Source organism: Nocardia kruczakiae NBRC 101016 (assembly GCF_001612965.1).
In the GTDB taxonomy this organism is placed as follows: Bacteria; Actinomycetota; Actinomycetes; order Mycobacteriales; family Mycobacteriaceae; genus Nocardia; species Nocardia kruczakiae.
On record NZ_BDBL01000003.1, the window covers coordinates 1 to 230,686 of the forward strand.

At 66.8% G+C, this 230,686-nt stretch carries 191 protein-coding genes, 7 tRNA genes, 2 pseudogenes and 1 riboswitch (1 of these 201 cut by a window edge); of the genes and pseudogenes, 103 read left to right on the plus strand and 97 right to left on the minus strand.

Translation table 11 applies throughout. The annotated features are described in order from the left end of the window. Window positions 1-293: 293 nt before the first annotated feature. From NK1_RS03060 to NK1_RS03090, 7 genes are read right to left on the minus strand one after another with little or no spacing between them, the layout of a single operon-like run. Window positions 294-1,289 carry a UbiA prenyltransferase family protein gene (locus tag NK1_RS03060; protein ID WP_063007074.1) on the minus strand — a complete coding sequence of 332 codons (996 nt, stop codon included), beginning with the start codon at window positions 1,287-1,289 and terminating at the stop codon, window positions 294-296. Further along, window positions 1,283-2,242 carry a ScbA/BarX family gamma-butyrolactone biosynthesis protein gene (locus tag NK1_RS03065; RefSeq protein WP_063007075.1) on the minus strand — a complete coding sequence of 320 codons (960 nt, stop codon included), beginning with the start codon at window positions 2,240-2,242 and terminating at the stop codon, window positions 1,283-1,285. Before NK1_RS03065 ends, NK1_RS03060 begins: the two co-directional genes overlap by 7 nt. Next, window positions 2,239-3,141 carry a nucleoside-diphosphate kinase gene (locus NK1_RS03070; RefSeq protein ID WP_063007076.1) on the minus strand — a complete coding sequence of 301 codons (903 nt, stop codon included), beginning with the start codon at window positions 3,139-3,141 and terminating at the stop codon, window positions 2,239-2,241. Before NK1_RS03070 ends, NK1_RS03065 begins: the two co-directional genes overlap by 4 nt. After that, entirely contained in the window at window positions 3,138-4,232 is a 1,095-nt protein-coding gene (locus tag NK1_RS03075; RefSeq protein WP_063007077.1) for an SDR family oxidoreductase, read from the minus strand. Before NK1_RS03075 ends, NK1_RS03070 begins: the two co-directional genes overlap by 4 nt. Then, on the minus strand, window positions 4,229-4,480 hold the full coding sequence (locus NK1_RS03080; protein ID WP_039777059.1) for an acyl carrier protein: 252 nt from the start codon (window positions 4,478-4,480) through the stop codon (window positions 4,229-4,231). Before NK1_RS03080 ends, NK1_RS03075 begins: the two co-directional genes overlap by 4 nt. Continuing rightward, window positions 4,480-7,836, minus strand: coding sequence for an AMP-binding protein (locus NK1_RS03085; protein ID WP_063007078.1), 3,357 nt, complete (start codon window positions 7,834-7,836; stop codon window positions 4,480-4,482). Before NK1_RS03085 ends, NK1_RS03080 begins: the two co-directional genes overlap by 1 nt. Further along, window positions 7,826-10,507, minus strand: coding sequence for a phosphoenolpyruvate synthase (locus NK1_RS03090; RefSeq protein ID WP_245660329.1), 2,682 nt, complete (start codon window positions 10,505-10,507; stop codon window positions 7,826-7,828). Before NK1_RS03090 ends, NK1_RS03085 begins: the two co-directional genes overlap by 11 nt. Window positions 10,508-10,777: 270 nt before the next feature. Here NK1_RS03090 and NK1_RS03095 point away from each other — a divergent pair, with 270 nt between their 5' ends. The 3 genes from NK1_RS03095 to NK1_RS03105 all read left to right on the plus strand — a co-directional run bounded on the left by NK1_RS03095 (window position 10,778) and on the right by NK1_RS03105 (window position 13,368). Continuing rightward, entirely contained in the window at window positions 10,778-11,482 is a 705-nt protein-coding gene (locus NK1_RS03095; protein ID WP_063007079.1) for an ESX secretion-associated protein EspG, read from the plus strand. Window positions 11,483-11,701: 219 nt separating this feature from the next. After that, window positions 11,702-12,076 carry a soluble NSF attachment family protein gene (locus NK1_RS03100; protein ID WP_036508059.1) on the plus strand — a complete coding sequence of 125 codons (375 nt, stop codon included), beginning with the start codon at window positions 11,702-11,704 and terminating at the stop codon, window positions 12,074-12,076. Then, a complete protein-coding gene (locus NK1_RS03105; protein WP_063007080.1) occupies window positions 12,073-13,368 on the plus strand; it encodes a hypothetical protein in 1,296 nt (431 codons plus the stop codon). Before NK1_RS03100 ends, NK1_RS03105 begins: the two co-directional genes overlap by 4 nt. Window positions 13,369-13,616: 248 nt before the next feature. On the opposite strand, the gene proB is transcribed toward NK1_RS03105, so the two are convergent. The 12 genes from proB to NK1_RS03160 form a co-directional block, all read right to left on the minus strand. Then, window positions 13,617-14,735 (minus strand): glutamate 5-kinase, encoded by a 1,119-nt coding sequence (proB, locus tag NK1_RS03110; protein ID WP_062962953.1) that lies wholly within the window; start codon window positions 14,733-14,735, stop codon window positions 13,617-13,619. A gap of 106 nt (window positions 14,736-14,841) precedes the next feature. Further along, window positions 14,842-16,302 carry a GTPase ObgE gene (gene obgE / locus NK1_RS03115; protein ID WP_036499485.1) on the minus strand — a complete coding sequence of 487 codons (1,461 nt, stop codon included), beginning with the start codon at window positions 16,300-16,302 and terminating at the stop codon, window positions 14,842-14,844. Between the two features lie 126 nt (window positions 16,303-16,428). Beyond that, window positions 16,429-16,695, minus strand: coding sequence for a 50S ribosomal protein L27 (gene rpmA / locus NK1_RS03120; protein WP_025352062.1), 267 nt, complete (start codon window positions 16,693-16,695; stop codon window positions 16,429-16,431). Between the two features lie 48 nt (window positions 16,696-16,743). Then, the gene (rplU, locus tag NK1_RS03125; protein WP_030512746.1) at window positions 16,744-17,055 is read right to left on the minus strand and encodes a 50S ribosomal protein L21; all 312 of its coding nucleotides are present in this window, start codon (window positions 17,053-17,055) and stop codon (window positions 16,744-16,746) included. Window positions 17,056-17,394: 339 nt separating this feature from the next. Beyond that, window positions 17,395-20,814 (minus strand): translation initiation factor IF-2 N-terminal domain-containing protein, encoded by a 3,420-nt coding sequence (locus NK1_RS03130; RefSeq protein ID WP_063905886.1) that lies wholly within the window; start codon window positions 20,812-20,814, stop codon window positions 17,395-17,397. A gap of 127 nt (window positions 20,815-20,941) precedes the next feature. Beyond that, window positions 20,942-21,139 (minus strand): hypothetical protein, encoded by a 198-nt coding sequence (locus NK1_RS34180; RefSeq protein ID WP_143859875.1) that lies wholly within the window; start codon window positions 21,137-21,139, stop codon window positions 20,942-20,944. Window positions 21,140-21,367: 228 nt separating this feature from the next. Beyond that, window positions 21,368-21,769, minus strand: coding sequence for a nucleoside-diphosphate kinase (gene ndk / locus NK1_RS03135; protein ID WP_039777040.1), 402 nt, complete (start codon window positions 21,767-21,769; stop codon window positions 21,368-21,370). Window positions 21,770-21,814: 45 nt separating this feature from the next. Beyond that, window positions 21,815-22,156 carry a DUF4233 domain-containing protein gene (locus NK1_RS03140; RefSeq protein WP_082857361.1) on the minus strand — a complete coding sequence of 114 codons (342 nt, stop codon included), beginning with the start codon at window positions 22,154-22,156 and terminating at the stop codon, window positions 21,815-21,817. A gap of 165 nt (window positions 22,157-22,321) precedes the next feature. Next, window positions 22,322-23,746 (minus strand): bifunctional tetrahydrofolate synthase/dihydrofolate synthase, encoded by a 1,425-nt coding sequence (folC, locus tag NK1_RS03145; protein ID WP_439955925.1) that lies wholly within the window; start codon window positions 23,744-23,746, stop codon window positions 22,322-22,324. A gap of 50 nt (window positions 23,747-23,796) precedes the next feature. Continuing rightward, entirely contained in the window at window positions 23,797-26,499 is a 2,703-nt protein-coding gene (locus NK1_RS03150) for a valine--tRNA ligase (RefSeq protein ID WP_063007082.1), read from the minus strand. 341 nt (window positions 26,500-26,840) lie between these two features. Then, a complete protein-coding gene (locus tag NK1_RS03155; RefSeq protein ID WP_084460540.1) occupies window positions 26,841-27,776 on the minus strand; it encodes a diacylglycerol kinase family protein in 936 nt (311 codons plus the stop codon). After that, entirely contained in the window at window positions 27,773-29,350 is a 1,578-nt protein-coding gene (locus NK1_RS03160; RefSeq protein WP_063007264.1) for an FAD-binding oxidoreductase, read from the minus strand. Before NK1_RS03160 ends, NK1_RS03155 begins: the two co-directional genes overlap by 4 nt. A 155-nt stretch (window positions 29,351-29,505) precedes the next feature. On the opposite strand from NK1_RS03160, the gene NK1_RS03165 reads away from it, so the two are divergent. Together NK1_RS03165 and NK1_RS03170 are read left to right on the plus strand one after the other, a co-directional pair. Then, window positions 29,506-30,111, plus strand: coding sequence for a TetR/AcrR family transcriptional regulator (locus NK1_RS03165; RefSeq protein ID WP_063007083.1), 606 nt, complete (start codon window positions 29,506-29,508; stop codon window positions 30,109-30,111). 46 nt (window positions 30,112-30,157) lie between these two features. Beyond that, entirely contained in the window at window positions 30,158-31,738 is a 1,581-nt protein-coding gene (locus tag NK1_RS03170; RefSeq protein WP_063007084.1) for a glycerol-3-phosphate dehydrogenase/oxidase, read from the plus strand. Here NK1_RS03170 and NK1_RS03175 read toward each other — a convergent pair. Further along, entirely contained in the window at window positions 31,735-32,577 is an 843-nt protein-coding gene (locus tag NK1_RS03175; protein ID WP_174552687.1) for a patatin-like phospholipase family protein, read from the minus strand. The two genes, NK1_RS03170 and NK1_RS03175, sit on opposite strands and share 4 nt — an antisense overlap. 99 nt (window positions 32,578-32,676) lie before the next feature. After that, window positions 32,677-33,471: a VOC family protein gene (locus NK1_RS03180; protein ID WP_063007085.1), complete on the minus strand. Its 795-nt coding sequence runs from the start codon at window positions 33,469-33,471 to the stop codon at window positions 32,677-32,679. A gap of 153 nt (window positions 33,472-33,624) precedes the next feature. Between NK1_RS03180 and NK1_RS03185 the strand changes: the two genes are divergently transcribed. Beyond that, a complete protein-coding gene (locus tag NK1_RS03185; RefSeq protein WP_063007086.1) occupies window positions 33,625-35,868 on the plus strand; it encodes a molybdopterin-dependent oxidoreductase in 2,244 nt (747 codons plus the stop codon). Next, entirely contained in the window at window positions 35,865-36,362 is a 498-nt protein-coding gene (locus NK1_RS03190) for a winged helix-turn-helix transcriptional regulator (protein ID WP_063007087.1), read from the plus strand. Before NK1_RS03185 ends, NK1_RS03190 begins: the two co-directional genes overlap by 4 nt. Window positions 36,363-36,372: 10 nt before the next feature. On the opposite strand, the gene NK1_RS03195 is transcribed toward NK1_RS03190, so the two are convergent. Further along, on the minus strand, window positions 36,373-36,810 hold the full coding sequence (locus tag NK1_RS03195) for a MarR family winged helix-turn-helix transcriptional regulator (protein WP_036499443.1): 438 nt from the start codon (window positions 36,808-36,810) through the stop codon (window positions 36,373-36,375). Between the two features lie 98 nt (window positions 36,811-36,908). On the opposite strand from NK1_RS03195, the gene NK1_RS03200 reads away from it, so the two are divergent. Further along, on the plus strand, window positions 36,909-38,381 hold the full coding sequence (locus tag NK1_RS03200; RefSeq protein ID WP_084460572.1) for an MFS transporter: 1,473 nt from the start codon (window positions 36,909-36,911) through the stop codon (window positions 38,379-38,381). Window positions 38,382-38,402: 21 nt separating this feature from the next. Here the strand turns inward: NK1_RS03200 and NK1_RS03205 are convergent, their stop codons facing one another. Then, window positions 38,403-38,759: a hypothetical protein gene (locus NK1_RS03205; RefSeq protein WP_063007088.1), complete on the minus strand. Its 357-nt coding sequence runs from the start codon at window positions 38,757-38,759 to the stop codon at window positions 38,403-38,405. 62 nt (window positions 38,760-38,821) lie between these two features. On the opposite strand from NK1_RS03205, the gene NK1_RS03210 reads away from it, so the two are divergent. Next, a complete protein-coding gene (locus NK1_RS03210; protein ID WP_063007267.1) occupies window positions 38,822-39,289 on the plus strand; it encodes a MarR family winged helix-turn-helix transcriptional regulator in 468 nt (155 codons plus the stop codon). A gap of 3 nt (window positions 39,290-39,292) precedes the next feature. Here NK1_RS03210 and NK1_RS03215 read toward each other — a convergent pair whose 3' ends face one another. Further along, window positions 39,293-39,742 (minus strand): hypothetical protein, encoded by a 450-nt coding sequence (locus NK1_RS03215; protein WP_167354211.1) that lies wholly within the window; start codon window positions 39,740-39,742, stop codon window positions 39,293-39,295. A gap of 193 nt (window positions 39,743-39,935) precedes the next feature. On the opposite strand from NK1_RS03215, the gene NK1_RS03220 reads away from it, so the two are divergent. The 4 genes from NK1_RS03220 (at window position 39,936) to NK1_RS03235 (ending at window position 44,203) form a co-directional block, all read left to right on the plus strand. Then, window positions 39,936-42,239, plus strand: a complete 2,304-nt coding sequence (locus tag NK1_RS03220) for an FdhF/YdeP family oxidoreductase (protein ID WP_063007090.1) — start codon at window positions 39,936-39,938, stop codon at window positions 42,237-42,239. A 45-nt stretch (window positions 42,240-42,284) separates the two neighbouring features. Continuing rightward, window positions 42,285-43,121, plus strand: coding sequence for a formate dehydrogenase accessory sulfurtransferase FdhD (gene fdhD / locus NK1_RS03225; RefSeq protein WP_063007091.1), 837 nt, complete (start codon window positions 42,285-42,287; stop codon window positions 43,119-43,121). Window positions 43,122-43,197: 76 nt separating this feature from the next. Continuing rightward, entirely contained in the window at window positions 43,198-43,572 is a 375-nt protein-coding gene (locus tag NK1_RS03230) for a nuclear transport factor 2 family protein (protein ID WP_030512726.1), read from the plus strand. Window positions 43,573-43,669: 97 nt separating this feature from the next. Then, entirely contained in the window at window positions 43,670-44,203 is a 534-nt protein-coding gene (locus tag NK1_RS03235; protein ID WP_063007092.1) for a hypothetical protein, read from the plus strand. 206 nt (window positions 44,204-44,409) lie between these two features. Here NK1_RS03235 and NK1_RS03240 read toward each other — a convergent pair whose 3' ends face one another. After that, entirely contained in the window at window positions 44,410-44,868 is a 459-nt protein-coding gene (locus NK1_RS03240; protein WP_063007093.1) for a MarR family winged helix-turn-helix transcriptional regulator, read from the minus strand. Between the two features lie 109 nt (window positions 44,869-44,977). Next, on the minus strand, window positions 44,978-45,577 hold the full coding sequence (locus tag NK1_RS03245; protein ID WP_063007094.1) for a TIGR03086 family metal-binding protein: 600 nt from the start codon (window positions 45,575-45,577) through the stop codon (window positions 44,978-44,980). Between the two features lie 158 nt (window positions 45,578-45,735). Between NK1_RS03245 and NK1_RS03250 the strand changes: the two genes are divergently transcribed. Then, on the plus strand, window positions 45,736-46,311 hold the full coding sequence (locus NK1_RS03250; protein WP_063007095.1) for a carboxymuconolactone decarboxylase family protein: 576 nt from the start codon (window positions 45,736-45,738) through the stop codon (window positions 46,309-46,311). 76 nt (window positions 46,312-46,387) lie between these two features. Here the strand turns inward: NK1_RS03250 and clpX are convergent, their stop codons facing one another. The 5 genes from clpX to NK1_RS03275 form a co-directional block, all read right to left on the minus strand. Beyond that, window positions 46,388-47,668 carry an ATP-dependent Clp protease ATP-binding subunit ClpX gene (gene clpX, locus NK1_RS03255; protein WP_036499502.1) on the minus strand — a complete coding sequence of 427 codons (1,281 nt, stop codon included), beginning with the start codon at window positions 47,666-47,668 and terminating at the stop codon, window positions 46,388-46,390. A gap of 373 nt (window positions 47,669-48,041) precedes the next feature. Further along, complete coding sequence (locus NK1_RS03260; protein ID WP_039777019.1) at window positions 48,042-48,710, minus strand: ATP-dependent Clp protease proteolytic subunit; 669 nt, start codon at window positions 48,708-48,710, stop codon at window positions 48,042-48,044. A gap of 40 nt (window positions 48,711-48,750) precedes the next feature. Then, the gene (locus tag NK1_RS03265) at window positions 48,751-49,338 is read right to left on the minus strand and encodes an ATP-dependent Clp protease proteolytic subunit (RefSeq protein WP_063007096.1); all 588 of its coding nucleotides are present in this window, start codon (window positions 49,336-49,338) and stop codon (window positions 48,751-48,753) included. A 264-nt stretch (window positions 49,339-49,602) separates the two neighbouring features. Continuing rightward, window positions 49,603-50,982, minus strand: a complete 1,380-nt coding sequence (gene tig, locus NK1_RS03270) for a trigger factor (RefSeq protein ID WP_063007268.1) — start codon at window positions 50,980-50,982, stop codon at window positions 49,603-49,605. A 206-nt stretch (window positions 50,983-51,188) separates the two neighbouring features. After that, window positions 51,189-51,770, minus strand: coding sequence for an FKBP-type peptidyl-prolyl cis-trans isomerase (locus NK1_RS03275; protein WP_063007269.1), 582 nt, complete (start codon window positions 51,768-51,770; stop codon window positions 51,189-51,191). A gap of 209 nt (window positions 51,771-51,979) precedes the next feature. Here NK1_RS03275 and NK1_RS03285 point away from each other — a divergent pair, with 209 nt between their 5' ends. Continuing rightward, window positions 51,980-54,475 (plus strand): phosphoketolase family protein, encoded by a 2,496-nt coding sequence (locus NK1_RS03285; protein ID WP_439955923.1) that lies wholly within the window; start codon window positions 51,980-51,982, stop codon window positions 54,473-54,475. 100 nt (window positions 54,476-54,575) lie between these two features. After that, window positions 54,576-55,166, plus strand: coding sequence for a condensation domain-containing protein (locus tag NK1_RS03290; RefSeq protein ID WP_063007098.1), 591 nt, complete (start codon window positions 54,576-54,578; stop codon window positions 55,164-55,166). 3 nt (window positions 55,167-55,169) lie between these two features. Here NK1_RS03290 and NK1_RS03295 read toward each other — a convergent pair whose 3' ends face one another. After that, window positions 55,170-55,661 (minus strand): NUDIX hydrolase, encoded by a 492-nt coding sequence (locus tag NK1_RS03295; RefSeq protein WP_063007099.1) that lies wholly within the window; start codon window positions 55,659-55,661, stop codon window positions 55,170-55,172. Window positions 55,662-55,724: 63 nt separating this feature from the next. Next, window positions 55,725-57,779, minus strand: a complete 2,055-nt coding sequence (locus NK1_RS03300) for an ArnT family glycosyltransferase (RefSeq protein ID WP_063007100.1) — start codon at window positions 57,777-57,779, stop codon at window positions 55,725-55,727. Window positions 57,780-58,124: 345 nt separating this feature from the next. Here NK1_RS03300 and NK1_RS03305 point away from each other — a divergent pair, with 345 nt between their 5' ends. Then, window positions 58,125-59,795 carry a DEAD/DEAH box helicase gene (locus tag NK1_RS03305; protein WP_084460541.1) on the plus strand — a complete coding sequence of 557 codons (1,671 nt, stop codon included), beginning with the start codon at window positions 58,125-58,127 and terminating at the stop codon, window positions 59,793-59,795. Window positions 59,796-59,975: 180 nt separating this feature from the next. Here NK1_RS03305 and NK1_RS03310 read toward each other — a convergent pair whose 3' ends face one another. From NK1_RS03310 to NK1_RS03320, 3 genes are all read right to left on the minus strand, one after another. Beyond that, entirely contained in the window at window positions 59,976-60,290 is a 315-nt protein-coding gene (locus NK1_RS03310) for a DMT family transporter (RefSeq protein WP_063007101.1), read from the minus strand. Window positions 60,291-60,307: 17 nt separating this feature from the next. Further along, window positions 60,308-60,375, minus strand: a riboswitch (guanidine-III (ykkC-III) riboswitch). 43 nt (window positions 60,376-60,418) lie between these two features. After that, a tRNA-Pro gene (locus tag NK1_RS03315) sits at window positions 60,419-60,495 on the minus strand. Window positions 60,496-60,574: 79 nt separating this feature from the next. Beyond that, window positions 60,575-60,645, minus strand: a tRNA-Gly gene (locus NK1_RS03320). A gap of 601 nt (window positions 60,646-61,246) precedes the next feature. On the opposite strand from NK1_RS03320, the gene NK1_RS03325 reads away from it, so the two are divergent. The 4 genes from NK1_RS03325 to NK1_RS03340 all read left to right on the plus strand — a co-directional run bounded on the left by NK1_RS03325 (window position 61,247) and on the right by NK1_RS03340 (window position 65,858). Further along, on the plus strand, window positions 61,247-62,251 hold the full coding sequence (locus NK1_RS03325; RefSeq protein WP_063007102.1) for a GGDEF domain-containing protein: 1,005 nt from the start codon (window positions 61,247-61,249) through the stop codon (window positions 62,249-62,251). 93 nt (window positions 62,252-62,344) lie between these two features. Next, the gene (locus NK1_RS34880; RefSeq protein ID WP_084460574.1) at window positions 62,345-63,190 is read left to right on the plus strand and encodes a GA module-containing protein; all 846 of its coding nucleotides are present in this window, start codon (window positions 62,345-62,347) and stop codon (window positions 63,188-63,190) included. Window positions 63,191-63,243: 53 nt separating this feature from the next. Further along, window positions 63,244-64,572 (plus strand): phosphatase PAP2 family protein, encoded by a 1,329-nt coding sequence (locus tag NK1_RS03335; protein WP_063007103.1) that lies wholly within the window; start codon window positions 63,244-63,246, stop codon window positions 64,570-64,572. Further along, window positions 64,569-65,858, plus strand: a complete 1,290-nt coding sequence (locus NK1_RS03340) for a glycosyltransferase family 87 protein (RefSeq protein WP_084460543.1) — start codon at window positions 64,569-64,571, stop codon at window positions 65,856-65,858. Before NK1_RS03335 ends, NK1_RS03340 begins: the two co-directional genes overlap by 4 nt. Here the strand turns inward: NK1_RS03340 and NK1_RS03345 are convergent. After that, complete coding sequence (locus NK1_RS03345) at window positions 65,846-66,661, minus strand: Fpg/Nei family DNA glycosylase (RefSeq protein ID WP_063007104.1); 816 nt, start codon at window positions 66,659-66,661, stop codon at window positions 65,846-65,848. The two genes, NK1_RS03340 and NK1_RS03345, sit on opposite strands and share 13 nt — an antisense overlap. Window positions 66,662-66,741: 80 nt before the next feature. Continuing rightward, a complete protein-coding gene (locus NK1_RS03350; protein ID WP_036499357.1) occupies window positions 66,742-67,212 on the minus strand; it encodes a ribose-5-phosphate isomerase in 471 nt (156 codons plus the stop codon). Between the two features lie 73 nt (window positions 67,213-67,285). Between NK1_RS03350 and NK1_RS03355 the strand changes: the two genes are divergently transcribed. After that, window positions 67,286-68,392, plus strand: a complete 1,107-nt coding sequence (locus NK1_RS03355) for a M48 family metallopeptidase (protein ID WP_245660331.1) — start codon at window positions 67,286-67,288, stop codon at window positions 68,390-68,392. A 46-nt stretch (window positions 68,393-68,438) separates the two neighbouring features. Here NK1_RS03355 and NK1_RS03360 read toward each other — a convergent pair whose 3' ends face one another. After that, window positions 68,439-69,095, minus strand: coding sequence for a mycothiol-dependent nitroreductase Rv2466c family protein (locus NK1_RS03360; RefSeq protein WP_063007105.1), 657 nt, complete (start codon window positions 69,093-69,095; stop codon window positions 68,439-68,441). Between the two features lie 154 nt (window positions 69,096-69,249). Here NK1_RS03360 and NK1_RS03365 point away from each other — a divergent pair, with 154 nt between their 5' ends. From NK1_RS03365 to NK1_RS03375, 3 genes are all read left to right on the plus strand, one after another. After that, complete coding sequence (locus NK1_RS03365; protein WP_063007106.1) at window positions 69,250-70,470, plus strand: NAD(P)/FAD-dependent oxidoreductase; 1,221 nt, start codon at window positions 69,250-69,252, stop codon at window positions 70,468-70,470. Window positions 70,471-70,567: 97 nt separating this feature from the next. Further along, window positions 70,568-70,969, plus strand: coding sequence for a YciI family protein (locus NK1_RS03370; protein ID WP_174552688.1), 402 nt, complete (start codon window positions 70,568-70,570; stop codon window positions 70,967-70,969). Between the two features lie 11 nt (window positions 70,970-70,980). Continuing rightward, window positions 70,981-72,264, plus strand: coding sequence for an RNA polymerase sigma factor (locus NK1_RS03375; RefSeq protein ID WP_084460544.1), 1,284 nt, complete (start codon window positions 70,981-70,983; stop codon window positions 72,262-72,264). A gap of 6 nt (window positions 72,265-72,270) precedes the next feature. Here the strand turns inward: NK1_RS03375 and NK1_RS03380 are convergent, their stop codons facing one another. Further along, window positions 72,271-73,095 (minus strand): phosphoribosylaminoimidazolesuccinocarboxamide synthase, encoded by an 825-nt coding sequence (locus NK1_RS03380; RefSeq protein ID WP_063007107.1) that lies wholly within the window; start codon window positions 73,093-73,095, stop codon window positions 72,271-72,273. Between the two features lie 222 nt (window positions 73,096-73,317). On the opposite strand from NK1_RS03380, the gene pepN reads away from it, so the two are divergent. Next, complete coding sequence (gene pepN, locus NK1_RS03385) at window positions 73,318-75,912, plus strand: aminopeptidase N (RefSeq protein WP_063007275.1); 2,595 nt, start codon at window positions 73,318-73,320, stop codon at window positions 75,910-75,912. A gap of 62 nt (window positions 75,913-75,974) precedes the next feature. Here the strand turns inward: pepN and NK1_RS03390 are convergent, their stop codons facing one another. Beyond that, a complete protein-coding gene (locus NK1_RS03390) occupies window positions 75,975-76,418 on the minus strand; it encodes an SgcJ/EcaC family oxidoreductase (protein ID WP_063007276.1) in 444 nt (147 codons plus the stop codon). A 116-nt stretch (window positions 76,419-76,534) separates the two neighbouring features. On the opposite strand from NK1_RS03390, the gene NK1_RS03395 reads away from it, so the two are divergent. Together NK1_RS03395 and NK1_RS03400 are read left to right on the plus strand one after the other, a co-directional pair. Next, window positions 76,535-77,149, plus strand: coding sequence for a ClpP family protease (locus tag NK1_RS03395; protein ID WP_063007108.1), 615 nt, complete (start codon window positions 76,535-76,537; stop codon window positions 77,147-77,149). A gap of 9 nt (window positions 77,150-77,158) precedes the next feature. Further along, window positions 77,159-77,749, plus strand: coding sequence for a ClpP family protease (locus NK1_RS03400; RefSeq protein WP_063007109.1), 591 nt, complete (start codon window positions 77,159-77,161; stop codon window positions 77,747-77,749). Between the two features lie 158 nt (window positions 77,750-77,907). On the opposite strand, the gene NK1_RS03405 is transcribed toward NK1_RS03400, so the two are convergent. The 5 genes from NK1_RS03405 to NK1_RS03425 all read right to left on the minus strand — a co-directional run bounded on the left by NK1_RS03405 (window position 77,908) and on the right by NK1_RS03425 (window position 81,524). Continuing rightward, window positions 77,908-78,393, minus strand: coding sequence for a helix-turn-helix domain-containing protein (locus tag NK1_RS03405; RefSeq protein ID WP_084460545.1), 486 nt, complete (start codon window positions 78,391-78,393; stop codon window positions 77,908-77,910). Between the two features lie 159 nt (window positions 78,394-78,552). Continuing rightward, a complete protein-coding gene (locus NK1_RS03410; RefSeq protein WP_157104068.1) occupies window positions 78,553-78,999 on the minus strand; it encodes a DUF5130 family protein in 447 nt (148 codons plus the stop codon). Window positions 79,000-79,009: 10 nt separating this feature from the next. After that, window positions 79,010-79,288 carry an aa3-type cytochrome oxidase subunit CtaJ gene (gene ctaJ, locus NK1_RS03415; protein ID WP_030512693.1) on the minus strand — a complete coding sequence of 93 codons (279 nt, stop codon included), beginning with the start codon at window positions 79,286-79,288 and terminating at the stop codon, window positions 79,010-79,012. Between the two features lie 51 nt (window positions 79,289-79,339). After that, window positions 79,340-81,040 (minus strand): glycoside hydrolase family 13 protein, encoded by a 1,701-nt coding sequence (locus NK1_RS03420; protein ID WP_063007111.1) that lies wholly within the window; start codon window positions 81,038-81,040, stop codon window positions 79,340-79,342. 79 nt (window positions 81,041-81,119) lie between these two features. Beyond that, complete coding sequence (locus NK1_RS03425) at window positions 81,120-81,524, minus strand: globin (RefSeq protein WP_030512691.1); 405 nt, start codon at window positions 81,522-81,524, stop codon at window positions 81,120-81,122. A 344-nt stretch (window positions 81,525-81,868) separates the two neighbouring features. Between NK1_RS03425 and NK1_RS03430 the strand changes: the two genes are divergently transcribed. Next, complete coding sequence (locus NK1_RS03430; protein ID WP_174552689.1) at window positions 81,869-82,588, plus strand: HNH endonuclease; 720 nt, start codon at window positions 81,869-81,871, stop codon at window positions 82,586-82,588. Window positions 82,589-82,705: 117 nt separating this feature from the next. Then, window positions 82,706-83,647 (plus strand): NAD-dependent epimerase/dehydratase family protein, encoded by a 942-nt coding sequence (locus tag NK1_RS03435; RefSeq protein ID WP_063007112.1) that lies wholly within the window; start codon window positions 82,706-82,708, stop codon window positions 83,645-83,647. 15 nt (window positions 83,648-83,662) lie between these two features. On the opposite strand, the gene NK1_RS03440 is transcribed toward NK1_RS03435, so the two are convergent. From NK1_RS03440 to NK1_RS03470, 7 genes are all read right to left on the minus strand, one after another. Beyond that, window positions 83,663-84,316 (minus strand): DUF8185 domain-containing protein, encoded by a 654-nt coding sequence (locus NK1_RS03440; protein WP_063007113.1) that lies wholly within the window; start codon window positions 84,314-84,316, stop codon window positions 83,663-83,665. Between the two features lie 32 nt (window positions 84,317-84,348). Beyond that, window positions 84,349-84,792: an acyl-CoA thioesterase gene (locus NK1_RS03445; protein WP_439955926.1), complete on the minus strand. Its 444-nt coding sequence runs from the start codon at window positions 84,790-84,792 to the stop codon at window positions 84,349-84,351. A 173-nt stretch (window positions 84,793-84,965) separates the two neighbouring features. Next, on the minus strand, window positions 84,966-89,867 hold the full coding sequence (locus NK1_RS03450) for an NAD-glutamate dehydrogenase (RefSeq protein WP_063007114.1): 4,902 nt from the start codon (window positions 89,865-89,867) through the stop codon (window positions 84,966-84,968). Window positions 89,868-90,113: 246 nt separating this feature from the next. Next, window positions 90,114-91,790, minus strand: coding sequence for an energy-dependent translational throttle protein EttA (ettA, locus tag NK1_RS03455; protein ID WP_036499326.1), 1,677 nt, complete (start codon window positions 91,788-91,790; stop codon window positions 90,114-90,116). Between the two features lie 75 nt (window positions 91,791-91,865). Continuing rightward, window positions 91,866-92,375 (minus strand): single-stranded DNA-binding protein, encoded by a 510-nt coding sequence (locus NK1_RS03460; protein WP_084460547.1) that lies wholly within the window; start codon window positions 92,373-92,375, stop codon window positions 91,866-91,868. 160 nt (window positions 92,376-92,535) lie between these two features. Beyond that, window positions 92,536-93,486, minus strand: coding sequence for a threonine/serine dehydratase (locus NK1_RS03465; protein ID WP_063007115.1), 951 nt, complete (start codon window positions 93,484-93,486; stop codon window positions 92,536-92,538). Then, window positions 93,483-95,519, minus strand: a complete 2,037-nt coding sequence (locus NK1_RS03470) for a bifunctional copper resistance protein CopD/cytochrome c oxidase assembly protein (protein WP_063007116.1) — start codon at window positions 95,517-95,519, stop codon at window positions 93,483-93,485. The genes NK1_RS03465 and NK1_RS03470 overlap by 4 nt, the downstream gene beginning before the upstream one ends. Before the next feature lie 181 nt (window positions 95,520-95,700). On the opposite strand from NK1_RS03470, the gene NK1_RS03475 reads away from it, so the two are divergent. The 3 genes from NK1_RS03475 to NK1_RS03485 all read left to right on the plus strand — a co-directional run bounded on the left by NK1_RS03475 (window position 95,701) and on the right by NK1_RS03485 (window position 99,279). Further along, window positions 95,701-95,774: transfer RNA gene (locus NK1_RS03475), tRNA-Arg, on the plus strand. 308 nt (window positions 95,775-96,082) lie between these two features. Further along, complete coding sequence (locus NK1_RS03480; protein WP_063007117.1) at window positions 96,083-97,909, plus strand: glycoside hydrolase family 15 protein; 1,827 nt, start codon at window positions 96,083-96,085, stop codon at window positions 97,907-97,909. Next, window positions 97,906-99,279: a glucose-6-phosphate dehydrogenase gene (locus NK1_RS03485; RefSeq protein ID WP_063007118.1), complete on the plus strand. Its 1,374-nt coding sequence runs from the start codon at window positions 97,906-97,908 to the stop codon at window positions 99,277-99,279. The genes NK1_RS03480 and NK1_RS03485 overlap by 4 nt, the downstream gene beginning before the upstream one ends. Before the next feature lie 393 nt (window positions 99,280-99,672). On the opposite strand, the gene NK1_RS03490 is transcribed toward NK1_RS03485, so the two are convergent. Continuing rightward, window positions 99,673-100,092, minus strand: a complete 420-nt coding sequence (locus tag NK1_RS03490; protein ID WP_063007119.1) for a PPOX class F420-dependent oxidoreductase — start codon at window positions 100,090-100,092, stop codon at window positions 99,673-99,675. A 49-nt stretch (window positions 100,093-100,141) separates the two neighbouring features. Then, window positions 100,142-100,702 (minus strand): DUF2165 domain-containing protein, encoded by a 561-nt coding sequence (locus tag NK1_RS03495; RefSeq protein ID WP_063007120.1) that lies wholly within the window; start codon window positions 100,700-100,702, stop codon window positions 100,142-100,144. A 240-nt stretch (window positions 100,703-100,942) separates the two neighbouring features. Between NK1_RS03495 and NK1_RS03500 the strand changes: the two genes are divergently transcribed. From NK1_RS03500 to NK1_RS03525, 6 genes are all read left to right on the plus strand, one after another. Next, a complete protein-coding gene (locus NK1_RS03500) occupies window positions 100,943-102,328 on the plus strand; it encodes a dihydrolipoyl dehydrogenase family protein (RefSeq protein WP_063007121.1) in 1,386 nt (461 codons plus the stop codon). Between the two features lie 57 nt (window positions 102,329-102,385). Beyond that, window positions 102,386-102,727: an MmcQ/YjbR family DNA-binding protein gene (locus tag NK1_RS03505; RefSeq protein ID WP_063007122.1), complete on the plus strand. Its 342-nt coding sequence runs from the start codon at window positions 102,386-102,388 to the stop codon at window positions 102,725-102,727. 37 nt (window positions 102,728-102,764) lie between these two features. Beyond that, window positions 102,765-103,208 (plus strand): nuclear transport factor 2 family protein, encoded by a 444-nt coding sequence (locus NK1_RS03510; RefSeq protein ID WP_063007123.1) that lies wholly within the window; start codon window positions 102,765-102,767, stop codon window positions 103,206-103,208. 111 nt (window positions 103,209-103,319) lie between these two features. After that, a complete protein-coding gene (locus NK1_RS03515) occupies window positions 103,320-104,534 on the plus strand; it encodes a DUF445 domain-containing protein (RefSeq protein WP_063905887.1) in 1,215 nt (404 codons plus the stop codon). Window positions 104,535-104,622: 88 nt separating this feature from the next. After that, window positions 104,623-104,698 (plus strand) — tRNA-Gly (locus NK1_RS03520). A 277-nt stretch (window positions 104,699-104,975) separates the two neighbouring features. Beyond that, window positions 104,976-105,896 (plus strand): aromatic prenyltransferase, encoded by a 921-nt coding sequence (locus NK1_RS03525; RefSeq protein ID WP_063007124.1) that lies wholly within the window; start codon window positions 104,976-104,978, stop codon window positions 105,894-105,896. 103 nt (window positions 105,897-105,999) lie between these two features. On the opposite strand, the gene ectB is transcribed toward NK1_RS03525, so the two are convergent. Then, the gene (ectB, locus tag NK1_RS03530; protein WP_063007125.1) at window positions 106,000-107,253 is read right to left on the minus strand and encodes a diaminobutyrate--2-oxoglutarate transaminase; all 1,254 of its coding nucleotides are present in this window, start codon (window positions 107,251-107,253) and stop codon (window positions 106,000-106,002) included. A 208-nt stretch (window positions 107,254-107,461) separates the two neighbouring features. On the opposite strand from ectB, the gene NK1_RS03535 reads away from it, so the two are divergent. Genes NK1_RS03535 through NK1_RS03545 form a run of 3 tightly spaced genes read left to right on the plus strand, consistent with a single transcriptional unit; the run spans window position 107,462 to window position 110,248 of the window. Then, window positions 107,462-108,268 carry an ABC transporter permease gene (locus tag NK1_RS03535; protein WP_063007126.1) on the plus strand — a complete coding sequence of 269 codons (807 nt, stop codon included), beginning with the start codon at window positions 107,462-107,464 and terminating at the stop codon, window positions 108,266-108,268. After that, window positions 108,261-109,082: an ABC transporter permease gene (locus NK1_RS03540; protein ID WP_063007127.1), complete on the plus strand. Its 822-nt coding sequence runs from the start codon at window positions 108,261-108,263 to the stop codon at window positions 109,080-109,082. The genes NK1_RS03535 and NK1_RS03540 overlap by 8 nt, the downstream gene beginning before the upstream one ends. Continuing rightward, the gene (locus NK1_RS03545; RefSeq protein WP_084460548.1) at window positions 109,079-110,248 is read left to right on the plus strand and encodes an ABC transporter ATP-binding protein; all 1,170 of its coding nucleotides are present in this window, start codon (window positions 109,079-109,081) and stop codon (window positions 110,246-110,248) included. Before NK1_RS03540 ends, NK1_RS03545 begins: the two co-directional genes overlap by 4 nt. A gap of 160 nt (window positions 110,249-110,408) precedes the next feature. On the opposite strand, the gene NK1_RS03550 is transcribed toward NK1_RS03545, so the two are convergent. Further along, on the minus strand, window positions 110,409-110,738 hold the full coding sequence (locus NK1_RS03550; RefSeq protein WP_063007128.1) for a hypothetical protein: 330 nt from the start codon (window positions 110,736-110,738) through the stop codon (window positions 110,409-110,411). Window positions 110,739-111,095: 357 nt separating this feature from the next. Here NK1_RS03550 and NK1_RS03555 point away from each other — a divergent pair, with 357 nt between their 5' ends. After that, a complete protein-coding gene (locus NK1_RS03555) occupies window positions 111,096-111,638 on the plus strand; it encodes a DUF4254 domain-containing protein (protein ID WP_063007129.1) in 543 nt (180 codons plus the stop codon). Between the two features lie 144 nt (window positions 111,639-111,782). Here the strand turns inward: NK1_RS03555 and NK1_RS36300 are convergent. The 3 genes and pseudogenes from NK1_RS36300 to NK1_RS03570 form a co-directional block, all read right to left on the minus strand. Then, a pseudogene (locus tag NK1_RS36300) lies at window positions 111,783-111,965 on the minus strand (hypothetical protein); the annotation flags it as partial. Beyond that, window positions 111,966-113,120: a fatty acid desaturase family protein gene (locus NK1_RS03565; RefSeq protein ID WP_063007131.1), complete on the minus strand. Its 1,155-nt coding sequence runs from the start codon at window positions 113,118-113,120 to the stop codon at window positions 111,966-111,968. Between the two features lie 32 nt (window positions 113,121-113,152). Further along, the gene (locus NK1_RS03570) at window positions 113,153-114,262 is read right to left on the minus strand and encodes a ferredoxin reductase (RefSeq protein WP_063007132.1); all 1,110 of its coding nucleotides are present in this window, start codon (window positions 114,260-114,262) and stop codon (window positions 113,153-113,155) included. A gap of 170 nt (window positions 114,263-114,432) precedes the next feature. Here NK1_RS03570 and NK1_RS33425 point away from each other — a divergent pair, with 170 nt between their 5' ends. Beyond that, entirely contained in the window at window positions 114,433-115,050 is a 618-nt protein-coding gene (locus tag NK1_RS33425; RefSeq protein ID WP_084460578.1) for a TetR family transcriptional regulator, read from the plus strand. On the opposite strand, the gene NK1_RS03580 is transcribed toward NK1_RS33425, so the two are convergent. Beyond that, window positions 114,958-115,965: a helix-turn-helix transcriptional regulator gene (locus NK1_RS03580; protein WP_063905890.1), complete on the minus strand. Its 1,008-nt coding sequence runs from the start codon at window positions 115,963-115,965 to the stop codon at window positions 114,958-114,960. The two genes, NK1_RS33425 and NK1_RS03580, sit on opposite strands and share 93 nt — an antisense overlap. A 102-nt stretch (window positions 115,966-116,067) precedes the next feature. Between NK1_RS03580 and NK1_RS03585 the strand changes: the two genes are divergently transcribed. The 6 genes and pseudogenes from NK1_RS03585 to NK1_RS03615 form a co-directional block, all read left to right on the plus strand. After that, entirely contained in the window at window positions 116,068-117,570 is a 1,503-nt protein-coding gene (locus NK1_RS03585) for an MFS transporter (protein ID WP_218023042.1), read from the plus strand. Between the two features lie 108 nt (window positions 117,571-117,678). Beyond that, the gene (locus NK1_RS03590) at window positions 117,679-118,278 is read left to right on the plus strand and encodes a PadR family transcriptional regulator (RefSeq protein ID WP_084460549.1); all 600 of its coding nucleotides are present in this window, start codon (window positions 117,679-117,681) and stop codon (window positions 118,276-118,278) included. Between the two features lie 4 nt (window positions 118,279-118,282). Then, entirely contained in the window at window positions 118,283-120,334 is a 2,052-nt protein-coding gene (locus NK1_RS03595; protein ID WP_063007134.1) for an NADPH-dependent 2,4-dienoyl-CoA reductase, read from the plus strand. Beyond that, window positions 120,334-120,936, plus strand: coding sequence for a VOC family protein (locus NK1_RS03600; protein WP_063007135.1), 603 nt, complete (start codon window positions 120,334-120,336; stop codon window positions 120,934-120,936). Before NK1_RS03595 ends, NK1_RS03600 begins: the two co-directional genes overlap by 1 nt. An 11-nt stretch (window positions 120,937-120,947) precedes the next feature. Next, window positions 120,948-121,739 (plus strand): mycolate reductase, encoded by a 792-nt coding sequence (gene cmrA / locus NK1_RS03605; RefSeq protein ID WP_063007136.1) that lies wholly within the window; start codon window positions 120,948-120,950, stop codon window positions 121,737-121,739. Between the two features lie 224 nt (window positions 121,740-121,963). Beyond that, window positions 121,964-122,164, plus strand: a pseudogene (locus NK1_RS03615) (diaminopimelate decarboxylase); the annotation flags it as partial. A 51-nt stretch (window positions 122,165-122,215) separates the two neighbouring features. Here NK1_RS03615 and NK1_RS03620 read toward each other — a convergent pair. Then, complete coding sequence (locus NK1_RS03620) at window positions 122,216-123,937, minus strand: helicase HerA-like domain-containing protein (protein WP_084460551.1); 1,722 nt, start codon at window positions 123,935-123,937, stop codon at window positions 122,216-122,218. 158 nt (window positions 123,938-124,095) lie between these two features. Here NK1_RS03620 and orn point away from each other — a divergent pair, with 158 nt between their 5' ends. Together orn and NK1_RS03630 are read left to right on the plus strand one after the other, a co-directional pair. Then, the gene (orn, locus tag NK1_RS03625) at window positions 124,096-124,734 is read left to right on the plus strand and encodes an oligoribonuclease (protein ID WP_063007140.1); all 639 of its coding nucleotides are present in this window, start codon (window positions 124,096-124,098) and stop codon (window positions 124,732-124,734) included. A gap of 54 nt (window positions 124,735-124,788) precedes the next feature. Then, window positions 124,789-124,861: transfer RNA gene (locus NK1_RS03630), tRNA-His, on the plus strand. A 90-nt stretch (window positions 124,862-124,951) separates the two neighbouring features. On the opposite strand, the gene NK1_RS03635 is transcribed toward NK1_RS03630, so the two are convergent. After that, complete coding sequence (locus tag NK1_RS03635) at window positions 124,952-126,451, minus strand: alpha/beta fold hydrolase (protein WP_218023043.1); 1,500 nt, start codon at window positions 126,449-126,451, stop codon at window positions 124,952-124,954. 276 nt (window positions 126,452-126,727) lie between these two features. After that, on the minus strand, window positions 126,728-127,912 hold the full coding sequence (locus NK1_RS03640; protein WP_063007142.1) for a L,D-transpeptidase: 1,185 nt from the start codon (window positions 127,910-127,912) through the stop codon (window positions 126,728-126,730). A gap of 349 nt (window positions 127,913-128,261) precedes the next feature. On the opposite strand from NK1_RS03640, the gene NK1_RS03645 reads away from it, so the two are divergent. Continuing rightward, window positions 128,262-128,334: transfer RNA gene (locus tag NK1_RS03645), tRNA-Lys, on the plus strand. 105 nt (window positions 128,335-128,439) lie between these two features. Here NK1_RS03645 and NK1_RS03650 read toward each other — a convergent pair. Continuing rightward, window positions 128,440-128,808, minus strand: a complete 369-nt coding sequence (locus NK1_RS03650; RefSeq protein ID WP_063007143.1) for an ester cyclase — start codon at window positions 128,806-128,808, stop codon at window positions 128,440-128,442. 90 nt (window positions 128,809-128,898) lie between these two features. Here NK1_RS03650 and NK1_RS03655 point away from each other — a divergent pair, with 90 nt between their 5' ends. Further along, the gene (locus NK1_RS03655; RefSeq protein ID WP_218023044.1) at window positions 128,899-129,546 is read left to right on the plus strand and encodes a TetR/AcrR family transcriptional regulator; all 648 of its coding nucleotides are present in this window, start codon (window positions 128,899-128,901) and stop codon (window positions 129,544-129,546) included. A 460-nt stretch (window positions 129,547-130,006) separates the two neighbouring features. On the opposite strand, the gene NK1_RS03660 is transcribed toward NK1_RS03655, so the two are convergent. Continuing rightward, window positions 130,007-130,948, minus strand: a complete 942-nt coding sequence (locus tag NK1_RS03660; RefSeq protein WP_063007144.1) for a GlxA family transcriptional regulator — start codon at window positions 130,946-130,948, stop codon at window positions 130,007-130,009. A 70-nt stretch (window positions 130,949-131,018) separates the two neighbouring features. On the opposite strand from NK1_RS03660, the gene NK1_RS03665 reads away from it, so the two are divergent. Next, window positions 131,019-131,681, plus strand: a complete 663-nt coding sequence (locus NK1_RS03665) for an HD domain-containing protein (protein WP_063007145.1) — start codon at window positions 131,019-131,021, stop codon at window positions 131,679-131,681. Between the two features lie 142 nt (window positions 131,682-131,823). On the opposite strand, the gene NK1_RS03670 is transcribed toward NK1_RS03665, so the two are convergent. Together NK1_RS03670 and NK1_RS03675 are read right to left on the minus strand one after the other, a co-directional pair. After that, window positions 131,824-132,708 (minus strand): oxygenase MpaB family protein, encoded by an 885-nt coding sequence (locus tag NK1_RS03670; protein WP_063007146.1) that lies wholly within the window; start codon window positions 132,706-132,708, stop codon window positions 131,824-131,826. After that, complete coding sequence (locus tag NK1_RS03675; protein WP_063007147.1) at window positions 132,705-134,639, minus strand: linalool dehydratase/isomerase domain-containing protein; 1,935 nt, start codon at window positions 134,637-134,639, stop codon at window positions 132,705-132,707. Before NK1_RS03675 ends, NK1_RS03670 begins: the two co-directional genes overlap by 4 nt. Before the next feature lie 244 nt (window positions 134,640-134,883). Here NK1_RS03675 and NK1_RS03680 point away from each other — a divergent pair, with 244 nt between their 5' ends. After that, window positions 134,884-135,519, plus strand: coding sequence for a TetR family transcriptional regulator (locus tag NK1_RS03680; protein ID WP_063007148.1), 636 nt, complete (start codon window positions 134,884-134,886; stop codon window positions 135,517-135,519). Window positions 135,520-135,973: 454 nt separating this feature from the next. Here NK1_RS03680 and NK1_RS03685 read toward each other — a convergent pair whose 3' ends face one another. Next, window positions 135,974-136,375: a hypothetical protein gene (locus tag NK1_RS03685; RefSeq protein ID WP_063905898.1), complete on the minus strand. Its 402-nt coding sequence runs from the start codon at window positions 136,373-136,375 to the stop codon at window positions 135,974-135,976. Between the two features lie 9 nt (window positions 136,376-136,384). Here NK1_RS03685 and NK1_RS03690 point away from each other — a divergent pair, with 9 nt between their 5' ends. From NK1_RS03690 to NK1_RS03705, 4 genes are read left to right on the plus strand one after another with little or no spacing between them, the layout of a single operon-like run. Next, window positions 136,385-136,972 carry a helix-turn-helix domain-containing protein gene (locus tag NK1_RS03690; RefSeq protein WP_174552690.1) on the plus strand — a complete coding sequence of 196 codons (588 nt, stop codon included), beginning with the start codon at window positions 136,385-136,387 and terminating at the stop codon, window positions 136,970-136,972. Window positions 136,973-137,020: 48 nt separating this feature from the next. Then, complete coding sequence (locus NK1_RS03695) at window positions 137,021-137,356, plus strand: DUF6221 family protein (protein WP_063007151.1); 336 nt, start codon at window positions 137,021-137,023, stop codon at window positions 137,354-137,356. Window positions 137,357-137,415: 59 nt separating this feature from the next. Next, entirely contained in the window at window positions 137,416-137,754 is a 339-nt protein-coding gene (locus tag NK1_RS03700) for a hypothetical protein (protein ID WP_063007152.1), read from the plus strand. 60 nt (window positions 137,755-137,814) lie between these two features. Continuing rightward, window positions 137,815-138,855, plus strand: a complete 1,041-nt coding sequence (locus NK1_RS03705; RefSeq protein WP_063007153.1) for a crotonase/enoyl-CoA hydratase family protein — start codon at window positions 137,815-137,817, stop codon at window positions 138,853-138,855. Between the two features lie 21 nt (window positions 138,856-138,876). Here the strand turns inward: NK1_RS03705 and NK1_RS03710 are convergent, their stop codons facing one another. After that, on the minus strand, window positions 138,877-139,368 hold the full coding sequence (locus NK1_RS03710) for a MarR family winged helix-turn-helix transcriptional regulator (protein WP_063007154.1): 492 nt from the start codon (window positions 139,366-139,368) through the stop codon (window positions 138,877-138,879). A 59-nt stretch (window positions 139,369-139,427) separates the two neighbouring features. On the opposite strand from NK1_RS03710, the gene NK1_RS03715 reads away from it, so the two are divergent. Beyond that, the gene (locus NK1_RS03715) at window positions 139,428-140,405 is read left to right on the plus strand and encodes a pirin family protein (RefSeq protein WP_063007155.1); all 978 of its coding nucleotides are present in this window, start codon (window positions 139,428-139,430) and stop codon (window positions 140,403-140,405) included. Window positions 140,406-140,533: 128 nt separating this feature from the next. Continuing rightward, on the plus strand, window positions 140,534-140,848 hold the full coding sequence (locus NK1_RS03720) for an excalibur calcium-binding domain-containing protein (RefSeq protein WP_036498971.1): 315 nt from the start codon (window positions 140,534-140,536) through the stop codon (window positions 140,846-140,848). A gap of 76 nt (window positions 140,849-140,924) precedes the next feature. On the opposite strand, the gene NK1_RS03725 is transcribed toward NK1_RS03720, so the two are convergent. Beyond that, window positions 140,925-141,149 (minus strand): DUF3618 domain-containing protein, encoded by a 225-nt coding sequence (locus NK1_RS03725; RefSeq protein WP_036498967.1) that lies wholly within the window; start codon window positions 141,147-141,149, stop codon window positions 140,925-140,927. Between the two features lie 100 nt (window positions 141,150-141,249). On the opposite strand from NK1_RS03725, the gene bcp reads away from it, so the two are divergent. Next, entirely contained in the window at window positions 141,250-141,723 is a 474-nt protein-coding gene (gene bcp / locus NK1_RS03730; RefSeq protein WP_039782688.1) for a thioredoxin-dependent thiol peroxidase, read from the plus strand. Window positions 141,724-141,792: 69 nt separating this feature from the next. On the opposite strand, the gene NK1_RS03735 is transcribed toward bcp, so the two are convergent. Next, window positions 141,793-143,070, minus strand: coding sequence for a DUF7159 family protein (locus NK1_RS03735; protein ID WP_157104058.1), 1,278 nt, complete (start codon window positions 143,068-143,070; stop codon window positions 141,793-141,795). Between the two features lie 328 nt (window positions 143,071-143,398). Between NK1_RS03735 and NK1_RS03740 the strand changes: the two genes are divergently transcribed. After that, on the plus strand, window positions 143,399-144,028 hold the full coding sequence (locus NK1_RS03740; RefSeq protein ID WP_228533674.1) for a TetR/AcrR family transcriptional regulator: 630 nt from the start codon (window positions 143,399-143,401) through the stop codon (window positions 144,026-144,028). A gap of 144 nt (window positions 144,029-144,172) precedes the next feature. On the opposite strand, the gene acpS is transcribed toward NK1_RS03740, so the two are convergent. Further along, window positions 144,173-144,598, minus strand: coding sequence for a holo-ACP synthase AcpS (gene acpS, locus NK1_RS03745; protein ID WP_030517926.1), 426 nt, complete (start codon window positions 144,596-144,598; stop codon window positions 144,173-144,175). Window positions 144,599-144,684: 86 nt separating this feature from the next. Beyond that, entirely contained in the window at window positions 144,685-154,044 is a 9,360-nt protein-coding gene (locus NK1_RS03750) for a type I polyketide synthase (RefSeq protein ID WP_063007157.1), read from the minus strand. A gap of 387 nt (window positions 154,045-154,431) precedes the next feature. Between NK1_RS03750 and NK1_RS03755 the strand changes: the two genes are divergently transcribed. The 8 genes from NK1_RS03755 (at window position 154,432) to NK1_RS35530 (ending at window position 166,504) form a co-directional block, all read left to right on the plus strand. Then, window positions 154,432-154,513 (plus strand) — tRNA-Leu (locus tag NK1_RS03755). 164 nt (window positions 154,514-154,677) lie between these two features. Further along, a complete protein-coding gene (locus NK1_RS03760; RefSeq protein ID WP_063007158.1) occupies window positions 154,678-155,106 on the plus strand; it encodes a hypothetical protein in 429 nt (142 codons plus the stop codon). A gap of 5 nt (window positions 155,107-155,111) precedes the next feature. Beyond that, entirely contained in the window at window positions 155,112-156,149 is a 1,038-nt protein-coding gene (locus NK1_RS03765) for a tyrosine-type recombinase/integrase (RefSeq protein WP_063007159.1), read from the plus strand. A 50-nt stretch (window positions 156,150-156,199) separates the two neighbouring features. Then, a complete protein-coding gene (locus NK1_RS34885) occupies window positions 156,200-156,994 on the plus strand; it encodes a DUF2637 domain-containing protein (protein WP_063007160.1) in 795 nt (264 codons plus the stop codon). Window positions 156,995-157,461: 467 nt separating this feature from the next. Further along, window positions 157,462-161,568, plus strand: coding sequence for a MobF family relaxase (gene mobF, locus NK1_RS03775; RefSeq protein WP_063007161.1), 4,107 nt, complete (start codon window positions 157,462-157,464; stop codon window positions 161,566-161,568). A 526-nt stretch (window positions 161,569-162,094) separates the two neighbouring features. Further along, window positions 162,095-163,993 carry an ATP-dependent nuclease gene (locus NK1_RS33430; RefSeq protein ID WP_157104059.1) on the plus strand — a complete coding sequence of 633 codons (1,899 nt, stop codon included), beginning with the start codon at window positions 162,095-162,097 and terminating at the stop codon, window positions 163,991-163,993. Further along, entirely contained in the window at window positions 163,986-165,800 is a 1,815-nt protein-coding gene (locus NK1_RS33435) for a UvrD-helicase domain-containing protein (RefSeq protein ID WP_084460555.1), read from the plus strand. The genes NK1_RS33430 and NK1_RS33435 overlap by 8 nt, the downstream gene beginning before the upstream one ends. Before the next feature lie 365 nt (window positions 165,801-166,165). After that, window positions 166,166-166,504: a glycosyltransferase family protein gene (locus tag NK1_RS35530; protein WP_245660332.1), complete on the plus strand. Its 339-nt coding sequence runs from the start codon at window positions 166,166-166,168 to the stop codon at window positions 166,502-166,504. A gap of 214 nt (window positions 166,505-166,718) precedes the next feature. Here the strand turns inward: NK1_RS35530 and NK1_RS34195 are convergent, their stop codons facing one another. Both NK1_RS34195 and NK1_RS34890 read right to left on the minus strand, forming a co-directional pair. Continuing rightward, the gene (locus NK1_RS34195; protein ID WP_157104061.1) at window positions 166,719-166,880 is read right to left on the minus strand and encodes a hypothetical protein; all 162 of its coding nucleotides are present in this window, start codon (window positions 166,878-166,880) and stop codon (window positions 166,719-166,721) included. Next, entirely contained in the window at window positions 166,877-167,083 is a 207-nt protein-coding gene (locus NK1_RS34890) for a hypothetical protein (RefSeq protein WP_167354213.1), read from the minus strand. Before NK1_RS34890 ends, NK1_RS34195 begins: the two co-directional genes overlap by 4 nt. Before the next feature lie 190 nt (window positions 167,084-167,273). Here NK1_RS34890 and NK1_RS03795 point away from each other — a divergent pair, with 190 nt between their 5' ends. The 9 genes from NK1_RS03795 to hisS all read left to right on the plus strand — a co-directional run bounded on the left by NK1_RS03795 (window position 167,274) and on the right by hisS (window position 179,019). Further along, window positions 167,274-168,479: a helix-turn-helix domain-containing protein gene (locus NK1_RS03795; RefSeq protein ID WP_063007164.1), complete on the plus strand. Its 1,206-nt coding sequence runs from the start codon at window positions 167,274-167,276 to the stop codon at window positions 168,477-168,479. Window positions 168,480-170,669: 2,190 nt separating this feature from the next. Next, window positions 170,670-171,725: a tyrosine-type recombinase/integrase gene (locus tag NK1_RS03805; protein ID WP_063007166.1), complete on the plus strand. Its 1,056-nt coding sequence runs from the start codon at window positions 170,670-170,672 to the stop codon at window positions 171,723-171,725. Window positions 171,726-172,150: 425 nt separating this feature from the next. After that, entirely contained in the window at window positions 172,151-172,423 is a 273-nt protein-coding gene (locus tag NK1_RS03810) for a PqqD family protein (protein ID WP_167354214.1), read from the plus strand. Further along, window positions 172,423-173,589: a radical SAM/SPASM domain-containing protein gene (locus NK1_RS03815; protein ID WP_063007168.1), complete on the plus strand. Its 1,167-nt coding sequence runs from the start codon at window positions 172,423-172,425 to the stop codon at window positions 173,587-173,589. Before NK1_RS03810 ends, NK1_RS03815 begins: the two co-directional genes overlap by 1 nt. 11 nt (window positions 173,590-173,600) lie before the next feature. Continuing rightward, a complete protein-coding gene (locus NK1_RS03820) occupies window positions 173,601-174,980 on the plus strand; it encodes a B12-binding domain-containing radical SAM protein (RefSeq protein WP_167354215.1) in 1,380 nt (459 codons plus the stop codon). Beyond that, a complete protein-coding gene (locus NK1_RS03825) occupies window positions 174,977-175,993 on the plus strand; it encodes a Gfo/Idh/MocA family protein (RefSeq protein ID WP_063007170.1) in 1,017 nt (338 codons plus the stop codon). Before NK1_RS03820 ends, NK1_RS03825 begins: the two co-directional genes overlap by 4 nt. An 18-nt stretch (window positions 175,994-176,011) precedes the next feature. Beyond that, window positions 176,012-176,725 (plus strand): 2OG-Fe(II) oxygenase, encoded by a 714-nt coding sequence (locus NK1_RS03830; protein ID WP_084460558.1) that lies wholly within the window; start codon window positions 176,012-176,014, stop codon window positions 176,723-176,725. Beyond that, window positions 176,722-177,612: a phytanoyl-CoA dioxygenase family protein gene (locus tag NK1_RS03835; RefSeq protein ID WP_063007172.1), complete on the plus strand. Its 891-nt coding sequence runs from the start codon at window positions 176,722-176,724 to the stop codon at window positions 177,610-177,612. The genes NK1_RS03830 and NK1_RS03835 overlap by 4 nt, the downstream gene beginning before the upstream one ends. A 123-nt stretch (window positions 177,613-177,735) precedes the next feature. Then, a complete protein-coding gene (hisS, locus tag NK1_RS03840) occupies window positions 177,736-179,019 on the plus strand; it encodes a histidine--tRNA ligase (RefSeq protein WP_063007173.1) in 1,284 nt (427 codons plus the stop codon). Between the two features lie 13 nt (window positions 179,020-179,032). Here hisS and NK1_RS03845 read toward each other — a convergent pair whose 3' ends face one another. The 11 genes from NK1_RS03845 to NK1_RS03890 all read right to left on the minus strand — a co-directional run bounded on the left by NK1_RS03845 (window position 179,033) and on the right by NK1_RS03890 (window position 197,982). Beyond that, window positions 179,033-180,430: a helix-turn-helix domain-containing protein gene (locus NK1_RS03845; protein WP_218023045.1), complete on the minus strand. Its 1,398-nt coding sequence runs from the start codon at window positions 180,428-180,430 to the stop codon at window positions 179,033-179,035. 42 nt (window positions 180,431-180,472) lie between these two features. After that, complete coding sequence (locus tag NK1_RS03850; RefSeq protein WP_063007175.1) at window positions 180,473-180,931, minus strand: PPC domain-containing DNA-binding protein; 459 nt, start codon at window positions 180,929-180,931, stop codon at window positions 180,473-180,475. After that, window positions 180,931-181,977: an asparaginase gene (locus tag NK1_RS03855; protein WP_218023046.1), complete on the minus strand. Its 1,047-nt coding sequence runs from the start codon at window positions 181,975-181,977 to the stop codon at window positions 180,931-180,933. Before NK1_RS03855 ends, NK1_RS03850 begins: the two co-directional genes overlap by 1 nt. A 777-nt stretch (window positions 181,978-182,754) precedes the next feature. Beyond that, window positions 182,755-186,069, minus strand: coding sequence for a DEAD/DEAH box helicase (locus NK1_RS03860; RefSeq protein ID WP_157104062.1), 3,315 nt, complete (start codon window positions 186,067-186,069; stop codon window positions 182,755-182,757). A gap of 2 nt (window positions 186,070-186,071) precedes the next feature. Next, window positions 186,072-188,984, minus strand: a complete 2,913-nt coding sequence (locus tag NK1_RS03865) for a DUF1156 domain-containing protein (protein ID WP_084460559.1) — start codon at window positions 188,982-188,984, stop codon at window positions 186,072-186,074. Between the two features lie 12 nt (window positions 188,985-188,996). Next, on the minus strand, window positions 188,997-189,467 hold the full coding sequence (locus NK1_RS03870; protein ID WP_063007179.1) for a DUF7680 family protein: 471 nt from the start codon (window positions 189,465-189,467) through the stop codon (window positions 188,997-188,999). A gap of 2 nt (window positions 189,468-189,469) precedes the next feature. Next, window positions 189,470-192,751 (minus strand): ATP-binding protein, encoded by a 3,282-nt coding sequence (locus NK1_RS03875; protein ID WP_063007180.1) that lies wholly within the window; start codon window positions 192,749-192,751, stop codon window positions 189,470-189,472. A gap of 979 nt (window positions 192,752-193,730) precedes the next feature. After that, window positions 193,731-194,141, minus strand: a complete 411-nt coding sequence (locus tag NK1_RS03880; RefSeq protein WP_245660333.1) for an NUDIX hydrolase — start codon at window positions 194,139-194,141, stop codon at window positions 193,731-193,733. 154 nt (window positions 194,142-194,295) lie between these two features. After that, on the minus strand, window positions 194,296-195,963 hold the full coding sequence (locus NK1_RS33440) for an ADP-ribosylglycohydrolase family protein (RefSeq protein ID WP_084460560.1): 1,668 nt from the start codon (window positions 195,961-195,963) through the stop codon (window positions 194,296-194,298). Further along, the gene (locus tag NK1_RS33445) at window positions 195,956-196,600 is read right to left on the minus strand and encodes a DarT ssDNA thymidine ADP-ribosyltransferase family protein (protein WP_084460561.1); all 645 of its coding nucleotides are present in this window, start codon (window positions 196,598-196,600) and stop codon (window positions 195,956-195,958) included. The genes NK1_RS33440 and NK1_RS33445 overlap by 8 nt, the downstream gene beginning before the upstream one ends. Beyond that, window positions 196,597-197,982, minus strand: a complete 1,386-nt coding sequence (locus NK1_RS03890) for a 3'-5' exonuclease (protein WP_063007182.1) — start codon at window positions 197,980-197,982, stop codon at window positions 196,597-196,599. Before NK1_RS03890 ends, NK1_RS33445 begins: the two co-directional genes overlap by 4 nt. 1,126 nt (window positions 197,983-199,108) lie before the next feature. Between NK1_RS03890 and NK1_RS03895 the strand changes: the two genes are divergently transcribed. The 7 genes from NK1_RS03895 (at window position 199,109) to NK1_RS03925 (ending at window position 204,552) form a co-directional block, all read left to right on the plus strand. Next, entirely contained in the window at window positions 199,109-199,423 is a 315-nt protein-coding gene (locus NK1_RS03895; protein ID WP_063007183.1) for a WXG100 family type VII secretion target, read from the plus strand. A gap of 14 nt (window positions 199,424-199,437) precedes the next feature. Then, entirely contained in the window at window positions 199,438-199,737 is a 300-nt protein-coding gene (locus NK1_RS03900) for a WXG100 family type VII secretion target (RefSeq protein ID WP_063007184.1), read from the plus strand. Continuing rightward, on the plus strand, window positions 199,738-201,165 hold the full coding sequence (locus NK1_RS03905; RefSeq protein WP_063007185.1) for a WXG100-like domain-containing protein: 1,428 nt from the start codon (window positions 199,738-199,740) through the stop codon (window positions 201,163-201,165). Next, window positions 201,166-201,585: an ankyrin repeat domain-containing protein gene (locus NK1_RS03910; RefSeq protein ID WP_063007186.1), complete on the plus strand. Its 420-nt coding sequence runs from the start codon at window positions 201,166-201,168 to the stop codon at window positions 201,583-201,585. It begins immediately after the preceding gene. After that, window positions 201,578-202,012, plus strand: a complete 435-nt coding sequence (locus tag NK1_RS03915) for a YbaB/EbfC family nucleoid-associated protein (protein ID WP_063007187.1) — start codon at window positions 201,578-201,580, stop codon at window positions 202,010-202,012. The genes NK1_RS03910 and NK1_RS03915 overlap by 8 nt, the downstream gene beginning before the upstream one ends. A 140-nt stretch (window positions 202,013-202,152) precedes the next feature. Continuing rightward, a complete protein-coding gene (locus NK1_RS03920; protein WP_157104063.1) occupies window positions 202,153-202,692 on the plus strand; it encodes a hypothetical protein in 540 nt (179 codons plus the stop codon). 210 nt (window positions 202,693-202,902) lie between these two features. Further along, window positions 202,903-204,552: a pentapeptide repeat-containing protein gene (locus NK1_RS03925; protein ID WP_063007189.1), complete on the plus strand. Its 1,650-nt coding sequence runs from the start codon at window positions 202,903-202,905 to the stop codon at window positions 204,550-204,552. 114 nt (window positions 204,553-204,666) lie between these two features. On the opposite strand, the gene NK1_RS03930 is transcribed toward NK1_RS03925, so the two are convergent. The 3 genes from NK1_RS03930 to NK1_RS03940 form a co-directional block, all read right to left on the minus strand. Then, the gene (locus NK1_RS03930; protein ID WP_063007190.1) at window positions 204,667-205,023 is read right to left on the minus strand and encodes a hypothetical protein; all 357 of its coding nucleotides are present in this window, start codon (window positions 205,021-205,023) and stop codon (window positions 204,667-204,669) included. Between the two features lie 209 nt (window positions 205,024-205,232). Next, window positions 205,233-205,793: a hypothetical protein gene (locus tag NK1_RS03935; RefSeq protein ID WP_063007191.1), complete on the minus strand. Its 561-nt coding sequence runs from the start codon at window positions 205,791-205,793 to the stop codon at window positions 205,233-205,235. 430 nt (window positions 205,794-206,223) lie between these two features. Next, window positions 206,224-206,475, minus strand: a complete 252-nt coding sequence (locus NK1_RS03940; RefSeq protein ID WP_063007192.1) for a hypothetical protein — start codon at window positions 206,473-206,475, stop codon at window positions 206,224-206,226. A gap of 463 nt (window positions 206,476-206,938) precedes the next feature. On the opposite strand from NK1_RS03940, the gene NK1_RS03945 reads away from it, so the two are divergent. After that, a complete protein-coding gene (locus NK1_RS03945) occupies window positions 206,939-207,487 on the plus strand; it encodes a hypothetical protein (RefSeq protein ID WP_063007193.1) in 549 nt (182 codons plus the stop codon). Between the two features lie 552 nt (window positions 207,488-208,039). On the opposite strand, the gene NK1_RS03950 is transcribed toward NK1_RS03945, so the two are convergent. From NK1_RS03950 to NK1_RS03960, 3 genes are read right to left on the minus strand one after another with little or no spacing between them, the layout of a single operon-like run. Then, window positions 208,040-208,648 carry a TetR/AcrR family transcriptional regulator gene (locus NK1_RS03950; protein ID WP_063007194.1) on the minus strand — a complete coding sequence of 203 codons (609 nt, stop codon included), beginning with the start codon at window positions 208,646-208,648 and terminating at the stop codon, window positions 208,040-208,042. Window positions 208,649-208,670: 22 nt separating this feature from the next. Further along, a complete protein-coding gene (locus tag NK1_RS03955) occupies window positions 208,671-209,921 on the minus strand; it encodes a hypothetical protein (RefSeq protein WP_063007195.1) in 1,251 nt (416 codons plus the stop codon). Window positions 209,922-209,926: 5 nt separating this feature from the next. Next, window positions 209,927-211,432 carry an NAD(P)/FAD-dependent oxidoreductase gene (locus NK1_RS03960; protein WP_245660334.1) on the minus strand — a complete coding sequence of 502 codons (1,506 nt, stop codon included), beginning with the start codon at window positions 211,430-211,432 and terminating at the stop codon, window positions 209,927-209,929. 213 nt (window positions 211,433-211,645) lie between these two features. On the opposite strand from NK1_RS03960, the gene NK1_RS03965 reads away from it, so the two are divergent. Continuing rightward, window positions 211,646-211,933 (plus strand): hypothetical protein, encoded by a 288-nt coding sequence (locus tag NK1_RS03965; protein ID WP_063007196.1) that lies wholly within the window; start codon window positions 211,646-211,648, stop codon window positions 211,931-211,933. Between the two features lie 464 nt (window positions 211,934-212,397). Here NK1_RS03965 and NK1_RS03970 read toward each other — a convergent pair whose 3' ends face one another. Both NK1_RS03970 and NK1_RS03975 read right to left on the minus strand, forming a co-directional pair. After that, window positions 212,398-212,757 (minus strand): helix-turn-helix domain-containing protein, encoded by a 360-nt coding sequence (locus NK1_RS03970; RefSeq protein ID WP_063007197.1) that lies wholly within the window; start codon window positions 212,755-212,757, stop codon window positions 212,398-212,400. 793 nt (window positions 212,758-213,550) lie between these two features. Then, entirely contained in the window at window positions 213,551-214,663 is a 1,113-nt protein-coding gene (locus NK1_RS03975) for an NAD(P)H-dependent amine dehydrogenase family protein (RefSeq protein WP_084460562.1), read from the minus strand. A gap of 288 nt (window positions 214,664-214,951) precedes the next feature. On the opposite strand from NK1_RS03975, the gene NK1_RS03980 reads away from it, so the two are divergent. After that, entirely contained in the window at window positions 214,952-215,179 is a 228-nt protein-coding gene (locus NK1_RS03980; RefSeq protein ID WP_063007198.1) for a hypothetical protein, read from the plus strand. A gap of 352 nt (window positions 215,180-215,531) precedes the next feature. Here NK1_RS03980 and NK1_RS03985 read toward each other — a convergent pair whose 3' ends face one another. Continuing rightward, a complete protein-coding gene (locus NK1_RS03985) occupies window positions 215,532-216,494 on the minus strand; it encodes an alpha/beta hydrolase (protein WP_063905894.1) in 963 nt (320 codons plus the stop codon). 147 nt (window positions 216,495-216,641) lie between these two features. On the opposite strand from NK1_RS03985, the gene NK1_RS03990 reads away from it, so the two are divergent. The 7 genes from NK1_RS03990 to NK1_RS04020 all read left to right on the plus strand — a co-directional run bounded on the left by NK1_RS03990 (window position 216,642) and on the right by NK1_RS04020 (window position 225,129). Beyond that, window positions 216,642-217,253, plus strand: coding sequence for a hypothetical protein (locus tag NK1_RS03990; RefSeq protein WP_157104064.1), 612 nt, complete (start codon window positions 216,642-216,644; stop codon window positions 217,251-217,253). Beyond that, a complete protein-coding gene (locus NK1_RS03995; protein WP_063007201.1) occupies window positions 217,243-218,610 on the plus strand; it encodes a glutamine synthetase family protein in 1,368 nt (455 codons plus the stop codon). The genes NK1_RS03990 and NK1_RS03995 overlap by 11 nt, the downstream gene beginning before the upstream one ends. A 43-nt stretch (window positions 218,611-218,653) precedes the next feature. Further along, window positions 218,654-220,144 carry an aldehyde dehydrogenase family protein gene (locus NK1_RS04000; RefSeq protein ID WP_063007283.1) on the plus strand — a complete coding sequence of 497 codons (1,491 nt, stop codon included), beginning with the start codon at window positions 218,654-218,656 and terminating at the stop codon, window positions 220,142-220,144. A gap of 81 nt (window positions 220,145-220,225) precedes the next feature. Beyond that, window positions 220,226-221,332, plus strand: a complete 1,107-nt coding sequence (locus NK1_RS04005) for a Zn-dependent alcohol dehydrogenase (RefSeq protein ID WP_063007202.1) — start codon at window positions 220,226-220,228, stop codon at window positions 221,330-221,332. Then, window positions 221,329-222,084, plus strand: coding sequence for a gamma-glutamyl-gamma-aminobutyrate hydrolase family protein (locus NK1_RS04010; RefSeq protein WP_063007203.1), 756 nt, complete (start codon window positions 221,329-221,331; stop codon window positions 222,082-222,084). The genes NK1_RS04005 and NK1_RS04010 overlap by 4 nt, the downstream gene beginning before the upstream one ends. Then, window positions 222,081-223,529 (plus strand): flavin-containing monooxygenase, encoded by a 1,449-nt coding sequence (locus NK1_RS04015; protein WP_063007204.1) that lies wholly within the window; start codon window positions 222,081-222,083, stop codon window positions 223,527-223,529. Before NK1_RS04010 ends, NK1_RS04015 begins: the two co-directional genes overlap by 4 nt. Then, on the plus strand, window positions 223,522-225,129 hold the full coding sequence (locus NK1_RS04020) for an AMP-binding protein (RefSeq protein ID WP_063007205.1): 1,608 nt from the start codon (window positions 223,522-223,524) through the stop codon (window positions 225,127-225,129). The genes NK1_RS04015 and NK1_RS04020 overlap by 8 nt, the downstream gene beginning before the upstream one ends. A 46-nt stretch (window positions 225,130-225,175) precedes the next feature. On the opposite strand, the gene NK1_RS04025 is transcribed toward NK1_RS04020, so the two are convergent. Beyond that, window positions 225,176-225,730, minus strand: coding sequence for a TetR/AcrR family transcriptional regulator (locus NK1_RS04025; protein WP_063007206.1), 555 nt, complete (start codon window positions 225,728-225,730; stop codon window positions 225,176-225,178). Window positions 225,731-225,866: 136 nt separating this feature from the next. Here NK1_RS04025 and NK1_RS04030 point away from each other — a divergent pair, with 136 nt between their 5' ends. The 5 genes from NK1_RS04030 to NK1_RS04050 form a co-directional block, all read left to right on the plus strand. Next, window positions 225,867-226,862, plus strand: coding sequence for a phytanoyl-CoA dioxygenase family protein (locus tag NK1_RS04030; protein ID WP_369689798.1), 996 nt, complete (start codon window positions 225,867-225,869; stop codon window positions 226,860-226,862). A gap of 90 nt (window positions 226,863-226,952) precedes the next feature. After that, window positions 226,953-228,224: an aspartate aminotransferase family protein gene (locus NK1_RS04035; protein ID WP_063007208.1), complete on the plus strand. Its 1,272-nt coding sequence runs from the start codon at window positions 226,953-226,955 to the stop codon at window positions 228,222-228,224. A 182-nt stretch (window positions 228,225-228,406) separates the two neighbouring features. Continuing rightward, window positions 228,407-229,129, plus strand: a complete 723-nt coding sequence (locus tag NK1_RS04040) for a hypothetical protein (protein WP_063007209.1) — start codon at window positions 228,407-228,409, stop codon at window positions 229,127-229,129. 314 nt (window positions 229,130-229,443) lie between these two features. After that, on the plus strand, window positions 229,444-230,580 hold the full coding sequence (locus NK1_RS04045) for an MFS transporter (RefSeq protein WP_167354216.1): 1,137 nt from the start codon (window positions 229,444-229,446) through the stop codon (window positions 230,578-230,580). Window positions 230,581-230,628: 48 nt separating this feature from the next. Continuing rightward, a protein-coding gene (locus NK1_RS04050) for a DUF8020 domain-containing protein (RefSeq protein WP_063007211.1) crosses the window boundary here: on the plus strand, window positions 230,629-230,686 show its start. The gene runs 665 nt beyond the window's last position; 58 of the gene's 723 nt are visible here — the first part of the coding sequence; the start codon lies at window positions 230,629-230,631; the stop codon falls past the right edge of the window.

Consider the following 230,686-nt stretch of genomic DNA (forward strand, 5'->3'; position numbering starts at 1 on the left):
GCAGCCCGCCCGGGCCGGTCCGCGCTGCGCGGCCGTACGGCTGCGAGGCGGCGGACATCGGATACCTCCGGAAGGGTCGTGGTTGCACCCGACGCCACGAACGGGACACCGGACCGCGAGCCCGACGCGGCAAGGGCAAACCGCGCCGGATCCGGTGTGCCGCACGATGCGAAGGGGGCAATCCTGCGGCGCCGGGTGCTACTTCCAAGCGTGCGCGCTCGCGGCGGCCCGGTCACTGCCCTTTCAGTGGCCTTCCGATGCCCCTGAGCCTGAGCCCCTGCCCGCCGTGGGAACTATCGCCAGGTCACGGCCGTGGCGATGAGGATCAGATACAACACCAGTACGAATACCACAGCCGGGACAACGGGATACGCGCGGGTGGCCGAATCCGCCTCGCCCGCATCGAGCGACGCCGATCCGTATCCCGCGGGCCCGGACGACGGAACCGGTGGCCGCGTCGGTTCCGGGGCGCGGGGCAGGAACGATCCGGCCGCGAGGACCGGAAGTAGCAACAGCCCCACCGGTATCCATGCGAGCAACGCCCACGGCAGCGGATGGTCCCACGGCCGGCTCAGCGCCACGTCCGCACCGACCGCGAGGGCCGCGCAGCCCACAATCGCGACGACACTCCCCCGCGCCCCCAGGACATTCGAGTAGTACGACTGCCCGGGGCGGGCGTCCGCCGCGGTCTTGCGCGCGAATTCGAAATGCAGGAAGGCGCCCGCGAAGATCAGCGCGACCCAGGCTGTCCGCCACCCGGATTCGACCTGACCGGTGTCGATCGCCGAACACACGAGGTACGCGATGATCCACAACTGCACCGGGTAGGTCACGGCCAGATTCAGCAGCAGATCGCCGCGGATCCGCGCCGATACGCCCTCCAGCCCCCACAGCGCCAGGCCGTACCCCATCGCCGCGACGACGAGAACCGCCGACCACCACGACAGCAGCGACGACACCACGGTCAGCGTCACCGCGAGCGCCCCGATCGCACCCCACAGTTCGCCGACGCTCACCGCTCCGGTGACCAGCGGCCGGTCCGGGTTGTGTACCCGGTCGTAGTCGAGGTCCTTGATCTCGTCCACCATGCGCAGATACAGCAGCAGCATCGCGACGACGACGATCCGCACCGCCGTGGCCCACCCCGGACGCCATGCGGAGCCCGGATGCGACACCACCGCCGCGGTACCCTCCACCGCCGCGACGAACATGACCGCGTAGAGCAGATGATGTGTTTCGTACCGCGCGACGGTGAAGCGCGCGATCCGCGCGACGGAACCGCTCAGCATTCCGCCTCGTCGGTGTCGTAGCGCAGGCCGATGCGGGCGGCCACCGCACCGCACTGGTGGATTTCGCAATCGATCTGTCCCGGAACGGCATCCGAGGCACGGGCCACGCATTCGGCGCGGTGGTCCAGCTCCACGAACCGCTCGAAGGAACTGGAGACCCCGATCAGCCGGCTCGGCTCGGACACCGACATCGCGATGACCGTCTGCCGTGCCGCCTCGAGCAGCACACTGCCGGGCACATGATCCACGGCGTGGTCGAACAGGATCGGATGTCCGGTGTCGATCGCCAGCTCGGCGACCGCGGCCGCGCCGACCCGCCGCAACGGGCCGATCACCACATTGCGCCCGTTGGCCCGCCCCACCTCGACCGCCGCTGCCGACTGCCCGGGCGGCAGCGCCGCGCCGATGTCGCCGAGGCCCAGCCCGGTGCGCAACCCGCCGCGCAGCGCCTCCCACCGCGACGGCGACACCCAGGTGAAGGATCCGTCCACGATCATCAGCGGCTCACCACCGCATTCGATGTCGAGCACCATATCCACCCCCTGCAGCACCTCGCCGCGCCGATGCCGGCGCGAAATCTGTACCGACATCACCAGATCCGCGGGCGCGGGCCCGATCACCCAGCTGTCGCTCTCCGCGACCGCACCGTTGAAGGTGCGCACCACGAACCCGAAATCCTGTGGTACGCCGAAGTATTCGTGCGTGAGAGCGATCGCCGCCTGCCGGGCGGCCTCCATCACCAGCATCGGATCGTAGGCGTCGTCCCACGGAGCCAGGTGGTCGCCGTAGAAGGCGTGCATGCGGGGTAGCTGGGCGCCGACCACGAATTCGTCGGACCGCGCGGCGTGCAGCGAGGTGACGAAGACCTCCGACACCGCACAGCGATGGGCGAGATGGCGGGAGATGGTGTGCACATGGCTCGCGGTCGGGATGGTCGCGGTGTCGATCGTCATGGTCGTGCCTCCAACCAGTCGTGTGCGGATACCGGCGGCAGGGTCTGGCGCCGCCCGCCGTTGCGCATGGGCAGTACGTGGGAACCGAGGACGACGGCCGACCAGGCATCGATCGCGCGGCCGGTGGCCCAGGCGCGGCGCAGCAGCAGCGCACAGTCCTCGTCGCGATCCGGATCGAAGTCCGCCGGCACATCACCGACGTCGGCGACCAGCCGCGCGACGGCGGCCGAACGCCCGAAATCCCGTGCGGGAGTGCGGTAATACAGCTCCGCGGCGCAGGCGGCGGCTTCGACACCGCGGTCCCGCCCGGACTCGATCTCCCCCAGCACCCGCGCACGGGTGTCGGTGTCGAAGTAGATCGCGAACTCGCGCAGCACGTCGGCCGGATCGTCGGGTGAATGCACCAGATTCAACAGGTAGCTGTATCTGCCCAGCAGATAACGCAATTCACCGGGTTGCCGCTTACCCGGATCGGTCGGACCCTTGGCCGCCGTCAGCCGCACCGAGGTCGGCAGCGCGGTGGGTTCGCCGGAGACGACGAGGACCAGCGCATCGGAGATCTCGGTCAGCAGATCGGCGAGCCGCCGCCGCTCCGGCGAAGCGATATTCCACGCGAAGTACCACAGCGCGCGCACCAGATGCCGGTCCACCGCGCAGGTGCGCGCCGCGACAACACGGAAATCGTTGTCCCGCAACCACTGCAGTGTCGGTTCGACGGCCCGCGCGACAATCGCATCCGGTTTCAGCAGCAGCAGCGAGTATCGCCGAGAGAAGTCGGCCGCATCGAGTCCGGCCGCACCGAGCTCGTCGAACGTCTCCTGAACGTAGGTGTCCTCGGCATAGGCGGCCGCCTTGTCCGGCAGCGGGGTCGACGCCGCCAGCAGTCGGGCCAGATTCATCGGCTGCCTCCCACAGTCGCGTCGGGGCCGAAGCGCGCCAGTATCTCGGTCACCGACGGCAGCGGATCGCCGAGGTAACCGCTTTCCAGACAGTGGTCCAGGAGCAGTCGCAGATACGGCTTGCCGCTCGGCGGGCAATCCCGTCCGAGCAGGGCGTGGGTCGCGGTGGTGTCGAACAGCGGTCGGCGGGCGAAGTAACTCGTGTAGAGCGCGCCGATGCGCTGGAAGTATTCGCGCTCCAGCGGTTCCAGATCCTCCACCGCGAAGGATGCCTCGGGCACGAAGGTCGCGACCTGGAAGGACGGATATTCGGCGAGGACGTCCGAGATGTCGCGCAACGACAGCGCATCGGCGCCGACGGCGTGAAAGGTCTGTCCCGCAGCGGAATCGAAGTCGATCGCGGCCGCGGCGATCACGTCGGCGACGAAGTCGACCGGTGCGGGTGCGATCGTGGCGTCGTAACGGCCGGGCAGTGAGCGCAGCTTGCCCTCGACGATCAGCTTCACCACGGTGTAGAGGTTCTTGTAGTCGCGGATCACGCCGGTGCCGGTGACGCCGGTGACGACGCCGGGACGGACGACCGCCCAGCGCAGCCCCGGCGTGCAGCGCACCTGGCGTTCGGCCCGGAACTTACTGTCCTCGTAGCCGTTTCCGAAGGCCTGCCCGACATCGAGTTCCGCCTCGGTGACCACACCCGCCCGCATCCCGCACACATAGGCGGTACTCACGTACACCAGCGGCACGTCCCAGCGCAGCGCCAGTTCGATCGCGTGCGCGGTGCCGCGCACGTTCAGTTCCTCGTAGTCACCGGCGGTGGCGTCGAAGGCCGTGGTCGCGGCCGAGTGCACGATCATGCCGACGCGGGAACCCAGTTCGGCGGCGTCGTGCCGGGAGAGGCCGAAACCCAGCCGCCGGACGTCACCGCGCACCGTCTCGATGCCGTCCATCTCGGAACCGTCGTTGCGGATGATGCGCGCCGTGCTGTGCACCAACCCGACAACGGGCCGGCCCGCCGCGCCGAGGCGCGCCACCACCTCCGCGCCGACCAGGCCGCCCGCGCCGGTCACCAGGACGGCGTCATGTCCGGTCACAATCGCACCTCCTCGATCAGGGTCACCACATCCCCGATACGGCGCACGCCGGCCAGCTGTTCGGGCCGGTAGCGCGGTAGTCCGAAGGCCTGTTCGAGCACCAGGGTCAGCTCCATCAGACGAAGCGAGTCGAATCCGAGATCCTCGATCAGCCGCAACCGATCACCCGGTTCGGCGGGCGGAGCCGGCGCCATCGCGACGACGAGCCGGCGCACCCGTTCCGCCACTGGGCCGTCCACATTCGTCATCACTGTCCTCCGTCGCGCTGGTGGGGTTGCCGTCCGCCCGAGCCGAGCAGGTCGCGGGCCTCGTCGAGCGGCAGTTCGGTATCGAGATAGGCCGCCGGGCGCAGCCAGTCGTAGCTGATGTCGAGCGTGCGCCGCCATTGCTCCCGCGAATCGAACGACGCCGGAAACTGTGTGCCCCCGGCGATCTCACGCACGGCGGCCGCGAGTTCGTCCAGCACGGCCAGTTCGTCCAGGCCGCTCGCGCCCGATCCGAGGACCGCGGAGAAGCGCAGGGCCGACGCGCGGTCGACCAGTTCGCGTAGCGGTCCGGCATCCGGCACCATCGCCGCCAGCGTCCGGCCGGGCGCGACATCCGGGGGCAGCGGGTGAATACCGTAGGTGGACAGCGCCATTCGCACGCACATCGCGATCGCCCGATGCGCGGCGATATCGGCGACGGCACCCTGTCCCGCTTTCACCGCCCCCATCAGATCCTCGCGGGCGTTCTCGAGCACCACGTTCGACCACACCACCTCCATGGCGCAGGCGACGAATCGCTGGGCCGGCAGCGGTGACAGGGTCGCGATCTCGCGGTCCGCGCCGCCGCCGGCGAGCCCGAGCGCGGGCATCCGGGTGGACGGAATCGGCGTGACCGGGCGTACCGGCTTGCACATGGCGAGCGCGGGCCGCAGTGTCTCGCCGCCGCGCAGGGACAATCCGATGAAGCCCAAGCGCACGAATTCGGCGAGTTCGGTGCCGATCGGCGACCGGCGCAGTATGTCGGCGACCGATTTGCGCGCGACCACGCCGCGCCAGGCCGCGGCGCCGCGGTCGGAGAGTGCGAAGACGTCCCGATCGTCGCGGAGTACATGGATCCGGTCGCCGATGGGCCACGTGGTCACGCCGTCGACCCGGGCCAGCAGAATCCGATCGGGATCATCGGTGACGTCGTCGATGCCGAATCGCCGGGCCAGGGCGAGCGTCTCGTCGAGCGTCGCACCGGCCGGGAGCGCACGGTAGGCGTCGACCTGCTGCGCGATACCGGGATCGGCCGCGACGATCCGATCGAGTTGTCGCGGAACCCATTTCGTCTCGATATACGTCTCCCCGCGCATCGCGGCCCACGATTTGACCGCCTGGAGCAGGCCGTCGCGAGCCCACCCGCCGGCTTCCTCGTCGGCGCCCAGGGCGCGCAGGGCGACCGCGAACCACAGCGCGTGGCGGCTGCGCTGCGCCCACCAGCCGGACACGATTTCGGCGAAGCCCTCGGCGGGCAGCAGCGCCAGCAACCCGTCCAGATCCACGGCCGGGCTCGACCGCACCACCGTCGCATTCCGGAACCGCTGGCAGCGGTTCAGCACGTCCTCGTCGAGATCGCCGCCCGCACCGGTCACCCGCGCGAGTTGCGCGCGCAGTTGCGCCTCGGACCGGGTGCGGATCTCGATGCGGCGGCCGTCGGCGAACACCACGGTCGGCAGCGTCGGCATCTGTTCGTCACCGGGCGCCACGATCAGGAAGTCGATATCGGAACCCTCGTTGCCGAATCCCTCCGCCAGCGACCCCTCGAACAGGGCGGCGGAATTCGGCGGGATCGAGACCGTTTCGAGTGCCGCGGCCAGCAACCGCTCGGCACGATCGAGCGACAGCGCCGGCGCGGTGGAGACACTCGTCGCCGTGGTGTCGGCGCCGGGATGTTCGGTGGCCCCCGTCAATCGACCCTCGGTGTAGAGCTGCCACATGTGCCGGCGGCGCGGTTTGCCGCTCGAGGTGCGGCGGATGAAGCCGCGCGGTCCGGTGACGACGCCGACGGTGCCCGCGGGGCCCAGTTCGCCGCGCACCACGGTCCGGGCCCGGGTGATCCACTCCCCGGGAGCGGTCTCGGCGAAGAGCACGATGCCGGGTGCGGCGCCGCCGGTCAGCGAGACCGCCGCGAGCTTTCCCTTGGTGATCCCGGTTTCGCGCGCCACCCGGGATTCGATGTCCTCCATGAACACCGACCGTCCCCGTACCTTCAGGCTCGTGCCCATCCGGCCCAGCACGAAAACCTCGTCGTGGTAACGGAATCCGGCGTCGCCGGTGTAGAGCCGGCCGTCGGTGATGCGGGTCGCGCCGCCGGCGCCGTCGGTATACCCGAGGGCGACCGAATCGCCGATCACCACCATTTCGCCGAGCACCCCGTCGGGCAATTCGCGGCCGTCCTCGTCCACCACCACGACGGTGGATTCGGGAGTGGAGTAGCCGAGGCCGGTGATCCAGCCCGGGCCGCTCACCCACCGGTCGTCGTCGAGCGCGACCTCCGCGACGATCCGCACCGGCTCACCGGGGCGCAGGGTCGCGGTATCGATCCGCAGGGCCGTGAGCGGCCGGTCGCGCGCCGAGGAGGTAACCATCAGGGTGGCCTCGGCCAGACCGTAGGCGAGGGTGTAGGCCCGAGCGGAGAAGCCGCGCGCGCCGGTGAGTTCGGCGAACGACCGCAGATCCTCGACTTCGACCGGTTCGGAGCCGACCGCCAGGGTCCGCCAGCCCGACAGGTCCAGATCCGCGATGTCGTCCGGCGAAACACGGTGTGCGACATAGCCGAGCGCGAACGACGGCGACGGCGAGTGCTGGGCGTGCGCCATCGCCCGCAACCAGCGCGCGGGATCGCGCACGAACTGATCGGGCCGCATCAGATACAGGTCGCCCTGATTGGCGACGGTGGTGAGGAATGCGCCTACCAGGCCCATATCGTGGTAGAGCGGCAGCCACGAGACCATCGCCTCGCCGGGTCGCCAGTCGATCAGCCGGCTGATCATCCGGATGTTGTTGGCGAGGTTGTGCCACGACACCCGTACGCCGCGCGGGATTCCGGTGGACCCGGAGGTGAACTGCAGCAGTGCCGTCTCGGCCGCCGGTGCGAGCGTCCGGTCGGCGGGCGATCCGGTGTCACCGACGACGACCGGTTCGTCGGTACGTCCGGCCGCCGTCATCGCCTCACGGACCAGTGTTTCGAGCTCCACGGAGGTCACGACCACGCGGGGCGCGGCCTGGTCGAGGATCGCGGCGACATGGGCGATGTACTGGGCCATATCGGCGAACATGGGCGGCGCGATGGGCGTGAACACTCCGCCGCACGCCCACACCGCGTAAAAGGCGGCGACACAGGGGAATCCGGTCGGCATCACGACGCAGACCCCGGCCTCGTCACCGCCCCCGAGGCCCCGTTCGCGGAGCCGGCCCGCGACCGACCACGTCAGTTCGGCGAGTTCCGCGTAGCTGCGGAACTGCCAGCCGTCGGCTTCGTCGGCGAGATGGATGCCGGTGGCGGTGGCGGGATTCACCAGCCAGCCGCGCACCAAAGCCTGGTCGTCGTCGGTGTTCTGCAGTTCACTGGGCATCGGCTGCCTCCCCTTCGTCGAGCACGGTGACGGTTCCGCCGCTGCCGTCGACCCGCAACGGCATACCGGTCCGGACGGATCTGGTGACACCCGGAATCTGCACCACCGTCGGCACACCGAGTTCGCGCGCGACGATGGCGACATGGGTGAGCGGGCTGCCCCGCTCGACGACGAGAGCGGTCGCCGAGGGCAGCACCGCCACCCAGCCCGGATCGGTTCGATAGGTGACGAGCACACCGCCCGCCACGTCGCGCGGCTCGTCGACCACCACCGCCGGGCCCGTGCCGATCCCACCACCCGACGGTGTCCCGGTGAAGATCGAACCCGCTGTCGCGGCGGGGGTGTCGGTGATCGGCACCCACCCGGCGGCCGCCAGTTCGGCCGGGCCGAAACCGCCACCGTGGGTGACGAAGCGGGCCGGTGCGACCAGGCGCGCGTCGGCGGCGCGCTGCTGTTTGCGGGCGGCGACCACCGCCCGCAGACCGGCAGTCTCGCCGCCCTCGTAGCAGCTGCGCAATTGCGGCAGCGTCAGATAGAACACATCGGAGAATTCGTCGATGATATTGCGCCGCACCAGGTCTCGTCCCATGATTCGGATGGTTCGTTTGACCATGCCGAATGCGCGGGTACGGCAGAAGCGCAGACTTTCCCGATGCGCCGCACAACGAGACACCTTGCGCCGCAACCGTTCATAGACGGCCCGGCGCCAACCGCGCAGATGGGTATCCAGATACCGTTGCGCGTCGTCGGCGGCGCGGTCCTGTCGTTCCGGCAGCGCGGCCAGCACCATGACGAACAGGCCCGACGGGTCCTCCCGCAGATCCGGGGTCTCGAGCTTCAGTTCGTCGAGGCTGCGGTAGCCGTAGCGGTCGATGTACTCGTCGACGCCCGCCCGGAATTCGTCGTGACCCGCGCTGACCAGCGCGTCGTAAACGCCCTCCGGGGCAGTGCTTTCCAGCAGTTTACGCAGATCGTCGTTCTCCCGCACGATCGCGGCGAGCGCCGACATGGCGCGGGCCGGCTCGGCGGATTCGACGTCGGCCCCGGGCCCGGCGACGGCGTAGAGGAACCACTCCGGCGCCTTCGGCAGAAATATCCGGGTGAGGACGTACAGCAGGCCGGTGAGGGTCAGCAGCATCGCGTCCAGCACCATCATCGGACCCCAGCGGTGCACCAGTTCCCGGTCGAGTTCGCGATAGCGGGCGTAGGCCTGCGCCCCGGTGTCGGCGCTGTCGTCGTGGGATTCGAAATCGTCGTAGACGCGGTAGAACTCGTCGAGGAACCGCCGCATCATCGCGTCGATCCCGGCGATGCGGCGCAGATAGATCGCGGCGGTGCGGGTCCGGGACACCACGCGACGCAGCGGATTGCCGAAGGTGAACGGGCGCAAGGTCTTCGCGATATCGTCCGGCAATGGTTCGGCCACGCCGAGCGCGGCCTCGAGTACCCGGCGGTTGAGCGGATAGCCCGGCGCGATGCCGACCATCCGATACCAGTGCAGCAGGTTGTAGTAGACGCGGCCGTGAAAGTAACCGAGCAACACCGGAGTCCAGCTGTCGGTCTGCGCGACCTGCGGCTGTGGCACCCCCAGGGATTCGGCGTATCCGCGGTACACCCGGCCGTAGATATCGGCAGCGGTGGTGAAGGTGAGCGGTGAGGTGATGCCGCTGAAACTCTCGATGATGTTGGAGTTGTCCCAGATTCGCAGATCACCGTCGGGTACCGCTTCACCGGCGCCACGCAAGGGGTCCCCCACCGCCGTGGTCACCGGCCGCGCCTGCAGCACCCAGAGCCGGCCCTCCGCGTCGAAGGCCCACTCGACGTCCTGCGGGGCGTTCGTCCCGGTCTCGATCCGGCGGCCGAGCTCGATCAGCCGGGTCATCTGCTCCGGAGTGAGCGCCGGGCGGGCGCGCAGCGCGGGATCGACGTCCACCGCGATACAGCCCTGGTCGCCGTCGGGACGGTAGCGAGTCGCCTTCTCGCCCAGCACCGTATCGATCGCCGTGCCCGAAAACTTGTCCACGACATAGGTATCGGCGTCCACGGCTCCGGAGACCAGCCCTTCGCCGAGACCGTAGACCGCGCTGACCAGCATCCGGTCCGTGGCGCCGGTGCTCGGGTCGCAGGTGAACAGCACACCGCTGGTGTCCGCGGCGATCAGGCGTTGCACCACGACCGCCGGCATCTCCGGAAGCGCCAGTCCGTGCGCGAAACAGTAGTTGATCACCCGCGGCGACAACGCCGACGCCCAGCAGGCCGTCACCACCGACGCGATCGCCTCGGCCCCCGAGACGTTCAGGAACGAATCGAACTGCCCGGCAAACGAATACGCGGTGCCGTCCTCCACCGCCGCCGAGGAGCGGACCGCCACCGGCGCACGGCCCAGCCGCTGCCACACCTCGTCCATCGCCGCGACGAGGGCATCCGGGGGCGTGGCGGTCATGATGCTCGCCCGTAACCGCGCACCGCGGGCCAGCGCCTCGTCGAGGTCGGTCGTGCGAACGAATTCCGCTGCCGCCGCGACGATCTCGGCGGGCATGCGCTCGAACATCTCCGGCTCGACGACCAGCCAATCCGGCACCGGCAACGACGCATCGCGCAACCGACGCAGCCCGGCCGCTTTTCCGCCGGCATCCGCCGCTTCGGCCGGGCCCGCTTCGGATTCGTGCACCAGGTCTCCTGTCATCGCGGACCGTGCGCCTGCCCAGCGGTCGCTCGCAGAGTTCGTAACGGTATATATGAAATGTTTACGTTTCGGAATACCGGTGATCGGATATCCGAGCGGCCGCGGTGCGCAGGCGGTCACCGGGGCGTTGTCTCGATATACCGGCCGCACTCGCCCGTGTTAACCGAAATCCGAACAAGATCGGCTGGCCGCCCGCCGGGAGCGCGGCTACGCTACGTTGAGGCTCGTGACGATCGGTGAAGGGTGTAATTCGGCGTGAGTTGGTCATTCACACCGGACGAGTTCGCGCACATCTGGCGCGAAACCGACCTCGATCGCCATCCTTTCCCCCTGCGCATCCTCGAAACCCCGCGCACCGAGGACGAGGCGGCGACCCTGCGCACAACCCTCGAGGCACGGCTGCCGCTCGGCGCGGACCCGGACCTTTCCGCCTGTCTGCGCATCCTGGCCGCGCCGCACACCCGCGTGGTCGCGATCGGCGGCGCACACAGCCCCGGGACCGAGATCCGGGCGGTGGCCGCGGCGATCTACGACCATGCCGTGCTCGCGATCCAGGAACCGGGACGCACACCCGGATTCGGCGGATCCATCCGATTGTCGATCGGGCATACCGCCAAACTGGGCGCCCGCATCGCCGCGCTGCTGCCCGACTGCCCGGCCGGAGGGGAGCCCGCCCGCTCGGCACCGGCCGAGGCGGTAGGCGACGACGACTGCCCACGGCCGGCCTCACCGCCGGCGCCGCGCATCCGCCGCCTGCTGCTGAAACCGCATAGCGCCGAAGGGCATATCCGCATCGAGGCCGGCCTGGACCGGCCGACACCGCCCGCGCCGCTGTACTACACATGGATCGACGTCGCCGAGGACGGGCGCTATCTCATCAAGGCGGGCGACGAAGTCCATATCGTGCCCGCGAACCGGCAGCAGATCGGCACTCACCTGCAAAAACGCATTCCGCGATGACCGTGACGGGCGCGGATTCGGGCAACTCGGGCTGACCGGACATCGCCGGAACCAGTAAGCTGGGTCGACCTGCAGCCTCACCGGGAAGCCGCCTCCGGGCGTTCCCCGTCGGGCTGTGTGATTGCAGCCCGATGGGGAGCCCTTGCGTGGTGATGCTCCGCTGCCGCCTCCAGGCTTTCCCCATTAGGCTGGTCGGACCGACCGATCTCAGGGGTGCGCATGACGATCGAGACCAGCCAGGCAGATATCACCCGTTTCTTGCAGGCCGCGCGCGGGGGAACCGTCACCTTCGATCCGGCGGCCGCACGTGGGTGCGCGGAGATCTATCAGCAGCAGGCCGACCGGCTTCGGGAACTACAGCAGCGCCTCGATTCGGTGGCGCAGCTCAGCGGATTCGGGGGCTTCTTCTCCGCGCAGCAGTTGCAGGCCGGGTTCGGCCGCAAGGCGCGCGATGCGGCCGAACTGCTCGACCAGTACATCGCCGCCGCCTACCGCATGAAAGAGGCCTTTCTGACCAGCGCCGGGCTCTACGAGGAGGCCGATTCCGCACATGCGGCCGCGCTGCGGGCGATCTCGTCCGGACTGTCGCGATGAGCGCCGAATTTCGTTACGGGCCGGCGGCATCGCACACCGACCCCCAATACGTCAGCGCCATGGAACATTTCGAGTCCATGACGCACGAACAGATCCATACCGGAACCGAGAAGATCGAGGCCGGTGAGATTCTGCAGGCCTCGCTGATCTGGCTGGAGGCGGCCGCCACGCTGACCGGTTCCATGCCGGCCACCCGCTCACAGGTCGAACGAATCATGGATCACGCCGGCTGGCAGGGCCCGGCCGCCGATGCCGCCGCCGCGAGCGCGCACAGTTTCGCCGCCTCCGTCGACGAATTGGCCGCCGTCTTCGGTGAAGTCGGCGCGCGGCTCGGTGCGGTCGCCGGCGCCGCGGAAGCGGTCAAACTGGCTGTACCCCCGCCGGGCGATTCCGGCCCGGTGGGCGCCATCGCCCGAGTGTTGGAGGCCGCGCACGTGATCGATGCGCGCATCGCCCAGGAGGTCATGCGTCAGGAGGCGATTCTGGCGATGAACATGATCTACAAACCGGCCTACTCCGCGGCGGGCACCGCGGTCCCGGCGCTGCCCGAACCCCCGGCACAAGCCGACCCGGCCGGACCACGCCCCAGCGCTCCCGCGCGCCCGAACGGCGACCGTCCGCAGGCGCTCCAAAACCCCACGGCGCCACCGCCGTCCGAGCCGGAGCCCTCGACACCGGATCAAGCTCCGAACTCGCCCACTGTGCCCGGCACCCCCGCATCGCCGCAGCCCGCACCCGCACCCGCACCCGCACCCGCACCCGCACCCGCACCCGCACCCGCACCCGCACCCGCACCCGAGAGCACGGCACCGGCGCCTCCCCACACGCAACCCGCACCCACACCCGGCGAACCGGCACCGAGTTCGTCGGCCCCGGCACCCGCCCCACCGACGCACGATCCTGGCCCCGCGCCGACCCAGGCGCCGCCGACCTCTTCCGCCCCCACCTCCCCGGACCCGACGCAGCCACCCGCACCGTCCAGCCCGGGCAGTGCGGTGCCGCCACCGGGCGCCCCGACGACCGAACCGCATGCCGAGCCGCCCGTCACCCCCGCCCCCACCGCACCGGCCGCGCCCCCCTCCGACACCCCCACCCCGCACTCACCCGACCCGTCGGCATCCGCTCCACCGCCCCAATCCCCCACGCCCGCACCACCTCCCGCCCCGCTGCCACCCGATCCGTCGGCGCCTCCGCTCACCGACCAGGAAGGCCAGCCGGGTATCACCGGTCCCATCCCCAACACCGATACGCCGACGACTCCCGACCAGCCCGGGGTGTCCCCGCCGGGCTGAGCTGAGGTCGGAGCGCGAGAGATTTTCGCAGTCCGACCATGGCCACATCGAACGCACCGACGGCCCGGTCCGGGTAGGACTGCTATCACCGCGGCACAGCGGTGGCGGTCCCCGGAGAAAACCTTTCCGCGCACGACGGCCTCGACCACAACGACGGCGACGGCGAACCTCGTCGAAGCGGACCCCGCTGCTAGCCCGCCACGCCCGATGACCGCGTGGCATTCGCACTGTCGGCGGTGCCGAGATCCCTACACCTTCACCAGATCGTCGGCGTGAATGACGGGGCGCTGCATACCTTCCGGCAGTTCGGAGGTGGAATGGCCGGCCATGGCCTGCAGTTCGGTGCTGTCGTATTCCACGACGCCCCGAGCCACCGTGCGGCCGTCGGGGGCGAGCAGGTCGACCACATCGCCGCCGTAGAAGCGGCCCCTGACGCCGGTGATACCGGCGGCGAGGAGTGAGCGGCGCGAATGCGCGACGGCTCGGACGGCACCGGCGTCGAGGTGGATGGCGCCGCGGCTGTCGGCGGCGTGGCGGACCCAGAACTTGCGGGCCGACAACCGGACCGGACGCGCGGCGAAGGCCGTGCCGACGGAGGCGTCGCGCAGTGCCGGCGCCGCATCGGAGGCGGCGGCCAGCAGGACGGGCACGCCGGCGTCGGCGGCGAGGCGGGCGGCCGAGAGCTTCGACGCCATACCGCCGGTGCCGAGAGCGCCGCCGCTGCCGGCGATCACGCCGTCGAGGTCGGCACTGCTGCGCACCTCGGGAATGAATGTGGCGGCGCCCTTGCGGGGGTCGCCGTCGTAGAGACCGTCCACGTCCGACAGCAGGACCAGCGCGTCCGCACCGACCAAGTGCGCCACCAGCGCGGCCAGCCGGTCGTTGTCGCCGAAGCGAATCTCCTCGGTGGCGATGGTGTCGTTCTCGTTGACCACCGCGACCGCGTGCAGGGCGCGCAATCGGTCGAGGGTGCGCTGCGCGTTGCGGTGGTGTTCGCGCCGGGCGAAGTCACCCGCGGTCAGCAGCACCTGCCCCACGACTCGGTCGAATCGGGCGAACGAGGTTCCCCAGGCGTGGGCCAGAGCCAATTGGCCGACGCTCGCCGCCGCCTGTTTTGTCGCGAGATCCCTTGGGCGGGCGGCCAATCCGAGCGGGGCGATGCCGGCGCCGATCGCACCGGACGACACCACCACCACATCCGAGCCCGCGCGCATCCGCGCCTCGATCGCCTCGGCGAGCTTGTCCAGGCGCGCGGTGTCGAGTCCGCCCTCGAGGCTGGTCAGCGCCGACGAGCCGATCTTCACCACCACACTGCGCGCGGTCCGGATCGACTGCCGAGTAGTTACCGCTCCCTTGTCAGAATCCACATGTGTCACAACAACACTCACTCACTTGACACGCCACCACCGTGGCGCACGACGACAACCGGACCGATACGCCCGCGCACACCGGAGATACCGGCGTGGCGGGCGATCACGGTTGGTCCTCGTCCTCCGAGACCAGGCCGCGGCGTACCCGGGAGGCGTGTTTGCGCTCGGCGGCGGAGATGCGGTCGGTCTGGTCCAAGCGGGGGTCGGTCCCGCGCCCGGTCATCACCATATCGACACCGGCCGAAATCTGCGGCTCCCATTCGAAGCTCACATCGCCGATGGTGACCTCGGCGCCGGGCACCGCACCCTGGCGGACCAGTTCGTCCTCGACGCCGAGGCGCGCGAGCCGGTCGGCCAGGTAGCCGACGGCCTCGTCGTTGTCGAACTGCGTTTGGCGCACCCACCTTTCGGGGCGCTCGCCGCGGACGATGAATCCGCCCTCGACCTCCGGATCGGGTGCGACGGTGAAGCCGGTCTCCCCGGCCACGACGGGCCGGATCACCGGACGCTTCGGCGCCGCCTTCGGATGCGCCTCGCGATATTCGCGGACCATATCGGCCAGCGCGAAGGTCAACGGGCGCAGACCTTCCCGGCTCACCGCGGAAATCGTGAACACCGGCCAGCCGCGTTCGGTGAACTCGGGCGTCACCATCTCGGCCAATTCGGCGGCGTCGGGGATATCGGCCTTGTTGAGGATGACCACGCGGGGCCGGTCGGCCAGATCGCCCAATCCGGCGTCGGCCTGCAGGGCCGGGCGGTAGGCGGCCAGTTCGGCCTCGAGCGCGTCGACATCGGAGATCGGGTCGCGGCCGGGTTCCAGTGTCGCGCAATCGACTACGTGGGCCAGCACCGCGCACCGCTCGAGATGCCGCAGGAAGTCCAGGCCCAGGCCGCGTCCGTCGCTGGCCCCGGGGATCAGGCCCGGCACGTCGGCGACGGTGAAGGTGGTGTCACCGCTGGAGACCACGCCGAGATTCGGCACCAGCGTGGTGAACGGGTAGTCGGCGATCTTGGGCTTGGCCGCCGAGAGCACCGAGACGAGTGAGGACTTTCCGGCCGACGGGAAACCGACCAGGCCGACATCGGCCACGGATTTGAGTTCGAGAACGAGGTCGCGCTCCTCCCCCTCCTCGCCCAGCAGGGCGAAGCCGGGGGCCTTGCGGGCGCGCGACACCAGTGCCGCGTTGCCGAGGCCGCCGCGGCCACCGCGGGCCGCCACGAACCGGGTGCCCGCGCCGACCAGATCGGCGACGACCTCACCGTCGTCGTCGATGACGACCGTGCCGTCGGGCACCTTCAGCAGCAGTTCCCCGCCCTGTTTGCCGTCGCGGTTGCCGCCCTCGCCGGGTTTGCCGTTGCCGGCCTTGGCGTGCGGGTGGAAGTGGAAGTCCAGCAGTGTGTGCACATTCGGGTCGACTTCGAGGATCACATCCCCGCCGTTGCCACCGTTGCCACCGTCGGGTCCGCCGAGCGGCTTGTACTTCTCCCGATGCACCGAGGCACAGCCGTGACCGCCCTTACCGGCGCGGACGTGCAGTACCACACGATCGATGAATTTGGACATGCCAGCTGGACCTCTGTGTTTCGGTGGACGGTGGTGGTGAGCCTCCCGGAACGGCGAACGGGCCAGGGTTTATCTGCTAAACCCTGGCCCGCTTCGAAGAGTGTGTGGAGAAGGCTCCGGCGCGGCTCAGGCCTGCGCCGGCTCCGGTACCACGATGTTGACGGTCTTGCGGCCACGCTTGGTGCCGAACTGGACCGCGCCCGCCTCGAGGGCGAACAGTGTGTCGTCACCGCCACGACCGACGTTGACGCCGGGGTGGAAGTGGGTTCCGCGCTGGCGAACCAGGATCTCACCGGCCTTGACGGCCTGGCCGCCGAAGCGCTTCACGCCGAGCCGCTGAGCATTGGAATCGCGACCGTTGCGAGAGCTGGACGCACCCTTCTTATGTGCCATGGCTGAAAACTCCTCGATTCGAAACCGGGTGGTTTCGCTAGGTCGAAATTACTTGATGCCGGTGACCTTCAGGACCGTCAGCTTCTGACGGTGGCCCTGACGCTTGTGGTAGCCGGTCTTGTTCTTGAACTTGTGGATCCGGATCTTCGGGCCCTTGGTCTGCTCGACCACTTCGGCGGACACCGAAACCTTGGCCAGCTTGTCGGCATCGGTAGTCAGCTCGGCGCCGTCAACCACCAGCACCGGCGACAGCGATACGGCCGTGCCCGGTTCACCCTCGATCTTCTCGACCTTCACCAGGTCACCGACCGCGACCTTGTACTGCTTTCCGCCGGTCTTGACGATCGCGTACGTTGCCATCGGTCGGCTGCCCTCTTTCCTCAACTAGTGCTCGGCACTCTGCTCGCACGGCCGCCTGCCGGTGGACACCGGCAACCGCCGTACGACTGGTCTGATAGTCACCGCCGCCTCGGTACTTCTTCCGCACCGGAGGGCTCGTTTCGAGCCGGATCTCATGACAGCGCAGCGTTTTCTCAACACAACACGGTGCTGTCACCGGGCAGCGACTGTCCAAGATTACAGGACTGCCACCCCCCGCACCAAACCGGGCCGCCACCACTCCGAATGCGGTCCACCGCGGCGCCCCGCCCGCCGTGCGGGCGGGGCCTGTGCTGCGGGTTCCCCGGTCCGGCGACCGGATCAGTTCGGCGATTCCGGTGCGCCCGCGGCTCGTCCGGCGGCCCGGCGACGGGTCCGCTGCCGCGGGGTCACCTCGGCCGGGGCCAGCTCGTCGAGCGAGAACTTCGGCGCGCTGTCCTGATCGGCGTCGGTCAGCACGAAGACCGCACCCCGGCTGTCGGTCGACGGAGCCGACGCGGTGCGCGCCACCCGGCGACGGCCACGACGGGCACCCGTTTCCGGAGCCTGCTCGGCGGACTTCTCCTCGGCCGGTGCGGGAGCAACCGCGGGCTCGGCCGGCGCCGACTGTGCTCCGACCCGGCCCGACACCGCGGGCCGCTCGGGCTCCGCGACCGGCTCGGCAGCAGCTTCGGCCGCCACCGGCTCGGTGCCCTCACGTTCGGCGACCACCGGTTCGGCCGCTTCCGCTTCGCCGGACTCGGCTTCGGCGGATCCGGCGACCTCGGCCGCCGCGGCCCGTCCGCGTCGTCGGCGCGAATCCCGTGAATCCTTGGCCTGCGGCCGCGATTCGGTCTTCGCCTCGACCGGCGCACCGGCCTCGGCCACCTCGTCGTCGGCGTGATGCGCGGCCATCGCGAGCGCGACCGGATGAGCCCGCTTGGCGGCCGCATCCTCCTCGACATGCGCCTCCGCGGTGTCCGGCGCGGCGGTGCTCGCCTGCTTGACGTCCTTGTCGCGGTCCTTGTCCTTGCGGCGGCGACGGCCTTCGCGGCGGCTCGACCCCTCCTCGGCGGGTGCGGTCTCGACCGGATAGTCGTGCACGATGATGCCGCGGCCGTGGCAGTGCTCACAGGTGGTGGAGAATGCCTCGACCAGTCCGGTGCCCATCTTCTTGCGGGTCATCTGGACCAGGCCGAGCGAGGTGACCTCCGACACCTGATGGCGGGTGCGGTCGCGCCCGAGCGCCTCGGTCAGACGCCGCAGCACCAGATCCCGGTTGGATTCCAGCACCATATCGATGAAGTCGACGACGATCATGCCGCCGATATCGCGCAACCGCATCTGGCGCACGATCTCCTCGGCGGCCTCCAGATTGTTGCGGGTGACCGTCTCTTCCAGGTTGCTGCCGCCGGATCCGGTGAATTTTCCGGTGTTGACATCGACCACGGTCATCGCCTCGGTGCGGTCGATGACCAAGGTGCCACCGGAGGGCAGCCACACCTTGCGATCGAGAGCCTTCGCCAGCTGCTCGTCGATGCGCAGGCTGCCGAAGACGTCCACGCCGTTGTTCTCGTAGCGCTCGACCCGGGCCAGCATGTCCGGAGCGACGGTGCGGACGTAGTTCTCGACCGTCGTCCACGCCCGGTCGCCCTCGATGACCAGCTTGGAGAAGTCCTCGTTGAACAGGTCCCGGACGACCTTCACCAGCAGGTCCGGCTCTTCGTACAGGGTCTTCGGCGCGCCCGACCCGTTCTCGGCCTGCTTCTCGATGGTCTTCCAGGTGGCCTGCAGCCGCTCGACGTCGCGGGCCAGCTCGGTCTCGCTCACGCCCTCGGACGCGGTGCGGATGATCACTCCGGCGTCCTGCGGGACGATATCGCGCAGGATCTCCTTGAGCCGCTTGCGCTCGGTGTCGGGCAGCTTGCGGCTGATACCGGTCGAGGTCCCGCCCGGGACATAGACCAGGAAGCGCCCGGCCAGGCTGATCTGGGTGGTCAGCCGGGCGCCCTTGTGCCCGACCGGATCCTTGCTGACCTGCACCAGGACGGTGTCGCCGGGTTTGAGGGCCTGCTCGATCTTGCGTTCCTTGCCGCCGAGTCCGGCGGCCTCCCAGTTCACCTCACCGGCGTAGAGCACCCCGTTGCGGCCGCGGCCGATGTCGACGAACGCCGCCTCCATGCTGGGCAGCACGTTCTGCACCTTGCCCAGGTAGACGTTGCCGACCATGGACGCGGTGCCGGTGTTGGTGACGAAGTGCTCTACCAGGATGTTGTCCTCGAGCACGGCCACCTGGGTGGTCGCACCGACATGCGAATGCTCGCCGGCCGGGAACGACTTCTCGCGGACCACCATGACCCGGTCGACCGCCTCGCGGCGGGCCAGGAATTCCGATTCGGTGAGGATCGGCGGGCGGCGGCGACCCGCCTCGCGACCGTCGCGACGACGCTGCCGCTTGGCCTCCAGCCGGGTCGAGCCGCTGATGCCCTGCACCTCGTCGACCGTGCGGCGCTTGTTGCGCGGTTCCCGCTCGTGCACGACGGTGTTCGGCGGATCGTCGTCCGCGGGCTCGGATTCGTTGTCCTCACCGGCCTTGCGGCGACGGCGACGACGGCGACGGCGGGTGGAACCCTCCGGCGTCGAACCCGAGTCGTCGTCGCTCTCCTCGCCGTTCTGCTCGGCAGCGTTGTCCTCGGCGGATTCCTCGGCGTCGGCGTGCGCCTCGGTGTCCTCGTCGTCGGATTCGTCGTCGGACTCGTGATCGGCGTGCTGTTCGCCCCGGCCCCGGCCACGACCGCGGCGACCCCGGCGGCGGCGACGCGAACGACCACCGTCCTCCTGCTCGTCACGCGACTGCTCGTCGTCCCAGTCGCCGGATTCGGCCTCGGCCTCTGCTGCCGCGACGGTCTCGGGTTCCGCGGGTGCTTTCTCCGGCGCGGGTTCGGCGGCCTTTTCGGTGACTTTCTCGGCGGCCTTCTCCGCAGCCTTTTCGGCGGCCTTTTCAGCGGCCTTTTCGGCGGCTTCGGCTTCGCGTTCGGCACGCCGGCGGCGGCGCATCTCCTCGGCGGCCGCGGCATCCGGCGGCAGGAACAGCGGCGCGGCCGCGATACTGGCCGGCTCGAAGACGACCGGCTCCTCGCGCTGTGCGGCGGGCGGCTGGAACGGGCTGGTGAACAGCGACGTGTGCGGCGCCGATTCGGGCTCGCCGGATGCCGCCGGCGACTCTGCCGCTACCGGCGATTCCGATGTCACTGCGGGGGTCGCGGTACCGGCGGTCTCGACGACGTCCGCGGCCCGCGCGGTGTCGGCGATTCCGGTTTCGGTGACCGCGGTGGATGCGCCGGACTCGCTCGGCTCGGGCTCGCCGGCCGTGTCCGGCGCGGTGGCGGTCTGCGCGGTATCGGCCGCGGCGGTGGATGTGGTCGCCGGAGACGCACTCTCGGCGGGCGCCGGAGCAGACGTCTCGGCCTGTTCGGTCGCGGGCTCGGCCACCGGTTGCTCGGTGCCGGCCGGTGGGGGAACGAGCGCGTCGCGCACCGATTCGGCGACGGTCCGGTCCAGGCTGGATTGGGCGCTGCGAGCTTCGGCACCCAGTTCGGTCAGATGGGCAAGGATGCGTTTGCTGGTGGTACCCAGAAGTTTCGCCAGCGCGTGCACCCGGATACGTTCGGGCAACTGCGCTGCCTCCCCTACCCCGGCCACCTCGGTAGAGGTGGAATCACCATTGCTCTGCGACGTTCCTTGCGGCTCTTGATCGGCCACGAAATCTCCTCGGGCCCCCGGGCGCGTCCCACTCGTACGAGAGTGACGCGGCCGACGCGGGGGCGCTGTCCGTTCGCCTCACGCCTATGGCGCAAGGTCTGATGGTCTCGCCCCGCGTGCCCGGTTATCACCTGTCGTACGTCGTTCGGGCTAACTGGTCACGCGGCGCCTGGCTGTTGGCTTTCACACCTGAGCTCGAGCGCTCATCCAGCGTGCCGCCGAACAGCCGAGTCTTGGAACCGTCCGGGGCAGCGATGATCGGCGTCGAGCCGCGGTGCCATTCGGTTGCGTTCGCCACCTGCCCCGATAGGCGGGCGTCGATCACATCCGCTTCCAGTATCCCACACAGCGACCCACTGGTACGTCATCGGAGCGTGCCCGCCCCGTTTCCGCGGCCCGACCGGGGAGACTTTCCTACACCTGAGTAGGTCTTTTCCGGCGGATTCTGCCGACCCGCTCTCGCGCCCCGCACGGAGCGAGTCTTACGAGCGACCGTTCGCGGCCCTAGGGGCCGCGAACCCGCCGGAGCGAAGCGGAGGCCGAACGACACAGCTCAGAACCAGAGCGCGATCTCGCGCTTCGCGGATTCGGGGGAATCGGAGCCGTGCACGAGGTTGAACTGGGTTTCCAGGGCGTAGTCGCCGCGGATGCTGCCGGGAACGGCCTTCTCGACGGGGTCGGTGCCGCCGGCGAGCTGGCGGAAGGCGGCGATGGCGCGCGGACCTTCCAGGATGGCCGCGACGACCGGGCCGGAGGTGATGAATTCGATCAGCGAGCCGTAGAACGGCTTGTCGGCGTGTTCGGCGTAGTGGGCGGCGGCACGTTCCTCGGAAACCTGCTCGAGCTTGAGGGCCGCGATCTTCAGGCCTTTGCGTTCGATGCGGGTGATGATCTCACCAACCAGGCCCCGGGCCACGCCGTCCGGCTTGATGAGTACCAACGTCTGCTCAGTCACGGCGACACTCTAACCGGCGCTGCCACCGGATTCCGAACCGAGCCGTCAGGATGAGCCCTGCATCCGCTGGCTGGGCAGCAGACCCTGGTCCATGCGGCGTTTGACGTCGGAGCGCAGCACCAGAATGAAGGCCCACACCGCCGCGAACACGACGCCGATGATGCCGATCGACAGATGGATGAACCCACCGGCCAGCACCAGCACCTGCAGGCCGAGATTGAACGGCACGGCCCAGGAGCGGCGCTGCATTCCGGAGCCGACGAACATCAGGACGGCCAGACCGACCAGGTAGGTCACCGACCACCAGCTGAGCCCGCCGCCGACGGCCCCCACTACCGGCAGCGCCAGCAGCACGGTGATGGCCTCGAGTACCAGCGCGCCGGCCATCACACCGCGAAAACCCTTCCACGGGTCGGTCGCGGGCGCGGGTACACCCGGCTTCGGTGCGCCGGCCTCGCCGCGCACATCGTCCTCGCTACCCACGTTGCCTCCTCCGCGCCGGCCCGCCGATGCCCTCGGCATCCAGCTTCCCATCGCCTGAGGCCCGCCGCTTCACGCGGGGTCCTTCCCGAACAGCGAACGCGCCGCACCCGCGGTGACCACCGATCCGGTGACCACGATGCCCGCCCCGGATACCGGTTCGCCGGCGCCTCCCGCTTCCTCGGCGATGGCGATGGCGGTTTCGACGGCATCGGCGAGGGTGTTGGCGGTGACGACTCGCTCGTCGCCGAACCGCTGGACGGCCAGGTCGGCGAGTTCGTCGACGCCGAGCGCCCGCGGTGAGCCGTTGGTGGTGACGACGATCTCGTCCAGCACCGGTTCCAGTGCGGCGAGGATGCCGGCGGCGTCCTTGTCGGACAGCACCGCGACCACACCCACCAACTTGCGGAAGTCGAATTCCTCGGTGATCGTCGCGGCCAGCGCCCGGGCACCGGCGGGGTTGTGCGCGGCGTCGATGAAGATGGTGGGCGCGCTGCGCATCCGTTCCATCCGGCCGGGGCTGGCCGCCGCGGCGAAACCGGTCCGCACCGCGTCGATATCGAGCTGCTTCTGCGAGCCTGCGCCGAAGAACGCCTCGACCGCGGCCAGCGCCAGCGCCGCGTTGTGCGCCTGGTGTTCACCGTGCAGCGGCAGGAAGATCTCGTCGTAGACGCCGCCGAGCCCCTGGATCTCCAGGACCTGACCGCCGATCGCGACGCGTCGCGTCAGCACCCGGAACTCGGAGCCGGCACGGGCGACCGCGGCATCGGCGTCCACCGCGCGCCGCAGCAGCACCTCCATCGCCTCGGGTTCCTGTTCGGCGATGATGGCGACGGTATCGCGCGGAATCAGCAGATCCTGCGGCGACCTCTTGATGATCCCGGCCTTCTCCCCGGCGATCGACGCCAGATCCGGGCCCAGATAGTCGGTGTGGTCCAGGCCGATCGGCGTGATCACCGCGACCTGCCCGTCGATGACGTTGGTCGCGTCCCAGGTGCCACCCATCCCGGTCTCGACGACGGCGACATCGACCGGCGCCTCGGCGAACGCGGCGTAGGCCATCGCGACCAGGACCTCGAATTTGCTCATCCGGGGTCCCGGTCCGTCACCGAGGGTGCCGTCGGTCGAGCGCGCGTCGATCATCTCGACGTAGGGCAGCAGTTCCCGATAGATCTCGACGTAGCGGGCCGGGGTGATCGGCGCGTTGTCGATGGCGATGCGTTCGGTCGCCAGTTGTAGATGCGGGCTGGTGAACCGGCCGGTGCGCCGGTGCAGCGCGGTGAGCAGCGCGTCGACCATGCGGGTGACCGAGGTCTTGCCGTTGGTACCGGCGATGTGGATGGCGGGATAGCTGCGCTGCGGGGAACCGAGCAGATCCATCAGGGTCGCGATCCGGGTCAGCGACGGCTCGATCTTGGTCTCGCCCCAGCGCTGGTCGAGTTCGGCCTCGACCAGCGCCATTTCGGCGAGGTCGACCGGGGAGGGACCGGTGCGCAGCCGGTCCGCACCGCCGGCGAGCGGTTCGTGGTCGAAACCTTCGCCGCCGCTCACTTGTTCGCCACCGACTCCGTGATCTGCGCCAGCCGCGCCCCGATCCGGGTCACCTCGGATTCGGCGACCTCGCGGCGGGTGCGGATCTTGGCGACCACCTCGTCGGGCGCCTTGGCCAGGAAGGCCTCGTTGCCGAGTTTGGCGGTGGTGGCGGCGAGGTCCTTCTGCGCGGCCGCGAGATCCTTCTCCAGCCGGCGGCGTTCGGCGTCGAGGTCGACCGTGCCGGAGGTGTCCAGTTCGACGGTGACGGTGGCGCCGGACAGCCGCACCTCCACCGCGGCGGTGGCGGAGAAGCCGGCGTCCGGTTCGGTGAGCCGGGCCAGGCTGGCGATTTCGGCGTGCAGCCCGGTGAGGTCGGCGGTATCGAGGCCGATCAGTTTCGCGGCGACCTTCTGCTTGTCGGTCAGTCCCTGATCGCTGCGGAACCGGCGGATCTCGGTGACGAGCTTCTGCAGATCCGCGATGCGCTGGGCCGCAACGGTATCGGTGGCGACACCCGAGGACTGCGGCCACGCGGCGATCACCAGGGAGTCGTCCGCACCGGCCTCGGTGAGGGCCTGCCACAGCGTTTCGGTGACGAACGGGATGGCCGGGTGCAGCAGGCGCAGGACCGAATCCAGCACGTTGCCGAGGACGATGCGCGTGCTCGCGGCCCGCTCCTCCGACTCGGCGAACTGCACCTTCGCCAATTCGAGGTACCAGTCGCACAGTTCGTCCCAGGCGAAGTGGTACAGCGCCTCACAGGCCTTGCCGAATTCGTAACGGTCGAAGGCACCGTCCACCTCGGCGCGCACCTCGTCGAGCCGGTCGAGGATCCAGCGGTCGGTGTCGGTGAGGGTGGCGCGTTCGGGCAGCTCGCCCGGCGCGGCACCGTTCATGAGCGCGAACTTGCTGGCGTTGAACAGCTTCGTGATGAAGTTGCGCGAGGCCTGCACGTGCGGCGGACCGACCGACAGGTCGCTGCCCGGCTGCGCGCCCCGGGCGAGGGTGAAACGTGTTGCGTCCGCGCCGTATTCGTCGATCCACAGCAGCGGGTCGACGCCGATGCCCTTGGACTTGGAGTATTTGCGGCCGAATTCGTCGCGGATGAGGCCGTGCAGGAAGACGTCGTCGAACGGAACCTGCTGCCGCCCGGAGTCCTTACCGGTGGCGATGACCGGGTCGTCGGAGACGAACATGCCGAACATCATCATCCGGGCCACCCAGAAGAACAGGATGTCGTAGCCGGTCACCAGCACGCTGGTGGGATAGAACTTCGACAGTTCGGGGGTGGCGTCCGGCCAGCCCATGGTGGAGAAGGGCCACAGGCCGGAGGAGAACCAGGTGTCGAGGACGTCGGGGTCCTGCACCCAGCCCTCGGGCGCCTGCTCGTCGGGGCCGACGCACGCGATCTCGCCCTCGGGGCCGTACCAGATCGGGATGCGGTGGCCCCACCACAGCTGGCGCGAGATGCACCAGTCGTGCATGTTGTCGACCCATTCGAACCAGCGCGGTTCCTGGCTGGCCGGGTAGATCGTCACCGCGCCGTTGCGCACGGCGTCACCGGCGGCCTTGGCCAGCGATTCGACCTTGACCCACCACTGCATGGACAGTCGCGGTTCGATCGGTTCGCCGGAGCGTTCGGAGTGGCCGACGCTGTGCACGTACGGGCGCTTCTCGGCGACGATGCGCCCCTCGCCGGCCAGCCGCTCGCGGATCTTGACGCGCGCCTCGAACCGGTCCATGCCGTCGAATTCGGTTCCGGTGTCGGCGATCTTGCCGGTCTTGTCCATGATGGTCGGCATCGGCAGGTTGTGCCGCAGACCGATCTCGAAGTCGTTGGGGTCGTGCGCGGGGGTGATCTTCACTGCGCCGGAACCGAATTCGGGGTCGACGTAGTCGTCGGCGACGATCGGGATCTGGCGGCCGGTGATCGGGTGGTAGACGGTGGTGCCGATCAGCGCCCGGTACCGCTCGTCCTCGGGGTGCACCGCCACCGCGGTATCGCCGAGCATGGTCTCCACACGGGTGGTGGCCACGATGACGTGCGGTTCGTCGTCGTTGAGCGAGCCGTAGCGCAGCGAGACGAGCTCACCCTCGACGTCCTCGTATTTCACCTCGACGTCGGAGATGGCGGTCTCGAGCGAGGGCGACCAGTTCACCAGGCGCTCGGCGCGGTAGATCAGCCCGGCGTCGTAGAGGCGTTTGAAGATGGTCTGCACCGCGCGGGACAGGCCCTCGTCCATGGTGAAGCGGTCGCGGCTCCAGTCCACGCCGTCGCCGAGGCGGCGCATCTGGCCCTGGATGGCGCCGCCGGATTCGCGCTTCCAGTCCCAGACCTTGTCGACGAACAGTTCGCGGCCGAAGTCTTCCTTGGTCTTGCCGTCGACGGCGAGTTGCTTCTCGACCACGGTCTGGGTGGCGATGCCGGCGTGGTCCATACCGGGCAGCCACAGCACCTCGTAGCCCTGCATCCGCTTGCGGCGGGTGAGCAGGTCCATGAGGGTGTGGTCGAAGGCGTGGCCCATGTGCAGGTTGCCGGTGACGTTCGGCGGCGGCAGCACGATCGAATAGGGCGGCTTGTCGCTGGCCGGGTCGGCGGTGAAGTAACCGGCCGCTACCCAGCGCTCGTACAGGTCGGCCTCGACATCGCTGGGGTTCCAGCTCTTGGGGAGGGCGTCGGCACGATTTCGCGAGTTATCAGGGGCTGCGCTGGTCACCGTGCGATTCTACGGAGTTGAGCAGGAGGACTCGACACGGCCCCGCCACACCCTCGAGACCCCGCCGCTCGAGCGCCGGACGTGCGGGGCGAGTCGCGCCGCGCAGTAAAGAGGTGGGCCGGCCGGAGAAAGACGTAGGGCGGGGGTTTCGGCGGATGAGGGACACCGAAAACCCCGCCCACGTCTTCGAGACTACCGCCCGGATCGGCGCAATACACCAATCCATATGCAATTCTCAGCTTTTGCCCGAATCCGTTGTGCAGGTGCGGGTTTGCCACTCAGCATGCTCGCAGATTCGCCACAGGGATGCGGAGGCCGCGCCCCGCCGGTGGACGGCGGGGTCACGGCACGAGGATCGCCAGTGCTCCGGGTTCGGCGCGGAAGGTCGCCGGGAGCACTCCCGCCGGGTCGCCGTCGGCGGTCGCCGGTACCGCGGCGGTGAGGGTGATGGTGCGGGCCCGGTAGTGCCCGACCGCGGGGTGGTCGATGCGCTTGCCGGCGGCCAGGGCGGGGAGCAGACGGACCATCTCCAACCGCGACATCGCGCCGACCACGGTCAGGTCGAGCAGGCCGTCGTCGACGATCGCGTCGGGGCAGATGAGCATCCCGCCGCCGTAGGTCCGGGTATTGCCGACCGCCACCATCACGGCCTCGGTCTCGACGACGCGATCACCGGCTTCGCCCGGCTCGCCGGACAATTCGATGCGGTAGGGCACGCCGAGCTGACCGAGCAGTTCCGGAACCGCCGCGAAGGAGTAGCGCAGCGAGCCCTTCGGACGGCGCATACGGTTGGCGCGCAGGGTCACTCGCGCATCGAAGCCGGTGCCGGCGACGGTGGCGAACCGCATGGGGCCCCGGGCGTGATCGGGATCGGGGGTGGATTCGATCGCGCCGAGGTCGATCGTGCGCACGCAACCGCCGAGCACGATATCGGCCGCGGCCCGCGGATCGTCGTCGGGCACTCCCAGCTCCCGGGCCAGGTCGTTACCGGTCCCGCCGGGCAGCAGCCCCAGCGGCACCCCGGTCGAGGCGATGGCCTGCAGCGTGACGCAGACCAGTCCGTCACCGCCCGCGCAGACGACCGCGTCGGGGCGCTCCGGCCCGCGCAGCGAATCCCGGACCAGGCGAACGGTTTCCGCCGCGTCGGCACCGCGGATCTCGCGCACCCGCACGCCGCGCTCGGCGAAGCGGGCGGTGGCCACGGCGGCGGCCGCCAGTCCCCGGCCGTGGCCGGAGTGCGGGTTGGTCACCAGCGCGACCGATCGGATGGCGGTCACGGAATCAGCTTGCCCGGGTTGAGGATTCCCGCCGGGTCGACGGCATCCTTGACCGCTCGCAGGATGCGCGCGCCGACATCGCCGATCTCGGCGGTCATCCACGGCCGGTGGTCGGCGCCGACGGCATGGTGATGGGTGATGGTCCCCCCGTGTCCGGCGATAGCGTCGCCGACGGCGCGCTTGGCCTGCGCCCACTGTGCCAGCGGATCGTCGGCCTGCTTGGCGACGACGGTGAAGTACAGCGAGGCGCCGGTCGGGTAGGTGTGCGAGATATGGCACATCACCAGCGCGGGAGTGCCCTGCGCGCCGAGCGATTCGGTGAGCGCGGTGGTGACCGCCGCCTTGAGCCGCTCGACATTCGACCAGTTGGTCGCCGTCTCGAGCGTTTCGCACAGAACGCCGACATCCAGCAGCGCATCCCGCAGATACGGCGCGGCGAAACGGCCGTGCTCCCATTCCCGCGCCGGTTGTTCACCGAGCGCGGTGCCGCCGGCGGCGGCGAGCAGGGCCGAAGCCTCGGCGCTGCGCGCGGCCACGTGGGCTTCGGTGCCCTCGAACGTGGTGACGGCCAGGCAGCCGCTGACCGGCGCGCCGCCGATATCGCCGGAACGGGCCAGGTTGAGCCCGGTTTCGGCTTCGTCGGACAACCGCAGCACGGTCGGCGCCGCGCCGTTCTGCACCACCGTGCGCAGCGCGGCGGCGCCGGTGGCGAAGTCCGGGAACGACCACGCCTGATACGCGGTGGTCTCCGGAATCGGATGCACCCGCAGCGTCACCTCGGTGATGACGCCGAGGGTGCCCTCGGATCCGGCGAACAGCTCACGCAGATCCGGTCCGGCGGCCGAGGCGGGTGCGCGGCCGAGATCGGCTGTGCCCGTGGGGGTTGCGATCTTCAGGCGCATGATCATGTCATCGAAGCGGCCGTAGCCGGCCGAGGCCTGACCCGAGGATCGGGTGGCCGCGAAGCCGCCGATGCTGGCGTATTCGAAACTCTGCGGGAAATGCCCCAGCGAAAGTCCATGGGCGGCAAGCAGTTTCTCCGCCTGCGGCCCGGTCAGTCCGGCGCCCAGGGTCGCGGTGCCGCTCACCGGGTCGACGTCGGACAGCCCGTCGAGCCGCCGCAGATCCAGGGCGATCACGGTGTCGAAGCGGCCGCGCGCGGGATCCACTCCGCCCACCACGCTGGTGCCGCCACCGAAGGGCACGACCGCGATCGCCTGTTCGGCGCAGTAGGTGAGCACGGCCAGGACCTGGTCGTGATCGGCCGGGAAGACGACCGCGTCGGGTGCGTCCTGCGGCGCTTCGACGCGGCGGCGCAGCAGGTCGGGCGTACTTTTGCCGCCCGCGTGCAGCAGCCGGTCGCGGTGGCCGGCCGACACCTGATCCGCGCCGACCACCGCCGACAGCCCCGCGCGATGCGCGGCCGTCAAGCCGGATTCCCGCAGCGGCACGTCGCCCTCATCACGACGAGCCACCGGTTCCCCGGACACTCCGAACACCTGCGCCACCAGGGTCCGGATCCGGTCCGAGAGCGGCGCGTGGGCCGAGGCGATGCCCCAGGCGTCCCACACCATACTCGGGCGATCGGACGACTCGCCCGGTGTCGAGTTTTCCGATTCTGCGGATGTGTCCTGTCGCGTATCGACCATGCGTTACAGTCTGACATAGACTGTCAAGCAGTAACGAAGACGAATCGCAGTAACGAACACGGACCGATGGTGAGTTGTTGATGGATCCGAACGAATCCCCCGGCCCCGACGGCGAGCTGTCGGCTATCGACCTGGCGATCCTGGCGGCGGGACGCGCCTGTGTCGAGGAATTCGGCGTGCGCCGGACCACGCTGAGCGAAGTCGCCCGGCGTGCCGGAGTCAGTCGCCCCACCGTGTACCGGCGCTGGCCCGATACCCGGTCGCTGATCGCCGAGTTGCTGGTCCGGGAGCTGAGCGAGATCGTGGCGGCGAGTATTCCCACCGATGGCCCGGCGCGGGCGCGCCTGGTGGAGGGCATCGTCTCGGGTGCGGCCGAGATCAGGTCGAACCCGTTGTTCGCCAAGATCTTCCGCATCGACACCGATCTGATGCTGACCTATGTGTTCGGCCGGCTCGGCCGCAATCAGCGGCAATTGATCCAGGTGTTCTCCAGCGCGGTCCGCGAGGGACAGCGCGACGGTTCCATCCGCGCCGGGGATCCCGATCACCTGGCCACCATGCTGCTGCTGATCGGTCAGTCCACCGTGCAGTCGGCCGGCACGGTCAGCCATCTGCTCGACGACGCCGGACTCGATGTCGAGCTCGCTCGCGTCGTCGACCGGTACCTGCGCCCCGACACCGATTAGTCGCCCCGATACCGATCAGTCCCGAGAACAGAGAGCGAGACAGCGCATGCTCGACGAGAGCACACCGGCCGCGGGCCACGGGCTCGGCGACACCGCGGGAGATTCGGCACTCAACGCCGCCCGCCGTAGCCGCGAACTACAGGCGCTCGGCGATGCGGACCGCGTCGACGTCCTGGTCGTCGGCGGCGGTGTCACCGGTGCGGGCGTGGCATTGGACGCGGCGGCGCGCGGATTGCGGACCGTTCTGGTGGAGGCGCACGATCTGGCGTTCGGAACCAGCCGGTGGAGTTCGAAACTCGTCCACGGCGGATTGCGGTATCTGGCCTCCGGCGGGGTCGGTATCGCCCACGAGAGCGCGGTCGAACGCGACATTCTGCTCACCACCACCGCACCGCATCTGACTCGCTCGATTCCCCAGCTCGTCCCGGCGTTCTCCGGTGGTTCCGTGCCACAGCGTCTGCTGGTCCGCGCGGGCTTCCTGGCCGGAGATGTGCTGCGGCGCAGCGCCGGAACCTCGCCGGAGGTGTTGCCGCGATCGCGCCGGGTCGCCTCGGCCGAAGCGCTGCGGCTCGCGCCGACACTGCGCCGCGCCGGGCTGCGCGGCGGGATGACGGCCTGGGACGGTCAGCTCGTCGACGACGCCCGGCTGGTGGTGACGATCGCGCGCACCGCCGCGGCGCACGGCGCGGCGGTACTCACCCGCGTCCGCGCCGAGCAGGTGAGCGGTGACTCCGCGGTGCTGCACGATGTGCTGACCGGTGAAACCCTGTCCGTGCGGGCACGTTCGGTGATCAACGCGGCCGGGGTGTGGGCCGACCTGGTCGATCCGAGTATCGAGTTGCGGCCCAGCCGCGGCACCCATCTGGTCTTCGACGCCGCGGCCTTCGGCGGTCTCACCGCCTCGCTGACCGTGCCGATTCCGGGCAGCACCAGCCGCTTCGTCTTCGCCTTCCCGGCCGCGCACGGCCGCGTGTATCTGGGACTGACCGACGAGGACGCACCCGGCCCGGTCCCGGACGAACCGAAGCCCACCGACACCGAGATCGACTTCCTGCTCGACACGGTAAACACCGTGCTCCGGGAACCGTTGCGGCGCAGCGATATCCGCGGATCCTTCGCGGGCCTGCGGCCCTTGCTGCGCACCGCCGACGACTCGACCGCCGACATCTCCCGCGAACACGCGGTCCTGCACTCCCCCGGCGGCCCGGTCACCGTCGTCGGCGGCAAGCTGACCACCTACCGGCAGATGGCCGAGGATGCGGTCGACGCCGCCGTGGCCGCCGCCGGTCTGACCGCGGCACCCTGCCGCACCAAGCGAATCCCGTTGGTAGGAGCGGTATCCGGGCGGGCACGCGATCGGATCGCCACACCCGGGGTGCTGGTCGAACGGTACGGAGATCAGGCCCCCCAGGTGCTCGCCGCAGTGCGGGACAACCCGGGCCTCGCCGAACCGGTCGCTCCCGGCATCGACGTGCTGCGCACCGAATTCGCTTATGCGACAACTCATGAGGGCGCGCTGGACGAGAGCGATCTGCTGGATCGACGCACCCGGATCGGCCTGGTCGACAGTGACCGCGCCGCCGCCCTCCCGGCCGCGCAGGAGGCACTCGCCGCCAGCCGCGCCTAACCCCAGAGCTCGGCGATGCGCGCGGCCGCCGACTTGCCCTGCACCCGACCGGCATGCGCCGACGGCACGCGCGAGGCGGTGTCGAGCGGATTCGCCCCGAAGGCGGCGATCGCGGCCTCGTCCGGGGCGATCGATTCCACCCGCGCGCCCCGTTCGATCAGGCTCGCGATCTCACCATCGAGCGCCGGATCGGGCAGCGGGGCGATGATCAGCACCCGGGCGAATCCGGCCGCCAGATCGGCATTGACACTGGTCCGCACGCCACCGTCGGTATAGCGCACGCCGTCGATGGTGTGTGGCGGCCAGACCAGGGGCACCGCCGAACTGGCGGTCACCGCGTCGACCAGCGCTACCCCGGAATCGCGATCGAACACGCGCGGTTCACCCGTGCCGGCGTCGACGGCGGTGATCAGCAGCCGCTGCCGAGGCCATTCGTGCACCGGCAACCGCGATTCGATGACCGCGCGCCGGGCGGATTCCGGCACCGTCTCGGTCGCCAGGGCGAGGTTGCCGAGTCGCCGCCGCGCCACGGCCATATCCCCGCCGCTCTCGGTGATGATCCGGTTGATCGTGTCCCACACGCCCTCGAGCGGGTTGCCCTCCGGCACGATCTCGGCGCTCTGCACCGCGGGGTCGATCTGGCGGCGGAACAGCTCCTCCGTGGTCAGCCCACTGGTCAGCTGCGCCGCCACATTGGCGCCCGCCGACGTGCCGATGTACAGATCGGCGGTGGTGAGATCGATTCCCGCATCGGCCGATCCGGCGATCACGCCGTTCGCCCAGGCGATTCCCGCCACCCCACCGCCGCCGATCACCAGCGCCCGTTCGACCGACATCATCGCTCCCACATTTCGTTCCGCGTTCCCGACCGCTCGGGACAACCTCGACGGTAGCGATGACCATTCCCCCGGCGCGATTACCGGCCGGGTAATGAGATATCAGGACGCGTTGCCGCCGACGCTGAACGCGATTCCGCTCGGATCGCGGAGCGCGGCCAACCGGCCGTACGGGGAGTTCTGGGGCTCGAATTCGACCGAACCACCCAGGCTCACCGCCTGCTTCACCGTGGCGTCGACATCTTCGGCGCCGATGTAGATCCGCCACCCGCCGGTCGATCCCGGGGGCAGGTGCGCCGCCGAATCCATCACGCCTCCGAGCATCGGCGTGGCGGAATGGATTGTCGTGTAGCGGAACTCGGGCGAATCACCGACCGTGAAGGGATCGCGCCAGCCGAACACCTCGCGGTAGAACTTCAGCGCGTCGGCATAGGCCGGTGTGTGCAGTTCGAACCACGACGGGTACCCGACGTGCCCGCTCCAGTTCCCGCCGCCGGCGACGCCGAAGGAGCCGAAGCCGTGGTGGACGCCGGGCTGCCAGGCACCGACTCCCGCACCGGACGGATCACCGAGTACGGCCATACTGCCCAGCTCGCCGACCGCCATCGGCTCCACCAGGACCCGGCCGCCGTGGTCGGCGGCTGAGGCGGCGGTGGCGTGGACGTCGACGCTGGTCAGGTACACGGTCCACTGATCGGGTGCACCGTCCGAGCCGTCGTTGCGCATCGCGCCGGCGACGGCATTGCCGTCCTTGCGGAAGGTGATGTAACCGCCGTACTGCTCATCGCTTTCGGCGGTCCAGCCGAACAACTCGCCGTAGAAATCGACGGCTCGATCGGTGTCGGCGGTGAACAGCTCGATCCAGCACGGGTCTCCGGGTTCGAAGGTGTAGGACATGCTCGCTCCTCTGGATGGGGATTGCGTTCTCTCACCGGTACGACGGCGCCGAACGGACAAACTCATCGGCCCTGTCCAAGCCTGGCACGACGTGGCGACCATCGGCCCGATTTGTGGGTAGTGTTTGTGAACTAACTCTTCTACGCTGCCTCCATGACCGAATGGCATCCGACGGCATGCATCCTGTGCGAGTGCAACTGCGGCATCCAGGTGCTGCTGGGCGCCGACGGCCGCAGCTTCGACAAGATTCGCGGCGACAAGCTGCATCCCTCCTCCGCGGGCTACACCTGCAACAAGGCCCTGCAACTGGATCGGTACCAGAACGGGCGCACCGGTCGCCTCACCGCGCCGCTGCGCCGCAACCCCGACGGCTCGTTCACCGAAATCGATTGGGATACCGCCATTTCGGAGATCTCCGCGCGCATGCGCGAGATCGGCGCAGAATACGGCGGCGAATCGATCTTCTACTACGGGGGCGGCGGCCAGGGCAATCATCTCGGCGGCGCCTACGCTCCGGCCACCATGGCCGCCTACGGCATGCGTTATCGATCCAGCGCGCTGGCCCAGGAGAAGACCGGCGATTTCTGGGTCGGCGCGCGGATGACCGGCCACCCGGTCCGCTCGGACGTCGAACATGCCGAGGTGGCGTTGTTCATCGGCAAGAACCCGTATCAATCCCACGGCTTCCCGCGCGCCCGTTCGGTATTGAAGGAGATCGCGCGCGATCCCCGGCGCTCGATCATCGTGCTCGACCCGGTCCGCACCGAAACCGCCGAACTGGCGGACTTCCATCTGCAACTGCGGCCCGGGACCGATGTCTACCTGCTGGCGGCGATGGCGGCGATCCTGGTCCGCGACGACCTGGTCGACCACGACTGGCTGGCCGCGCACACCGAAGGTTTCGACGAGGTGGCGGCGGTGCTGCGCACGGTGCCGATCGACGAGTACTGTGCCCTGGCCGATGTCGAGATCGACCTGGTCACCGCGGCGACCCACCGCCTGGCCGCGGCGGATTCGGTGGCCGCGCTCGAGGACCTCGGCGTACAGATGAACCGCCACTCGACCCTGGTCAGCTACGTCGAGAAACTGCTCTGGCTGCTCACCGGAAACCTCGGCAAATCCGGCACGCAGTACGCCTTCTCCGGAATGGCGGCGATCGGGCACGATCGTGGCCATCCCGCCGACTCCGGACCGCGCAGCCCGGTCGTGGGCGCGCGCATCATCAGCGGGCTGGTGCCGTGCAATGTGATCACCGAGGAGATCCTGACCGACCATCCCGCCCGCTATCGGGCGATGATCATCGAGAGCGCCAATCCTGTTCATTCCCTCGCGGATTCGGCCCGGATGCGCGCCGCGCTGGCGGCGCTGGAGCTGGTGGTCGTCATCGACGTGGCGATGACCGAAACCGCCCGCGCGGCCGACTACGTGCTGCCCGCGCCGACCCAGTTCGAGAAGTACGAGGCGACCTTCTTCAACTTCGAATTCCCCCGCAACGTCTTCCATCTGCGGCATCCGGTGCTCCCGGCTCCGGCGGGGGTACTCGCCGAACCCGAGATCCACGCCCGGCTGGTCGAGGCGGCGGGCGTCCTGACCGAGGACGATTACCGGCCGCTGCGCGCGGCCCTCGATCAGGGCCGCGAGGCCTTCGCCATGGCATTTCTCGCCGTCCTGGCAGATCCGGCGAAGGCGAAGCTGGCTCCGATCCTGCTCTACCGCACCCTCGGCCCGACGCTGCCCGACGGCGCCGCTGCCGCCGCGGTGCTGTGGGGCGCCGCGTATACCTGCGCCCGGAAGAACCCGTCCGGCGTCGAGCGAGCCGGCTACGGCACCGGTCTCGCCGCCGGGGAGCGGCTGTTCGAGGCGATTCTGACCGGCGAGCACGGCGTGGTGATCACCGACGACGAGGTCGACGAGACCTGGAACCGGGTGCGCGGCGGCATCGTCCGCCTCGCCGTGCCGGAACTGCTCTCGGCGCTGGCCACACTCCCCGCACCGGCCGAGGACCGGGACTGGCCGTTCGTCCTGGCCGCCGGCGAACGGCGCGCCTTCACCGCCAACACCATCATGCGCGATCCGGCCTGGCGCAAACGCGATGCCGGCGGCGCGCTGCGCATCAGCACCACCGATGCTCTCCGATTGGGCCTGACCTCCGGCGATCAGGTGCGGCTCACCACCCGCAACGGCAGTGCGCAGGTGACCGTCGAGGCCACCGATCGCATGCGCAGCGGACATCTGTCGCTACCCAACGGCCTGGGCCTGTCCGTCGTCGAAGCGGACGAGGTCCTCACCAGCGGGGCGGCGCCCAACGAGCTGACCGCCTTCGACGAACGCGACGAATGGGTCGGTACCCCGTGGCACAAGTACGTCCCCGCCCGGATCGATACGGTGGGGACATGAAGCGCACCACCTTCGCCACCTGGCCCTGTTCGGTCGCCCGCACGGTCGATCTGATCGGCGACTGGTGGACGCCGCTGGTGCTGCGCGAATCCTTCTACGGCACAACGCGTTTCGACGATTTCGAACGCACGCTGGGCCTGAGCCGCAACATCCTCACCCAGCGCCTGACCCGGCTGGTCGAGGAGCAGATGCTGGAGAAGGTTCCCTACCAGGATCGCCCGGTCCGCTACGAGTACCGGCTGACCGACAAGGGACGCGATTTCTTCCCGGTGCTCACGGCCATGATGCGCTGGGGTGACCGCTGGCTAGCCCCGGAGGCCGGAGCGCCGGTGGTCGTCCACCACGACTCCTGCGGTCACGACACCCACGCCGAAGTAGTGTGCGCCCAGTGCGGAGAACCTCTGCGGCATGCCGACGTCTCGGCGCGGCTGGGCCCGGGCTTCCCACCGCAGCACCGCGACAGCGCTGTGCGCAGCGGACGATTCGCCTCCTGAGGCGGCGACGCTAGTCCGCGTTCTCCAGTTTCGGGACCAGCCGTTCCAGTAGCTCCCGCAGCACCTCTTCGTCCTCCGGCGCCAATTCGGCCAGCGCCTTGTACGCGCGCACCTGCGAGCCGCGGATCTGTGCGGCCAGCTCACGGCCGGCGTCGGTGGACACGAGATATTTGACGCGCCGGTCGGCGGGATTCACCGTGCGCCGGACCAGGCCTCGCGTTTCCATCCGGTCGGCGACACCGGTGAGATTCGACGGATCGCACGCCATCCGGTCGGCCAGCACCCGCATGGGCAGTTCGGCGGGCGGTTCGTTGAGCGCCAGCAGCAGTTTGGCCTGGGTCAGCGTGAGCCCGTGCCCCTCGGCCGCGGTCAGGAAATCCTGCAGGTAGGCCGAGACGAATCGCGCGATCAGCAATGCCAGCGGGCTCTGCGCTGTGTCCGGTGACATAGCTCCGATGCTACCGAAACGATTGACAACGGCTATCGTCGACTCCTTAAATGCTTGAAGTCTTCAAACATATAGGTCTTCAACTTCTGGAGGTGGATATGGAGCGCAGAGGTTCGCTGCTGACCGGCGTATTGGCCTTCGCGGCGATGATCGTCACGGTCATGCAGACCCAGGCCGTGCCGATTCTGGGCTTGATCGCGACGAAGCTGCAGGTCTCGACCACATCGGTGAGCTGGGTGACCACTGCGACGCTGCTGTCGGCCGCGGTGTTCACCCCGCTGCTGGGCCGCATCGGCGACCTCTACGGCAAGAAGCCGACCCTGCTGGGCGTCCTCGCGGTGGCCACGGCCGGTTCCGTCGTGTCGGCGCTGGCCGATTCGCTGGGCGTGCTGCTGGTCGGCCGCGTGCTGCAGGGTGTGGCGACCGCGATCTTCCCGCTGGCCCTGGCCGTGCTGCGGGAGGAGATTCCGGCGCGCCGGCTGCATCACGCGATGGCGATCGTCAGCGGCACGCTCGGCTTCGGCGGCGGCCTCGGCCTGGTGTCGACCGGCCTGCTGACCAAGGGGGCCGACCCGGACTATCACATCGTATTCTGGTTCACCGCGGTGCTGTCGGTGGTGGCGCTGGCCGCGGCCGCGGTGGCGGTGCCCGCCACGGGTAAGCGGCATCCGGGCAGCGTCGATCTGCCCGGCGCGCTCACCCTCGGCGGCTTCCTGGTTCTACTGCTGCTGCCCATTTCTCAAGGGCACGAATGGGGTTGGACCTCCGCGACCACGATCGCCTGCTTCGCCGGCGCGGTCGCGATGGCCGTGGCCTGGGTGGTGACCGAGCGGCGGGTGCGCACTCCGCTGGTCGATCTGCGGATGTTCAACCACCGGCCGGTGCTGTTCACCAATCTGTCCGGCATGTTCATCGGATTCGCGATGTTCATGCAGTTCATGGGCGTGTCGTATCTGGCCCAGATGCCCTCGCGGGTAGCCGGTTACGGATTCGGCGCCTCGATTCTGCGCGCCTCGGTCGAGTACCTGCTGCCCGCGACGCTGTCGTCGATGCTGGCCGCGCCCGCGGGCGGAATTCTGGTCGGCCGACTGGGCGGGCGTCGCGTGCTGGCCCTGTCGGGAGCGATCGGCGCGGCCGGATTCGCCTGGCTGGCACTGGCACACGATGCGACCGGCTCGGTGATCGCGGCGAGCGTGGTGATCGGCGTCGCGATCAGCTTCGCCTACGCGGCGATGCCGGCACTGATCGCGGCGAGCGTCCCCCACCACCAGAGCGGCATCGCCAACGGCATCAATTCCATCTCCCGCACCGTCGGCAGCTCGCTGGCCAGCGCCATCATCACCACGTTGCTGACCGCGAAACTGCTGCCTCATCTGCCGCTGCCGCAGGAGAGTCAGTTCACCATCGCTTTCTGGGTCGGCGCCGCGGCGTGTGCGGCGACCGTGCTGGCGGCGCTGTTCGGCTTGCGACCGGAAGGCGCCGGAACCGACGGCAACGAACTCGACAGAGACGAAACGGGAAGTGGCACAGCATCTTTCGAGCGGTCCGAGCTTCCGAGCCGGGTCGGCTGAGATCCACGGCGGCATGGCCGCTCACCGAGCGAACAGCCATGCCGCCGTGCCCAGGTGCACCGCCGCCAGCCCGACGCAGGTGATCGCCATCGGCGTATTCCGTTGGCGCGCACCGACCATCGCATCGCCGATCTGAGCCAGTCCCGCGACCACCAGCACCGGCAGCGCGGCCGCCTCGTTCCCCCCGGCCAGTACGGCCACGGTCACCACACTCAGCGGCAGGGCGCGTGCGGCATAGGCGCCGAGAAAGAAGGTCGCCGCCGAGGTGAGGTCTTCCCCCTCCGCCAGGGCCAGACGCGGTCGCACCAGGCCGATCAGGGACGACACACCGGAGATCACGGCCACCACCGAATTGGCGACCACGGGCAGCATCGGCATAATCATTCTCCTTGCAAATCATTCAGCTTGTGAATCGTTCAGGCAAAGATATACTCGTGGGCGTGACGCACGTCAAGACCGCGGTTCCCGCGACGATCGCCTTCCGCCTCGGCACTCTGGGCGCGATCGTGACCGATCGTTTCGCCGTGGCGATCGAGGAGTTGGATCTCAAGCCGAAACATGTCGGCGTGCTGGTCGCACTCGATCACGGCGTCGCCGCCTCGCAGCAGGATCTCGCGGCCAGGCTGGGCGTCGCGCCCAGCCTGGTCGTGGCATTGGCCGATCATCTCGAACGACTGGGGGCGGTCCGTCGCGACCGGGATCCGGACGACCGCCGGCGCCAGATCCTCACCCTCACCGACCACGGGCGCGAACTGCTCGCCGCGACCGAGGAGCGCGCGCGTCGGCTCGACCGCGAATTCACCGGCTCCTTGACGGCCGCTCAGCGCACCGCCCTGCAGGCGGCACTGGCCGTCCTCGCCGCCGACACCGGACTACCCGGCGAGGGAGATGTTCACTCGCCGGGATGAGTCCTAACCGCCGGTGACCAGGCAGGCATACCCGAGGTGGATGCCCGTGCCGACCGGAAGATCGAGCGTCGCCGCGGGCATCTGCGCGGGCTGGCCGGCTTGCACCGCACTGAGCGTGTGCCGCCCCGGGACCGCCGGAACCCAGGTGACGAGCGCATACGCACCGCCGGGCGGCGCCACGCCGATCGGAGCACCGTTGTCGTAGAAGGTGACCGGCGCGACCGGATCCGTGACGTTCGCCTGCAGGGTGTAACTGCATCCGCTGCCGTAATTGGTGGCGATACCGAAGTTCATGTCGGGGGTGGCGCCGAGTCTGGTCACCGCGGCATTCGCCGTCTGTGGGATCGCGAGCGCGAACACCGCCGCGGCGCCGAGGATGCCGCCCGCCACTACCGTGCCGGCCCGACGGCGCACCCGCTGCCGGGGCGGCCCGCTGATCGTCGTCTCGTGCATGATGCCGTCCTCGTCGTAGGCGCCGCAGCGCGAACCGAGACCGTCTGTCGTGCGCGAATATCCCCGACGGCGCCGCACGGTCTGTCGGCACGATACCCCGTAGGCTCGGCGGTGCGGCCCGGTTCGCGGTCTCGATGTCGCGCCATCGGCGGGCCGGAAACGGCGCCCGCGCGCACAGGAGGACGATGGTGCTATGCACCGCAAACCGCCGACTCGCGATATCGATGAAGCCCAGCTGGCGGTGACTCCGCCGAAGGAGCAGGCCGCCGGCGTCACGGCCGTCGCGGTCGCCCTCGACCGGGCCGTCGAGGAGATGGGCATCGTTCGCACGGCCCGCACCCTCGCCCGGGTCAATCAGCGCCACGGTTTCGACTGCCCCGGCTGCGCGTGGCCCGAACCCACCGGCCACCGCCGCCCGGCCGAATTCTGCGAGAACGGCGCCAAGGCCGTCGCCGAGGAGGCGACGCTGCGCACGGTCACGCCGGAATTCTTCGCCATCCACTCGGTGGACGAGCTCGCCGGCAAGACCGGGTACTGGCTGGGACAGCAGGGACGTCTGACCCATCCGATGGTGTTGCGGCCCGGCGACACCCACTACTCCCCCATCGCCTGGGAGCAGGCCTACCGGCTGATCGCGGACACCCTGCGCGCCCTGTCCTCCTCGGACGAGGCCGTGTTCTACACCTCCGGGCGCACCGCCAACGAGACGGCCTTTCTCTATCAGTTGCTGGTGCGCAGCTTCGGCACGAACAACCTGCCCGACTGTTCGAATATGTGCCACGAATCCTCCGGTGCGGCGCTCACCCGGTCGATCGGTATCGGCAAGGGGTCGGTGTCGATCGACGATTTCGCTGCGGCCGATCTGATCATCGTCGCGGGGCAGAACCCCGGCACCAACCATCCGCGCATGCTCTCGGCGCTGAGTACCGCGAAAGCACACGGCGCCACGGTGATCGCGGTGAATCCGCTGCCGGAGACCGGACTGATCGGCTTCCGGGATCCACAGACGGTGAAGGGCTTCACCACCGGCGTCACCATCGCCGACGACTTCCTGCAGATTCGCCTCGGCGGCGATATGGCGCTGTTCCAGGGTCTGGCGAAACTGCTGTTCGACGCGGAGGATCGCGCCCCCGGCACCGTGGTGGACCGGATCTTCGTCGACGCGCACACCGCCGGATTCGCCGAATACGAAAAGCATATGCGCGCAGTGGATCTCGACGAGGTCGTCGAGGCGACGGGCCTGACCCGCGAACAGCTCGACCGCACCGCCGAGCTGCTGGCCCGCTCGAAGTCCACCATCATCTGCTGGGCCATGGGCCTGACGCAGCAGCGCCACGGCGTCGCCACCATCGAAGAGGCGACGAATCTGCTGCTACTGCGCGGCATGATCGGCAAACCGGGTGCGGGCGTGTGCCCGGTGCGCGGACATTCCAATGTGCAGGGCGACCGGACCATGGGCATCTGGGAGAAGATGCCCGAGAGTTTCCTCGACGCACTGGATTCCGAATTCGGCATCACCGCACCGCGCGAACACGGCTGGGACACGGTCGATTCCATCCGCGCCATGCGCGACGGGCGCGCGAAGGTGTTCGTCGGCATGGGCGGCAACTTCGTCTCGGCGACCCCGGATACCGAGGTCACCGAGGCCGCTCTGCGCGCCTGCGAGCTGACCGTGCAGATTTCGACCAAACTCAACCGCAGCCATGTCGTGCACGGCCGCACCGCACTGATTCTGCCGACGCTCGGCCGCACCGACCTCGATCTGCAGGACGGGACGAAACAGCAGGTGTCGGTGGAGGATTCGATGTCGATGGTGCATCTGTCCACCGGACGGCTGCAGCCGGTGAGTGATGATCTGCGCAGTGAGGTCGCGATCGTCTGCGAGCTGGCACTCGCGCTGTTCGGCCCCGGTCATCCCGTGCCGTGGGAGCGGTTCCGCCGCGACTACGACCACATCCGCGACGCCATCGCCCGGGTGGTGCCCGGCTGCGCCGACTACAACCGGAAGGTGCGCGGTCGCAACGGTTTCCAGCTGCCGCATCCGCCGCGCGACAACCGCGAATTCCGCACCGAGTCCGGGAAGGCCAACTTCGCGGTCAACGACCTGCACTGGCCGCGGATCCCGCAGGGGCGGTTGTTGTTGCAGACGCTGCGCAGCCACGACCAGTACAACACGACGATCTATGGCCTCGACGACCGCTATCGAGGCATCCACAACGCACGGCGCGTGGTCCTGGTACATCCGGACGATATCGCCGAATTCGGTTACACCGACGGTGATCTCGTGGATCTGATCTCCGAATTCAGCGACGGCGTGCAGCGCCGGGTCACCGGTTTCCGGATCGTCGGCTACGCGACGCCGCGCGGCAACGCCGCGGCCTACTACCCCGAAACCAACCCGCTGGTCCCGCTCGACCACGTCGCCGAGCGCTCCAACACCCCGGTCTCCAAGGCGGTCGTGATCCGGCTGGAACCGCACCGCCACACCACCGCCTGACCGCCCGGCCGTGCGACGGCACCGACCAGAACTGCGAGGAAGCTTGTGAGCAGAGTAACCGCGCGCAGACCCACCCGGCGCATCACGCCCGCGGGCATCGTCTCCCGGCCCGATACTCTCGCCGTGGAGGAGCCGCTGGAACTGCGCGTCGACGGGACGGCATTGACCGTCACCATGCGCACCCCCGGCAACGACATCGACCTGCTGCACGGATTCCTGTTCAGCGAGAACATCATCGAGTCGGCGGACGACATCGTCTCGGCGAGGTACTGCGCGGGAACCGACGACGACGGTCGCAACACCTACAACGTGCTCGATATCCAGCTGCGCCGTGCCGTTGCGGTCCAGCCCCGGGGGTTCGTGACCAACAGCTCGTGCGGGTTGTGCGGCACCACCGCGCTCGATCAGGTGCGTACGCGCAGCCGCTTCCCGCTGCCGACCGGCTCGCCGCGCGTCGATCCGGCTCTCCTGGCCGCCCTGCCCGACGAGTTGCGTTCGCGCCAAACGGTATTCGACGCCACCGGCGGACTGCACGCGGCCGGGCTGTTCACCCCCGACGGCACCGCGCTGGCTGTGCGCGAGGACATCGGCCGGCACAACGCCGTGGACAAGGTGATCGGCTGGGCGCTGCGCGAGGGGCGCGTACCGGCTCACGACACCCTTCTGATCGTCAGTGGCCGGGCCTCGTTCGAGCTCGTCCAGAAGGCGGTCATGGCCGGTATTCCGGTGCTCGGCGCGGTGTCGGCGCCCAGTTCGCTGGCCGTCGACCTGGCCGCCGACAACGGCCTCACCCTGGCCGGCTTCCTGCGTGGCGACACGATGAACATCTACAGCGGGGCCGACCGGCTCGAGACCGTGCCCGCGGCAGCCACCGGCACCTGACCCGCGAACCATGCCCCGATCCGCGGAACCCTGCTACCCTGCCAACTAGAACACGTTTCAATTCTTGGGAGTTCACATGGCAGCGCAGCAGATCCGCGAAACGGCCGAACGCTACGTGCAGTTGGTGGCCACCGGTCCGACCTCGGAAATCCTGTCGCTCTACGCACCCGACGCCGTCGTCGAGGATCCGATCGGCAGCGACCCCCGCCACGGGCACGAGGCCATCGGCCAGCTCTACCAGGCGCTGGAGTCCATGGAGCGCAAGACCGAGCTGCACGCCGCCCGGATCGTCGGCAACCACGCCGCCGTCTCGTTCACCCTCGTCGGCGAGGCCGGCGGCCACCGCATGACCCTCTCGGCCATCGACGCCATGGAATTCGACGAGCAGGGCCGGATCACGAGCATGCGGGCATACTGGGGACCCGACGACCTGATCAGCGAACAGATCTGAGTCCCACGACGGCGTCGCCGTAGGCCTTCCACCTCTTGTCCCCGGCGTTTTGCCCGGCTTACCGTAAGGCGACAACCGGCGAACGGGAGGGCGCGCGATGCGGATTTCGGTACACGGCACGGGCGAGGGGGTCCAGGTGCGCATGCGCCTGGAGGTCAACCGCCGTCGCTGGTTGATCACCAGAATCTCGTTGTGGCTGTTGGCGATCAACGGGATCGTGGTCGGCGTCTGGGCGGTGCTGCTGCCCGAACCGTGGTTTCGCAGCTTCCCCGGCTTCGGACTGAACTGGGTGGCGATGGACGGCCCGTACAACCACCACCTGGCCACCGACGTCGGGGCGTTCTTCCTCGGTTTCGGCGCGCTGAGCCTGGCGGCGCTCTACTACCGCGACAGTGTGGTGGCCCGGGTCGCCGGGATCGGCTGGCTGGTCTTCGGAATCCCCCACCTCCTCTACCACGCCGCGCACAAGCCGGAACAGATGAGCGGCGCCAACTTCGCGCTCAGCCTGATCGCCGCCGCACTACTGCCGGCACTCGCCGCGGCCGTCGTCGTGGCCGCACCTCGCGAACGCGTCCAACTACGCGATCCCGCACCGATGAATATCCGGTTCCCCCGCCGTCGTAGTAAGTGAAAGCGGGTAACAGGACCGGCAGGTAACAGGGCCGGCACCGCCGCGGTAACAGGGCCGGCACCGCCGGCGATGACCAAGCATCGGAGAAAAGGTTCAACGGCGAACCACGGGAGATCAACGGTGATCTTCGGCAACGGGCGCGACGGGGCAACCGGTCGTCACCGCCTCCGACCAGCAGCACCCGCTATCGCGACAACTCGATACTTCTACTGCGGATCCGCGCCCGCGCCCACGATGGCCGCGCGCGGCACCGCCGCCAGCGCCACCAGCGCGTTGAGGAATCCGGTCCGGTCCGCCGAGTCCAGGCGGCCGAGCAGCTCTTCCTCCTTGGCCTGGATATCGGACTGCGCTGCCTGCGCCAAGGCCCGCCCCGCTGCGGTCACCGCCAGCAGCCGGGCCCGCCGGTCGGCCGGATCCGGATAGCGTTCGATCAGGCCGCGCTCCTGTAGATCGTCGAGGACGGCGATGATGCGGGTCTTGTCGGCGCCGATCTCCTCCGCGAGCACCCCCTGCCCGCGCGCCGGTCCCCGGCCCAGCGCCAGCAGCACCGAATACGCCCACATGGTCAGCCCGTGCGATTCGAGTACCGGCCGCTCGGCCGCCATCAGGGCACGTCCGAGCGGGACGATCATCGCCGCCAGATCGGGTCGCTGCGCATCCGCCATGCCGAACAAGATACGTCCTCACCGATCCGCTTCCGCCACGGTCCGGCCGACTTCGCCGACGCCGCGGGAAGTACGGACGTCGAGATGCACGATTCTCCTGTGCGGACGCCTATTTCGCGTCGACCGGCCAGGACGGCGAACGCCCCAGCAGACCGAGGATCCGGGCGAGCGGATCGGAGGTGTCGACAGTGCGCAGCGCGGGCGCGAACGCCGAACCGGGTTGCAGCCGGAAGTCCCCGTCGGGCACCGCCTCGGCGATCCGCAGCGCAGGATCGGCCAGTTCCGGATCCAGGTCGTAGGGCAGATCGATCGCGCGGGCCACATCCCACCCGTGCACGACATAGTCGATGAGATGGAAGCCGATCGCCTGACTGCCCGGAGCGGTGAACCCGGGCCCGAATTCGGGAAGTGCGAAATCCCGTTGCAGCGCACCGGCTTCGGAGAAGGCCGCCGTCACCTCGGCCGCCGCCTCGCGGTAGGCCGCCACCGGATCCGCCGGGGGATCCATCCGCCACACGGCCGCATCGTCACCGTACCCGCGCGCGGCCGCGGCGAAGCCGCGATGTTGCACGGCCATATGGGTGAGCAACTGGGACAGGTCCCATTCGCCGCAGGGCGTGGGCCGGTGCAGATCGGCCTGGGACACCTTCGACACGATCGTCACGCTGTAGTCGACCGCCTTGCGATCGAGTTCGGAAATATTACTCATGGACTTATGGTAAGCGTACGCACATCATCTGTCCACGCTTATTACAGTACGGGGCGGCTACGCTACGAAGTGGATGAGACCGGCATCACATTTCCGGCCCGTCACATCGCGGGACGGTGTCTCGTCCAAGGGGTGAACCGTCCTCCGAAGGGAGAATCATGAGTGCCACCCGCATCCCCCCGGTGCCGCCGCAACAGGCGGGCCCGCTGACCCGAATCATGTACCGCTTCGGCAAGCGCAAGTTCGGCGAGGTCCCCGAGCCGATGGCCGTGATCGCCAATCACCCGAAGATGCTGACCGCCTACGCGGCTCACGAATCCCTCGTCGGCCGCGCTACCACCGTCGTACCCGACGACGTTCTCGAGATCGCGGTCTACCGAGTGGCCTGGACGATCGGCTGTTCCTGGTGCGTCGATTTCGGCACGATGCTCATGCGGCTCAGCCACCTCGATATCGACAAACTGAAGCACATCGCGGACTACGAGACCTCGGCCGCGTACAGCGACGACGAACGCGCCGCGATCGCCTACGCCGACGCCATGACCGCCACCCCCACCACGGTCACCGACGAGCAGATCGAGGACCTGCGAACACGCTTCGGCGACGCGGGCGTGGTGGAACTGAGTTATCAGATCGCGCTGGAGAATTCCCGCGCCCGAACGTATTCGGCGCTCGGCATCACCGCACAGGGCTTCAGCACCGATTCCTGTCGCGTGCCGTGGGCGCAGGACTGACCGAGCATCCATCCCGGATCACGGGCACGGCAAAGGGGCGGGAGATCGACTCCCGCCCCTTGTCGTAGCTCACGAATCAGGCCGACTTCTCGCGGCGCTCGGCCGCCTGACGCTTGCGCGGCACGATGGTCGGCAGCACGTTGTCGTTGACCGTCTCGGCGTTGATGACCACCTTCGCGACATCGTCGCGGCTCGGGATGTCGTACATCACCGGCAGCAGCACTTCTTCCATGATCGCGCGCAGACCGCGAGCGCCGGTGCCGCGCAGGATGGCTTGATCCGCCACCGCCTCCAGGGCGTCCTTGGTGAACTCCAGGTCCACACCGTCCATCTCGAACAGGCGCACGTACTGCTTCACCAATGCGTTCTTCGGCTCGGACAGGATGCGGACCAGCGATTCCTTGTCGAGGTTGGTCACCGAGGCGACCATCGGCAGGCGGCCGATGAATTCGGGGATCAGGCCGAACTTGATCAGATCCTCGGGCATGACCTCGGCGAAGTGGTCGGCGGTGTCGATCTCGGCCTTGGACCGGACCTCGGCGCCGAAACCGATGCCGCGCTTGCCGACCCGGTCCTGCACGATCTTCTCCAGCCCGGCGAAGGCGCCGGCCACGATGAACAACACGTTCGTCGTGTCGATCTGGATGAACTCCTGATGCGGATGCTTGCGCCCGCCCTGCGGCGGCACGCTCGCCTGGGTGCCCTCGAGGATCTTCAGCAGCGCCTGCTGCACGCCCTCACCGGAGACGTCGCGGGTGATCGACGGGTTTTCGCTCTTCCGGGCGATCTTGTCGACCTCATCGATGTAGATGATGCCGGTCTCGGCGCGCTTGACGTCGTAATCGGCGGCCTGGATCAGCTTGAGCAGGATGTTCTCGACATCCTCACCGACATAGCCGGCCTCGGTCAGCGCGGTGGCGTCCGCGATGGCGAAGGGGACGTTGAGCATCTTGGCCAGCGTCTGCGCGAGGTAGGTCTTACCGCAGCCGGTGGGGCCGAGCATGAGAATGTTCGACTTCATCAGCTCGACCGGCTCGCCGCGGCTGTCGCGGCCCTTGTCACCGGCCTGGATGCGCTTGTAATGGTTGTAGACGGCCACGGCCAGCGTGCGCTTGGCCGAATCCTGGCCGATCACGTACTGCTCGAGGAATTCCCGGATCTCGGCCGGTTTGGGCAGCTCGTCGAGTTTGACCTCGCTCGACTCGGCCAGCTCCTCTTCGATGATCTCGTTGCAGAGGTCGATGCACTCGTCGCAGATGTACACCCCTGGTCCCGCAATGAGCTTCTTGACCTGCTTCTGACTCTTTCCGCAGAACGAGCATTTCAGCAGATCGCCGCCATCACCGATGCGCGCCATCTCGTGGGTCCCTACTTCCTTGTCCGCGTGCAACCGTCTGTCCCGGATGCCGACAAGCCGCCTTCGAACAACGCTACCCGCCGTGCATCCGATCAGTGTCGCGCGTCGATCGGATTCTCGCACTTCGGCGTATGTCGTCCGGGTCGGTCGTTCATGCCGACACCCCATGAGCCAAGGTCCCTAGACCGACCGTACCCGGTCGACGCGACGGAGGTCGACAACTCGAGGATGTTTCTCGCGGAGAGAGTGTCGGAAAGCTCACGCGACGCGCTCTCACCACGGCCATCCCGGCTGCCGATCCGGGCGGTGCCGACCTCGCTCCGCCGCCCGGACCAGCGCCCGCGGGGCCCGCTCGGCGAGCCCCGCGGCCGGATCACTTCTTCTGGGCGCTCAGCTTGCGGTAGTCGAACACCGTGTCGATGATTCCGTAATCCTTGGCCTCGTCGGCGGTCAGGATCTTGTCGCGATCGGTGTCCTTGCGGATGGTGTCGGCATCCTTACCGGTGTGGCGGGCCAGCGTGGTCTCCATCAACCGGCGCATGCGCTCGATCTCGGCGGCCTGGATCTCCAGATCGGAGACCTGGCCCTGGATGCCACCCTCCAGCGACGGCTGGTGGATCAGCACGCGGGCGTTCGGCAGGCAGGCCCGCTTACCCGGGGTTCCCGCCGCCAGCAGCACCGCGGCCGCCGAGGCCGCCTGGCCCAGGCAGACCGTCGCGACATCGGCACGCACGTACTGCATGGTGTCATAGATGGCCATCAGCGAGGTGAAGGAACCACCGGGCGAGTTGATGTACATGGTGATGTCGCGGTCGGGATCGAGCGACTCCAGCACCAGCAGCTGCGCCATGATGTCGTTGGCCGAGGCGTCGTCCACCTGCACGCCGAGGAAGATGATGCGCTCCTCGAACAGCTTGTTGTAGGGGTTGGACTCCTTGACGCCGAAGCTCGAGTGCTCGATGAACGACGGCAGGATGTAGCGGGCCTGCGGGCTCGCCGGTGCGCTGCCGGACAGGCCGGCACGCGGGTCGATCAGGGTCATCTTCGTCTCCAAAGTCGATGGGGGATGAGCGGTTTCGCGCTCAGTTACCGGCGCCGTTCGCCTGGCGGGCGCTGGTGATCACGTGGTCGATGAAGCCGTACTCCAGGGCCTGGGCCGCGGTGAACCAGCGGTCGCGGTCGGCGTCGGCGGTCACCTGCTCCACCGACTGTCCGGTGTGCTGGGCCTGCAGTTCGTTCAGCTCCCGCTTGGTGTGGGCGAGCTGCTCGGCGTAGATCGAGATGTCGGCCGCGCTACCACCGATACCGGCGGAGGGCTGGTGCATCATGATCCGGGTGTGCGGCAGCGCGTAGCGCTTACCCTTGGTGCCCGCGGTGAGCAGGAACTGGCCCATCGAGGCCGCCAGGCCGAACGAGATGGTCGCGATATCGCATTCGGCGAACTGCATGGTGTCGTAGATGGCCATACCCGCGGTGACCGACCCGCCGGGGGAATTGATGTAGAGCGAGATGTCGCGGTTCGGGTCCTCGGCCGTGAGCAGCAGGATCTGCGCGCACAGCTTGTTGGCGATGTCGTCGTCGACCTGGGTGCCCAGGAAGATGATGCGGTCGCGGAGCAAACGCTCGTACACCGAATCACTGAGGTTGAGCCCAGCAGTCGCGGATGTCATGACCGGCCCCGACTTCAAAGGTGCCACAGCCTGATTGATTGTCACGGATACCTGCCCTCTCTCGCCGGCACGATGCCTGCCGGCACAGCCTCTGTCCAATATGCGGTCTTCCGGGGCCCTTCGTGGTTACGCAAGCTACCGCCTCCGTCCCCGACGTCCGACCGCGGCCTGATTCGGTTGATACAAACACTAACGAAACAAGGCGGCACCGAACTCCCGGTACCGCCTTGCTTCGCTTACAGCTGACTCATATGTCGCCGATGGCTACTCGGCGGCGTTCTCGGCCGACTCCGCGGCGCCCTCGGAATCCGCCACCGTCTCGGCCGGCTCACCGAACATCTCGGCGGTGTCGACCGTGTTGCCGTCGGTGTCGGTGACCTTGGCCTTGATCACCACGCCGGCCAGCGCCTTACCGCGGCGCACGTCGGCGAAGATCGCGCCGAGCTGTCCGGCCTGCTGGATCTGCTGGATGAACTGTTCCGGCGCCATGCCGTAGCGCTGCGACTGGAACAGGATCCGCTCGGTCAGCTCCTGCTGGCCGACCTGGGTGTTCTCCGATTCGGCGATCGCGTCCAGCAGCAGCTGGGTCTTCACCGACTTCTCGGCGGCCTCCCTGGAGTCCTTGTCGAACTCCTCGCGGGTGCTGCCCTGGGCCTCGAGCGCCTCGGCGAACTTCGCCTCGTCGTGGTCGAAGCCGTGCACCGCGTCGTGCAGCACGGCGTCGACCTCGGCCTGCACCGCGGCCTCGGGCAGCGGCACCTCGGTCTTGTCCAGCAGCGCCTCGAGCACCTTGTCGCGGATCTCGCCGGCCTGCTCCACCTTCTTGCCCTGCTCGACCCGCTTGCGCAGATCTTCCTTCAGCTCGTCGATGGTGTCGAATTCGCTTGCCATCTGGGCGAATTCGTCGTCGGCCTCGGGCAGCTCGCGCTCCTTGACCGAGTTCACCTTCACGGTGATGACGGCTTCCTTGCCGGCGTGCTCGCCGGCCACCAAGGTGGAGGTGAAGTCCTTGGACTCCTCCGCCTTCAGGCCGACGAGGGTGTCGTCCAGGCCCTCGATCAGCTGGCCGGAGCCGACCTCGTGCGACAGACCGGAGGTGGTCGCCTCGGCGACCTCTTCCCCGTCCACGGTGGCCGACAGGTCGATGGAGACGAAGTCGCCCTCCTGCACGGCGCGCTCGACGCTCTTCAGGGTGCCGAAGCGCTGGCGCAGCGACTGCAGTTGCTGCTCGATGTCCTCGTCGCCGATGCTCAGCGGATCGACGGTGACCTCGATGCTCTCGTAGTCGGGCAGCGCGATCTCGGGACGGACGTCGACCTCGGCGGTGAACGCCAGCTCGTCGCCGTCCTCGATCTTGGTGATCTCGATCTCGGGCTGACCGAGCACCTTCACCTCGGAGGCGGTGACGGCTTCGCTGTAGCGCGCCGGCAGCGCGTCGTTGACGACCTGCTCCAGGATGGCGCCGCGACCGAGGCGGGCCTCGAGCAGCTTGGCCGGGGCCTTGCCCGGACGGAAGCCGGGAATGCGAACCTGCTGGGCCAGCGCCCGGTACGCCTTGTCGAAGTCCGGCTTCAGCTCCTCGAAGGGCACCTCGACATTGATGCGGACCCGGGTCGGGCTCAGCTGCTCGACGGTGCTCTTCACGGACATGCTCCTTGTTCGTTGTTCACTGGTCTGTGTGGTCACCGGACGGAGGTGTGATCCGCCGGCGACGATGTTCGGGTGCCGCCATACAACGGCGCTGTTTCCCCCCGAAATCGCATCCGATCAAGGGTAGTCGACAGCGGTATTCGGGCCGCAATCGGCTGGCCCGCCTCGGTCGGCCGCAGCGTTGCCGCCGACGCCGCGGATCAACCGACCTTCACGGCATCGGTGACGAAGACGAGGGTTTCGTTGGGCTTCACACCCTGGCCGCCCTGGCCGTAGCCGAGGTCCGGCGGAATGATCAGCAGGCGGCGGCCGCCCTGTTTGATGCCGATCAGGCCCTGGTCCCAGCCCTGGATGACCTCACCGGTACCGAGGGTGAGCGGGAAGGTCTGGCCGCGGTCGAAGGAGCTGTCCAGCTTCTTCTTGTCCGACCAGGTGACCAGCGTGTAGTTCATCTCCACGGGCTGGCCGGTCGCCGCCGCCGGGCCGGTGCCCTCGACGAGATCCTTGGTGACCAGCTGCTTCGGCGGATCGCAGTCGTCGGGAATGGTGATGGTCGGCGCCTGGCCGAAACCGCCGGTGACACCGATGTCGTCGGCGGTGCATTCGCGGCCGTGGCTCGCCGTGGGAGCCGCGGCGGCCGAGGTGCCCGCGGTCGGTTGCGCGCCTGCGACGGTGCTCGAGGTCGTCGCCGAGCCGTTGTCGTCGTTGCCGCCGCAGGCGGTGAGGGCGACCGCCGCGACCGCGACGGCGGCCGTGCCGATGATCCTGGCCAAAGTCTGCATGCGCGGCACCCTAATCGGTGCGGCGGACGGACCGGCTGTGGGCCCCGTCACCGCCGTTCGATCCGGCGGGCGCGGAGGTTTTCCGGCAGCGGGTGCGGATACCCGGGCTGCGGGTGCGGATCGGCCCGGGATTGTCGCGGCCCGGTAGCCTGGCGTCGAGTCTCCATCCGAAGCGGTTACCCGAATACCCCACTGCGAGGAGCACGATCGTGACCGACTTGGCGAGTTCGGAAGGACGGGTCCCGGCCACCGACCCGACCGGCGCGGATACGGCGGCCGACAATATCGGCGGCAGCGGCGGGACCACGATCGCACCCGAACCGTATCGGCTGGCCGAGGTCCCCGGCCCGCTCTCACCGGACGAACTCGCCGATCTGGACGCGTGGTGGCGCGCGGCCAACTATCTGGCGGTGGGCCAGATCTATCTGACGGCCAATCCGCTGCTGCGTACCCCGCTGGCGGCCGAGCACATCAAACCGCGTCTGCTCGGGCACTTCGGGACCGTGCCGGGTCTGAATCTGGTCTGGGCCCATGCCAATCGGGCGATCCGGGCCCGCGATCTGGACGCGGTCTTCGTCGCCGGGCCGGGACACGGAGGTCCGGGGCCGAATGCGTGTGCCTGGCTGGAAGGCACCTATTCCGAGCTGTACAGCAATATTTCGCGCGACGGGGCCGGAATGGGCGCGCTGTTCGCACAGTTCTCCTATCCCGGCGGCGTGCCCAGCCATTGCGCGCCCGAGACGCCGGGCTCGTTCCACGAGGGCGGCGAACTCGGCTATTCCCTGCTGCACGCCTACGGCGCCGCGCTCGACCATCCCGACCTGACCGTGTTCTGCGTGATCGGCGACGGCGAGGCCGAGACCGGGCCGCTGGCGACCAGCTGGCATGCGAACAAATTCCTCAATCCGGCGCGCGACGGCGCGGTGCTGCCGATTCTGGCGCTCAACGAATACAAGATCGCGAATCCGACCCTGCTGGCGCGCATTCCGGAATCCGAACTGCTGTCGCTGCTGCACGGGTACGGCTACGACCCGATCATCGTCGCCGGGCACGACCCCGCGGCCGTCCATCAGGCGATGGCCGCCGCCCTGGATCGCAGCCTGGACCGCATCGCCGAATTCCAGCGTGCCGCGCGCGAGAGCGCCGACGGGACGCGTCCCCGCTGGCCGATGATCGTGCTGCGCACGCCGAAGGGCTGGACGTGCCCGCCGGTGGTCGACGGCGACCGGGTCGAGGGCACCTTCCGCGCCCACCAGGTGCCGCTCCCGGCCGCACGTTCCGACGACGGTCACCGCCGGGTGCTCGAGCAGTGGCTGCAGTCGTATCGTCCCGCGGAACTGTTCGACGAGAACGGCCGGCCGTATCCGCAGTTGCTGCGCCAGGTCCCGGCGGGACCGCGGCGGATGAGCGCCAATCCGGTGGCCAACGGCGGCGCGACGATGCAGGATCTGCGGCTGCCGGATTGGCGCCGCTACGGCGTGGAGGTCCCCGCGCCGGGCGCCACCTCGCACGAGGCCACCCAGGTGCTGGGCACGTGGCTGCGCGACGTCACCGCTGCCAACCGCGACAATTTCCTGATCTTCGCCCCCGACGAATTGGCCAGTAACCGCCTCCAGGACGTCCTCACCGTCACCGGCCGCAATTGGCAGGCCGACATCGGGGAATTCGACGTGAAATTGGACCGGCGCGGCCGCGTGATCGAGGTGCTGTCGGAACATATGTGCCAGGGCCTGCTGGAGGGCTATCTGCTCACTGGGCGGCACGGCGTGTTCACCTGCTACGAGGCCTTCATCCACATCGTCGACGCGATGTTCAACCAGCACGCGAAATGGCTGGACGCCAGCAGCGCGGTACCGTGGCGCCGGCCCGTTCCGAGCCTGAATTATCTGCTGACCTCGCATGTGTGGCGGCAGGATCACAACGGATTCACCCATCAGGACCCGGGTTTCCTCGATGTGGTGATGAACAAGCAGCCTTCGATCGTGCGCGTCTATCTGCCGCCGGACGCCAACACACTGCTGTCGACCTATGACCACTGCCTGCGGTCGCGCCATTACGTGAACGTGGTGGTCGCCGGCAAACAACCGCAGGCGGATTGGCTGTCGGTCGACGAGGCGCGTCTGCACTGTGCCCGCGGCGCCGGTATCTGGGAATGGGCCGGCCACAACGACGAGACCGGTACGACGCCCGATGTGGTGCTGGCCTGCGCCGGCGACGTGCCGACCCTGGAGACGCTGGCGGCCGCGGCCATTCTGCGGGAACGGCTGCCGCAGTTGCGCATTCGCGTGGTGAACGTGGTCGACCTGATGCGGCTGCTGCCGGCGGACGAACATCCGCACGGCCTGCCCGATCGCGAATTCGACACCTTGTTCACCCGGGATCGGCCGATCATCTTCGCCTTCCACGGCTATCCCTGGCTGATCCACCGGCTCACCTACCGGCGCACCAACCACTCCGGGCTGCACGTGCGCGGATACAAGGAGAAAGGCACCACCACGACCCCGTTCGACATGGTGATGCTCAACGACCTCGACCGCTACCACCTGGTGATGGATGTGATCGACCGCGTTCCCGGACTGGGCACCCAGGCGGCCGGGCTGCGACAGGACATGGCCGATGCCCGTCTTGCCGCGCGTATCTGGACCCGCGAGCACGGCGCCGATATTCCGGAGGTGGCCGACTGGCGCTGGCCGTACGGCCGATAACCCTCGCCCGTACCCGTCGAACAGCGCGGATGCGTATTCGGAGTTAGGCTCCGCGTGTGCCCGCCGGGACCGGGGTACGAACGAGGAACGGAAATGCCGCATGGAACTGCGCTCGACCGCCGCGGTGGTGCCCGCCGTGCCACCTGTCGATCCGACGCCCCCGGGGACGGCATCGTTCACCGTGCATTTCACGGGATATCTCTATGCCGTCGGATTGCGCGACGCCTTCGCCGATCTGATCGCGCGGCACGAACAGCTACGCACCGTGTACCCGTTGCCCGGTTCGAGTGCCGCGCCCCGGGTTTTGTCCGCGACCGCGGCGGTGTTGCCACGACTGGTGCCGACGCCGGTGGCCGCGGCCGAATTGCCGGACGCGATCACCGAATTCATGGACGCGGAAACGGCTGCGCCACTGTCGGTTCCGGTGCGGGCGAGGACTTTCCGCCCGCTCGGCGATCCCGAGGACATTCCGCACCATCTGCTGGTGGTGATTCTGCGGCGGGCCGCGGTCGACCGCGTATCGCCGGCCCGGCTGGCACGCGATCTCATGACCGCCTACGCCGCGCGTCGTCGCAACCTCGTCCCGACGTGGGACGGGGCACGCCCCGCCCATCGGCTGACCGTTCACGAACTCCAGGGCGTACGGCTCGTCGAATCCGGTGGCGAGGGGATCACCGACGCCTGCCGCTGAACCTCAGCCGTCCGCGAGCACCTCGGTCAGCCGGTCCAGGAACGGACGCTGACCAGCGACGATCTTCTCGCGCGCGAGCTCCGGTTCGAGCCACTCGACCCGATCGATCTCCGGGAACGCCTGCATGCGGCCGGATCTCGGCGGCCACTGCATCTCGAAGGTGCCGGGGACCACCTGCTCCGGATCCAGGTCGCCGGCCACGGCCCACACCGTGACCTGCTTGCGGGAGCGACCGCTGCCGTACTGCGACTCCCCCAGCGCGATCCACTTACCGTCCGGTACGGGCAGGCCCAGTTCCTCGGTGAACTCCCGCGCCGCGGCCGTCCGGGCATCCTCGGAATCCGGTGCGTACTCACCCTTGGGGACCGACCAGGCACCGGCATCCTTGCGCGCCCAGTACGGACCGCCCATATGTCCGAGCAACACCTGCAGCCGCGGGGCATGCCGGAACAGCAGAACTCCCGCACTGTATTTCGACGCCGTGGCTCCGGTCATGGTCGCAGTCTGCCGCACCGAACCGAGGCGGTGGCGGCGCGGGGCCGCCACGCGCCGCGCGGATTACCGAGCGGCCGTCGGCGCCGTCAGGTCGTAGACCTTGGTACCGCCGACATCGGTCGCCGCATACGTACTCTCGACCCACTGGGCGATCCGGCTCGCCGCCGAGGTCTCCCCCGATCCGGGGCCGCGCCGCTCGGACCCGACGAAGTAGTGGATGCGCCCCTGTGCGACATCGGCGCGGAACTGATCGAGGGTCGGCGACGGATCGCCGCCACCGAATCCGCCGATCGGCATGACCGCGTAGCCCGACTCGAGCTGCAGGTCCGCGGCACCCATCGAGCTGATCGCCGCGGCCGCCCACGTGTAGCCGGCGCCGGTGTTCTTCAGCAGATCGATCAACTGCTCATTCGTCCGCTCACCCATACCGGGACCGGCCGGATGGTCGGTGACCGCGCGCTGCCCTGCGCCGGGTGCGGCTGCGGCGCATCCGTTCTCCGACCCAGCAGGCGGGGCGCCGGGTACCTCCTGGCCCGGGACACCCGGACGAGTTCCGTTCGCGCCCGGGCCGGCGGGTCCGCACGCGCCATCGGGGCCGCCCGGTCCGAAGCCGAAGCCGAACCCGCCGCCGGTCTTCGGTCCGGCCAGGACGATCCCGCCGTTGTGGGCGGTCGCGATGGTCTGGATCGAGTAGGCCACCGGTCCGGCGATCGCGACGGCCACCGCGAGGACGGCCGTCCCAGCGGCCGTCCGGCGCGGTTGCGGTATCACCAGCGCGACGGTCGCGACCGCGCCCGCGACACCGATGATCCACCGCAACCACGGCACGAAATCCGGGGTGCGATCGAGCAGTATCACCGCGGTGACCGTCGTCAGCGCGGCCGCCGCGGCCAGAACGAGGCGGACCCGGAGCCGATCGCGCTGCCGCCACAGCACGACGGCACCGATCGCGGCCGCACCGGCAACGCCGGGCGCCAGGGCAACGGTGTAGTACTGGTGGAAGATTCCCTTCATGAAGCTGAACACCAGGGCGGTGACCAGCGCCCAGCCACCCCACAGCAGCAGTGCGGCCCGCCGGGTGTCGGTGCGGGACGCCTTGCCGCACAGCACGACAGCCGCGACGCACAGGATCAGCGCCGCCGGGATCAGCCAGGCGATCTGACCGCCGACGGTCTCGCTGAACAGTCGCGTGATCCCGGCCTCCGAACCGAACGACGGTCCGTGGCCGCGTCCGCCGGGTCCGGGCGGACCGCCGAATCCGCCGCCGGAATCGACGCCGAGCCGCTGCAGTCCGTTGTAACCGAGTGTCAGTTCGATGATCGAATTGTGTTTCGAACCACCGAAATACGGCCGCGAATCGGTCGGCCACAGCTGCGCGACCAACACCCACCACCCGGCGCCGACCACCAGCGCGGCCCCGGCGGCGAGCAGTTGCAGCAGCCGCTTACCGAGCCGGGGCGGCCCGGCGAACAGATAGGTCAGCGCCAGTGCGGGCACGACAAGCAACACCTGCAGCTGCTTGGCCAGGAATCCGAGTCCGACGAAACCGCCACACAGCAGCAGCCAGCGCCATCTGCCGTCCTCGAGCGCGCGCGTCATCGCCCACACGGCGGCGATCATCAGCAGGACCAGCAACGCGTCCGGGTTGTTGTAGCGGAACATGAGCGTGGCCACCGGCGTCACCGCCAGCGCGAGCCCGCCCAGCAGCCCGGCTCCGGGGCCGAAGGTCCGGCGCAGCGTCGACCGGAGCAGCGCGACCGCGGCCACCGCGATCGGCACCTGCGGGATCAGCATGCTCCAGCTGTTCATCCCGAAGAGGCGAGCCGAGATCTCCATCGGCCACAGCGACGCCGGCGTCTTGTCGACGGTGATCGAATTGCCCCAGTCCGAGGAACCGAAGAAGAACGCCTTCCACGATTTCGCACCGGACTGCACCGCGGCGGCATAGAAGGAGTTGGCCCAGCCGTTCGCGCTCAGGTTCCACAGATAGGCGAGCGCGGTGCCGCCCAGCAGCGCGGCGAGCCCCAGGTACTCCCACGGCAGGCTCCGGGTGCGGCGCCCGCCGGGCGTCGTCGCGCCGTCCGCCGGCCGGCCCGGCGCGATAGCAGTTTCGGTCATGGCTGCCATGATGGTCGGCCGCGCCGCCGACCGGCTGGGACGGCGCTGGGAGAAGCCTGTGAACCCGCCCAGCGAACCAGCCGGCCCAGTGGTCCGCACAGTCCGGTGATCCACGTCGCCCGGTGAGGAGAGAACCGTCACTGTCCCTGAATGCACGGGAAACCGCCGGGACGGGATAGGCTGATCGAGGAGTATCGGTTACTCGTACTCCCTCCGTCGTGGATGTCTACTCTTCGCGTCGGCCACCCAGCGGTCAGCCTCCGTGCGTGCTACGAAGCCCGGCGCCGCTGCAACCCCAGCGCCGCTGCGGTTGACTCTGCTGCTCGAAAGGCACCACGACTACTCATGACGACTCGTTCACCGAGCCCTGCCACCACCTTCGCAACCCTCGGCGTCGACGCGCCGCTGGTGCGCGCGCTGACCGCGCAGGGTTTCACCGCACCGCTGCCGATCCAGGCCGCGACCCTTCCGGACACGCTGGCCGGCCGCGATGTGCTCGCTCGCGGGCGCACCGGCAGCGGTAAGACCCTCGCATTCTCGATTCCCATGGTCGACCGGCTGCATCGCCTCGGCCACCGGCGCAGCCCGGGCCGGCCCGCTGGTCTGGTGCTGGCGCCCACCCGCGAATTGGCCACTCAGATCGCGGCGACCCTCCAACCGTTGGCCGATGCCTGCGACCTGCGAGTGGTGACGGTGTTCGGTGGGGTGCCGCAGGCGCGCCAGGTCCGCGAGCTGCGCTCGGGGGCGGATATCGTCGTCGCCTGCCCGGGCCGGCTGGAGGATCTGATCAAACAGCGCCTGGTCGCCCTGGACGAGGTGCGGATCACGGTCCTGGACGAGGCCGATCACATGGCCGATCTCGGCTTCCTGCCCGGCGTCACCCGAATCCTGGCCGCGACCCCGGCCGACGGGCAGCGGATGCTGTTCTCCGCCACCCTGGACAACGGCGTGAACAAGCTGGTGCAGCGCTTCCTGCGAAACCCGTTGTCGCATACGGTCGACGAGGCCCATTCACCGGTACCCGCGATGACCCATCACGTCTTCGAGATCGGCGACAGCGAGGCCAAGCGCGTGCTGGTCCAGACCCTCGCCTCCGGAACCGGACGGCGAATCCTGTTCATGCGCACCAAACATCATGCGCGACGGCTGGCCAAACAGCTCACCACGGCCGGAATTCCGGCCGCCGATCTGCACGGCAATCTGTCGCAGGTCGCGCGCGACCGCAATCTGGCCGCCTTCGCCGACGGCACCACGCGCGTCCTGGTCGCGACCGATATCGCGGCCCGGGGCGTCCACGTCGACGATGTCGAACTCGTCGTGCACGTCGACCCGCCCGCCGAACACAAGGCCTATCTGCACCGCTCGGGGCGCACCGCCCGCGCCGGCAGCACCGGCGACGTCGTGACGATCATGCTGCCGGAACAGCGCAAGGACGTCGCGGTACTGCTGCGCAAGGCCGGACTCGATGTCCGCCCGCAACAGGTGAGCCCGGATTCGGCCCAGGTCACCGCATTGGTCGGTACGGTCGCGGCACCGGTTGCGCCCGCCGCGAAACCCGAACGCGCCGAGCAGAATTCCCGCCGCCCCCGAGGCGACAGCGCGGCCCGCAATCCCCGGCGGCGCGGCACCGCAACGGCGGCTACCGGTCGCACCGCGACCGCCGACCGCACCGCGCCGCCACGCGGCCGGTTCGCGCCCGACCGCGACCGAGCGACCACGGATACCGACGGTCGTGCCACGTCGCGGCGCCGGCGCACCGTGGACAACGACCGTGCCGCCGCGTCGGACAACCGCCGGAGCGGAGGAGGGCGACCCGGTCGCGAACTTCGTGACGCTCCTGCCCGCACAGGCGGCAAGCAGTCGGCGCGCGAACGCGGCGCCGCCGGAACGGGCCGGACCGAGCGCGGTTCGTCGGGCCGCTCGCCGGGTACCGCACGCTCGACCGGTGGAACGAAACGCGTTCACGCGCAATCGCATTCGGCCGGTTCCGCCCGGCCGGCGCGTCACAGCCGATAACCGGTACATCGGCAGCCGGGGGGTACGCGGGCGTGCACCTGGAGTGGACGATCGGGCGGCAGTCGGCGTACGCGGCTCCGGATGGCATCCGGGGCCGCTCGCACTGCCGTCCTCGACCCCGGAGGGATTGCTCGGATACTCCCGTCGGATCAGTGCGCCGAGACGGGCCGATCCGACCGGCTAACCGGTCACCTTCAGGCCCACCACCCCGGCGACGATCAGCAGCAGCAATACGATCTTCACCAGGGAGGCCTGCTCGGCCCCGGTCATCATCGCGTACAGCACGGTGAGCGCGGCCCCGATGCCCACCCACACCGCGTACGAGGTGCCCACGGGCAGTGTGCGCATCGCGTAGGCGAGACCCGACATCGAGGCGACGAGCGCGGCCGCGAAGACCAGCGACGGCACGATGCGGGTGAAGCCGTGTGATTTCCCCAGCGCGGTGGCCCAGACGGCTTCGAAGACTCCGGACAGCACCAGCACGATCCACGCCATAGTCAGCATTCCTTTCGGAAATACCGTCTTGTCGGGAACCGGGTACGGTTGCGATCGTCCGGTCGGCCGCAGAACGCGACCCTTCACCCTCCAGCGCCCACGGACGAGCGAAAATTCCCGGTCGTCTGTGGTCGGGATGACAGGATTTGAACCTGCGACCCTCCGCTCCCAAAGCGGATGCGCTACCAAGCTGCGCTACATCCCGTTTCCGTCCAGCGGTTGCGCTGGCGCCTCCCGATGGACGGGATCCGGCGGCCGGGAATTGCCGACAATCCCCACCTCGGAGCGGGTGACGGGAATCGAACCCGCACCATCAGCTTGGAAGGCTGAGGTTCTACCATTGAACTACACCCGCAGGCATACGACACCAATGGGATCGCCACGATGTCGTCTGCGTGTAGGACTGTACCGAACTTCACTTCCGGAATGCCAATCGCACACCCGGTTTTCGCCCGGCGCGTCCGCCGAGCCGCTCACCGGCGCCCCGACCTCCACCCGGAACAGGCTCGTAGCGATTGGACAGCAAACCTCTACGCCCGAACCCCTCAACCTGCTGTGATACTCGTCACCGGCGACTCACCGCCGCCGCGTGGGCCAGATCCCGTGTCAAGGCCCCTGGCCTGCGATAAGAACGTTTCACGAAGTCCCGCACACTCGTGAGTGAACATCCCCCGCAACACGCCGCGAGCGACACGCTGGGGCAGGGTGTAACGCCGCAGGCCCGGAGTCGATCACACTGCCGATCGCCATTCGTGACTTATCGGAACAGGTTGTAAAACAGCGCATTTCGGTGTCGAGTGGCTTGCTAGGATCCTTTTTGCCGGACGGGGGTATCTGGAAAGGGGGCGGTGAGCGTGCGCCGAAGGTGTACTCGACCGCGAAGCAGTGAGCGCGTTCCGGAGGGCGTGACCGGCCGGAGCGCCGGCGTCGACGACGTCTGCGCGAGGTGATCGGCGATGCCTGCCGAACTCGACACGCAGACCGCCGCGAACGTCGCGGCGACGACACGGGACTGGGTTCGTGCCGTCTATCCCGGCAGCGGGCTGACAGTCGAGCCCGAACACCTGGAGCAGGTGTTCGCGGCCATCGTCGACGAATTGTTGAATCTTGCACAGTCCGAACCGTTTCCGGTTCCGGCCGCCCGCGCCATCGGGCGACGGCTGGCCGAGGCGCCCTTCGACCGCACCCGCATGCTCGCCCCCGCCACCAGGGCCCTGCTGGGCTTCGCGCCGGGTGAGCCCGGCTCGCTGGTGGCGACCCGGTGGCCGTTCGTGGCCAGCCATGCCATCGACAGCTATGCCGAGGCCCTGCAGCAGCGCGCCCTGGCCCAGCAGGAGCGCAATCTGACGGCAGCGGTCTCCGTGCGCGTACAGGAGATCGCGGCGCTGCAGAACCGGCTGCGGCACGAGGCGACCCACGACGCGCTCACCGACCTCGCCAACCGCTCCCTGTTGCAGGAACGGGTGCGTGTGATGGCCACCGACCACACCCGCGGCGTGGGCCTGCTGCTGATCGACCTGGACGACTTCAAGCAGATCAACGACGGCTACGGCCATTCCGTCGGCGACGAGGTGCTGGTGGAGATCTCGCGGCGGCTGCGCGCGGCCTGCCCGGACGAAACGGTCGTATGCCGCTACGGCGGAGACGAATTCGTCCTCGCCCTGCCCGCCCGCCGCAATACCCTCGCCGAGGTGGCGATGCGCGTGCTGACCGCCCTGCACGACCCGGTGCCGACCGACGCCGGACCGGTGCCGGTGTCGGCGAGCGTCGGCACCGCCTTCTCCCCGCCCGGGCGGCCGTGCGACTTCTCCGATCTGCTGCGCAGCGCGGACCGGGCGATGTACTCGGCCAAGACGGCCGGCAAGCGGCAGTTCGCACTCTCCGAGCTCGGCGATTCCGACGGCGAGCCGGGCGGTTACGACGCCGCCCGACTCGACTACGACGCGGCCGTCGCGGGCTGAGAGCAAGCCTCGGGCAAACCGCCGACGCGTACTCTGGTCGATGTGTGGCTGCTGCTGATTCTTCTGGTCGTCGTGCTGATCGCGTGTGTCGCGATGATGGTCGCGGGGCGCTCGAACCAACGCGCCCGGGACAACAACCAGCTCGCCGACGCGAAGGCCGACGCACGCCGGTTGATCGAACGCCTCGGCGGCCAGGTCTACAACCTCACGGGGACCGACCAGGCCTCCAAACAGGCGCTGGCGGATGCGGGTGAACGGCTCAACGCCGCCGGCTCGCAAATCGATCAGGCCACAACGGTCACCCAGGCTCGCCTGGCCAAGGAAACCGCGATCGAGGGCTTGTACTACGTGCGCGCGGCCCGCACCGCGATGAATCTCGATCCCGGTCCGCCGGTCCCCGAACTGGACGGACAGCGGTCCGCCGGACGCGTCACCGAGGACCGCACCGTCGACTTCGACGGCCGCAGCATCGAAGCGTCGCCGACGCCTTCTCCGCACACTCCGAACTACTATCCGGGCGGCCGGGTCGCCGGGCGTCCGGTTCCGGCCGGTTGGTATTCCGAGCCGTGGTGGAAGACCGCGCTGGTCGCAGGCGCCTGGGGCGTGGGCTCGGTGCTGCTGTTCGATGCGCTGTTCGGTGGTATGCACGGCGTCGGCTACGGCGCGGCCGGCTTCGAAAACGGTTACGGCGCAGGCTATGACACCGGATTCGACGCGGGTCAGGATGCCGGACAGGACACCGGTCAGGGCTTCGACGGCGGTGACCAGGGCGGATACGACACCGCCGGATACGACGGCGGTGGCTACGACCAGGGTGGCGGCTACGACGGCGGCGGGTATGACCAGGGCGGCGGCTATGACGGCGGCGGCTTCGACGGTGGCGGCTTCTTCGACGGCGGTGGCGGTTTCGACGGGGGCGGATTCGACGGAGGTTTTTAGCTTTCCGGTAACCGGAAGTTGCGCCTCCGTTTACGTTGTGTTATCGATCTTCAGTGTTGATCGACCACGAGGCGAGGGTAGTTCCCTCGTCGTCGTTATCCGGGGGTGGGAAAAAGCCCCGAGCAGGAGCCACTGCCGCAGTCGTCGGCGCTGTGGCCCTGCTCACCATCGCCCAGGTGTGGGCATCCGCGCACGGCGCCCTCGGGCCCTTTCGTAGTCTCCTCGCCGATTACGCCGCCGACCCGCAGTCGGCGTTCGTCTCCTGGGCGGGCCTCGGCCTCGCGTGCGTCGGCGTGCCCGCGCGCGTGCGCGTCATCAGCCTCGCGTCGGCTGCGGTACTGGACCTGCTGGTGCTCGGCGTGCAGGCGCTGTGTCACTGGCACCTCTCGATCGGAACCGGCCCCACGCTGGTCTTGACCGCGCTCGTGCTGACCGTCGCTCGGTGGCGGGGGCGGCGCCGGCGGATCGCCCTGCGCGCCATCGCATTCGGTGTGTTGCTGATCATGGCGTCGAAGCTCGCCGACACCTGGCTGCTGGTGAGCATCTCCGCCGGTCCGCGCGTACTGGATCAGTACGTGCAATACGCCGATCGCGCACTGGGAGATCCGGCGTGGGTCGTCGGCAGTCTCCTGGACGCGGCGGGCCCGATCCCGTCGAGCATCTTGCACGCGGTGTACATCCAATTGCCGGCGGCCGCCGTGGTGGTCGCGGTGTGGCAGCTGCGCAACGTGACGACGAGGCCGTGGCCACGGCACAACCTGTTGCGCACCTTCCTGGTACTGGGCATCGTCGGGCCGCTGGTCTACGTGCTGTTTCCCGTGGTCGGCCCGGTCTTCGCCTACGGCCCGCTGGGCCACGGCCTGCAGATCGGCGACTGGCCGCACACGGTGCCGGCGATCACCGGCACCCCGGTGCCGATGCTCTTCGATGGCGGCACCGCCCGCAACTGCATGCCGTCGATGCACACCGCTTGGGCCACAGCATTGTTCGTGCATTCGCGCACCGGGCCGCGGTGGTTGCGCTGGGGCGGTGCGGTGTGGCTGGTGTGCACGCTGCTGGCGACGCTCGGCTTCGGCTACCACTACGGCTGCGATCTGGTGGCGGGTGCGATCCTGTCCCTCACGGTGGAATCGGCACTGCGCGAACCGGATCGCGGCTGGGACAGCAAGCGGATTCACATGGTGACCCTCGGCGCCGGGGTTTTCGCGGGGCTGCTGCTGTCCTATCGTTTCCTCGCAGAGACCATGGCCGCCCATCCGTTGCCGTCCGGACTCGCGGTCATGGCCGCACTGGCGGCCGTGATCTCCCTGTTCTACACGACGTGGTTCGCCGCGCCCGAGCGCCGAACGGCGAACATCGAAAGGTCGGTCTCAGCTTCATGATCACGGTGCGGGCGGAGCGGCGTCAGCTGCTGCGCCAACAGCATTCGGACGACACGAGATATTTCCCCCGCATCCCGATCCTGATCGGACTCCTGCTCTCGGTGTCGGCTGCCCTGCTCATCTCGGCGTTGCACGGTTTTCTCGATCTACAGGTGTATCGGGTCGACACCCTGGCCTGGTTGCACCACGGCGCACTGTACGGGCCGCCGCTACCGGTAGCCGGCCACACCGACCTGCCGTTCACCTATCCCCCGTCGGCAGCGCTGCTGATGACTCCGCTGGCCGTGATGCCGCTCTGGCTCGCGGAGATCGCGGTGACGGCCAGTTCGCTGGCCTGTCTGTGGGTGACGATCTGGCTGGTGCTCTCCCGGGTCCGGCCCGAGCTGAACCCGCGGTCGAAAGCGACTCTGATCACCCCCGGCGTGATCGCGATGGCGGCGCTCGAGCCGGTGCACACGACACTGTGGTTCGGGCAGATCAACATCATCCTGATGGCCGCGGTCGCGCTGGACTGCCTGACGGAGAAGCCGCGCTGGCCCCGAGGCGTGCTGATCGGCATCGCCGCCGTCACGAAACTGACCCCCGCGGCCTTCGTGCTGTATCTGCTGATCCGCCGGGACTGGAAAGCGGCGGGAACGGCGGCGGCGACCGCCGCGGGGGTGGTGCTCGCCGGATTCGTGCTGTTCCCGCGGACGTCCACGCAGTACTGGCTGCACGCGATCGTCGACACCGGTCGCATCGGTGCGCCCTACTACGCCGGCAACCAGTCCCTCAAAGGCATGGTCTACCGGCTCGGCCTGCCCGAATCCGCAGCCGCGGCGGTATGGCTCGGTCTCGGGCTCGCCGTCGCCGCCGCCGGCGCGGTCGCGATGTACCTGCTCTTCCGCGCCGAGCGCACCGCCCCGGTCACACCCGGGAACGCCCCCGCGACAACAAAACTCTCGGTCGCCGCGCTGCTCGTGAATGCCGCTGTGCTGCTGCTGGTTTCGCCGGTGTCGTGGACCCATCACTGGGTGTGGGTGGCACCCGCGCTGGTGACCGCCGCGTTGTGGTCCACCAGCAGATCCGCCGCGACGGTGGCCGGCGCGATCGCCGCCGTCACCGCACCGTTCCTCATCGGACAGGTGCTGGTACCGGGCGGCGGCGACCGGGAGCTCACCTGGAACTGGTGGCAGCACCTACTGGGCAACACCTACGTCCTCGTCGCCGGCGCGCTGCTCGGACTCGCGCTCACGCGGCTGCTCCGGCGGCGCGCCTCGGCGATACCGGCGACTCAGGCCGGCTGACAGGTCGGGCACCAGAACAGGTTTCGCCCCTCGAGCACGGCATGCGCGACGGTGGTCCCGCAGATCCGGCAGGGCTCGCCGGCACGGCGATAGACGTAGGTGCGCGGTTTGCCGACCGCATACGACGGCGCGCCGCGGTCGTGTTCGGGGCGCACCACGACGATGGCGCCCTTGCGCACGCCGACCTTCATCAGCGCGGCGAGATCCGCCCACAGCGCATCCCACTCCCCGGCCGTGACGGCGCGACCGGGGCGCTGCGGTGAAATGCCGTGCCGGAACAGCACTTCCGCTCGATAGACATTGCCCACACCCGCCACCACGGACTGGTCCATCAGCAGCGCCGCGATGGACCGGTTCGAACGGCGGATCCGCTGCGCCGCCCGATCGGGATCGGCGTCGCGGCGCAGCGGATCCGGGCCGAGGCGGGCGGTGAGGGCGTCGACCTCCGGTGCGTGCAGGACCTCGCACGCCGTCGGACCGCGCAGATCGGTCCCGTACAGCGTGGCCGCGGACTTACCGGCGCCGATCATCCGCATCCGCACCTGGCCGACCGGATCGCTCAGCGGCGCGGGCGATTCGGTGAAGGTGCCGTAGAGACCGAGATGCACATGGACGACCAGACCCGAATCGTAGTGGTGCAGAAGATGTTTACCCCACGCCTCGGCCTTGGTCAGGGTGGCTCCGTCGACCAGGGCGGCACCGTCGGCGAAGCGCCCCTGCGGGCTGAATACCCGCACGACACCGCCGGCGAAGCGCTGCTGATGCAGCTTCGCCAGGCGATGCAGCGTATGTCCCTCAGGCATCGGCCGAATTCCGTTCCGCTCACCCCGGCCCGCACGCGGCCGGACGGGCCGGGCGCGTGGCCCGGCCCGCTCGATGCCTGCTAGCTCTGCACCGCCGGCGGCTGACCGGACTTCTCGTATTCGGCGATGATGTCGATGCGCCGCTGATGCCGCGCCTCGTCCGACCACGGCGTCGCCAGGAACGCATCGATGATGGCGAAGGCCTCCTCGGTGCTGTGCATCCGGCCGCCGATACCCATGAGCTGCGCATTGTTGTGCTCACGAGCCAGTTTCGCGGTCTCCACGCTCCAGGCCAGCGCACAGCGCGCGCCGGGAACCTTGTTCGCGGCGATCTGCTCACCGTTACCGCTGCCGCCGAACACGATGCCGAGGCTGCCCGGGTCGGCGACGACGCGGCGGGCGGCGTCGATGCAGAAGGCCGGGTAGTCGTCGACGGCGTCGTACTCGTGGGCTCCACAGTCGACCACGTCGTGACCGGCCTGCGTCAGATGATCCTTCACTTGGTTCTTCAATTCGAAGCCGGCATGGTCGGCACCCAGGTATACGCGCATGGCTGAGATTCTGTCAGGTGGGCGGTTTCGCTCCACATGGGGTGGTTCCCCGATCCTCTATAGAGTTCAGCCCATGCAGTCCGAAGATCAGTGGGCCGATCAGTCACCACAGCAGGGGCGCGGACCGGGGTGGAATCCGGTGACCGGTATGGCGGGGTGGGATCCTCGGCTGGGACCGCCGGGATGGGGTCCGCAGCAACCGTTTTCGCCGCCGCACGTGCCGCCGTTCCAGCCGACGCGCGGACTGTCCCCCTGGGGGATGCCGGCCCGGCACAGCTGGGAGATCCCGCTGCTGATCGTGGTGATTCTGGCCACCGTCACCGGTTATCTGATCGCGCTGCTGTTCCTGCTCGTCGGTGCGGTGAACTACTACGTCCTGCTGCTGATCCTGGCGCCGCTGCTGCTGTGGTTCGGCCGCGGCACAAACTATTCGATGCAGCGGCTCAATGCGGTGAAGATGTCGCCCACCCAGTTCCCGGAGGGATACCGGATGGTGGCCGAGGCGGCCGCGCGCTTCGGCATGGCGACCGTCCCGGACGCCTACGTGGTGCTGGGCAACGGGCAGATCAACGCCTTCGCCTCGGGCCACGGGTTCCGCCGCTACGTGGTCGTCTACAGCGATCTGTTCGAGATCGGCGGCCAGGCCCGTGACCCCGACGCGCTGGCCTTCATCATCGGCCACGAGGTCGGCCACATCGCGGCCGGCCATGTGTCGTACTGGCGCCAGCTGGGCATGTTCCTCGTGCCGTTCCTGCCGATCATCGGCAATTCGCTGATTCGCGCACAGGAGTACACCGCCGACAATCACGGCTTCTGCAACCGGCATCTCGGGGCCCCCGGAGCGATGAAAACCCTTGCGGGCGGCAAATATCTGAATTCGCTGGTCGATTTCGACGAGATGGCCGACCGCGCGCCGCAGGACAAGGGCTTCTTCGTCTGGGTGGTCAACGCCATGTCCTCGCATCCGGTGCTGACGTGGCGGATGTGGGCGCTGCGCGACCGTAGCCGGCACGGGCGGATGTTCCTGCGGCCGAGCGGTCCGCCGCCGCCACGGATGACGGCGACGCCTCCGCCGTATCCGCCACCGGCCGTCCCGCCGCAGCCGACGCCGGCCGGACCGCCCACTCAGACGAGCGGCTACCCCGGATACGGCGAAATTCCGGGGCTGCCGCCGCGGTAGCCGCACGCCCGGCACGGGGCGTGCCACGCCCCGTGCCGTCGATCCACTAGTCGAACTGCGGGTCCTCGTTGCGGGTCCGCTTGAGTTCGAAGAAGTGCGGATAGGACGCCAGCGCGACCGCCCCGTCCCACACCTTCCCCGCGTCCTCGCCGCGCGGAATGCGCGACAGCACCGGGCCGAAGAAGGCGGTGTCGTTGATGTGGATGGTCGGCGTGCCGACGTCCGGCCCGACCTTGTCCATTCCGGCGTGGTGGCTCGTGCGCAGCGCCTCGTCGTACTCGGTGCTCGTGGCGGCCTCGGCCAGTTCGGCGGGCAGCCCGACCTCGGCGAGAGCGTCGGCGACGACCGCGGCCAGGCTGTCGGCCTGGTTCTCGCGCTCGTACTCCTCCCGGCGATTGTGGATGCGGGTGCCCATCGCGGTGTACAGCGGTGAGAGCACCTTCTCACCGTGCTGCTCGGCCGCGGCGATGGCCACCCGGACCGGGCCCCACGCCGATTTCATCATGTCGACGTAGCGCTCGGGAAGGTCGTCACGGCCCTCGTTGAGTACGGCCAGGCTCATCACGTGGAAGTGCGTGTCGATATCGCGGACCTTCTCGACCTCCAGAATCCAGCGCGAGGTGATCCAGCACCACGGGCACAGGGGATCGAACCAGAAATCGACGCGGTCCCTGGAGCCGGCGGTGGTCGTCTGATCGCTCACATTTCGTCCCTTCGAAGAAACAGTGGGGAGGCCGCACGCCACCCGTCCTCAGCATTGGTCAACGCCGCGAAGTTGGCGATATTTCCCGATCGCCGCGGGATCGCACAGTAGGGTCGGGTACGACCCTGGTTGCCGCTGCCCGGAGGTTTTCCCCATGCCCACAGATTCCAGGTTCGTCATCGTCGGCGGCGGTCTGGCCGCCGCGAAGCTGGCGGAGTCGTTGCGTGACAACGAGTTCGACGGCGTGATCACGTTGATCGCCGAGGAGGCGCAGCTGCCCTACGAGCGGCCGCCACTGTCGAAGGAGCATCTGCTCGGCAAGAAGTCGCTCGCCGATTTCACCGTGCATCCCGAGCAGTGGTATCGCGATCACGATGTCGACCTGCTGCTCGGCACCACCGTCACGGCCATCGACCGCACATCGAAAACGGTTGCGCTGCCGGATGGTTCGACCCGGCCGTACGACAAACTCGCCCTGGCCACCGGATCGCGCTCGCGCCGGCTGCCGATTCCCGGCGCCGACGCCGAGGGCGTGTACATGTTGCGCACCATCGGGCAGTCCGATGCGCTGATCTCGCTGTTCGGCTCGGCGCGGCGGCTGGTCGTCATCGGCGCGGGCTGGATCGGGCTGGAGGTCACGGCGGCCGCTCGTTCCGCCGGTCTCGAGGTGACCGTTCTGGAGGTCGGCGCGGTGCCGCTGCAGGCCGCTCTCGGCGACGAGATGGGCGCGGTCTTCGGCGAGTTGCACCGCGCGCACGGCGTCGATCTGCGCTGCGGTGTGAAGGCCGCCGAGATCGTCACCGCCGACGGAAAGGCCACCGGAGTCCGGCTCTCCGACGACACGGTCGTGGCCGCAGATGCGGTGCTGATCGCGGTCGGCGCGCGGCCGAATATCGAACTGGCCGCCGACGCGGGGCTCGCGGTCGAGGGCGGCGTGCTGGTGGACGAGAGTCTGGCCAGCAGCGATCCGGATATCGTCGCGGTCGGCGATATCGCCGACCAGCAGCATCCGGTGCTCGGGCAGCGAGTGCGGGTCGAACACTGGGCCACCGCGCTCAACCAGCCGGCCGTGGCGGCGCTGACGATGCTCGACCGGCCCGCCACCTACGACCGGCTGCCGTACTTCTTCACCGACCAGTACGACCTCGGCATGGAGTACACCGGGTTCGTCGCACCGGGTGCGACGACCTCCGTGGTGGTTCGCGGCGACACCGCGAGCCGCGAATTCGTCGCGTTCTGGCTGGATCAGGGCAATCGCGTGCTGGCGGGGATGAACGTCAACGTCTGGGACGTCACCGATCGGATCAAGGAACTGATCCTCGGCGGCGAACCGGTTAATCCGGACGCGCTCGCCGATACGACCACCGATTTGTGATCACAATCACAGTCAAGGTAGGTCGAGAAGCCGCGGCCGGCACCGACCCGATCGTGCGCGCGCCGCGATGGCACGCCGGCGATCCGAGGAGATCATCGTGAAATACATGCTGCTCAAGACCTACCGTCCTGCCGCGCACTGCGACACTCCGATCGGCGAGTGGCCGCCGGAGGACATCGCGGCCCATATCGAGTTCCAGCGCGCGCTCGGTGCGGCACTGCGCGAATCGGGTGAGCTGGTCGACGCCCAGGGCCTGGCCTTCCCGGATCAGGCCCGCATCGTCAGCGCCGACGGGCGGTCCGCGCCGGTGGTCACTGACGGCCCGTTCCCGGAGACCAAGGAATTCCTGGCGGGCTACTGGATCGTCGATGTGGACAGCGCCGACCGGGCGCTGGAGATCGCCGCGCAGGTGTCGGCCGCGCCGGGCCCGGGTGGCGCCCCGATCGGTGAATACATCGAGGTGCGCGCGGTGATGGACGCCCCGGCGACCGAGGGCTGATCCGCCGCGCCATGCCCGGATCACAGGTGCCGGCCGTCCCGGCCGGACAGCGGTCGGAGCACGACCGGCGCGACGACTCCGCGCAGGAGGTCGCGCTGCTCCTGCGCGAGGTCGCGCCGGTCGTGCTGGGAATTCTGGTGCGCCGCTACGGCGATTTCGACGCGGCCGAGGACGCGGTGCAGGAGGCGATGCTCGCCGCGGTCACGCAGTGGCCGGACAAGGGCTATCCGGATAATCCGCGGGCCTGGCTGCTCCAGGTCGCCCAGCGGCGGTTGATCGACTCGGTGCGTTCGGAGATCGCACGCCGCTCCCGCGAGACGACGGCTGTCCTGCAGGACGTGCCGCCCGCCGATACCGATTCGGCCGCCGACGACACGTTGACGTTGCTGCTGCTGTGCTGCCATCCCGCGTTGTCGCCCGCCAGTGCGATCGCGGTGACGCTGCGTGCGGTGGGCGGTCTCACCACCGAGGAGATCGCCCGAGCCTTCCTGCTGCCGGAAACCACCATGGCGCAACGCATTTCACGGGCGAAGAAGCGGCTCGCCGCACTGCCGCGCCCGTTCGCGGAATCCGCGGTCGCCCCGGAGCACTGGGGCCCGCGGCTCGGGCCGGTCCTGCACGTGCTCTACGTGATGTTCACCGAGGGGCACACCGCGACCGGCGGCTCCCGCTTGTACCGCACCGATCTGGCGGCGGAGGCGATTCGCCTGACCCGCAAGGTCCACCGGCTGCTCCCGGACGATCCGGAGGTCACCGGCCTGCTCGCGCTGATGCTGCTCACCGATGCCCGCCGCGCGGGACGACTGGGCCCCAGTGGCGAATTGATCCCGCTGGCCGAACAGGACCGCACCCGCTGGGACCGTGACCGCGCCCGGGAGGGAATGCGGCTGGCGACGGCGGCGGTCGAGGCCGGACTCGATGGCCCCTACCGCGTCCAGGCCGCCATCGCCGCACTGCACACCCGGGCGCCGAGCGCCGAGGAGACGGACTGGGAGCGAATTCTCCTGCTGTACAACATCTTCGAGCGGCTGTCGGACAATCCGATGGTGAGTCTGAATCGCGCCGTGGCGGTGGCCATGGTGCACGGGCCCGCCGCCGGGCTGGAGTCGGCGAACGCACTGGCGGATCGCCTGCGCGGCAACCATCGACTCGACGCGGTGCGGGGACATCTGTACGAGATGGCGGGCGACCGAGCGACAGCGATCGAGTCCTATACGGCGGCGGCACACCTCACCACGAGTACGCCCGAGCGCGACTACCTCATGCTGCGCGCGGCGAAGCTGCGCGCCTCGTAGCCGATCTCACGACCAGGTGTTGCCCGTGATGCGCTGGTAGGCATCCCTGTACTTCTCGCGGGTGACGGCCACGACATCGTCGGGAATCTCCGGGCCGGGCGGCTCCTTGTCCCAGCCGGTGGAGGTCGCCCAGTCGCGGACGAACTGCTTGTCGAACGAGCGCTGCGCCCGCCCCGGCTCCCATTCGTCGGCCGGCCAGAACCGCGACGAGTCGGAGGTCAGGACCTCGTCACCCAGGGTGAGAACGTCTCCGTCCCAGCCGAATTCGACCTTCGTGTCGGCGATGATCACACCGCGCCCCGCGGCGTGCTCGGCACCGCGGGTGTAGATCTGCAGGGTCAGGTCGCGCAGCTTCTCGGCGACGTCGCGACCTTCTTGATTCACCACATCGCCGAACGTGATCGGCTCGTCGTGTCCCGCGGACGCCTTGGTGGTCGGGGTGAAGATCGGCTCGGGAAGTTTGTCGCCCTCTCGCAGCCCGGCGGGCAGCGTCACCCCCGAGACCGCGCCGGTCCGCCGGTACTCCTGCAGTCCCGAGCCGACCAGGTAGCCGCGGGCGATGCACTCCACCTGCACCATCTTCAGCGGCCGCACACGCACCGCGCGCCCGGCGAATTCGTCCGGAACGTCGGTGGTCGAGAGCACGTGGTTGGGCACATCGGAGAAGTAGTCGAACCACCAGTTCGACAGCTGCGTGAGCAGCGCGCCCTTGTCCGGAATCGGCGTCGGCAGCACCACGTCGTAGACCGAGACCCGATCGGAGGCGACCAGAATCAGCGATTCCCCGTCCTCGTAGAGATCGCGCACCTTACCGGCGTGGATGTGCTTCACCGGCCCTCCTCGCTTCGCTGTCCGCCGCACACGAACGCCCAGCCTACCGAGCGCCCCGGCGGCACCGGACGCTCGGTGGCGCGGCGCGCGGCGTGTCGTCTCGCACGGGGTGCGGATGCACGGTCGGCCCAGCCGTGCGGGCGCGAACGTGGCATTCTGGGCACCGTCAGCGACTGCATCCGCAGCGTGGTCCACACGACCGGTCCGAGCGAAGGAGTCTCCTTGTCTGCACCGAACCTCACCCGCGAACAAGCCATCGCGCGGGCCGCGACGATCAGTGTGGAGAACTATCGCGTCGAACTCGATCTCACCGGACAGCCGACCGGTCCCGCGGCCACCGCCGGCGAGACGTTCTTCTCGCGCTCCACCGTCACGTTCACCGCCACACCGGGCGCGCAGACCTTCATCGATATCGTCGCCGCCGGCGTGCGTTCGGCCGTTCTCAACGGCACCGAACTCGATATCTCGGGCTACGACGAGTCCCAGGGACTCACCCTGACCGAGCTGGCCGAGAACAACGTCCTGGTGGTCGAGGCCGACTGCGTGTACTCGCACACCGGCGAGGGTTTGCACCGCTTCGTCGATCCGACCGACGACAAGGTCTACCTGTACTCGCAGTTCGAAACCGCCGACGCCAAGCGGATGTTCGCCTGCTTCGACCAGCCCGACCTCAAGGCGACCTACGACATGACGGTCACCGCGCCCGCCGACTGGGAGGTGATCTCCAACGGCGCCGCGACCGCCACCCGCGTGGTCGGCGAGGTCGTCGAGCACACCTTCGCCACGACGCCGCGGATGAGCACCTACCTGGTCGCGCTGATCGCCGGGCCGTACGCCAAGTGGATCGATGTGTACACCGACGATCAGTCCACGATTCCGCTCGGCATCTACTGCCGCGCCTCGCTCGCCGAATTCATGGACGCGGAACGGCTTTTCACCGAAACCAAGCAGGGCTTCGCGTTCTACCACCGCAACTTCGGCGTCCCGTACGTCTTCGGGAAATACGACCAGCTGTTCGTTCCCGAGTTCAACGCCGGCGCCATGGAGAACGCCGGCGCGGTGACGTTCCTCGAGGACTACGTCTTCCGGTCCAAGGTCACCCGGGCCTCCTACGAGCGGCGCGCCGAGACCGTGCTGCACGAGATGGCGCACATGTGGTTCGGCGATCTCGTCACGATGAAGTGGTGGGACGATCTGTGGCTGAACGAATCGTTCGCCACCTTCGCCTCGGTCCTGTGCCAGGCCGAGGCCACCGAATACACCGGCGCCTGGACGACTTTCGCCAATGTGGAGAAGTCGTGGGCGTACCGGCAGGATCAGCTGCCCTCCACCCACCCCATCGCCGCCGACATCCCCGATCTCGCGGCCGTGGAGGTCAACTTCGACGGCATCACCTACGCCAAGGGCGCCTCGGTGCTCAAGCAGCTGGTCGCCTACGTGGGGCTGGAGCCGTTCCTGGCCGGCCTGCGGGACTACTTCGCCGCGCACGCCTTCGGCAACGCCACCTTCGACGATCTGGTCGGAGCCCTCGAAAAGTCCTCCGGGCGTGACCTTTCCGGCTGGGGCGCGCAGTGGCTCAAGACCACCGGCCTGAATACGCTGCGCCCCGATTTCGAGGTCGACGCCGACGGGAAATTCACCCGATTCGCGGTCGTGCAGGGCGGCGCGGAACCCGGTGCCGGCGAGCATCGCGTCCATCGCCTGGCCATCGGCGTCTACGACGACCGGGACGGAAAACTGGTGCGCACCAAGCGCGTCGAGCTCGATCTCGATGCCGCGGAGCGCACCGAGGTCGCCGAGCTGGTGGGTGTCGAGCGCGGTCAGCTCGTGCTGGTCAACGACGACGACCTGACCTACTGCTCGCTGCGCCTGGATCCGCAGTCGCTGGACACCGTGATCGCGCGGATCGCCGATATCGCCGAATCCCTGCCTCGCACGCTGTGCTGGTCGGCGGCATGGGAGATGACCCGGCAGGCGGAGATGCGGGCCCGGGATTTCGTGGCGCTGGTGCAGCGCGGAATCGGCGCCGAAACCGAAATCGGTGTCGTACAACGGCTTCTGATGCAGGCGCAGACCGCCCTGGCGAGCTACGCCGACCCCGAATGGGCCGATCAGACCGGATGGCCGGCCTTCGCCGATCGTCTCCTCGAACTGGCCCGGGCGGCCGAACCGGGTTCGGACCATCAGCTGGCCTTCGTCAATGCCCTCACCGGCGCGCGCCTGTCGCCGTGGCACAGTGAGGTGCTGGGTACCCTGCTGCTGGATTCCGACCCGGCCGCGGCCGCGCTGCCCGGCCTCGCGGTGGACACCGATCTGCGCTGGCGGATCGTGGGCGCGCTGGCGGCTGCCGGTCAGCTCGACGCCGAGAGCACCGACACCCCGGTCATCGACGCGGAACTCGAGCGCGATCCCACCGCCGCCGGCCGGCGCCAGGCGGCCGCGGCCGCCACCGCCCGCCCACAGGCCGAGGTCAAGGAAAAGGCCTGGCGCACGGTGATGGACGACGACTCCGTCCCGAACATCACCGCCCGCGCGATCGTCGGCGGCTTCGCGCCGGTCGGACAGGGTGAACTGCTCGCACCGTACGTGCAGCGCTACTTCGACGAGATCGCCTCGGTGTGGGAGCGCCGCTCCAGCGAGGTCGCGCAGACCGTCATCGTCGGCCTCTACCCGCACTGGGCCATCAGCGAGGAGGCCGTGGCCGTGGCCGACAAGTTCCTCGCCGATGAACACCCGCCGGCCCTGCGCCGCTTGGTGATCGAGGGTAAGGCGGGTATCGAACGCTCGCTGCGCGCCCGCGCCGCCGATATCGCCTGAGTCTGCTTGCGGCGCCTACCGATCGGTGGGCGCCGCAACGCCGGACCGCGAAGCGACGCGGTTCACTGCCGAGGCACCGGTGTGTTGTGCCGGGCCGCGATCCACCAACGGCCATCCTCCTTGGTCAGTACATACAGCGCGACCATCGCCGGGTCGGTATCGATCGGCGCGCCATCGGCGGTCACCGCCCGTGCGGCCTTGTGCGCGATGGCGACATCCGCCCGCAGGAACGTTATGCCGATGAGCTCGTAGCGCACGTACTGGTCTTTCAGGAATCCCGCCAATCCGTCCCGGCTCGCGGCGAGCGTCGCCTCGCGGCCGTGCAGCAGCATGCCGGCCGCGTTGCCCAGCACGGCATTACGGGCCACATCCCGCACCATCAGTTCGGCGTCGTTGGTATTGAAGGCGGTCTCGACATTCGCGATGAGTGCCTCGATCGCCAGCCGGTCCTCGGCATGGTCGACACTGTTGTCCTCGATGACCGGATTCTGGTCCGTCGTGTTCATGATGATCATCCTTGGACCTCGAGAGCGGTTGAGGTCAAGAAGCTCGCTGCTGTGAGCGGATCTGCTCACGGCAGCGACAGCCGCCATCGCCCCCGCCGATCGGGCACGGTGGCTTCATGGCTCACGACAACACGACTCCGCAGTTCGACCGTCGGTCGCGCGAGCAGTTACTCGCCCGGCGCGTGCTCGTGCTCGACGGTGGACTCGACGACGACAACGGCACCCTACTGACCACCCAGCTGCTGACCCTGGCAGCCGAGAACCCCGACGCCGGCATTTCGCTGTGGATCCACTCCCCCGGCGGATCGGTGCCCTCGATGCTGGCGATCCGCGACGTGATGCGGCTGGTGCCGTGCGAGGTCTCCACGCTGGCACTCGGATTGGCTTGCAGCGCCGGGCAATTCCTGCTGTCGGCAGGCACCCGGGGCAAACGCTACGCCATGCCGCACGCCCGCATCCTCATGCATCAGGGGTCGGCGGGTATCGGCGGTAGCGCCGGCGAGGTGGAGGTGCAGGCCGACGATCTGCGCCACACGGTGAACACCGTGCTCGGGCTCATCGCCGAGGACACCGGGCAGCCGTTCGACCGCATCTACGAGGACTCGCTGCACGACCGCTGGTTCACCGCGACCGAGGCCCGGGAGTACGGCTTCATCGACCACATCGTCGACTCCTTCGACCAGGTCATCCCGCAACGCCAGCGCATCGGAATCTCGGCCGGGAAAGCATAGGGGCACATCATGACCAGCTACACCATTCCCAATGTCATCGCGCAGCACCCGCGCGGTGAGCGGATCATGGACGTCTACTCGCACCTGCTCACCGAGCGGATCGTCTACCTCGGCACGCCGATCGATTCGGGGGTGGCGAATGCGCTGATCGCGCAGATGCTGCATCTGGACGCGGAGAGCGCGGGTCAGGAGATCAACCTCTACATCAACTGCGAGGGCGGCGATCTGTCGGCGATGCTGGCGATCTACGACACCATGCAGCACATTTCGTCACCGGTGGCGACCACCTGTGTCGGCCAGGCCATCGCGGTCGGTGCGGTGCTGCTGGCCGGTGGCGCGGACGGCCGGCGGGCGATGCTGCCGCATGCGCGCGCCGTCCTGCATCAGCCCGCGACGCGCGGACAGGGCGCGATTCCCGATCTCATCATCCAGGCCGACGAACTCGTCCGGATGCGCGCCGAAATCGAGACGATCCTGTCCCGCCACACCGGTCAGGAAGTCGCGACCCTGCGGCACGACACCGATCGCGACCGGGTGTTCACCGCGCAGGCAGCGGTGGAATACGGACTGGCCGACGCCATCCTCGGCGCGCGGACCTGAGCGGATCCGACGGATACTCGCTCATCGCCCCGGGGCGATCCGAGCCGCCCCCATCCGCCGTCGCACGTCGAACGCTCGGGCCGGCACCGGAGAGCACTTCACAGCGGAGCAAGGGATCACGGCGTCACAGCCGAGCTCCCGTGCGGCGCGGTGCGCGCTCAGGCGGCGCGGGCGAGCATGGTGGGACCGAACGGTGGACGGGCGGCCAGCGGGCGCACCGGGGCGAGGCGGGTGACGCGGAGCAGGTCGGCGGCGATCTCCGCGGTCAGTTCGCCCAAGGTGGTGCCGAGCGCTCCGGCGAGGGCGGCGATCATCTCGCTCGACGGTTCCTTGCGCCCGCGTTCGATCTCGGACAGGTACTGCGGTGAAATCCCGGCCCGGCCCGCCGTTTCGGTCAGCGTCTCGCCGTGGTCGCGGCGCAGTTCGCGCAACCGTTCACCGAGTACCTCACGCCACAGCGGTTCCCGGGCGGCGCGGGATTCGCGAGGCCGATCGGGCCGCGACGGCACCGAGCGCAGCACGTCTCGCTGCGGTCGAGGAGCGGATTCGGCCGCGGGCTCTGCCGCGCTGTCCGCACCGGTCGAGGATGCGGACTCGAGGTCGCGTCCGCCGGGGATCGAATGCAGTTGCGGATACTCGGCCATGCGGTGAGCCTACGGCCACGGCCGCGCCGGGCGAGCCCCTTACGCTCACAGCGTATTTCGAGTCCTACGCATACAGCCGCACCCCCTCCCGGCTGTTCCGGGAAGGGGTGCGTGGCCCTGATGCGAACCGGCGCGAGCGTGCCGATCAGTGCGGGCGAATCAGCTCGGGCGGCCGATCGCGGACGCCATCACGCGGACGGCGGAGACGAGTCCGTCGATGAGCTGTCCCTGCCGTAGCGACGCGAGCGCCGCGGTGACACCGAGCTGGCAGACCCGGTCGTTCACGCGGTCGGCGACGTCGCGACCGGAACGAACCTCGACCGCCTTGTCGTTGGGCGAGACGGCGATGAGCACCGAACGTGCCGCCTCGGGAGTCGACGGGAACACCGCGTCGGCGCCGGCGGCGGCATCCGCGCCCAGATCGCCGATGTAGATGTTGAACCGGACCTTGGTGCTGCGAGTCGCCTCGGTGAGGGTGTTGTCCATCAGCAGCCGCTCACGGTCGTTGAACGGCGCTTCCTTGAACACGTCACCGGCTTCGTGCACGCCGGACACCCGCCCGCTGGGGGTGATGGCGTACCCGTGCGGCAGGGTGGACGGGTCCACCACAGGCCAATTAGAAGTTGCCACTTGCCCGGCCTCCGATCAGATCTGCCCCGGTGGATTCGATGGCCGCATGGTGTCCATGCGACGACTCGGCGACACCGTGACCGAATGCGGTCACCTCGTCGGTCGCGCTCCACAGCACCGGCTCCGCGGTCCACTTCTTCCCGAGGTCGTAGTGGACCGGCTTCTCACCGGGCAGCGGTTTGCCGAGGAACGACAATCCGGCGATCACCGCGTAGATCACCAGCGGGATGCCGAGAAAGATCAGCACTGTTTCGAGAATGCTCACAGCTCAACGGTAGACGATCGTGGTTTGCCGGTCCGCGCCGAGCCGCCCGTGTCACACCAACCAGGCCGTCGACTCCGGTGCGAGCAGGGCGCCGTGCAGCGGCGCGCTCGCCAGCAACACCGTGCCCGGGGGCAGTGCGATCGGGGCCGCGGAGGCGTTGAGCACACAGAGCAGTCCACCCGGCCGGCGGAAGGTGAGACAGTCCGCCGGCGCGTCGAGCCAGTCGACGGTGTCACCGTCGAATTCGGCTCGGGTACCGCGCACTCGGAGGGCGGCCCGATACAGCGACAGCGTCGAGTCGGGCGATTCGCGTTGCGCCGCCACGGTCCGATCGGCCCATTCCGCCGGGATGGGCAGCCAGGAATCGGGACCGCCGGTGAATCCGAAGGGCGGAGTCGTCCCCTCCCACGGGATCGGCACCCGGCAGCCGTCACGCCCGCGTTCGGTGTGGCCGGAGCGTTCCCAGACCGGGTCCTGCAGCACCTCCTCGGGCAGGTCGTCGACATTGGGCAGCGCCAATTCGGCGCCGTTGTAGACGAAAGCCGCGCCCGGAAGCGCGAGTTCGAGCATGATCATCGCCCGGGCACGGGCGACGCCGGACGCGCCGCCGCCGTAGCGGGTCACCTCCCGCTCGATGTCGTGATTGGACAGCGTCCACGTCGGGACGGCCCCGACGCGCGCCACCGATTCCAGCGAATTCTCCACTGCCGCACGAATTTTCGCCGCGTCGAACGGTGTCTCGGCGAGCCGGAAGTTGAAGGCGAGGTGAAGCTCGTCCGGGCGCACGTACTCACCGAAGCGGATGTTGTCCTCGACCCACACCTCGCCGATGGACACCGCTTCCGGATACTCGTCGACCACCTTGCGCAGCCGCCGGTGGATGTCGTGGACCCCCGGGTTGTTGAAGCGCGGATCGCTGTCGTCGTGCACCAGCAGTTTCGCGTCCGCGTCCGAGGGGCCGGTCGCCGACGGGTCGGCTGGATGGGTAGCCGACGGGTCGGCTGGATGGGTAGCCGACGGGTCGGCGGAGAGTCCCACCGCCGCCACCACGACCGGATCCATATCGGGCAGTCCGGGCGGTTTGGCCATGCCGTGTGCCACATCGATGCGGAAGCCGTCGACGCCGCGATCGAGCCAGAACCGCATGGTCTGCTCGAAATCGGCGACGACCTCCGGATTGTCCCAGTTCAGATCCGGTTGTTCCGGTGCGAACAGATGCAGATACCACTGCCCCGGCGTCCCGTCGGGCTCGGTGACGCGGGTCCACGCCGGACCCCCGAAGATGCTGGGCCAGTTGTTGGGCGGTTGCGAGCCGCCGGGCCCGCGACCGTCGCGGAAGAGGTAGCGGGCCCGCTCGGCGCTGCCGGGGGGAGCGGCCACCGCGGCCGAGAACCACGGATGGCGGTCGCTGGTGTGATTGGGCACCAGATCCATCGTCACCCGGATGCCGCGCTCGTGGGCCGCGGCGATCAGCTCGTCCATGGTCGCGAGGTCGCCGAACAGTGGGTCGATATCGCGCGGATCGCTGACGTCGTATCCGCCGTCGGCCATGGGGGATCGCATCACCGGACAGATCCACAGCGCGTCGACGCCCAGCAGTTCCAGATAGCCGAGCCGGTCGCGCACGCCGGCGAGATCACCGACACCGTCGCCGGATGCATCGGCGAACGAGCGCGGATAGATCTGATAGAACACCGCCGAACGCCACCACGGCGGCGCCGGTTCCTCCGTCTGCCCGGCGGCGTCCCCCACCGCCGCGAGCTCAGCCTGTCCCCCGGCCGATGACGCTGTCACAGTCCAATCCCCGGCACAGTCGAATCCCCGGCCCGGCTCACATGGGGGAATTCATCAGTGAATTCGCGGCCATCTCCAAGTAGTCGAGCAACGCACGCCGATGTTCGTCGTCGAGAACGTCCGGCTCGATCTCGGCAATCGCGATGTGCATACAGCGCAACCACGCATCACGCTGCAGCGGTCCGATGCTGAACGGCATATGCCGCATGCGCAGCCGGGGATGTCCGCGTTCGTCGGAATAGGTGCGCGGGCCGCCCCAGTACTGTTCGAGGAACATGCGCAGCCGGCGCTCGGCCGGGCCGAGGTCCTGCTCCGGATACATCGGCCGCAGGATCTCGTCGGCGGCCACCTCCCGATAGAACGCCGCGACGATCCGCCGGAACGTTTCCGCCCCGCCGACCGCCTCGTAGAACGATGTCGCCGTCTGTTCGCCGGAAGTCATCGACCCTCTCGATCTGCTCGCCTGCCCGTATCCGCCCACCATTGTGCCCGCACCACCCGCGGACGGCCCACCCGTGCGGGAGCCGCCCGACGGTCACCGGCGGATCACGCGACGTTCAGACGACGGTCGCCGCGGGGACGGCCACACGGCAGATAATCGCCTCCGACACCGGTATCCGGGCACCGGAGACCGACCCGCACCGCGTCGACCACCGGCGATCCGCGCACCCGGCCCGAATTTCGGCACCGAAATCACTGTGCACACGGGCACGTTCCGTGGTCAACTTGGTGACAGTGTCTGCCGATCAGCACACGAACCGACCTAGCAGAATTCGGGGTCCATCCATGAAGCAGCGGCACGGCGCCCGGTCACACGAGGCGAGAACGCACCGACAACTCCAGCCCGCCGATGTCCACAATCGTGGGTCGGGGGCTACTCCGCTGCATATCCTCTCCGCATATTCCTCTCCGGGACATACGTCCGCGTCACCGGGACATTCGTCCCCGGGTGCGATCACGCACCGAAATACCGAATCCGCAGCTACCGCTTGGTCCAAGAGCCGGGTACTGCTTCTGAATGCCACCTACGAGCCACTGACCGCACTGCCCGCCCGGCGTGCCATCGTGCTACTGGTCTGCGACAAGGCCGATACCGTTCATCACAATCCCGAGGGCCCGGTCGTCCACTCCGCCGGCGCCTCGGTCGCGCTGCCGTCGGTGATCCGGCTGCGCAACTACGTGCGAGTGCCCTACCGCGCCCGGGTCCCCATGACCCGCGCGGCACTCATGCACCGGGATCGTTATCGCTGCGCGTACTGCGGCGGAAAGGCCGAAACCATCGACCATGTCATTCCACGCAGTCGCGGGGGCGCGCATTCCTGGGAGAACTGCGTAGCCTCCTGCGCTCCCTGTAATCACCGCAAGGCCGACAAACTCCTGAGCGAGTTGGGCTGGACGCTCATGCACCCGCTGGTCTCGCCGACCGGGCCGCATTGGCGATTGCTGTCGACCACCTCGGATCTGGATCCGGTGTGGTTGCAGTACCTGGGCGAGGGCGCTGCCTGACCCCTTTACAGCGCGCCGATCACAATCGTGAGCGCTGCTCTTGAAATATTCACGGATGTGGTGCACACTCGTCCATGAGAGCAAGAGCAGTGCTCTCGAAAGAGATTGGAGCCCACTATGTCGGATCTACATGTCGTCACCGGAGCCGGACCCGTCGGTACCACGATCGCCGAACAGCTCGCCGCCACCGGGGCGACGGTCCGCGTCCTGACCCGGTCGGGCAGCGGTCCGGACCATCCGCTCGTCGAACGACGCTCGGTGGACGTCAACGATCGTCACCAGCTTGCCGCCGCGGTCGACGGTGCCGCCGCGATCTACCACTGCATCCACGCGTCGCAATACTCCGCGCGGACCTGGCGGGCGGAACTGCCCGGCGCCGAACAGACGATCCTGGACGTCGCGGGGCGCACCGGAGCGGTCGTCGTATTTCCGGAGAGCCTGTACTCCTACGGCCCGGTCGACCGGCCGATGACCGAAAATATGCCCCGCACTGCGGATTTCGGCAAACCGGCGATCCGGGTGCACCTCCTGCGCGCTCGCGAGGCATCGCCGACGCCGACGGTCAGCGTGGCCGCCTCCGACTTCATCGGGCCGCATGTGCGCACCTCGCACGCCGGCGACCGGATGGTGCCGAATATCCTGGCGGGCAAGACGGTTCAGATCTTCGGCAAGGCCGATCTACCGCATTCGTTCACCTATATGCCCGATCTCGCCGCGGCCATGATCCGGGCGGCCGCGGACAGCACCCTGTGGAACACCTTCCTGCACGCCCCGACCGCCCCGGCGGTCACGATGCGCGAACTGGTGGCCGCCCTGGCCGAGGCCGCTCGGATGCCGATGCCGAAAGTGGTTGCGCTGCCCGGCTGGACACTGCGCACGGCCGGCATCGTGAGCTCGATGATGCGGGAGCTGGCAGAGATGAACTACCAGTTCGAGCGGCCCTTCCGACTCGATTCCACCCACAGCGAGAGACTGCTCGGCCTGACGCCGACACCGCTGCCGGAGGTCGCGGCAGGCACCGTCGCGTGGTGGAAAACCGCTGTGGCGGAACGGAAGTGATCTACCGGGCGCCGATCATCCGGCCAGCAGCGGCCCACTGCGGCGACGGGCGACCGAGCCGTACCGCGCGTCCAGCCGCAGCCAGCTGCGAGTGGCCCGCACCCGCACGGTCTCGGCGGGCGCGATGCGGCGAGACTCGGCTTCGCCGCCGGCGTGCGGAATGAAATCCATTGCGGTGAGCGCGAAGACGACGCGCATCGGGACCTCGACCCGCTCGTCGCCGCCGGTGACGGTCAGCACCGTCTGCTCCAGCAGCGAGGCCGGCGGACCGTGGCCGGCACTGTGATCGGCTGCCACCCGCGCACCGCGTTCGGCGAGTTCGACCAGGCTCCGGGCCGGAACATCGTCGATATGTGCGAAACCCGCAGCCGGTGGCAAGGCGGTACGCCAGGCCGAATCCATCGAATACCCCACCTCGATGCGCCCGTCGGCGGCGGGCCGTTCGAGTCCGGACAACGCGGCATCGCCGGCGACGGTGACGTCCACGACGTCCAGTTCGCCGACCACAGTCCGCGCGGCCAAGACCTCGAATCCGGTGGCCGTCCACGCGGTGACGTAGCGGTCGCCGCGACGATGCAACCGCACGACGGCAGCCGGATCCAGCCGGATCGCGTGGGTGAGGAAGGTCGCGAGGTTCTCCCGCTCGGCGGGGTCGGATATGCGCAGCATCGAACCGATGTCGTCCCTAGGTGTCGTCGCCGCTATTCGGCCCGCCACAGGCTCAGATATTCGCGCTCCTCGTCGGTGAGCCGGCGCAGCCGCTGGGTGTCGATATCGAAGGCCGCGATCTGAGTGCTGGCGATCACGGCCGGCGGGGAATCCAGTGCCACGCCGTTCGCGCGGACCTCGTAGCCGATGGTGAAATCGACCGCGCGCAGCTGTTCGATCCACATCGCCACATCCAGCGGCGTGTCCTCGTGCCGGAGTTGGCCGCGGTAGCGAACGCGCAGGTCGGCCAGGACACAGCCGGTACGCAGCCCCGCAGTGGGCCGCTCCCCCTCGAACAGCCACGGAATACGCGCCTCCTCGAGCAACGTCACCATGCGGGCATGGTTGATGTGCTGGAAGACGTCCATATCCGACCACCGGACATCGACCTTCGCGTGGAAACGCTTGGGCAGGACGACGGTGCCTCCGGCCTTCAGGGCCCCGTTCACCGAGCCGACACTGGTCACGCTGTTCACCTCCGATCGGATTCCGCCCGCGCACATCGTGCGGCGTGCCTGCGCGGGCGGACGAGCAAGCCGAAGCGGCGTCTCGACTCCGGTGTCGGTCCGCTTCGGCTAACCAGTATGCAGGTTCGGGGCTCGACCGCCGTTCAGCGAGGCACCTCCGACTGCGCCCCCACGCCGCTGACCATGCTGCGGACCTGCCGCGCCGCGACCGAGAGCGTCGCCAGATCGTGTGCACCGGAGGCGAACAGTTCCGACAGCGCCGCCCGCGCGCGGCCGAGCCGGGACTGGTTCTTCGACTCCCAGTACGCGATCTTCTCCTCCGCGGTCTCCTCCGGATCACCCGCCGACAGCACGTCGAGGGTGAGCGACCGCAGCGACCCGTACATATCGTCGCGCAGGGCGAGCCGGGCCAGAGCGTGCCAGCGATCGCCGCGCTCCAGATGGCTCACGGCCTGCAGCAGCCAATCGATCTTGAGGTGCTCGTTGAGCGCGTAGTAGAGCGCGCCGACCTCTTCGCCACTGCGGTCGGTGATATCCGCGATATCGACGACGTCGAGCAGCGGAAACAGGTTGAGCAGACCGAAGACCTCGGTGGCCAGATCCTCGGGTACGCCACGCGAGACGATCTCGGCGGACGCTTCGGTCAATGTGTCGAGGTGATGGCCGCGCAACCATCCCGGGACCTTCGGCGCGAGTTCGCGGACCGGACCGCTGTAGCGGTGGATTTCGGCGCCGACGGCGACCGGCTGCGGACGATTGCTCAGCAACCAGCGCGACGCGCGGTCCAGGGTCCGCTTGGTTTCCAGCTCCAATTCGTCCTTCACCGCCGTCGGCACGTCGGCGGCGCGAATGCGCTGCCACAGCGAATGCAGGTCGAAGATCTGGCTGGTGGCCGCGAAGGCGCGCACCACATCGGTTGCGCTGGCGCCGATTTCCTCGTTGAGCCGGTGCGCGTAGGTGATGCCACCGAGGTCGACCATCTCGTTCACCACCATCGTGGTGACGATCTCGCGGCGCAGCCGGTGACGTTTGATGGCACCGCCGAATCGCTGGCGCAGCGCCGCCGGGAAGTATTTCGGCAACCGCGCGGCGAAGTACGCGCTGTCGGGCAGATCGCTGTCGAGGAGATCGGCCTTCAGCGACAACTTCACGTGTGCCAGGAGATTCGCCAGCTCCGGCGAGGTGAGACCGGTCCCGGCCTCCGCGCGGCGAGCGAGTTCCTTCGTCGAGGGCAGGGCTTCCAGTTCCCGATCCAGACCCCGCCGCTGTTCCAGATCCTCGATCACCCGCATGTGCACGTTGAGCATGCGCGGCGCCTCGGTGCGCGACATCCCCATCAGGTAATTCTGGGAGACGTTGTCCCGCAACACCATGTCCGAAACGTCGTCGGTCATCGAGGACAGCAGCGGGTTGCGGTCGCCGACCGGCAGTTCACCGGCGGAGACGACCCCGTCCAGCAACACCTTGATATTGACCTCGTGGTCCGAGCAGTCGACGCCGGCGGAATTGTCGAGTGCGTCGGTATTGCATTTGCCACCGAGTTTGCAGAATTCGATTCGTCCCAATGCGGTGACGCCGAGGTTGCCGCCCTCGCCGATGACGCGCACGCGCAGATCGCTCGCATCCACGCGCACCGCGTCATTGGACTTGTCGCCGACATCGCCGTTCGACTCGGTACTGGCCTTGATATAGGTACCGATTCCGCCGTTCCACAGCAATTGCACCGGTGCCCGCAGAATGGCCCGGATCATGTCCGGCGGAGACAGTGATACGACATCCTCGTCGAGACCCAGAGCGCGCCGGATCTGCGGGCTCACCGGCACGGCTTTCACGGTGCGACCCCAGACACCCCCGCCTTCGCTGATCAGCGAGGTGTCGTAATCCGCCCACGACGACCGCGCCAACCCGAACAACCGCTTCCGCTCCGCGAACGACGACCCCGCCACCGGATCCGGATCGATGAAAATATGCCGATGATCGAACGCCGCCACCAACCGAATATGCTCCGACAACAACATCCCGTTACCGAACACATCCCCCGACATATCCCCGACACCCACCACCGTGAACTCCTCACGCTGGGTATCGACATTCATCTCCGCGAAATGCCGCTTGACACTCTCCCACGCACCCTTCGCGGTAATCCCCATCGCCTTGTGGTCATACCCCGCCGAACCACCCGACGCGAACGCATCACCCAACCAGAAACCGTATTGTTTGGCGACGTCGTTGGCGATATCGGAGAAGGTCGCCGTCCCCTTGTCCGCCGCGACCACGAGATAGGTGTCGTCACCGTCGCGGCGCACCACCCGTGCCGGCGGAATCACCTCGCCACTGGCGTGGTCGACATTGTCGGTCACATCCAGCAGACCGCTGATGAAGGTGCGATAGCACTCCACCCCTTCGCCCTGCAGCGCCTGGCGGTCGGTCGCCGGATCGCCACTCGGCGCGGGCGGGCGCTTCACCACGAATCCGCCCTTCGCGCCCACGGGCACGATCACCGCGTTCTTCACCGCCTGCGCCTTCACCAGACCCAGAATCTCGGTCCGGAAATCCTCCAGGCGATCCGACCACCGCAGCCCACCACGCGCCACCGGGCCGAACCGCAGATGGACGCCCTCGACCCGCGGCGAGTACACGAAGATCTCGAACTGCGGCCGCGGACGCGGTAGCTCCGAAATCGCGTGCGGCTCAACCTTGATCGACAGATAATCGCGCGGCCGGCCATCGGCGTCGACCACGTAGTAGTTGGTGCGCAGCGTGGCGGTGACGACACCGAGAATGGCTCGCAGAATACGGTCGGCGTCCAGGCTCACAACCTCGTCGATCCGTTTCCGCACCGCGGCCCGCAGCTCGTCCGCACGGTCCGAGGAGGCCGAATCGGGATCGAACATCGCCTCGAACAGCCCGACGAACAGCTGCGCGATATCGGGTGAGGCGAGTAGAACGCGCGCGATATTGGCCTGACTGTAGGGAAAGTCCGCCTGCTGCAAGTACTTCGAGTAGGCGCGCAGAATCGATACCGACCGCCATGGCAGTCCGGCCCGCAACACCAACTCGTTGAGCGGATCGCTTTCCGCCCGGCCGTGCCAGAGGGCGTCGAACGCCTCGGTGAAGCGCTCACGCAACCCGCGTTCCTGTGCATGGAGGACATCGAGCCGGTCGGCGGTTTCCACCAATTCGGCATCCATGTTGCGGTCCAACGACATTCGCAGCAGGTCCGGTCGCGCCTGCAAGCCGAAATCGTAGATCCACGCCATCCTGCCGTCGCCGAACTCGACCTCGTAGGGCCGTTCGTCGACCACCTCCACGCCCAGGCTCTGCAGCAGCGGCAGCACTTGGCTCAGCGAGATACCGCCGCCGACGTACAGGGTGAATCGCCAGGACCCGGGCTCGGCACCCGGCCTGCGATACAGATGCTGATCGATGGCCTCGCCGCCGAGGCGCTCCAGCCTGACGATGTCGGCCAGCGCCCGGGAGGGCTCGAAATCCTCCTTGTACCCGTCCGGCAGCGCGGCCGCATAGCGTTGCACGACAGCGGGATCCAGCACCGTGGACCGGGCCACCTCGTCGCGCAGGTGATCGTCCCAGGTGCGGCTGGCCTCGGCGAGCAGATTCTGAATCCGCAACCGATTGGTTTCGGACGTATCCACCTGTGTCCCCGGCTCGGGAAGATGCACGGTGAAATACACACTGGCAAGCTCGTTTTCGGACACCCGCGCCGAATAGTCGATCGATTCACCGCCCAGTTCGCGCACCAGGATGTCCTGGATCTCGAGCCGGACCCGGGTGGTGTAGCGGTCGCGCGGCAGATACACCATGGCGGCCACGAAGCGACCGTAGGAGTCCTGGCGGAGGAACAACCGCACCTGTCGCCGAATCCCCACACTGAGCACGGCGCTGGCGGTCCGGCGCATCGTGTCGATATCGGAGGAGAACAGTTCGGTGCGGGGGAAGGACTGGATCACCTCGAGCATCGCCTGGCCCGAGAACGATTCCAGATCGAATCCGCACTGTTCGATCACGGTGCGCACCCGCCGCGCGATCACCGGGATGTCGAGCACGTTCTCGTGCAGGGCGGCGACGGTGAACACGCCGATGAACAGATGCTCGCCGACGACCGTGCCCGAGGCGTGGGAGTCCGCGACGCCCACGAAATACGGGTAGACCGAGCGGTGCACGGTCGCCGGCACCAGCCCCTGGGTGAGCATCAGCAGCGGGCGCCGGCCGCCGTTGCCCGGAACCTGGAAGTCGGTACCGACGTTGGGACGCAGCACACCGAGGCAACTGTCCGGCACGACAACGGATTTCGTCTCCGCTCCGGCCGCGGGGCGACGCTGGAAGCGGGCGTAGCCGAGGAGGGTGAAGTGCCCGTCGGCCAGCCACTCCAGCAGATGCGCACAGTCGACCAGATCGACGACCGGGTACGGCGAGGTCCCCGCGTCCGCCGTGCGGATCAGCTCGTGGGCGAGGCGATCCTGCACCGCGCGCATCGCCTCGGTATCGCCGATGACCTGCCGCACATCGGTGAGCACATCGGGCACCTCGGACTCGATGCGTTCGAGAACGTCGCGGCTCGTGGACGGGTGCAGTTGCACGTGAATCCAGGATTCCCGCAGGCCGGTGACGCCGTTGCCGTCGACCTCGTGCGGCGCCGCGGAGTGCAACCGCCCCTCGTCGTCGCGCATCACCTCGAAGATCGGGTGGATCACTTCGCTGACGGTGACGCCGATGCGGGTCAGGGCGGACGCCACCGACTCGACGAGCAGACGCATATCGTCGGTGACCAGTTGCACCGCCGCTCCGATGCCACTGCCGTCGTCCGGGTGGTAGACCCGCACGCGCGCCGTGCCCGCGGGACGTTGCAAGCCCAGTTCGAGATGCCTTCGGAAGACCAGCGCCGAACTTCCGGTGATCGCACAGTCCACATCGCCGGCATCGACGTGACGGAAGTACGCCGACTCGAGCGTTGCGAGTTCTCCCCGCAGCGGCTCCGGCAGACTCTCCGCCCACGCGTTACTGGACAATTCGGACGAGACCGTCATTTTTTCGCCAACTCCCTCGGATTCGGTTCCGCAACAAAGTGACGCCGGAATCGAGCGTAGCTGCGCAGCCGAGGCCCCGGGGTGGATTCCTTCTAAACCCTCGGCGACGCTCAGCTACCTCGAACGGGCCGGTTGGTACGCCCGCGCTCGTGGCCTACACCGAGACCGGGGTAGGCCACGATGACGTTGCGCCCCAAAATGATTGACGCATGTCCGGGTTGTCGGCCGACTGCGCGAGCCGGAAGATCAGTCGCGAGTCAGCTTACGGTGGGTAACCCGATGCGGACGGGCCGCCTCCGGGCCCAGGCGCTCGACCTTGTTGGCCTCATAGGCCTCGAAGTTGCCCTCGAACCAGAACCACTGGGCCGGATTCGAGTCGTCGCCTTCCCACGCCAGGATGTGGGTGCAGGTGCGGTCGAGGAACCAGCGGTCGTGGGAAATGACCACGGCGCAACCCGGGAAGTTCTCCAGCGCGTTCTCCAGCGAGCCGAGGGTTTCCACATCGAGGTCGTTGGTGGGCTCGTCGAGCAGGATCAGGTTGCCGCCCTGCTTGAGGGTCAGCGCCAGGTTCAAGCGGTTGCGCTCACCACCGGACAGCACACCGGCCGGCTTCTGCTGGTCGGGGCCCTTGAAACCGAAGGCGGAAACGTATGCGCGCGAAGGCATTTCCTGATTGCCGACCTCGATGTAGTCGAGTCCGTCGGACACCACCTGCCAGACCGTCTTCTTCGGGTCGATACCCGCGCGGTTCTGGTCCACATAGCTCAGCTTCACGGTGTCGCCGACCTTGACCTCGCCGCTGTCGGGCTGCTCGAGTCCGACGATGGTCTTGAACAGCGTCGACTTACCCACACCGTTCGGGCCGATCACGCCGACGATGCCGTTGCGGGGCAGGGTGAACGACAGGTCCTTGATCAGCTGCCGGTCGCCGAAGCCCTTGTCCAGGTGCTCGACCTCGACGACCACATTGCCCAGGCGCGGACCGTGCGGAATCTGGATCTCCTCGAAGTCCAGCTTGCGCATCTTCTCCGCTTCGGCGGCCATCTCCTCGTAGCGACCGAGACGAGCCTTGTTCTTGGCCTGGCGGGCCTTGGCGCCCGACCGCACCCAGGCCAGCTCCTCCTTGAGCCGCTTCTGCAGCTTCTGGTCCTTCTTGCCCTGTACCTCGAGCCGTTCGGCCTTCTTCTCCAGATAGGTGGAGTAGTTGCCCTCGTAGGGGTAGGCCCGGCCGCGGTCGAGCTCGAGGATCCAGCCTGCGACGTTGTCCAGGAAGTACCGGTCGTGCGTGACGGCGAGGACGGCGCCCTGGTACTGGGCCAGATGCTGTTCGAGCCAGTTGACGCTCTCGGCGTCGAGATGGTTGGTGGGCTCGTCGAGCAGCAGCAGGTCCGGCTTGCTCAGCAACAGCTTGCACAGCGCCACCCGGCGGCGCTCACCACCGGAGAGGTTGCCGACCGGCTCGTCCGGCGGCGGGCAGCGCAGCGCGTCCATGGCCTGCTCGAGCTGGGAGTCGATATCCCACGCGTCGGCGTGATCCAGGTCCTCCTGCAGCTTGCCCATTTCCTCCATGAGCTCGTCGGAGTAGTCGGTGGCCATGAGTTCGGCGATCTCGTTGAAGCGGTCCAGCTTCACCTTGATCTCGCCGAGGCCCTCCTCCACGTTGCCGCGGACGGTTTTCTCCTCGTTCAGCGGCGGCTCCTGCTGCAGGATGCCGACCGTCGCTCCGGGCGCCAGGAACGCGTCACCGTTGTTGGGCTGGTCCAGTCCGGCCATGATCTTCAGCACGCTCGATTTACCGGCGCCGTTCGGACCGACGACGCCGATTTTGGCGCCCGGAAGGAAGTTCAAGGTCACATCGTCGAGGACGACCTTGTCGCCATGTGCCTTGCGAACTTTCTTCATCTGGTAAATGAACTCAGCCATGTAGGAAAGCCTATCGGTGTCGGAACCAGTGGGTCGAAACGGAGGACCGCGCGAGCGGAGCAGAGGTAACGGTAGTCATCCGGCGTCGGCGGCCGCCGCGGAGACCGGATCGACGGTAGTCGATCCCGCACCCGCCGCGGGGCCGGACTCGCCCGGCGGCGCCTCGGGCACCGCGTCGTCCCCTCCGGGGACAACGTGTAGGTCCGGGCCGGAGTTCCGCGCGCCGCCCCGCCGCATCACCGGAGCCGTACAACGGCCCAGGTCGGGACCCAGCGCGGCGGCTCGCATCTCGAGATCGTGGCGTTGCACACCCTCCCTGGTCCGGTACTCGTTGGTGCGCAGCTGACCGTAGGCGATGACCGGATCGCCGCGGCGGATGGAGGCGTCCACCCCCTCCACCAGACGCCGCCAGCACGTCACCGTCAGGAACAAGGTGCCGCCGTCCACCCAGCCACCGGTATCGCGATCGAAGCGGCGGGCATTGCTGGCCATCCGGAAACTGACCACCTGCTCCCCACCGGGCAGACTCCGCCGTACCGGATGTGTGACGACGGTGCCGATGACGGCGGTATTCGCCTCGTACATGGTTGTCCCCCTTCACGTTTCGACTGTCCCCGTCCGTGGCGGCCTCGGCTGCCGTGACTTGTTCAGCGTCGCCGATTTCGCGGTTCGTCACCAGTGCCGAATGCGGATATGTGGACAACTCACGCAGATGTGAACAGACGTCGTTTCCGAATTCGCGTCGCTAGAGGTTGCTCACGTCCGTATTGGCGCCGCACAGCACGATCACCGGCCGCTCGCCGGGCTCCGGGACATAGGCCCCGCTCTGCACGGCGGCCAGCGCCACCGCGCCCGCCGGCTCCACGACCAGACGGAATTCGCGCCACAGATATTCGCGCGCCATCGCGATCGCATCGTCGCCCACCAGGACCGAGCCGACCCCGTAGCGGATCGCGGTGTCGAGTGCGATGTCACCGATCCTGGTGGCACCCAGCGCATCCGCCGCGATGCTGTCGACCGGCACATCGACCGGGCGCCCCGCCGACAGCGCCGCATACAGCGTCGGCGCGCCCTTGGGTTCGACGCCGATCACCCGCGACCGTGGACCGAGCGCGATGGCGATACCGGCCATCAATCCCCCGCCGCCGACCGCCATCAGCACCGGCGGCCGACCGCGTACCTGGCGTTCGATCTCGAGCCCGACCACACCGGCCCCGGCGACCACCGCGGGCAGATCGTAGGCGTGCAGTTGCAGCGCGTTGCGCTCCGCGGTCACGGCGTCGGCGTGGCGTTTGGATTCGGCATAGGTCGTTCCGTGCCACAGCACTTCCGCGCCGTATCCCCACATCGCCGCGACCTTGGTGTGCGGTGCGGTTTCCGGGACGACGACGGTACAGGGGCGCCCGCGCAGCGCACAGGCCAGCGCCGCGGCGATACCGGCATTGCCACCCGAGGCGATCACCACCGGACGGTCGTCGTCCGCCGACTGCAGCAACGCGTTCAGGCTCCCCCGCACCTTGAACGTGCCCCCGTGCTGCAGATGTTCCAGCTTCAGGGTGACCTTGACCGGCCCCTCGGGACCGGCCACCTCGGTGTGGAACACGGGCGTGACCCGCACGGCGTCACCCAGCCGCTCGCGGGCGGCCCGGATGTCGGCGCGAAAAAGGCGCGGAACCCGCGCGGGCGCCTCGGTCACGGTTTCACCTCGCGGTCGCGTTTCGCCAGTTCGGCGAACATGGCGTTGTGCGCGGCCAGGGCGGCGTCGTGGTCGCGCTCGGCGGCCCGGTCGAAGCGTTTGGCCGTGCGGTTGTCACTGCGCGACCACTGCACCAGCAGGGACAGCATCACGAGCACCAGCGGAATCTCGCCGCTGGCCCAGGCCAGACCGCCGCCGGTGCGCTGATCGCCGAGCAGATCGGTGTTCCAGCTCAATCCGAGTCCGCGGTAGAACCACTCGCCCATCACCGTGGTCATACTCATCAGGGCGACGCCGAAGAACGCGTGGAACGGCAGCGATCCGAACACCATGCCGACCTTCGTGAGCGGCTGCACCTGACGCGGTTTGGGGTCGATACCGAGAACGACCCAGTAGAACAGGTAGCCCGATACCAGGAAGTGCAGATTCATCGCCAGGTGGGCGCCGTGCTCGCCGACCACCGCATCGAAGATGCCGCCCAGGTACAGCGCGTAGAAGCCGAGGATGAACAGCGCCGCGGCGACGGCCGGCTGCGTCAGGAAACGAGAGACCGGATTGTGCACCGCGGCCAGCACCCATTCACGCGGTCCGGGCGGTGCGTCGCGACCGGCGGCGGGCAGGGCGCGCAGGGCCAGCAGCACCGGGCCGCCCAGCGCGAACAGCACGGGCGCCAGCATCGACAGCAGCATGTGCTGGGCCATGTGCACGCTGAACATGGCCGGGGCGTAGCGGCCCACACCGGAACTGGTGGCGATCAGCAGGACCGCACATCCGCACAGCCACGCGACGGTCCGGCCGACCGGCCAGGCGTCGCCGCGTGCGCGCAGTCGCCGCACGCCCACCAGATACAGCACCGCCAGCACAATGGCGAGCGTGCCGAACATGATGTCGAACCGCCAATCGAACAGGATTCGGGCGGCGGTCGGCGGCCCGGCCAGGTTGTACCCGAGTTCGACCTCCGCGGGCGAGGGCACCCGTTTCAGATCCGGCGGTGGGGTGCGGCCCAGCCCGACGGCCAAGCCGATCGTGGCCGCGAAGATCAGCACCTCGACTCCGGCGTAACTGATCAGGGCCGAGCGGTCGCGGGGATTGTCGGCCAGCGCCGGAAGGGCGCGGCGGCGCTGCAGGAATCCGGCGACGCCGAGCAGGCAGAGCGCGACCGTCTTCGCGATCACCAGCCGGCCATAGGTGGTGGTCGACAGTTCGTCCCACGGCACCCGGACCCAGGCGTTGAGCACGCCCGACACCGCGACGACCGCGAACGCACACGTCGCCACCACAGAGAATCGCCGTGCGGCGAGACCGGTGTATTTTCCGCCTCGCATGGCGTAGGCGAGTACCGCGAACAGGCCGCCGACCCACACCGCCATGCCGCCCAGATGCAGAATCAGGCTGTTCGTCGCCACGTCGTGGGCGCCACCCGAGGACGAATGTCCGGTCAGCGCAACCGGAATCAGGCACAGCAGCGACCAGCCGAACAACACGGGCGTCCAGCCCCAGCGCAACGCCAGCCGGCAGCCGACGGCGAGCAGAATCGCCATGATCGCCGTGGCGCGCCAAGACCCCGCGACATCGACCTTGTCGATGGCATGCCAGATCTGATCGGGCCGCAACACCGAGCGCACGGGCTGGCCGGTGGTGTCCGACAGGGTCAGCGGCACCAGCAGCGCCGAGGTCACCGCCCAGGCCAGCGCCGCGATACCGGCACGACGAAGAGCCCGGTAACCGCCGACATCCAGCAAGCCGTCGCGCTGCGGCGGGCACAGGAACGCCGCGAAGAGCAGCGATCCCACGGCGATCGCGGCCGAGAAATCGGCCAGTGCCCGGACCGCGGGCAGACCGTAGGTGGTCAGCGGTCCGGGGTCGGGAATGCCGAGCAGAGTCAGCGCCTGCGCCGCGGACAGACTGACCACGATCGGCGCGACCAGGGCAGTCAGACCGACAGCGACCACCGCCAGCACCGGGAACGCCGTCGCCTCCGGCCGCACGGCCTGGGGGTCGGAATCGGCGGGCGGGTCCTGCGGTGACGACATACTATTCAGCGTAGTTGGCGGCCCACTTCACAGCCTTCCGGCCCCGAATCGGCCCGCTCACTGTGACGAGGCCGACAGTCGCACACGACGCTGTCGATGACCAGCACGGATCTGGACGCTCGCTATAATCAACTCGCTGGACACGCTGCCTCAAACCGGGCATGGTGTTTGGTACTGCCATGCCTCCGTAGCTCAGTTGGATAGAGCAAGGGCCTTCTAATCCCTAGGTCGCAGGTTCGATTCCTGCCGGGGGCGCTTTGTCGGTCCAACCTGCGCACATTTCGGGTTGGGCTGTGGTTACCCAATCGGTTCAACGCTCAAACACACAGAAATTCCTGCCCGATTCGGCACCCTGGCCGCCGCGAGCAGCTCTGGGCCGTCGACACCCGATCTCCGATTCCGGCATCGTCTGCGACAACCCGCGAGCTTGCGGTAGCCAATTGATCGCCCGCTGCAGCATTTCGGCCAGATATCGGCCGATCAGTTCCGCTTTCCGCACGGATGCCAGCTGATAGCCTTCCCCCTAGTTGTCGCCGGGCGTTCCATTCGTGGAAGGGGATGGCGTGCACGATCCCGATCCACCGTTCCGGCCGATCCGCCGGAGCGACGGGTATCTCCCGCTGGAGGACTACGGTCTGATCGGAGACGGTACGACGGCCGCGCTGGTCGGGGTGGACGGTTCGATCCCGTGGCTGTGCCTGCCGCGCTTCGATGCCCAACCGCTGTTCTGCGGGCTGCTCGACCATGCGCGCGGGGGCCATTTCACCGTCGCGCCGACCGATCCACTGGAAGGCCGCCAGCGCTATCAGCCCGATACCGGCGTGCTGGAGACCGAATTGCGCAGCGCCACCGGCATTCTCCGCGTGACCGATGCCATGGTGGTGCGCCCCGGCTCGGACCTCGGCGACGACGCGCCCGCCGATCGCTCGGAACTGGTTCGCTCCGCGATCGTCGTGAGCGGGCACGTGCGGGTGTCGGTGGAGATCGCCCCGCAGGGCGGCGCGCAGTTGCGGCCGGTGCTCAGCGGGCTGGAGATCCGGGTCGCGTCCCAGCCGAACCTGCGGCTGCATCTGCGCGCCGACCGGCAGCTGGACGGCGTGCACACCACCGTCGACCTGGCGCAGGGCGAGCGGTTGGAGCTGGTGCTGTCCTGGGGACGCTTCCACCGCCACCATCGCTTCGACGCGGCGGCGATGCTGCGCCACACCGCCGACGCATGGCGCTCCTGGATGCGGACGTGCACCTACGACGGTCCCGAACAGGCACTGGTCCGGCGCTCCGCGATCACCCTCAAACTCTGCGATCACTGGGTGAGCGGATCCGTCGTCGCGGCACCCACGTCGTCGCTGCCCGCGCCGATCGGCGGCGTCCGCAACTGGGACTATCGCTACGTGTGGATCCGCGACGCGTCGTATGCCGTCTACGCCCTGCGCCGCATCGGTTTCCGGAACGAGGCCGACGCCTTCCTGGGCTGGGTACTGGACGCGTTCGAGCGCAGCGGCCAGCCGCGCATCATGTACGACATCGACGGTGATCCGGTTCCCGACGAATTGGTCGACACCGGCCTGGAAGGCTACCGCGCGAGCGGCCCGGTGCGCTGGGGCAACGGCGCCACCGATCAGCGCCAGCACGACGTCTACGGCGAAATCCTCGATTGCGCCGACCAATGGCTGCGCACCGGCGGTGAGCTGCAGCCGGTGCTGTGGTCGAACCTGTCCGATCTGGCCGAGGCGGCGGGGCGCTCGTGGCAGGAACCGGATCAGGGAATCTGGGAAGTACGCAGCGCGGGGCGGGTTTTCACCTATTCCGCGGCGCTGTGCCAGGTGGCACTGCATCGCGCCGCGTCGATCGGGGAACGCTTCGACCTGCCCGGTCCCCTCGCGATGTGGCGCAGCACCGCGAACGAGATCCGCGAGGCGATCCTGAAGAACTCGTGGGACGAGCGGGCCCGGACGCTCAGCGCCCATCTCGACGGTGGCGGCGAACTGGATGCGAGCCTGCTGGCGCTGCCGCTGCGCCGCGTCGTTCCCGCCGATCATCCACGCATGGCCGCGACGACCGCGGCGGTGGCGGATCGGCTGGGCGCCGGCGACGGCCTGCTGTATCGATACCTGCACGAGGAATCACCGGACGGCCTGCCCGGCGACGAGGGCGCGTTCGTGCTGTGCAGTTTCTGGCTGGTCGACAACCTCACCGCCCAGGGCCGGCTCGAGGACGCCGAGCGGCTCTACAGTTCGCTGTGCGCCCGCGCGAGCACCGTGGGCCTGCTCGCCGAGCAGATCGACCCGTCGACCGGCGCGTTCATGGGTAATTTCCCGCAGGCGTTCAGTCATATCGGCATCATTTCCAGCGGGGTGAAGCTCGCGCGAGCGAAGGCGGGTGCGCCGTGATCACGCGTCTGGTCGTCTTCGGCGGCACCGGCGATCTCGCCGGGCGATACCTCTTGCCGGCCTTGGCCGCGCTGTTCCAGGCCGGACATCTGGACAGCCGCTTCGAGGTGGTGTGCGCCGATCGCAAGGGCCGCGGCGACGAAGAGTTCCACGAGTGGGTGGTGACCCAGCTGGAGCATCATGCCGGGCAGGCGCCGCCCGAGGCGAGAAAGGCGGTCGCCGCGGCGACGCGGTACCGCAGGGCCGACATCCAGAACTCGGACGAGGTGGCGGCGGCGATCGCCGGCGACGGCCCGGTGGCGGTCTACCTCGCCCTTCCCCCGGCAGTGTTTCCCGTCGCGATCACGACCCTGCACGAGGTGGGACTGCCCGCCGACAGCCGGATCGTCCTCGAGAAACCCTTCGGCGAGGATCTCGAGAGCGCTGAGCGGCTCAACCGGCTGCTGGCCGATCTGTTGCCCGAGCGAGCCGTGTTCCGGGTCGACCACTTCCTCGCCATGACCACGGTGCAGAACCTGCTCGGCAGCAGGCTGGCCAATCGCGTGCTCGAATCCATCTGGAACAGTGCGCATATCGCCAAGGTGGAGATCGTCTGGGACGAAACCCTCACCCTCGAGGGAAGGGCCGGATATTACGACCATGTCGGTGCCCTCAAGGACATGGTGCAGAACCACCTGCTGCAGCTGTTGTGCCTGATCGCCATGGAACCCCCGATCACGCTGTCCGAACGGGATCTGCGCGACCGGAAGGTCGACGTGCTGCGCTCGGTGCGCCCGCTGACCGATGCCGACGTCGCCGCGCATACGCGCCGTGGGCGGTATCTCGCGGGACGCATCGGCGATCGCGACGTTCCGTCCTACACCGACGAGGACGGCGTCGACGCGCGTCGACGCACCGAAACCTTCGCCGAAGTCGAATTGACACTGGACAGTTGGCGCTGGTCGGGAACGACCTTCGTGTTGCGCAGCGGGAAGGCGCTGGGCAACGATCGCAACGAGGTCGCCGTCCACTTCCGCCCGGTACCCCATATGCCTTTCGGCCATCAGGGGACCCCGGAACCCAATGTGCTGCGGTTCGGGCTCGCCCCGGAAAGCCTGTCGCTCGGTCTGACCACGGTCGGTGCCACCGCCGGAACCCTGGTGCCGCTTACGCTGACCGCCCAGGTCCAGCCGCCGGAGTTGCCGGCCTACGGCAGACTTCTGCTCGATGTCCTGAACGGTGACCCCGCCCTCTCGATCCGCGCGGACGAGGCCGAACAGGCCTGGCGGGTCGTGACGCCGATCCTGTCGGCGTGGTCACGTGACGTGGTGCCGCTCGAGGAGTATCCGGCCGGGTCGCACGGTCCCGCCGATACCGATCACAGCGGATGACCATCCGTGTCCGCGGCAGACGATCTCGCGTTCTGTGAACGTCCCCTCGAACGCCTGCGGCCCACCACATCCGTGATGTGGTGGGCCGGGGTGTGTCGTGATGGGTGGTCAGGCCGCGCTACCGCTGGCCCCCAGCGCAGCCAACATGTCCACGAGCACAGTCAGAAAGTCCATTCGGGTTCGTACCTTTCGATTCAGCGGAGGGTGCCAGCATGCATGTCGAATGTTGCCGCAAGGTTATGCGCCGGTGAAGTCGAATCGGCCGCGCCCACTCAGACCATGTTCCTGGCCCTGGAAACCTCGCCGGGACCGCGGGAGGGAATGCGGGCCTTCATGGAAAGCGCGCGCCGCAAGGATTCCCGAGGGGCTACCCACTCCCGAGGAACGCCGCCGTCAGGGCAGCATGCCGTAGGCGCGGGTGGGACGCAGACGCGCGATCACGCGGCGGTCTGCGACCATCGCGCGGCGATAGTCCTCCCAATCAGGGTGCTCGCCGCTGAGCGCTCGGTAGTAGGCGATCAACTCCTCCACCGTAGCGTCGTCGGTGCTCGCGGCCACCGGGGTCAGTTCGACATCGGCCTCCAGGACGGCATAGGCCCAGAAATCGTCGCGCGTGACGTGCAGGGCCGCCCACGGCTCCCGGCCCAGATTGGCGTACTTGGCCCGGTCCGCGGTGATGGAGATCCGGACGATGCCGTCGGGCGCGACCCAGTGCGTGACGTTGGACAGCTGCGGGCGGCCGTTGCGGCGCACGGTGGTCAGGACGGACCGCGAGGTCGTGCGGGCGAAGTCGAGCGCGGTGTCGAGTTCCATACGGGCTGCAACTCGGGGCGGTCGGGCACTGTTCCCGAACGGCCGCAGTTCATTCCGAAAGCGCAGCGGCACTCGGCGCCGAGTCGGGCAGATGAACCAGCACCAGTCCGATCCCGGCAATCAGAAAGTTCTGCAACGCCGCCGACGAGGCGTTGACCTCCTTGTTCGCCCACATCCGGAACCACTCCCCGCCGACGGTCAAAAACGCCCCCGCGAACAGCAGCACCGCCATCGTCCAGCCGATACTGGACAACTTCGCCGCCGTGCCCGGCCGCACCGGCACCCGGCGTGGCCGACCGCTCAGCTCCCGCAGCCAGCAGGCCGCGGCGACCAACAGCACGAGGGCGATCGAGAATTCCCAGATCACCACGAGGATGTAGACGACGAGCGCGATGTTGCCGTTGGTGATCGCGCGCCAGTCGGTGCCCGGATTGTGGATCGTGGCCCGCATCGACAGCACGGCGCCCACGCCCCGGCGGTTGGTGACGGTATCGGTGCAGTTGGTGATCGCGACGAACAGATAGTAGAAGCCGGTGATCGTCGCCAGCGCCGCCACCGCCGTTCGCCGGCCACCGAGCACGTCGAGAATCCCCGCACCGCCGATTCGCATGCTGCCCACCTAAACGGTTCGGCGAAACCGCGTCAACCGCACCGGCTTCCCATCGACGACCATGCGCGAGCTGGCTTTTCACGAGATGCGGAGACTCGCGGTATCTCCTCCGAGACCACCCGGCGCAACGGAATGCCACGATCCGCACCTGTCGATCCCCCACCAGCGGCGTCACAGCTGTCACCATGGTCTGCGGGACCCCGCCGTCCCCACCGTGTCGAATCAGAGGAGCGTGATCGCATGCCCGCCGAAACCCCGGCGACCGAATCCGTGGATGCCGTCGTCATCGGCATGGGGCCCGGCGGCGAGGCCGTGGCGACCGAATTGGCGCGCGCCGGGCTCGCGGTGGTCGGCGTCGAAGGCCGGCTGCTGGGCGGCGAATGCCCCTACTACGCCTGCGTGCCGACCAAGATGATGGTGCGCGCCGCCGAGACCCTCGCCGAGGCACGGCGCGTGGGCACACTCGCGGGAAGCGCCCGGGTGCAGGCGGATTGGGCGCCGGTGGCGAAGCGGATCCGTGACGAGGCGACCGACAACTGGGACGACAAGGTCGCGGTCGAACGGTTCGAATCCGCCGGCGGCACCTTCGTGCGGGGCTGGGGGCGCATCACCGAGCCCGGCCAGGTCCGCGTCGATACCGCCGCCGGACCGCGCGATTTCCGCGCCCTGCGCGCGATCGTGCTGAACCCCGGCACCGCCCCGTCCGTTCCGCCGATCGAGGGCTTGGCCGACACCCCGTACTGGACCAACCGCGAGGCCGTGACCACCACCGAGGCGCCCGAATCCCTGATCGTGCTCGGCGGGGGGCCGGTCGGCGCGGAATTCGCGCAGATCTTCTCCCGGTTCGGAGCCGAGGTGACGATGGTCGTGCGCAGCCGGCTGCTCCCGCGCGCCGAACCCGAGGCCGCCGAAACACTGGCGAAAACCTTTGCCGAAGAAGGCATTTCGGTCCGCACCGGAGTCGAGACCACCCGAGTCGACCACGACGGCAGCTATTTCACGGTCCGGCTGAGCAACGGCGATCCGATCCGCGCCCAGCGCCTGCTGGTGGCCGCCGGCCGCTACACTGACCTGTCCGCACTGGGCGTCGGCGCCATCGGCCTGGACGAGCAGGCGCACGGCATCCGGGTCGACGATCGGCTGCGCGCCGCCGAGGGAGTGTGGGCGATCGGGGACGTCACCGGACACGGCGCCTTCACTCACATGTCGATGTATCAGGCGCGCATCGCCGCCGCCGATATCCTCGGCTCCCCCGGCGAACCCGCGCAGTATCACGCGGTTCCCAATGTCACCTTCACCGAACCGGAGGTGGGCGCGGTCGGGATGACGGAGTCGCAGGCCCGCGAGGCCGGACTGAGCGTCTGGACGGGCCGGGCCGAGGTCCCGGATTCGACCCGAGGCTGGATTCACGGGCCCGGCAACGCCGGATTCGTCAAGCTGGTCGCCGATGCCGATCGCGGCATTCTGGTCGGCGCCACCTCGGTCGGCCCGGTCGGCGGCGAGGTGCTGAGCGCCTTGGCCGTCGCGGTGCACGCCCGGGTTCCGGTCACCACGCTGCGGGAGATGATCTACGCCTACCCCACCTTCCACCGCGCGATCGAGGCCGCCCTCGCCGATCTCGGCTAGCGGGCCCATCTCGCCGAACCGCCCGCGAGGGCACGAATTCGGCCGCATAATCGGCCCATGGCCGATGCCGACGACGTCCGGCGGATTGCGCTGGGACTACCGGAGTCCACCGAGGCGCCGCATTTCGACATGCCGTCGTTCCGCGTCCGCAAGGCGATCTTCGCGACGCTGCCCGATCCCGCGCACGCGCACGTGATGGCGAGTGAAGCTGATATCCGGGAGGCGGTCGCGGAATATCCGGACTGCTGCGCGGAGAAGTGGTGGGGCCGGCGGCTGTCGGCGGTCCGCGTCGACCTCGGCGCCGCCGACACCGGCCTGCTGAGCGAGTTGCTCACCGACGCCTGGCGACACAAGGCGCCGCGCACGCTCGTGCGCGCCTTCGACGCGGCTTCCGAATAGCCCGCATCGTCGCCGAGCCGCTACCACTGGAGGAAACATGCTGTCGCTGCAAGAGATTTCGGATCGGATCGAGATCGAGGATCTGATGGTCCGTTACTCCCATGCCGTGGACACCCAGCAGTGGGAGCTGCTCGACGACATCTTCACCGCGGACGCGCACATCGACTACTCGGCCATGGGCGGCGCCAGCGGTGGACTGCCCGAGATCAAGAAGTTCCTCGCCACGGTGATGCCGAACTTCCCCGCCTTCCAGCATCTGATCAGCAACTCCTCGATCACCGTCGACGGGGACACCGCCACCGGCCGCACCATGTGCCACAATCCGATGCTCCTCGGCGGAGCAGAGGGGCAGCAGAACCTCATGCTGTGCGGCCTGTGGTACCTGGACACCTTCACCCGCGTGGACGGCGCGTGGCGGATCGCGCGGCGGGTCGAGGAGAAGAGCTACATGTTCCTGGCCGCCACACCCGGCTCTCAGTAAGCGCTTCTCTAGAACCTGTTACAGTTCGCGCGTGCGGCTCGACACTTCTCCATCGTTCCGGCGCTGTTCGCCGAATCACCGCTGTGCAGCGATTTCCCACCGGGCGGACGCGTGATCGCCGATTTCACCGAGCACTGGCTGCTCTACTGCTCGATTCCGGTGATCGCCGCGTTCATCGGCTGGACCACGAAACTCGTCGCCGTCGAAATGCTGTGCCGCCCCTTGGAATTCCGCGGCATCCCGCCCTGGTTCGGCTGGCAGGGCGTGATTCCCAAGGCGGCGCCGCGGATGGCGACGATCGCGGTGGATCTGATGTTCTCGCGGCTGATCGATCCGCAGGAGATCCTCGGCCGCATCGACGTCGCCGAGCTCACCACCACGCTGCGCGAACCGCTGGACGACGCCGTCGCGCACACCGTCGACGAGTTGATGATGCGCTACGAACCGCGGCTGTGGGTGACCATGCCGCAGTTCGCCCGCGAGGCGATGATCCGCCGCGTCCAGCGCGATGTCCCCGACCTCATCGACGAGATCGTCACCGACCTGCGGACCAACCTCGACCAGATCATGGATCTGCGCTCCATCGCCATCGACACCCTGGTCAACGACAAGGCGCTGCTCGTGGAGATGGTGCGCCGGGTGGGCCATCACGAGTTGCGCTTCATCGTGCGCTCCGGCCTGTTGTTCGGCACCCTGCTGGGCTTCGTGCAGATGGTCACCTGGGCCTTCACCCACTCCTCCTGGCTGATGCCGCTGTTCGGCGGATTCACCGGCCTGGTCACCGACTGGCTGGCGCTGCAGATGATCTTCCGGCCGGTGCGGCCGTGGCGGATCTACGGCCGCATCGGCTGGCAGGGTCTGTTCCACAAGCGCCGCGAACAGGTCTGCGTCGACTACGGCGATCTGATCGCCACCGAAATCCTCACCCCGGCCAAGATGCTCGAGGCGGTCCTCAACGGGGAGCGCTCGGACCGGCTGGCGTCGATCCTGGCGCGGCGGATGGACGAATTCATCGATACCCAGTCCGCACCCGCGCGACCGCTGGTGATGCTCGTCGCCGGCGACTCCATCACCCGGGTCAAACGCGAGATCGTCCCCGAGATGCTGGCCTACATTCGCAGTGCCGCAGCCGGATTCGAAGACCACGCGATGCGCACGCTGGATCTGCGCAACCTGGTGATCGAGAAGACCCGCCAGCTCACCGACGACGAATACGAAGGGTTGCTACGCCCGGCGTTCAAACAGGACGAGTGGAAACTGGTCGCCATCGGCGGTGTGCTCGGCTTCCTGGTGGGTGAATTGCAGGTCCACCTCCTGCTCAGCTGAGGACCGATGCGCAGCGCGCTGACCTGCTGATTCGCGGTTGCGCGCCGCTATCGGCTATTGTTTTTCTCGCACCGCCGCAGGGCGGGATGCGGATGTAGCGCAGTTGGTAGCGCATCACCTTGCCAAGGTGAGGGTCGCGGGTTCGAATCCCGTCATCCGCTCCACGAAAGCACCGGACCGCCACGAAAGTATCGGGCCGGTAGCGTCCTCCTCGCTCGAGCGCATTCGATATCCGCTTCTTCGAGCGCTCACCCTTCCTCGTTCGGCACAGGCGATCGCACGTTCCGTTCCGAGGGCTCCCAGCAGCGGGCAGTCGGCCGAAGCCCGTCGGCCACATCGCTTCGTAAACTCCAGTGCGCGTTCCGCATTCGACCGCGCCGCCCGGCCGGCGTCTCGGCGGCACCGCGCTGTTGTTCGTAGCACCCGTCTCAGGAAGGACGCATGTCCACCACTACCGAATCCGCGCTGGACGATCTGTACGTGGCCATCGAGAAATCCGCGCGGCTGGCGAACGTCCCCTGCACCCGAGACGCGGTATGGCCGGTCCTGACCGCATTCGGCACGATGCTCACCCAGTCGGTGATCTCCTTTCGAGTCGTCACCGAGGCCCGTCGCGCGGGTGACCTCGACTATCGCTTCCTCACGCTGCCGAAAGACATCGACCCCTACGACATCGCGCGCTCGAACGGACTGATCCCGCAAACCGATCATCCGATCGGATCCCTGCTGGACCAGGTCCGGAAACAATGCCCCGTCGACAGCTACGGCATCGATATCGGCGTCGCCGGCGGCTTCAAGAAGATCTGGCCGTTCTTTCCCGCGGACGACGTCCGGAACGTGGCGGAACTCGCCGCGCTCCCGTCCATGCCGGCCGGTCTCGCCGACCACGCCCGCATGTTCGCCGCACACGGTTTGGCGGACAAGGTCGGCCTGCTCGGCATCGATTACCACGACAAGACGATGAACGTGTACTTCCCCGGACTGCCCGCCGAGCACTTCGCACCCGAGGCCGTCGCCGCCCTGCATCGCGACGCCGGATTTCCGGAACCGAGCGCGCGATTCCTCGCCGTCACCGCGAAGGCATTCGACATCTACGCCACATTCGGCTGGGAGTCCTCCCGGATCGAGCGACTGTGTTTCCCGGTGATCACACCGGATCCGGCCACGCTCCCGATTCCGATCGAGCCGCGCTTCCGGGAGCTCGCCGACAAGGCCCCGTTCGCCACGAACGATCGCCGATTCACCTTTGCCGCCACCTCGTCGCCCGCCGGAGAATCCTACAAATTCAGCTGGTTCTACCAGTGGCAGCCCAGAATCCTGGACAAGATGAAGACATCCGATTCGGAACCGTCCGTTTCATAGCCGTCCGCGGCGCACCCGAAGGTGCGGGACCGGGCCCCGCAGCGGAAACCCGGCCCCGCGGCCGGCTGCCGGGTGTGGGTCGGCAGCCGACGGTCCGATCCCCCTAGCCGCGCCTGCCGCAGACGATATCGACGGAGCGCGCGAGTATTTCGAGCCCGTGATCCAACTCGGAATCCGAAATCGTCAGCGGCGGAAGCAGTTTCACAACCTCGTCACAGGCGCCCGAGGTCTCCACGAGCAGTCCCTCCTCGAAGGCTACCCGACTCACCTTGCCCGCCTCCGAGGCGTCGTCGAAGACCAGTCCGTGCACCAAACCCCTTCCGCGCGTGGACAATCCGCCCACCGCATCCGCCACCCGCGCCAGCTCGGCACGTATCCGCTCGCCGCGGGCCAGCGTGGCGAGCTCGAGCCGGTCGTCGCGCCAGTACTCCTCCAGCGCCACCCGCGCGGTGACGAAAGCCGGGTTGTTACCGCGGAAGGTGCCGTTGTGCTCACCCGGCGCCCACTGGTCCAGCTCGCGTTTCATCAACACCAGCGCCATCGGCAGACCGTAGCCGCCGATGGACTTCGAGAGAGTGACGATATCCGGGGTGATACCCGCGGTCTCGAAGGAGAAGAACGGCCCGGTCCGCCCGCAACCCATCTGCACATCGTCGACGATCAGCAGAATGCCGCGGGCCGCGACCAGCGCCGCGAGCCGGCGCAACCACTCGGCGCGGGCGATGTTCACCCCGCCCTCGCCCTGCACCGTTTCCACGATCACGGCCGCCGGCTTGTCCACCCCCGAGGAGGTGTCGTCGAGCATCCGCTCGATCCACGCCAGCTCGTCCGCACCACCCAGGTAGCCGTCATAGGGCATCGGATGGACGTGTGGCAGCGGCACGCCCGCCCCCGCACGTTTGGCGGCGTTACCGGTCACGGCCAGCGCGCCCAGCGTCATGCCGTGAAAGGCGTTGGTGAAGTTCACGACCGTGCTGCGCCCGGTGATCTTGCGTGCCAGCTTCAGCGCCGCCTCTACCGCGTTCGCCCCGGTCGGGCCCGGAAATTGGATCTTGTAGTCGAGGCCGCGCGGCACCAGGATCAGGTCGCGCAGCGCCTCGAGCAGGTCACGCTTGGCGACCGTCGACATGTCCAGCCCGTGGGTGAGCCCGTCGCGGGACAGATAGTCCAGCAGGGCCGCCTTCAGGATCGGATTGTTGTGCCCGTAGTTGAGCGTGCCGGCTCCGGCGAAGAAATCGAGATAGTCGCGGCCCTGCTCGTCGCGGAGCCAGGCGCCGCGGGCGGTGTCGAAGACCGTCGGCCAGACCCGGCAGTATCCGCGCACATCCGATTCCAGCGTTTCGAAAACGGTGGTCATAGGCGGTCCTCAGGGGCGGGAGCCACCGCGGCGACCCCAGTGTGAAACATGACTGTTTCTAACACTGCGATGGAGGTCGCGGCAAGGTTTTGCGCAAAGCGATCCGGCCATCGGGTGCGCCGACCATACCGACCGCCCGGACTGCCCTGCTCCGGTTCGTCGAAATTCGCTCGCCGAGCGGACGGCCAGGTCGTATTCTGGACAACTTGTGCGCGCACTCTCGGGGGTTTATTCACGTCTGTTCGGCGCCGGCTTCCGGCGCCAATGGAATTACCGGTCGGCCGTCTTCGCGGGCCTGGCCGCCAATGTCGTCTTCGGCCTCATCCGCGCCGCGGTGATGATCGCGGCGGCACGCTCCACGCCGGGTTTCGGCGGCTACACCGGTGCGTCGATCGGCGCCTACGTGTGGTTGTCACAGGCCATGCTGGGCGCCCTGCGAGTGATGGGGCCACCGCACGATATCGCCGAGCGGGTGCGCACCGGCGATGTGGCGGTCGATCTGCAACGCCCCATCGATATCCAATTCTTCTATCTGGCAACCGATCTCGGCGGATCGTCGTGCACGCTGGCCCTGCGCGGCCTGCCCTCGATCGCCACCGGTCTGATCACGGCGCAGCTGGTGTTGCCCGGCACCTTCGCGCCGTATCTGCTCGGCGCCGTCAGTGTCGTTGCGGCCGTGACGCTTTCGCTGTTGCTGTTGTTCTCGGTGAGCCTGCTGGGTTTCTGGCTGATCGAGACGCGCGGAATCCGGATGCTCTATCAGATCCTGTCCACGTTCCTCGCCGGCCTCTACGTACCCATCCACCTGTTTCCGGCACCGCTGGCCACCGCCGCGCGGCTGACCCCGTTCCCGTGGCTGCTGCAGGGGCCGGTCGACGTGTTGTCCGGTCGGGCGACGGGTTCGGCGGCGTGGTCGGTCATCGGCATGCAGATGTTGTGGATCGCCATCGCGATCGGCATCGGCCGGACGCTGATCGCGGCGGGCCGGCGCAAACTGGAGGTGCAGGGTGGCTGAGCTCGCACCGTACGGCAGCAGGCTCACACCCTATGTGGCCGTGCTGCGTTCGCGAATGCGCTCACAGCGCGCCTATCCGCTCTCCTTCGCCACCGACCTGTTCTCCTCCCTGCTGATCGGCGTGGTCGAATTCGCGGAGATGTGGCTGATCTACCACAACGTCACGGCGCTGGGCGGCCTGAACTCGACGCAGATGCTGCTGTTGTTCGGCCTGTCCAACCTGAGTTTCGCGCTCGCGCAGATCGCCGTCGGCCACACCGACACTCTCGCGACCTACATTCGGATGGGCACCCTCGACGCCTTTCACCTGCGTCCCCAGCCCCTGCTGCTCCAGCTGATCACCAGCGATGTGTCGCTGCGGCGGCTGTCGCGGGCCACCGTCGCGGCGGTGGTCCTGACCGCCGGCCTGATCGGCAACGATATCGATTGGAGCCCAACGCATATCGTGCTGGCGGTGAGCAGCACACTGAGCGGGATCGCCATTTTCGCCGGACTGTTCGTCTGCGCGGCGGGCCTGCAGTTCCACTTGGTCGACGGTTCGGAACTCACCAACAGCTTCACCTACGGCGGATCCTTCGCCGCCCAGCAGCCGAGTTCGGTGTTCTCGGGCCCGCTGCGGGCGCTGTTCGGGTTCGCGATACCGGTCTCGTTCGTCGCCTATCTGCCCACGATCGCCCTCCTCGGCCTTCCCGGACCGGCGTGGCTGCCCGCCGGGCTGGCCTGGTTCGGACCGCTTGCGGCGCTGTGGGTTTGGATAATGGCGTTGGCGCTCTGGCGCATCGGGGTACGCCACTATCAGGGAGGGGGCGGATGAACACCGTCGAAGTATCGGAACTGACCAGGCAATTCGTGCTGCGGCGCAGCCGCCGGGGCCGCCGCGGGCACGTGCGCGAGGTGCTCATCGCCGTCGACTCGATGAGCTTTCACATCGAATCCGGTTCGGCCGTCGGCTATATCGGCGCCAACGGGGCCGGGAAATCCACCACCATCAAAATGCTCACCGGCATCCTCGTGCCGACCTCCGGCACGGTGCGCACCTGCGGGCTCGACCCGGTGCGCCGGCGGCGCGAACTGGCCGGCCGGATCGGCGTGGTGTTCGGACAGCGATCACAGCTGTGGTGGGATCTGCCGCTGCGCGAATCGTTCACCATCCTGGCCGCCATCCATCGCCTGGAGCCGGCCGCGGCCCGCCGCCGCACGGACGAACTCGTCGAACAGCTCGAGATGGGACACACCCTCGACACCCCGGTGCGTCAGCTCTCCCTCGGCCAGCGGATGCGCGCCGAAATCGCCGCGGCGCTCCTGCATCGTCCGGAGCTGCTGATTCTCGACGAGCCGACCATCGGCCTCGATGTGCTCTCCAAACAGCGACTGCGGGAATTCCTGCGCCGGGAACGGGCGGAAAGCGGCACCACGCTGCTGCTCACCACCCACGATATGGGCGATATCGAGCGCCTCTGCGAACGGGTACTCGTGGTCGACCACGGCCGCCTCGCCTACGACGGCACGCTGCCGGGCCTGGCGCGCACCGTCGGCGCGCGCCGCGTCCTGGTGGTGGATCTGGCCCGGCCCAGCGACGATCTCACCGGCCTCGCGGGGGCGACACTGCTGGCCGCCGAGGCCGACGGCATGCGGCAGCGGCTGGCCTTCGATCCCGAAATCACCACCGCCGCACAGCTTCTCGCCGCCATCTCGAATCGGGTCGAGGTACGCGACCTGTCCGTCGAGGAACCCGATATCGAGGATGTGGTGCGCCGCATCTACTCCGCCGGAGACGGCACCGCCCCGGCGCTGTCGGGCGCCGGGGCGGTGGGCCGGGGCACGATCCCCGGGGGCGGGCCGGAATCAGCCGCCGAACGACCCGGTGAACAGGGTGTTCAGGACACCGCTGAGGGCGGCACTGCCGGTGTCGAGGATGCCGCTCAGCGCGGCGCTACCGGTGTCGATGATGACCGGAATCATGCTTCTACCTCTCTGTAGGGGGCACAGTCCGTCGACCCCCGTGTCGGGCGATCGACCAGAACCCACCCTGCTGGCCGGAACTTAATCGCCGCTGGCCGGTAGCTGAGAGGGACGTAAGAGCCGCTGTGTGAAGCGTCTCCGTAACGAAAACCTTTGTGCTGCCGATGGGAAATCGTCTCTACCGCATATCGTCTGGGCGATTGCTGTCCGCCGAGTACAAGCTGATCTCACCGCCCTCGCCCAGAAATGCGTTGACCAGCATGATCCGCTCGGCCTGCATGGCGTCGGCGTCCGGTGCGGCGGTGGTGATCGAAATCTGCGGTATGGCAGCCCAGTTCACGACATAGCGTTCCGGTGGACCGGCCGCGCCGGAGACGTGCGCCAGACGGAAGACCGAGACCGTGCGGCGCTCCATCAGATTTCGCACCACCTCGGCGATTCGCTCGGGATCTTCCAGAGCGAACAGAAAGCCGAAGGTCAACTCCGGCGAAGAGATATAGGCGGGCACAAATCCTCAGGCTAGCCATCCGCAACCGGACGCGCAGGCGCCGCGCCGCCGATGGTGGATCTTCGCGATCATGTGATCCCCGCGTGATGCGTATAACGATTGTCCGGCACCTTGGGTGTTCGGCGCGTCAACCGTTGCATGCCAAGTCGGGACACGCTTTCCTGAATATGTCCCCGCATTCGGACACGTCTATCGCATCGTCGCGGTCATCCCGGTTCGTACACCCGTGAGCAGTGCGACCGAACAGCCGGCGTCCGTTTCCGTGGGACTACGCCGGAGCCGAGGGGAGCCCCTCCCCGAAACCTCCTCGGCCCTGGCGTAACCAGATTCCGACCGCTGAGACGAGGGTGGGAGACGATGGCGACCGCATACGCCGGTGACAACGACGCGACCGGCGCACTTCCGTCGGTATCCGCGCTGCTGCGCGCATTCCGGTCCACGACACCGCCACCCGGCGACCACCCGGTGCTCGAGGCGGCCCGGGAGTTGGTCCGCTGCCACGAACTGCGCCGGCACGCCGCCCGGGAGGCGCAGGCGCCGAAGGCCTCGACCGCCCGCGTGGCCGGCGCGAGCCGATTGGTCGACCACATCGATCGCGACCGCACCCGGCTGATCGAACGTATCGATGTGTGGGTGGCCGACAACATCGCGCACCGCGAGGGCGCCTCACTGCACACCGAGACTCTCGGGGCGGTCATCGACCGCATGGCCGGGAAATGGGTCGCCGCCCATCATGCGCTCGGCCTGCCCGCCTCGAACTATCCGACGGACGAGCTCCCCGCCTCCACACCGGACGGCGAGGCACACCTGCACTGGGTGCGCCTCGCCGAACTGGCCGACGGCTACAAGGACCTGATCACCGATATCGCCGAGCACCGGCGCCGGCTGCCGGTGTTCTGATCCCGCTCAGCGTTTCGGATCGACGATTTCCACATCGGCATCGATGATGGGCTGGGCCGCATTCACATTCGGCGCCGGCTCGGGCTCGTCGACCAGCACATCGGGGTGGTCGCGCCCGGCGTTCACGTCGGCTGCCGCCTCCCGATCACGGTGTGCCGCAGCCGCGGCCTCCCGCATCTCGATGGCATCGGTGATCCAGTCACCGATTTCGCGCGTCACTTCCGAGACCGTCCCGGTAATGATCGTTGCGATATTGCCGACGTGTCGTGCCCCGGAGGACGTCAGCTCCTGGATCAGATCCTTGTTGCTCTCGAATTTTCCGATCATCTACCCGCCCACCTCGCTCGGCTCGACCTGCCGCTCTCGCATCACGATAACACCAGGCTGCGAGCCTTTCCCGACGATGGCCGGGGGAAGGGCGAGCTTGCAGATCTTGAGCCAGACCGAGCCGACCTGCTTGCTGAACCGGCCGGTGTTGTAGGGCAGGCCGTACTTCTCGCACAGCGCGCGGACCTCGGGCGCGATCTCCGGATACCGGTTGGCCGGCAGATCCGGGAACAGGTGGTGTTCGATCTGGTGGGACAGGTTGCCCGACAGGATGTGGAACAGTTTGCTGCCGCTGATGTTGGCCGAGCCGAGCATCTGCCGCACGTACCACTCGCCGCGCGTCTCGTTCTCGGTCTCCTCTTCGGTGAACGTCTGTACGCCCGATGGGAAGTGTCCGCAGAAGATGATCGAGTACGCCCAGACGTTGCGCACCAGGTTGGCGGTCACGTTGCCGGCCAGGGTGGAGACGAACAGCGGGCCGCTCAGCAGCGGGAAGACGATGTAGTCCTTGAGCACCTGCCGACCGGCCTTGCGGATCTGCCCCTTGGCCAGGCGCTTGATATCCGCCCACTTGCGGTTGCCCTTGACGATGTTGTCGGCCTCGAGGTCGTGCAGCATCACGCCCCACTCGAACAACAGCATCAGCGCCAGCGCGTACACCGGGTTGCCCAGGTAGTACGGATTCCACTGCTGGCCCTCGTCGATGCGCAGCACGCCGTAGCCGATGTCACGGTCACGGCCGTGGATGTTGGTGTAGGTGTGGTGCATGTAGTTGTGCGAATGCTTCCACTGGTCGGCCGGGCACACCGTATCCCATTCGAACACACGGGAATTCAGGCCGGGTTCACGCATCCAGTCCCACTGGCCGTGCATGACGTTGTGGCCGATCTCCATATTGTCCAGAATCTTGGACAGGCTCAGCGCCGCCACCCCGGCCAGCCAGAACGGCGGCAGGAAGCCCAGGTACATCAGGCCGCGCCCGGCGATCTCGAAACCGCGCTGCGCCTTGATGATCGAATAGATGTATTCGCGGTCGCGCTCCCCCAGATCGGCGGTGATGCGGTCGCGCAGCGCGTCCAGCTCCCGGCCGATCTCGGCGACCTGTTCCGGCGACAGGACCAGCGGCCCGTTCTCGGTTTCGGTGAGTATGGTCATAGTTGTTCTCCCCTTTCAGATTTCGGTGCGGCTCAGATTTCGATGTCGACGTCGCCGACCGCGGCGCTGACGCACAGCTGGATCGGCTGATCGGGATCGCTGTCCAGTTCGCCACTGCGCAGGTTGCGGGTGCAGCCGGACCGCTTGACCGCCGTGCAGGAGAAGCAGATGCCCATCCGGCATCCGAACTCCGGTGTCAAACCCGCCGATTCGGCCTGCTCGAGCAGGCTCGCACCGGTGTTCTCCGACTGCGTGCCGCTCACCGAGAAGGTGGTGACACCCTCGACGTCGGTGCTGTCGGCCGGCGCGGCGGTGAGCACGAATTCCTCACTGTGCAGGCGGTCGTCGAGATCCTCGGCCTGGTAGATGCGGCGCACGGACTCCATCAGCGGCGGCGGGCCGCAGACGTAGGTCTGCGCCGTCGCGAAGAACGGCGCGATGCGCGACAGCTCGTCGTAGTCGAGGAACTTCGCGCCGGGCACGACCGCACAGCTCCACGGCGCGCCGTCCAGCCGCTCCGACCGGCCCAGTTCGGGATAACCCAGCACGACGTCGACGTTGTCGTGACGCCGGGCGATATCCGTGAGCAGCTCCCGATGCGGCACCTCCTGGGGCGAGCGGGCGTAGTGCAGGAACACCACGTCGCCGCGGTACCCCTCGGCCACGAGCGTGGACAGCATCGACAGCACCGGTGTGATACCGCTGCCACCGCTGATCAGCACCACCTTGTCCGGCCGCTGCTCCGGCAGCCGGAACACCCCGGAGGCGGGCGCGAGGTCCACGACCATCCCCCGCTTCGCGTGCCGGTGCAGATACCGCGACACCAGCCCCTCCGGATGTGCCTTCACGGTCAGTGTGAGGGTGCGGCGCGGTCCGGCCTCGGCATCGATCGGCGAATAGCAGCGGGTGTGCTTCACTCCGTCGATCAGCACGCCGACCTGCACGAACTGACCGGCTTCGTGACCGGCCCACTGCCGGGTCGGACGGAGTGTGAGGGTCACCGAACCGGGCACCGACCGATCCACGCCGATGATCTCGGCCCGCATATCGCGCAGCGTCAGTGTCGGTCGCACCAACTCCAGATACCGGTCGAGCGGGTGCGGCGAGGTCAGTGTCTGGACCAGATCGAGCAGTCCCACCATGCGGTTCTCCCCAGCCTTCGTCGTTTTGATCGCGTGCACCTTTTTCGGTGCACATCTGTACACTGAACTAGTGTGCCTGGCGGTACCGCAATAGTTCAACCTGCATCGGGTGTGACCGATGCAACATCTCCCCGAATGGACCAATCGTGAACGGATGTATGCTCAGCGAGATGAGCGAGCAGGCCGAAACCCGAGTCGAGCGCAAGGAGCGCACGCGGCGAGCGCTGCTGGACGGCACGCTGGCCCTGGCTGCCGAGCGCGGATTCGCGGCGCTGAGCCTGCGTGAGATCGCCCGCTCGGCCGGGATCGTGCCCACCGCCTTCTATCGCCACTTCGATTCCCTCGACGAATTGGGAACCGCCCTCGTCGACGAGGGAGTGCGACAGCTGCGCCTGGCGCTGCGGCACTTGCGCCGCACCCCGGACGCGCGCCTGGCCGAAACGGTGCGATTCGTCTTCGCGCAGATCGCCGGCCGCGAGGACCTCTACGGCTTCCTGATCCGCGAACGCCACGGCGGCGCACCGGCACTACGCACCGCGATCGCCTCCGAAATGCAGTTGATCACCAGGGAATTGGTGGTCGACATGTCGCGAATCCCCGCGCTGGACGCCTGGCCGACCGACGATCTGGAACTGGCCGCCGACCTGATCGTCTCCACCGTCGCCGACCACATCGCCGATTTCGTCGCCGCCCCGCTACGCGACCGTCCCCTCGTCGTCGACCGCACCGTCGGCCAGGTCCGCATGATCGCCCTCGGCATGGCCGCCTGGAAACCCCACACCGCCTGATCGGTCCACGACGTATGGGGCATCGCTCGGGTGTGCCCGCTCGGCATGGTCGCGATAGGCACGCACACGCTGCTCCGGCGCCATTGCCAGCAGGCGATCCAACCGCTCGCGCTCCGCGGCGCCGACCGGCACCCACACCTGGAACCAGGCCCCCGGCACGGTCGGCAGCGACAGGCTCGTCATCGACATCTCGAGGTCGCCGACCGCGAGATTGCGGATGGTCCGCATACGTCCGACCGGACGCGCCACGTCACCGCGTTTCCACAGTTGCGCGAAATGCGAACTCGCGGAGGACAATTCCTCGACGAAGCGGATCCAGTCCGCGTCGCCCAGGTATCCGACATAGGCGGCCCGCAGGAAGCCGACCATCCGCGCCAGTTGTTCGGGCTGCCCGGGATACGGGTTACAGCACTGCGGGGTGAGAAATGCCGCGCGGATGACGTTCCGTTCACCCACCACCAAGGTCGGACACAGCGCGGCATACGCGTCGTTGTGCGCCAGGACGTCGAAACGTGCCGACACCAGCGCCGAGGGCAGCGGGCCGAGCTGATCCAGAATGACCTGCACATCCTCCGGCATCGGCCCCTCGGCCGGCGCCGCCGGAACCCCCGGCACATCCGCCAACCGGTACAGATGCGCACGCTCGGTGGAATCGAGCGACAGCGTCCGGGCGACCGCGTCGAGAACCTGCACACTCACATTGATCCGCCGCCCCTGCTCGAGCCACGTGTACCAGGTGACCCCGATCCCGGCCAGCTGCGCCACCTCCTCGCGTCGCAGCCCGGGTGTGCGGCGCCGCGGGCCGACCGGCAACCCGACCTCCGACGGCCGGATCCGCGCACGCCGCGACTTCAGGAATTCGCCCAGCTCACGCCGCCGAGTCGCGCTGACGGCCCGATCCCCCGAAACAACCATGCCCCCATCGTCGCCGATGCCGAACCCGGTATCCAGGTGCTGCCGATACCCGTATAGGCAGGCTTCTGTCCGGCGGAGCGGAATCCCCGCACAGTGCTGGACATGACACGAACACTGCCCGGCGTCGCGACCGCGCCGACCGATCCACCGACAGGGCTGCGTTCGGCCCTGTTGCTCGCCGTTCTGCTGTTGGGCCAGTTCATGGCCGTACTGGACGGCTCGATCGTCAATGTCGCGGTCCCGACGATCCGCGACTCGTTGCACGCCGACGGTTCTGCACTGCAACTCGTCGTCTCCGGTTACGTGATCAGTTATGCGGTTCTGCTCGTGACCGGTGCGCGCCTGGGCGACCGGCTGGGCCAGCGCCGGACCTTCCTGCTGGGATCCGCATTGTTCACCGTATCGTCGCTCGCCTGCGGACTGGCGTGGAATCCGATATCGCTCATAGTCTTTCGCTTCATCCAGGGCGCGGGGGCCGCCGCACTGGTGCCGCAGGTGGTGACACTGCTGCAGCACAATTTCACCGGCAGCGCGCGTATTCGGGCACTGTCGCTGTTCGCGGCGGTAGCCTCCGGCGCCACCATCGTGGGCCAGATCGCCGGCGGGCTGATCGTCGACTGCGATTTCGCCGGAACGGGTTGGCGCGGTGTATTCCTGGTCAATGTGCCGATCGGCACGTTGTTGCTCGCATCGACCTTGTGTGTGGTGCCCGCGATCGCCCCGACCCGCCCGCGCCGCTTGGACCCCGCCGGACTCGCGACCCTGACACCTGCCGTTCTGCTGCTGGTGCTACCGCTCGTCCTTGGCCACGAACAGCACTGGCCGGCGTGGACGTGGTACGCATTCCTCAGTGCCGCAGCGTGTTTCGCGTGCTTTGCCTGGGTCGAACGGCGCGCGCACCGTAACGGCGGAGAGCCGTTGTTCGCACTGCGAGTCCTTCGGGCGCCGGGGATGGCGCCGGCCGGTGTGACGCTGCTGCTGGTGATGGCGATGTTCAGCGGCTGGATGTTCGTCACCGCCATCTACCTTCAGACCACCCTCGGGTATTCGGCCCTGCACGCCGGGCTCGTATTCCTACCCTGTGGAGCGGTTTTCGCGCTCACGAGTATGACCTGGTCCCGGCTGCCGCAGCGGTGGCAGGGCTTTCTCGTGCCGGCCGGATTGGTTGTGGCCGGGACGGCGATCGGCGCGCTCGGCCGGCTCCTGGGCGACGGCCGCCGGATCGGTGCGGCCGAGGTGGTGTTGCTGGGTTTTCTGGGCGCCGGTTTCGCCCTGGCCTACGGCCCGTCGATGACCCGCTCTCTGGCCAAGGTGCCACCCGAACGGGCCGCCGATGCCAGTGGCCTGCTCGTGACGTGCTCACAACTGGGCATGGTGACGGGTGTCGCGACATTCGGCTCGGTTTTTCTCGCGGTCTTCGGCACCACCGTCGCAACGGCAGCGCATGCGGTCGCACTCACAGCCGCCGTGGAAGCCGTATGCGCTGTAGTGATCGCGGGGCCGGCAGTCTTCGCCCGCTCCTCATACAGAAGGACGCCCCGCGGGCCTTTCGGCCGTGCGAGGCGCCCTTCCCGTATCCGAGATAGTGCAGAGCACCGCGGGTGATGATACAGAAAACCGCACGTGCTCACAGGGTTCTCGCAGTTCCAGCTCCCCTGGCCGGGAATATGCACCACGTTGCATAGTACAGAGGGTATCGGTTAACCTCACCGCATGGCCCTCGAACACGCGCTGCTGGTATCGCTGAGCGAGCGAGCCGGTTCGGGGTACGAACTGGCGCGCCGATTCGACAAATCGATCGGATTCTTCTGGAGCGCAACACATCAGCAGATCTACCGGGTGCTCAAGCGCATGGAGGAACGCGGCTGGGTCACCGGCGAGGCGATCGCTCAGGACGGGCGGCCGGACAAGAAGGTCTACACCGTCAGCGATGCCGGACACGCCGAACTGGCGCGCTGGATTGCGGAGCCGACCGACGACATCGGCCCGCTGCGCAGCGAACTCGGCGTCAAGATCCGCGCCGCCGCACACGGCGATCCGGTAGCGCTGCGCGCCGAGGTCGAACGCCATCGCGACCAGCACGCCCAGCGGCTGGAGTTGTACCGCCTCATCGAGAAGAAGGACTTCCCCGCCCCGGACCGGCTCACCGGCACCGCTCTCTACCAGTATCTCGTGCTGCGGGGCGGGATCCGGGTCGAGGTCGGCTTCGTCGAATGGTGCGACGAGGTACTGGCCGGGCTGCGGGGTGCGCTGCGTTCGTCACCCGATCCGGAAGCCTCAGCCACGCAACCGGATTCCGTTCCCGAAAGGTGATCCCATGACCGCGAATTCCGATTCGCCGCATTCGTATCCCCACCTGTTCGAGCCACTCGATCTGGGCCACACCACGCTGCGCAACCGCGTGGTCATGGGTTCGATGCATACCGGGCTGGAAGATCGCGCCTGGGATACCAACCGGCTCGCCGCCTATTTCGCCGAGCGCGCCCGCGGCGGCGTGGGCCTGATCATCACCGGCGGCTACGCACCCAACCGCGAGGGCTGGCTGCTGCCGCTGGGCGCCAAACTCACCAACAAGACCGAGGCCTACCGGCACCGCGCGATCACGAGGGCGGTGCACGCCGAGGGCGGCAAGATCGCCCTGCAGATTCTGCACGCCGGGCGCTATGCCTATGTGCCGTTCAGTGTTTCGGCCTCCTCGATCAAGGCGCCGATCAACCCGTTCCGCCCCCGCAAACTCTCCGGCAAGGGCGTCGAGCGCACCATCGAGGACTACGTGCGCTGTGCGCGGCTGGCGAAGTTCGCCGGATACGACGGTGTCGAGATCATGGGCGGCGAGGGCTATCTGATCAACCAGTTCCTCGCGCCGCGCACCAACAAGCGCACCGATCGCTGGGGCGGGTCGGCGGAGAACCGGCGACGTTTCCCGCTGGAGATCGTGCGCCGGATCCGGGCCGCGGTCGGCACGGACTTCGTCATCGTCTTCCGGCTGTCGATGGCCGAATTCGTCGAGCACGGTCAGACCGAGCCCGAAATCCTCGCCCTGGCAACCGAATTGGAAGCCGCCGGCGTCAGCATCATCAACACCGACATCGGCTGGCACGAGGCCCGGGTGCCGACGATCGTCACCTCCGTGCCTCGCGCCGCCTTCGTCGAGTTCACCGCGAAAATCACCGCGCGCGTGAACATTCCGGTCTGCGCCTCGAACCGGATCAACATGCCCGAGACCGCCGAGGAGATCCTCACCCGCGGCGACGCCGATCTGGTGTCGCTGGCCCGGCCGCTGCTGGCCGACCCGGAATGGGCCGCCAAGGCGCAGGCCGCCCGCGACGACGAGATCAACACCTGCATCGCCTGCAACCAGGCCTGCCTGGACCACGCCTTCGTCCACAAAACCGTGTCCTGCCTGCTGAATCCCCGGGCCGGCCACGAAACCGAATTGCGGCTGCTGCCCACCCGCCGGATGCAGCGCATCGCGGTCGTGGGCGCGGGGCCGGCGGGCCTTTCGGCGGCGGTGAACCTGGCCGAGCGCGGCCACAAGGTGGATCTGTTCGAGGCCGATGACAAGATCGGCGGCCAGTTCGATATCGCGCGGCGGATTCCGGGCAAGGAGGAGTTCAACGAGACGATCCGGTATTTCACCCGCAAACTGGAACTCGCCGGAGTGCGGGTATTCCTGAACCGCCGGGTGAGCGCCGGCGAACTGATCGAAGGCAGCTACGACCACGTGGTGGTCGCCACCGGCGTGCGCCCCCGCATCCCGAACATTCCGGGGATCGATCATCCCAAGGTACTCACCTACGCCGAACTGGTGCGCGAGGAGAAGCCGGTCGGCAAGAAGGTCGCGGTGATCGGCGCGGGCGGAATCGGTTACGACGTCAGCGAATTCCTCACCGTCGAAGGACATCCGGCGCTGAAGCTCGACGAGTGGAAGCAGGAGTGGGGCGTCACCGCCGACGATCCGGAGGCACCGGGCCAGCTGACCGCCGCGCGTCCCTCGCCCGCTCCCCGCGATGTCGTCCTGCTGCAACGGAAGTCGACGCCCTTCGGCAAGAGCCTGGGTAAGACCACCGGCTGGGTACATCGCGCGGCGATCAAGGCGAAGGGGGTGGAACAGATCGGCGGCGTCAACTACGAACGCATCGACGATCGCGGACTGCACATCAGCTTCGGCGACAAGCGCGACCGGCCCACCGTCATCGACTGTGACACCGTGATCCTGTGCGCCGGACAGGAATCGGTGCGCGATCTGGTCGAGCCGCTGCAGCAGGCGGGGGTACGCATCCATCTGATCGGCGGCGCCGACGTGGCCGCCGAACTCGATGCCAAGCGCGCCATCGATCAGGGCACCCGCCTGGCGGCGGCGCTGTAATGGCGATCCTCACCCGGCTCGGTCTGCCCGGCGACGAGAAGGCTTGGGCCGCACTGGGTTTCATGGTCGATGACGGGATGATGCGAATCGGGCGGATCTCCTGCACGCTCGGAGCCGGCACCGGGTGGGGTTTCGACGGCATCGAGGCCGACGCGGCGACACTGGGTGTGCCGGAACTGCTGCACGAGGTGGAGACCGAGTCGGCCCATCCCAACGGGGTGACGTTCGTCGATCACGTCGTCTACTGGGTGCCGGATCTGGACGAATCCGTCACCGCACTGAACGCCGTGCTGGGAATCGGCCCGCGGCGGCGCTTCCACCCGCGCGGCCCGGAGGGCCCGGAAATGGCCTTCTACCGGGTCGGCGAGGCGTTCCTGGAGGTCGTTTCCGCCCCCACGAAGCAGCCCGCGCTGGTCGGCGTCGCCTTCGGCACTCCGGATCTCGATGCCACGGTGGCCGCGGTCCGTGCGGCCGGTGGCCCGGCCGGTGATCCGAAGCCGGCGGTGCAGGGCGGACGAATCGCCGGGGTGTGGCACGGGCATATCGACTGGGGTGTCGCCTTCCTCGAGCCCAAGCCCCGCGGCGAGGCGAAGTCCGGCTAGGCTCGGCGACCGTGAGCTTGCCTGCACCCACCGCCGACAACCGTGCCGTCGTCACCGGAGCGTCCTCCGGAATCGGAACCGCCCTGGCCGAGGAGCTCGCCAAACGCGGCTATTCGGTCATCCTGGTCGCCCGGCGCGGCGAACTGCTCGCCGAGCTGGCGCAGCGGCTGACCGACACCTACGGGGTGACCGCCGAGGTTCGCGCGGTGGACCTGTCCGATCGCGAACAGCGCGCGCCGCTGGTGGCCGAGTTGGCCGGTCGTGAGATCGCCATCCTGTGCAACAACGCCGGTGTCGCGACCTTCGGCGCCGTCGCCGACCTGGACGCCGACGTCGAACGTTCGGTGATGGAACTGAACGCGGTCGCGGTCCACGATCTGACCCTGGCGGTGCTGCCCGGCATGCTCGCCCGCGGCGGCGGCATCCTGATCACCGGTTCGGCGGCCGGGAACATGGCCATCCCCAACAACGCCACCTATGCCGCGACCAAGGCCTTCACCAACACCTTCTCCGAATCGCTGCGCGGCGAACTGACCGGCAGCGGCGTGCACGTCACGCTGCTGGCGCCGGGTCCGGTCCGCACCGACAACCCCGATCAGGACGAGGTCGGCAGCAAGATTCCGGATTTCATCTGGGTGTCGGCCGCCTACACCGCGAAAATCTCCATCGACGCCTTGGCGCGCAACAAGATGCGCGTCGTTCCCGGCCTGATCAGCAAGGGTATGAGCGTCGCCGGCCAGTACGCGCCGCGAGCGCTCACCGCGCCGATCGTCGGCTCGTTCTACAAGAAGCTGGCGGGCTGATCAGCAGGGTGTCAGGGCGGCGTCAAGATCGCGGCGCCGCTGGTCAAGACGGCGTATCGAGACGGCTCCGGCGCCTGTCACCGGCGTAGTCCTGAGGGCGACCCCCGCAGTCGAGGAGAAAGCGGGGCACCACAGGAGATGCGCCGTGACGTTGCTCGAGATCTTCCCATCCCTCCGTTCGGGGATGGTGTCCCCGCGGCTGGACACCACCGTGTGGCCGTGCCGCCACCGATATCCGCTTGCCCGCCGATCTGCGTGTCGGTGAGTTGCTGGCCGTGCCGTGCACCGGCGCCTACCACCACAGCCTGGCCTCGGCCTACCACGGTGTGGGGCGGCCGCCGATCGTCGCGGTCCGTGACGGCCGGATGCGGGAGCTGGTGCGGCGTGAGACCGTGGAGGATCTGCTGCTTCGCGATCGGGGCTGAGCGGCAACGAGTCTCGGCGCGGGTCGAGTACCGTCCGATGTCCGAGGCCGCTCAGCGTTTGCGGGTGCCGAAGAGGCTGCGGCTGATCTCGCGACCGGCGGCCGAGGCCGCCGAACGCAGGAAACTTTTCACCGCCGGATTGCTCATGATCCGTTCCGCCGCCGAGACGTCCGGCTCCGGCGCCCGCCCGCCGGCGCCCTGCGGCACCGGCTGCGGTTCCGGTTCGGCCGCAACGACTTTCGCGGTCAGCATCTCGTAGGCGGATTCCCGGTCGACGGTGCGACCGTACTTCTCGAACAGCGGGCTCGACTGCACGCGCGAGCGGATACCGTCGTCGCCGATGGTGTTCATCAGCGATCGCGGCGGCCGCAACCGGGTCCAGGCCACCGGTGTCGGCGCACCCTGTTCCGACAGCACCGTGACGATCGCCTCGCCGATACCCACTGTGGTGAGGGCGTTTTCGAGATCATAGGCGGCGGTCTTCGGGTAGGTGCGCACCGTTTTCGACAGCGCCTTCTGATCGTCCGGGGTGAACGCGCGCAGTGCGTGCTGGATCCGCGCACCCAATTGCGACAGCACCGCATTGGGCACGTCGGTGGGCAATTGCGTGCAGAAGAACACGCCGACACCCTTGGAGCGGATCAGCTTCACCGTCTGCTCGACCTGCTCCAGGAACGCCTTGGACGCGTCGGCGAACAGCAGATGCGCCTCGTCGAAGATGAACACCAGCTTCGGTTTGTCGACATCGCCGACTTCGGGCAGGGTCTGGAACAGGTCGGCCAGCACCCACATGAGGAAGGTGGAGAACAGCACCGGCCGCGCCGCCTGCGATCCGAGTTCGAACAGCGTGATCACGCCCTGCCCGCCCGCGGTCCGCAACAGATCGGCGGGGTCGAGTTCCGGCTCACCGAAGAAGGTGTCGCCGCCGTCGGCCTCCAAATTCACCAAGGCGCGCAGGATCACCCCGGCCGTCGCGGCCGACACCCCGCCGATCCCCTTCAGGTCCTCCTTCCCCTCCGGACTGGTCAGATGCTGGATCACCGAACGCAGATCCTTCAGATCCAGCAGTGCCAGCCCGCGTGTGTCGGCCCAGTGGAAGATCAGCCCGAGGGTGGATTCCTGAGTGTCATTGAGCCCCAGAACTTTAGCGAGCAGAACGGGACCGAACGAGGTGATGGTCGCGCGAATCGGCACACCGATTCCCTCGGTGCCGAGAGAGACGAATTCGGCCGGAAATCCCTGCGGCGCCCAGTCGGCGTCACCGGTCTGCGCGGCTCGGGCGGCGAGCTTGTCGTTCGATTCGCCCTGCTGCGCCAGCCCCGACAGATCGCCCTTCACATCGGCGAGCACCACCGGGACGCCTGCCGCGGACAACTGTTCCGCGATGCCCTGCAGGGTCTTGGTCTTACCGGTTCCGGTGGCGCCGGCGACGAGACCGTGACGGTTCAGCGTCCGCATCGGAATCCGCACCCGCGCGGCCGGATCGATCTCCCCGCCGACGACGACCGCGCCCAGTTCCAGCGCCGCCCCCTCGAAGGCGTACCCCGCCGCGATCTGTTGTGCGACCGAATTCGTCTCGCCGGCAACCTGGTTCGCATCTGCGGTCGCTGCTGCCGTATCCGAATCGGCCGGTTTCGCATCGGTGGCCGGTTCGGCGGCCGCTTCGGCCTCGGCCGCCTCCGCCGCGGCCGCCGCCTCCGCCGCTACCCGGGCCGCTTCCTCGGCCGCCTTGCGCGCGGCCGCCGCCTTCGCCGCCTTGTCCTCGGATGTCATCGCCGATCCTCCGTCGCCCTGCCCACCGCTGGAATCACGCATGCACCTGGGCAAAACTGTAGCGGGAGGTTTGCCGGAAAGCGGCCGTAACGGGCCGGACGGCGCGCATCCGGTGCGGTCGGTCCGATTCGCACCGTCCGCGCACTAAGGTTGCCGGGGTGTCCGACAAACTGATGGTGTGGATGGATTGCGAGATGACCGGCCTGCGCCTGGACAGCGACAAGCTGATCGAGGTGGCCGCGCTCGTAACCGATAGCGATCTGAATATCCTCGGCGACGGAGTCGATATCGTCATCCACGCCGACGACGACGCGTTGGCGGCGATGCCGCCGGTGGTGCAGGAAATGCACGCCAAATCCGGCCTCACCGAGGAGGTGCGCCGCTCCACGGTCACGATGGAGCAGGCGCAGCAGCAGGTTCTCGACTATGTGCGCGAGTGGGTCCCCATCCCCGGCACCGTGCCGCTCGCCGGCAATTCCATCGCTACCGACCGCGGCTTCATCGCCCGCGACATGCCCGAACTCGACGCCCATCTGCACTACCGGATGATCGATGTGAGCTCCATCAAAGAACTGTGCCGGCGCTGGTATCCGCGCATCTACTTCGGCCAGCCGGAGAAGGGCCTGGCGCACCGCGCCCTCGCCGATATCGAGGAGTCCATCCGGGAGCTCCGGTACTACCGGCGGACCGCGTTCGTTGCCGCCCCCGGACCCTCCAGCGCGGAGATCGCGGAGATCGCCGCGCAGGTCAGCGCCGGTTCCACCGGCCCCCAGCCACCCGCCACACCCGCCGATTAGGTTTCCCGGCGGTCTTCGCGCTACCATCTACCGCGCCGGTTGTTACCGGCAATGGTGACCGTAGTTCAGTTGGTAGAGCACCAGGTTGTGATCCTGGCTGTCGCGGGTTCGAGTCCCGTCGGTCACCCTGCAAGGGGCAGGTCCGGAAGAGATTCCGGACCTGCCCCTTTGTCATCGATCCGAGGCCTCGGCCTTCCGCCCGCGCCGATCGGACGACTCATTCGATGAGTGTGGTGGGTCGGCAGGTGCGGTCGTCTGTGGGGAAGTCCCCGTCCCGGAAATAGTCATTGGTCGTGTCGAGAATGCAGGTGCTCAGACCGGGACGCAGCACCATGTGGATCCTGGTGTCGGCCAAGGTGATCAAGCGAGACCCCGACATCTGCCGATGCAGTGCCACGGAGTGCGCGTGCGGCGTCCGGTTGTCGCCGGTGGCGGACAGGATCAGTGCGGGCACCGCATTGTCGACCACGGTGGGCGGTTCCACCGGCGGCGGCCAGAACGCACAGGGCTGGACATTGCCGGCCAGCGCGGCGAAGATCGGCTGACTCGGGCGGGCCGCCTGGATCGCATTCCAATACCAGGCGGGATCGGCGGGCATCGGTGCGTCCGCACACCAGATCTGCACCATGACCGAATCCTCGTCGTGCTCGTAATACTCGATCTGCTGGTGCAGCTGCGGGGGCACCTCCGGTGCACGTCCCTGCGCCGCGTCGGCAACGGCCCGCATCGAGGCCGCCAGGGCGTCGTTCAAGCGCGCGTCCCGCAACATCGTCCACAGCAGATTCGGCAGCAGATGATCGTCGAAGCCGAAGCCCTCGACCACGATCGGCGACAGCGACGCCCGGTCGATCAGGGCCTCGACTTGCCGGCGCACCTCGGGCGCGGAGTCGCCGAGGTGATACTGCCGATCACGAACCGCTACCCAGGCGGCCCAGTCGTCGAAGGCCGCTTCCACGGCCGGCCCCCAGTCCTGTTGCAACCCGAGCCAATAGCGCTGGGGATCGATGGCACTGTCGAGCACCATGCGATCGGAGCGCCCGGGGAACAACTGCGAGTAGACCGCGCCCAGATACGTTCCGTAGGACACGCCGTAATAGCTGATGCGGTCCTCACCCAGCGCCGCGCGGATCACGTCCATATCGCGGGCGGTGTTGCGCGTGCTGAGCTGCCGCATCCAGTTCCGATCAGCTCCCACCAGACACTCGGCGGCCAGCTGCGCCTGCAGGGCCGTTTCGGTGACGAATCCGGGTAACCCGACACCTGCCGAGCGGATCGGGGTCGCGACCGGCCATCCGCAGCGCTGGTGGCGCCCGGAGCGGGCGACGCCACGCGGGTCGAATCCGATCAGGTCGTAGCGGCTCAGCACCTCCGGTTCGAGCACATCACCGACGAGGTCGAACGCATCGAGCCCCGGCGTACCCGGCCCGCCCGAGTTGGTCAGCAGCACACCGCGACGGTGTGCTGTGTCGCTCGCCGGAATTCGCGAAACCGCGATGGGGATGCTCGGCCCGCCCGGGTCGGCGTAGTCGAGTGGCACCTCGATATCCGTGCAGACCGCGCCCTCCGCCACCAGGGCCGCGTCCTCGCACGGACGCCAGGCGAGATGTTGCCGCAGGAAGCGCGCCGGCGGATCCATCGACTCAGCGACCGCGATACCGGAAGCAGAAGCCATTGTCACCGCGAGAACGGCAACGATCACCGAAGCGACGGACGTCACCGCGTACCGATCTCCCACACCCATGAGGACCTGACCCTTCAGCAAGTCGAGACCGAATCGCACCGGGAGCCACAGCCGACCACCCGGCGGAGCAGAGAACGCTCCGGAAGAGCCACGAACACAAGCGATTTCGGGAGGCCACGGTGTTGCGCACCTCGGCCCCGGATATCGCGGGAGTGGATCGGCGCAAGCAAGTGTAGCGTCGGATCACCGCATGAGACCCGAACGACGAGCGGGCCTTCCGGATATCCGGAACGCCCGCATCATCACCAGCGGTCAGCGGTTGGTGTCGGCGTTGCCGGCCTTCCAGTCCGCCCACGAGATGTTCCAGTCGCCGAGTCCGTCGACACCGGACAGGGTGTCACCGACGGTGTTCTTGACGATCGCGATATCACCGCGCTTGGCGTTCTCGTAGACCCAGCGGGCATCTTCGGGGCTCAGGTTCAGACAGCCGTGGCTGGTATTCGAATAGCCCTGCTGGCCGACCGACCACGGCGCCGAATGCATGAAGATGCCGCTGTAGGACATGCGTGTCGCCCAGTCGACCGGGGTGCGATACCCGTTGGGGCCGGTGGCGGCGACACCGTAGGTGGACGAATCCATGATCATATGGTCGAACTGGTCGCCGATGATGTAGATACCGTTCTGGGTGGGCGTGGAGTCCTTGCCCATCGAGGTCGGCATGGTTCGAATCACCTGGCCGTTGCGTTCGACGGTGACCATCTTGGTGTTGTCGTCGGCGGTGAAGACCATCGGATCACCGATGGTGAAGCTGGAATGGATATCGGAGTCACCGATCAGGCCGCCGCCCAGATCGCGGCCGTAGGTGTTCACATCCACCGTGACCTTGGTTCCCGGAGCCCAGAAATGCTCAGGGCGCCAACGCACTTCGCGATTGTTCACCCAGTAGAACGCGCCCTCCACCGCCGGCGTCGTGGTGATCTTGATCGCATCCTGCGCGGCGTGGCGATCCGGAATGTTCTCGTCGAACTGGATCGCGACCGGCTGACCGATTCCCACGACCTCGTTCTCCCCGGGCAGCAACCACGGATGCGTCTTGTTGCGCGGGGCGAGGGTGGTGAAACTGATGGCCGTCGAGGTGGTGCCACCGATCCCCACCGCCTCGGCCTGCAGGCGATACGTACGGTTGAAGCCGAGCTGATCGGTCAGTTGCCACGAGGTACCGTCCGACGCGATCTGCCCCGCCACCGGAGTGCCATCCGGTGTGAGTAACGTGACAGCGGTCAATTTCCCGTTGTCCACCCGCACCGGAATCGGATCGGCCGGCGAAACCCCGACGGCGCCGTCGGCAATCGGCGTCACCACCTTCGGTGTGACCAGGTCGATGGCCGAATTCGCCTCGATCACCGATCCACCACCCGTTGCCCCGGAATCACTGCACCCGGTCAGCGCGAGGGCGAGCATCGACACCACGCCCAACCACCCCGCCACGACTTTCATCCGCCGCGAGCCTCGACGTCCACCCATGTGCAACCCCGTTTCATGCCTCGTGCGCAACCGGGAAGCCCAGCCACGCTGCTCAACCCACCACGCATGCGGGGATCGGTCGAGACCGCGCCCACCCATTCTGCCAGGTGGAAGGGTCGCAACCGGGTAAACACGACGAGCCGGCCCCGCACACTCTTGCCCGATTCATCCTTTCCGGCCCGCCAACCGTTACCGCATTCACGCAAGATCACGATCCCCCCTCCAACAGCCTTTGAACAGGCGATTTCACTTTCCGCCTACCCAACTGTTATGGTTTCTCCCGCACCGGAACGGAGCCTGCAGGCCCGATCCGGAGGTCCAAGCGCCATTAGCTCAATTGGCAGAGCAGCTGACTCTTAATCAGCGGGTTCGGGGTTCGAGTCCCTGATGGCGCACTTACTTCCCAGGTCAGGCCCGCCGGTTTGGCCTCGAGATCGAACTGGTCCCCGACGCCGCCAGCGCCTCCCCTGGACGCACATCTGAACCAAGGATCAGGTCGGCTACATCCAGGACACGCTGAACGGCAGCCCTTGACCGAGTCCCCAGGTCTCCGCGATCCGGCCGCCGGCAATGCGGAAGATTTCGATCAGCATCGGCTGCGGGTTGCCGTCCTCGGTCGGGACACCCTCGATCGAGGAGCGTACAGCCACTTTGTCGCCGTCGACGAGAACGTCCTCGGCGACGACCCGCCAGTCGGGGAATCGGGCAACAATACTGCGCCAGGCGTTCTTACCCGATTCGAACCCGGTAGTGCCGAGGGTGTGGTTGACGAAGTCGGGGGCGATCAGTTCGTCGGCCCGGTCGAACTCCCGGGTGTTGAAGCACTCCTGCATCCGCAGCACCAGAGCGCCGGCATCGTCGGTGGTCATCGGTTCTATCTCCTCTCGATCAGCGCCGCGAGTCAGTAAGCGGTGCGCCGCCCCGGTTATAGGAGCAGCATACGGTGCGCCGCCCCGGTTATGCTCGGTTTCGATATGACCAACAGACCGTCCCGTCCCGCCTTGCCGGAACCGTCCAGGTCGCACGGCCGGGATCGGGAGTTGCGAGCCGACGCGCGTCGCAATCGCCAGCGAGTCCTGCAGGCCGCACAACGACTGTTCGCCGAGCGCGGCCTCGGCGTCTCGCTGGACGAGATCGCCCGTGATGCCGGCGTCGGACCCGGCACGGTCCACCGGCACTTCCCCAGTAAGGAGACGCTCTATCTGGCCGTGGCGACCGATCAGCTCGAGCAGTTGATCGGCGAGGCCAACGGATTGGCCGAGACCGATGATCCCGCAGCACTATTCGTGTTGCTCTCGCGGATGATGGCCAATGGCGCCGAAAACCGGGCGGTCAAAAGCGCGCTCGCGGCAGCCGAGTTCGACCTGCGCACCGCTGCCCCCAGGGTTGCAGCAGATCTCACCCGCCACGTTGCCGACCTACTCGATCGCGCACGCACCGCCGGTGTCGTCCGCGACGACGTCACCGTCGATGAACTCATGGCCCTCGTCGCAGGCGCCTTCGCTGCAATCCACCACGCGAACGCCGAAATCAACCCAGCGCGCTCGGCACACATCGCCCGAATCATCCTCGACGGGCTACGACCTCAACCCCGGCAAACGACCTGAACACCCGACACACCGAAGACGTGACGTCACTGGCCTGGACAGTCCTCTCCGCGACACCCAGCCCGCTGATAACCACCGACCGTATCCAGCCACATTGGGCTCTCAGCCCAGCGACCATTAATCAGCAGGTTGTGGGTTCGAGCCGGGGACGCCGCAGTATCTGCCGAATTTCGGGCGGACATGGCGTAGCTGCCGGTCGGTGGGGCGCGAAGCGCCGGGGCCGATACAACAACAACGTTTACATTGCCGCCGAACGATCCGAAAAGGTTCCTCTTCGCCGGCCGGTCAGCCGTGATGTGTGAGCGGTACCTGGAGGTGGTCCCCTTCGTTCGAGCTGTCGACACATTCGCTGGACTACGCGCGGGCGAAAAACGCCGAGATCGTGGACGAGCCGAGTGCCTCGCGCAGGTTCGGGCTGAGGTCGGCGTGGGGCATTGCTCGACGACCGCCGTTGCACCGATCATTCCGATCGGTGGGAAAAGGTGCGGCGGTAGGCAGTGGGTGTTGTATCGAAGTGTCTGCGGAAATGCAGTCGCAGGTTGGCCGCACTGCCCAGACCGCACCGCCGGGCGATTTCATCGATGCAGACGTCATCGCGTTCGAGTAGCTCTCTGGCAGAGTCGAGCCGCGCCATCAGCAGCCATTGAAGGGGGGTCGATCCAGTTTCCTGGACAAAACGTCGGGCAAAGGAGCGCGAAGAAGTGTTGGCATGGCGCGCCAGGGCGGCGACCGTGAGCGGTTCGTCGAGACGTTCCAACGCCCATGTGCGGGTTGCGGTCAAGGTCGTTGCGGTGTCGGCGCCCACTGGTGTTCGCATGTATTGTGCCTGTCCGCCGTCGCGATGTGGTGGGGCGACGATGGCTCGCGCGATCTCATTGGCGACGTGTGCGCCGAGATCGCGGCGGACGATGTGCAGACATAGATCGATGCCGCAGCAGACCCCTGCCGATGACAGGATCTGGCCTTCGTCGACATAGAGGACATCGCGGTCGACCGTCACCGAGGGATAGTCGGCGGCCAGTTCGTCGGCGTGGCGCCAATGCGTTGTCGCCCGTCGGCCGTCGAGAATTCCTGCTGCGGCCAGCGCGAACGCGCCGGTGCAGATGGACACCATCCGTCGGCCTCGCTGGTGCGCCGCGCGCAGTGCGTCCAACGCTTGCGATGGCGGGACACGGTGGGGCGTATAGCCCGGAACGATGATGGTGTCGGCGGTGAGCAGGTCATCGATCCGGCCTTCCACAGACAGGGAGAAACCGCCGGTTGTCCCGACCTCGCCGCGTAGGCCGTAGACCTTCGACCGGTAGGGAGTCTCGGTGTGCGGGCCGAATATGCCAGTGGGTATGGCGAGATCGAAGGGAATCACGCCATCCAGCGCGAGGATGGCGACCTGATGGACGGACATGGCAGTAATATTACGTATATTGGCATTCCTGCCACTCGCGGGCAGGGGTGAAGGCGTCGATGATGACGGGATGATTGATCGATTGCGTAGTGGCGACGCGGAATTGCTTGCTCTCCCGACAGCGCCGTGGACGAACTCGGTGGTCGAACTCGTAGTCGCGGCGGAGGCGCCGGCGGTGGCCAACCACAGCATTCGAAGCTTTTTGTTCGCCCGATTACTCGCGTCGCACCGCGGCATGGTGGCGGACCGCGATTTCGACACACGATTGCTATTCGCCGCGTGCGTGCTCCACGATATCGGTCTCAGCGAACGCGGTAACGGTGATCAGCGTTTCGAGGTCGACGGCGCTGATGTCGCCGCGGAGGTCCTCACTGGTCACGGCCTTGCCGCGACCGATGTCGACGAGGTCTGGATGGCCATCGCCCTGCATACCTCGCCGGGCATCGCCGAACGTCGCGGCACCCTGTGTGAACTGACGCGCAGCGGTATCGCCGTGGATGGCGGGCTCTTCCCCGAGGCGGTGAGCGATCCGCAGGCGGCGGTGATCCACAGAGCCTATCCACGCCTGTCGCTGGCGCGCACCTTGGTCGACATCATCGTCGACCAAGCCACTGCACGTCCGGACAAGGCGCCGATTTACACCATTGCTGGCGAACTCGTCCGGGAAAGGTCGATGCCCCCACACATGACGAGTCTGGAACGGATGGTGAGCCAATCCAGATGGGGGGAGTGAATACGACCTCGCCGAACGACAGGAGATGTTCCCGGCACAGCGGGCTCGGATACGACAGCCGCACAACTCCTGTCAATTCATCAATGCAGCAGCCCCATCGGCGGGTTGCTTCCGGCGGAGTGGTGTACGCCCCGGCATCAGTTCATTCGGCGTACTCGTCATGGGTCGACGGTCGATACCCGACCTGTCGGGGTTCACGTCTGCCGTAGCGCGTGTCACCGAAGAGTGCGGCCAGGGAGCGGTCGGCCGGCACGAGCCGTATCGGCAGGGTGAGGACGTAGAGGGTGACGAGGGCGCCGAGTGCCCGTTTCAGCCAGGGGCTTGGGCGGGGAAGTGCGTGGGCGGCACGCAACTGCTCGGGGCACAGGGCCGAAACGATCTCCGTTCTGAACGGCCTCAGATACCGCGGCAGCACCCGCTCACCGAAGGCGTCGATCAATGATCGAGCTATCTCCCGGCCTGCCTTCGATCCCTGGTACTGCGATGATTCGTACGCTCTCGCCCAATCTTCGAGCCTGTCCCGCGTCTCCGGTATGTCTACCAGGCCCTGATGTACCGCGACCGCGCGCCAGAAGTTCCAGTGCGCATCGAGTTCCCGGGCCGAGAACGGGGAGCGCCCCAGCGCCGAGGTGAGCGCGTGCGGGTCCAGCGCGAGAGTTGCCAGGGTGTAGATCGCGTCGGCGTTGCGGATCGGGAAGTTCGAGTGGATCTCGTTCAGCCTGCTGATCCATGCGCGGCCGACCTCGGAGTCGGGTCCGTGGTCCAGCAGTTGTCCGAAGAACACCAGGGTGTCGTCGTTTCGCCGAGTGGCATCGGTCACGATGTCGCCGCGGCCTCGCCGGTAGAGGGTTCGCGCCATTTCGGGCACCGCCACCTGCTTGAGGAAAGCCACTGTGAACAGGGCGTAGGTCAGCCGCTCGTTCCCGTGGAGGGTGACCATCGACAGGCGGGCGATCTCGAAAGCGTCGGTTCGGGGATCAAGGCGGTTCATCCGCCGCCGCACCGCGAAACCTGTCGTCATCGTCATGCTCGTGGCTCCACTCGAATAGGCGTCCTGGTCCCCGTGTCGACTTGGACGGTTGCTCTGCCCGACCCATCCGCTCGGACTGCGGTCTCCGTCGTTCCGAGGGTGCGGTACAAGCGATCCGGAACGAGCCGGTCGAGCACAAGGGTCGCTCGCACCGGACCCGCGCCCGGGTACAGCACCGCGTCGAGTGCCGCGCCGTCCGACACGGCATGTGCGACGAGCACGTCCGGGTAGGCGGCGGCGGCGATGCGGGGGCCTTTCTTCCACACTTCGGGCAGGCCGAATCCGATCAGGTCGCGCATGCCCGAGCGTCGTCCGAAGCGCGCCATCAGCGAGTACAGGTTGCCCTGTGTCGACAGAACCGCGTACCGAGCGACGCCGTTGGAGCGGCGAGTCGTCTCCATCTCCTCGACGTAGCGCAGCGCGGCTGTGGCGACTTCTTCGTCCCCGACCTCGCGTGCCGCCATAGCCAGGAAAACCTGCGCGAAGGACTGCCGTCCGAAGGCGTAGCTTCCGGCATCGCAGCGATTGGCCGGGGTCGGTGGAAGCAGGAATCGGTCGCCGTCGCGCCGAAGGACCTTGTCTCGCATCATCCACCATGAGCGCAGTGCCAGATCGGGCATGAACGAGTGCATCCAGTAGGTGGTCGGCATCTGTACTCCCTCGCTGGACCACAGGTGCCACGACAGGCCGAGAGTCTCCGACCGTACGCCGATCATCTTGCCGTCCGGGCGGTGGAACTCTTCGCGATACGCGCGGCCGAGATCGTGCTCGACCTCGGCGAAGTAGCGGGATCCGCGCAGACGGTCGTGCATCAGCAAGGTATTGGCGGCGAAGGTGTTGCACACCGGATAGATCCACCGCGGTTCACAGGAGAACAACGTGTACGGTGACCGCCGCATGTTGCGGACGATGGATTCGGCGAGCGCGCCGAAATCGTAGTCGTAGTGCTCGTTGTCCGACCACGCGTAGCGCAACGCGCCCGGCCGCGAGAAGCGGTCGTCTTCGAGGGTCTCGAACATTCCCACGGCCGCCCCCTGCCAGCCGGTGAGCATGACGTTGTCGGCATTGTCCACCGGATCTCGCTTCAGCGACATCCGGCCCCACGCGTTCTCCAGCGCCCAATATCCCCACACCCGGCGATCACCCATCTTGATGATCGCCCGATGCTGCGCCTCGGTCAGATACCCGGCGAAAGCCGGCGTGTGGGTGTAGCGGTAGACCGAGAGCGCGTACCCGAGGATGCACAGTTGATAGCGGAGGGCCGCCTCTCGGAACTGGTCCCTGTCGTCGAAACCGGCGAATTCGGCAATGGGTTGCAGGGCGAGATCGAGCGCGAACCGCAGGCGAGCGAGATCGTCCTCGGATGCCTCCGCGACCGGCAATACCTCGCTCGAGGGCAGCGCCGTCTCCACGAACCGGACGGAGCGGAGTTCGGTGTTGAGCACGACCGCCCGCCGTGTCCGAATCCGGTGACGCACGGTGTGGATCACCAGGAGCAGTGCGACCACACCGGGGACGACGCAGGCCGCTACCACGTGCGGCGTCGTCCAACCGCCCGCGTGTAGGTGGTCATGCCACAAGGGCAGCAGAACCGCCGCGGTCCATACGCCGACAGGCAGCACGACCGCGCCGATCATCCACCAGATCAACACCGAGAGCCCGAGCGCTGCGATCGCCACCACCGCCAAAGGCCAATGCCCGTGGGAGATGAATCCGGCGCCGGGCAAGAGCAATCCCGCTCCGACCACCTGGGCTTGTGGCCCTCCCACCGAGATCAGCAGAGCCCCCAGCACCCATATCGCCCACCAAACCATCGCGACTCGGATCAATACGTGCCGCGTGGTCGGTCCGAAGAGCGGCGGATTCTCCGGGAACAGCCGCGCGGCGACCTCGCGCCCGACCACCTCCGGGTCAGCCTCGGGAATCACCGCACAGCTCCGGTGCTCGCGTCGACCTCGCCGAGTCCGAAGCGCGCTGACGGTGGAAAAGCGTTGGAGGAGTCCCGGATCCCGCCGCGCCACCACTCGAGAGGGGCGCGGAACACAGACCCGATCGCCGCCAACACCGCGATTCCCAGGACACAGCACAGCATCGCAACTCCAATCAGGAACTGGAACGTATCAGTTCTTGATTGGAGCTTAGCGGTCCGGGAGCACCTGTCAAGATGGGACGATGCCGAACATCGACAGCGAGGCCGGACGGCGCTACGCGGGTGCCAGCGCCTCGGAGAGGCGCATCGACCGCCGCACCCAACTGATCGAAGCCGCCCTCGACCTCATACTCGAGGGTGGCGTGGCTTCGCTGACGGTCCTCGCGGTATGCCAGCAGGCGAAGCTCTCCAAGCGATACTTCTACGAGAGCTTCGAGAGCCTGGACGCTCTATTGGCAATTGCACTGACAGACGTCCTTTCCGACGTCGCCCGGACGATCGACCTGGCCGACCCCCGCACCGTCGACACGCCGGCAGGAGTGGTCACCGTTGCGGTCGAGGCGATCTTGGACGCCTTCGATGATTCCCGCGTCGCCCGCCTCTACATCGAATCGGCGGGATATCCGCACCTGCTCGCCGCGCGTGAGCGGGCGGTGGCCGCCTTCGTCGATCAACTCCTGGCGATGATCACCGGCCGAGCCGACAGCACCGCGCGACAGATCATGCTGGCGCAAGTGCTGATATCCGGCACCACGCACGTGGTCGCCATGTGGTTGAGCGGCACTCTCGCGCTGACGCGTGACCAGTTCGTCGCAACACTGGTGCGACTGGGTACCGAGACCGCGCGGCTCGTCACCGAGCCGAGCGTCGACCGATAGGCCGGAAGGGATTTCACCTCAGGCGACGATATGGCATAGCCCCCGGCCAGCTAGTCGGTGGGCCTACCTTCGCCGAGCAGCATGACGGCCATGAGGTGTTCGACTCTTGCGGCGCCGCATTCGGAATGTGGGTGCCCATCCATTGTCCGAGGTCGACCACCAGCGCCATGACCGCGTGGACGAGCACTCTGGCGAGCGCGGGGTGTACCGCGGAGTAACCGCAGGCAGACCAGGCAATAGGGACTGCTGGTGATTGGCTGTGAATACCCGCGAATCCCGAACCCTCAACAGCGGGTTCGGGATTCGAGTACCTGATGGCGCACTCCACACGAAGACCCCTGACTCCGGATGCCGGTCAGGGGTTTTCTGCGTTTGCCATTCGGATGGTCGGCGAATTCCACTCAGCCGCAACGAGATTCCGCGTGCGCGCTGCCACACCCCCCGGCCCGGTCGATCAGCCGATCGGGGGTGCCAGGTACTCCAGCGCGTAACCGGCGCCGGCCGGAGTTACGCGGGCGATGCCGGGTGAGTCGAGGTGGGCGCCGGCGACGAAGTGGTGTGGGCGGGTGAGTCGTTCGAGGAGGGCCGCTCGCGCGGCGCGGGCCTGGGATTGGTTGCCGTCGAGCTCCCAGGACACAGCCGGCCGATCGAATTGGAGCGTGGGAACGTGCACGGTGTCGCCCCAGCGATTGGGGCCGACCAGCGGGACGGCGGCGGGCAGCTCGGCGAGCGCGCAGCCGTGCTCGTCGCGGAGCCGGGTCGGCGGCATGTCGATGTAGCCGTCTCGCAACGAAATCACCTGCAGCTCACCGAATTCGAACGCGGCACGGTGCCGGCCACTCGAGACCAAACGCATGACGGAAACGTGACCGGACCACACCACGGTGACGACCTGGCCGGCGCGTTCGGCGGTAACGTGCGGCGACGCCGCGAGGAGGCGGGCCTGACGCTGGAGCAGTTGTCGACCCAGTCGTCGGTCAGCCGGGCGATGCTGTCCAAGGTCGAACGCGGTGAGAAGAGCCCGACCATCGGCGTCGCGTCCAGGATCGCCCACGCGCTCGACACGTCGCTCTCGGACCTGATCGGCGGGTCGGCCGCTGCCGCATCCGGCTCGGCCGTCGTCCTGCGCAGGAGCGATCGCCCCGTTTTCCGCGACCCGGAAACCGGCTTCGAACGGCATATGGTGTCCGCCGCCCCGGGCGCGGGAACCGGCGAGATGATCGTCCACCATCTCCCCGCACAGGTCTCCACCGGACTGCTGCTCGCCTATCCGCCGGGCACCGAGAAACAACTCGTGGTGCTCGACGGCACCCTCACCGTCTTGATCGGCGGGATCAGCGAAACCCTGAACACGGGCGACTCCCTGTTTTTCCGGGCCGACACGGACCACGGCTTCGCCAACCGGACGAACGCCGCCTGCGAATACATCATGGTGATCTCGCGCCGCCCCTGATCGGCCGCCGACCGGAACCGGTGACCGGTCTGGAGCGTCCAAACAACTGTGGGGAGCATTATCGAGTTCATCGATGCGCGGTTGCGCGAGGACGAACATGCGGCGCGGGCCGTCGACGGGCAACGGCGGGCGTGGCGGTTCGAGCGCGGCGATCGGAGCGTGCGGGCCGGCGCGCACGACGTGATCGTCGGCGGGAACGGACCGGCGAATTCACATATCGCGCGGCACGATCCGGAGCAGGTGCTGCGGGAGGTGCTGGCCAAGCGGCTCATCGTCACGCTGGCGCAACTGCCGGACGGGGGCGGGCGGGAGGATCGGTTGTTACGGTGCGTCGCGCTGTGCTGGGCCGACCATGCCGACTATCGACCGGAGTGGGTCCTCTAATCCGGTGCGGCGGGAACGTGGCTAGGCTCGACGGCATCCGTTCGCGATCGGGAACCGATATGGCCGACTACGCACATACCGACCACGCCAGTAAGGGCCGCGCCGAGAAGGCGCGACGGCTCGCGGCCTATCTGTGGCAGCGCGGGGTCTCCGGCGCCGAACTCGCGACCCTCCCGGCGGCAACTCGCCGAAAAGTGGCGCGCGCAGCCGATACCAATCCGCCGAGTACCGACGAGACCTGGACACTGGTCGCACAACTGCTCGACGAGAAGGATGCGTGGGCCACGCGTAACCCGAATCATCCTGCCGCACAACGCGATCACACGGACGAAAAGATTCTGTGGATCAAGCCGCCGGTGACGCCCTGGCTCGCCGACGAGGGAAACGCGTCCCCCTGAACCCTGCGGTACCGCGCGCCACCCTTGACAGCAAGAAGTGAACTGGAGTTCACTTCTTGGGTGACCGACGACGCGCACCACTCCGGCACCCGGCCCGCGGCCTGGCGCGAGGACCTGACCAGCGGCGAGGACTCGCTGTTCGCCGACCGTCCGGAACCGGAGCAGGGCCCGGCCTACCGCACCCTCACCTACGAGGTGACCGGCCGCATCGCCCGCATCACCTTCGACCGGCCCGAGCACGGCAATGCCATCACCGCCGATACCCCGATCGAACTCGCGCACGCGGTTGAACGCGCAGACCTCGATCCGCGCGTGCACGTAATGGTGGTCTCGGGGCGCGGCAAGGGCTTCTGCGGCGGCTACGACCTCTCGATCTTCGCGGAGAACGGCCTGTCCCCCACCGTGTCCGCCCAGCCCACGACCGGAACCGTCCTCGATCCCGTGGTGCAGGCGCGCAACCACAACCCGTGGGGCACATGGGATCCCATGGTCGACTATCAGATGATGAGCCGGTTCAACCGCGGCTTCTCCAGCCTGCTGCACGCGAACAAGCCGACGGTCGCCAAACTGCACGGCTTCGCCGTCGCGGGCGGCACCGATATCGCGCTGTTCTGCGATCAGATCATCTGCGCCGACGACACCAAGATCGGCTATCCCCCCACCCGGGTGTGGGGTATTCCGGCCGCGGGGATGTGGGCGCACCGGCTCGGCGATCAGAGGGCGAAGCGGTTGCTGTTCACCGGCGACTGCCTCAGCGGTAAACAGGCCGAGGAGTGGGGCCTGGCCGTGGAGTCCTGCCCCGCGGACGAGCTCGACGAGCGCACCGAACAACTGCTGCAACGCATTTCGCGCATGCCGATCAATCAGCTGATCATGGCGAAACTCGCGCTCAACAGCTCACTGCTGGCTCAGGGCGTCGCCAACTCCGGGATGGTCAGCACCGTCTTCGACGGTATCTCCCGGCACACCCGCGAAGGGTATGCCTTCCAATTGCGTTCGGCCACTACCGGTTTCCGGGAGGCGGTGCGGGAACGCGACGAACCGTTCGGCGATTGGAAGCGAACGCAGTTCGAACGACCGCACGGCATCGACGAGAGGTGAGCCCCCGGGGCGGCTCGGACCTCACTCCGACGGTTCGAGCCGGCCGGCCTTCCCGAATTCATCCGCGTCGTCCTCGGCCCGCGCACTCACCTTGTCCGACAGGGACCGCAACGCCCGCGCCTCCGCATCGCTCAACTGATCGACGAACAGCCGACGCACCAATTCGACATGCCGGGGCGCGGCCTGTTCCAGCGCCCGGCGACCGGAATCGGTGAGGCAGATCAGCCGGCCGCGCGCATCGTCGGCGGCCGGGCTGCGCACCACCAGCCCCCGCTTGTCCATCCGCGCCAGATGCTTCGACAGCCGGCTCTTGTCCCAGCAGATCTGCGCGGCGAGGTCGCGGGCACGCACACTCCCCTCGCGCGCGTCGGACAGCGCCACCAGAATTTCGTAATCGGAGACCGAGAGTCCGTCGCGGGCGAGCCCGGCGGCCATCGCGGCGTCGAGCCGCTGACGCATCCGGATGTACGCGGACCAGGTCTGCTGCTCCTGTTCGTCCAGCCACCGCACCATGGGAATGATCCTACCGAGTTATTGGTTGACATGGACACCAACCGGCCTAGGAGGACATCATGCCCGCGATCACCGTCGACGACATCCTGGTGCTGCCGCGACTGCCCCGCCCGGAGCAGACCATGCGACAGCGGCCGGTCCGGACCGTGACGACCGCCCACAAACAACTCGAGGGCGCCGGATTCGAGGTGCGCCGGCCGTTCCCGAGCCTCGATGTGCGCACCGCCGACCCGTTCATCCTGCTCGACCACATGGGCCCGGTCGCCTACGAGCCCTACCAGGCCAAAGGCGCCCCGTGGCATCCGCACCGCGGTTTCGAAACCGTCACGTACATGATCGACGGAACCATGGTTCACCACGATTCCAACGGCGGCGGCGGAACGATCGCCGAGGGCGATACCCAGTGGATGACCGCCGGCTCGGGCATCCTGCACGACGAGCTTCCCGCCGAGGAACTGGTGATCTCGGGCGGCGTCTTCCACGGCGTGCAGCTGTGGGTCAACCTGCCGCGGTCGCTGAAGATGGCGGATCCGCGCTACCAGGATCTGCGCGCGAGCGAGCTGACACTGGTCACCTCCCACGACGGCGGCGCACTCGTCCGCATCATCGCCGGCAATGTCGGCGGATATGAAGGCCCCGGCTCGACCTACACGCCCATCGCCTACGCGCACGCCTCGATCAGTCCCGGCGCGCGGCTGGAAACGCCGTGGCCACAGGAGTTCACCGCGATGGCCTACGTACTGGCCGGCAGCGGCACCGTCGGCGACGGGGGCCGCACCCTCACCGAGGGACAACTGGCGGTACTCGGCCACGGCGACGCCGTCGCCTTGACCGCCGACGACCGCCAGGAGGGACCCACCGGTCAATTCGAGGTATTACTGCTGGGCGGCGCGCCGATTCGCGAACCGGTCGTGCAATACGGGCCGTTCGTGATGAATTCCAAACAGGAAATCATCGACGCCGTAACCGATTTCGAGGCCGGACGAATGGGACATATTCCGGCGGAACATATGACGGGCCGCCGTCTGGGTGAATAAGCGGCTCTCGGCCGTGCGGTTGACAACGGCGGTCGTCATCAGAACAGTAGACTCGGCGGTTCCGGCCCTGCCACCGCGGGGAGTGCGGCCGGTCCGTCGTATCAACCGCAGCTGACATCGAGGAATACATGAACGTTCGCAGGCTAATCGTGACCGGCGCGGGCTTGATCACCCTCGCCGCCCCGATCGTCTCCACCGCCCCGTCCGCCCTGGCCGACGGTTTCATCCCCACCGGTTCCGCCGGTACCGGATCGTCCGGTATCGACGACGCCATCGGCGCCACCGGCTCGGCAGGGCTGACGCAGACGGGTTCGGCGGGAGGCACGTTCAAGAACTGTGACGAGGCCCGGGCGGCGGGTCGCGCCCCGCTGTTCCGTGGTGAGCCCGGCTATTCGCCGCACCTGGATCCCGACGGCACCGGTATGGCCTGCCCGACCGTCTGATCCGCGCGGTAATCGCCGCAGACGACAAAGAACCCGGTGTGACACTGTCACACCGGGTTCCGTCGTTTCTGCGGCGTCAGCGGCGGAAGATCTTGATCAGCACCAGCACGCCGACCAGAGCACCCGCGCCGATCAGGCTGTACTTCACCTTCGGCTCGTTCACCTTCGCCACCACGGCCTTCTTGGTGTTGTCGGCGATCCGCTGCGGGTCCGCCCGCACCGCGAGCTCGTCGAGTGTGCCCGCGAGCCGGTTGCGCGCGGCTTCGATCTCCCGCTCGATGTGCTCGGTATCCCTCGCCACATTGTCTCCTGTTGTCGTTCCGGTAGGTCGCTGGCCGTCGAGTCTATCCGCCGTCGCCGATGTCGCGTCCGTTGTCACATCGGTGGGCTACCGTGCTGGCATGACCGATACCAAAAAACTCGGCCCCGGCGACCCCGCGCCGGATTTCACGCTTCCCGACGCCGACGGTAAGCCGGTGTCGCTGGCGGACTACCGCGGCCGCAAGGTGATCGTCTACTTCTACCCGGCCGCCAGTACGCCCGGCTGCACCAAGCAGGCGTGCGACTTCCGCGACAATCTGGCCGAGTTGAACGAGGCCGGCCTCGACGTCCTCGGCATTTCGCCCGACAAACCCGCGAAGCTGGCGAAATTCCGGGACAACGAGAAGCTGACCTTCCCGCTGCTGTCCGATCCCGAGCGCGAGGTGCTCCAGGAATGGGGTGCCTACGGCGAGAAGACGATGTACGGAAAGCGCATCACCGGCGTCATCCGCTCCACCTTCCTCGTCGACGAGCAGGGCGTCATCCAGGTGGCCCAGTACAACGTGCGCGCGACGGGGCATGTGGCGAAGTTGCGCCGCGATCTGTCGGTGTAGCGCGGACCGGTGACGGAACGAGGGGCCCGGGACGATCGTCCCGGGCCCCTCGTCGGCGCTGCGCGGCGTTCAGTCGCGCTGCGGCATCATCGCGACCATCCACCGCAGTGTCAGCCGCCAGTGGTTGTCCCACCACTCGGTGAATTCGGCGGTGCCGAGCTGCGGCGGTGCCGACTCGCCCGGAAACAGCAGCGAGCCGTTGGGTGCGCCGACAGGTTCGGTCGGCGCGGGAATCACCGACTTCGCCTGCGGCTCCGGCGAATCCGGCTGCGGCGCCTCCTTCGCCAGGCGCTTCGGCTCACTCGCCGGATCCGAACCGCGCACGCCCAGCCAGGACGATCCGTCCGGCCCCCAGCCGGCGGAGGCCGGGTCGGCGGTCGACGGATCCGGCGCGGCATGCCGCGGGCCCGACGACGGCTGGTCGGCGGGACCGTCGACCGGCATTTCGGGAATCGAATCCACCGCGGGCAGACCGGGTTCCGGGCGGGCGTGGCGCGGGCCCCGGCTCGGCTGCGCGTTGCGGGCGTCGGCGAGGCGGGTGGTGGCATCCGAGCGCGGATGGTCGGTGAGCTCGTGCACGCCGCCGATGGTCAGACCGCCGGCCAGCACGCTCGCCGCGGCGACCACCGCGACCGAATTGCGTGACACCCGTGCGCGATCCCCCGCGCCCGCGACGAAGGCCTCCGGCTGCACCACGAGCGCCGCACCGATCGCCGACCCGGCCGTCGCGACCGCACACGGAATCACCGGCGCGTTGAAGCCCGCAGACAACACCGCGGCGACTCCCGGATGCTCCGCGGCCGAACCGATCGCGACGACCGCACTGGGCCGCACGCCCGCGGCATCCAGCTGATCCCAGGCGGCCGCGATACCCAGCCGCACCGAATCCTCGGAGACGAAACCGGCGGCGGTCGCCGTGGCCGCGACCACCCGGTCGCGATGCGGTGAAATCAGCGAGAAGCCTTGATATCCCGGCGTCAGCTCACAGATCAGCAGATGATCGAATTCGCTCGCCCAGGTCATCGCGCGGGCCAGCGCCAGATGCGCCGACTTGGCCGAGACCAGCGAGGCCTCGTACCACGGACCGGACGCCAATCCGGTGACCACCGCCCGCCGGCCCGCCGCATCGCGATAGGTGACGGCCGCCCCGGCGATCTCGTACTCCGCACCGACCTGCGCGGCGAGTCCGTCCAGCAGCGATTCGATCAGTCCGGGCAGTCCGTTCGGCGCCGTGGCGCCGAGTTCGATCACGTGGTGCGCGAGCACCCGGTCGGTCAGTTTTGCGCTTCCGTCGCGCAGGGCCACCGCGTCCACGCAGTCGCGAGCGATCGAAGCTCCGAGAGTCACCACAGGTCGAACCACCACAGATCAAGCCTTCCGTGTGCAGGAACCGCCCCGGAGAAGCTGCGCCGAGCAGCGGTTCAACGCCGCAGCGGGAACGATCGACAATCGCCACACCCCCGCTGATGTAGATCTACTCGGTATGTGTTCGTCACCACATTCGGCGTGGATGGGTTATGAATCGGACCGAATCGCGGGTACGGAAGTCGGCACCGTGTGTCATCCGCGTGTCGCTACCGCTAGCCTGGTGTATGTGGTGGAAGCGCGCACGGCACCGAGGTCGAACCGGCGTCCTGATCCGGCGTTGGAGCTGCAGGACGACCCACAGGAGTTGATGCCGCGCCGGCGGCCCACCCAGGAACGCAGCAAGCGCAAATTCGATGCGCTGCTGCAATCGTCGCGCGAACTACTGGTCGAGGTCGGATTCGAATCGTTCACCTGCGAGGAGGTCGCCGCCCGCGCCGAGGTGCCGATCGGCACGCTGTATCAGTTCTTCGCCAACAAATACGTGATCGTCTGCGAATTGAATCGCCAAGACCTGGTGGCCGTTTCCCAGGAGCTCGCCGACTTCCACGGCGAAATTCCGTCGATGGACTGGCTGCGGCATATGAACAAGCTCGTCGACCACCTCGCGGAACTGTGGATGACCGATCCGTCGCGCCGCGAGGTATGGCTGGCCATGCAGTCGACCCCGTCGACCCGCGCCACCGGCGCCATCCACGAGAAGGAATTCGCCGAGGCGGTCCAGCAGATGCTGCGGCCGCTGATGCCGCGCACCCCGCGCGGGCGTCGCTCGATGATGGCGCAGGTGCTGGTGCACGTGGTGTATTCGATGCTGAACTTCTCGGTACAGGACGGCCTCAGCCACGAGGCGGCCGTGGCCGAACTCAAGCGGCTCATGGTCGCGTACCTGTTGATCGCGGAGAAGGAATCGCGCACCGGACAACGCGATACGACGGCTTGATCGCCCGCGACCCGTACCGGTCGCCGACAGGACTTCCCGTCGCTCCGACGAAGGGCGGAACCGGCGACGTGTGAGCGAGACGTCGCCGGTTCCGGCCTTCGCAGGAGCGACGGGCCGGTTCGGACTACCGAAGCCCGTAGCGCCTCAGGGGTTTTCGATCAGATCGGCCAATTCGCCCGGATCCTCGAGCACGACCATCGCGGCGGCCGTATCGCCGTCGTGCGTGATCGACAGGTGCACCCGCACGCGCGGCAGGAATTCCGCTGCCAGTCCGTGCAGCTTGATGCTGGGCCGGCCCCAGGCGTCGTTCACCACTTCGATGAGCGGATACGGGTTGTCACCGATCTGCGGGCGGCGGGCGAACCGGGAGGTGGCCCATGCTTTGAGCACAGCCTCCTTGGCCGCCCACCGCGCCGCGAAACTGCGGGCCGGATCGGTGCCCTTGCTCTGACAGTAACGCCGCTCACCCGCGGTGAAACTCTCCCGGAGCATGGTGGTTCCGGCCCGTTCGAGCTGTTCGGCGAAATCGGAAATGGTCACCAGATCCAGGCCGATACCGAGGATGGTCATGAATCCGCAGCCTACGGATTCGGCGAGCCATCATCGATATCGGCGGATCGTTACCCGGGAGTTGTTACTTCCCGGGCCCGATCTCCCTACTTCTCGGCCTCCCGGTTACCGGCCAGTTCGCCGGTGCCGCAGGAACCGTGGGCCAGATACAGCCCCTCGGCGCCCAGGCGCGCCTGCGCCGAGAGCAGCACGTCGGCCTCGAGCTGACGGATCTGCTTGGCAGGAGTGCCGTCGCCTCCGAGACGGCGGTCGGCGGGCCGCTCGTAGAGCGGTTCACCACCGCACATCGCCTCGACCAGCCGCTGACGACCGGCGAGCCGGCGTTCCTCCGCGCGGCGCAGATAGTCGTCGCGACGCTGCGGGTCGAGCGCCTCGACGAAGGCCTGCGGATGCACGACCGCCAGCAGGCCGGAGACATGCCCGAACCCGAGCGAGGTCACCAGACCGGCCTTGAGCGCGAACCGATCCGCGAACCGCAGCGGCTGCCGCGGCCACACCAGATGCGGATACTCGGCCATCTTCTCGTCGACGCAGTCGAGGCTCCGGTTCGGCGGAATCACGCCCTGCTCCAGCACCTGGCAGAGCCCGATCAGCTGGAACGCGGCCGCACCGCCCTTGGCGTGACCGGTCAGTGACTTCTGCGAAATCACGAACATCGGTGCGCCTTCGGAACGGCCCAGCGCGCCGGCCAGCCGCTCGTGCAGCTCCGATTCGTTGGGATCGTTGGCGGCGGTGGAGGTGTCGTGCTTGGAGATCACCGCGATCTCGTCCGGGGTGACGCCGAGCTTGCGCAGTTCGGCGGCCAGCCGCGATTCCGCCCCGCCGCGGCCCGCGCCCAGCGCGCCCAGTCCGGGCGCCGGGATCGAGGTGTGCACGCCGTCGGCGAAGGACTGCGCGAACGCGACCACACCGAGGACCGGCAGGCCGAACTCCGCGGCGATGTCACCGCGGGCCAGCAGAACCGTTCCGCCACCCTGGGATTCGACGAACCCGCCGCGGCGGCGATCGTTGGCCCGGGAGAAGTAGCGGTCGCTGATGCCCTTGGCGCTCATGGCCGCCGAATCCGCGGTCGCCGACATGTCGCCGAAGCCCACGATGCCCTCGATGCCGAGATCGTCGTAACCGCCGGCGACCACGACCTCCGCCTTGCCGAGACGGATCTTGTCGACACCCTCCTCGACCGAGACCGCCGCGGTCGCACACGCCGCGACCGGGTGGATCATGCCGCCGTAGCTGCCGACGTAGGACTGAACCACATGCGCCAGTGCGACGTTGGGCAACGCCTCCTGCAGGATGTCGTTGGCCCGCGGCTCGCCGAGCAGGTTGTCGATGTAGAGCGAGCGCATCGAGGACATGCCGCCCATACCGGTGCCCTGGGTGTTGGTCACCATCGCCGGGTGCACCCAGCTCATCAGCTCGGCGGGGCTGAAGCCGCTGGACAGGAACGCGTCCACCGTGCAGACGATGTTCCACAGCGCCACCCGGTCCACCGAACTCGCCATATCCGGCGAGATGCCCCAGCGGGTCGGGTCCCAGCCCTCGGGGATCTGGCCACCGACGGTGCGCGACAGCTTCGCCTTGCGCGGCACCCGAATCTCGGTGCCCGCCTGGCGAATCACCTGCCAGTCGCTCGAATCGGCGACGGGGCTGATCACGGTGTGCTCGGGGTCGGCGGCGTAGAACGCGCGCGCCTCGGCCTCGCTGTTGACCACGAAGCTCAGATCCCGGTCGAGGAAGACCGAGGTGAGCAGCGGCGCGGCGTTGTCGATCATGGAACCGTCGTCGCCGTAGCGGCGGATACCGCAGCGCTGCACCACCGCGTCGTGGTAGCGCTCCGCCAGCTCCGATTCCTCGACGTAATCGCCGCTTTCGACGTCGTACCAGCCCGGCTTCGGGTCGTTCTCCCAGGTCACCAGACCGGTGGTCCACGCCAGTTCCAGGACGCCGGCCGCGGACAGTTCGTCGGCGACCTCCATCTCGAAGCGCGTGCGCGCGGAACCGTAGGGTCCGAGTTCCCCGGCGCCGATGATCACGACCATATCGGCGAGATCGGCGGTGACGGCGCCCCACTCGGGCGTCGGCAGGGCCGAGGTGAGCGTCGGCGGCACCGGCAGCGCCGGGACCGTCGCGCGCTCGTCCTCGTCGACCGCTTCCGGCTCGCGCTCGACATCGTCGGCCAGCGCGGACAGATCCAGCTTCGCTCCGGCCAGGCCGCCGGTGAGGTCGATCTGCTGCGGACCGGTGGCGGTGACGGCGCGAGCCCGCGACGTGCACCACTTGAGCAGTTCGTCGGCCATCTCCTGCGTGGACCAGGTGTGCACGCCGGCCTTCTCCACGGCCGCGACCAGCGGATCGTTATGACCCATCAGGCCGGTACCGCGCACCCAGCCGATCATCGCGTGCACCATGGTGACCCGCTGCGCCCACGACTTCTCCACCCGCCACTTGGCGATCACCGCGTCCAGCGCGGCCTTCGACTCGCCGTAGGCGCCGTCGCCGCCGAACATGCCGCGGTTGGGCGAACCCGGAAGCACCACATGCAGTTTCGCGTCCACGTCGTGGTCGGCACCGAGGGCGGACAGACCGCCGATCAGGCGTTCCACCGACCACAGCAGGACCCGCATCTCCATTTCGGCGCGCGCCCCGGCATCGGCCAGATCACCGGCCACCCGCGGGGCGGCGAACGGCAGCAGCAGCGTCGGGGTCATCGCGGGCTTCACGAGCACCTTCGCGCCACCGGCGTTGTCGGTCTGCTCGTTGCCGACCCACTCGATCAGAGCGTCGATATCGGAGTAGGAGGCCATATTCGCCGGCACTACCCACAGCGCGGCTCCCGCACGAGCGTGCTCGCGGTAGAGCTGCTTGTAGAAGGCGAGGCGGTCGTCGTCGAGCTTGGACGTGGTGAGGATGACGGTCGCACCACCGGCGAGCAGGCGGCCCGCGATCGAGGCCGCGATGGACCCCTTGCTCGCACCCGTGATCACCGCGGTGTCGGAGGACCAGACACCCTCGTCGGTCGCGGTGGCCGTCCGGGCGATCTGCTCGTATGCGCCGGCCAGAACGGACCGGGCCTGCTTCATCGCCTGCTGACGCCACCAATTCGCCTGGGCGGCAACGGCGGCGCCGGTGCCGGCGAATCCGGCGATCCGGTCCTCGTCGACCTCCGCGTCGGTGTCGAGCCACAGGGTGGCCAGATCCTCGCGGGCGGTGGCCCAGCGGTCGTCGATCAGCACCGCCTTGCGCGCGTCGAAGGCCGGAGCCACCAAACGCGGCCAGTCCGAACCCAATTCGGCCGAGACCAGGTCGACCAGCGATTCGTCGCTCGCCTCCGGCGCCGACACCTGGTCGGTGAGGCCCAGCTGCTCGAGCACCACCCGAGCGGCGGTCGCCAGCACACCGTCGCGACCGGTGATCTGCTCGGTGAATTCACCGAGGGCGGCCGCGTCGACCGTGGCGCCACCGCCACCACCGGCGGCCGGCAGTGCGACGCTGACACCGCGACGCGCGGCCACGGCCTGCACGGCGGCGTCGATCGCGGCGTCCACCGCGGCGCCGTCGCTCAACGCACCGGAGACCAGGCCACCGAGATCCCCGCCGCGCACGCTGGCGCCCTCGCGGGTGCCCAGCGACACCTCGGCGGTGACGTGGTGGGCCCAGCCGTCGCCGAGCTGCCACACCTTCTTCACCCGATCGGCGATCGCCGCCGGGCGCTTACCCGAGGGACCGAACACCTTGCGCAGGTGGTCGCCGATGGCGTCGGACAGCACCGAACCGAACGGCTTGTAGGTGCGGGCCAGCCGGTCGACGGTGGCCGAAAGCGCACCCATATCGGCATCGGCGGCGCCGTCGATCGCGCCCAGCGACAGCTCGGAGCCGAGGTCGACCAGCAGCTGGTTGCGTCGCGAGGACACACCGTCGCACAGCGCCTCGATGGTGTCCACGGGACCGATCTGGTCCAGCCGCAGCTTGGTCCACAACGCGATCAGCACGCGGGTGGCATCGGCGGCGGTGAAGGTGATGTCGTCGGGGCGAGGGCCACCGGAGGCGGCGACCGGAGCCGGGGCCGCGGCGGCCGCGGCGGCCGTCTCGGCCGGAACCGCTTCGGCCACAATCTCTTCCGGCTCGTCGACCGCCGCCGGATCGGTATCGGTGGAGTACACCACGCCGGCCTCACGCTCGATGTTGAGCACCTCGACCTTGGTGCCGGCGTACTGCGGCAACTTCAGGGTGTTGCCCGCCAGATTCGCCACGGTCGGCGTCGCCGCCAGGCCGATCTCGACGAACCGCTCCACGCCGAGGCCACCGCGTCCGGTGTCGGTGAACAGCAGATCCTGGGTCTCGATCCAGCGCACCGGGCTGGCGAACTGCCAGGCCAGCAGCTCGATCAGCACCACCCGGCACAGTTCCTCCGGACGCGCGGCCCACGACTCGAAGTCGTCGAGCACCGCGCGCAGCGGCTCCGACGGCACATAGCCGGCGATCTCGGCGATGAAGTCGCGCTCCAGCGAGAACGGCCGTGGCACCAGGTTCGGAATGTAGCGTCCGGCAAGGATTTCCGGATGCAGATTCTCCGGCAGCAGCTCCTCGAGCTTGTTGCGGAACTCGGGTACACCCTTGCGCAGCACCGTCGAGTGGAACGGCACGTCGATGCCCGGCACCAGGACGAAGGCCCGCTTGCCGCCGAATTCGGCACGGCGACGCTCGATTTCGGCTTCCAGCTCCTCGAGCCCGGCGACCGTACCCGCGATCGCGTACTGCGAACCACGCAGGTTCAGGTTCACCACCTCGAGGAATTCCCCGGCGCGCTCACCGACACCGGCGACGAAGTCGATCACCTCGGCGTCGGGCAGCCCGATCTGCGACGGCCGGATGGCGGCCATCCGATAGTCGCTGCGGCCCTGCGCATCCCGGGGCACCAGCTCGTGCATGGCCGAGCCACGCTGGAACACGACCTCGAGCACTGCTTCCAGCGGAAGCACACCGGCCACCGCGGCCAGCGCGTTGTACTCGCCGACGGAGTGACCCGCCAGCATCGCGCCCTCGACGAACGCACCGGCCTCACGCAGTTCGGCGACCTGCGCCACACCGAGGGTGGCCATCGCGACCTGAGTGAACTGGGTCAGATGCAGAACACCCTGCGGGTGGCGGTATTCCACGCCGCGGGCCTTGAGATAGGTCGGGTTGTCGCGCACCACGGCGAGGATCGAGAAGCCCAGGGCTTCCCGGGTGTGCTTGTCGGCGCGATCCCACACCTGCTTGGCCGCCTTCGACCGCGACCGGGCGTCCAGTCCCATCCCCTTGGTCTGGATGCCCTGACCGGGGAAGGCATAGACGGTCTTGGGGGCCGCGAGCCGTGCGGTCGCGGTCATCACCAGATCACCGCCGGTCCGGCAGGACACCTCGACGATCTCGCAGCCGCGGTCGACGGCGATCCGCTCGACGCGCACATCGATCTGCGCGCCCGGCCGGACCATGCCGAGGAATCGGGTGGTCCAGGCGGTGACAGTACGTGCGGGCAGCGGAGATTCGGGATCCACCGCCGAGACCGCGTGCTGAGCCGCGGCCGACAGCCACATGCCGTGCACGATCGGGCTACCCAGGCCCGCGAGTTTCGCGGCGGCGTTGCTGGTGTGGATCGGGTTGTGGTCGCCGGAGACCTCGGCGAAGGCGGCCATGGCCCGCGGCGCGGTGAGCGTGACGTCGCGACGGCGGCGACGCGGGGTTTCGGTCGCCTCCTCGGAGACCGTCCCGGCCGCACGCGGCGGATCGGTGAGCTCCCCGGCGCCGTTGCGGCCACGAATCGCGAAGCGCTCCACCAGCGTGGCGACGGTCGGGGTCTCCAGTCCGTGATCGCGCATGACGCCGACGGTGACCCGCACCTCGACGACGCGGCCCAGGTCGGTGTCGATCACCGACGCGGATTCCGCGCGCACGCTGAGCACGGCCGGATCGCTGGGCAGTTCGCGCACCAGATCGACCTGGTGGTCCAGGTGCACCAGATCCAGCATGCCCTCGATGACACTGCTGACGCTTCCGTTTTCGCCCTCGGCACGGCTCGCGCCGAGCACGGCGAAGACGGCCGGCCAGCAGGCGCCGACCAGCACGTCGGGAACCCGGCGGCCGATGGTGCTGAGGCCCTCCGGCAGACCCGAACCGGTCACACCGGCGTGGTCGGCGACCATATCGGGCGTCCACGCCAGATTCACGTGCGCGACATGAGTTCCGTTGGCGGACTTGACCTCCGGCAGCGCCTGTCCGGCGGCCACGGCCAGCAGGGCCGACATCGCGGTCTCGGCATCGGCCTCGGTCACCACCGGGGCGCCACCGTTGTACACCGAGCCCGGCACGGTGATGCGGATCCGGACCTCGTTCGCGGGCGACAGCGGGACGGTCAGTTCGACGTAGGCGTTGTCGGCGTCCGGACCGGTCGCGGGAACCAGGGTGGCGCCGGTCGGGCGGTGCAGCGCGCCCTGGGCGTCGACGGTCCACTCGTGCAGATCGCCGAGCCGGTGCACCGGGTTGGTAGTGGTGCGCCCGGCCCACTGCACATCGGGCGCGGCCAGCACGATATCGATGGCGCCCGAACCGATGGCGGCCCGGCGGCGGCCGTCGACGGCGGCGGGGGTGACGCCGCCGCGGATCAGCGTGTAGGCGGTGTCCTGTTCGAAGCGATCGAGCAGTTCACCGACCGGCTCGTCGACGCGGGTGATGCCGGCGACGGACACGGTTCCGGGGATCACGCACACCTGGTCGGCGGTGTAGCGCGGGTCGTGCGCCTGCCACAGCGAGTCCGAACGCCACCAGCGGCGCACGTCGGCATCGACGACCGGCACGAAGTTGACCGGCTTGCCGGGGGTCTTGCACAGCGAGACGAAGAACGGCACATCGGCCGGGTGCAGGACGGTCTCGGCGGCGGCCGGGTAGTGCTCCTTCAGCGTGCAGATCACGTGCACCGGCCGTTCGAAGACGCTGTCGTCGTCGAACAGGGTCGGGATGCGGCCGCGGTCGGCGGGGTTGAGGCGGCCCTCGACGCGGCGCACCATCTCGGCGAACCGATCCCGCCAGGTGATGTCGGCCCACACCGAGCGAGTGGCGTCGGCGATGGCGTCACCGAGGTCGGTGCCGCAGTCGAAGCCGTCTCGACCGGCGCGCTGATGTTCGGGCAGCAGTGCGGCCAGCTCCACGTAGCGTTCCAGCCAGCGCAGGTAGGTCATGGTCGCGACGTCGCCGAAGTACGGCTTGGCGGTGCTGTCGAGCGCCTCGATGATCTCGTCGCGGCGCGCGGCCACGGCCTCGGCGTCGCCCGCGACCTCGTCGAGCAGGCGGCCGGTGCGCGAGGCGGAGTTGTCGATCTCGTGGATGTCGGCGCCCAATTGGCTACGGCCGGAAGCCATTCCGCCGGTCGCGGTCCCGGCTGCGACCCAGTCGGGGGTGCCTGGAGTGTCGACCAGCAGCTGCTTGACCTCAGGAGCGGTGGTGGCCTCCAGGGTGGCCATGGCCGCGGTGCCGACCAGCACGCCGTCCAGGGGCATCTTCGGGTAGCCGTGGGAGACCGACCATTCGCCGGTCAGATATTCGGTGGCTCGCTCCGGGGTGCCGATGCCACCGCCGACGCACACCACGACGTTGTCGCGGTTGCGCAGTTCGGCGTAGGTCTCGAGCAGCAGATCGTCGAGGTCTTCCCAGGAGTGGTGACCGCCCGCGCGGCCGCCCTCGATGTGCATGATCACCGGGTAGTCCGGCACCTCGTCGGCGATGCGCAGCACCGCGCGGATCTGCGCGACGGTACCGGGCTTGAACGCGACGTGGGTGATACCGACCTCGGTCAGCTCGGCGATCAGCGCCACGGCCTCGTCGAGTTCGGGGATGCCGGCGGTCACGACCACGCCGTCGAACGGGGCGCCGGCGGTGCGCGAGCGCTGCACCAGTCGCTTACCGCCCAGCTGCAACTTCCACAGGTACGGGTCGAGGAACAGCGAGTTGAACTGCACGGCCCGGCCGGGCTGCAGCAGGGTCTTCAGCTCGGCGACCCGATCGGCGAAGATCTGCTCGGTCACCTGACCGCCACCGGCCAGCTCGGCCCAGTGGCCCGCATTCGCCGCGGCGGCAACGATTTTCGCGTCGACCGTGGTCGGGGTCATACCGGCCAGCAGGATCGGCGACCGGCCGGTCAGACGCGTGAACGAGGTTTCGACCACGATACGACCGTTGGGAAGCCGAATCGGCTTGGGCGCGAAGGCATCCCACGCCGGGGCAACCTGCGGGGCCGCGCCGGGAGTGAAGAGACTCCGCTGTCCGGGCCGGGTGGCGACCGCGACGATGCCGACGCCGGTGCCCTTGAGCGAACCCTGGGTCAGACGGCTCAGCAGATCGCCGGGGCCGATATCCAGAATCCATTGGGCCCCACCGGAAACGGTGTCGTCGACGGCCTGCACCCAGTCCACCGGGTCGACCAGAATGCTGCGGGCGAGCTGCGCGGCGAGTTCGGTGTCGATCTCACACTGCGCGGCCCACGTCGACACCAGCTCGACGGTCTCGGCCAGCGCGGGGTGATGGAACGCGACCTCGACCTGGACGTCCTCGAAGACCGGGGCGAACACCGCGCCACCGCGCTTCTTGGCGTCGCGATCGCGGGTCTGTTCGGCGTTGATCTCGGCGCAGCGCTGCCGAACCCGCTCCAGTTGTGCCACGGTGCCGGACAGGACCGCCCGCCGGCGGCCGTTGCGAATCGACACCACCGCGGCGACATTCGGATCCACGCCCTCCGACACCTCGGCCACGACCGCGCGCAGCTCGTCGGGGTCGACATTGGACACCGCGACCATCGGCGATTTGTCGCCGACCGGGATGAGACCGCGCCGGCGCGCCACCAGTGTGGCTGCCGCACCGATCAACTGGGCCAGCGCGAGCAGTTCCGCGTCGCGCGCACCGTGAGCGGTCGCGGCCTCGGCGGCGAGCAGACCCTGGGAGTGGCCGACGATGCCGGTCGGCGCGTGCTCGGCCGGATCCAGCCCCTGCATCCGCAGCGCCCGCAGCGCGGCGACCTGGGCGAGGAAGACACCCGGCATCGAGACCGCGGCGGAGCGCAGCGCCTGCGCGGACGGCGCCGCCGACTCCTCCCCTTCCTCGCCGTCGGCGAGCTCGTCCTCGAGCATCCACGCGATCGGGTCGAAGCCGACGGGCCGGACCACCAGCAGCTGCGCCGCCACCGGTTCCAGCCGCGCGTCCGCCTCGCGCACGAGCGCGGTCAGCTCGGGCTCGAGTGCGCTGTCGCGGCCGATCTCCTCGAGCTCACGCAGCCACTGCGCCCCCTGGCCCCCGAAGGCCAGCGCGTACTTCTCACCACCGAGCAGGCGATCCAGCAGCGACGACTTGATACCCGTATCCGAAACTCCCCCAACGACCTTCGCGTTCGTTCCGGTCCCGGTGCGTTCGTTGATCGTCAAGACGTATCGACTTCCTTCTCGTGGCGGCTCACCCCGCGGGGCCCGCTCGCTCTTGCGTGCACAGGCGTCCCTCACCCCTGAGGACCTGACGAAGCCTCAGGTTCGCACAAAATCATGAGGAAAGCCTCACGTTTCCCCGACGCCCGCACCCCTACCCTCGAGTATTTCGGTACGTACGTACAAGAACGGCTCCAAACATGACCCTCCCTCATGTTTGAACCCCCAGGTGGCAGGGTTACTTGGAAGTCAGAAAGTTGAGGGTTCCTCATATTGGGAGTTGCCAAATCGTTATAATCCCAGTTCGTGTTACCCGTGGGTACACGACACCCCCGCGCGGCTTCGCGATCCGCCTCCGGGCCGGTAGAGTTTGGACGGTCGTACCATCACGCGCGAGTGGCGGAATTGGCAGACGCGCTGGATTTAGGTTCCAGTGTCCTCGGACGTGGGGGTTCAAGTCCCCCCTCGCGCACCGTTTCGTGTCACTGGTGACACATTCGGCGTCCGCGTGTGTGAGCGCACTCAACCACGCGAAGGACGACCAGTGACAACAGTCTGTGACCCGCGCATTTTTGTCGCACGAATGCTACTTTTCGGTGCTTTCTTTCGACCCTCATTGCCCCGCGGTGTGCGGGGGTGGTGCGCGTGATCGCACCGGTGATCCCACCGCAGACGCCCTTGCAGCAGCTGATCCACGGCCCGCATTCGTTTGCCCCGCTGCCTGTTCCCGCACCGGACGCCGACCTCGTCGTCGGGATGTCCACGGTCGGGCGAGGCGGGCGGGTCGTGGATCGCAAGGTCTTTGCCGCGCTGGGCTGGGAGGCCGGCGACCGGCTTATGCTGCGCTGCGCCGAGCACGGAATCCTCGTCGCCTCCGCCGACCCCGAGGGCCCGATCCTGATGCGCGACGGGACCATTCATATCCCCTTGCGGCAACGGCGCCGCGTGCAGTTGGTCATCGGCGACCGCGCCCTCCTACTCGGCAGACGGGATCGGCTGGCGATCGTCGCGCCCGCCGCGATCAAGACGGTGCTCGCTCCCGCCCTGGCCCTGCTGGAGCGCTGACACCGATGACCAACAACACGTCACCAGTGGCGTCGGCCGAGGCGGTCGCGGCCGCGCGGGTTCTGCTGGCGCAGATGGGGATCAGCCCCGCCGATCTCGTCGGCACCGCCGCGCTCGTCCCGACCTTCGCCGAGGTCATCCCGCAGGTGCGGGCCACGCTGCGTCCCGGCACGATGCGCACCTACGACGCGCATCTGCGGCGGCTGGAAACACAATGGGCGACACGGCGCCTCGACGAGCCGACCCAAGCCGACCTCGAGGCCATGGCCCGAGCCGTCCAAGAGCGCGCCCGCGCCAACCGAGCCTCACGCGGCGGAGGCAGCGCGGTCGAGCATTTCGTCAGCGCGGTGCGCTGCGTGTACCGCTACGCCGAGAGCACAGGCTGGATCCGCCCCAGCGACAACCCCGCCCGCAAGGTCGCCAAGCCGACACGAAAACCCTCACACCGCTATGCGATTCCGTCCGGGCAACTGGCCGAGATCTGCGCGGTGGCCGCCGAGACCGGCAACGACGGGGAACTGGACTCGCTGATCCTGCGCCTGCACATCGAGACCGCGTGCCGGCGCAGCGGCGCGCTCGCCCTGCGACCGCACGACCTCGACGCCGACCAATGCCTGGTGTGGCTACAGGAAAAAGACGGCACCGACCGCTGGCAGCCGGTCTCCCCCACACTCATGCGCCACCTGCGCGCCCACGCCGCCGCTCGCAACGCGCCAGTGTCGGGGCAGCTGCTGCGCTACCGCAACGGCGCACCGATCACTTCGCGGCGCTACGACCACATCTGGGCGCGCATCGGCGAAGAGTTGCCGTGGGTGGCCGTGCAGGGCGTGACCATGCACTGGCTTCGCCATACCACCCTCACATGGGTGGAACGCACCTTCGGCTACGCCGTGGCCCGCGCCTACGCCGGCCACCACGGCAAGACCGCGGGCACCACGGCCACCTACGTCAAAGCCAACCTGCTCGAAGTCGCCGCAGCCCTGGCCATACTCACCGGCGAGCCCCACCCTCTCGCCACGGCCGAAGGACCTGCGGCCACATGAACACTGCCGCGTGCACACCGGATCCCCGCTCGGCCGAAGGACCACATCACATGCCCGCACCCGACACCGTCGTGCGCACCCCCACCCTGCCGAGCGTCCCGGAGCGTGCGCACGGTCCCGACCGTGCGCACGCCTTCTTCTGGTGCGTGCTCGCCGCCTCCGCGACGGTGAGCGTGACCGGCAACGCAGTGCACGCCGTCCTGCACGCACCGGCCCCGCCGATCGCCGGTGCGGTCGCAGTGGTGCCACCGATCGCGTTGCTGACCGCTGTGCACGGCGTCACCGTGCTGCAGCGAAAGCAGGTGCGCAGCACCGCCGCCCACCGACTCGCCGTCGTGCTGACCGTCCTCATCGCGGCGGGCGCGTTCTGGCTGTCGTTCACCGCGTTGCGGTCCCTCGCCGAACTCGCCGGCATCCCGCACAACCAGGCATGGCTATGGCCGCTGATCATCGAAGGCTCGATGACCCAAGCCACCGTCGCCCTCATCTCGATCACACAACCACCCCACGACACCAGCACCGCACCAGAAGCCACAGCGTCCGCCGGACCGACGACAGTTCTTGACACATTGCCGGAATCTTCGGGCACCCCGGTCGACGAGGACGCCGTGCGCACGACGGAAGGGACCGTTGCGGGCACAACTTCATGGAGCGAAATCGCGGCGGTCATCTGCGCACGCGACCCCGCCCGCCGCCGAGACCCTGACGAGGTCGCACACATCCTGGCGTTGCATTACGCCGAAGGACTCAAAGCCACCGAGATCGCCAAGCGAACCCATCGCAGCCGATCAACCGTCAGCAGAATTCTCACCCGAGCCCAGGCGCTCGACCCACCCACGACATGATCTTCTATCCGCGACAAACGGACCCGCCGACAGTGAAGACAGGACGCCGTTGTCGATGCGCGCCATCGTCGGGGGCCGGGTAAGAGAGGCCAGACAACGCCGAGCCTGGCGCTACGGCGCGCGACACTCGACGCGACGACCAACGCCCGCGCTTATCCACGCCCCGACGCCGGGCCGCTTGCGGCAACGAGAGGCCCGAGGCAATAGATCCGCAACCCCCACCATCACTCTCCCCATCACCACATCATTACACCCCCATCCATTCACCCCCACATTCCACTCATACACATAACCCCCAACTCCCTCTCCCCCATCACCCCTCACTCCCATAATCCACACACCACACGCAGACCTCCTGCACTCCGGCTGAGAGTTTCCTTACGACGTGGCGAAACGGCGCAAATTGATACAAACTACCTCCCTTCCAGCCCTCGCATTCCGAAAGTTGTTGGGTGTCTGATGGATACGTGACAGCGACGCTGCACAAGATCCTCGCCGGCACCAGCTACCTGTACTACCAACGCCAGGTAGCCGCCGCCGATGCCACCGACCTGGGCAACTCCAGCCTGGCCGACTACTACTCCACCCGCGGCGAAGCACCCGGCACCTGGCACGGCACCGGCCTTGCCGCCCTCGACATCTCAGCCGGCGAACAGGTCACCGAGGACCAGATGCGTTCGTTGTTCGGCCTCGGCCGACACCCCAACGCCACCGCCATCGAATACCAAATCGTCACCGAAGCAATCGCGAACGGCGCCAAACCCAAAGACGCCGCGTACGCGGCCAAACAAGCCAGCCGACTCGGCAAAGCCTTCCCAGCCCGACACGGCGACAACACATTCCGCACCCGATGCGCCCAGGCATATAGGGAACACAACCTCTCCCACGGACTCGACGCCAACGCCGCCATCGGCGAAGACACCCGCGCCCAGATCCGGACCGAGGTCGCCACAGCGATGTTCGTTGAAAACTACGACCGCGCACCCCTCGACGATCGAGAACTGTCCGGGTTCGTCGCCCGCATCTCCCGGCCCCAATCGGCAGCGGTCGCCGGGTTCGACATCACCTTCTCCCCCGTCAAAAGCGTCTCCGCGCTGTGGGCCATCGCACCCAAACCCATCGCCGACGCCATACAGGCCGCCCACAACGCCGCCGTCGACGACGCCATCACGTGGTTGGAAAACAACGCCACCTACACCCGCCTCGGCACCGGAGGTGTACGGCAAGTCGACGTCGAAGGACTCATCGCCGCACGCTTCACCCATCGCGAATCCCGCTCCGGCGACCCCGATCTGCACACCCACATGCTCATCGCCAACCGAGTACGCACCCTTGATGGCAAATGGCGCACCCTCGATGGCACCCACTTCTACCGCAACCTCGTCGTGGTCAGCGAGATCTACAACACCCGCCTCGAACACCACCTCGAAACCAACCTCGGCATCCGATTCACCGAACGGCCCGCACCCACCCCGAACAAACGACCCATCCGCGAAATCGTCGGCATCCCAATCGAGTTGCTTCGCCACTGGTCGCGCCGCGACGCCGCCATCACCGAACGACTCGATTCGCTTGCGGTGTCGTTTCAGCAGCAGCTCGGGCGTGAACCGACACCGAAAGAACTATTCGCCCTCGCAGAGCGGGCCACTCTCGAAACCCGCCCGGCCAAACACCTCTCGCGTTCCTACGCCCAGCAACGCCACGGCTGGCACCTCGACGCCGCCACAGTTCTCGGCGGACCGAACATGGTCGAGGCCACCGTCTCTTCGGTGCTCAATCGCCCTACAGGTGCTCGCCCGACAGTCGACGAGGCGTGGATTTCCCGCACCGCCGACGAAGTTGTCACCGTCGTTTCCGGGCAACGCTCGGTGTGGCAACACCACCACATCCGAGCTGAAACCGAACGCCAAACCCGCGGCCACATCCACCCGATGCAATGGCCGAACGTGGTCGAAGCCGTCATCCGCGAGGCGCTTTCACCCACACGATCGCTCGCCCGCGGCGACCCGGACATCACCGCCGAACCAGTCCTCCAACATCCACCGACAATCTTCCAACGCCGCGACGGAACCAGTGTCTACACCGTTCCCGGCAGTCAGACCTACACCTCCGCGCGCCGACTCGGCACCGAACAACGCCTCATCGACCTCTCCATACAACCCGGCGCACGCACTCTCCCCGCCGATGTGGTCACCTCCGCGATCAACTCCTACAACACCGATCCCGCCAACTTCGGCAAGCCGTTGAACCCCGGGCAGGTCGCCGTCGTCACCGAATTCGCGTGCTCACCCCTGCGCATCGCGGTCGCGAACGCGCCCGCCGGCACCGGCAAAACCACCGCCATGCGCGTGTTCGTCAACGCCTGGCACGCCTCCGGCGGCACCGTCCTCGGCCTCGCACCCACCGCCGCCGCAGCCGCCGTCCTCGCCGAAACCACCGGCATCCGAGTCGAAACCGTCGACCGGGTCCTGCACATTCTCGACCAACACACGGCCACCGCTCAGACGATCACCGACTCTCCATATCCGCCACGGTTGCCGGAATGGCTGCTACAGGTCGACGCCCGCACACTGGTCGTCATCGACGAGCACGTCAAACTCGCCGACGACAAACGGCTACGCCTGTTCGAATTCCTCACCCACCGCGACGCCACCATCCGCTGCCTCGGCGACACCGCACAACTACCCTCCATCGAACCCGGCGGCACAGCCACCGACCTCACCGCAACCACCACCGTCACCATGACCGACGTCGTCCGCTTCGCCGACCCCCACGAAGCCGCCGCCAGCCTCGCCCTCCGCGACGGCGACCCCGCTGGCCTGGGCTACTACCTCGACCACCAGCGCATCCACTCCGGCAGCCCCGCCGCCACTGCGGACAAGACCTACATGGCGTGGTTCGCCGACCACCACGCCGGACGAGACACCCTCATGCTCGCCCCCACCCACGACCTCGTCACCGAACTCAACACCCGCGCCCGCACCGACCGACTCACCCGCAACCCCACACCTCCCGGCCCGGCAGTCGTTGTCTCCGACGGAGAATGCGCGTCAGTCGGGGACGTCATCTGCACCCGACGCAACAACCCGCGCCTGCGCCTCGGCGAGACCGATTGGGTGCGCAACGGCTACCGATGGACCATCACCGCCGTCCACCCTGACCGCAGCCTCACCGCCACACACCTGCGCGCCCGCCGACAACCCGGCGCCACCACCGTGCTGCCCGCCGACTACGTCGCCGAACACGTACGCCTCGGCTACGCGATGACCATCGACTCCGCCCAAGGCATCACCGTCGACACCTGCCACACCGCACTCACCGGCAACGAATCACGCAACCAGCTCTACGTCGCCATGACCCGCGGCACCCACGCCAACCACGCCTACATCCCCACCACCACCGACCACAGCGAAGCCTCCCCCTGGACCGAACCCGCCATCCTTCCCCGCACCAGCACCGAGACCCTGCAACGCATCCTCGCCCGCGACGCCACCCACACCAGCGCCCACGCCAACCTCCGCGACACCCTCAACCCCCACAAACGACTCGGCCACGCCATCGACACCTACCACGACGCCATCGGCCTGGCCGTCGAAAACACCCTCGCCGACGACCGTCTCGACCAACTCGATCGCGCCGCAGAAGAACTATTGCCCGGCCTCACCGACGCGCCCGCCTACCCCGTCCTGCGCCAGCATCTCGCCGCCCTCGCCCTAACCGGACACGACCCTGCCCACGCGCTTCAACAGGCCGCGAGCGCACGAGAACTCGACACCGCCCACGACCCGGCCGCCGTCCTCGACTGGCGCCTCGACACCACCGGCAACCACTCCACCGGCACCGGGCCACTGCCCTGGACACGCGCAATCCCCGCCGAACTCCCGGACAACGAGACCACTCAGCAGCTCCACGCACGCGCCCGCATCATCACCACACTCGTCACCCAAATAAATGCGGACGTCGAAACATGGACACCAGCGACAGCACCCCCATGGGCGCGAACACTGCTCGAAAATCGTGACCTCACAGCAAAACTCGCCATATGGCGAGCCGCCCACCGCATCCCCGATACCGACCTTCGCCCCACCGGACCACGCCGCTACCCGACAGCCGAACGCCACTACCAACAGCGTCTCGACACCCGCATAATCGACACCCTCGGCGACCTGCACACCGCCACCCACACCTGGGCGCCACTCGCCAAACGCATCGACACGCGTCTGACCACCGACCCCTGGTGGCCGGTCCTCGCCCAGAACCTCGACACCGCCGCCGACGCCGGCCACGACATCGAAACCCTCCTCACCACCGCAGCCGCCCAACGCCCACTGCCTGACGACATGCCCGCCGCCGCCCTGTGGTACCGCATCGACCTCACCAAAACATCCGCAGCGCCGTCCGAAGAAGCTGACGCAGCCACACCCCCCGAACAGTCGCCACGTGCGCAAACGATCCAAGACGCCGTCGACATCGCCCTGCCACACGGAGTCGAATTCGATCGTTTCGAGCCAGGTCCTTTGGACCATGCGGAACCGGACACCGGCGCCCAGTGTGGCTATGACTTCGAACTGTAGAGACCTACATAATCAATCGGCGACACCGCGCTGTTTCTGTGCGTGCTGGGCAGCGATGGCGTGCGTAGTCGCGCGTTCGCCATCGACTGGAACCCAAGGCCCTGTTTCTGCGGACGGAGAATCGCCGAGTGCGGCGTTATGCAGTTTCCTACGGCATTCGTTGCCGCCGTTGCGTGAGGACACGCAACGCGTGGCTACCTCACAGAACTAGCAGACTAGATCAAATGAATAAATACTGGACGGTCGAATAGTGTTTCCTTGTCTGTGCGCAGTTCAGGCCTGCACAGCTCCTCTGTGACCGAGCCCATCGCGACACGCCGGCAAACAGAGGCACGAATATCCGAATACAACCTGTGGCGCAGTAGACTTTTCCCCTCATCATCTGGCAAGCCTTGGAGCGGAGACGCGAGTGTTTCTGACAGTTGATCGTCATCGGTGTACACCTCGCATGGGAAGCATCCCTCCGTAAACTCTCCTCTCCTATGCGCTCCGAGTTCACACTTAGGCTTGAAATAATATTTACACATTGAACCATGGAGAAACCATTAACACGAGTTCGACTTCCGGCCACTTTAATGCAATGTACTTGCGTCAAATTCATATCTCAAACTTCCGATCCTGCGTCGACACTACCGTGCATCTTCAGCCGGACATCACCATCCTTGTCGGTGAGAATAACGCGGGAAAATCAAACATAATCGAGGCACTACGGCTCTCAACCGTCCCACTCAGTCGACGACGGACGCGGTACTTCGAACTTGACGACGTCAATCGATCAAACCCCGGCCCGGTTGTGATCGATAATGAATACGATCAACTATCGGAATTTCAGGAAGCACACTACATCGCTGCGTTCGATCTGAATACAGAAACTGCCACCTACCGCACAACCTACTTACCCGACTTCGCCAACGAGCGAAAATCCCGGGTAGAGATCTCCGTCGGAACGAACGGCCGATCTGACATAGAGCCCGAGAAGCGTGAACAGATCAATCACGTGTATCTCGCACCTCTTCGTGACGCAAATCGGGAGTTAGATTCCAGCTCAGGAAATCGGCTTGCATCGATAATTCAAGGGCTCTTCAATCAAGAGGATCAAGACGCATTCCTGCGCCTGGCGCAAGAGCAGCTGCGAACGCTTGAGAAGCACGCTATAATCACGCGACCTCAAGAGCAGATACAGAAAGAGCTTTCGGCTCTGACGGAGGCTGTCCGAGGCCAGAAGGTGGGGCTAGGGTTCGACAAGCTGCGACTTGACCGATTGACCCGTAGCTTGCGCCTTAAAATGTCGGAGCATGACCTCGACCTCCACGAGCTAATGAATTCAGGGCTCGGCTATGCGAACCTCCTCTACCTTGCAACAGTAGTACTCGAACTTAGCAATGTGCATGAGTCGGAACTAACCCTGTTTCTTGTAGAAGAACCCGAGGCACATCTGCACCCGCAGCTACAGGCGGTGGTTCTTGACTACCTCCGGGATCAAGCACGCCAGTCCGTCGCAAAACAGGATGACACGCGGCCCGCCGGTAGAATTCAGGTTATTGCCACGACGCATTCTCCAAATCTGGCTAGCGCAGCAGGACTGGATAATATTGTCGTTATGAAGTCGGTGACCCAGCAAGGCGATTCCGTTATTGCACCCCAGACGTGCGCACTCGCCCTGTCAAAGCTAAACCTTGAAACTTACGAAAAGAGAAAGATCAATCAGTACCTTGATGCCACGAGGGCTGAGCTGCTCTTTGCGCGCAACGTGATCCTAGTCGAGGGCATCTCGGAAATGGTGATTATCCCAGCGATGGTAAAGCACATTCTAAAAGGCGACGCAAATGCCGATCGGCGACGACGGTTCCGCGGAGTTTCGCTGATAAATGTCGGTAGTGTTGATTTCGAACCCTACTTGAAACTTCTTCTTCAAAAGGTCGATGGAAACAGCCTTGTGGATCGGCTGGTTGCCGTGACAGATAGAGACCCTAAGCTCCCCGGCGAGAAGGACCAGGCAGCCGGAACGAAAGAAACCGACGATGATGAGGACGACGCGCTCGAGCCGGTCATCTACAATCGTGCTGCCGATCTGAATGCAGTAGCGCTCAGTATCGGAGCGAGCGAAATTCTGCACGTTGCTGAAGCGCCTCATACCCTAGAGGCCGATCTGCTGGAGCCTGTTGCGACAAATTTGGCCACTTTTCAGAAGGCGTTTGTTTCGCAGAAGACGAGTGCGAAATCTTTGAGAGTCCTCACGGAGATCGCGCAATCAGACGCCCCCGCACTCGGTTTCTATACCAAACTGCGCAAGGTGAAAAAGTACATCAGCAAGGGCCAGTTTGCCCACGACTTTGCGACACACCTTGAGAATTCGGCCGATTACCAGTGTCCCGACTATCTTGTAAAAGCTATACGCTTTTCCATAGGAGAGCAAGTTGACTGAGCAGGATCGACCTTTTACGGAGGCACAGCTTTCTCTGATACAGACAGGCGGGTCACAGTATGTCCAGGCGTGTCCCGGTGCGGGCAAGACTCATGCAATCGCGGAGCGTTTTGTTCGACGGCCAAATCAGCACCCACGCAAAGGAATCGGACTGCTTTCGTTCACCAACGCCGCGGCTGAAGAAGCTGCCACACGGTGCTCGTCACGTCCCGACTTACTCCGTGCACCAAACTTCATCGGTACTATCGACAAGTTTATTAATCGCTTCATCGTGAGCCCAGTTTGGAATTCTCAGAACACTATCGCACCCCGCTTCTTGGACATATGGGGCCAGTTAGCAAATACTACGGTGAAAAGTCGCGATTTTAATGCGCCGCTAGATTGGTTCGTATTTGATAAGTCCGGCAATGCGCGATTGGAGCGTGGCAAAATTTCGCCAGCGTTCCGAACTAGGTTCGACAAATTGGAGAGCTGGCAGATTCGGTCGCTTCAGAGCAGCGCAGCAGGCTACCGTCGGAGTCTGATCGGCAAGGGCTATATCAGCGCGGAATCATCACGGCTTCTCGCTCAGTCGTACCTAGATGAGACCGAACTATACCTTCGTTTGTCGCGTATTTTGGCGCACCGATTCACAGAAATTATCGTAGACGAAGTACAAGACTGCTCAAATGACGATCTGCGCATTCTCGATTTTATCCGCAAGTCGGGAATCGAACTGGTATTGGTGGGCGATCCCGACCAGGCGATCTACGATTTCCGTGGCGACTCCACAGATGTTTCTACTATGTTGGACTCGCTCGCACCAAAGGGCAAACGACTCAGCGGTAATTTCCGCAGCACACCGGCGATCTGCGCAATTGCGACTAGCCTACGTTCGTCAGACGACGTAATTGATGCGCCAGCCGGACGCAACAAGGACTCAATCACGCCAGTTCTGCTCCTGAAGTACGAAAAATTCTCGACTGTAGCCGCCGCCATGACACTTGCTGCCGCAACCTATGAAATTGGAAGCGAAGACTGCATCGTGCTCGCTCACAAACGCAGCCACGCTGCTGCGTGCGCTGGCGGATCGAGTCCAGAGCCGACGTCAGACGCAAAGCTTCAACGCATCGCACTGGCTACTGAAACCCTCCAAGCAAAAACCAGTGACGGAATCAGTCGTAGAACTGCACTTCGAGACTTGACGGTGTGCCTGCAGGAGCTGGCGAAGGACGATTTCACGAACCTTACAGCTCACGAACTTTACGAACGACTCGGCTATTCCGAGGCGGAGCATACCGTTCGGGTGCTCAGATTGGCGCATGCGCTTGAGATCGACCGCAGGCAAGCTCAGTCGGTCTTTCGGACGTCACTAACATCTGCACTACGACTCCACGGCTTTGACTGGGTGCAGACGAGTCGACTTCGCACATCCGGAAATGACTGGTCAGGTCTTCCAGCGACTCAAAAACAGTTGTTCGATTTTGCTACTATTCATAGTTTCAAGGGCCTGCAACGCAAGTTTGTGACTGTTGCCATACCCTCAAACGATAAGAAGCAATACTCGGAGACCGGTGTCGGACAGTGGCTTTCGGGTGAAGCGGGAGAGCCGCGACGCGTTCTTTACGTTGGTGCCACGCGGGCAGAGGAGGTTTTGATGCTCGCGGTGCACAAATCCGAGTACGACGCCGTGTATCAGAAGCTGATCCAGGACGGCGTCGATGTCGCAGAAGTCAATTCTGCGTCGAAGAACGACAAGCTCGCCGGCTCTCAAGAACTCGCTTTAGAATTAGATTTTGCAATGCCGTCAAAACTGACCGGCACGTGACTCACAGTGTTGCCCCCGTCGGCGGTCCATGACTTTTCGGCGCAGTGTGAGCTAGGTTCCGGGCCGCCCGGTCGGTTTATGCGGCCGGCGCATATTCCCTCCCAACCGACGGTGTCAGACTGCGTGCGCACAGGAATCGCTCCGAACGAAAGCCCAGCTCCACGAACCCGAATTCAAATCCATTTGATGACAGACGTAGTCTCTCGGTCCGCATACGGCTCAGGTTCCCACCGGCACAAGGTCACTCGGTCGGTATCGCGCACGCGCTGTTGGGCGGTATCTGGCCGAGCAAGCCGGCCACGCGCCGCTACTTCGGCGCCCCGGTCACCGAAGTCAGTGATGTGGACTGGATTTCGGGATGCTGCATGCTGTTTCGCCGCGAAGCGTTCGAAGCAGCAGGTGGGTTCGATGACCGCTACTTCCTCTACTTCGAGGAAACCAAGATGGCCCTCGACATGCACCGCGGCGGATGGCGAGTCGTCCTCGATCCAAGGGTCGAAATCCGCCACCGCGAGGGCGGCAGCATGCGGTCCGCACCATTCCGGAAGGTCCGCTCCCATCACCGCAGCGTCCTGCGGTTCTACTGCGATTACCACCATGGCTCACCTTGGATCGTGTTCGCACCGCTGGTCGCGGCAGGGCTTGTCGTGCGTGGGATAGCGGCGGTGGCGCGGACCGCGCTGCTGCAGCGAGTGAACCGGTAGACGAAGGGGTGGTTCGAGGTGGCGACAACGTCGAGTATGCGGGTGCGTTTGACGTTGCCGAAGCCGTAACCTGTTGTAGCGAAACGTGTTTCATCTTTTGGTCTCGCTGGAGACGGTGCAGGTGCCGAACCGCTGGAAACCTGGTTCGGCCCGGTCACGCTGCTGCTGGGCACCCTCGCTGGCCTATGCCGCCAGCATGTTCTCCGTCAGCTAGCTACGGGAGGTGGCGGGGCTTGTCCTCATCCTCGATCCGCCGCCGGATGCCCTCCACGGTGCGGTCCTCGGGAGTCCGCTCAGGCCAGACGATCACGGCCACCAGGACTGCCAGGGGCAGGGCCACCACGACCAGCCAGCCGATGAACATCCACCCACTCACTGCTCCAGCTCCCTTTGCTCCACGTCCTGGACGCTCAGGGGCTCGATGTTCACCACGGCGGGTGAGGTGGCGGGTATGGCAGGCACCTCCGTGTCGGCGCTCAGCTCTGCCCGGTATTCCCCTGGCGCGACCGGCCAGCCGTCGTCCCCGACGAACAACCAGGAACCGTCCTCGTGCTGGAGATACCGCCCAGGTGCTTCCACCGGGTCCACCACCGTGCTCCCTTCAGCCGGCCTTTTGGGTCGCACCCACCGCCGGGGACCTCGACACCCGGCGGTGGGGCTTGTACTGGAGCTTGGCCCTGGAGAGGTGGAACCCTGTTCCCTGAGGGAACATTTGGGGAGAATGCAGGCAAGGCGTGGGAACTCGACAGGGAAAGCGCAGGTAGGCGGCATGGCCGACGAAGAGGAGACCTACATCGGTCAGCGAGTGCGCCAGATACGCGCACGTCGGGGCATCACTCAGCAGGTGCTGGCAGACCGGGCAGGGCTGAGCAGGTCGGTGCTGGCCAAGTACGAGGCTGGGCTCAGACCCGTGGATTCGCGCCGCACCATGCTGGCCCTGGCCCAGGCGCTGGGCTGCACACTGGGAGACCTAACCGGCAGCGATGACCGAATCGACCCCTCCACCAGTGCTTTCCACCGGGCAGTGCCTGCCATCGAGACCGCGTTGTGGACCCAGGGGAACATCACCGACACCAGGAGACCCCGCACCCTGGAGGAGCTGACCACAGCCGTGGAGCAGGTATCCCAACTGCGCCATGCCGGGGATTACGCCACCCTCGGGCCCCTCCTGCCTGACCTGCTGACAGATGCCTACCGGCTCACCGAGAGCGGCAGCACTCAGGCATGGGACCTACTGGCCACTGCCGCCTATGGCGTCTCCTCAGCCCTCCGGCAGCGCGGCCATGACGCACTGGCCTGGACTGCCGTGCAGGAGTCGGAAAGAGCTGCCTCCCACGCCGATTCACTGGCACCGGTAGCCGCAGCCCAGTTCCTGAAGTCCCAGGTTCTCGCAGCCCGCCCCGGTGCGCTGGCCGCATCGTTCTCCGTGGCCAGTGGGACAGCAGACAGGCTGACACCTGAGGCGGCCACGCGCGGGGAGTTGGAGACCGTGGGCATGGCCAGGCTCCAGGCAGGCTTCGCTGAGACCCTGGCCGGGGGTGATGCACAGCCCCACCTGGAGGAGGCGGCGGAGCTAGCCAGCAGACTGAATGATGCCCAGCCAGGCCACAGCACTGCCCGTAACCGGACCTTCGGCTCCGCCAATGTTGCGCTCTGGCAACTGAGTTCAGCGGTGGAGAGGCGCGAGCCTGGGGTGGCCCTGCGGATCGCGGAGACTTTGGACCCCACCCAGTTGCCGAACGGAATCCGGCACGCCCAGTACTTCGTGGAGGTGGGCAGGGCCTATGCCATGAAGCGCGACCACCGCTCAGCCCTCCACGCCCTGCTCAGAGGCGAGCACGCAGCACCCCAGCATCTCCGTGGACTGGCCCCGGTCCGTGAGCTGGTAGGCGCGATGCTAAGGGAGGCACGCAGAGACCTGGCCACTGGAGAGCTGGGCAAGCTGGCCAAGAGGGTCGGCGTCGTCTCAGTGTGATGGCACACAGAAGGCGTTGCCAGGCAACATTTTTCACGTACTTGGCTGCTATCCGTGTGCAGGATAACCGCCTTTCCGGTGGGTTGAAGACCCAGCTTTAATGCCCGACACCGGGGACCGCCCCAGGCGAGCCCGACACCGGCCTTGCCGGCGCTGGAGCCACGCTTCACGGCCCCGAACGAAGGAGTCTCAGGGGCACCCGCCTGGCACACCGCGTCATTTACCCCGCGTCCCGTCATGCCGGTACTCCCCCGAGGAGAACGCGGACTGCTCTCGCCCCACAGCGGATTGACGTCTGAATTCCGGATTCCCATGGCAGGTTACCTCGGAACGCAAAGCACAGATGCCGGGGATGGACCATCTCAAGACTCCAAGACGATTCGACCTTGACAACCATGCGTTCCGGACATGCAATGAAGGAACCGCGAGGGACGGCACTCTCAGATTCGAGGATGTGCGATGTCCCACAAACGCGAATCGAGGACGGCCGTATCCCGCCCGGGATCGCGAGGTCCGACAGTGCGCTCAACGGGAGTCGAACCATTGCTCTGCAGTCCGATTGGTTGCTCTGCATCACCGCGCCAGGCCGGTCACGCAGCGGCTCAGATGCGGCGGAACGTAAACCAGGGTGCGTGACGTGCAAGCAGGCGGTGCTCCGACGCCTCAGCTCCGCTGGCCAGCGACCACGCCCCACATACCCGCGCCGCGACTTCCGTTGGGACCTCGACGCCTTGGACGGGCAAACCGGCACCTGAGACGATCGGCGGCGCGGCTGTGAGCCGCGGCCGGCCGCCACGACCGACCGGAGTTCCCGGCACACCCACACGCCCTATCGCGAAGATGACCACTGTTGAGCTCGATCTTGCGATCCGCGTTCGGTGTGCGGGTTACGACAATTGCGGAGATGAAGCCATCCAGGTCCCAGCATTACCCATCCGCGTCGCACTTCGACCTCGAGATCCGCTTGACCGACGGCAGGGTCCTGACCGCCGCGCTGGAGGAAATGCCGAAACGGACGCAGACTGTCCGAATCGATCAACCCCTGCCCGAGTGGCTGCGTTGGAAGTAGAGCCGAGCAGTTCGAGTGCTACCAGTTGTCGACAGATCAGGTCTTTTCAAGTATCAAGTTCGATCCGGACCTCAGCTATCAGCACCGGCGAGAGCGACTGAAGGTCCATGCATGCCGCACCCCGTAGCTCTCGACCGCAGCATTCACCTCCACGGCGCGACCCCAACTGAGTTGAAGGTTGACCGATAGTGGCAGGCAGCCAACAGTTAGCTCGTGCCGAAAATCAACCGCGTGTCGACGCTACGACACGCCGTGGCGACGAGCCTCCTCTCTTCCAAACTAAGTCCGAACTAATTCACTCGCCGTGAGCGATATCGACCAGAGTCTCCAGTCGTCCTCCGTTGTCGCGAGTTGACATCTTCCCTGCTCAGGACCATGTTCTAGCGCACACTTGACAGTCCACGGTTGCCCGAAGTAGTCCATCCCGCCGTCACCGAGAAGTTCTGGGGCCGGAATGCCGATCGCGTTCACCACCGCCGTTCACAGGCGGTCAGAAGATCCACATAGGCGGCGAGCCCCCCGGCAATCGGGTTATGAACGTCAAGATTCGGTGTACCACTTTCCTTGCCAGCGGATAGATGTCACCCTTGATTAGAGCTGGCGCACGCGAGGACTCGATCACTGAAACCTGAATCGAGGCCCATGATGTCGCGCACGGCACGTTTCGGTCCCGGCCACCACTCGACCGATACCGACACCTCAAGCACCCGAACGGAAAACACCACTCGGCTGGCTCCGCGCCTGCCTCTCCCATCCTTGGACCTGCGATCAAGCAATCGTCGAGTAGCGCCGTATATCGCTGTATCAACAGTCAGCCCCGGCGGCAGGCTAGCCATAGCAGGCCCAATTCGTCATCTGGCATGGACGACGGGGCAGCTACTTTCGATATCGCTGGACGATGGTTGCATCGAAATGCGACCGGTAGGCCGTGAAGAGGCCAAACTTCGAATAGGCCCGAGCCTTCACCTCTACCTGCCGGCATCACTCCGGCATGCGGCTGACATACAGCCCGGCGACAAAGTGCTCGTGGCCGCGCTCACTCCTCCCTGCCTCAGGATCTATTCATCGGCAAAGCTCGAAACACTCCTTCCTGGATCCGCATACGACGACCGAGCGCAGCAATGAGCCACATCGATGTAGAGACCGCTCGCATCCTGCTGCAACGCCTCGGTGTTCGCCCTGAAGACCTCGTGAACAGCGCCACCACATCGACAACCACGCCCACCTTCGGCGACTACATTCCACGACTCCGCACCGCCGTACCAACCGGAACATCACGGGCATACGCCAGTTACTGGACGCGGATCGAAACCCTCTGGCACGACCGACGACTCGACGAACCTACCGCCTCGGAATTCAAACAGCTGGTCGAGACCACCAAGAAGAACGCGATCGTACGACGCAACTCCCGAGGCGGCCGCTCCGCTGCCGAGCACATGGTGGCCGCCATCCGCTGCTTATATCGCCACGCACACGACGACGGCTACCTCTCCCTAAACGACAGTCCAGCAACAACATTGACAAAACCGCGACGGGCACCCAGCCCGCGCAGCGCCCTCACCGACCAGCAACTCACACAAATCATCCGGATTGCCGAAACCACCGGCAACGACCCCGAACTCGACGCTCTCATCCTGCGCCTGCACATCGAAACAGCATGCCGCCGCGCAGGCGCGCTTGCCCTGCGGCCGAAGGACATCGACCCGGATCATTGCCTGCTGTGGCTGCGCGAAAAGGATCAATCGGACCGCTGGCAACCCATCTCCCCCACCCTCGCCAATGCACTGCTCGCCCACGCCAGCCGCAGCACCGATCCCAGAGGCCAACTACTGCGCTACCGCAACGGCAAACCGATCACCGGCCGACGGTACGACCACCTTTGGACCCGCATCGGACGACACCTCCCGTGGGTGCGCACACAACAGATCACCGCCCACTGGCTGCGCCACACCACACTCACATGGGTCGAACGCAACTTCGGATACGCAATCGCCCGCGCCTACGCCGGCCACTCCGCAGACGCCGGGAACATCGGCGCGACAATGACGTACGTCCGCGCGACACTCGCCGAAACAGCTATGGCCGTCTCATCATTAACCGGCGAACCACACCCACTCATCTCGCGTGACCACGCGTTCAAAGAACCGACAGTGCCGTGGCGCTACACAGACACCTGATCCAGGACTACTGCCGGGCCCCGTGTGGCTTCGTCGAAGCTTTCGTGACTCTGCGGACATTTCTCCCGCAGGCATTTAGTCGCAAGGCTTCGCTTGCGGTCGATCAACATGCGGACACCACGGCTGTCCGCATATCGGCGTCCAGATCCCGTTGACCGCAGGGCCTGTGCGCTGGAACCTGAATTGCGTTGTACAGCAACACATAACGCAATGGGTCGGAAGGGAGGTTGACCGATGACTCAATCGAAGCGCCCGTGGCGCCGGCCGCAGTGGCGGGCTCGGAACGTCCGGACTCACTGCTGATTTCGGCCAGTAGGCCGGTGCCCAGTCGGCGACGCGAATGGACACCGGCTTCGGCGGTCCACCATTTCCAATCTGTCAGTCGAACGAGAAGGCATGCAATGAATACGAGAAATGACGAAACGGTGGTTGTTGCGCTCTTGCCGCATGCGGTCGCCCGGGTGACGAATTCGGGCCTGACCATGCTGTTCGACCGCGCGAAGGGTGTGATGTACGAGCTGAACGAGACCGCGTCCGAGGTGGTGAAACTCCTGGCGGAGAACGCACTTCCCCTGCCCAAGATCGTGGACCGCCTGGGTGCGGAGTTCGACGGACCACGTGACGAGATCGAGGCGGATGTCATGAGCTTCGTCGAGGACTTCCGCGAGGCGGGCCTGCTCACGATCGGGCGGCCGTGATGCAGTACAACCAGATACTCGTCCGACCGGAAGACTTTCAACTGCCGGAGCATCCGATCCCGATCCTGGTACAGCTGGGACTGACGTACCGTTGCAACCTCAAGTGCAGCCACTGCTATGCCCTATACCGGCGGGACCGCGACGAATTCACGCTGCCGGAGGTCGAGACGCTCGCGGACCAGCTCTACCGCGCCGGTAGCGCCAGCCTGGTGTACTCCCACGGGGAGAACATGATTCGCCGCGACTTCCACGATGCAGCGGGACTGTTCCGGGACCGCGACTTCTACCAGACCCTCATGCTGAACGGCTTCTACATCCGTTCAGCCGTGGATGCCCGACGGCTGGTCGACGCGGGTATCGATCGGACGATGGTGTCCATCGACAGCATCGACCCTGAGACGCACGATAAGGTCCGCGGCAAGGCCGGCGCGTTCGACGTCGCAGTCGGCGCATTGCGGCGGCTGAAGGACGAGGGGATGACTACGGTCGGGTTCTCCACGACCATCGACACCCACAACTACGACCAGGTCGAGCGAATCGTCGACTTCGCGTTGAGCATCGGTGTCGACGCGATCAGCTTCATGCAGAACCGGTACAATATCCACGGAGTCTTCGACCGCTCCGTCTGGCCGGTCTACCGCGAGACCTCGCGACGGTTGTATCAGCTGATCCTCGATCACCAAGGCGCTCTGGATATCTACACCCACGACCCGTTCATGCTGACCTTGCTCGACGATCGGCTGACCGACCGAAGCACCCGGGAGACCTTCATCGGTTCGAACCTGTGCAACGTCGGCACGAGCATGGTGTCGATCGACCCGGTCGGCAACGTATCCGGTTGCAACTTCGTCGAGGAGTCCATCGGCAACGTTCGGCAGGAGCCTTTCGCCGCCATCTGGGACCGCCTCGTCGCCCGCTACAGCGACCGGACCGACCCACCATCAGGGCCGTGCGGTTCGTGCTCCGCCCTCGCAGGATGCATGGGCGGCTGCAAGGCGTTCCACTACAACGGCAAGTACGACGAGCGGTGCGGTGCGCAACGATTCACCGACTCGGACCCGCATCACCTCGGTACCGAACACCGGACGATCCCCGCCGTCGAACCCAGCCGTGCGCCAGGCGTTTTCGTGGGTCTTCCCAGGCTGCGAGCGGGGGTTCGATCGTGAAGGTGCTGTTCGTGAACCCCCATTACACCCACGACCCGCAGACCCTGCTGCTGCATCCTCCGCTCGGCTACGCCTACATGTCCCGCGCGCTGAAGCGCGCAGGTCATGAGGTGATCCACGTGGATCTGCCGTTCGAGGGCAACAGCCCCGCCGCGCTGATTCCGCGTCTGGACGAGTTGCGGCCGGATCTGGTGGGTGTCACCTCGGTAGCCCAGAGCTATTTCCATGCTCTGGAGATCGCCCGCACGGTTCGTGCCTGGAATCCCACCACCCCGGTGGTATTCGGCGGGCCGCACGTGTCTTTCATCTCCAGCGAGTGCCTGACCCGGCACGACTGCGTCGACTACGTGCTCCTGTTCGACGCCGAGGACAGCATCGTCAGCCTCGCCGCGGCGGTCGAGGCGGGAGCGGACACCGCGGGGTTGGCGAAAGTGCCCGGTCTGGCGTTTCGTGACGGGAACGGTGTCCGAGTGACGCCACCCGAACCTCCGGAGATGGAATTGGACCGGTACGGACTTCCGGACCGGGACATCTTCGACATGCGCAACTACCTCGATTACGACTACGAGACGGTGGTGATGACCGCCCGTGGTTGCCCCAGCCGGTGCACGTTCTGCTCAACGACGATCGCGGGACGTGCTGCGAGATGGAACGGTCCGGCTCACGTCGTCGACGAGATGGAAATCGTCGCCAGGATGGGGTTTTCCTCCATCTTCTTCGGAGACGACACCTTCTCCGGCGACCCGCGCCGCGCGGTGGCGATCTGCGAAGAGATTCAACGGCGCGGGGTGTCGATTCCGTGGACCAGCAATATGCGAGCCCAGGATGCCCGCCCCCAGGTCATCGACGCGATGCGCAAGGCCGGCGCGTACCGGGTCTTCGTCGGCTTCGAGTCGATCCAGGAGCAGACGCTGCGACTGGTGAAGAAAGGTACATCGCCGGCCCGGTTGTACAAGACCGCCGCCCGGATCATGGATTCCGGCCTGGAGCTGCATGCGTCGTTCATAGTGGGCGCCCCAGGCGACAGTCCTGAGACCCTCTCGGCCACTATGGACTTCGTCCGTCTGGTCAATCCGACCGTCGCGACCTTCAACGTCATGGAACCACGGCCCGGCACCGACGTATTCAGCAACCCGAGCAAGTACGGGATCACGATCCCGGACCGGTACTGGTACGAGACGACCAGCTGGCTCGACATGCCGGTCTGCCACAACGACGAGATGTCGGCACTCGACATCCGCGACTGGGTGTCGCGCTGCTACGACGAGTTCTGTAGCCCCGACTTCCGGTCCACCTCTCACCTGCGCCGACTCACACCGGTGAAGGAACAGTGGGACGAAGCCGCCGAGCAGGTCCAACGCCACCTTCCGCTGATCAGGACCGCGTCATGACCCTACGAATCGGACTTGTCGGGGCCGGGCTCGCTGCGCATTCCCACGCCCTCGACATCGTCACCAACCCCGAGATGGAGTTGGTCGGCGTCACGTCGGGCGGAATCAAGTCAGCGGAGGCCTTGGCCGACACCTTCGGCGGCACCGTATACGCCGACCTCGCCACCTTACTCGCCGTCGCGCGTCTCGACGCGCTGGTCGTGGCGGTGCCGCACCGACTGACCCTTGACATCGCCGAGCAGGTGCCGCCACGGCTGGCGTGCCTGACCGAGAAGCCGATCGCGACCACCAGAGCGGACATCCGCCGGCTTGCCGCGCTGGAGAAGTCACGGTCAAGGATGTTCGCCCCCTTCAACCGCCGATACCAGCCCCATGCCAGGTGGCTGGCCGATGCCCTGTCACACGAGGCGATCGGCACACTCGACCGCGTCGACGCCAACTGGTCCGGCCCCTTCGGAGCCCGGTACGCGGAATCAGCCCAGACCTTCCGGTCCACGGCCAGCCGACGTGAGGGTGTCCTGGTCGATAACGCCAGCCACGCACTGGATCTCATCGCTATGGTGGTCCCCCGTTCGGTCTCGGCCGGTCTCGACCATCCCACCGAGATGAAGTCCATTGTCGAGTTCAATCCGCGTGGCGCCGAAATAAAGGCCGATCTGGCCTTCCGAGTCGGTCAAGTGGCCGTTGATCTGAAAGTCTCAGATCAAGCCGACCACCCCGATTGCGGTTCGTGGCGAGTCGAATTCCACGGCGACCGTGGCACAGCATCCATCGACGAGACGAGCGCGATCCTCCAATCACCGAATGGCGAGCCGATATCCGAGCTCGCGGGTGAGATGGCCCGTCCCGTCGCTGACCTGATTCGGCTGGTCGAAGGCCGACCACCTTGGGGAGCCTCGCTCGCTTCCGCCGTTGCGGTGAGCAAGGTGGTCGTCGCGGCCCACGACGCCGCAACACCTCCCTGGAAGCGGCCCCGCGGCAAGGCTCTCGGCCGACTCAACGGATCTTGCTGATTGGAAAGGAGATTTACGATGACTTTCGCCAATCCCGAGCTCCGCAACCTACCGCCAGGTGCTGGTCAATGGTCGATCGAGGACATGGTCCGGCTCTGCGGAGAATTCGCCGCAGTGCGGATCCTCAACTTCCTGCCTAGCGAGCACGCACGGTCATTGGCAGACCACCTGACCGCCGACATCGTGTACGAGCGCGATGAGATCGGCGACACCAAGCGCGCCAACCGCGCTTCACGGTCCGGGGAGATGCCCAACAGCCCGCTCGTCACGACATCTCCGGCATCGCCTCCCGCCCTCGCCGGACTGAACTTTCTGACCAGCCCGGGCTGGCTCGAACGATTGAGCGGGTGGTTCGGCCAGCCGATCCAGGTACTGCGCCCACCGACGCCATACCGGCTGGACGCACGAGACTATGTCGATCCTCACGATGACTGCCCGGCTCCGGAGTACACGCTGTCGGTGAGCCTGAACCTCACCGACGGCTGGCGTCCGTCCGACGGCGGCGAGACCGTCGTCGGACTTGTCGACCATGTCGAGGAATACGACCATCCCGAGTGGTTCATGCCGCTGAACAGGTGGCATATCGGTGACGAGCGGCACGTGGTAACGCCGACGTTCAACTCCGCACTGCTGCTGCCGCTTTCGCCGCGCCGAGCCCACGCGGTCCGAACCGTCACCCACGGGCCCCGGTACTCGATCACCACCCTCTACGGTTCGGTGGCCGGCCGATGACCACCGACCTGCTGACCGAGACTGAGCGCGAGCAGTGGAACAGTCAGGGCTACTTGCACATTCGCCAAGCGCTCAGCTCCGCAGAGGTGATCGGGCTGCGGTCGGCGTTGACCGACGTGCGATCACAGTTCACCAACGGGAAGGTCTCCGATTGGAGTGACGTCTTCGACGCCGGTAACGACCGGGACCTGAGCATCGCCAACAGCTTGAAATGGTGCGCCGAACTGGATTCTCTGGTCGACCATCCAGGGGTGTTCGGGAGGATCCTCGGCCTCATGGGCCCGTATATACAGCTGTTGGGATCGGAGATCTTCTACCGCTACCCCCACGGCGACCCGTTGGTGGCGTTCCACACCGACCAGGGACCATCGCTGCGGCATGCGACGCCTGTCGACCGCGAGATCCAAATCAAAGCCCAGTTCTTCCTCACCGACCTCCATGAGCCGAACTCCGGCAACTTCGCCGTCGTTCCTGGGTCGCAGAATCGTCGATTTCCCGGAAAGGTCGAATACCGCGACGTGCGGGACAGCGTGCAGATCATCGCTGCTGCGGGTGACGTCGTGCTGTTCCCGCTGTCACTCGGCCACGGCGTCGCCCCCAACGTCACCAGCGACACACGCATCAGTGTGGTGCTGCGCTTTGGCCAACTCTTCTGCCGTCCGGTCGACTACTGGACTTCGCCGGACTCCATTATCCTCGACCGCCAAACGCCGCGCCGCCGACGACTACTCGGCGACCTCGGGGCCCGCAGCCGGCCAGGCGACGTCTACGGCGTGGTCCCGGATCAGCTGGATTTGATCTACGGCAACGAATGGAGGCAGAGCGACGAAGCACGTGCCGAATTCGAGGCCGCGCGGCGAGCTCAACGCGCCTATGAGGTCTTCTGAACCCCATAGCGCCCTGGCACACCGGAGGCCACCGGCGGAGTGTGTGGCCTTTAGCATGGTCCTGTCGTCAGCGGCGGCCTCTGCCGCTTCTCATCCGATACCTACCGTGAAGGGAATCCCCTCGTGAAGGCCGACAACAGCCCCGCCCGCGGAATGCGTGACCTGCTGCCCCAAGAGGTCGCGACCCGGGACCATGTGCTGTCGGCGATCACCGAGATCTACCGGAGCTTCGGGTACCGCCGCATCGAGACGCCAGCGCTCGAGGACATCACCCGTCTGCAGGGTGGACAAGGCGGGGAGAACGAGAAGCTCATCTACCAAGTCCTGCGGCGCGGCCTGCCACCGCAAGTCGACGCCGGTCCAGTCGCCGATTTGGTGGACCTCGGCCTCCGGTTCGACCTCACTGTGCCGCTGACCCGCTTCTACGGCAACAATCACGCCCAGCTGCCGACCCCGTTCCGGTCCCTGCAGATCGGACCCGTATGGCGCGCCGAGCGCCCCCAGAAGGGCCGTTACCGGCAGTTCTATCAGTGCGACATCGACATGATTGGCGAGCCAACAGTTTTGGCCGAGGCTGAACTGATCGAAGCCACCACCGCGGCGCTCGATGCCGTCGGGCTCGACAACATGACCGTCCGACTGTCGGACCGTCGGTTCCTGTCCGCGTTGGCCGACGACGCAAAACTCCCCGAAGCCAGCCGGGACCGCTTCTTCATCACCCTGGACAAACTGGACAAGATCGGATGGGAGGGTGTCCGCGGGGAACTCGCCGATCTCGGGTTGCCGCAGCTCGCGATCTCGCGGGCGCTGGACGTGATCGACCGTCTGCAGGACGTCGAGGCCGGGAAACTCGTCGACACCCTCGCCGACGCGCTTCCGGGCGTCCCTGAACATGTCCTCGAGGACCTGGCGGCGACGACCGGCAGTCTGGACAGCCTGTCGCTCGTGCGATCGGTCGAATGGCGATTCGACCCGACCCTCGTCCGTGGAATGGGGTACTACACCGGCCAGATCTTCGAGATCTCGCACGCCGGCATGTCGAGTTCCGTGGCCGGCGGCGGCCGGTACGACAAACTGATCGGCCGGACACTCGGCAAGGACGTTCCCGCGTGTGGCTTCTCGATCGGTTTCGAACGCATCATCGGCCTCGTCGGACGCCGTGACACCCGCGACACACTCGCTGTCCTCTACGACTCCGACGTATCGGTCGCTGACGCCTTGGCCGTGGCTCGCGAAATTCGTTCCGCCGGACGGCACGTCGAAGTCATCCCGCGCAGCGGAAAACTCGGCGCACAGCTGAAACGCCTCGAGGGCGCCGACTTCGGTTCGTTCGTCAGCGTCCGGCAGGAATCGGGCGCCACCGTGCGCGACGACGAACGGGCACTGCGAGGTCCAACAGGCGAATAAAGCCGAGCGCCGATCACTTACCGCAATAGGCGATGAACTGACATGCCCGATCCACGCCGGCCAAGGACAGCAGGCGGCTCCGAGGGCGGATGAACGGTGTCAGACCCACCTGTGCGAGCGCTTCGCACCGGGATACCAGCCACAACCAGTCGATCGACAGGAACTCCGACAGCGTGCGCAGACGCTGTCGGGGGTCCGGTGCGCGGAGGATGTTGTGATGGCTGGAATGCCTTATGACTGAACTGAATTCGCCGACTGCCCCACCCTCTCGCATGATGTCGACATGCCAGAGCTCGTCGCCACGGACCCAGTTCGCGACAATCGCGTGATCGTCTCGGTCGAGCACGAAGCCGGGAATGACCGCGAACTCGGCGTCGGTGGTGACTTCGACGCGGATGCCGAACGACTCCATCAACGCGACGGTCAACAGCAGCAGGACGCGGTCCGGCATCGAGTCCGTGATCGGGGTGGGCAGACAGAAGGTTCGTGACGGCGCGGCCGCTCCTGTTACCAAAACCGATGTCCGCTCCAGGTAGGCGAACTTGTGGGCGAACAGTAGCCAGCCGCTGGTTTCCTCGCCGCTTCGCTCGGCGGTCCAATACTGCGGCGTGCTCGAGAGCACGCCAGCGTTGCGCAGGATGTGGCTCGCGCAGAAGCTGGAGCCCAGCCACATCTGCGAGACCGCCGACAGCTCCGAGCCGGCGTCTCGGACCGGGACTGCGCCCGACCGAGTGTCCACGGCGTCGGCCAGCACGCTGTCGTCCTCGAGCAGCGCATCGTCGAGATTGGTGATCGCCCACAATAATCCGAGTGTCAGATCATCCAGCTCGTATGCGAGAGGCACACGAACGGGATCCGTCTGCGCGGGCGGAGGCAGCCGGCGCCGACTCGTGTCCACTCCGAAGAATCGCGGTCGATCGGGGCCATGCACGGCCGTGACTACCAGTCGGCGTGCCGGCCGCAACTGTGGCCGTGCGCCAATGATCTCGGTCGCGACTACCTGATCGTCGACCAGTTGAGCCGGAACAACGACCGCCGGGGTCACCGCGCCGTCGAAGTATCGGCCCGCGGGCGTCTCGATGACGATTTCCTGGCTCCCACGCGATACTTCACGCGCCCATCGCACCGTCGTCAGCGATGCCTGCACCATTGTCTCCGGCGCTGTCAACAGATGGGCCAAGCGAACCAGATCTCCTCGCGCGCAGAGGATCACGTCAAGTCGCGCGACCAAGTCCAGCGCCGGACTCCGCTCGGCCTTCTCGATCTTGCCGATGAGGTCACCGCTGACATGAACGGCCCTGCCCAACGCGGCCAACGACAGGCCACGATCGTTACGGGCCTCTCGCAATCGAAACCCGAACATCGCCGCTGGCGACGTCGTCGGATCGAGCTTCTTAGGAGCCTGCCCCACGGTTCCGATTATCGACCACTCAAGCCACAGCGGCCAACGCAATCATCGGAAGCGAAGCAGCGGAACGTCGTACAGCTCCGGATCCGAAACCCGCTCCATGGCAGGCTGTTTCACCTCAATGACCAGCATCTCGGTCAGGAACTGGACACGCGCGCCGAGCAAATGGCTGGTGTAACCGACCGCCGCTTGCTCCTTCAGACCGACCGCAACATGAATATGCGGCTTGACCAACCCCGCGGCGGGATCCCAGGCCAAAGTGCCGCCACCGAATGCCTCGACATTGCGCAGATGGACCTTCGTCCATACCGGCGCCTGCGGATCGTCGAGACGGTCACACGCCCCCACCAAATCAACCTCGGCGAATCCGGCGATGAACGAAGGGATGTACCCGGCGCGCATGTCGTTCTCTCGGCAGAAGTCGGCGAGGGCCTCGAAGAAGTCGTCTCCGTGGTCGAAGGCGACACCGAAGGTCCGGCCGAGCTGAAGTTGTTGTGCCCGCATCAGTTTCCCTCCTCGGACGTCGCAGGCCATGGCCACATCTCGGCGTCCTCGTAACCGCCCGCGACCGCGAATGCCCGACGGATCGCCTCCATGTCGTGTCCGCCGGACACGAGTGTGGCCAGCAGGATCCGGGCTTTGAGTGGGTCAAGGTAGCCAGCGGGGATCAGGCCGCGGCTGATCAGATCGCGTTCGGAGCCCTGGAAGCCGTAGGTGGATCGCAGGACCGGACCGCTCCCGGTCCGTGACGTCAGGACCACAGGCATCCGGGTGGCCAAGCCGTCCAGTGCCGCAGCAATCTTCATCGGAACATGCCCTACACCCATTCCGGCCACGATCAGACCGGCGGCGCCTTCGGACACTGCGCGCAGGCTGACATCGTCGTCGCCGAGGGTGGCGGTGTACAGCGGGATCCGAAGATCGTCCGCGAGCTTGGTCGGCACGACCAGGCGCCGACCAGTGGAGTTGACCACTCGGGGCTGCCCTTCGACCACGTATCCCACTGGGCCACTGTGGACCGATACGAACGTCGATGTTGCAGTGGAATGGGTCTTACGTACCTGGCGCGCCGAATGGATCGTGTCATCCATGGCGACCAAACAGCCCAGGCCGCGCACAGTTGGCGCCGCGGCGGTCTGGACCGCGGCCAGAAGGTTCGCCGGCCCGTCTGCGCCGGCCAACGTCGGGTTTCGCATGGCTCCGGTGACCACGACCGGCCGGTCACCGGCGTACAACAGGTCCAGCAGGTAAGCCGTCTCCTCGATCGTGTCAGTGCCTTGGGTGACGACGAAACCCGACATCGACCGCGGTTGGGACGAGATCTCATCCGACAGCGCTTGGACATCGGTGAAACTCAACGACGCCCCGGGCAGCTGCCGAAACTGGACCACATCGACCACGATGCCGGTGGCGTCGAGCCCCGGAACCGCCGCGACGAGATCCTCAGCCGTCAGCGACGGTGCTACCCCGCCGGCGTCTGTCGCGGTCATCGCGATCGTGCCGCCGAGAGCGAACACGGCAACGCGCGGGTTTGGAGTGGCTGTTGACACAAGTTCACGATATCGACTGGCAGACAGGAAGACCCCATGGATGCCGCCGAGGCCCGAATTCCGACAATGCGCATGTCAGGGCAGCAAATCCAGGAAACGGAAAGTCTCCGAAACGATAGACCTGGACGAGCTTCGATTTACTACACCAACTGAGGGTTGTCGAGCCACATCACAATTAGGCGAGTGAGAGCGATGTTGAGCACCGAATAGTCGATCACCGTCCGACGACCATCCTCCGACGCCGCCACTCCGAGACGGTCATCAGCCAGACGTGCCGCGACCTGCTGCCACACCGCCCCATCGGAAACCCGACGGGCAGATGCTCGACGCTCGAGCACACGAGGACTGGGTCGAACTTCTTCGTCGAGCCCGGCGAGCATAACGACAGCAATGTTTTCAGTCTCGACTACCTACCCGGAGATGTCTGCCTGCGGTGTATCCAACAAGACGTCCGAGTCGGTATAGCTCCTATATCAATTCCGCAGATCACTGCTCTGGTACAGAAGCGATAGCACCAGCCAGATTGTCACGCACCACTCTTGTGGTCGTGTGCTCGCTGCCGAGGACCCGCTTGCAGGCGGTGAGGGTCCGCTCGAACAGAGCGATAGCTCGGGGCGGTCACCCGCCCTCTCGTAGACGCCGGCGAGGTTGTTCCTGGAGGACAGAGTGGTCGGGTGGTCGTCGCCGAGGACCCGCTCAAAGTCGGTGAAGTTCGCTCGTACAAGCCACCACGGCCTGAGAACGGGCCACCGAAGAGCGATGCACTTGACATCGCGTTTACGAATCGACGGTATCGGCGGGCAAGAGGGCGCCCAATTCCGGTGATCCGTAGGTGAGGAAAACGAGGTCGCTGTCGCTGCTCGTGTCCCAAATGTCACGGTCGAATGTCACCAGGACTGAGGGCGTGGTCGGCTGACTTGAGTAGCAATCGGCTGACGTCGTACCGTTGGCAAGTCCGAACGAGACACGGGTCTCGTTATGCGGAAGGAAGAGTCTGTAAACTCCGGGACTACCGTCGTCTGCGGCTAGCCAGCGGCTTGAGAGTCGGTTGTTCGTGAGCTTGGCGGCAAGACCTGCCGGAGTGATCTCACCAACCAACTCCGGCGGAGGATTGATGGTGAGTTCCTCGTCAGGGGTGCCGAGGTCGTCGGTGCCGATGGGCTGGTTGTTGATGTCGTCGATCTGGTTTCGAATGCCGGCGATCTCGTTGGCGATGGATTCGTCGCTGATGTTCGCGGCGAGGACGAGGTCTTCGATGACCTTCTCGACGGTCCCGAGTACGGGGGCGGCGCCGCCGAGGATGTTGGTGAAGTCGACGTAGTCTTCCTTGATGCCTTTGTAGACCTGCTCCTCGACGGTGTCCTCATAGAAATAGTTGCTGATCTGGAGGTGTTCGTGAGTAGCGCCGATTCGGTCGATACGGCCGATGCGCTGCTCGACGCGCATCAGATTCCAGGGCATGTCGTAATTGATGAGGCGGCCTGACGTCTGAAGGTTGAGGCCCTCGCTCATCGAGTCTGTACCGATCAGTATCTTGATGTCACCGCTGCGGAACCGGGTCTTGATTTCGGCCTTGGAGATCGGATTCCATGTCCCTGTACCGGGATCGTAGATCTCGCCGCCGCGGCCGGAGTAGCAGCCGAGTCTGTAATAGTCGGCAGCCAGAAGGCGTTCGCGGACGTAGTCCATGGTGTCGGTGTACTGAGTGAACACGACCGCGGAGTCGTAGGTTTTGAACGACTCGGCCAAGTCCTCGACGAGCTTCTTGGCCTTGGTGTCTTCTCCGGTTATGTCGCCGAGGTTGTTCAGGAAGGAGCGGAGCTCGCTGATCTCCTTCTTGAGATGGTCGGCTCGGGTGTCGAAGATCTCGGGGTCGAAGAGGGAATTCTCCAGGTCGGCACCATCGTCGTCTGTAAGGAGGTCGGCGAGGCTCTTGCCTTGCTCGAGGACGTCGAGACGGCGCTGCAGGGACTGCTTGATCGCTTCGAAGGAGGAGGTCAGTCGGCGCCGGTAAACGGTCATGATGAAGCCGAGGGCCTTGGTGGCCTTATCGGATTTGTAAGCGTTGTAGTGGCGGCGGATGTATTCCTCGATGCGGTCATACAGCTTGCGCTCGTTCGGCGCCAGGGTGATGAACTCGTCGGTGACGTGCCGGTGCGGGATGACGATTGAAGCAGGGATGATGCCAGCCTCCTGGTAAGCCCGCATGGTCTTCCGAGTGTTACGGAAGACACGGTCCCTGACCGGAGTGTGGCGGCGTGCCCACTTATCCATCCACTCGGAGATGGCGTTGGGGAACTGGAGCCGGAGGTCAGCTGACGGCGGACTGCCCGCCATCCCAGTGACCGTGAACGCGTCGGCCCAGCCAAGTTCGTCGTCGATCCGCCGCTCCAGCTCGCAGTCGCGTTCAGCGAGAGGGTCGGAGAAGTAGTCCTCCAGCATGTCGCAGATGAGTTTCCAGCCACGGCTTTCAGGCGGCTCGTTGAGATAGGTGAAGTATCGCGTGAAATGCGACGCCTGGTCACCCCACTTGCCCGGCAGTCCGAGAAGCTCGATGAGGTCCCATGCTTCGTGAGGGTGCATCTGCATCGGGGTCGCCGAAGCGAGATACAGGGCCTGCCACATGTTGCGCTTCTTCATCTCCAGGAGCAGCGCGAGCAGGGAGTTGGGAGTATCGGAGGCGGTGGAGCCGCGGCGGCGGGCGTGATGGGCCTCGTCCACCAGGACTACATCCCACGGTCCGGCCTCAAGGATCTCGGAACGACGCGAACGGCGGCGAGCGAGATGGGAAGAAGCGAGGACTAAGGGGAAGGCCGACCACGGGTTCGCCTTCGAGTCCGTCGTGATGGGCTGGTCGAACCGGTCGATGAAGCCACCCTTGTCGTAGCGGGCAACGTCGAGGTTCATTTTCTCGTGAAGCTCTTCCTGCCATTGCTTCATCACCGAGGCGGGAACCAACAGTAGCGCCTTCTTTGCCCGACCAGAGGTGAAGAGCTCACGCAAAACCATGCCTGCCTCGATGGTCTTGCCGAGGCCGACCTCGTCGGCGAACAGATACCCGCGAGGGTAGGTCGACACAACTCTGTGGATCAGCTCGGCTTGGTGCGGCAGCGGTCTAGCCCACGCAGTACCCACGCCAGTCCACGCGGATTTCTTCGGCGCATCCCGTAAAGCGATCAGCTCGTCCCACGCCGGCTGGAAATCGACATCCGCAACGACTGGCGGCGGTATCTCCTGATCATCCTCCTCAGTCTTCGGCTCCGGCACGAGTGATTCGAATGGGAACGGCGGAGCGGCCGGAGCGTGCTCTATCAGGTGTTCTCGAACGGCGGTGGGCAGGTCAATGATGGCCCACCCCTCGTCGGGGTTGTCGCGCCAGTGCCGGTCGAACGCACGTTCCTTGGGCGCGCCGTAGTCCTCCCACGACTCGGAGCGCCAGGATCGGTAGGCGTCGAAGGTCTCGTGGTTCTTCACCCATGCGGTGACCGAAGCGTTGTTGGAGCCACTGAATGCGACCTTATGTCCGTAGCGGTCTGTGAAGATGCCGTATTTCGTGTGGAAATAGCGGCCCGACTCCTGATGGGTGAGCAGGCGGCCATGTTTGTCGACCGGGATGCCGACTCGGATGTCGAGCCGGTTATTGGCGACCAACCAGGCCAGCACACTGAGGTGCTCGCTCTGCACGATTTTCGTGCCCTCCAGGCCAGGATCAGCCAATAAACGCGCGGCGACCACATCGTCGAGCGGAGTACCCGAGAGCACCGCGTCGATATCCTTCTTGCTGAGCTGAGCACCGACGATGAGCCTCATCACGCCGCCACCAGCGATGAAGTAGGCCGTTCCTTGCGCGGCAAACTGCAGCTCTGCCCCGGACCAGTAGCCGACTGCACGATCGTAGGCGATGGCCCTGGAAAGCAGCGGCTCGTAAAACGTCGTGAACGGTGCATCGTCTGGCGAGTACATCGCCTTCAGCTCCACACTGCGGAACGAGTCCTGTGCCGTTACAGGGTTGTGGTCGAAGAGACCATCCTGCGTCGGTGCCGCGGGCTTGGCCGCGGCACCAGGGAACAGAGCATCGTCGTAGTCGGCCAATCTCACTCCAACTCAAAGAGCGTGTCGAGCTTGTCCTCGACCAGCGTGGCCACGTCGTTGACTTCCGGCAGGGTCACGTCAGAGAAGTAGAGCGTGCACAGTGTGTCAAGTCGACCGGCCTCGGGCACGATCCACTCGCCCTTGACTTTGGTGCGCGGCATTGCGTTCACCAGCCCCTGCAGAGTGGAGATGAACCCGGCATCGTTGACGTAGTCGTGCTTATCGAGGAATCGCTTCGCGGCCGGCATGCCGTCGTGCTCTGCGATATACAGGGTCGTGTCGACCGCGTCGATGATGTAGTCGAACGACTCAGCCTCGGGCCGCACGCCCGGAGCGTCGGAGTCGCCACCTCGGCGCACACGCTCACTCGGAGTAAGCAGGGTGACCTTGCCCGAGGACTTAGCGACCACCTTGGCCCGCTCAAGCTCGTCGATGTCGAGACCGCCAACGGCAAGCGCTAATAGGCGGGCAGTGTCGAACGGGAACTCACGGGCGGCGAAGGTGTCCCAGGCCAGCAGCACAAAGTCGGTAAGCGTGTCGACCTTCGCCGCCATACCGACCAGGCGGGAGCGGCGCAGGCCAACGATCTCCTCGCGCGCTAGGGCGAGGGCTTCCTCCGGCCGCAACAACTTGTCGCGGCCATCCTCGCCCGGGGTCGAGGAAAAGACCGGCCAGCTCCGCGAAATCACCGAGAGCGTCGGGCCGTATGTCGACAACAGCAGGTCCACGCCCTCGATGCCGTCGTGCTGGAACTGGGTTGCCGCCTCTCGAGCTGCGCGTCGGATGTCCTGTTCGATGTCATCGAGATACACCTTGACGTCACCGTCTCGATCATCTCGCTTGCGACAGACCAGCATGATTGTGGACGCCGCCGAGTTCACGTTCGCCTGGTGCAGTGACACCTCTGACTCGGTGTTGACCGGCCATGATGTTTCGATCGTGAAACCTGCCTGCATCAAGCCCATTCCAAGGGTGTCCCACGCCTCGGCTCGCTTGTGAGTGAACATCACCGACAATATGCCGTCATCGGCGAGGACTCGAAGTGACTCCTCGAAGATGCTTGTCATCTTCGCCTCATAGTCGACGTCGGCAAGTTCCTTGCGCCGCCCGCCCATCGCCGCGAAGCGCGCCGGGTTAGCCACCGCCTCGTTTTGCTTGTCAGTCAGGTCGTCGTGGAAATAATCAGGGGCTAGGCGCCCCAGAGTGCGTTTCTCCCAGACGTAGAAGTAGTCAGCCAGCTCGGCGTACATGACATTGTCGTAGTACGGCGGGTCCATGCATATGTGGATCGCTGAGCCATCCTCAAGATCAAGCCTTGCGGCGCTCCCTTGCAGGACGGACACGTTCCTCGTCAGCCGGTCGTCGAGGTTGTCGTCGGTTTTTCCAGTCTCGTCGAGCAACCGAGCAATGCCGCCGTAGGCGTCGAGTAGCTGGTCCAGCGCCCATGAGTAAAGCGCGGTGGCACCTTCGAACTCGGCGAACGTCCACTTGAAGGAGAAGTTGTGCTTCTCGAAGACGCTACGCATCTTCTGGCGCGAAACGTCCCAGGTGGAGGCCCGAGAGTTCCAATTGAGCGCCTTGCCCTGCATCAGTGCAAGCTCAAAGAGGATGGCATCGGCCGACCCGCCGAGCGACTCCTGGACCTCAGGCACGATGCGTGCGAACTCTTCGCTGAAGACCCCGTGCACCAAGGCTTGACGCGGAGTGAAGAAGTCGAGCCAGGAGTTGATGCCATACATACGGTGACCGCGGTCATAATTGGCTTCTGCCGGGATTTCTTCAGACGGCAAAATGTCCGTCACCTGCCATAGCAGCTTCACCTCTTCAAGCTCCGCCTCGGCGGCAGCAATGGCGTCGAGGTCCATCTGGTTGGGTGCCCGGAAAGTACGTTCGCCAGAAGGCTTGCGGATGGCCACTGCGTAGAGGACCTGTCTCATCTGGTCGGACTGTGCGGCCTTCTTTATGTAGTCGCCGTCGATGACGAGGTTGTCGTATGGAGAGATGGCCTTGCCCCGAGCGGTGGTACCAGTGGAAGCATCGGTCTTGTCGATCTCTCTACCGAGGGCAACCTCGAAGATCGGCTCGACCAGGTCAACGCCATCGCACTGGGTGAGCAACCGGACGGCTGCTTCCTTGCCTGCGGTCTTGCGGAGCCACTTATCAGGCAAGAGCGGGACGAGGCGACCGGTACGAGGGCAGGGGATGGCGTTGGCGTACAGATAGGTGGCGACTGTCTCAGCCCTGCCGTGTGGGAAGTATTCCTTGAGGCGTCCCTCGACGCGCTGGACGAGGATGCCACCCCACTTCTTAAGGTCCGGAAGAAGATCGACCCCGCGGGTCGCCGGGATCTCGACGCCTGCTTTGAGCACGCTCGCGGCCACGCCGTTCAGATCGTTGGCAACGACCGGAAGGCCGAGTCGGCTGGCGGACCACGGAATCGACCCGCCACCGGCGGTCGGGTCCACGATCAGGGGGAGCTTGCCCCACGTGTGGACCAACACGGCATGGAGCAGGTCGATGTCCTTGCGCGGGATCGCGTTCCGGAATGCCTGTCTGTAGGTGTACGGGTTGGGAATCCGCTGGCCTGTTGCAACAGCGACGTCATAAAGGCGGCGGGCCGTGACCGGATCACCCCAGATGCCGACGAGATGGAGTAACCAGCGGCGGTAGGCCGCCTCATCCCGGAGTTCGACGGCATCAGGAAACGACTTGGCGAGCTCCTCGGACCATGCGGGAAGCACGCCTGCAAGAACGACGGCTGCAGAGGCAACGAGGGGGCGCCGGGCCCACCAGATATGGAGGAAGGAGAGTGGTGGAAGCGCTGAGGCGGCGCCGCGTTCGCGGCGGGACTCGATGCCGAGCTCGGCGACGGGGAGCCAGTCCTCGATGAGAACGCGCGGCTTAGTGCTGCTCAGGTTCGGGTCCTTTCAGTCGTCAGAGAGGAGGATACGGAGGGCTTTACGGGCGCGACTGGCGTCAACTCCGACGCACTTCGAATACCAGTAGTAGGTCTCCTCGGTGCTCATGGCGTTGACGCCGGCGACAAGAGCTCGAACGCGCTCATGCTTCGCGATGGGTTGGGTGGCCAAAAGAATCAGTGCCAGACGTACGCCGTCCGGTTCGGTGAGCCGTATGGGCACTTTGCGGGTGAAGGTCAGTACGCTGGACTGGTAGCCCGACCGCTTCACGGCAGCGAACAGGGCGTCCATGACCCGGCCCGTCTGCCGCGGAGTAAGGGTAACGACGGTCGCGGTTAGGGCCGCGGTGGCCTCACCGTAAGTCTCCTCAATTGTGAGGCCGTAGGTCTCTCCGGAGCCGGGCTTCACGGTGAGACGAAACCCGCGGACGCCATCGACGGCAGCGAGCCGTCGACTCGGGACCGTCATGAGTTCGGGCATGGTTATTTGGTCACCTCGGCCGTCATCGTTGTGTTCTTCATGCCGAGCTTCTTGATTACATCGTGGATATGCAGGAACTGGGGGTCATCGACGTCGAGTGCCGGGTCGAACCGGAACGTGAGGGTGACATCACCGACCACCTTCGTGGCGGCGGTGAGCGCCTTCTTTGCGTGGCCATACACCATTTGGAAGTCGGCGCGCTCGGCGGTGCCTTGGAACTGTATGCCGCCTCCGGTCAGTCCTTTGTACTCGGCACGGATGGTGGAGCGGACGGAGATTGTCTGCTTCTGCAGCATGCCGAGACAGGCAACGGCGAGGTCGAGGTCACTGGTGCCAGACGCAGCATCCGCACTCACCTTCAAAGTGAGGGTCGAAATGGTGCGAATCGTGTAGTCGGAGACGGCGTCGATCAGAATCTGCATGGCAACTCCACCGGCACCGTTCGCAGTAAAGGTTTTAGAAGTGGCTGTGCGGGTGGGGATCTCGACGCCGATTGCGTCGGCGGTCTCACGAGGCAGGATGTGGAGGGTGTCGAGGCCCTTGTCCTTGATCGCCGATGGTGAGAGCGCCCGGACGCCCGCGGCGGGCTCGGTGTCAGTGACCACGATCCAGCGGTACTCGCTGGACTGCACGGCGGTGGCCAGCAGCTCGAGAACCTCGGTCTTGGAGGGCTCGCCACCGCACGTAACCTCCAGGCGGGCGCGGAGTTCAGAACCGGTCAGCTGGTCCCCGGTGAGCACCGAGCGGATGTCGGTCTGGGTGGGTTTACGCACCAGCAGGCCACGCTTCTGCGCCTCGATCATGGTCATGACTTCGGTGTCGGCACTGAATGCAATCGACATGCCGGCCTGGTTGTTTGCCGTGTAAGCCTTCCCCTTGGCGGAGTCGTAGTAGACCCAGTTGTCGTGGTTGACGCCGTTGACGATCGCGTCGCGCAGCAGGGAGATATTACGGACGATGGGGACCTTGTGGTCAGACCAGAAGTAATCGGCGATGGAGGCGGTGCTCGTGGCCTCCTTGTTGGCCCAGGTACGGGTGCGCAGGAACGATGACGTGAATTCGCTGGTGCGGATTTTGCCCTCGTCCGTCAGCAGGGTGATGACTGCGGAGGTGGCATTCTTTGGGTCACCCTGGGCCTGGGCGGGGAGCTCACGGTGACGCAGGTAGCCAGTGGCCTTCTCATCGGCCGGGTAGTAGATGTGCTTGAAACACCGGGTGACGGCGATGCGCGCCTGGAGGCGGGCCTCCTTGTCGTACGCCTCGACCTTTCTGCGGACCTCCTCGCTGAACTGGCCTAGCCGATGGGTGTCGGACGCGAGATTATTGGAGGCGATCAGCGAGCGTGCCCGGTCCTTAAGTACGTGGATCTGCTCGGCGTCGGCGATCGCGAAAACCAAGGAGTTGCGGTATGTGCGGGGCGTGCCAACCGAGCCGACCTTGTCGAGCATCTCCACAATCTGCGTCGGCGGCTGGTTTGCGTGGCGCTGGTCAACGGCTACGGCATCGTGGTCAAGCACGACCATCCGTAGCGTGCCCTTGTCTGGAATCTCGGCGGGGCCTGACGGGAAATGGATCGCGGTGACACCACCGTCGTTCGCGAACGCCTTCGTTATCAGGCTGCGTACTTCCGCGGCGACCGTGGTGTTGGCGACATTCCGTTTCTCCGTCTCAATTATGGCGTTGACATTGGGCTCGATATTGAAACGCCACCGAGAGCCGTCGTAGGACAGATGCCAGAAAACCTTCTCCGACTCGGTCAACGCCTTATCGAAGATGTTGGCGTCCTCACCGGGGCGCAAGGTGCCAACCAGCCAATCGTTGCGACCCGCCCCGGCCGTGGCGACCATCTCCAGAGAGTGGGTGAACACGGTACGGGCCACACGGGTGGCGTACGCAGGCTTGCCAGGAAAGACATCAGCATCGACGGCAGCTGCGTGGGAGGTTTTGGAGGCGAAGTCGCCCTTGGCCACACTCGCATACTCAGCGCGGCCGAGGCCATCGGTGAGGTGGTTGAGGACCGGCTCGTTGGAATAGTCGATGTCGCCGACGTTGATGACCGCTGCGTCATCGCTGGTGGCGTAGATGTTCGCCACGACCTCGGCCAGAAGCTTCAGCGCGCCGCGGGCGCGCTGAAAATCAGTAATATTGCCCAGGCGCTTATCGAGGACCCGGACTAGCTCGGGGTGGAATGGGTACGTCTTGGTGACTAGGTCTGCATAGGTAGCAGGGTGCTCGGCTCCGCCGGCGAGCTGCTCAGTCTTACCAAGCTTTTCGTAGAAATCCCGGTACGCCTCCCCTGCCGCCTTGGCAGCGCCCTCATCCACAGACACGAAGAGGCGCTTCTTGAGAATTTCGCCAATCTCGTTGTCATTGGCTGGCTTAATCACCGCGCTCGGCTGCACCGCGCGGGTCATCAAGTCACCCGTTTCCTGAGCTGCCTTGACAGAGGCCGTGTTGGCGGCGTCGACCTTCTCCTTCTCTTCACCGGTCAGCTCGCTGATCTCGGTGGTTTCCGCCCCGAAAGCGTTGGTGGTCGCTGCCAGGGTAATGATCACCGAGACCTTGTTGGTGGGGTCGGAGGCAACCTCGAAGAGGTTACCGAGGAAGACAGGAATCGCGCCGGCCATGCGGCGTACGTCTTCACTGCCGGAGGAAGTCACCGCCCGAAGGTGCTTGGCGACCTCGTCGATGATGACTACCGTCGGCTTGCCGCCGAATGCTGCTTTGATCGTGGCTGTGCCCGGAGCAGTGCGTTGGGCATCGTTCGCCCCCATCACTGCGAAGGCGTCTTCACCGATCTGGGCTGCCATCTCACCCCACATTGTGTAGGTGCGATGGCCATTGGTCTCAAGTCCATTCGTGGGGTCGAGGACATCGCCGACTAGGGCTGCGACCTGGACCGGACCGTCAGGAAGCAGGTTCGGGTCGAGGAACTCGGCGATGTTGGAGGGTCGCGCACCTGTGGCAAGGTGGTAGACGGCTGTCAGGCCGTGGGTCTTTCCGCCACCGAATGAAGTGGTCGGGCGGAGCACCCCGTTTTCCCCAGCGATCCCCTTCGCTCCACTGAGACGGCCAAAGGTCTTGGTAAGCAGCGTCTTCAGACCGCTCGTGGGGTAAGTCTGCGCGAAGAATGCCTCCGCATCGCCGTAGACCGGATAGTGCTCCGGCTCCCGGACCACCTTGTCCAATTGCGCTGCGAAGTGGTTGTCCGCCAACCCGCCTTCGAGTACGTCATCCCGTGGAACGCAAGCCTTCCGCAGAGCCACCAGGCTCGACGTTGCCATGCCTCCCCCTCCTGTTGTTCGGACACCGCGGATGCGGCATCACTTCTCGACCTGCTCATCATGTTAAGCGGGCCACCGACAACTTCGCCGAACAGCGAGCATAGGGCTCATAGTTCCTCAGCCGGACTGCGGTGGCCGCGGCATGGGCCCGATGACGAACTTCACCGCGCTTCGACGATGGACTGCTACGACGTCCCATAGTTCCTCGCCAAGACACCGCCGCCGAGGACGGAACGCCCTCCGACTACCGCAAAATGCCCCTGCCCAATCGCTGTACAAGGTTCCCGCTAGCTGGTCCACTCCACGCCACACGAATTTAGAAGCCCTGAACACAGCGAGACAGACCACCGCGCCCGACACTTCGCGGCCCTTCACCCGAACCCGCTACCGAGTAGAACCACACAGACCCGGCCGCCACCATCACCTACCGTCCTACTCGACAGCAACCCGCCGACCCGGACACCCACACCACCGATCTACGGGGATATTTGGCTTCGACCAGCAACTACCACCCGGAAACCGCAGTTCATCCCCGTTCCGATGCTCGATGTACCCTCCTGAGGGCATGGGCCTGCGACAGCAGTCCGCGCCCGCCTGTAGCGTCGACCGATAATCCTGGTGTCGGCGGTCACCACGTCTCACACGCTTCGTACGCCGGTTGGCCTCAGCGGCTCCGAGCCGACACACCTCAACCGCATACGTACACGAGACCTACTACCGTCCCAAACCCGCTGGAAGCAGCATCAATAGATGCGCTCGCTGACGCGACCGGTCCAGCCCTGGCGCTGCGATACGATCGAATCCCGATCAGCTCGGCGCTCGGAACTATCACCGCAGTTTCGGGCATCGACATTTTTCCAAGAGGCGATGTTCGCCGGCATGCCAGCTCGGATCGGATATCAAAGGCATAGCGTGTTATCCAGCGTCCGGAGCCCGAGATTCTGGCGACTGTGGATCGTGTCGAGCGCCGATTGGCGGCTCAGCCAAGGTAGGGGTAGCAGCCTGAAAGAAAGTCACCGATCTGCTGACGCATCCTGGGGTGGATGTCGTACTCGTCCAGGTCCGCTGGCGCGACGAAGGCCACGCCGTCTGCTTCATCGTTGATCGTCGGTTCACCGGAGATCGGCCGGCCGATGTAGGTGTTCTCGTACTGCTGGCGGACTTCGCCATCGGTATAGGCGACGATGTGATTCGGATTGCTATACACGCCAAGAAATCCCGTGATCTCAGCCGTGATGCCTGTTTCCTCCTGGCACTCCCGGATGGCGCAGTCCGCCGCGGTCTCGCCGACGTCCATAGCGCCACCGGGCAGTGCCCACTGGCCGGTGTCGCGGCGACGTTGCAGCAGGATGGCTCCCTGGTCGTCAGTGCCAAGCAGATTGCACGCCACAACCAGTTAATTCGGCTTCGGCGCCGCGGGATCGTTGTAGTACTCAATCCTGCCCATGACGTGCCTTTCAGTTAGGAGCCCCGGGCCGCGCGTCGGCCCAAACAGCGTCGAAGCTCTACAGATCCTGCACAGTCGATGCCCTTGGTCCGCCGGCCTATTGCTCCTTCGATGGACGTAGCGCGCGGGCTACCTCTCGGGTGAATTGCGAAAGTTGCTCGTCCGTGCCACTTTCGACTACGCGACGAAATGCATAGCCCAGGTCGCGATCGACATACTGCCGCTTCTTAAGCCAATTCAGAATTACTTCCAGTTCGATACGAGGGTCCGTCGGTTTCGATTGCCCACCGTCGCTATCGCCTATGGCGAGCTGAGCGAAGTCCGTAGAGATACGTGCGCTTGAGCTACCTTTGCTTTCGCTCACACCCTGGCTACGAACCTGTTGCCGCAACCGCCGGTCGTTTGGCCAGTTCCCTTGAGGTAGAGCAGGCGGCTCTGAGCGATGCTTCAGCAGCATGGTGGGCCCGAACGTTGACTTCATCCATTGCCAATTTCCAGCTCCGGAGCTGTACGAATCGCCGACTGGCTGCACCCAGCCCAACCCTGCGACCGCCAGACCTCCATCCGCGATCCCGACGCTGTCGAGCCCCGTTTTGGGAGGTGCCCATCGCAACAAGTCTGGATAGGGAAAAGCCTTGACCGGCTCGTCCTCCGAAATACGGGCCAACCGCTCGGCTTCATCGGAGATATATTCAGCATCCAACAGCGGCGACGGTAGTTCCGTTGGACTCACCGCTCCCACAAGCGCCGCCGCCATAGTCGCAATGGTGTCGGTGTCTGTTGCGAGGCGGGATGCTGCGAGGCGAGCAGCCTGTGCCGGGCGCTCGGGATACGCCGAAGCCAGCACCAGTCCCGCGATTGCAGTGGCTACGCCGCTGCCTCGCGTTTGCTCCTGATCCAGGCCCAAAGCCGCCACGAGGGGCTCATAGGCTTTTTTGGCTACACCGAAATTTCCGCCTGCAGACTTGAGAGAATAATAGGGTTCAATGCAGTAATCTAGAAGCCGCTGAATATCATCGACAGCTCGATGCCACGCCGTCCTGAATTCTTCGCCAGATACGCTCTCCCACTGAGGCATCCAATAAGCTGCCAGTTCGGGAGTATTATAGAATACACCGACAGCATCGCGAATAACACCCAGGAGCTTGGGCCATTCATTCGGTTCCGGGATGCTGCCGAATTCAAGAGCGAAAGTGAGTGTTACTGCATGAAATACGGCACCAGCAATACCATTGGGATGGCCGTGTGTTACGATTGAGTTCTTGATGACATCGTCGAGATGACGGAATGACATCAGATTTGCAGCGGCGTATACATGGGGCTGAATGCGCATTGCCGCACCGTTTCCGCCTGCCGATTCCCAGCCTTTGTAGAAGTTTGTAGCCCAGTTGGCGCTGTGCTTGCTCATGGCGTTTGCGGCAGCCTTGCTGGCTCGACCACCTCCCAAGGCATATGCCTGCCAGACGGGGAGTTCTACCCGCGCAAAAGCTTCGACGTCGAATCCAGAGCTTGAGATCGATCTCGCCGTGGCCAGACGCAGCTGCGTGTCGTCGGAATAGCAGCCTTCCGGCAGGCTTACGCGAACGCCCATTCGTCCACCGATTTGGCGATGCCAGCCGAAAGGTTCCGTTAGGTCACGGCCCTTGGTACGCCGTCTCAGGTTTGCGGGGGTTGTGAGCTCGGAAATCCAGCCCAAAGCGTCCGCCCAAGCTGACCACAGCATCGACGACTTCACGCGTGCGGGGCGGACTCCAGGCTCAGCCATTCAAGAAAACCTCTGGTCGACACATAACCGGGACGTGAGGAACCGAAGGGATGGCAGCAACCCAACCCTCTATATCTTCCAAATGCTCCTCCTTGGGCACATAGATTGCCCGCAGCTTACCGATGGGTACCGACCTTGGATACAAAACCTCTGCCTGATCGTTCGTAGGTCGGTGGTCGGGCAGCCCGCGGCGCCAACTTTCGGCACCGTAGTATCCCCACGGGATCGGCTCACTGTACAGATCTTGGAGTCCAGCGAGTCCTTGCCCTCGCCGAACGGTGGTTGCGTAGGTGTTGTTCGTTGTCGTGAACCAGACCCCTTCGTCTGCAAGAACCTCAGCCGAAAACGAGAGCACTGCCCACCAGACGTCTTCGACGCCGTGCCACCCCTGCGAGGTTGTCAGCATCCTCTTATTCGCCACCGAGATTGACATGTTGACGTAATCAGTCCACTCCGGATCTTTTCTTGAGGCGCAGTTGACCTTGCGGATGTTTTCCAGGTATTGATCCGCATTTAGTTGGTCTCGGCTCAGCACCGCTTGGGATGCGAACACACCGAGCAAGCCGTGATTGGTGGTGAAATGGACAACTTCAGTGATACCCCGGGCCTGGACAAAGTCCATGATCTCGCGATTCACAGGTCGACCCTCCGATATGTGGACGGGTCTATCAGCCCGATCAGAGTAGATGCCTCGTCTGCCTTGTACCCGATCGTAACCGTCTTACGCGCACGTCCGACCCCCATGGCTAACAGCCTACGCAGGTTGTCGAGGCCGGCATCATCGGCACCGTCACCGTGAGGCGTCACCTCTTGGTTAAGCCCCAGAATCACGACGTGGTCGAACTCAAGCCCTTTAGCTGAGTGGATCGTGCAGAGGGCAACGGTTTCCGCGCCGCCGGGCCACTCGCTGGCTCGGGTGAGCTGGACATAAGGGAAGCTTGCGTCTCGGAGCCTGCTCTTCACGTAGTCGAACCAACCTCCGCCTCGCGGATGTAGAAAGACAACCGACTCATCGGTCAGGTCGGCGGTATCGAGCACATTCTTGACCACCCAATCCATTTGATCGCTGAACTTGCCAACGAGCATGCTGGGCAACGCTCCCGTCACTGTTGCCGCATCGAAGTCGGGCAGAATGCCATCGTCGCCGACCGACATACCGTCGACGAGGCTGCGCGCCAATGCAGCGATCTGCTTGGTGTTACGGTGGTTCTTCTTCAGGGTACGACTAGTGACATACGGGATTCCAGCCTCTTTCCAGGTGAAGGATCTTGGATAGATGCGCTGCGCCGCATCTAGCACGAACGTGACGGAGTGATCGTCTGGCACATGCTTGAGGATCGTCCGAACCTGGTTGGCTGAGAAGTCCTGTGCCTCATCCACAATCACCACGTCCCATGGCTCCGCTGGTGAGTCGCCAGCCTCAATCGCGACGTCGTTCCAGTCCCGCAGCCCGTCAACCTTCTTCGCCTGAATATAGGGGTAGATCACCTCGTCAAGTAGCCGACGCCGGGTTGCTCCCTCCATTCGCGGCGAAACGCCGCGGCCGTCCCGTTGGGCTGTGACGTACTCCTCCAAGCGTGCTTGTTCGAACCTTCCAAGCACATACTGGATCTCGTCGTCGAGGAAATCATCGGGCATTCCGAATTGCGCAATCAGCCGCTGTAGAATGTTGTTTGCTTCCCTATCGTCCGGGCCACCGACAAGGTCCACAGCGAACTTGCCGAAAGTCGTGACTTCGAGTTGCAGATGAGCATCTGCCTGCACTTGGTCGGCGGCCAACTCCGCAATGTAGCCCTGCAAAGTACGGTTGTAGGTGAGTACGAGCACTCGCACAGGACGTGCCAATCCCAGTCGCTCCCTGCGCTTCAGCCACCATGCGCAAAGGTGCCTCAACCGCATAAGAGCCGTTGTCGTTTTGCCGCTGCCAGCGGCCCCCTTGATGACAAAGACACCAGGTTTCGTGTCGAGGAGAAGCTGCAACTGCTCCGAGGTCGGCTTCACAACAGGCAAAATCCGCATTTCCCCTCCAGCGGGATCGGTCCCAGTGCGCTGAGCTCGCGCCCACGGCATGCTACTACCGAGAAGTGCTGTGTGTCAGCGTGATTCACGCCAAGATTGCACGCGTGAGCGAGATCGAGTTCCGGGCCTACTACGACGAGCTGCACCGCGTCTGAGTAAAGGTCAGGGCGGTGTGCTGGTGGCTGTCGGAGCGGGTGCAGAAACAGCTGCGCTACGCCGAGACCGGCGAGGTCGACTCCGTGCTGCTACTGACCTCCGATCCGGAGATGACCGAAATCGACTGACCACGTTACCTTGTTGCTCCACTGTTCGCCGTGCTGCTGAACAGTCGCCAAGCTCGGGCACAGACAGCGTGGGGCCGCTGTCGATGCCCAGTTCGGAGGTCTGTCTACCTAAACCACCTGTAGGACTTAGGAGTTCCGGCCAGTGTGACGCAGAGGGAGAGAGCTGCTCCTGGACAGCCTTCTGAGGCATCAGGCGCGTTCCTGCCTGGTATCTGTCGAATTCATACCTTGTGAAGCGAACCAGTTGCCGAAGGTAGCTAAACCACAAACGATGGATAGAGCGGGTGCCGGAGAGGCAGTCTAGCCTCAATCGGGACGCAGAAGTTGCACCCCAGGATGCATCGCTATTCCAGAAAACGCAATGTGTTCCAAGCAGTTTCACTATTCGCCGGCTGACTTCGGTACGAATTTCATCGCCATTGCCGCATGCGCTATCGGACCGCAACGCCATGTCTGAAACCACGGGACTGGGTTTCGACCTCAAGCACGCCAGCATCGACCACACGCGCGATTGCAGCGCGAACCGCGCCACTGGGACGTCGGGCCAGTCAGATTTTGTCACGGGGCCCGTCGTATCGGTCATCGTCCCATCCATGATCGCCGCGAGCATTCCCGTTCCACCGAATAACTCCGCCGACTCCGGGCGTTCCGGAGCAGTTGATGAACCCACCTGCACCAGCTGCCAGGCTCTCCTCTCCATCGCAGAGCACCCTCATTGGGGCGGTGACTGCCTCTGCTTCGTGAAGTAATAGGGACCGGTATGACCACTCCTCCGCTCGCTTCCGGTTGCCCGCGTCATATAGTGCATGTCGGGATTCGAAAGCACCTGTGAAGGGGGGATTTTGGCCGAGCAGATGCGGGTGGACCCAGCGAAGCTGCGTGAAGCATCCAGGTTCGTTGCCGACAAAGCCCAGGCGATGCGGGAACGGCTCAAGACGCTCGACGACACGGTGGGCAAGCGTCTGTTAGCTGAAGGCTGGACCGGTAGCGCTGCGTCCGGTTACGACGGGTCGTGGACCGAGTGGAAGAAGGGCGCCGAGACAGTGATCGAGGCTTTGGACGAGTCGTCGTTCAAACTCGCGGACGCGGCGAATGTGTATGAGGCGCAGGAAGCCGCCAACCGTGGCGGCATTCAGCAGTCCAGCTTGAACATGTGAAAAGGGGGAAGAGTGTGGCTGATCGGAACGACCGGTTCAAGGTCGATCTGGAATTGCTCGACGAAGCCGTCTCGGCGATGGGGACCTTCGGCACAGACGTCGACACGTGGCTGGAGGATGTCGATCGTCATATCGCCGAACTGCACCTGTCGTGGGACAGCCAAGCCGCGGCTGCCCAGCGCACCGCGCACGAGGAATGGGCGGCCGGGGTGCGGGAGATGCGCGAAAACCTCGACGATCTTCGGGCGATCGCCCAGAAAGCGCACGGCAACTACTCGACCGTGATGGATACCAACACGCGGATGTGGCCGTAGATGGCGCCACCGCCAATCGTGGTGGACCCCAATGGGTTCACCACCGCAGCCCAAACCTATGCCGACATCCACGGCAACTCGCTGGTTCCGGCGATCACCGAGTTGTGCACCACCCTGAATGCGTGTGGCGGTTCGGCCGGGTCAGACAACGCCGGCCTGGCATGGTCGAAGGACTACGACCCGGTCGCCTACGACACCGTCGACGCTCTCGGTGACCTTGCACTGGCGTGTGGACAGATGCATGATCTACTGCAGTTCACCGGCGCCAACCACGCCAACGCCAACTCCCAGTCCGGCCCCAACGCCGACCCGAACGCGCTGGTCTTTCCGCCGGGATCGCTGACGGTCTACAACCCGCCCGAGCCGCCAAATGCCTTCGGGGGCAGCGATCCCGAACCGACGGGGTGGAGTTGGGTCAAAGGTGCTGTGCAAGGCCAGATATGGCCGAACGGGCACCCCGACAAGCTTCGCAGCGCGGCGGGAGCGTGGCGGCTGATGGCGACCAAACTGCGGATGGCCACCATCGCCCTGCCCGGCGCGCGATCCCACATCGAAGCCCAGCAAAGCCCCGAAACTGGGCAGGCACTCGAACAGCACGATCTCGTCAAAGGACAATTCGAATCCCTGGCCGGCACCTGTGACCAACTCGCCACCTCGTGTGACTCCTACGCCGACTCGCTGCACACCACCAAAACCGCCATCGTCAAAGCATTGGTGGAGATGGTCGCGCTCATCGCCGTCGACCAAGCCGCCGGCTTCGTCGGCGCATGGTTGACCGGCGGCGGCGCCGAAGTCGCCGCCCAAGGTGGGATGGCGCTGGCGATCAGCATCTACGGCGCCCGCATCGCCACCTTGATCCGCGCCCTCATCGGCCTCGCCGAAGTCGCGCGGGTACCGGTCGCGGTCTCCCAAGCGATCGCCCGCGGCAGCGAGGCATTGATCCCGCTGCTGCGCGCCCGCCCAGCGCTCGCCGCCGCCGACGGTGCGGTCGCGCCGGGCCCGTTCACCGCCTTCGCCAACCTGCGGCGCCCGTATCTGCGGCAAGAGACCACCGATGCGATCGAGGCCAAGGCCGAGAAGTGGCGCCGTCAAGGCGATTCCAGCGACGACTGGTACACCGTGGAGTCCGAGCCCGACGTCAAGGTGCCCATCGACAAGTCCTATGCCAACAAGCCTGGTGTCACCGATCTGCCGAAGACTCCGGATGGCAAGTACTACGTCGATGCGGCCAACGGCGCGCGGTATCCGGTGAACCCGAATTGGGAATACGGTCACAACAGCGGCTTCGAGCATCGCAGGCTGCTGGAAGAAGCGCAGAAACAGAACATGGACCAGCAACAGTTCAACGACTACGTCAACAGCCACCCCGACTACTTCCACATCGAGGACCAAACCGGTAACCGCAGCCACCGACGGGAGCAGAAATAGATGACCCAGCTCGACGAATTCGGCCGCACCCCACTGCACTACGCCGCCCGCGACGCGAACCTGCCCGAGGTCGAACGCCTCCTCGACACAGAAGACGTCAACCTCCCCGACAGCCAAGGCTGGACACCGCTGCACTTCGCCGCCAACGCCGGCGCCCCCGACGTCGTCGCGCGTCTACTCGCGGCCGGCGCCGACATCGACGCGCTGACCGACAAGGGAATGCCCGCAATCTACTGGGCAGCAGTCGCCAAACGCGGCAACCCCGTCGAGACAATCCGTGTGCTCCGAGCCCACGGTGCCGATCCCACACGCGAAACCATCGAAACCTACTTCGGGCTCAAAAGCCCGCTGCACTTCATCGCCGAAACTCGGAACAAGCCAGAGATCCGGGCCGAGTTCGCGGATCTGATCAATGAGTGAGGAACCCGACCTCGACGCCACGATCGAGGAGATGAAGACCAAAACCGCCCAGGTGAAGGCGGAACTCGCGAAGATCACCGGCACCGGCACCGCAGCCAACGGCACCATTATCGCCACCGTCGACTCCGCCGGACACCTGCGTGACCTCACACTGCCCCGCGACACGGCGCGGCTCGGCACTCAACTCGCGCAGCTGATCCTGCAAGCCGCAGCCCAAGCAGAAAACGACGCACGCCAAAAAGCAGCAGCAGCCCTGCGCCCCTTCACAACCGACGACCGAGTCGCCTCCGGGCTGAAAACCATCCGCGAAACACTCGGCACACCAGACCCGCAACCACAGCCACGCCGTCCAATGACCGAAGACGAGATACAAGCCGCCGACGACGCCTACTTCGAACGCATGAACCGCCGCGGCTGGACCCAGTAACCCCTGCGAGGACTCGGTAATCCTCCAACCAGTCAAAAAGCGTCAGGCCAGGTTAGGTTGGTCGCGCCCGCGACGGTTTGGCGTCAGGTCACGCCATCCACACCCTCGTAGGACCGCAGGCTGGCGGCAGGGGATGTTCGGTGGCGAACAAGACCGGAAGTAGAAGGGCGCGTGAGCGTTTGGACCGCCAGACCGCTGAGCAAGCGCTGATGGTGGCCGATACGTATGCGAAAGCCACGTTGGAGCTGCTGGCAGGCATGCACGACAGCCCCGACATCTCACCGATCCTGACTCGGCTGGCACCGAGTTTCCGTGCCGCGAGCAGTTTCACGCACGCCGACAAGGAACAACTCGCCCGCGACATCGGGCCCTACGGTCACGTCGTCGTCAACACCTTGCATGACATGCTGTACGCGTCCGAACGCGTCTTCGAGTGGCTGCAGAACCGTGTCGCGGACGCCGAGAAGATCGCGCGTGTCAAGACCGTCGCTGACAAGCACCGCAGAAACCTGGCCGAAGGAATGCAGCTGCTGTCGGAGAGCGCCGCGGTTCGACTCAGCCTGATGTCCCAGCCGACCAAGAACACCCGGCGCCACCGGGCTTTGAAAAGGCTGCGATCGAAGGTTAGGCGCTCCAGCAGCGCCACTTTTCTTTCCACCCGCTTCGGGCGACGCGTATGAGCTGTCTTGAATCCTTGGATTCAAGACAGCCGAGGTCGGGCGGCGAGGTCCACTGAACCGGCAGGTCCGGAGATCTCAGATTCTGCTCTCGATATCGCCCACGCCCAGACGAAGTGGCGGCGCGGGCTCTGACCTCTGATAAGGGGGCGGAATCTGAGGCCAGCCCTTCGAAACCGCCTATGAGACAGGCATTTCGGTAAGAATTGTGCAGTGAGTAAGCAGGTGCGCGCCGCTACGGTGCGGATGGGGCGCAGGTTCACCGCGGTCTCGCGGCGGTCGCGCCGAATGCGTTTGCCGGTGGCGGTGGCCTTGGCTGTCGTCACCGGTGCCGCGATTGCCGCAGCCGCCGAGATGGTGCTGATCGCGGTGTTCCATCCGGCTCGGGCCGGGGGCAACCCGATCGATGTCACCAAACTCGCCTTCACCGTGGTGGGCGGCGTAGGCGGCGTGGTCGCGCTAGTGATCGCCTACCGGCGCCAGCGCGACCTCGAACAGAATCGTTTCGTCGAGCGGTTCGGCGCCGCCGCCGCGCAACTCGGCGCCAGCGATGTCGCTGTGCGCATCGCGGGGGTATACGCGATGGCCGGCGTCGCCGACGAATCCGACGGACTGCACCGCCAGCAGTGCATCGACGTACTGTGCGGCTACCTGCGCCTGCCCTACGAACCCGAACTCGGCCGCAGCCACCAAAGCAAGCTAGTCGTCAAACACCACCGTGCCACCGCCGACGGAACCCACGCCGACGACCAGGAACGCCACCTCGAATACCGGCAAAACGACAGTGAAGTACGCAAGACCATTGTCCGAGTCATCGCCGCTCATCTCCGCTCGAACGCCGAAAATAGATGGTCAGCAAACAATTTCGACTTCCGCACCGCCTACCTCGAAGATATCGATCTAACCGCGACGGCGTTCTCCGGCGAGGCCCAGTTCGATGGCGCGACGTTCTCCGGCACCACCTTGTTCGACAAGGCGATGTTCTCCGGTGCCGCCCAGTTCGACGGCGCGACGTTCTCCGGCGACGCCCAGTTCGTTGATGCCAGATTCTCCGGCGACGCCCGGTTCGACAGCGTGGTGTTCTCCGGCGACGCCTGGTTCGGTGGCGCAGCGTTCTCCGGCGACGCCCAGTTCGACGGCGCGACGTTCTCCGGCACCACCTTGTTCGACAAGGCGATGTTCTCCGGCGAGGCCCAGTTCGGCCGCACGAAGTTCTCTCTCACCGCCCAGTTCGACGGGGCGACGTTTTCCAGCGACGCCCAGTTCGACGGCGCGGCGTTTTCCCGCACCGCCTGGTTCACTGGCGCGGCGTTCTCCGGCGCCGCCCGGTTCGGCCGCACGAAGTTCTCCGAGGATGCCAGGTTCGACGACGCCAGATTCTCCGACTACGCCGTGTTCGACAACGCGACGTTCTCCGGCGACGCCTGGTTCGACGACGCCAGATTCTCCGGCGACGCCGCGTTCGACGACGCCAGATTCTCCGACGACGCCCGGTTCAGCCGCACGACGTTCTCCCGCAACACCTGGTTTAGGTGCGCAACGTTCTCCGGCACCGGCCGGTTCGACGGCGCGACGTTCTCCGGCGACGCCCGGTTCACCGATGCGACGTTCGCCAGCGTCGCCCAGTTCCACAACGCGGCGTTCTCCGGCGACGCCTGGTTCCACCACGTGACGTTCTCACGATCTACTTCGTTCGAGAACGTGGACTTCGCCGGCAATCATGTCTCTTTTGCCGACCCGAAACGGTGGGGACCGCCTGCACCGATCTTCGATTGGTCTGTAGACCTCTCTCGAAAGCCACCCAGAGTCGAACCCGATGATTGGCCTCCCGTCGTGGTGACGACCTCATCGCCTACCGAGTGAGTAGGTGTTGAGAATCGTAGACATGATCACCCCGCTCGCATGAGTGTCGGAGAAACGTGTCGGAATCCCCGATGTGGTCAACGATCCGGTCGGGAGATGCGCGGGTGTCGATGGTCATAGCTGCTGGACGGATCGTACTGCTGATATGTGGTCGGTGCAGTACGCCAGCGGCCACGAAGTCGACTGCGTCAGAACGTCGAAGCCCCACCGACCGAGGTGTTCGTCAGATGTCGAGGGTCCGCCGTCGACCAGGATGTCCCACTCGTACACCGCGTACGGCGAGCTCGGATCCCACGGATCCCAGCCTTCGCCCTCGATGACCAACCACGCGACCTGCCCCAGACTGAATTCCCGATCCACATTGCCGTTGGTGCTCAGAGGCTCAACACCGAACAAGGCCGTCAGGACGGCAGCGATTTCATTCTTGCCCTCCGGGCCGGAGATGAGCACGAACACCGTTTCCAGACCCATATCCACAACCTTGCCCAACCTGGGCCGATGCCGACACTGAGTTATTCCATGTCTTGAAACCCTGGTTCAGAGATAAGGCGCCGAGAACGGCTGAAGCTCACTGAATCCGCAGATCCGGCGGTCTCAGAATCTGGACCCGCCGACGCGCGTGGCCGACGAACCGACCACGCGCCGACACAGAACAGATCGCGAGGACGCGCACGCGACTGTCAGGCTGCGTCGTCGTTCGGCAGCAGGGGCACGCCAGCGGCGTGGGCGGTGTCGTCGATCCATTTGATGAAGGTGAGTACCGAGCCGCCAGCGTAGCGGCGGACCCGGTCCTGGATGGCGCGCAAGTCGTGGCCGGGCAGGAAGTCGCGGGTGGAGTAGCCGCCACAGTCGCAGGCGCAGAGGCGCTTTCGGAATTCGGCTTCTTCGGGCAGGTCGATGTAGCCGACAGGGTTCTGGGAGTTGTTCGCCGCCGGGTCGGGCTGGCCGATCCAGGCGTCGTAGACCGGGTGGCCCTTCGTGAGCAGTGGACCCTGGACGGCAAACCGGTCGTCGTAGGGCACGACCTCGTCGATCTCTCCGATCGCGAGGACGGTCCCGCCGCCGGTGATCAGCGCGAACTTCTCTCGTCCGAGCCGCTCGGGGTTGGCCTTCCATGTGCCGCGGCCGGATTCCCACGCTTCTTCCTCGGTCATCCGCGGGAACCAGCCGACCCACTCCCGTCCCATCGGCTCCGTACCGTCGATGGGCGAGTACGTACCGAGCTTGAACCGAACAGCCATGATGGCATCCCCTCAACGTAAAACCGTGCAAGAAGGATGCTACATCTACTTTTCACTCCAGGGTGGAAAGATGCAATTTCGTCATCTTCCCTCGGCCATAGAGAGTCGGGGGCCATACGGGTGGACGCGGAAGTTGTTGCCAGATAGCTACTGCTATCGGGCAATCGGCCGAGAGGCCGGCGGATCGGAACTGCCGGAGCGGATTCCATCCGTGCCGCGTTCGGCCCGGGGGATATCAGGCAACCTCGGCGATCCACCCCGGCAAAAAAGTAGCCCGGCGCCCCTCTCCGCCAAGAGATAACAGGACCGGGTGTGCACCCCGAAAGGACGTTTCAGTAGTGCGAACAAGATCATATACAGCCGAGGTATGCGGCGCCTAAGAGGGCACCGAAACGTCGATCACAGCTGGGACGTTGTGGTGTTGGCGTTTTCACCCTCTACTGTGTGTTCGGCGTTGTTCGCGATCGAGGTAGTCGCCGATCAGCCCGACGACTGCCTCGTTGAGGGTGTTCCATGTTCTCGTGCTGATGAGGTGGTTGTTTTCGTCGAAGGCCTGCCACCGGCCCCGGCCACCGCTGGCCTTGGCCTGGCAGGCGATTTTGCCGATGTAGCCGTAGTCGTCGCTGACGGTATAGTGGCCCAGTCGGGGCCGCGCACGATATTCGCGTGTAGACGGTGTCACGGCTGATGCCGAATTCCTCGGCCAGCACAGTTTTCGCTTCGCCGCTGGCGGCACAGGCGCGGAGTTCGGCTGCGCGGGCGGGGGGTGAGGGCGGGTTTGCGGCCGGTGTAGACGCCGCGGACTTTGGTCTTAGCGATGCCCGCACGCTGGCGTTCACGGATCATCACCCGTTCGAACTGGGGCGACCGCGCCCTTGATCGACAGCATCCGGTGCGCTATCGGAGAGACCCCGGGCCCCAGAGACTGCCCTCACCTGCTCCGACCTCAACCTGAACCGTCCGACACACGGCGCGATCCCACGAAGCACCCCAGATCTGCTACTGTCCAAACCCGTTGGAAGCATCTCCGATAAGATGCGCTCATACGCGCGACCGGTCCAGCCGTAGCGCAGCGGGGCGACGAAATCCCCCCTCGCGCACCGTTTCCGGTCACCGGTGACACATCCGGGCGGGTGGGTGTTCAAGTGCACTTGAACACGGAGGATGACAAGGCCTACACCGCGTGGTTCGCCGACCACCACCACGGCCGAAACACCCTCATGCTCGCCACCACCCACGACATCGTCACCGACCTCAACAGCCGCGCCCGCACCGACCGCCTCGCCCGAACCACCGCCGACCCCGGACCGGAGGTCGTCCTCGCCGACGGGCTTGCCGCCTCGGTCGGGGACGTGATCTGCACCCGACGCAACAACCCGCATCTGCGCCTCGGCGAAAGCGACTGGGTCCGCAACGGCTACCGCTGGACCATCACCACCGTCCACCCCGACGCCAGCCTCACCGCCACCCACCGCACCAACGGAAACGCTGGCACAACACAGCTGCCCGCCGACTACGTCACCGAACACGTACGCCTCGGCTACGCCCTCACCCTCGACTCCGCCCAACGCATCACCGTCGACACCTGCCACCCGACGCGGGAAAAATCACCGGCATCGAATGGAACAACACCGGAACGGGTGACTTCGTGCCCGCGCCGTTGTCCGGGCCGCCCGGTGAAACGGTCGTGGTGACGCGGCGCTCGACCTACCCCACGCCCGGCACATACTTTCCGGAATTACGGGTCACCACGACGCGCGGCGAAGATCCCCAAACCTCCTTCGCGCGGGTACAGAACTTGGGCCGGGTGCGCGTCGTCGTGCGATGATCCGCCTTGTCAGGCTCCCCCGCCGCGCTCGGGTAACAGTTCTCTTCGAGCTCCAATGCCTTTTCGGTCCAACCGATCTCGACTTCGGATCGGAGTCATGAACCCCTCGTAGGCGAACACCCTTTCAGGCGGTGATGCGCTCGGTCGGACTCGGGGGTAATGCTCGAGCGCCGGGCGATGGTGATGTTGCTGCGGTCGAGGATGGCCGCGCGGGCGGTCGTCCACTGCTCTAGCCGGCGGCGATGGTGCGCCAGGTGGGCCCGCATGGCTCCCGCGCCCAAGTCATTCCAAGTAGGCGCTCCGGCATCTGCGGGGCGTCGTGGCTCCTTAACACAGTCCGGAGAAATCGCTGGGATGTGTTCGGAGAGTAGACCTCTGGCCCCGTACTGCGCTCACCCGCGCGGTCGGGAACCTCTGCTCAGGCGCGACCGGCGGACAATACGGGGGGGCAGACCCATCGGCGGATGAACTCGCGCAGATCGTCGTCGGATCGGGGTGGGTTGCCTGGGTATTGCAGGAAGCTGAGCCACACGCGCATCACCATCTCGGCCAGCCCCGGCATCGCGTCGTCGTCGAAACCGTGTGCCTCCCAGTCGACATCGAGTCGGCGCAGCATCTGCACGCCGAGTTCGACGGCGCCGGCGGAGGTGGCCTCGCGCGTGAAGAGGTCGGTTTGCCCGGCGCGCACCATCAATCCGATCGCGGGTTCGTCGGGCAACACCCGCAGGCAGTAGATGATGGTTTCGGTGATCGCGTCGGTCGGTGTGCGGACGTGGGCGAGGTCGGTCTTCATCCGGTCGAGGAAGGCGGCGGCACCGGCGTTGGCGACCGCCACGAGCATTTCGTCCACCGACGAGTAGTAGCGATAGACGGTTTGCCTGGTCACGCCCAGCTCGGCCGCGACGTCGGCCAACCGGGTCTTCTGAGCGCCGAAGCGTTCCACGCAGGTCGCCGCGGCGCTCAGAATCCTGGCCTTGGCCTCATCGGAGTCCCGGGGTAGGTCTCCTTGCCACCCTCGAGTCCTCATGAGCCCATGCTCTCATACGGCTTCAGCCGGTCGCCGCGGGTGAACCGGTTACCGGGAGCCGCTCGCCGGACCGGGCGGCCCGCCGCGCGCGCGTGATCGCTGCCACCAGCACACTCGTCGCCACGACGAAGCACACGATCACATAGGGCAGGCTGCCGGTCGGCGTATTGTCCGCGGTCACACCATCTTTCGCGTCGAGGAAGGCGGGCAGCGCGGTGAGCCACAGCACCAGGTGCACCACCAGGAACAACGGCGGGAACACGACCAGGAAGGGCAGCGCGGTGCGCGCGTCGCCCGCACCGAGCTCCGGTTGCGCCCGCAGGCGTCGCCACTGCGCGAAGAGGAGCGCCAGGCCGATACCCCAGACCAGGGCCATCTCGAGCCAGTAGACGACGGTCTGCGCGTCGTGGTTGGCGTTCTCGTCCCGGCCGAACACCGCGGTCGGGATCGACAGTATCGGCATACTGATGACCGCGACGACGCCGGCCACGATGATCCGCCAGACGAGCGACCCGCCGCGCGGGGCGCGTCCCTCGGCCGTGGGATTGCGCACCAACCGCACCGCGAGATAGATCAGCACGGCGAACGAGACGGTGGCGAACAACCACACACTGCCCCACGGCACGGATGCGAGCGTGGGCACCGCCGCCGGGTTGCCCAGTTTGTCCACATGCGCGCCCTGGGCCTGGAGTTGCCGGACTGTTTCGCGGTAGAACGGCGCGTCGATGTTCCAGGCCCACCACTTCAGTTGCGGTCCGAGCTGGTCGAAGATCTCGTAGAACACCTGGAACACCAGCGCTACGACGAGCGACCCGCGTAGCGCCGAGCGTTTCGACCCGTCGAAGAAGCCCCATGCTCGCACGATCTCGTAGGCGAGCTGGCTCAGCGCCGGGTAGAACGCGACGATGTACAACGGCAACCGGTCGAACATGAGGTTCACCGTGAAGACGTTGTGGGAGAACATGAAACCCATCGCCTCTTCGGCGTGGAACCAGTTCGGGAAGTAGAGCGGTGGCTCGATCACGAACAGGTAGACCAGCGAGGCGATCCAGATCGCCAGATTCGTCGGGTCGCCGTCGCGGCGCCAGCGGCGGATCGCGTGGACGAGTGCGAGCACCGCGCCCAGGATGATGGTGACCTCCAGGACCGGCAGCGTCCAGTTCGCGAGGTCGGCCGGGTTGCGCACGGTGACCACCGGATTGGCGGTCTCGCAGTGGAAGCCGAGGTAGCCGGTGATGACGGACGGGACGTCGCCCGGTGTGCAGACTGCCATGTCCCCTACTTTCCGGCCGCGACCGAGACGAGGGCGAACTCGTCACGGGGCGTGCCCTGCGGGATGACGAGTGCCCGGCCGGCCGGGTGCGGTTTCCCGTCGCGCCAGATGTGAGATGGCGGGTCCTGCCGGAGGTCGGTGCCGAGCGGCAGTTTGGTGCGCCCCAGGGCGCGTTTCACCGCGAACCAGGCGAGGCCGGCGAGCACGCGTGGGCTCTTCACCATCGTGGTCACCGATTCGTCCAGGTTGAAGACGTCGGCGAAGTGCTGGGCGACGACGTCGTCCTCGCGGGTGGTGGCCGAGATGTGGTTGAAGATCGGCCAGCTGAGCCGGTTGGCGAGCCGCTGCCGCCACCGGGGCGCGATATCGGTGCCCTCGGCGTTCTCATATCCCTGGTCGCGGGCCAGCGCCAGCGTCCAGATGTCGTCGAGCAAGCGGCGTTGCGCGGCGAAGTAGTCCTTGGTGAACGCACCGTCGACGGTGGTGGCCGCGGCCAGTTTGTCGCGCAGCAGCACCGCCGACTTCGAGGCCGAACTCATCCCCTGGGCGTAGAACGGGTTGAACCCACATACCGCGTCGCCGACGACGACGAGCCCGGCCGGCGGATTCTCCAACGCGTCGTAGCGGCGGCGCTTGTTGCCGGTCGATTTGGTGACGAACACCTTGGAGATGGGCTCGCACAGGTCGACGGCGCGGCCGAACGCCGGCGCGCGCACCTTGTGCACGGTCTCGCGGAATTCGTCTTCCTTGCGGGGCATCGGGTGGCCCCACGAACCCATGGTGACCAGCACGCGGTCGCCCTCGATCGGGAAGATCTGGCAGAGAAAGTCGTGCTCGACCGGGTGCGGTTTCGTGTCCGAGGTCGGCATCACCGACATCTGCGCCCACCACCAGTGCTCCGGCAGGTCCGCCGGCTTCTGGAACCACTGGGACACGTAGGTGACGCCCGCGTCCAGAGACTGCACCGGGGCCTCGGGCCACCCGGCCGCGGTCAGCCAATCCGACACCGCCGAACCGCGGCCCAGGGTGTCGACGACGAAGTCGGCCTCGATCAGGCGCTTGTCTCGCCCGCCGTCGCCGCCGACCACCCACACCCCGGTGACCCGGCCGTCCGGTGTGCCGCCGGCCACGGTCTCCAGGCCCTCGACGTTGACCCCTTCTTCCACCCTGACGTTGGGCACCAGGGCCAGCTTGTCGCGCAGTGTGCGCTCGATGAGCAGGCGCGACGCGTAGACCATGGTCATCGGCGCTTGTTTACGCGGCACCCACACCGGGCCTTCGCAGTGCGCGGCCGCCAACGACGGCATCATGTGCAGCGCGCCGGCGTCGATCAGGGCCTCCTCATACCCCGGGAACAGCTCGCCCATCGCGCGGCGACCGGAATTGAGCAGGAAGTGAGGGTGCTTGCTCTGCGGGACGCCGCGCCGGTGCACGGCGTCGGCCGGGATGATGTCGCGCTCCAGCACGAGGACCTCGTCGAAGTAGGGCGCCACCGCGCCCGCGGCACACATGCCCGCGACGCTGCCCCCCAGAACTACCGCTCGTTTACCCAAGGACACCGGTCCACTCCGCATCTACGTCATACATTTTTTGGATGATGTCTAACCGTAGGGTGTGCGCAGAGTCACGTCAACGACCGAGTGATGCCCTTGGGCTGAATTATCGACGCCGCGACCTCGGTCCAGTGGTGTTGCGGACGGGATCCAGGTCTACCGTGGGCGGGTATGGGAAGCCGGGAGATCGCGGTCACCGTAGACGAGCAGGACTGGAGCGCCTTGTGCCAGGCGGCTGAGGCTGCCGGCATGAGTGTGGCGGCCTATGTCTCGTGGGGCGTGCAGATCCTGGCCATGCGGGCCCGCCCCGGCACCTCCGGTCGCCGCGAGATTCCCTCAGCTCCACCGCGTAGCCGGGACGACGACCTCGCCGAGGAATCCGCCGGGGCGGTCTGGGAGGAAACTTTCACCCAGCGACTGGCGCACCGCGGAGACCGCCTCCACGACACCGAGATCTGACGCATCCGCGGCGGAGGTGAATCGGTACGCGGTCGGATTACCACGCGCATCTGCGCCTGCTCGCCGAGCTGCTGCACGCGATGTGTGAACACGACCCCGTCGCTATCGCCGCCGCGATACACGCGGTGGTCAACGCCGACATCGACCAAGCCGGAGCCATCCTCGATCCGGCCGGGCAGGTCGAGATCTTCAGCGAGAAACCGAACAGGAAGCGCTGCGGCCGGCGGCCCTGTAGGCCCCGGTGGCCGGCGAGCTACGGCAGGTGGTCACCGCCGCGCGTAGTATCCCGCAGGTCTGTCACTGCGGGCCGAATTCGCCTGTCCTGCTGCGGGTTCGGTCGTCGAGCCGCCAACGCCCGGGGCTGCCCTTCGTCGGTTCGAACCGCCGGCGGTGGCAGAGCCACGTGCCCTTCACGACGCCCGATCCCCCGGCGATTCCCCGGTTCGGGCACGTTTCGCTTCGTCTCAGTCGGGGTCGCTGCGTTGGTCGAGGGCGTGTTGCAGTTCGGTGTTGAGGCGCTGGGCCTCGGCGAGCTGGTCTTCGAGGATGACGATGCGGCACGCGGCGTCGAGGGCGTTGCCGGCGTCGACGAGTTCGCGCACGCGGGCGGCGATCCGCAACTGATAGCGCGAGTAGCGGCGGTGCCCGCCGGCCGATCGTTGCGGGGTCAGCAATTCGGCGGCGTCGAGGGCGCGCAGGAACGCAGGGGTGACGTCGAGGATTTCCGCGGCGCGTCCCATCGAGTAGGCGGGATAGGTGTCGTCGTCGAGCTTGTCGGCGGCACTCGGGCCGCCGGCGGCGTGGTTCGGGTCGGGTTGCTGCACAGGGCCTCTCGGGGTCAACGCGGACAGGCCCCGGCGCGGTTGCGCCGGGGCCCGGGATTTTACGAAGGGGGAAATGTTCTCATTGCTTTACCGACCCGTGAGGGCCGCTTCCACACACCGCATCCACTGCTTTCCGGGATGCGGATCCTGATGAACGATTACTCAGTGACCACCTCCTGGATCGCCGATGTTCCTACGGTGCTGACGAACTCGATTGTTCGTCCCCTTCCGGCAGGTCCGGCCAACGTGCACCGGGTCCAGCTGTCGTCCGCCGGAAGGGGACGGTGGAACCTACTTCTTCCGGGCAGTTCACCTGCCCGGCCACTCGGACTCTCATTAATTCGAACGACAGCGACTCTACGACGACCTACAGCGAATGTCTACACCCGACACAACAGATTTTCGGATACCGGTTCAGGTGTTTATATCTCATCGGCAGATGGGTTTCGGGGCGCGTGGGCCGGGTAGCTCCAGGGAACTCGACGATGCGGGCAGGAGTGATGGTCATGGCGACACCGGTCCCGTGGCGCGCCACGTCTTCGGACCTCGGACGGCACCGGTGGTCGCGGCATTAGGCTTCTTGTAGAACTGCCGTGACACCATCGCGCACCCCGTGACGCGGCCGATCCGGACGACCTTCACAGCGACGCCGGCCCGCACCGAGCGCTGGAAGCGATCGCGGCCCCCACAGTGTCGGCGACCTTCGACCTCGCCGACAACCGTTCACGCGCAGTCCGCGACGCCGTGGGTAGGACGGTTGCACCGACACCCGATGGCTGGAGACCGCAGTGACCTACGCGGTCACGGGGATCGACGTCGTACGGGCGCCCTTGCTGGCGAGGGCGGACACCGGGAGATCGAGGATGGTGCGGAAGCCGGGCTCGGCCGTGGCGACCGCGGACACCGCGTTGCAGGCCATGGCCACTGTCGACAGGAAACTCTCGTAGCCGCCCGGTGCGACCACCTCGATCGTCTGCTCGCGGCCGACGATGGTGAGGGAGTCACCGCGGGCCACAGGGTCGTCGGCCTCGAAAATGCCGAAGTGCGTGGCGAATTCGATGACCGGCTCGCCGGCCCGGATACCCCGCGCCCGATGGACGACGCCGGCGACCGTGCCGGCCGGGACGGCGACGTGCTCGCCCGCCCTGGCGGCGCCGGCGACGAGGTGACGCTCCACGGGGTCCACCTCGATGCTGTCGAGGGTCCATTCGAGGCCACGTGCCAGCGCGGCGATGCTCTGGTCGAATCCGACATGCCCCATCACCCGGCCCGACCGCTGCCGCGCGTCGAACTCGTCCGGGGTGAGCCCGAGGCCGAACTTCTGCAGAATGGCGCCGTAGCGACTCATGTCCGCCGTCCGACGCACCGCCACGCGCTGGACCTCGGTGGTCAGCCCGCTCAGCACCAGCGGCAGCGTGTCCATGAGCATGCCGGGGTTGCAGCCGGTGCCCAGCACGGAGACGCCGTGCTCCCGTGCGACCCGGTCGAGCCGAGCCATGATCTCGGGGTGGCTCAGGCTCGGCTCGCGCAGCTCCTCGCAGATGGAGACCACATTCATCCCCCGCTCGAGGAGCGCCGTGATCGTGGGCTCGATTCCATCCAGCCACGACGACGTGGCGACGACGGCCACGTCGGCGCGCGGCAGCTCCTCGGCCGACGAGACGACCGGCACCGCGGCTGCGTGCGCGACCAGCGACGCCAGATCGACGCCCGAGAGCGCCGGCCGGACGTCCAGCGCCCCCACCAGCGCGCAATCCGCACGAGGGACGAGGGATTCGACGATGGCGAGACCCGTGGCGCCGAGACCGACGACTACCACCTCGAGCTTCGGCGGCACGTCCCGCATCGATCCCCGAGGCCCGGCGGCGTAGCCGGACGCCGGGTCGAGGGTGTTCGGAGTGCGCATCGCACCGCCTTTCTGAGAGGGGCTGGTTCGGAGGGCGACCGCGGCCCGAGCGCGTCGGCGGTCGCCTCCACTCGGCATCAGCGGGGTTCTGCCCTGGGGTTCTTCGATCAGAAGACTTGTTCATCTGACTTTATCATTTGATCAGCCTGTGAACATCTTCTTCCGCCACAGAACTCGCTACCGCCCGGAGTGTTGACCTGCGGCATCGCTATGGATACGCTCTGATCAAATGACTTAGTCGTATGAATACGGCTGTCCACGGCACAACGATGGGCAAGGGAAGCTTCGATGCAGCGCGCGGATCCGCAGTCACTCGACAGCGATGTGCAGCTCCGAATCTGGCTGGGCGGCATGGCTTTCGACTTCCGCGCCACCCGTGCGGCGGCCCACACGTTCTTCACCGAATGGGGACAGCGGCGCCGGGAGGCCATCGAACTGGTTGTCGAAACGCTGTGCGACCCATGCCTTTTGCCACGCCTTCCGTGCGAGCGATTGTTTCACGATCCGGCGAGCTGAGGTCTCACCCGAGTCCACTCCCGTTCGCGGGGAAGGAACGGCGGCCGGGAATACGAACAGCGAGGGACATAGATATGGAAATCCATCGTCAGGCGGGCGTCACGGTATCGATGCCGTCGACGCTCGTCGTCCAGCAACGATCGCGAGAAGTTCTCGATCATTTCGAAGTCTGCCCCGAATGTGGCTATGCCGCACACGCATACCTGACAACCACGTACTACGCGGACGGCAGGACCACCGTCACCACGCGTGGGACTTGTGGACTGCCCTGCGGTTGGTCCGGCCCGACCGAAGTGCGGAAGATGACCGGACCGACTCGCCGCGAACCGATTTCGAGCAATCCCTGACGACGTCAATCGCCGAAGTGCCTCCGGAGATGGTGCGCCGCGTCGGCGACAGCTCGCCTGGCCTTGTCGATGACGGCCACCTCGGTGAAAAAGCCGTGCGGGACACCGTCGTACTGGCGGATTTCCACCTCGGCGCCGGCACGCGCCGCCGTTGCGGCGAAATGCTCGTAGTCCGACCGCAAGACGTCCACCTCGGCCGCCACGAGCAAGGTCGGCGGCAGCGCGTGCAGCGCCGGCGACAGGATGGGCACAGCCCGCGGATCCAGTTCCGCTCCCTCGCCTGCGGCGTAGCTCGACCAGAACCACAGCGCGTCGGTCTTGCAGAGAACCGGCGCGTGCTCGAAGGCGTCCCAGGACGGGCCCGCGTGAGCGTTCGACGTCGCGGGATAGGCCAGGACGAGCGCCCTCGGTGTGGCGCGGCGTGCTTCGGCCAACGAGGTGCAGACCGACAGCGCGAGATTTCCTCCGGCGCTGTCACCGGCCAGCGCGAGCCGGGACGGGTCGACGCCGAGTGACTCCGCCTCGCGCTCGACCCACTCGTAGGTTCGCAGGCAATCGTCCGCGGCTGCGGGGAAGACGTGTTCGGGGGCGCGCCGGTACTCGACGGAGATGACGACGCACTCCGCCTCGGCGCACAGCGACCTACAGACGTCGTCGACGCCGTTCAATGTCCCGACGACGAACCCGCCGCCGTGGATGTAGATCACCGCCGGCAGTCCGACCGCGGACGAAGGGCGGTAACAACGCACTCGGAGTGGATCACCAGGACCGTCGACGGCTCGCTCCTCGACGCTGTGCACCAGGCGGATCGGCTGTCGAGCGCCGTCGGCCGTATCGAAGATCGAGCGCACACCTTCCACCCCGTACCGGGCGTACGGAGGCGGCGGCGCCTGACTGAGCAGCGCTTGCGCGAACGCGCGCGCGTCCTCGTCGAGCAGGTCGAGCATGGCGGTTTCGGACAGGCCCATCCGAGCCTCCCTTCCAGGTCACCTATCACCTCGCGCAGTAATGAAGCGGGTTTCGGGTATTGACAGGACACCCGATTAGATCACATGATTAAGTCACATGACCACAGCTGCAGAGAGGCAGACATGTCCGATCCAACGAGTCACCCGGTGACAGGCACTGTGGCGGTGATAGACCGCCCTACCCCGATGGTTCTGTCGGTGGCGCGTCGTCTTCGTGACGCGTTCGCCCGGGGTGCGACATTCACCGCGGTCGACGACGTCCGGACGGTCCGCCTGTCTTCGACCACCGACGCCCAGAAGGCCTTCGTCACCTTCACCGGCTCGGAGATCACCGTCTCCGCCGACAGCGGCGCCGAGCCGGACCTCAGCTGGGATGTGCGCTGGCCCGATCCGGTGCCGGCCGAGGTCGAGCACGAGGCGCTGGGTGGCTTCGCGAAAGAGGTCCAGGTGTTGCTGTCCGGCCCCGACGCCGACTGGCGTTCGGCGGCGGAGACGTTCTGGGAGCGCGTGAACGCGCTCCGGGGCATGCCGGCCGGCCTCAATCTCTACTGCTTCGATGCGGACGAATTCGCGTCGTTCGGCGACGCCGCGACCGGCTACACGTTCGTCGGTTCGTCGGCCGCGCTGTCACGCATGTTCGGCGGCCGTTCGCTGGTCATGGAAGAACTCGAGGGTGGTGAACTCGCGCTGCAGGGTTCTCTGTCCGATCTCTCGGCGCTGATCGGCGCCAACCTGAAGGTGGTGTGCGGTGAGCTCTGACCGTTTCGAAGAATTGACCTCGGTGACGCGCGTGCGAGTCGAGGCGACCAACCAGGACGGCGTCCTGATCGGCAAGACGCTCTCACCGGCGAAGTACCGCTCATCTCGTGAGAAGGGCATCGCGCTGCCCGACCTGGCCCTGGGTCTGGACCTGAACAATCATTCCGCGCTCGGTTTCGGCTTCCCCGAGTGGCGGCGCAACGGCACGATGACCGATATCGAGCTCCGGCCCGACGAGAGCACGCTGGTCGAATGGAAGCCGGGCCTGGCTTCGGTGATCGGCGACCTCTGGACCCTGCAGGGTGAGCCCATCGGGGCGGACCCCCGTCAGGCACTCAAGCGCATCACGGCCGCGTACGCGGAGCGCGGTCTGAGCATCCTGGCCTCCGTCGAGATCGAAGCGACCGTCTTCCAGGAGTCCATCGATCAGGCGCGCGCCCAGCAGTACCAGAACCTCACACCGCTCGGCGGCAACGCCGGAGCCGCGCTCGTGCACGCGAAGTCTCCCGATTACGTGGAGTACGTGGAGGCCGTCGTCGCCCGGTTCGACGAAATCGGAATTCCCTGGGAGGCATATTCCGACGAGGCCGCCAGCGGTCAGATCGAATTCAACATCGCCCCCGCCGATCCGGTGACCGCCGCGGACCGGTGGGCGCGCGCCCGCCAGATCATGCGCGAGGTCGCCTACTCCCTGGGCCGGTCGATCACCTTCATGTCGAAGTGGTCCGCGGCGTACGGCCAAGGCGCCCACCTCAACGTCTCGGTCAGCGACGAGAACGGCAACATCTTCTTCGACGCGAACAAGCCCGGCGAGCCGAGCGAGCGCATGCTGCACTTCCTCGGTGGCGTGATGGCGACGCTCGAGGCGTCGACCAGCTTCGCCCTGCCGACCGTCACCTCCTACCGGCGGCTGATGGAACTCGAAGGGCCGCCGACCACTCAGACGTGGGGCGTCGCGAACAAGTCGTGTGCCGTTCGCGCGGTGCCGGCCGACAACTCCGCCACACGTCTCGAGTACCGCCTGCCGTCCGCCGACTCCAACGTGTACTGCACGCTGGCCGCGTTCCTGGCCGGCGGCTTGCTGGGACTCGACGAGAAGTCGACGCCGCCCGCGCCGTTCGAGCAGATGGCCTGGGCGCTGGTGCCCGGCAGCGTGCCCGCGGTCCCGAAGAACCTCTACGACGCGGTCGCCGCGCTGGATGCCGACGATCAGCTGCGCCGGTACCTCGGTGACGAATTCGTCGACTACTGGGTCGGTCATCGCCGCTGGGAATGGCTGTCCTTCCACACCGAAGCCGAGCGCGACGACGCCCAGCTGTCGGTCTGGGAGTTCCTGCGTTACTTCGAACTCGCGTGACGTCCGAGGCGTTATCCACCATCCACGGAAGGGAGTGCACACCATGACGACGTCCGACACCGAACAGCTGCGGACGCTGGCCGGCGCCGTTGCGACATCGTTCGGGATGTGGGAATCCGGTGCGTGGGCCGATGCGGCGGACTCCGAGACCCTCCCGCTGCGCGATCCGTGGACGGGCGAACAGTTCACCACCGTGCCGGCGGCCGGCCCCGCAGATGTCGATCGCATCGTCAAGAACGCCCGTGCCACGTTCGACAGCGGTGTGTGGTCGCGGATGGCCCCGACGGCACGAGGGCGCATCCTGCTCGCCTGGGCCGACCTGATCGAGCGCGATGCCGATCAGCTCGCCGTCCTGATCTCACGCGAGATGGGCAAGCCGGCCCACCAGGCCCGCGACTTCGAAGTCGCCTCCGCGGTGCGCAATCTGCGCTGGTACGGCGAGCTGGCGGACAAGCTGATGGACGACTCTCCGCGTGGCCTCCAGGACGCCGTGGCGTTGGTGACGCGCGAGCCGCTGGGTGTCGTGGCAGCCATCACGCCGTGGAACTTCCCGATCAGCCTCGCCATGCTCAAGCTGGCGCCGGCGCTGACGGCCGGAAACAGCGTCGTCCTCAAGCCGGCGTTGCAGACCTCGGCCTCCTCGCTGCGGCTAACCGAACTGGGCAGTCTCGCCGGGCTTCCCGACGGGGTGCTTCAGGTCGTCACCGGCCGCGGTGCGACCGTCGGCACGGCACTGAGCCGTCACCACTCCGTGGCGTGTGTGACGTTCACCGGCTCGACCGAGGTCGGCCTGCGGCTGCTCGGCGACTCCGCGGTGTCCAACGGCAAGCCGGTATCCCTCGAGCTCGGCGGGAAGTCGCCGAACATCATCTTCGCCGACGCACCCGATCTCGAGCAGGCCGTTCGCACCGCGACATGGGCGTTCACCTTCAACACCGGGCAGATGTGCACCGCCGGGTCGCGGCTGTTCGTGGAGAGGTCGGTATACGACGAGGTGGTCGCGGGCGTATGTGATCAGATCTCCACGCTCACGATCGGCGATCCGCTCGACCCGGGTACGGTGCTCGGCCCACTGAGCAGCCGCAACCAATGCGACACCGTCCTCGAATTCGTCAAATCCGGTGTGCGCGAAGGGGCCACGCTGTTGACGGGCAGCGAGCAAGCCCTCGACGAGGAGCGCTCCCTGGTCTCGCCGACAGTGTTCGTCGACACCGACTCGTCGATGCAGATCACCCGCGCGGAGATCTTCGGGCCGGTCGTGTGCATCCAGCCGTTCCGGGACGAGGACGAAGCGCTCCGGCTCGCCAACGACACCGATTTCGGGCTGGCCGCGTCGGTGTGGACGCGCGACGTCTCGCGAATCCACCGGATGGCCCGCGGACTCGACGCCGGCAACGTCTGGGTGAACTCGTACGAAGAAGGCGTGCCGTCGACTCCGTTCGCAGGCCGGAAGTTGTCCGGCAACGGTGCCGACAAGGGCACCTACGGGCTGGAGAAGTACACCCAGCTGAAGACGACCTGGATCGCCCTGTAGGGCGCTCCCCGTCGGCCGCCGGCGGTGCGGGTCGAAGCCACGAGCATCGGCCCGCACCCGCGGCCAGATCCGAGAGACCTGATGCCAACGAATATCACTGCCGCGGTGCTCAATACGGCGCCGGGCACGCTGGAACTGGAAACGCTCGTGCTGGACGAACCCGGCCCGGACGAGGTGCTCGTCGACGTGCATTACGCGGGACTGTGCCGTTCGGACCTGCACGAGATCGAAGGCGTCTGGCCGGCCACCTGCCCGACCCTGCTCGGGCACGAGGCGTCCGGAGTGGTTCGGCGCGTGGGTGATCGGGTGAGCACCCTGCGCCCCGGCGACCATGTCGTCACGTGCCTGAGTATCTATTGCGGAGAATGCCGGTTCTGCCTGTCCGGCCGGATGACCCTGTGCCCCCGCCGCGGCTCGCTGGGGAGCCGGTCACGGCCGGTTCTGATCAACTCCCGCGGCCGGTCGGTGCACCCGACCGCGCGGCTCGGCGCGTTCGCGGAAGCCATGGTGGTGCACGAACATTCGGCAGTGCGCATCCCGGACACGATGCCCCTCGCCACCGCCTCCGTGCTCGGTTGCGCGGTGGTGACCGGGTTGAGTTCGGTGTTCCGCAGCGCCCGGGTGGAGCCCGGGTCGACGGTCGCGGTCCTCGGCTGCGGCGGAGTGGGTATCGCGGCGATCCAAGGCGCCCGTCTCGCCGGTGCGCGCGAGATCATCGCCGTCGACGCCGTCGAGGCGCGGTTGACCGATGCCGTGAAGTTCGGCGCGACCGCGACCGTGCAGGCGGGTCAGGTCGACACGGTGGCGGCGGTGCGTGAGCTGACCGAGGGCGGTGTCGACTACTCGTTCGAGGCGGTCGGATTCGCCGCCACGGTGGAGCAGGCCTTCGCCATGTTGGGGCCGGGTGGCACCGCCACCGTCGTCGGCCTGGTGCCCGACAACCAGCCGGTATCGATTCGCGCCTCGGAGCTGTTCATGCTCGAGAAGCGACTCCAGGGAGCGTTGATGGGCTCCAACCGATTCCCGGCCGACATTCCCGGCTACGTCCGGTATTACGAGCAAGGCCGGCTGAACCTCGACGACATGATCTCGGCGGTCGTGAGCCTGGAGCAGATCAACGAGGGATTCGAACTCATGAAGAACGCCGGGGGCACCCGGGTGGTCGTACGCATCGGAGACAACTCGTGAAACCCCTCATCGCCATCACCGGCCGGCGGATCTCCGCCACAACACTCGTGGGCGTCGACAGCCGGTGGGCGGCATGCCGGGCCGACATGTTCTGGGCCGAGTTCGGCATGAAGATCGCCGAGGCCGGTGGCATTCCCGTCCTCCTTCCCTACGAGTCCGCGGGGCCCGAGGTCATGTCGCGCGTCGATGCACTGGTGCTGACCGGTGGCCAGGACGTCGACCCCGAACTCTGGGGCGGGCCGCCGCCCACACCGAATTCGACCGGCGGAGAGGTACTGACGATCGACCGGCGCCGCGACGACTACGAGATCGCCTTGGTGCGTCACGCGATCGCACGAGGGAAACCGGTACTCGGGATTTGTCGCGGCCACCAGGTCCTCAACGTCGCCCTCGGCGGAACGCTGATTCCGGATCTGCCCGACCAGGGGATCGACCACTACTCCCTCGCCGCCGTCCCCGACCGGCGCCCCGACCGCGAACACCCGGTCGACTTCGACGAAGGAACCCTCGCCGCGAAGCTCTACGGACCGCGCGGCGCGGTCAACTCATGGCACCACCAAGCGGTCGATCGCCCCGGCGAGGGCCTGGTGGTCTCCGGGCGGGCCCCCGACGGCGTGGTCGAGGCCATCGAGCTGCCCGGCCGGCCGGTTCTCGGCCTGCAGTGGCATCCCGAAGCCGTCGTCGAACTCGACCCCTGCTTCCCCTGGCTTGTCGAGCAGGCATTGCCTCAACGTTTAGGAGATGGAAAGTGAACGGCCCGGCTGAGATCGACGTCGTCATCGTCGGCGCTGGTATTTCCGGTATCGCCGCCGCTGCCGAACTGCAGCGGAAATGTCCCGGCAAAAGTTTCGTGGTGCTGGAGATGCGCGAATCCCTGGGTGGCACCTGGGATCTGTTCACCTACCCGGGCATCCGCTCCGACAGCGACATGTTCACGTTGGGCTACGGCTTCAAGCCCTGGACCGAACGGGAGGCGATCGCTTCCGGCGGGGCGATCAAGAACTACCTGCGGGAGACCGCCGATCAGTTCGGCATCACCGAGAAGATCCGGTTCGGAACGCGCCTGATCTCCGCGTCGTGGAGCAGCGCGGACGACACCTGGACCCTCGGGTTGCGTGACGCGGATGGCGACACACAGCTGTGCTGCCGGTTCCTGCACCTCGCCACCGGCTACTACAGCTACCGCGGCGGGTTCAATCCCGAACTCCCCGGCGAGGATTCGTTCGAAGGCCGGGTGGTCCACCCCCAGGAGTGGCCGGAGGATCTCGACTACCGGGACCGCAAGGTCGCGGTGATCGGGTCGGGAGCCACCGCCATCACGCTCGTTCCCAGCCTCGCGGGCGAGACGGCGAAGGTGACCATGGTCCAGCGGTCGCCCACCTACGTGTCCATCGCACCGGCCGTCGATCCCGAAGCCGAGCGGTTGCGAGAGGAGATGGGTCCCGAGGACGCGTTCAGCCGGATCCGTCTGCGTAATCTGCACGCCCAGCAGGAGACCTACCGGTACGCGCGGCAGCACCCGCAGGAATTCAAGAAGGCGATATTCGACGCCATCGACGACGTCGTCGGCGTCGAGGTCCGCAAAGCCCACTTCACTCCCACATACGAGCCGTGGGATCAGCGCGTATGCCTGGTGCCCGGCGCCGACCTGTTCCAGGCGATCCGCGACGGATCCGCGGACGTGGTCACCGGCCACATCGAACGGCTCACCCCGACCGGCGTGGCGATGCGGGACGGGACACATGTGGACGCCGACATCATCGTGAAGGCGACGGGTCTGAACCTCGTCATGGGCGGGGAGGCGATATTCGACGTCGACGGTGAGATCGTCGATTTCGGACGCTGCTGGACCTACAAGGGCCTGGCGTTGTCCGGAGTGCCGAACCTGACCTACGCCTTCGGGTTCGTGAATTCGTCGTGGACGCTCCGGATCGAAGCGGTCGACGACTTCGTGTGCCGCGTTCTCGCGCATATGGACGAAATCGGCGCACGCCGAGTCACCCCGACGCCGGCGCCGGGCGACGACGCCATGCCGCGGCTCCCCTATACCGCGGGCGTGACCTCCGGATATATGCAGCGGGCTGCCCGGCGCATGCCGGCACAGGGCGACCACGAGCCCTGGCTCAATCCGCAGAACTATGCCGAGACCATGCGACTGCTGGAGTCGGTCGACGACGGCGTCCTCCGTTATGCCTGAGGCGAATACAACCGCGGCGACGCACGCCTGGGCGGCGATGACGCCCACGGCCTTCCTCGACCGGGCCGCGGCCGCACACGGATCCCGCATCGCGGTCGTCGACGGCGACCTGCGCTGGACCTACACCGAATTCCGCGATCGGTGCCGGCGGCTGGCCGACGCACTGAGAGAGATCGCCGCGGGGCGGCCGGTGGCGGTGCTGGCGCCCAATACTCACGAACTTCTGGAGGCCCACTACGGCGTGCCGTGGGCAGGAGTTCCCTTGGTGGCCCTCAACACTCGGCTCGGGACTCGGGAGTTGACCTACATCCTGCAGCATTCGGGTAGCGGTGTGATCGTGTGCGATGCCCGGTACGCGAGCCTGGTCCGTGAGGTCTGCGACGCGCTGGAGAAGCCTCCGGTGGTCATCGGTTCGGGCAGTGCCGATTCCGACTACGAGAAACTGATCGCCGGCGCTGCACCCTGCCAGGAGCAGATCCACGACGAAAGTTCGCTGCTGGCAATCAATTACACCTCCGGTACCACGGGAGCGCCGAAGGGCGTCATGTACCACCATCGTGGTGCGTACCTGCAGTCGCTGGCCATGGCGAGCCATTTCGCGCTCGGCCCGCATTCCGTTCATCTGTGGACATTGCCCATGTTCCATTGCAACGGCTGGTGTTTCACCTGGGCCGTCACGGCGGCCGGCGGCACGCATGTATGCCTGCCCAAGGTCGAGCCCGCCGAAATGTGGCGACTGATCCGGCAGGAGGGCGTCACCGGTCTCAACGGCGCTCCGGCCGTGCTCGACATGATCGCGCACGCCGACGATGCCTCGACGCTGTCGCGCGCCGTGTCGGTGGGTACGGGAGGTGCGCCTCCCGCCCCGGCGGTGCTGCGCCGGATGACGCGCCTCGGATTCGACGTCACACATCTCTACGGGCTGACCGAGAGTTTCGGCCCCGCGCTCATCTGTGAGCCGGTGCCGGAGTGGGAAGGTCTCGACGACGAGGCCGTGATCCGGCTGAAGGCACGACAAGGCGTCGGCAACATCGTGTCCCTGCCGCCCCGGGTGGTCGACGGGGCCGGCAGCGATGTTCCCGCCGATGGCAGCACGGTCGGTGAGATCGCGCTGCGCGGCAACAACGTCATGCTCGGATATCTCGACGACGAGGCCGCCACCCGGGAGGCGATTCCGGACGGCTGGTTCCGGACCGGCGATCTCGCGGTGCGCCATCCCGACGGCTATGTCGAGCTTCGCGATCGGAGCAAGGACATCATCATCAGCGGGGGCGAGAACATCGCCAGCGTGGAGGTCGAGCACGTGCTGGCGGAGCACCCCGCGGTGCTCGAGGCGGCGGTCGTCGGAACCGCCGATCCCCGCTGGGGAGAGATCCCTGTCGCGTTCGTGCACCTCGCCCAGGGAGCCCATGCCACCGCCGAGGAACTCGTGGAGCATGTCAAAGGGAGCCTGGCGCGCTACAAGGCTCCTCGCAAGGTTCTCTTCGGTCCCCTTCCGAAGACGTCGACGGGCAAGACGCAGAAGTACCTGCTGAGAGCCCGAGCGGCCGAAGCACATTCCCCGGCAACGGGGGGCACGGGCGGCAACCGCGAGACCTGAACCCGTCCGGCCGCTGCCGAACGCGGCGAGATCCATCCGGCCCGGCCTACCCCCGAATCCCGCTGCACATCGCCGGGATTCCCGCGCAGATCACATCCGCGTAGGCATCGGCGCGCGCCCGATCCCGATCCGAGGCCCACTGCAACACGAGCCCGTCGGTGGCACCGATCAGCACCGAGGCGAGATTCGCGATGGCCTCCGCGCGCGCGGCCGGCCCGGCCGCGCGCTGCAGCACGTCGGTGACCGCGCGGAGGAAGACGTCGTAGGACTCCTTCGCCAGCGCCGGGCGGTTGCGGGTCATCCACATGTACAGGTCGATTTCTGCCAGCGCGTAGTCCGGATGGTCCATCAGCCAGCGCACCGAACGCCGGATGACTTCTTGCGCGGTCGCCTCGAGCTCGGCCGGCTCGATGGAGGTGAACTGCTTGGTGATCTCGGCGGCGAGATGCTCGAAGACGGCCAGGAAGAGCCCGTCCTTGTCCCGGAAGCAGTAGTGCAGTGAGGCCAAGGGAGCGTCGGCCGCTTCCGCGATCCGGCGCGTCGTCGCACTCCCGACCCCGCGCTCGGCGATGACTCGGACCGCCGCATCGATGAACTGCACGGAACGGTCCTCTGTCGACACGTGGGCCAACCGATTCACCCCATTCGCTCATTGGCGCACGTCGGCGCGCTGACTGTTTGATCAAGTCAAGCGTACAGACCGCGGCTCCGTAGGTGCCCTTACAACCACCGCGCGAGTGACGGCAAACACGATTTTTCGGACAAGTCTTCGATTCTCTCTTGACACCCAGTGTGGCGCGGCACACAATCAGATCATTCGATCAGATCAAGTGATTAAGACATTTGATCGGACGTGGAAATGGAGAGATATGACTACCGAAGCCAAGGCCGCTCTACGATCCGTGGCGGCGACGGCCCCCCTCGCCGAGATCCTCGACATCGTCGCCGAGGACGGCGGCGTGATCATCGAGAACTTCCTCTCGGCGGATCAGATCGCGCGGTTCAACGCCGAGGTCGAGCAGCCCATGGCAGCGCTGGCTCCCGGCTCGACCCACGAGAACGAGATCGTCGCGGAGTTCCACGGGGCCAACACCAAGCGACTGACGAATTTGGTGACACACAGCACGACCTTCCGCGAGGAGATCCTCGAGCACGACCTGGTCCACTCCCTCTGTGACGCCACGTTCCTCGAGGAGTCCGGTACCTACTGGATGACCACGGCGCAGGTCATCGAGATCGGCCCCGGGAATCGGGCTCAGTTCCTGCACCGGGACCTCGAAAACTGGTACCCGTTCGTCGGCATGGGTCCGCAGGGCCCTGAGGTGACCGTGAACTTCATCATCGCGTTCACGGACTTCACGGAGGAGAACGGCGCGACGCGGGTCATCCCGGGGAGCCACAAGTGGGATGACTTCGAGGATCGCGGTACCCCGGAAGGCACCATTCCCGCCGTCATGAAGGCGGGAGACGCGTTCTTCTACAGTGGGAAGACCGTGCACGGCGGCGGCGCGAATGTAACGACCGACCAGTACCGACGAGGAGTGGCCTTCGCTTTCAACGTGGGCTTCCTCACCGGCGAGGAGGCCTACCCGTTCCTCGTCGACAGGCAGGTCGCGAAGCAGCTCTCGCCGCGGGTGCAGCGGATTCTCGGCTTCCGTTCCCAGTACCCCACGGGCTCGCCCGGCCTCTGGCAGGTGGACTACAGCGAACTCGGGGACTACCTGAAGCTCTGAGGTGCCGGTCGGCACCTCTCTCGCCCCGCGACCTGCCGGAGAGGCGACGAGCCTCTCCGGCAGGCCCGCTCGCAGCCCTCAAGGATATGTATGGGAATCGACTCCTCCAGAACCGCATTCGAGCGGACCCGTCGCAGCGTCGGCGGCGGCGTCAGCTCGGGCCTTCGCGCCGCGATGCGGCCGGTTCCGCTCTTCGTCGAGCGGGGCCACGGAGCTCACCTCTGGGACCTCGACGGGGACCGCTACCTCGACTACGTGATGGCCTGGGGGCCGTTGGTCCACGGACACAGCCATCCGCACATCCTCGACTCGGTGGCACGAGTCGCGACCTCGATGCAGGTCGTGGGGATGGGCCACCGTCTCGAGTACGAAGCCGCCGAGGCGGTCCTCGCATCCGTGCCCGGCGCGCAGCGTCTCGTATGGACGAACACCGGAACCGAGGCCGTGCAGGTCGCCCTGAAGTTCGCCCGCGCGGCGACCGGCCGGCACCGCATCGTCAAGTTCGCGAAGGCCTACCACGGCTGGCACGACAGCGTGTACGCGAGCATGAGCGCGGACGACACGGGTGAGTCACCCGTTCCCGCCGCCCTCGGGCAGAGCCCCAATGCCCACGCCGACCTGATCATCAGCCGGTTCAACGACACCGCCGCTGTCGCCGAACTGCTGGCCCAGGCCGAGGAACGCCGGATCGCCGCCGTGCTCATCGACCCGATCATGAGCAACGCCGGCGTGCTCACACCGGAACCCGGGTTTCTCGAAACGCTCCGCAGCCTGTGCGACCGGCACGGCGTCGTGCTGATCTTCGACGAGGTCATCACCGGATTCCGGATAGCCCGCGGCGGCGCGGCCGAGAGATTCGGTGTCCGCCCGGATCTTTCGGTGTTCGGCAAGGCGATCGCCGGTGGGTTCACCCAGAGCGCGGTCGTCGGCCGTGCGGACATCATCGATCTGGTGGAGCACGGCCTCACCCACGCCGGAACGTTCAACGGCAACCCGATCGCGCTCGCAGCGGTGAAGGCCGCGATGGAGTTGTCCGCTACGCCGGGAGTATTCGACAAGCTGGAAGATCTGGGCGACGCGTTCGAGCAGGCGATCACCGACGTGCTGGCCTCGGCCGGCGCGCCCGGCAGTCTCCGGCGCGTCGGGTCGCTCGTGCAGTTCGTGCCGCGCGGTCAGGCGACGAGTCTGCACGGCACGGACGGACTGTGGGCCGAGATCGCGGCCGGGATGCTCGAATCAGGTGTCGTGTTCATGCCGTCCGGGAAGATCTTCCTCAGCACCGCGCACACGCTCGCCGACATTCAGGAAACGGCCGCGCGCCTCGGGCGGGTTCTGCAGCAGGTGTCTGCCCGTTCCGCATAGCGCGGACAGCAACGATCCGATCCCCCAGCCGCGACGCGGACGGGCCCTCCGCCCGAACGGGTGGCCGCCGTGCCGCCCGTTTACTACGCCCCGTCACCCGTTCCGCGTCACGCCGGTGCCTGATGCGGCTGGACGAGTGTGGCGTACCTGCACCGAATTCTGTTGAATCGAAGGAATTCTCGATGAATACGCTCGCAATGTTGTTGCTGTTGGCCGCCGATTTGTGGATGGCAGCGGCCGGCCTCTACTACGGGGTGCGAATAATTCGCCGCTACCGCAACTATCTGCTCGGTCTCGAGTGGCTGGTGATCGGGGTATCGGGGACGAACGTTCTGTTCCTGGCCGCCACCGGAATCGATCACTCGAGCGTGAGCTACCACCTGATGGTGTTCTTCGACGCGTTCTCGCGTTCGTTCGGCATGACGCTGGTTTTCGTGCTCGGCATGATGGCGGTGACGCGCGGGTACCGCGCCTCGCCTCTGGTCGAAGCCGCCGCATTCGGGGCAGCGACCGTGGTCGGGCTGTGGCGAACGATCGACGTACGGCCCGTCAGCCCGCCATGGTCGATGTTCTACCTCGCACTGAATCTCGCCGTGGCGGTGTTCATGGTGACGGTCGCCGGCCGGCTGTGGAGTATCGGTGAACGACGTTGCGCGGCAGGGGTTTTCATCGCCACGATACTCGGCGCGATCGTCGCGTCGACCTATGACTTCGTCCACATTCCGGGCGACGACGCCGACCACACATTGTTCTACATTCCGGCATGCGCGATCTGGGCACTCATGGTCACCACCTACTACCACGGCTACCGGGCACTCGCTGAGCACAATCGGGGACTCGCCCGCAGCGACTCGCGAGACAGCAATTCGGAGCCTTCGTCAGTCCACGGTCGAATCCTCGACTGACCCCACCCGCGAACGGTCCGGAAGGTTGCGGCCCCTGTTTTCGCATCGCCGGAACGACGCACGCCGACATCCATCGACGGCTGCGTGAGCATGCATCACCGCGCAACGACGCGCACATTCTCGATTCGAAAAGTTCGGAAACCACTATGACAGCTCAAGATTCGCCCACGCCCGCGACAGATACAGAAACCGGTTCCGCGGTCTCCAGCGACGCTTCGCCCGCGGCCATCACTCTCAATCACGCCGGAAATGCATTCATCTGGACGTATGTCCTGGCGATCTTCGGTGTATGGACGGCCGTTCTGACCCCGACCATGATCACTTTAGCACTCCGGGTCGCGCAGGCCGTCCCGGCCCATGCCTCCGTAGCCTATTCGGCGATCGCGGCTACGGGCGCTCTCATCTCACTGCCCGCTGGCCCGTTCTTCGGGCGCCTCGCCGATATCACCATGTCGCGCTTCGGTCGCCGACGGCCATGGCTGGTGGTCTCAGCCACCACCATCATGGCGGGTAACGCAATTGTCGCCGTGTCCGGCACCATCGCGGTACTCATCGTCGGATGGATCATCGTCTCGGTAGCCGGCACCATCGGATTGACGGTGCTGTGGTCCATGCTCGCGGATTCCATTCCGCCGGAGCGTGCGGGTTTCGTCGCCGGACTCGCCGGTGCGGCGCAGGGCGTGGGGCTCATCGCGGGGACCTTCATCGTCCGCATCACTCCGGGAATGACCGCACGCCTTCTCATTCCGGCAGCTCTCGGCGCCGGTCTCGTCCTGATATTCGTCGCCATTCTCCGGGAAACCGACTTCGCGGGACATGTCCGGCCGGTCTTCAATGTCCGCGACTTCGCCCGGACGCTCTATTTCGATCCGCGAAAGGCGCCCGACTTCGGCTGGTGCCTGGCCTCCATCTTCGGTATCACCCTCGGTGCGGCGGTGGTGGCGACCTTCCTGGTCTACTTCCTGCAAACCGAACTGAAGCTCGACGACACCTCCCTGGTTCCCACCGTCTTCGAGGCGACGCTGATCATCAACGGCACGGCGTCGATCATCAGTCCCCTGGGCGGCCGCCTCGCCGACCGGATCGGCAGGCGCAAACCCTTGTTCGCCGCCGCGGGTCTGCTCGTCGCCGTCGGATGCACCGTGATGGATGTCGTCGGCACCGTTCCCGAATTCCTCACCGGTTGTGTGTTCTTCGGCATCGGATACGGACTGCTGCTCGGGCAGATGCTGGCCTTGGCGGCGTCCACGATGACCTCGTGGGAGAACGCGGCCCGCGACCTCGGACTGGTCGTGCTGACCCAGACGGCGGCGTTGATGGTCGCACCGCTCGTGGCCCCAGCACTCCTCGCCATCGACGGCCCGAACAACTACCGCCTGCTGTATGCGTTCGGCGCGGCCGCCGCCCTGCTCGCGGTGCCGGCGCTACTCGGCATCCGGCGCCGGTGCTGACCCGACAGATCCTCGAAACAACGATCCGCACAACAGAAATCGGATGACATGAAGATCACCAACCTGGTCGCGACCACCTGCCTCACCGCGCTCACCGTCAGCCTGA

Excerpts from the sequence above, each read along its gene's own strand:
- NK1_RS03500 (WP_063007121.1), top strand. The coding sequence starts at position 100,943 with ATGCCCGCCGAAACCCCGGCGACCGAATCCGTGGATGCCGTCGTCATC.
- NK1_RS34885 (WP_063007160.1), top strand. The coding sequence starts at position 156,200 with ATGCCCGCACCCGACACCGTCGTGCGCACCCCCACCCTGCCGAGCGTC.
- NK1_RS03085 (WP_063007078.1), bottom strand. The coding sequence starts at position 7,836 with ATGCCCAGTGAACTGCAGAACACCGACGACGACCAGGCTTTGGTGCGC.
- NK1_RS03545 (WP_084460548.1), top strand. The coding sequence starts at position 109,079 with ATGAACACCGTCGAAGTATCGGAACTGACCAGGCAATTCGTGCTGCGG.
- NK1_RS03570 (WP_063007132.1), bottom strand. The coding sequence starts at position 114,262 with ATGGTGGGACTGCTCGATCTGGTCCAGACACTGACCTCGCCGCACCCG.
- NK1_RS03230 (WP_030512726.1), top strand. The coding sequence starts at position 43,198 with ATGGCAGCGCAGCAGATCCGCGAAACGGCCGAACGCTACGTGCAGTTG.
- NK1_RS03190 (WP_063007087.1), top strand. The coding sequence starts at position 35,865 with ATGAAGCGCACCACCTTCGCCACCTGGCCCTGTTCGGTCGCCCGCACG.
- NK1_RS03275 (WP_063007269.1), bottom strand. The coding sequence starts at position 51,770 with ATGCAGACTTTGGCCAGGATCATCGGCACGGCCGCCGTCGCGGTCGCG.
- NK1_RS03495 (WP_063007120.1), bottom strand. The coding sequence starts at position 100,702 with ATGCGAATCGGCGGTGCGGGGATTCTCGACGTGCTCGGTGGCCGGCGA.
- NK1_RS03715 (WP_063007155.1), top strand. The coding sequence starts at position 139,428 with ATGCCCGCGATCACCGTCGACGACATCCTGGTGCTGCCGCGACTGCCC.
- NK1_RS03595 (WP_063007134.1), top strand. The coding sequence starts at position 118,283 with ATGACCGCGAATTCCGATTCGCCGCATTCGTATCCCCACCTGTTCGAG.
- NK1_RS03450 (WP_063007114.1), bottom strand. The coding sequence starts at position 89,867 with ATGACGGTCTCGTCCGAATTGTCCAGTAACGCGTGGGCGGAGAGTCTG.
- NK1_RS03235 (WP_063007092.1), top strand. The coding sequence starts at position 43,670 with ATGCGGATTTCGGTACACGGCACGGGCGAGGGGGTCCAGGTGCGCATG.
- NK1_RS03640 (WP_063007142.1), bottom strand. The coding sequence starts at position 127,912 with ATGAAAGTCGTGGCGGGGTGGTTGGGCGTGGTGTCGATGCTCGCCCTC.
- NK1_RS03425 (WP_030512691.1), bottom strand. The coding sequence starts at position 81,524 with ATGACTTCCGGCGAACAGACGGCGACATCGTTCTACGAGGCGGTCGGC.
- NK1_RS35530 (WP_245660332.1), top strand. The coding sequence starts at position 166,166 with ATGCTGTTTCGCCGCGAAGCGTTCGAAGCAGCAGGTGGGTTCGATGAC.
- NK1_RS03620 (WP_084460551.1), bottom strand. The coding sequence starts at position 123,937 with ATGACATCCGAGGACAAGGCGGCGAAGGCGGCGGCCGCGCGCAAGGCG.
- NK1_RS03870 (WP_063007179.1), bottom strand. The coding sequence starts at position 189,467 with ATGCCCGAACTCATGACGGTCCCGAGTCGACGGCTCGCTGCCGTCGAT.
- NK1_RS03435 (WP_063007112.1), top strand. The coding sequence starts at position 82,706 with ATGTCGGATCTACATGTCGTCACCGGAGCCGGACCCGTCGGTACCACG.
- NK1_RS03065 (WP_063007075.1), bottom strand. The coding sequence starts at position 2,242 with ATGACGATCGACACCGCGACCATCCCGACCGCGAGCCATGTGCACACC.
- NK1_RS03660 (WP_063007144.1), bottom strand. The coding sequence starts at position 130,948 with ATGTCCGTCCATCAGGTCGCCATCCTCGCGCTGGATGGCGTGATTCCC.
- NK1_RS03505 (WP_063007122.1), top strand. The coding sequence starts at position 102,386 with ATGGCCGATGCCGACGACGTCCGGCGGATTGCGCTGGGACTACCGGAG.
- NK1_RS03470 (WP_063007116.1), bottom strand. The coding sequence starts at position 95,519 with ATGTCGTCACCGCAGGACCCGCCCGCCGATTCCGACCCCCAGGCCGTG.
- NK1_RS03835 (WP_063007172.1), top strand. The coding sequence starts at position 176,722 with ATGACCACCGACCTGCTGACCGAGACTGAGCGCGAGCAGTGGAACAGT.
- NK1_RS03175 (WP_174552687.1), bottom strand. The coding sequence starts at position 32,577 with ATGATGTCGGTCGAACGGGCGCTGGTGATCGGCGGCGGTGGGGTGGCG.
- NK1_RS03985 (WP_063905894.1), bottom strand. The coding sequence starts at position 216,494 with ATGGGCCTGTCCGAAACCGCCATGCTCGACCTGCTCGACGAGGACGCG.
- NK1_RS03375 (WP_084460544.1), top strand. The coding sequence starts at position 70,981 with ATGCCCGGATCACAGGTGCCGGCCGTCCCGGCCGGACAGCGGTCGGAG.
- NK1_RS03815 (WP_063007168.1), top strand. The coding sequence starts at position 172,423 with ATGCAGTACAACCAGATACTCGTCCGACCGGAAGACTTTCAACTGCCG.
- NK1_RS03935 (WP_063007191.1), bottom strand. The coding sequence starts at position 205,793 with ATGGCTGTTCGGTTCAAGCTCGGTACGTACTCGCCCATCGACGGTACG.
- NK1_RS03795 (WP_063007164.1), top strand. The coding sequence starts at position 167,274 with ATGGCCGACGAAGAGGAGACCTACATCGGTCAGCGAGTGCGCCAGATA.
- NK1_RS34880 (WP_084460574.1), top strand. The coding sequence starts at position 62,345 with ATGATGGTCGCGGGGCGCTCGAACCAACGCGCCCGGGACAACAACCAG.
- NK1_RS03080 (WP_039777059.1), bottom strand. The coding sequence starts at position 4,480 with ATGACGAATGTGGACGGCCCAGTGGCGGAACGGGTGCGCCGGCTCGTC.
- NK1_RS03295 (WP_063007099.1), bottom strand. The coding sequence starts at position 55,661 with ATGACCGGAGCCACGGCGTCGAAATACAGTGCGGGAGTTCTGCTGTTC.
- NK1_RS03215 (WP_167354211.1), bottom strand. The coding sequence starts at position 39,742 with ATGCACGAGACGACGATCAGCGGGCCGCCCCGGCAGCGGGTGCGCCGT.
- NK1_RS03670 (WP_063007146.1), bottom strand. The coding sequence starts at position 132,708 with ATGACGATGACGACAGGTTTCGCGGTGCGGCGGCGGATGAACCGCCTT.
- NK1_RS03180 (WP_063007085.1), bottom strand. The coding sequence starts at position 33,471 with ATGTCCTACACCTTCGAACCCGGAGACCCGTGCTGGATCGAGCTGTTC.
- NK1_RS03195 (WP_036499443.1), bottom strand. The coding sequence starts at position 36,810 with ATGTCACCGGACACAGCGCAGAGCCCGCTGGCATTGCTGATCGCGCGA.
- NK1_RS03525 (WP_063007124.1), top strand. The coding sequence starts at position 104,976 with ATGTCCACCACTACCGAATCCGCGCTGGACGATCTGTACGTGGCCATC.
- NK1_RS03600 (WP_063007135.1), top strand. The coding sequence starts at position 120,334 with ATGGCGATCCTCACCCGGCTCGGTCTGCCCGGCGACGAGAAGGCTTGG.
- NK1_RS03430 (WP_174552689.1), top strand. The coding sequence starts at position 81,869 with ATGAAGCAGCGGCACGGCGCCCGGTCACACGAGGCGAGAACGCACCGA.
- NK1_RS03975 (WP_084460562.1), bottom strand. The coding sequence starts at position 214,663 with ATGCGCACTCCGAACACCCTCGACCCGGCGTCCGGCTACGCCGCCGGG.
- NK1_RS03355 (WP_245660331.1), top strand. The coding sequence starts at position 67,286 with ATGCAGTCCGAAGATCAGTGGGCCGATCAGTCACCACAGCAGGGGCGC.
- acpS (WP_030517926.1), bottom strand. The coding sequence starts at position 144,598 with ATGACCATCCTCGGTATCGGCCTGGATCTGGTGACCATTTCCGATTTC.
- NK1_RS03910 (WP_063007186.1), top strand. The coding sequence starts at position 201,166 with ATGACCCAGCTCGACGAATTCGGCCGCACCCCACTGCACTACGCCGCC.
- NK1_RS03650 (WP_063007143.1), bottom strand. The coding sequence starts at position 128,808 with ATGACCACCGACGATGCCGGCGCTCTGGTGCTGCGGATGCAGGAGTGC.
- NK1_RS04000 (WP_063007283.1), top strand. The coding sequence starts at position 218,654 with ATGACGACGTCCGACACCGAACAGCTGCGGACGCTGGCCGGCGCCGTT.
- NK1_RS03260 (WP_039777019.1), bottom strand. The coding sequence starts at position 48,710 with ATGACCCTGATCGACCCGCGTGCCGGCCTGTCCGGCAGCGCACCGGCG.
- bcp (WP_039782688.1), top strand. The coding sequence starts at position 141,250 with ATGACCGATACCAAAAAACTCGGCCCCGGCGACCCCGCGCCGGATTTC.
- NK1_RS03300 (WP_063007100.1), bottom strand. The coding sequence starts at position 57,779 with ATGACCGAAACTGCTATCGCGCCGGGCCGGCCGGCGGACGGCGCGACG.
- NK1_RS03955 (WP_063007195.1), bottom strand. The coding sequence starts at position 209,921 with ATGGCAGTCTGCACACCGGGCGACGTCCCGTCCGTCATCACCGGCTAC.
- NK1_RS03565 (WP_063007131.1), bottom strand. The coding sequence starts at position 113,120 with ATGACCATACTCACCGAAACCGAGAACGGGCCGCTGGTCCTGTCGCCG.
- obgE (WP_036499485.1), bottom strand. The coding sequence starts at position 16,302 with ATGTCCAAATTCATCGATCGTGTGGTACTGCACGTCCGCGCCGGTAAG.
- NK1_RS03960 (WP_245660334.1), bottom strand. The coding sequence starts at position 211,432 with ATGTGTGCCGCGGGCGCGGTGGCGCCCTACTTCGACGAGGTCCTCGTG.
- rpmA (WP_025352062.1), bottom strand. The coding sequence starts at position 16,695 with ATGGCACATAAGAAGGGTGCGTCCAGCTCTCGCAACGGTCGCGATTCC.
- NK1_RS03685 (WP_063905898.1), bottom strand. The coding sequence starts at position 136,375 with ATGCGTTTGGTCTCGAGTGGCCGGCACCGTGCCGCGTTCGAATTCGGT.
- NK1_RS03310 (WP_063007101.1), bottom strand. The coding sequence starts at position 60,290 with ATGGCGTGGATCGTGCTGGTGCTGTCCGGAGTCTTCGAAGCCGTCTGG.
- NK1_RS03590 (WP_084460549.1), top strand. The coding sequence starts at position 117,679 with ATGGCCCTCGAACACGCGCTGCTGGTATCGCTGAGCGAGCGAGCCGGT.
- NK1_RS03185 (WP_063007086.1), top strand. The coding sequence starts at position 33,625 with ATGACCGAATGGCATCCGACGGCATGCATCCTGTGCGAGTGCAACTGC.
- NK1_RS03805 (WP_063007166.1), top strand. The coding sequence starts at position 170,670 with ATGAGCCACATCGATGTAGAGACCGCTCGCATCCTGCTGCAACGCCTC.
- NK1_RS03305 (WP_084460541.1), top strand. The coding sequence starts at position 58,125 with ATGACGACTCGTTCACCGAGCCCTGCCACCACCTTCGCAACCCTCGGC.
- NK1_RS03220 (WP_063007090.1), top strand. The coding sequence starts at position 39,936 with ATGCACCGCAAACCGCCGACTCGCGATATCGATGAAGCCCAGCTGGCG.
- NK1_RS04045 (WP_167354216.1), top strand. The coding sequence starts at position 229,444 with ATGATCACTTTAGCACTCCGGGTCGCGCAGGCCGTCCCGGCCCATGCC.
- ettA (WP_036499326.1), bottom strand. The coding sequence starts at position 91,790 with ATGGCTGAGTTCATTTACCAGATGAAGAAAGTTCGCAAGGCACATGGC.
- NK1_RS03950 (WP_063007194.1), bottom strand. The coding sequence starts at position 208,648 with ATGAGGACTCGAGGGTGGCAAGGAGACCTACCCCGGGACTCCGATGAG.
- NK1_RS03740 (WP_228533674.1), top strand. The coding sequence starts at position 143,399 with ATGCCGCGCCGGCGGCCCACCCAGGAACGCAGCAAGCGCAAATTCGAT.
- NK1_RS03350 (WP_036499357.1), bottom strand. The coding sequence starts at position 67,212 with ATGCGCGTATACCTGGGTGCCGACCATGCCGGCTTCGAATTGAAGAAC.
- NK1_RS03980 (WP_063007198.1), top strand. The coding sequence starts at position 214,952 with ATGCAGCGCGCGGATCCGCAGTCACTCGACAGCGATGTGCAGCTCCGA.
- NK1_RS03250 (WP_063007095.1), top strand. The coding sequence starts at position 45,736 with ATGAGTGCCACCCGCATCCCCCCGGTGCCGCCGCAACAGGCGGGCCCG.
- NK1_RS03140 (WP_082857361.1), bottom strand. The coding sequence starts at position 22,156 with ATGGCCGGCGCGCTGGTACTCGAGGCCATCACCGTGCTGCTGGCGCTG.
- NK1_RS03240 (WP_063007093.1), bottom strand. The coding sequence starts at position 44,868 with ATGGCGGATGCGCAGCGACCCGATCTGGCGGCGATGATCGTCCCGCTC.
- NK1_RS03765 (WP_063007159.1), top strand. The coding sequence starts at position 155,112 with ATGACCAACAACACGTCACCAGTGGCGTCGGCCGAGGCGGTCGCGGCC.
- NK1_RS03710 (WP_063007154.1), bottom strand. The coding sequence starts at position 139,368 with ATGGTGCGGTGGCTGGACGAACAGGAGCAGCAGACCTGGTCCGCGTAC.
- NK1_RS03825 (WP_063007170.1), top strand. The coding sequence starts at position 174,977 with ATGACCCTACGAATCGGACTTGTCGGGGCCGGGCTCGCTGCGCATTCC.
- NK1_RS04005 (WP_063007202.1), top strand. The coding sequence starts at position 220,226 with ATGCCAACGAATATCACTGCCGCGGTGCTCAATACGGCGCCGGGCACG.
- NK1_RS03655 (WP_218023044.1), top strand. The coding sequence starts at position 128,899 with ATGCTCGGTTTCGATATGACCAACAGACCGTCCCGTCCCGCCTTGCCG.
- NK1_RS03200 (WP_084460572.1), top strand. The coding sequence starts at position 36,909 with ATGGAGCGCAGAGGTTCGCTGCTGACCGGCGTATTGGCCTTCGCGGCG.
- NK1_RS03585 (WP_218023042.1), top strand. The coding sequence starts at position 116,068 with ATGACACGAACACTGCCCGGCGTCGCGACCGCGCCGACCGATCCACCG.
- NK1_RS03875 (WP_063007180.1), bottom strand. The coding sequence starts at position 192,751 with ATGGCAACGTCGAGCCTGGTGGCTCTGCGGAAGGCTTGCGTTCCACGG.
- NK1_RS03245 (WP_063007094.1), bottom strand. The coding sequence starts at position 45,577 with ATGAGTAATATTTCCGAACTCGATCGCAAGGCGGTCGACTACAGCGTG.
- rplU (WP_030512746.1), bottom strand. The coding sequence starts at position 17,055 with ATGGCAACGTACGCGATCGTCAAGACCGGCGGAAAGCAGTACAAGGTC.
- NK1_RS03580 (WP_063905890.1), bottom strand. The coding sequence starts at position 115,965 with ATGGTTGTTTCGGGGGATCGGGCCGTCAGCGCGACTCGGCGGCGTGAG.
- NK1_RS03905 (WP_063007185.1), top strand. The coding sequence starts at position 199,738 with ATGGCGCCACCGCCAATCGTGGTGGACCCCAATGGGTTCACCACCGCA.
- NK1_RS03345 (WP_063007104.1), bottom strand. The coding sequence starts at position 66,661 with ATGCCTGAGGGACATACGCTGCATCGCCTGGCGAAGCTGCATCAGCAG.
- NK1_RS03720 (WP_036498971.1), top strand. The coding sequence starts at position 140,534 with ATGAACGTTCGCAGGCTAATCGTGACCGGCGCGGGCTTGATCACCCTC.
- NK1_RS03325 (WP_063007102.1), top strand. The coding sequence starts at position 61,247 with ATGCCTGCCGAACTCGACACGCAGACCGCCGCGAACGTCGCGGCGACG.
- NK1_RS03915 (WP_063007187.1), top strand. The coding sequence starts at position 201,578 with ATGAGTGAGGAACCCGACCTCGACGCCACGATCGAGGAGATGAAGACC.
- NK1_RS03490 (WP_063007119.1), bottom strand. The coding sequence starts at position 100,092 with ATGGAACTCGACACCGCGCTCGACTTCGCCCGCACGACCTCGCGGTCC.
- NK1_RS03405 (WP_084460545.1), bottom strand. The coding sequence starts at position 78,393 with ATGGCCGAGTATCCGCAACTGCATTCGATCCCCGGCGGACGCGACCTC.
- NK1_RS03070 (WP_063007076.1), bottom strand. The coding sequence starts at position 3,141 with ATGAATCTGGCCCGACTGCTGGCGGCGTCGACCCCGCTGCCGGACAAG.
- NK1_RS03165 (WP_063007083.1), top strand. The coding sequence starts at position 29,506 with ATGGATCCGAACGAATCCCCCGGCCCCGACGGCGAGCTGTCGGCTATC.
- clpX (WP_036499502.1), bottom strand. The coding sequence starts at position 47,668 with ATGGCGCGCATCGGTGATGGCGGCGATCTGCTGAAATGCTCGTTCTGC.
- NK1_RS04040 (WP_063007209.1), top strand. The coding sequence starts at position 228,407 with ATGAATACGCTCGCAATGTTGTTGCTGTTGGCCGCCGATTTGTGGATG.
- NK1_RS03205 (WP_063007088.1), bottom strand. The coding sequence starts at position 38,759 with ATGCCGATGCTGCCCGTGGTCGCCAATTCGGTGGTGGCCGTGATCTCC.
- NK1_RS03395 (WP_063007108.1), top strand. The coding sequence starts at position 76,535 with ATGGCTCACGACAACACGACTCCGCAGTTCGACCGTCGGTCGCGCGAG.
- NK1_RS03665 (WP_063007145.1), top strand. The coding sequence starts at position 131,019 with ATGATTGATCGATTGCGTAGTGGCGACGCGGAATTGCTTGCTCTCCCG.
- NK1_RS04020 (WP_063007205.1), top strand. The coding sequence starts at position 223,522 with ATGCCTGAGGCGAATACAACCGCGGCGACGCACGCCTGGGCGGCGATG.
- NK1_RS03390 (WP_063007276.1), bottom strand. The coding sequence starts at position 76,418 with ATGAACACGACGGACCAGAATCCGGTCATCGAGGACAACAGTGTCGAC.
- NK1_RS03460 (WP_084460547.1), bottom strand. The coding sequence starts at position 92,375 with ATGTACGAGGCGAATACCGCCGTCATCGGCACCGTCGTCACACATCCG.
- NK1_RS03555 (WP_063007129.1), top strand. The coding sequence starts at position 111,096 with ATGGCGACCGCATACGCCGGTGACAACGACGCGACCGGCGCACTTCCG.
- NK1_RS03290 (WP_063007098.1), top strand. The coding sequence starts at position 54,576 with ATGGAACTGCGCTCGACCGCCGCGGTGGTGCCCGCCGTGCCACCTGTC.
- NK1_RS03160 (WP_063007264.1), bottom strand. The coding sequence starts at position 29,350 with ATGGTGTGGGACGCCTGGGGCATCGCCTCGGCCCACGCGCCGCTCTCG.
- NK1_RS03850 (WP_063007175.1), bottom strand. The coding sequence starts at position 180,931 with ATGCGGGCACAACAACTTCAGCTCGGCCGGACCTTCGGTGTCGCCTTC.
- NK1_RS03440 (WP_063007113.1), bottom strand. The coding sequence starts at position 84,316 with ATGCTGCGCATATCCGACCCCGCCGAGCGGGAGAACCTCGCGACCTTC.
- NK1_RS03890 (WP_063007182.1), bottom strand. The coding sequence starts at position 197,982 with ATGCGGATTTTGCCTGTTGTGAAGCCGACCTCGGAGCAGTTGCAGCTT.
- NK1_RS03100 (WP_036508059.1), top strand. The coding sequence starts at position 11,702 with ATGACGATCGAGACCAGCCAGGCAGATATCACCCGTTTCTTGCAGGCC.
- NK1_RS03930 (WP_063007190.1), bottom strand. The coding sequence starts at position 205,023 with ATGGGTCTGGAAACGGTGTTCGTGCTCATCTCCGGCCCGGAGGGCAAG.
- NK1_RS03170 (WP_063007084.1), top strand. The coding sequence starts at position 30,158 with ATGCTCGACGAGAGCACACCGGCCGCGGGCCACGGGCTCGGCGACACC.
- NK1_RS03680 (WP_063007148.1), top strand. The coding sequence starts at position 134,884 with ATGCCGAACATCGACAGCGAGGCCGGACGGCGCTACGCGGGTGCCAGC.
- NK1_RS03365 (WP_063007106.1), top strand. The coding sequence starts at position 69,250 with ATGCCCACAGATTCCAGGTTCGTCATCGTCGGCGGCGGTCTGGCCGCC.
- NK1_RS03400 (WP_063007109.1), top strand. The coding sequence starts at position 77,159 with ATGACCAGCTACACCATTCCCAATGTCATCGCGCAGCACCCGCGCGGT.
- NK1_RS03340 (WP_084460543.1), top strand. The coding sequence starts at position 64,569 with ATGATCACGGTGCGGGCGGAGCGGCGTCAGCTGCTGCGCCAACAGCAT.
- NK1_RS33440 (WP_084460560.1), bottom strand. The coding sequence starts at position 195,963 with ATGGCTGAGCCTGGAGTCCGCCCCGCACGCGTGAAGTCGTCGATGCTG.
- NK1_RS03060 (WP_063007074.1), bottom strand. The coding sequence starts at position 1,289 with ATGCTGAGCGGTTCCGTCGCGCGGATCGCGCGCTTCACCGTCGCGCGG.
- NK1_RS03965 (WP_063007196.1), top strand. The coding sequence starts at position 211,646 with ATGGGAAGCCGGGAGATCGCGGTCACCGTAGACGAGCAGGACTGGAGC.
- NK1_RS03105 (WP_063007080.1), top strand. The coding sequence starts at position 12,073 with ATGAGCGCCGAATTTCGTTACGGGCCGGCGGCATCGCACACCGACCCC.
- NK1_RS04035 (WP_063007208.1), top strand. The coding sequence starts at position 226,953 with ATGGGAATCGACTCCTCCAGAACCGCATTCGAGCGGACCCGTCGCAGC.
- ectB (WP_063007125.1), bottom strand. The coding sequence starts at position 107,253 with ATGACCACCGTTTTCGAAACGCTGGAATCGGATGTGCGCGGATACTGC.
- NK1_RS03830 (WP_084460558.1), top strand. The coding sequence starts at position 176,012 with ATGACTTTCGCCAATCCCGAGCTCCGCAACCTACCGCCAGGTGCTGGT.
- NK1_RS03265 (WP_063007096.1), bottom strand. The coding sequence starts at position 49,338 with ATGACATCCGCGACTGCTGGGCTCAACCTCAGTGATTCGGTGTACGAG.
- NK1_RS03510 (WP_063007123.1), top strand. The coding sequence starts at position 102,765 with ATGCTGTCGCTGCAAGAGATTTCGGATCGGATCGAGATCGAGGATCTG.
- NK1_RS03700 (WP_063007152.1), top strand. The coding sequence starts at position 137,416 with ATGGCCGACTACGCACATACCGACCACGCCAGTAAGGGCCGCGCCGAG.
- NK1_RS33425 (WP_084460578.1), top strand. The coding sequence starts at position 114,433 with ATGAGCGAGCAGGCCGAAACCCGAGTCGAGCGCAAGGAGCGCACGCGG.